Origin of the sequence: Enterobacter ludwigii (assembly GCA_023023105.1) — a bacterium.
In the GTDB taxonomy this organism is placed as follows: Bacteria; Pseudomonadota; Gammaproteobacteria; order Enterobacterales; family Enterobacteriaceae; genus Enterobacter; species Enterobacter adelaidei.
The window spans coordinates 461,371-692,056 of sequence record CP083824.1 but is presented as its reverse complement, the minus strand read 5'-3'; the positions used below and the strand labels follow the sequence as shown (position 1 = coordinate 692,056).

The following is a 230,686-nucleotide window of genomic DNA, read 5'->3' as shown; positions in this document are numbered from 1 at the left end:
CGGAGAACGAACTTTCGGGTTCCAGGCACTCTCCTGACGGGCAATCGCCATCGCATAGCTTTGCGGGATATCTTTACCGCTGGTATAGCGATCGAACAGATCTTTGTAAGCCAGCGGGAAACGCTCTTCGAGATGATCCCACAGCTTACCGGCGATCGTGGCCTGCACGCTCAGATCCCACCAGTGGTTATCAAACGCATAGCGGGCAAGCTGAGCTTTCTCGTCAGTACTACGGCTGGTGACCAGATTCGCCCACTCGCTGCGCGCGGTGTTATCCATATTCCAGTACATTAGCTCGCGAACGCGCGCCATTTCAGGCCCCTGCGTCAATGCAGGGTTCGCATTGGCTGGCGCTTTATCAATGCGGAAGGTGTACTCTTCCCCCAGGCGTTGCGCGGCCGCCATCGGGTAGAACCCGCGCTGCTGCATCAGAGTATGGAGGATCTCTTTCGCTTCCTCATCACGTCCTCTCTCCATCAGCAGATCGGCCTGCCAGTAGCGCCATTCGTCTTTCTCTTTCGCTTCCATCGGCAGGCGCGCAAGCCAGGTATTGAGCCCACGACGATCGCCTGAGCCCAGCGCCATTCGCACGCGACGTTCCACCAGCGACATGGAGTTCGAACGCATAATGGCATCGTCTCGCCAGCGCGCCTGTTCATCAGTCACATCCGTGCCCATCAGTCGCCACGCCACAATATCGCGCAACTCCTGGGTTTGCTCTTCGTTAAGCTGCTGCGTCTGCACCAGCTGCGGGATCATCAGCCGCGCGTTTTCCACATCGTCACGCGCCACGCTGGCAAAGGCTACCGCTGCCATCTGGCGGGTAAAATCGGTCGCGCCTGTGCTGCGGGCGAAGGTCAGCACCGAGTTGGGATCGTTGGCCAGCCCAATCACCGCAGAGGAAATGGTTTGATAATCCGATGGCATCTGCCCCGCCAGCGCGGTGACCAGACGCGTGTTTCCGGCCTTCATCGCCAGGCGAATACGCTCCAGATAGGCCAGCGGATCTTGCTTGCCAGAAGCGCGCCAGGCTCCAAAGAGAGAGTCGCAGGCATTGGGCTGATTTTTACCGGTTAACCACAGGTCTTTGGCGCCGCTCCACGCCTCTTCCTGCTGCCCCGTGGCCCATTTTGCGTAGTAATAGTTACACTGCGCTTCCGTGGTGTTCGGCTTTTCAGGGCTAAACGCCAACAGCCCGCGCCAGTCTTCACGACGAGCCAGTTCATTCACAAAACGAGACTGTAGCGTCCGCGCGGGAGGCAGGGTTGGGTTAGCCTGAATGAAATTATTCACCGCGACGGTCGGTTGATTCATGAGATCGTCAGTTAGCTGGCGATACTCCAGATACGGATACAGAGGGTAATCCTTCAGTGTCGGCATCAGCGCCTGCACGGTATCCATCTGCTTGTTGTCCCACGCCTGTTTGATCTGGGCGTAGCGATTACGTTGTTCATCCAGTGAATCGGCATGCACCGCCTGGCTTACCGCCATTACGCATACGCTGGCAGCGAGCAGACGCCAGACCACCTGTTTGGCTTTTTCCACAAGCTCTTCCTCTTTGTTTTTCGTCAATTGCAGCGTCTTGCCACGTCAAAGTCTAATCAACTTATGCTAACCAGGCATCCTGCAACGCGCCACGTCATGGACACTTTTTTACCTTTCTTGCGCGTTTTAACACTCCCGACGTTCCTGGCTGGGATTAGGTCGTGAAAAAGGCTACACTTCGAGGCTGAAATTCCTTCTCATTACGATAAAAGAGGCGAAGTCCAACGTGGCTCAATTCGTTTATACCATGCATCGTGTCGGCAAAGTTGTCCCGCCGAAACGTCATATTCTTAAAAATATCTCGCTGAGCTTCTTCCCGGGCGCAAAAATCGGTGTTCTGGGTCTCAACGGTGCCGGTAAGTCCACCCTGCTGCGCATCATGGCCGGCATCGATACAGACATCGAAGGTGAAGCCCGTCCGCAGCCTGGCATCAAGATTGGTTACCTGCCGCAGGAACCTCAGCTGAACCCGGAACACACCGTCCGCGAATCCGTTGAAGAAGCGGTGTCCGAAGTGGTTAACGCCCTGAAAGGTCTGGATGAAGTGTATGCCAAGTATGCCGAGCCGGATGCTGACTTCGATAAACTGGCTGCTCAGCAAGGCAAGTTTGAAGAAATTATCCAGGCGCACGACGGTCATAACCTGAACGTGCAGCTGGAGCGCGCCGCTGACGCCCTGCGTCTGCCGGACTGGGATGCAAAAATCGCTAATCTGTCCGGTGGTGAACGCCGCCGTGTAGCGCTGTGCCGCCTGCTGCTGGAAAAACCAGACATGCTGCTGCTCGACGAACCAACCAACCACCTGGATGCAGAATCCGTGGCGTGGCTGGAGCGTTTCCTGCACGACTTCGAAGGCACCGTTGTGGCGATTACCCACGACCGTTACTTCCTCGACAACGTTGCAGGCTGGATCCTGGAGCTGGACCGTGGTGAAGGTATTCCATGGGAAGGTAACTACTCCTCCTGGCTGGAGCAGAAAGATCAGCGTCTGGCGCAGGAAGCCTCTCAGGAAGCGGCGCGTCGCAAGTCTATTGAGAAAGAGCTGGAGTGGGTTCGTCAAGGCGCGAAAGGCCGTCAGTCTAAGGGCAAAGCCCGTCTGGCACGCTTCGAAGAGCTGAACAACACCGAATACCAGAAACGTAACGAAACCAACGAACTGTTTATTCCACCTGGAGCACGTCTGGGGGATAAAGTGGTTGAAGTCAGCAATCTGCGTAAGTCTTACGGCGATCGCCTGCTGATCGACGAACTGAGCTTCTCTGTGCCGAAGGGCGCGATTGTCGGGATCATCGGTCCGAACGGCGCGGGTAAATCCACCCTGTTCCGCATGATGTCCGGTCAGGAACAACCTGACAGCGGCTCTATCACCCTGGGTGAAACCGTGAAGCTGGCGTCCGTTGACCAGTTCCGTGACGCGATGGATAACAGCAAAACCGTGTGGGAAGAAGTGTCCGGCGGTCTGGATATCATGCGTATCGGCAACACCGAGATGCCAAGCCGCGCCTACGTTGGCCGCTTTAACTTCAAAGGCACCGACCAGGGCAAACGCGTGGGCGAGCTGTCCGGCGGTGAGCGCGGTCGTCTGCACCTGGCGAAGCTGCTGCAGGTGGGCGGTAACGTGCTGCTGCTCGATGAACCAACCAACGACCTGGACATCGAAACCCTGCGCGCGCTGGAAAACGCCCTGCTGGAGTTCCCGGGCTGCGCGATGGTGATCTCGCACGACCGTTGGTTCCTGGACCGTATCGCGACCCACATCCTGGACTACCAGGACGAAGGTAAGGTGGAGTTCTTCGAGGGTAACTTCACCGAATACGAAGAGTACAAGAAACGCACGCTGGGCGCAGACGCGCTGGAGCCGAAGCGTATTAAGTACAAGCGTATTGCGAAATAAAAGCAAAACGGCAACTTCGGTTGCCGTTTTTTATGTTTGTTCCCTCTCCCGGTGGGAGAGGGACAGGGTGAGGGCATCAGGCCGCACAAAATCACCCGCCCACGTAATACCGCTTCACCTCATCGAACTGCATCGCAAACTCGATATAGCTCATCAGCGCAGGCGAATTCAGCTTCCGGCTTGGATAGGCCAGCCACAGGTCATTCCCCTCGACATTCCACTCTGGCAGCACTTTTACCAACGCCCCCTTCTCCACCTTATCTTCCAGCAGAAATGCGGGTAAGAGCGTAATCCCGGCACCGGCAATGGCGCACTCACGTGCGTATACCAGGTTATCCGTCATATGGGCGTTATCCGGCAGATAGCGGTAATCCTCACTCTCGCTGCGTAGCAACCACTCAGACCAGGCTTTGTGCGTAATGCAGCGGTGCTCCACCAGTTGGCGGGGATGCGTCAGCGGCTCCCGACGTGCAAGATATTCGGGCGAGGCCAGCATATAGCGCGGGCAGTGGCCAATCATCCGGCCTATCAGGGAGGAGTCCTGCGGCTTGCCAGTACGCAACGCCACGTCAAAGCCAGACTCGACCAGATCCACCACGTCATCAGAGATCGACACATCCAGCGACACGTCAGGAAAGTTCAACTGGAACTCGGCGTTCATATGCGCCAGCAGCGTCGCGCCAATCCCTGCCGGGCAGGTGATCCTTAGCCGACCACTCGGGTTTTCGCGCAGCCGCTGAATGGCGTACTCTGCACGCTCGCTGGCTGCCAGCATCTCGCGGCAGTGTACCAGATAGTGCTCGCCCGCAAACGTCAGGTTCAGCCTGCGCGTGGTACGGTTAAGCAGACGGATCCCCACCTGCTGCTCAAGCTGGCTAATGCGCTGGCTGACGCTGGATTTCGGCAGTTCGGCCTTCTGCGCCGCAGCGGTAAAACTTCCCATCTCTGCCACCAGCGCAAACAGCGCCATATCCTGCAGCTGTTTAAACATGATTGTTCACCCTGTACGAACGCTGAGTTCTCGATTGTCCATCTTATCATGCAGCTGTCCACTTAATAGACTAGCCTCAACAAAACGCATTCCATTGAGGAGCACACCATGTCCGTTAAAGCCATTGCCGTTGACCCATCGAACCCTTCAGCCTTTATTGAGATTGCTCAACCGATGCCGCAACCCGGCGAGCACGACCTGCTGGTCGAGGTGAAGGCCGTTTCCATCAACCCGGTCGATACCAAAGTGCATGCCAGTATTGCCAGAAACGGTCTGCAGGAGCCGCGTATTCTCGGCTGGGATGCCAGCGGTATCGTTAAATCCGTTGGCGCTGGCGTTAGCGGATTTAAACCGGGCGATGCGGTGTGGTATGCAGGGGATATCACCCGCCCTGGCAGTAACACTACCCACCAGCTGATCGATGCGCGTATCGTCGGGCACAAACCAGCCAGCCTCGGTTGGGCCGCCGCAGCCGCATTGCCACTAACCGCCCTGACAGCCTGGGAAGGATTATTCGAGCGGCTGAACATTCAGAATGCCGACGCGGATAAAACGCTGTTGATTATCGGCGGTGCGGGTGGCGTAGGATCGCTGGCGATCCCGTTTGCGAAGCACAACAGCAAGGTGAAGATCATCGCGACGGCGTCAAGAGAGGATTCTGCCCAGTGGTGCCGCGATCGCGGTGCTGATGTGGTGGTGAACTACCGCGACCTGAAAGGTGAGCTGGCAAAACAGGGGATCACCTTTGTGGATTACATTTTCATTCTCAACGACACCGATGGCCACTGGGATGCGGTCAGTGAGCTGATTGCACCACAGGGGCATATCTGCTCCATCGTTGAGAACGCGCATCCGCTGAACCAGGATAAGCTGAAATCAAAATCTGCCGCCCTGCACTGGGAATTTATGTACACCCGCAGCATGTACCAGACTGCCGATATGGCACGTCAGGGGGAGATCCTCAATGAGGTGGCGAAACTGGTAGATAACGGTGTGGTAGAGAGTTCGCTGAGTGAGACACTGCACGGGCTGAGCGTGGAAAGCATTACCGAGGCGCACCGTAAAGTGCTGGACGGGCATATGCGCGGGAAAGTGGTGGTTGAGTTCTGAGTGGTCTGATTCCCTCACCCTGGCCCTCTCCCGTTGGGAGAGGGCGGTTAACGTTTACCCCTGCTCCCCCATCATCTCCTTCACCAGCTCGACGCAGCGCAGGAAACGGGAGTCGTAGTCTGACTCTTCAACATGCACAAACTCAACGTTGTTCTCATTGAGCATATCCACCAGCATGGTCTGGAATTCCCGCCTGTCCACGGAGCTGCCGAGGCTGCGCATCCCGTCGGCCACCCACGGGGTGTTGTTTTCCAGCAGGATCACCAGGTCAAAGCGGTATTCATCGATCAGCGCCTGCACGAACGGGTGCTCGCGCCCTTCGTACTTTTTACAAAACGCCTGGGTGGTGACGAAATCAGTATCAATGAATGCCACTTTATTGGCATATTTCACCGCGAAATCAATGTACTGGGCATGACCGAGCGCTATTTTGTCGTAGTCGGAATACTGCAGCGCCATCTCGTCGCCGCCCAGATGGGAAAAGACATAGTCACGCCCGTACTCCCACGCGCTGGTGGTATTGAAGATATTCGCCAGCTTGTTGACCAGCGTTGATTTCCCGCTCGACTCACCGCCCAGAATGGCGACGGTACGCACAAAGAACGGTTTCACTTCAGTTGGGATGTAATCCCAGTAGCGGAACGGGTTTTCGCGGATTTGCGCCCCACTGATGTTCATAAACGTTCGTTTCGGATCAATCAGCACCGTTTCAATACCCAGATGCTCGCGGAACTGCGGCGCGTCTGACTCTTCAGAGGTGTAGATCCAGTTAGGCGCAATACCCTTATCTTCCATGAACGCTTTGACGCCGTTGCTCCACACGTCCCAGCCGTGTGGATACGGCTCCATGCCTTCTTCATTAAAGGCATGGATGCGGATATTTTTCTGATACTTGAAGGTCTGGAGCAGCCAGCGCAGACGGTCCGGCACGGTTGGCTGCTGCGACATGGCGCTGTCTTCAAACAGTTGGCGATCGCGGGTTTCGTCATACCCCATGATGATGTGCAGCTCATCCACCTGGCTACAGGCGCGCTGAATCAGATAGATGTGCCCGGTATGCAGCGGGTAAAACTTGCCGAATACCACGCCGATATTCTTTTGCATACGCGGGAATTCAAGCCCCAGAAAGCGATGTAACGCCTCAAGCTTTTGCGCGCTGGGACTTTTGATTTTGGCGTTCAGCAGTTGGCTCAGGTAGCCTTTGGTCATTCCGCTGGCGTCCGCCACCTGCTGTAACGTGCAGCCCTTCTGGCGGATTGCGGTCTTAATGTAGTCAAATGATGACATAAATTACGGTGCCTCCTGCAAAATCGAATACGTAATTATAAGTCGTCAAAGACATTTAACGCATCTGCGAGTTTCTTAACGCCAAAAACCTGCATCCCTTCCGGGATTTTTTTCGGCACGTTAGCGGCGGGTACAATCGCCCGGCGGAAGCCGTGTTTTGCCGCCTCGGAGATACGCTCCTGGCCGCTTGGCACCGGACGGATCTCTCCAGCCAGACCGACCTCACCAAATACCACCAGATCCTGCGGCAGCGGCCTGTCTCGCAGGCTGGAGACCATCGCCAGCAGCAATGCGAGGTCTGCACTGGTCTCAGTGACTTTAACGCCGCCCACCACGTTAACGAAGACGTCCTGATCCGCCATCTGCAGCCCGCCGTGACGGTGCAGCACCGCCAGCAGGATCGCCAGGCGGTTCTGTTCCAGACCGACCGCCACGCGCCGTGGGTTGCCCATCATCGACACGTCCACCAGCGCCTGAATTTCAACGAGCAGCGGGCGCGTCCCTTCCCACAGCACCATCACCGAGCTGCCGGAGGTTATTTCATCGCCGCGACTCAGGAAGATGGCCGACGGGTTGCTAACTTCGCGTAGCCCCTGCTCGGTCATGGCAAATACGCCCAGTTCGTTCACCGCCCCGAAGCGGTTTTTATGGCTACGCAGGGTACGGAAGCGGGAATCTGCGTCGCCGTCGAGCATCACGGAGCAGTCGATACAGTGTTCGAGCACCTTCGGCCCCGCCAGCGAGCCGTCTTTGGTGACGTGGCCGACCATCACAATCGCCACGCCGCGCGTTTTAGCAAAGCGCGTCAGATAGGCCGCGGTTTCACGCACCTGCGCCACGCTGCCTGGCGAGGACTGAATGTCCGCCATGTGCATCACCTGGATGGAGTCGATAACCATCAGCTTCGGCTGCTCTTCTTCGGCAATCATGCAGATCTGCTCGATGCTGGTTTCGGAGAGCATGTTCAGATTGCCGGTTGGCAGGCCAAGGCGGTGCGCGCGCATTGCTACCTGCTGCAGGGACTCTTCCCCCGTGACGTACAGGGTTTTCATCTGCTCGGCGAGCTTACAGAGCGTTTGCAGCAGCAGGGTTGATTTACCCGCGCCCGGGTTACCGCCGATCAGGATGGCGCTGCCCGGCACCACGCCGCCGCCGAGCACGCGGTCAAACTCTTTGAACCCGGTGGAGAAGCGCGGCAGCTCTTCGAGGCTGATATCCGAGAGCTTTTGCACCTTCGCCACGCCCGCGTTACCGGCGTAACCGCTCAGGCGCTCGTTGCGCGCCACGCTCGGCGAAGCCGCCACACCACGCACTTCGGTGATGGTGTTCCAGGCATGACAGGCGCTGCATTGCCCCTGCCAGCGCGGATAATCCGCACCACATTCATTACAGACAAATGCGCGTTTTGGAGCTTTCGCCACGGTTTACCTCGTTATTTCTGATTAAGGCTGCCAGAGAGAATGCAGAACACCCCCATCAGGTCAGCATGACGGATAGTAACTTCCGTCTTTTCGTTCACTTTCGGCTTAGCATGATAGGCAATGCCAAGCCCGGCTGCTTTGATCATCGGCAGATCGTTCGCGCCATCGCCGATGGCGACAGTCTGGACGTGCGGAATTTCATATTTTTCCGCCAGACGGGTAAGGGTGTTAGCTTTGTACTGCGCGTCCACGATATCGCCGATCACCTGGCCGGTCAGCTTGCCATCCATGATCTCCAGCTCGTTGGCCACAACGGTGGTCAGATGCAGTTTTTCCCGCAAATAATCCGCGAAGAAGGTGAAGCCACCGGAGGCGATCGCGACTTTCCAGCCTAACGACTGCAGCTTCAGTACCAGCTGCGTCAGCCCTGGCATCAGCGGCAGCACGTCGCGTACCTGACGCAGAATGTTGGCATCGGCCCCTTTCAGGGTCGCCACGCGCTGTCTCAGGCTGGCGGTGAAGTCCAGTTCTCCGCGCATCGCACGCTCGGTGACTTCTGCCACCAGATCGCCGCTGCCTGCCAGTTTCGCAATCTCGTCAATACACTCGATCTGAATGGCGGTAGAGTCCATATCCATCACCAGCAGGCCCGGCGTTTTCAGGTGAGGAATTTTACCCAGCGGGGCAACGTCCAGCCCGGCGTCATGCGCCAGGCGTGTCGCACGTTGCGTCAGGGAGCCTGCCAGACGAATGACCTGATAATCCTCGACACACCAGGCGGCGACAATGACCATCGCGGCACCCAGTTTGGTTTGATATTGGGTAAGGCGTTGCTTATCCAGGCCGCGTCCGTACAGCAGCCAGCCGCTACGGCCAGCGTGGTAATCCAGAGGCATCACCTCATCGCCACTAAGAGAGAGCGGCAATCCTGGCCATAAAGAGACATCCGTTGGCAGGTCACACCAGGTAATGTTCGGCATTAAAGCTCCTGTAATTTCGTTCGCGCCGGAAGGTTCCAGAGGGAAAATAACGCATGAGGCTACCTTGTAACCATCACTTCTGGCAACATTAAGCCCTAAATTTTCAGCAGGTGGAATATGGCTCGCGCAAAACTGAAATTCCGGCTTCATCGCGCCGTGATTGTCCTTTTCTGTCTCGCACTCCTCGTGGTGCTGATGCAGGGGGCGTCGTGGTTTAGCCAGAATCATCAACGGCAACGTAACCCACAGTTTGAAGAGCTGGCCCGCACGCTGGCGCGTCAGGTGACACTCAACGTCGCACCCTATATGCGTACCGAGACGCCGGACGATAAACGAATCGGTCAGGTCTTACGTCAACTCACTGAAAACAGTCGTATTCTGGATGCGGGCGTTTATGACGAGCAAGGTGACCTGATTGCCCGCGCCGGCGAACATGTCGACGTGCGCGACAGGCTGGCGCTGGACGGCAAAAAAGCCGGAGGCTATTTCAACCAGCAGATTGTCGAACCTGTCCAGGGTAAAAATGGCCCACTGGGGTATCTACGTATGACGCTCGACACTCACACCCTGCCAACCGAAGCTAAACAGGTGGATAACACCACCAATATTCTCCGCCTGATGCTGCTGCTCTCTCTGGCAATTGGCGTCGTGCTGGCGCGCACGCTGCTTCAGGGCAAACGCACCCGCTGGCAACAGTCGCCGTTCCTGCTGACCGCAAGCAAGTCTATCCCCGAAGAGGAAGAGAGCGAGAAGAAAGATTAATGATAAAGTAGGCGGACGACCCGGAAAAGGAACTCTGCCATGACGACTTTACGCCTGCTTATCTCTGACTCTTACGATCCCTGGTTTAATCTCGCGGTAGAAGAGTGCATCTTCCGCCAGATGCCCGCCACCCAACGTGTACTATTTCTCTGGCGCAACGCGGATACGGTGGTCATCGGTCGTGCGCAAAACCCGTGGAAAGAGTGCAATACGCGGCGTATGGAAGAGGACAACGTCCGCCTGGCGCGCAGAAGCAGCGGCGGCGGCGCGGTGTTTCACGATCTGGGCAATACCTGCTTTACCTTTATGGCGGGCAAACCGGAGTACGACAAAACCATCTCAACATCCATCGTCCTGAACGCCCTCAATGCGCTCGGCGTGACGGCAGAGGCCTCCGGGCGTAACGACCTGGTGGTGAAAACCGTTGAAGGCGACCGGAAAGTCTCGGGTTCGGCTTACCGCGAAACGATGGATCGCGGGTTCCACCACGGTACCCTTCTTCTGAACGCCGATCTCAGCCGTCTGGCGAACTATCTGAATCCCGATAAGAAAAAGCTGCAGGCCAAAGGGATTACCTCCGTTCGCGGACGCGTGGCAAATCTGGTGGAACTGCTGCCGGGGATTACTCACGAGCAGATTTGCGATGCGATCCGTGACGCTTTCTTTGAACATTACGGCGAGCGCGTGGAAGCAGAAGTGATCTCCCCAGACAAAACCCCGGATCTGCCCAACTTTGCCGAGACGTTTGCCCGTCAGAGCAGTTGGGAGTGGAACTTCGGTCAGGCTCCTGCATTTTCTCACCTGCTGGATGAGCGTTTTACCTGGGGCGGCGTGGAGCTGCATTTTGACGTGGAGAAAGGCCATATCACCCGCACGCAGGTGTTTACCGATAGCCTGAATCCGGCACCGCTGGAAGCACTTGCGGCACGTGTACAGGGCTGTTTGTATCGGGCGGATATGCTGCAACAGGAATGCGAGGTGTTGATCGAGGATTTCCCGGAGCAGAAAAATGAGCTGCGGGAGCTGTCAGCGTGGATTGCACAGGCCGTGCGCTAGGTGCGGTCTGGTACCCTAACCCCGCCCCTCTCCCACAGGGAGAGGGGCGGAAGAGACAGAATTACTCTTTATCGCCCAGCAGAACGGATTCCAGCGCGATTTTGATCATGTCGTTGAAGGTGGTCTGACGCTCGGCAGCGGTGGTCTGCTCGTGGGTACGGATGTGGTCAGACACGGTGCAGATGGTCAGCGCTTTCGCACCAAACTCAGCCGCCACACCGTAGATGCCCGCAGCTTCCATTTCCACGCCCAGGATGCCGTATTTTTCCATCACGTCGAACATCTCGCCGCCGTCTGGCGCATAGAACAGGTCAGCAGAGAAGAGGTTACCTACGCGAGCGTCAACGCCCAGCGCTTTTGCTGCGTCAACGGCGTTACGCACCATGCCAAAGTCTGCAATCGCAGCAAAGTCATGATCTTTGAAACGCATGCGGTTGACTTTGGAATCGGTGCAGGCACCCATACCAATGACCACATCACGCAGTTGAACGTCCATGCGCACAGCGCCGCAGGAGCCCACACGGATGATTTTCTTCACGCCGAAATCGGTGATCAGCTCTTTGGTGTAGATGGAGCAGGATGGGATACCCATACCGTGGCCCATAACGGAGATTTTGCGGCCTTTGTAAGTCCCGGTGAAGCCCAGCATGCCGCGAACGTTGTTCACTTCACGCACGTCTTCGAGGAAAGTTTCTGCAATGTGCTTCGCGCGCAGCGGGTCACCCGGCATCAATACGACGTCAGCGAAATCACCCATTTCTGCGTTAATGTGAGGAGTTGCCATCTTCAGTTCCTTTTAAATTGTTTATTCTTTTCACCCTCTCCCTGTGGGAGAGGGTTGGGTGAGGGCATCAGACCGCACCCAACATGATTCAGAACATGGCCTTGCCATATTCCATGTCGGACGTACCAAAGTATTTCGCCAGGGTCTGGCCGATATCCGCGAAGCTTTCACGGTGACCAAGGGAGCCTGGTTTCACTTTCGGGCCGTACACCAGCACAGGAATGTGCTCACGGGTGTGATCGGTACCGGTCCAGGTTGGGTCACAGCCGTGGTCCGCCGTCAGGATCAGAATGTCATCTTCACCCACCAGTTCCATCAGCTCCGGCAGACGGCGGTCGAACAACTCCAGGCCCGCTGCATAACCGGCAACATCACGACGGTGGCCCCAGGAAGAGTCGAAGTCGACGAAGTTGGTGAAAACAATGGTCTTGTCACCCGCCTCTTTCATCTCTTTGATGGTGGCATCAAACAGCGCGTCCAGACCGGTGGCTTTCACTTTCTTGGTGATGCCGCAGTTGGCGTAGATATCCGCAATTTTACCCACGGACACCACGTGACCGTCTTTCTCTTCAACCAGCTTCTGCAGCACGGTTGGTGCCGGTGGCTCAACGGCCAGATCGTGACGGTTACCGGTACGCTGGAAGTTACCCGCTTTGTCGCCGATAAACGGACGTGCGATAACGCGACCAATGTTGTATCCGCCTTCGGTCAACTCTTCACGAGCGATTTCGCACAGTTCGTAAAGTTTATCCAGGCCGTAGGTTTCTTCGTGACAGGCAATCTGGAACACGGAGTCAGCAGAGGTATAGAAAATCGGTTTGCCGGTTTTCATGTGCTCTTCACCGAGCTCATCCAGGATCACGGTACCGGAAGAGTGGCAGTTACCGAGGTAGCCCGGCAGGTTTGCACGCTTAACCAGCTTGTCCAGCAGTTCCTGCGGGAAGCTGTTCTGATGATCGGAGAAGTAGCCCCAGTCGAACAGAACCGGCACACCGGCGATTTCCCAGTGTCCAGACGGGGTGTCTTTACCGGAAGAAAGCTCGTGAGCCCATGCGTAGGCACCCACCACTTCCGCGTTGCCGTCCATACCTGCTGCAATTTTACCGGTAGAACCTTCATGCGCTTTCACCAGACCCAGGCGGGTCAGGTTGGGTAGAGTCAGAGGGCCTTTACGACCTTTATCCGCTTCGCCTTTGGCACAGGCTTCCGCGATGTGACCCATGGTATCGGAACCCACGTCACCAAAACGTTCTGCATCTTCGGTTGCGCCGATGCCGAATGAGTCCAGCACCATAATAAATGCACGTTTCATAATTGTTCTCCGTACGTAGTGCTTAAAAATGATTGATCAGATCAGTATACCGCTATTCAGTGATACGACGATAGACCGTTGGTGTGCTTTCCGGTGCTTTATCGTCGAGTGTAATGGCCGCTTTAACCGCTTTCGCCGCTTCCTGCCAGCTGGCTTCATCTTTGGCGTGGATCACCGCCAGCGGACGTTGTCCGTCGACGCTGTCGCCCAATCGGGCCATATCGGTAAAGCCGACGCTGTAATCAATCATGTCCGATGCCTGGCGACGACCGCCGCCCATTGAGACAACCGCCATGCCGAGTGCACGGGTATCCATGGCTGAGACAAAGCCTTCGCTATCGGCATAAACCGCTTTACTGAGCGTCGCCGTTGGCAGGTATTTCGCGTAGTTTTCCACGAAATCAGTTGGACCTTTCTGCGCCGCCACCATGCGACCAAAGATCTCCGCCGCTTTGCCGTTATCCAGCACCGCCTGCAGTTTCGCGCGCGCGTCTGCATCATCTTTGGCAAGCTTGCCGGAGATTAACATCTCAACGCACAGTGCCATGGTGACGTCGAACAGACGCGGGTTGCGGTATTCACCGGTCAGGAATTGTACGGCTTCACGCACTTCAACCGCATTACCTGCACTGGAGGCCAGAACCTGGTTCATGTCGGTGAGCAGTGCAGTGGTGCGCACGCCGGCACCGTTGGAGACGCCAACGATCGCTTCGGCAAGCTGGGCAGAAAGTTCATAGGTTGGCATAAACGCGCCGCTACCTACTTTTACATCCATCACCAGCGCGTCCAGCCCTTCGGCCAGTTTCTTCGCCAGAATAGAGGCGGTGATCAGCGGGATGGAGTCAACGGTCGCGGTGATATCGCGGGTGGCATAGAAACGCTTATCTGCTGGAGCAAGAGAGCTGGTCTGGCCGATAATCGCCACACCAACGTCTTTAATAATGTCGCGGAAGCGGTTGTCATCCGGGAAGATATCGAAGCCCGGAATGGCTTCCAGTTTGTCGAGCGTACCACCGGTATGGCCGAGGCCGCGCCCGGAGATCATCGGGATGTAACCCCCACAGGCCGCCACCATTGGGCCGAGCATCAGGGAAGTCACATCACCTACGCCACCTGTGGAGTGCTTGTCCACAATCGGGCCGTTAAGGTTCAGGCTCTTCCAGTCCAGAACGGTTCCTGAATCTCGCATCGCCATCGTCAGCGAGACCCGCTCAGGCATCGACATATCGTGGAAGAAAATGGTCATCGCCAGCGCAGCGATCTGCCCTTCAGAGACGGTGTTATCACGAATGCCGTTGATAAAGAAGCGGATCTCTTCGTCGCTTAATGCATGACCATCACGTTTTTTACGAATAATTTCTTGTGCGAGAAACACGGTAACCTCCCGAAATAAGCCGGGATCGCTTCGCGTCACCCGGCAATTCAAACCTTAGTAGCTGCTTGTGCTCTTACCATCGCCGTGACCCAGCGCTTTCAGCAGGCTGGCCAGCAGGCTAGATGCGCCAAAGCGATAGTGACGGGAATCTGCCCATTCAGCGCCGAACAGTTCATCCGCGATGGCCAGGAACTGTTGCGCATCTTCCGCGGTACGTACGCCGCCCGCAGGTTTAAAACCAACCGTTTTGGACACGCCCATATCGCGGATCACTTCCATCATGATGCGTGCGCTTTCCGGGGTGGCGTTAACCGGCACTTTACCCGTAGAGGTTTTGATGAAATCAGCACCCGCCTTGATGGAGATTTCAGATGCTTTACGAATCAGGGCTTCTTCTTTCAGCTCACCGGTTTCGATGATCACTTTCAGCAGTACGTTTGCCGCAGCACACGCATCTTTACAGGCTTTCACCAGGTCAAAACCGACCTGCTCGTTGCCCGCAATCAACGCACGGTATGGGAATACCACGTCAACTTCATCTGCACCGTAAGCAATAGCTGCGCGAGTTTCTGCCAGCGCAATCTCGATATCGTCGTTGCCGTGCGGGAAGTTAGTCACGGTTGCAATACGCACGTCCGGCGTGCCCTGCTCTTTCAGCGTTTTACGGGCAATCGGGATAAAGCGCGGGTAGATACAGATAGCAGCGGTGTTACCGACGGGCGTTTTCGCCTGATGGCACAGGGCGATGACTTTTTCATTGGTGTCGTCATCGTTCAGGGTGGTCAGGTCCATCAGTTTCAACGCGCGCAGGCTGCTTGCAGTTAAATCGGTCATAACATTCTCCAACGGCAGTGCCGTATAAATTTTACCTTGCGGGTCTGTGAGTATTCTAACATTCACCCGCATCCACACTTCGACATTCATCACAGTTAATGAAAACTACGTACAAATTTGCATTACTGTAATGAGATCTTCTTCAAATTTTATCGTGCTAATTGCTGACGAAAGCAGCAATACCCCCTGTCGGATCAAAAGCCACAACAGGCTGGCTTCCTACAATCCGTTCATCATCCGCAGAATAAACAAGGAAGCGATCATGTCCCACTCCAGCCCCGACGCCCTGCAACAACGTTGCCAGCACATTGTGACAAGCCCGGTGTTAACCCCGGAACAAAAACGTCATTTCCTGGCGCTGGAAGCGGAAAACAACCTGCCTTATCCTGAACTCCCTCAGGCAGCGCGCGCCGCGCTGGACGAGGGGTTTATCTGCGACATGTTCGAAGGCCACGCACCTTACAAACCCCGCTATGTTCTGCCGGATTACGCAAAATTTTTGGCTAACGGCTCAGAATGGCTGGAGCTGGAAGGCGCGAAAGACCTGGATGACGCTCTTTCACTACTCACCATTCTTTACCACCATGTGCCATCCGTAACATCCATGCCTGTCTATCTGGGCCATCTTGATGTGTTACTGCAACCGTATGTTAGAATTCTAACACAAGAAGAGGTTGATAGCCGAATAAAACGTTTCTGGCGCTATCTCGACCGAACGCTGCCGGATGCATTTATGCACGCAAACATCGGGCCTGCTGACGGCCCCATCACCCGTGCCATTCTGCGTGCCGATGCAGAGCTGAAGCAGGTCGCGCCGAACCTCACCTTTATCTACGACCCAGATATTACCCCGGGCGATTTGCTGATTGAGGTGGCAAAAAACATCTGTGAATGCAGTAAACCGCATATTTCTAACGGCCCTGAAAATGATAAAATTTTCACAAAAAGCCGTTACGGCGTGGTGAGTTGTTACAACTCCCTGCCGCTTGCGGGCGGTGGCAGCACCCTGGTACGCCTTAACCTCAAAGCCATTGCTGAACGCAGCACTTCCATTGAAGACTTCTTCACCCGCACGCTCCCGCATTACTGCCGGCAGCAAATTGCTATCATCGATTCACGCTGCGATTTCCTGTACGAGCAATCTGGCTTCTTTGAGAATAGCTTCCTGGTAAAAGAGGGGCTGATTGATGCCGATCGGTTTGTGCCGATGTTTGGGATGTACGGTCTGGCAGAAGCGGTGAACATACTTTGCGAAAAGGAAAGTATTGCGGGGCGCTACGGTAAAGACGAGCAGGCCAACGCGCTGGGCTACCGCATCAGCGGGCAGCTTGCGGCATTTGTGGAAAACACGCCGGTGAAACACGGCTGGAAGCACCGCGCGATGCTCCACGCGCAGTCGGGGATCAGCTCTGACTCCGGCACCACGCCGGGGGCGCGCCTGCCCTATGGGGATGAACCGGATCCGATCAACCATCTGCTGGCCGTAGCGCCGCATCATAAATACTACCACTCAGGGATCAGCGATATTTTGACCCTGGATGAGACGGTAAAACGCAACCCGCAGGCGGTGGTTCAGCTATGTCTTGGTGCGTTCAGAGCCGGTATGCGTGAATTCACCGCGAACGTAGCCGGTAACGATCTGGTACGCGTGACCGGGTATATGGTGCGCTTGTCAGATCTTGAAAAATACCGTGAAGCCGGATCGCGTACTAATACCACGTGGCTTGGAGAAGAAGCCGCGCGTAACACCCGCATCCTCGAACGTCAGCCGCGCGTGATTAGCCATGAACAGCAGATGCGCTTTAGTTAGTCAGGTTATCCCTTTCTCCTGCGTGGACGGGCCGGGCAGCCGCCTGGCTCTTTTCCTGCAGGGATGTAACCTGCGTTGTAAAACCTGCCACAACCCGTGGACGATCGGCCGCTGCAACGACTGCGGTGACTGCGTGCCCCACTGTCCGCACGACGCGCTGACCATTCATGCCAGGCGCGTCTGGTGGCAGGAGAGTGACTGCCAGCAGTGCGACACCTGCCTCCGCCAGTGCCAGCAGCAGGCAACGCCCATGGCGCATCGCTTTAGCGTGGAGGAGATCCTCGCGCAAATCCGCAGAGCTGCACCCTTTATTGAGGGTATTACGGTGAGTGGCGGTGAGGCTACCACGCAACTTCCTTTTCTGATCGCGCTTTTCACGGCGATCAAAACGGATCCCACGCTGAATCATCTAAGCTGCCTGGTGGACAGCAATGGCCTGTTAAGTGAAACCGGCTGGCAGAAACTCCTGCCGGTGCTGGATGGCGCGATGCTGGATCTAAAAGCATGGGGAAATGAGCATCACCGTTTCCTGACCGGACGCGAAAACCCACAGATTAAACAAAGCATTCGCTGGCTGGCCGATCGTCACCGTTTGACGGAACTGCGCTTACTGGTCATCCCGGATCGGTGCGATTATCTGGAACAGATCAAACCGCTGACGACATTTATCCACGGGCTTGGAAACGTCCCGGTGCGAATCAACGCGTTTCATGCGCAGGGGGTTTATGGCGAAGCGGCGTCATGGCGCAGCGCTACACCGGAAGACGTTGAGCCGCTGGCGCTCGCGCTGGAAAAACAGAAGATAACCGTGATCCGTCCGGCGCTTTACCTATAGCGTAATGCCAAATACCGAACGGGTATTCTCAAGCAGCGCATCGGCAATCACCTCTTCAGGCTCCTTTCGCAGTTCACACAGGGTGGTAAACACGCGCGCCGCTTGTTCCGGGCGATTCGGCTGGCCCTGAAAACCATTCAGCGGCATATCCGGCGCGTCGGTTTCCAGCAGAAGCGCCGACAGCGGCAGCTGTGCCATTACGTCCCGGGTTTTACTGGCACGCGGATAAGTGATGGTGCCACCCACGCCAATTTTATAGCCCAGTTCGGTAAAACGCTGCGCCTGCTGCAGGCTGCCGGAGAAACCGTGTACGACACCTCTCCGTGGTAGATCGATGCGTTTCAGGTGCATCGCCAGCTTATCGTGCGTGCGTCTTGAGTGGAGGATCACGGGCAGATCGTAACGCTTGGCCAGCCTGAGCTGCGCATCAAGGATCGTCTGCTGACGCTCAAACTGCGGCTCCTCACGGTAAAGATCGAGGCCGATCTCACCGATGGCGACAAGTTTGTCTCCCGCGGTCTGCAGTACCTCATCAAGCCTCTCAATGTGCTCATCAAGATGTCGCTCAATGACAATCGGATGGAGGCCGAGCGCGGCATAGAGCGCGGGATGTCGTGTGGCAAGCTCCAACACACGGGAAAAGTAAGCAGCTTCCACTGACGGCACAATGATGGCCTGAACGCCTGCTTCGGCAGCTTTCGCAATACTTTGCTCTTCATCCCCCGTAAACGGTGGAAAATCAAAGTGGCAGTGGGTATCGACAAAGCAGTGCGTCACGCCAGATCCTCGTTATCCAATAGAGCGTCATTCGCCTGCGGAATATCCACCAGCGGCATCGTCAGGGTATCGTTAGCGACAATCGCAGGCGGCATAATAATACGTTTATGCCGATGTAGCGGTGGTTGCTCCGCCAGCATTTTCCCCACTGTCGCCAGGAAGTAACGGCCGCACAGCCGGCCCGTTTTATAATCTGCACGCAACGCCGGGACGCGGCTGCCCAGCGCCATACTGACCAGCGGCTTAGGTGGATAGATTTCAAAAATACGCAGTTTTCCCGGCGGTTTTTCAATGAAACGCTGCATCGCGCCGTAGGTGGTTTCATGCTGTTTAGCGATGTTCACCAGCGGTTGCAGGCTGCTGTCGCCTAACCAGCGCTCCATGCGTTTAAACCACTGCGGGGTGTAGTACATTTGCGACGGTACGGTACGGATCACCACAATAGTTTTCGCTCCGCGCCGGGCAGCTTCCTGCACTGGCACTGCGTCACTGATCCCCCCATCCAGATAACTGATGCCATCCAGCTGCGCACCGGTACGATAAAAACCGGGAATGGCACTCGAGGCACGAATGATATCCAGCCAGTTCTCCTTCTGCGGAGAGAAATACCCCGGTGAATAATCATCTCCCCGGCTGGCACACATCCAGAATTCTTTCCCGCCATCAAACAGGCGCGCTGCAGTGTCCATAGCCAGCGGCATCTGGCTGGAGGTGGATTCCAGCAACCAGTCGAGATCGATCAGATTGCCGCCACGCACAAAGCGTACCGGATTAAAAAATTCTTTCGCCGTGGTATAGCGCATTATCACTTTTCGCGCATAACCAGGCTGGTTACAGACATAGGCAGACAGGTTCTGTGCCCCGGCTGAGGTGCCGAAGTAAAGGTCAAACGGGTTGAACTGCGCGCGCATAAATTCATCCAGCACGCCCGCAGTGAAAATGCCACGCTGCCCGCCCCCCTCACAGACCAGCGCGAGCTGGCCTGCACGAAACGGCTTTAACGTTAGCGGCGCGATATTGCCGAGCGTAACGGGAATTCGTTGCCCCACCTCTGCCTTCCTGTTCTGGTTATTCTGTAACAACACAGTAACGCACACGACCTGCAACGCAAATAAGAAAAAGCCAGTCGCAGTGACTGGCTTTTTTTTGTTGAAGGAATATTGCGTTTGCTACGGACGTCGACGTCCGGTAAACAGGCTGACCAGGAACAGAATAATACCGACGACAAAGACAACTTTTGCTGCCCATGCCGCAGTACCCGCCAGTCCACCAAAGCCCAATGCGGCGGCAATTAACGCGATAACCAGAAATATAATGCCCCAACGAAACATAAGCCTCTCCTTTACCATAGTTAATGTCGGCCGCTAAACGTGAGCGCTCAGGTCACTCACCGGCGTTTTCCAGAGTCGTTCTTATTTTCGCCCGCTGGTTTTAGCCAGACGGGCGAATGGTCCAGATTTACTTCGTTTTCAGATCGTTTTTAACGCTTTTCACGCCATCAATCGCTTTCGCGATGGACTCGGCACGTTCACTTTGCGCCTGCGAATCTACCGTACCGGAGAGCTGAACCACACCATCGGTGGTTTCCACTTTCACCTTACGGGACGGCACAATGTCATCTGCTAAAAGTTTAGCTTTGATTTCGCTAGTGGTGGCTGCATCACCGGCATAACCTTTCACCGACGCGTTTTTGCTGTCACGTACGTGCAGCTTATCGCTGACGGACGCAACGCCTTCGACGCCTTTCGCCACTTTCACCGCCTGTTCGGCCTGAGCCTGGCTTTCAACAAAGCCACTCAGCGTGACCACTTTCTTGTCGGTCTTAACGGATATATCGGTGCTCTTAATGGCTTCATCATCCACCAGTGCGGCTTTCACTTTTGCTGTGATTGAGCTGTCATCCATGAAATTGCCGACTTTATTCATAGAGCTATCGATTTTTTGCCCTGCGGTATCGGCCGTGGACTGTGCTTTATCCATGGTGCTGCTTTCCGCCAGAGCGGAACCGCTCACCAAAACGCTACCCAGGGTTACAGCCAGCAGAGTTTTCGAAATCTTCAGTCTTGTCATATTCATCGATCTATTCCTGTGTTTACCCGTTATTCGGGCTACATACTTCCTTAGTAGTTTTATATATTGCGAATAAACGCACGGGCAAAATGGATAACCTAAAGTCATGCATTTAACAGTTAATTTATCCAAGCCCGGCGTTAAACACTGAGTTAAATATAGATCACTCTCACAGAGCCGCTTTCAGAATTGGGTAAAAAACGCGCGAATAGCGAGAAATTGCGTTGAATTAAGAACATTCCGCAAGGGATTAATAAGACAGGAATTAAAGAAGAGCACGGCGGCAGCCGTGCTCTGAGAGGGGATTAGTGTTCGCGGGTTTTGCGGAACTGAACATCAGGATAGCGTTCCTGAGTCAGGTTCAGGTTAACCATGGTTGGGGCGATGTACGTCAGGTTATCGCCACCATCGAGCGCCAGCTGAATTTCGTTCTTACGCTTAAATTCTTCGAATTTCTTCACGTCAGAACACTCAACCCAGCGCGCGGTCGCCACGTTCACCGATTCGTAAATCGCTTCCACGTTGTATTCGCTCTTAAGACGAGCCACCACCACGTCAAACTGCAACACACCCACCGCGCCAACGATCAGATCGTTGTTTGCGATTGGGCGGAACACCTGTACCGCGCCCTCTTCGGAAAGCTGTACCAGGCCTTTCAGCAGCTGTTTCTGCTTCAGCGGATCGCGCAGACGAATACGGCGGAACAGCTCCGGTGCGAAGTTCGGGATACCGGTGAACTTCATCATTTCGCCCTGGGTGAAGGTATCACCGATCTGGATGGTGCCATGGTTGTGGAGACCGATGATGTCGCCCGGGTACGCCTCTTCAACGTGCGAACGGTCGCCCGCCATAAAGGTCAGCGCATCGGAGATCACCACGTCTTTACCGATACGCACCTGGCGCAGCTTCATGCCCTTTTCATATTTACCGGACACTACGCGCATAAAGGCCACGCGGTCGCGGTGTTTCGGGTCCATGTTGGCCTGAATTTTAAACACGAAACCGGTGAACTTCTCTTCCTGTGCTTCCACTTCACGGGTGTCGGTTTTACGTGGCATCGGCTGCGGCGCCCACTCCACCAGACCGTCAAGCATGTGGTCAACGCCGAAGTTACCCAGCGCGGTACCAAAGAATACCGGCGTGATTTCACCGCTCAGGAACAGCTCTTTGTCGAACTCATGAGACGCGCCTTTCACCAGCTCCAGCTCGTCGCGCAGCTGTGCGGCCAACTCTTCACCTACCGCCGTATCCAGATCCGGGTTATCCAGACCTTTCACGATGCGCACTTCCTGGATAGTGTGGCCTTTACCGGTCTGATACAGGTAAGTTTCGTCTTTATAAAGGTGGTAAACCCCTTTGAACAACTTGCCACAGCCGATTGGCCAGGTGATTGGTGCACAGGCGATTTTCAGCTCGTTTTCCACTTCATCCATCAGCTCCATCGGATCACGGATGTCACGGTCGAGTTTGTTCATGAAGGTGAGGATCGGCGTATCGCGCAGACGGGTCACTTCCATCAGCTTACGGGTCCTGTCTTCTACACCTTTTGCGGCGTCGATCACCATCAGACAGCAGTCAACCGCCGTCAGCGTACGGTAGGTATCTTCGGAGAAGTCTTCGTGCCCCGGGGTGTCCAGCAGGTTCACCAGGCAGTTGTGATACGGGAACTGCATCACGGAGGTGGTAATCGAAATACCACGCTGCTTTTCCATCTCCATCCAGTCAGATTTTGCGTGCTGGCTGGAGCCACGGCCTTTAACGGTACCCGCAGTCTGGATCGCCTGTCCGAACAGTAACACCTTCTCGGTGATGGTCGTTTTACCGGCATCCGGGTGCGAGATAATGGCAAAAGTGCGGCGCTTGGCCACCTCTTGCAGATAAGGAGACAACGTCATAATTAAATCTTCTTTTATAAGCGCGGCAGCACGCCACGCATCATGGAATACGAATTTGCGGCTATTTTACCCATCAATGGGGGGCAGGCAATCATTGTTTACACAGGAGTTGCTCCAGTTCGTTCAACGACGTCACGGTCCAGGTCGGTTCGATACCTTCAGGCTTCACGCGACCGTGCGCATTCAGCCAGACGGTCGACAAGCCCGAGTTCATGCCACCCAGAATATCCGACTCAGCGGTGTCACCTACCATCAGTACCCGTTCGCGGTCAGGATTGCCTGCCTGCGCCAGCGCGTAATCAAAAATACGCGGATCGGGTTTTGGTACGCCCACTTCTTCTGAAATCACCAGCGCATCGAAATGATCGCGCAGGCCGGTACGTTCAAGACGGATTTGCTGTAATGCGGTAAACCCGTTGGTAATGATGCCCAGTTTCGCCTTGCCTTTCAGAGAATCAAGCAGGGAAACCGCACCCGGCAGCGGCGCGCAGATATCGGCCATCGCATTCAGGAAGGCATCGTTCAGCGTCCCCGGACTCACCTTTAAACGTTCCGCCCAGACGTCAAAACGCTGATGCTGAAGTTGTAACGCGGTGATGGCACCGTTCTGGTAATCCACCCACAGCGGTTTATTCACCGCCTGATAGTCCTGAAAATCCTCTGCGGTGAAGGTTACGCTATAGTCGAGAAACATCCGCTGTAGACCACCGAACGCGTCGAACGTAAACAACGTTTCATCGGCATCAAAGAAAATCCAGTCCCATTTCATCGTTACAACCTTATTTTCGTTATCCAATCGGCAGAGCCATTATGATGGCGTCTTCACGTCCCTCTGCGGTGGGGTAATAGTTACGGCGGATTGTCGCCTCATTAAAGCCTAAGCTTTCATAGAGCGCGATGGCGGCGACGTTCGATGCGCGCACTTCCAGCCACAGGGTGAAAACGTCACGGGTTTCGAGCTCACGGATGAGGTGCTCAAGCAGTTCTCTTCCCAGCCCACGACGCTGAAACGCAGGATCAACCGCGATATTAAACAGCGTCGCTTCATCAAGAACAACCTGCGTAATCGCGAAGGCGGCCATGGTGCCGTCAACGTCCAGGCGGTAATTCAGATACCGCTCGCCCTGATTGCTGGCGAAGGTTTTTTCGCTCCACGGAAACGCGTGGGCGCGTGTTTCAATCGCAAACGCTGTGGTCAGGTCAGGCGTCGTGAGGGAAGAAATCGTGTTCATATTCGCAGATTTGTTGCCATAGCGCGCAACGCGCTTTTGGGTTGGCTTTCAGTTCGTCCAGCGCTGGCGAGCAGATCTGGCTCCCCTTTAGGGGGATTTCGTTTGTCTCTCCGATACGCCAGCTGTTACAGCGGCTATCAGGAGGAAGCATCGCGACCCGTTCTGGCGTCAGCTGTAAAACCTGGTCGGCCGTCAGCTTCAGGCTGCGAAGGACATCACCGATCAGGGGTTCATTCAGGGCAGGCAGTTCTTCCGCCACCATCACCAGGCGAACGTGCGCCGGGATGGAGATGGCGATTTCGCCCTGCAACGCCGTCGGGCGACGCAAAGCCCACTGGGTGATACCCAGTTGCTGCAACTGCCAGTCTCGTCGGGATGTCATAGGGAAAACTCCTGTCTCTCAGGCGCGCAAATATAGCAAATGTGTCGAAAGTGCGCCATCTACCTACTATAATCCCCGCCTGAGTTTATTGAGGAACAATTCATGTCTGCATTTACCCCGGCAAGTGAAGTCTTGCTGCGTCACAGTGATGATTTCGAAGAAAGCCGTATTCTGTTTGCCGGAGATATGCAGGATGACCTGCCCGCACGTTTCGAATGTGCTGAAAGCCGTGCCCACACCCAATATTATCACCACTGGCAGGTCCTGAGCCGCCAGATGGGCGAGCGCGCGCGCTTTAGCCTGGTGGCGGAGCAGAGCGATATCGCCGACTGCGATACGCTGATTTACTACTGGCCGAAGAATAAACCGGAAGCCCAGTTCCAGCTGATGAACCTGCTCTCCCTGCTGCCGGTCGGCTGCGATATTTTTGTGGTGGGTGAGAACCGCAGCGGCGTGCGTAGCGCTGAACAAATGCTGGAAGGCTACGCGCCGCTGAATAAAGTCGACAGCGCTCGCCGCTGTGGTCTGTACCATGGCCGTCTGGAAAAACAGACTTCGTTTGATGCACAAGCTTACTGGGACGAGTATCAGCTTGACGGTCTGACCATCAAAACCCTGCCGGGCGTGTTCAGCCGTGACGCGCTGGATACGGGTAGCAAACTGCTGCTCTCCACCCTGACGCCGCACACCAAAGGTAAAGTGCTGGACGTGGGCTGTGGCGCGGGGGTACTTTCAACAGTTCTTGCCAGCCATTCGCCAAAAGTGCGTTTAACCCTGTGTGATGTGAGCGCGCCAGCGGTAGAAGCCAGTCGCGCAACGCTTGCCGCAAACGGAATCGAAGGCGAAGTGATTGCCAGTAACGTCTTCTCCGACATTACGGGTCGTTTCGACATGATTATCTCCAACCCGCCGTTCCATAATGGCATGGAGACCAGCCTTGAAGCTGCGCAAACGCTGATCCGTGGCGCAGTTCGTCACCTTAACAGCGGTGGAGAGCTGCGCATCGTGGCTAACGCCTTCCTGGCGTACCCGAAAGTGCTGGACGAAACCTTCGGCTTCCACGAAGTGATTGCTCAGACCGGTCGCTTTAAGGTTTACCGCACCGTGATGACACGTCAGGCCAAAAAATAATCTCTAATCCTGTAGGCCGGAGAAGCGCAAGCGCTATCCGGCTCCACATGGCATCACCATCGGCCATTTTTCCAGCAATCAAGGTGTCGCGCGCACTTTTCTGTTGACGTAAAGCTGAAAACATCTAGAATGCGCCTCCGTGGTTACGATACTTTTACAGTATCGATGGTATGCGAAGGTGGCGGAATTGGTAGACGCGCTAGCTTCAGGTGTTAGTGTCCTTACGGATGTGGGGGTTCGAGTCCCCCCCCTCGCACCATAAATCACGTTGATATTGCTCGCACTGGGCGAAGGTGGCGGAATTGGTAGACGCGCTAGCTTCAGGTGTTAGTGTCCTTAGGATGTGGGGGTTCGAGTCCCCCCCCTCGCACCAACGAGGCGATATCAAAAATAGTAAGATGACTGTGCGAAGGTGGCGGAATTGGTAGACGCGCTAGCTTCAGGTGTTAGTGTCCTTACGGATGTGGGGGTTCGAGTCCCCCCCCTCGCACCAATTATCTTACAGCCCTTCTGAAGCTCTTCTTTTTTCTGTTATTTCAAACTCATCAGTATCACCAGAATTCCACTAACCAGTGCAACGCACGATGGCAGTAGAACAAAGTGGCGTAACTGCTTATGCCATATCATTCCTGACGTGACTAATAATCCTGACACAATGATGGCTTTCCAGACATTGATGGAGAGATCGGCAAACATCAAACCGCCGAGAATCACTCCCGGCAGTAATACACCCCAACCACTTCCCAGCGCCCTGTTCAACATGACTCGCCCTCTCAAATCGATAATGATAACCAGTATCATATGAAATAAATTATCATTTGTCAGCATGGCGAATCAAAAACCATCGACCTTTACCTTTCCCATAATGACAGGAATTGCCTAAGGTGATAAATTGCACACCTGTTAACTACACCTAAAGATTTTCTGATAATTATTCTTTGAGTTTTTTACTTTTTTAATTGCGACACCACACCTATTTATTTGTTTTAATTAAATTTTAATAAAAACGTACTACTATGACATCACAATCCTGGCGGTCTTTGGTTCACAGAAAATATCAATTATCGTTACGTTTATTTTTATTCCTGAACGCAACATCAGCCGTGTTCTCGGTAACAAATCCACTTAATTCTGTGCGCGTGTTCTCTTTCCCTCTGATTGCTATTTTCTCCATCAGCACTGGCCTGCTCGCCTGGCACTGGAAGAAGAGGACACGGAAGATCAATATTCCTGTTATTTCAGGGATTTTCGGTATTTTGTGGGCCTGGCAAATTGTCTCAAAATTTTCACTAATTACTCACGACCATATGACGTATTTGATAATAGCGCTATTAACGGTGCTTTTTATCGGTACGCTGGCATTTGCCAGTAATATTGTGGCATTCATACTGCACTCATTACCCACCTTTATTGTCTGCCTGTGGTTAGGTAACCACGATATATGGCTGAGAATAGCCTATTCTTTCGCACTTCCTGTGGTGGCAATTGCTATTCATAACATTTTGCAAAGACGTAACGATCGCTTTGCTCAGGAGCTGCTCTCTCGCTTACTGGAAGAACGGGAAACCCTCACCGATCTCAGCATGATGGATCCCCTTACCGGACTCTATAATCGTCGCGGCCTGCAAAGCCGTCTGGAGAACTTGCCAGCGGTTGAAAACGGCGAACACTTTGTCCTGCTGATGGATATCGACCACTTCAAGGCCTATAACGACCACTACGGCCATATGATGGGCGATCAGGCATTGAAACGCGTCTCTGCGGCAATTCGCGACGCCGTGCGTTCTCGCGATATTGTGGCGCGTTTTGGCGGGGAGGAGTTTATGGTGCTGCTGACCAATATTTCACTCGAACATGCCCGCCAGACGGCAGAGCGGATCCGTCAGAAAGTCTACGATTTGAAAATCCCGCATCTGTTCAACGAAAGCGTTGCGACAAATGTCACCATCAGCATTGGTATTGCTATTTTCGAGGATGAAGACGTGGAAGGCGCGCTGGAAAAAGCGGACAAAGCTCTCTACGAAGCCAAGCATATGGGACGCAATAATATTCTGCTTAGTGAAGGCCTTCAGTCGGCTTAAGCGCGAGGTCGTTTAACCAGGACAAAAGTCTTGCCATCGGTTTGAGTAATAGTTAGGATTGGCAATCATTATCATTTAGATTTCCATCCATACTATGGCCACTCAGACCGCACACATTGCTGAACCAATCCTCTGGCGAGCCCCCCTCGCCAGTGGGAATGCTTCGCTTGCGGATGCCATACGGGATAAGATTGCGAAAACTCGTGCTCATCTGCTGGACTTTATCCGGCTTGATGAAGCGCACCCGCAGCACGCCATGACGCTTGCTGAGTGGCGGCAACCAGCCCAACTGCAATCATTGCTGGCCACCTATTCCGACCATATCTATCGTCATCAACCCACCCTTAAGCGGGAAAATAAACCCCTGCTCTCTCTCTGGGCGCAGTGGTATATCGGGCTGATGGTGCCTCCCCTCATGCTGGCGCTGTTAACGCAAAAGAGCATGCTGGAACTCTCGCCGGATAATTTCCATGTCGAGTTTCACGAAACCGGGCGTGCAGCCTGTTTCTGGATTGATCTCCACGAAGACCAGGCCGCAGAGCCACTTTCTGCTCAGGAGCGTATGGAGCAGCTTATCACTCAGGCTCTGATTCCGGTGGTTAATGCCCTTGAAGAGACGGGTGAGATTAACGGGAAACTTATCTGGAATAATACCGGGTATTTAATCCACTGGTATTTAACGGAAATGAAGCCTCTGCTTGGTGATGAGATCGTTGATGCCCTGCGTCAGTCCTGTTTCTTTGCAAAACAACTTTCTGATGGCAGTGAAAACCCGTTATTCCGTTCCGTAGTTCTCCGTGACGGACTTCTGGTTCGTCGCACCTGCTGCCAGCGCTATCGCCTGCCGGACGTTAAGCAGTGCGGGGATTGCACGCTGAAATAGTGCACTGAATTGCCCGGTGGCGCTTCGCTTACCGGGCCTACAAAAACCTCAACTCGTAGGCCGGGTAAGGCGTAGCCGCCACCCGGCACAACGCTTTTAAGCCACCTGCTGATTTTCCTCTTCCGCGTTACGCTGCGCTTCCTCGGCTTCCTGCTCCAGCAGCTGCTTCTCGTAGACTTTGAAGAATGGGAAGTAAATTATTGCTGATACGCAGGCCAGAACAACAACCAGAATGGCTGCGCGGAAATCCCAGCCAAGGGCCCATGCGGCGCCAATCGGAGCGGGTGCCGTCCAGGGCACGACTGAAATGACACGGCCAATCAGATCAAATGACATCGCCGCCCAGGCCAGCACGGCGTTCACCATGGGTGCCAACAGGAACGGAATAAAGAACACTGGGTTCATCACAATCGGCGTACCGAAAATGACAGGTTCGTTAATGTTAAAGAAGCTTGGTACCACGCTTAAACGCCCAATAGAGCGTAAATGTGCTGAACGACTGCGCAGATAGCAAATCACCAGTCCCATTGTGGCTCCCGACCCGCCAATCACGATAAAGAACGTCCAGAATGCTTCCATAAAAATATGCGGCAGAGGCTGACTGGCAGCCAGCGCAGTCTGGTTAGCCCCCAGGTTAGTCAACCAGAACATCTGTAACATCCCGGAGACAATGGCGGCTCCGTGGATCCCGGCGAACCAGAGCAAATGACCAATCAACACAGCTAACAGAATCGCAGGCAGCGAGTCCGCAGCAGAAACCAAAGGCTTAAAGACTGACATAATCGCCTGCGGGATCAGCATGTCAAACTGAGACTGAATAATCAGGCTCAGCGGATAGAGCGTCAACACCACAACCAGCACCGGGATCAGCAGGTCGAAAGAGTTTTTGATCATCGGGGGAACCTGGTCTGGCAGGCGAATACCAATGTTATGCGCTTTAAGGAAACGCATCATCTCAACGCAGTAAATAGCCACCAGAATCGCGGTAAAGATGCCCGTCCCGCCCAGGCTGTCCACAGGAAGTGTGCCTTTGGTTTTAGGTGCTGCGACCAGGAGAAACGCCATCAGCGACAGCATGGCGCACATAAATGGGTCTAACTGATGCGATTTGACATAGTGTTTGCCAAGGTTATAGGCAATGGCCGCACAGATATAAATGGACATAATACCCATTGTCATATCAAACGGCGTCAGGATCTGACCTTCAAATTGCTTCGCCATATCCAACCAGGCGCGCGCAAAACCCCAGGTGGTATCAGGCGAAAACGGTGGGTAAGCGAACACTAACAAAAATGAGCCGACAATCATAAATGGCATCGCGGAGATGAACCCATCACGAATAGCCATAACATGACGCTGGGAAGAGATGCGCCCGGCAATTGGGCTAACGTAATTTTCAACAAAACGGAATATCAGGTTAAACGCAGCATGGTTGGCAGACATGGCAGATCTCCTGTCAGACGTTTGTTACGGGCACATTCGTGCCACACGTTGTTCCATAAATCAGCTTCACAACCTTGCTGGCTTGTGTACCAGCGGTACTGCTCAGACTAAATGGTTTCATAATTTGCTCTTATTATTGGATACAGGGTACGTTACGTACTCAGTATTAATCTACGCACCACGCTCTGCAACCGGTTACTGTAACCGGTTTCTGTGATTGTGAAGATGATCCAGAAATCAGCTATATGGGGTATTTGTTACTTAAGAGATATTTACAGAGCATAAATTCTTATGACAGATTACGCAGGATATTTGTCAGGAGGAAACAATGAGTTTGCAGTCTGTACAGCAGTTTTTTGCCGACAACGCTCCGGATATAGACGTTATTGAATTGAGTCAGAGTACCGCTACCGTTGCACTCGCTGCAGCCGCCCATCGCGTTGAGCCGGGACAAATTGCTAAAACCCTGTCATTGAAGGTGAAAAACGAGGTGATTCTGGTGGTAGCGAAAGGCGATGCGCGCCTGGATAACAAAAAGCTAAAAGACACCTTTGGTGCAAAAGCACGCATGCTCAGCAGTGATGAAGTAGTGACCATAACAGGTCATCCTGTTGGTGGTGTTTGTCCGTTCGGGCTGGAAAACCCGCTTGCGGTTTACTGCGATATTTCCTTAAAGCAGTACGCTGAAGTACTCCCTGCCGCTGGCGCGATCCACAGTGCCGTACGTATTTCACCTGACAGGATGGCAGAGCTAACATCTGCAAAATGGGTTGATGTATGCATCTGATTGATGCGCCAGAGAGTATCTGGCGCACAAGGCAGGTTATAAAAATGTGGGTTTGCTGAGTGCAGGATTAAGCGGTTCTCGTGCCGGGAGATGCGTAAGAATATCCGCTGCATCAAGCAGCCCTACGTCAGAACTCACTCCCAACTTCACCATCGCATTAAACTTATGTGCCCGGATAGTTTTAATATTGCGTTCAAGCTGTGCGGCGATTTCGGGAATGGAATACCCGCAAGACATATAACGCAAAATGGCCCGCTCCGTGGGGCTTAACATCCTGTTTTGACTCCGATACCAGTGGTTCAGCATATTGTCATTGATGCGCAGCGTTTCACCCAACAACACCACGAGCTCCTTCTGCAAGTGCTCAAGTGTTAATGATTTACTGACCACTCCGTGAAGACGTGAAGGTGATAGATGGCTAATTAACCGTGCTTCCATCTCATCAGACGTCAGAATAATGCGTTGAATATGGCTATGGGTAAATGCGAGATCCCGCACGTGCGCCAGGCAATTACGACGCTCTTCTCGCGCATCGGAAAGTGAATAGATCAGCGAAAAAAAATTGGTCTGATGAAGTGCCTTCTTAAAGTCCTCAAATCCACTAAATAAGTGCAACTGATAATGGTTAAGGGTGGGCATAGCAAAAAGATGCTGTAGCCCAACAGCACTCATTGAACAATTTTCGATAATGGCGATGTGTCTTGTTGAATCGGTTTTTTCCATTCCTCGAACTCTCCATAGGCTGAGATTAAACTCAGCTCTCTCATTCCCTGTGTACTACTGATCCAGGCATACATATCGGCGTTAGACCGCAACGACAGCCGTCGCATCGCACTGTTTTTCTGCGCACTTATCGTTTTATTGCTCTTCTTGAGCAAGGTGGCAATTTGATTAATCCCCCATCCCTTACCTAACAAACGTAATACTTTGCGTTCAGAGTGCGTGAGCGCAATAACGTGTTCATCTTCAACACTCTGAGGTTCTGGTATTAATAACGTCTGGCTTATCCGTTCAGCACGCTCACTCCCGGCCCGGATGGCATTAATCACGCCGTCGATGGGTTCCATATCGGATAGCAGCGTGCTTTCTGGTCGCATGAGCAACTCAACCGCTATCGGGTACAGCGGTCGGGAGACTAAGAAGATCCAGTGTATTTCACGGTATTGGTTCAATAAGCTGTAGTACTCTTCGAGCGAGCCCCGGGGGTTTCTGTATTCGCCTGAAATATCGGCAATTATTACATCTGCACTGCGTAACTGAAGCAGCGTTAGCTCCTGCAGTGAGCGGCAAAAGGTCAATTCAAAATCGGGGAAGTGACGTGCCATAACGCCTGCAAACCCTTTTTGCATCACGGGTATCCGGCTTATGACTACGCAATGTTTACCATGTAATGACAACATAGACCCTCCGTGTCCATTTTTCATTTGATGAGTAACGTTAATACGCATCAACGTAATAAGTATTTTCGTCCCTGAGTGTAAAACAGATTAATACAAGCAGAAGATGAGATATGTTTCTGATTTAAGAAATGCCTAAAACAGAGATAATATCTCATAAAGTGCAAGAAAATTTAATTACGGACTCATTAAAATATCGACAATATAAATTTAGAATAACTAAATACAAATATTTTATGTTACCGCATTAATAATTCACCATTGTTATGAATTAAAGCGAAAACCCTTTCACAATACAGGTTGCAACTGTTTGCATAAATCTTGATCTGACCCACAGCAAGGGGGACCGCACTTTGTGTTAAAAGTAAGCATCACGGGCCAAACCGCTAACATCCATTTTCTCTTCAGGACAATACATGCAGGCAGATCGGTCAACGCAGCGTGCTATCACGCGGCTATGTATTCAGTGCGGTCTTTTTCTGCTCCAGCACGGTGCGGAAAGCGCGCTGGTTGAGGAACTCTCAACACGGCTGGGGCTGGCGTTAGGTATGGATAGCGTTGAAAGCGCGATCTCTTCAAACGCCATTGTGCTGACCACGATCAAAGATGGTCAATGCCTGACCTCCACCCGCAAAAACCACGACCGCGGTATTAACATGCACGTCGTCACCGAAGTGCAACATATCGTCATTCTTGCTGAGCATAAGCTGCTCGACCACAATGAGATTGAAAAAAAATTCAACCAAATAAAGCCATTGCGTTACCCACGCTGGCTCGTTGTGCTCATGGTTGGGCTGTCGTGCGCCTGTTTTTGTAAGCTCAATAAAGGCGGCTGGGACGGCGCAATCATTACATTTTTCGCCAGCAGCATCGCGATGTATGTCCGCCAGTTACTGACACACCGGCAAATGCACCCACAAATCAATTTCTGTATTACCGCTTTTGTCGCCACCACGGTGTCTGGTTTACTGCTGCGCCTGCCGCAGTTTGTTAACACCCCCACTGTTGCCATGGCCGCCAGTGTGCTTCTGCTGGTCCCGGGGTTCCCGTTGATTAACGCTGTCGCCGATATGTTTAAAGGGCACATCAATACCGGTCTGGCACGTTGGGCTATCGCCAGCCTGCTGACGCTGGCGACCTGTATTGGCGTCGTCATGGCCATGACTCTCTGGGGGTTACGCGGATGGGCGTGATAGATTTTCTGCTGGCACTGGCACAGGACATGCTTCTGTCCGCCATTCCTGCCGTTGGCTTTGCGATGGTCTTTAATGTTCCGCAACGCGCTCTCCCGTGGTGTGCCCTGCTGGGTGCGATTGGTCATGGGTCACGGATGGTCATGATGACGGCAGGTTTTAACATCGAATGGTCGACATTTATGGCGTCTATGCTGGTCGGTAGCATAGGCATTCAGTGGTCGCGCTGGTATCTGGCGCATCCCAAAGTGTTCACCGTTGCCGCCGTTATCCCGATGTTCCCGGGCATATCTGCCTACACGGCGATGATTTCCGCAGTAAAAATCAGCCATTTTGGCTACACCGAGCCACAGATGATCCTCCTTCTGAGCAACTTCCTTAAGGCCTCTTCCATTGTCGGAGCACTCTCTATCGGGCTGTCGATCCCGGGACTGTGGCTGTACCGCAAACGCCCACGCGTTTGATATTTGTGTTATTTCGCTGCCATGGGGATAATCGTCCAGGTCCGTTTGGTGAAAATAAGGAAAGATTGTGGCTAACCCAGGCAGCGAACACCCCGCACACAATGAAGAATCCAGCCTGAAAGAGAAAATTTTTCAGAGCGCGATCGCGCTTTTCGCCGAATATGGTTTGAACGGTGCCCGCATGGAGCAAATTGCGGAGAAAGCAGGCACGACCAAGCGCATGGTGGTTTACCATTTCAAGAACAAAGAAAACCTCTACCTTCTCGTCCTGGAGCATGTTTACACCCAAATCCGCGCCAGTGAGAAAGCGCTGAGCCTGGCGGGAATGCCACCGGTAGAAGCGCTGGTCAACCTGGTTGAAGCTACCTTTGACTATCATGCCGATCACCCGGATTACATCCGCATTATCTGCATGGAAAACATGCAGCGTGGTCGCTTTATGCAGCAGTCGAGCTATCTGCGCCAGGTCAACCGTAGCGCGCTCGATCTGCTGGAAGCGATCCTGGACCGGGGTAAAGAAAAGCAGCTATTCAACCAGACAGTTGACGCCCGCGATCTCCACCGTCTGATAAGCAGTTTCAGCTTTCACTACGTCGCCAACAGCTACACCTTCACATTGCTGTTTGAAGATGGGGCGGATGAACAGGCTCAGCGCGAGCACTACCGCAAAATGGCCGTTCAGGTGGCACTCCGCTATACCTGCCCATAAAATTGCTTGCAATTAGATAGCGCACTATCTATATTCACTCCATGAACACGAAAACGAACGACACCACCGCTGCGCTCCTGCTGGATAACCAGCTCTGCTTTGCTCTCTATTCGGCAAATCTGGCGCTTAACAAGCTGTACCGGCAACTGCTGGCGCCGCTGAACCTGACTTACCCGCAATACCTGGTGATGCTGGTGCTCTGGGAGCAGGACGACATGACGGTGTCGGACATTGGTGAGCGGCTGTTCCTTGACTCTGCCACCCTGACACCGCTGTTAAAACGTCTGGAAAGCGCCGGGCTGATAAAACGCCAGCGCTCGCGTAAAGACGAACGTCAGGTGGCCGTCACGCTGAGCGACGAGGGACGTGCACTGCAGCAGCAGGCACTAAATATCCCCCATGCGATGGGTTGCGCAGCGCAATGTGATACTGACACGATGCTGGCGCTGAAGCAGCAGCTTGAACTTTTGCGACACCAGTTACACCACGCGTAAGGCTATACTTTACGCGTATTTATTTAAACACATATATCGCACGCTATTTAATAGCGCACTTAAATATAAAATGAGGAACCTGCCATGTCTTTAGAAAAAGTCGTTTATACCGCCAAAGCAAAAGCAACCGGAGGCCGTGACGGTCGAGCCACCTCTTCTGATGGCGTCCTGGACGTGAAACTGGGCGTGCCAAAAGAGATGGGTGGCATGGGGGGAGAAGTGACGAACCCTGAGCAGCTGTTTGCTGCCGGCTACTCTGCCTGCTTCCTGGGCGCGATGAAGTTTGTCGCCGCACGCGACAAATTTACCCTGCCAAAAGAGGCCTTTATTGAAGGCGAAGTGGGTATTGGTCCGCTGCCAACCGGCTTTGGTATCGAAGCAAAACTGAACATCCATGTTGAAGGCATGGATCCTGCGGAAGCCAAAAAGCTGGTCGATGCCGCCCACATCGTTTGCCCGTACTCTAACGCGACCCGCGGCAACATCGACGTGACCCTGAATATCATCGCATGATAAATGCCTGATGGCGCTGCGCTTATCAGGTCTACGGTTGTAGCCCTATAAGCGCATCGCCACCGGGGAAATCCCCTCCATCCCCTCATCCTCTCTGTGCTACCATAAGCTCATATCACGCCCGTAGTCATCAGTAGAGTAAGCGTTATGTCCTCCAGAATTCTGACCACCAGCATTGCTGGCATTGATGCCTTTATGCGCGACCCACGCGGTGTGTTGACCCACGCCGAAGGCGGCACGGTTGCGGTTTTTGCCGACAATGCGCCGGCATTTTACGCAATCACACCGGAACGTCTGGCACAGCTCCTGGAGATCGAAGCGCAATTATCACGCCCGGCGAGCGATATCATGCTGGATAACCAGTTTTTTGATGAGCCGGTTAACGCCCCGATGAACGTTCCGATGGGAAAATTTGCCCTCTATGCGGGCTGGCAACCTGATGCCGATTTTCAGCGGCAGGCCGCGCTGTGGGGGATTGCGTTAACACAACCCGCCACCGCTGAAGAGCTGGCCGCGTTTACGGCCTGGTGGCAGGCAGAAGGTAAAGTCTTCACCCATATTCAGTGGCAGCAAAAGCTCGCGCGCCATCTTCAAATCACCCGCGCCAGCAATAATGGCCAGCCAAAACGCGATATCAACGCGTTTTCAGAACCGGATAAACAGATCCCTAACGGATTCCGAGGTGCGAAATGAAGAACGTCGGCGACCTGATGAAACGTCTGCAAAAAATGATGCCTGCCAACGTGAAGCCCGCTTTCACCACGGGTGAAGAACTGCTGGCGTGGCAAAAAGAGCAAGGAGAGATCCGCGCCGCCGCGCTCGCCCGTGAAAATCGGGCGATGAAAATGCAGCGCACCTTTAACCGTTCAGGTATTCGTCCCCTGCATCAGAACTGCTCATTTGATAATTATAAAGTTGAGACCAACGGGCAGATGAACGCGCTTGCCGCCGCCCGTCAGTATGTGGATGAATTCGATGGTAATATTGCCAGCTTCATCTTTAGCGGCAAACCTGGCACCGGAAAAAATCACCTCGCTGCCGCTATCTGCAACGAACTGCTCCTGCGCGGGAAATCGGTGCTCATCATCACCGTGGCCGATATCATGTCTGCGATGAAAGACACCTTCAGCAACCGCGAAACCAGCGAAGAACAACTCCTGAACGACCTGAGTAACGTCGATTTACTGGTCATCGACGAGATTGGCGTGCAGACGGAATCCCGTTATGAAAAGGTGATCATTAACCAGATTGTCGACCGCCGTTCCTCGTCCAAACGACCTACCGGTATGCTGACAAACCACAATATCGACGAGATGACCCGCTTACTGGGTGAGCGCGTTATGGATCGCATGAAGCTGGGTAACAGCCTGTATGTCATCTTCGACTGGGAAAGTTACCGTAGCCGCGTCACCGGAAAAGAGTATTAAGATAGTTCCAGGAATCTATGGTGAGAAGGCGGTATATACTGGAATCACTTCCGGCCCAAAACGGACCTTTTTGAGAAATTTACGATGAAAAAACAGATTATTATCAGCACGCTGTTAGGCACCCTGTTGGTTACCGGCGCAGTGCAAGCGGCGTCCTGGCAGGATTCTCTGTCAAGCGCAGCAAACGAACTGACCAAAGAGAGCAGCAGCACTCAGGGCGGGCTGTCCGCATCTTCTCTCACCAGCCTGCTGGGTAACAGCTCCCAGAGCCTGAGTGCGGGTACAATGAACAACGCGGCGGGCATTCTGGAATATTGCGCGAAGCAAAAGCTGGCCTCCGTGACCGACGCGCAAAATGTCAAAAACCAGGTGCTGGGCAAGCTGGGTCTGGATACCCAGGAGCAGAAAGCGGATACCAACTACATGGACGGTATTCAGGGTCTGCTTAACGCGAAAAACGGCCAGCAGCTTAACCTGAGCACCATCGGCAACTCTTCTCTGGCCAAACAGGTGAAAACCAAAGCCTGCGATCTGGTGCTGAAACAAGGCGTTAATTTCATCTCCTGATCCATCCCATTTTCTGCCACAACACGCCGCGTTTAATGCGATAGTCTTGCAACGCGGCGCTAAATGAGCGTTTTCCCTGCCTGCCACCGTCTCAGCGTCCGTTTGTCAGGATGCGAGCACCTTCAAAAAAACGGTTTTCTAAACCAAATCCTAATAACAGCACACTTTCATGACACTAGAATTGCAGCTAAACGACATCGCAATTACATTGTAGTACCTAAAAATAAACAGTTAGCCAGCGAAGCATCTGGCGTCATGAGGATATGCTGTTGTCTGAATTCATGTCTCTTATCCTTTTTCTGGCTTCTGTCGGCGTTTACGCCTGGAAAGCTGGCCGTCACACCTGGTGGTTTATCGCCACGCTGGTGGTGCTCGGCATTTTTATTATTTTAAACATTACCTTATACGCCAGCGATTACTTTACCGGTGACGGTATTAACGATGCGGTGCTCTACACCCTGACGAACAGCCTGACGGGCGCAGGCGTAGGTAAGTATATTCTTCCTGGGCTGGGCCTGGTTGTGGCGCTGGTGGTCGTTTTTGGCACACTGGCCTGGGTACTGCGGCGACGTCGCCATCATCCGCACCATCATGGTTACAGCCTGCTGGCGCTTTTCCTGGCACTGGCCTCAGTCGACGCCAGTCCCGCATTCCATCAGATCGCCGAGCTGGTAAAGTCCCAGTCGCGCGACGGCGATCCGGATTTCGTGGCCTACTACAAAGAGCCGTCGAAAACGATCGCCAGCCCGAAACTCAACCTGGTCTATATCTACGGCGAAAGCCTGGAGCGCACGTACTTTGATAACGACGCGTTCCCGAACCTGACACCAGAGCTGGGCGCGTTGAAAAACGAAGGTCTTGATTTCAGCCACACCATGCAGCTGCCCGGCACGGATTACACTATCGCCGGAATGGTTGCCTCCCAGTGTGGTATCCCGCTGTTTGCACCTTTTGAAGGGAACGCCTCAGCCTCGATGTCGACATTCTTCCCGCAGAATGTTTGCCTGGGCGATATTCTGAAAAACTCCGGCTATGAAAACTATTTTGTCCAGGGGGCGAACCTGCGCTTTGCCGGAAAAGATGTGTTCCTGAAGTCCCACGGTTTTGACCACCTGTATGGCTCAGAGGAGTTAAAAACGACAGTTGCCGATCCAAACTACCGTAACGACTGGGGCTTCTACGACGATACGGTGCTGGACGAAACCTGGAAGAAATTCGAAGAACTTTCCCGCTCGGGTAAGCGCTTCTCCCTTTTTGCTCTGACCGTGGATACGCACCACCCGGACGGGTTCGTCTCACGTACCTGTAAACGCAGAAGCTATGATGTCGGCGGCAAAAACAACAAATCTTTCAGCGCCGTCACCTGTAGCCAGGAGCATATCGCCGCACTGGTCGAGAAAATCAAAGCTTCACCGTATTTTAAAAATACCGTCATCGTCGTTTCGTCTGACCATCTGGCGATGAAAAACAGCGCATGGGATCAACTCAACAAGCAGGATCGCAGCAATCTGTTCTTCGTACTTCGCGGCGACCAGCCGCAACAGGAAGTGATTGCCACCAAACGTAACTCAATGGATAACGGCGCGACCGTGCTGGACATTCTGGGCGGAGACAACTTTATTGGTCTGGGCCGCAGCACGTTGTCGGGGCAATCTCTCTCTGAAGTCTTCCTCAACATGAAGGAAAAAATCCTCGCGTGGAAGCCAGACATCATCCGCCTGTGGAACTTCCCGAAAGAGATGAAAGATTTCACCATCGATCAAAATAAAAACACGATTGCCTTCTCGGGCAGCAGCTTCCGCCTGCCGCTGCTGGTGCGCGTGTCGGACAATCGCGTCGAACCGCTGCCGGAAAGTGAGTATTCCGCCCCACTGCGTTTCCAGCTGGCTGACTTTGCCCCTCGCGATAACTTCGTCTGGGTCGACAAATGTTACAAAATGGGCCAACTCTGGTCACAGCCGCTGGCGCTTTCTACCGACTGGTGTGTTTCTCAGGGCCAGCTTGGCGGGGAGCAAACCGTGCAGCATGTGGATAAAGCCCAGTGGAAAGGCAAAACCGCGTTTAAAGATACGGTGATTGATACCGCACGCTACCAGCACAACGTCGACATGCTGAAAATCGTCGATAACGATATTCGCTACAAGGCGGACAGCTTTATCTTTAACGTGGCCGGCGCGCCGGAAGAGGTGAAACAGTTTAGCGGCATCTCACGTCCGGAGTCCTGGGGACGCTGGTCAAATGCGCAGTTGGGCAACGAGGTGAAAATTGAGTACACCCATCCCCTGCCAGAACAATTTGACCTGGTGATCACGGCCAGGGCGTATGGCTCCAATGCAAATAAGCCCGTGCCCGTGCGCGTGGGCGATCAAGAGCAGATGCTAACGCTTGGAAACGAAGTGACCACTCACACGCTTCATTTTGAGAATCCATCCCGCAGCAATACCCTGGTGATTGTGCCGCCAGACCCGCAGTCCACGAATGACGGGAATATCCTCGGCCATTCACCGCGTCAGCTGGGGGTAGGTATGGTCGAAATTAAAATTGTGAGTAATGCAGGCTAATGACCGTCCCCCTTAACATAACCGTTCGGCCAACTCGCTGTGACGACGTTTACGCCCTGCCCGCCATTGAACGCGCGGCGGGGGAACGTTTTCGACGCTATCCGGAGCTCGCCTGGCTTGCCGAGGGTGAGGTCATTTCCGCTGAGCAGCATCTTGAGTATGCCGAACGCGGGCAAAGCTGGCTGGCGCTGGCGAATGACCGCCCCGTGGGGTTTATCCTCACCGAAGCACACTCTTCATCGCTGTTTATCGTGGAGCTTTCGGTTGATCTGGACTGGCAGGGAAAAGGGATTGGCCGACAGCTCATCGCCTGTGTGGCTGACCATGCCCGTAAGCTAGGGCTAACGTCGCTGACGTTAACGACGTTCCGGGACGTCCCGTGGAATGCGCCGTTCTATGCGCGGTTGGGATTTGAACAAATTGCTGAGCTAACGCCAGAACTGCGTCAGAAAAGAGAGGATGAAGCGGCGCATGGCTTAGCGTATGAATCCCGCTGTGCCATGCGCCTGTCACTTAATTAGAACGTTTCCCAGTTATCGCCTGAATCGGCAGTCGCGGTTTTACGCGCCATCACCGGCGTGGAAACCGCTTTAGCCGCAGCGAACTCGCGCGCTTTCATCTGCTCCTGCTGAATGCGGAACACCGCCACAGCCTGAGTCAGACGGCTCGCCTGCTCTTCCAGCGCGGCCGCGGCCGCAGCAGACTCTTCCACCAGCGAGGCGTTCTGCTGGGTCACACGATCCATCTCTGCGACTGCCAGACCCACCTGGTCAATACCGCGGCTCTGCTCGTCTGACGCAGAGGCGATTTCACCCATAATGTCGGTAACGCGAGTGACTGCATTAACGATCTCGCCCATGGTTTCACCGGCGCTTTCTACCAGGGTAGAGCCCACTTCCACACGGCCAACAGAGTCTTCAATCAGGCTCTTAATTTCACGTGCCGCCTGGGCGCTGCGCTGCGCCAGGTTACGAACTTCACCTGCCACCACCGCAAAGCCACGGCCCTGCTCGCCCGCACGCGCCGCTTCTACCGCCGCGTTCAGTGCCAGAATGTTGGTCTGGAAAGCAATGCCGTCAATTACGCTGATAATGTCGGCAATTTTCTGCGAACTTCCGGCGATGTCACGCATGGTTTGCACCACGTTATCCACCACTTTACCGCCTTTCTGCGCCGTTTCAGACGCACTTAGCGCCAGATGGCTTGCCTGACGGGCGTTTTCGGCGTTCTGCTTAACGGTTGCCGTCAGCTGTTCCATACTGGCAGCGGTCTCTTCCAGAGAAGCCGCCTGCTGCTCGGTACGGGAGGAGAGATCGTTGTTGCCCATCGCGATTTCGCTCGCACCGCTGTAAATGGCGTTCGCGCCATTACGCACGTCGCCAACGGTACGCACCAGCTCACCCTGCATATGACGCAGTGAATCGGCCAGTTCGCCCATCTCGTTGGAGCCTTCCACATCAATGCGCTTCACCAGGTCGCCGCTGGCGATATGGCGAATGCTGTCGATGAGACGGTTCAACGGAGAGATCAGCGCCTGTTTGATACCCAGCCAGACGGCGACAATCACCACCAGAACGGCAACCAATACGCTAATCAGCACCCAGATAGCCTGAGAGTAAGAGCTGTTGCTGTCCTCAACGGCGGTCTTGTACAGCTTGTCGTTCTGCTGCAGGTAGTTTACGTACTGCTTCTCAAAACCGTCCTGATAGCTCTGAGTCGGCTGGTCAAAGAAGGCGTTGATTTTACCTGCGCCCAGCAGCTGAATCAGCTCCGCCAGCGCACCGTGATAGATATCGTAGTTACGTTTGATTTCCATCGCGTCTGCATCACTTTGACGCGAGTCGCGCGGCAGGGCTTCATAGTCAGCCCAGTTTTTTTCCGCCTGTTTCAGAGACGCAGACGCGATTTGCATCAAATCGTTAACGGTCGCGCCGCTGCCGATATTGCTCTGATCCATCATATAGCGGATGCCCGCACGGTTCAGGGTATTACGGGTTTGCAGCAACGCCACCCAGCTGCCGTTCAGCGTGGATTGTTGCTGGCGAATGGTTTGCAGGACGGTGAAGTTCTCTTTGTCATTCTTCAGAGCGTTAAAGAAAAGAACACCGGATGTGAGTTGTAAAAGGCCAAATATCGCTAAAACCAGCATTAGGCTGGTGACAATCTTGATACGGTTTAACATGTTTTCTCTTTCCTTCAGACAGATAACAGAATTTTCGGCCTGGAAAGGGAAAACTTTACGAAAAACGTACTGAGAAGAGGGACTATTTCCCTCCTCTTGTGTTGATGATCACGATGATGATTTCAGCAGCTCAGATATGTCATTGAAAAGTGTGAGGGTTATCTCCAGGCCATTACGGTTTGCGCGCTCACGAGATTGATAGCGGCGCTCTCCCGGCAATCGGGCCCCCTGCTGCGTCATCCCGCTGAAGAGTGTCTCGGCGCGGGCCAGATGGGCCGCGGCGTCATTCCCCAAAAAACGCGTCGGGTCGAGCGCCAGAATCAGTTCACCGCCGTAAGGCAGGCCGCCTGCGCCCTCATCCCACGCCAGCGATTCCGCACTGGTCATATCACCGATCAGCGGCCCGGCAAGCAGCTCCACCATCGCCGCCAGCACCGATCCTTTATGTCCACCGAAGGTCAACATCGCGCCGTCGAGAATAGCCTGTGCATCGGTCGTCGGTTTGCCCTGAGCATCGATCCCCCATCCTTCCGGCACGGGTTTACCCGCGCGCTGATGCAGCTGGATTTCACCCCGCGCCGCCGCGCTGGTGGCCATATCAAAAATAAACGGCGGCTTATCGCCGCGTGGCCAGCCAAAAGCAATCGGGTTCGTGCCAAACAGCGGTTGCGTGCCGCCCGCAGGGGCGACCCACGCATGGCTCGGCGTGGTCGCCAGCGCCACCAGGCCGGCCTCCGTCAGCGGTTCAACGTCCGCAAACAGGGCAGAAAAGTGCACGCAGCGGTTAATCGCCAGCGCGGCGATACCACCGTGTCGCGCCTTTTCTATCAGCAGCGGCAGCGCACGTTCGAACGCCAGCAGGGAAAATGCCCCACCAGCGTCCGCTTTCACGATGGCGGGTGCGATATCGGCGATCGCCGGCTCTGCGTCTGGTGACACCTTCCCTTTACGCAGCGTTTCGACAATACCCAGCAACCGCCACAAACCGTGCGAGGCGCAGCCATCGCGCTCGCCGTGGGTGACGTTTTTCGCCACCGCGGCGGCGTGCGCCTCGCTGAATCCGTTCCCGCGCAGCACGTTAAATGCCAGCGCATAAGCCTCTGTTAACGAGAGGTTTACCATCTCCATGACCCACTCCTCTACTCTTCTTCGTCTCCGGTAAAGTTAGCCTGTGGCAGACAGGTTCGCTCGCCCCAGTAGTAAATGCCCAGCGACATCACCGCCACCACCACCGTATCCCACGGATGACCAATCACCCCTGTGCCGCCAAAACTGCCCAGCCACGAGAACAGCATAATCAGCGCGTAGAAAGCGATGAGCCACAGGGACGATTTCACCTGCTGCGCCAGACTCACGGTGTGGACAGGCACTTTTGCTTTGCACAGCACGTAGACCACGAACATCACAATCTGCAACCCCAGCAGCCATGACAGCGTCCCCCAGCCAGACCAGAAGACAATCAGGGCTGAAATCACAAACGACACCGGGCCGATAATCCCGAAGGCACGCACGCGGAACGGGCGCGGCAGATCGGGCGCATTACGGCGCAGCCCCGCCGCCGTGACAGGGGCAATGGCATAGCTCAACACCAGCGCCGCCGACACCACGCTAATCAACTGCTCCCAGGACGGGAACGGTAGCGTCCAGAAGATAGACATGGCGAAGGTCAGCCACAGCGCCGGACGCGGAATGCCGGACTCTTTATCAATGTGGGTAAACGCCTTAAAGAACGTCCCCGCTTTCGCCCAGCCGTAAATCACGCGCGGCGTCGCGTTCATATAGATATTGCCGGTGCCGCTCGGGGAGACAATCGCATCGCACACCACCATAAATGCCAGCCAGCCCATACCGAGCGTAATGGCGATATCGCGATAAGGCAGCGAGAACTGTTTGCTGATCTCCGCCCAGCCGCTGCCGAGCATCCCGGTTGGAATACTGCCAAGAAACGCCAGTTGCAGCAGCACATAGATAATCGTCGACAGCACCACCGATAAAATCAGCGCAACCGGGATGGTCCGCTGCGGATTTTGTACTTCGCTCGCCACAGAGATAATCGGTGTCAGCCCCAGGTAGGCAAAAATAATCCCCCCGGCGCTGATCGCCGCCTCAACGCCTGACATACCAAACGGCGCAATCCCCTGAACGTGCAGGTTTTCAGGTTTGAAAAAGGTAAACAGGGTGACGACAACCGCCAGCGGCACCAGAAACTTCAGAATACTGATGATGTTGTTGGAGCGTGCGAACGTTTTTACGCTGTAGTAGTTCAGGCCAAAGAAGAAACAGAGCAGTAAAAACTGCACCACCCAGCCCAGCAGGGTCGGATCGCTTGAGCCTGGCTGCGTTAGCATCGGGAACCAGGCGGCCGCGTACTGGCGCGCGGCAACAATCTCAATGGAGATCAGGCTTGAGAACGCAATCAGCGTAATAAAGCCCAGCAGATACCCCATCAGCTCGCCGTGGGAAAACACCGGATAGCGGATGATCCCCCCGGCGCGCGGCAGCGCCGCCCCCAGTTCACAATAGACAATCCCCAGCAGCAGCACGGCAATCCCGCCGATAACCCACGAGGCAATGCCCGCAGGCCCGGCAATCGAGGCCACATGGCTTGCGGCAAACAGCCAGCCGGAGCCGAAGATAGCCCCAAGACCAATAAACGTCAGGTCGGTTAACGTGAGCTGCTTTTTAAATTTCCCTGACTCAACAACGCGGGACGATGTTTGATGCGTAGAGTGAATCGTCATGGTCATGCCCTTCAGTCAACAGAGGGGGAAATGGCTTCCCGGGTCCACTGCCCGTTAATCAGGCGCAGCAGGTTCAGAGGGTTAGCATCCTGGACAGCAGGCGGCAGCAGTGCAGCGGGCACATTCTGCAGGCACACCGGACGCATAAAACGTTCGATGGAGCGGGTTCCGACGGAGGTCCCGCGTGAATCGGTGGTGGCAGGCCACGGGCCGCCGTGCACCATCGCATCGCACACTTCCACGCCGGTCGGATATCCGTTAAACAGCACGCGCCCGGCCTTTTCGCTCAGGGCTGGCAGCAGGCGTTGTGCCAGCGGGCCGTCATCGGATTCGGCGTGCACCGTTGCCGTCAACTGCCCCTGGATGGCACGCAGAACAGCCTGCATTTCAGCCTCGTCAGCCACCTCAACCAGCACCGCCAGCGGACCAAACACCTCATGCTGCAACAGAGGCTCCTGCGCCAGCAGCAGCGAAACCGGGGCCTGATACAGGCGAGCCTGCGCGCGTCCGCTAACAGAATCATCAGAGCCTGCCAGCCGCTGAATCGCGGGATGCGCCTCAAACGCACTGACGCCTTCTTCGTAGTGGGCAAGGGTCGGGGCATTGAGCATGGTCTGTGCCGGAGCCTGATCCACCGCCTCCTTCAGCGCCTGCGTGAAGCGGGTCATGCCTTCGCCACGCAAGGCCAGGATCAGCCCGGGCTTGGTACAAAACTGCCCGCTGCCGAGGGTAAAAGAGGCCACCAGTTCCTTCGCCAGCTCCTCTGCCCGGGTGGCTAACGCCTGTGGCAGGATAATCAGCGGGTTAATGGCTGACATCTCCGCAAAGACCGGGATCGGCTGCGGACGCTGCTGCGCAAGCAGCCAGAGCGCCTTACCGCCGCGCAAAGAACCGGTAAACCCGACCGCCTGGATCGCCGGGTGACGCACCAGCTCTGCGCCAATGTCGGTGCCGAAAATCATGTTAAAAACGCCCGCAGGAAGGGCGACTTTCTCCACCGCACGCACAATGGCCTGAGCGGTGAGTTCTGCCGTTGCCATATGCCCCGGATGAGCCTTCACCACCACCGGGCAGCCCGCCGCCAGCGCAGAGGCGGTATCGCCCCCTGCGGTGGAGAAAGCCAGCGGGAAATTGCTGGCACCGAATACTGCCACCGGGCCCAGCGCCGTCAGATACTGGCGCAGATCCGGGCGCGGCAGCGGCTGGCGCGCAGGGAGTGCGGTATCAATGCGCACGCCGAAGGCATCACCCCGACGCAGCACGCCAGCGAACATACGCAGCTGATTGCTGGTCCGGGCACGCTCTCCCTGCAAGCGCGGCAGCGGCAGCGCCGTCTCCTGATGGGCTATCGCGAAAAATTCATCGCCGAGTAAATCCAGCTCGTCGGCGAGAGTTTCGAGAAAGCGGGCTCGTACCTCGGGTGACGTCTGTGAATAGATCGGAAATGCCTGTTCTGCCGCCAGCGCCGCGGCGGCGGCCTCCTCGCGGGAGGCCGGGTAAAAGCGGTATCCGGTGGGTTCACCGTCAGCGGCACGCAGGCCCGGCAGCGTCGCCTCACCGCTTGCCACGCGGCGGCCGGCGATAAACTGCTGGCCTGAAACAGAGAGAGATAAAGTCATCGTCACTCCTGTGCTTAAAGGCCGACGTCAGGCAGCTGTGGGCGAGTCGCCAGCGCCTTCTCGACAATCGCTACCACCTGCGCACGGGTTTCCCCTTCCAGCGCCAGGCGCGGCGGACGGGTAATCGCGCTGCCGCGGCCCAACAGCTCTTCGCAAAGCTTGATGCACTGCACCAGATCCGGACGCGCATCCAGATGCAGCAGCGGCATAAACCAGCGGTAAAGCGCCATCGCTTCTTCATAGCGCTGCTGTTTTGCCAGGCGGAACAGCGTCTCCCCTTCACGTGGGAACGCGTTCGACATCCCCGAGATCCAGCCTTCTGCCCCCACGGCGATGCTCTCGACCACCACGTCATCCAGCCCGGCAAACAGCACAAAGCGGTCGCCAACGGAATTACGCAGGTCGATAAAGCGGCGGGTATCGCCGGAAGAGTCTTTAAAGCAGACGATGTTGTCGCAGTCAGCGAGCGTCGCCAGGATATCCGGCGTCACGTCGTTTTTGTAGATTGGCGGGTTGTTATACACCATGATTGGCAGGTCAGTGGCGGTTGCCACGCTGCGGAAGTGGGCCGCTGTTTCATGCGGTTTTGAAGAGTACACCAGCGCAGGCATCACCATAATACCGTCAACGCCCACACGCTCGGCCTCTTTCGCCATCTTCTGCGCAAAGGCGGTGGTAAATTCTGCGACACCGGCGATAACCGGGATCTGTCCACCCGCCGCGTCTTTCGCCACTTCGATAATTTGCAGCTTTTCCTGCGTGGTCAGAGAAGTGTTCTCGCCCACGCTGCCGCACACCACCAGGCCGGAAACACCATCCTTGACCAGGTTTTTCATCACCGTATGGGTGGCATCCAGGTCGAGAGAGTAATCGCTGCGAAACTGGGTGCTGACTGCCGGGAATACACCGCTCCAGTGAATGGCTTTCTTGCTCATGTTCGGTTCCTTGTCGTCAATTTGTTAAGTCAAAGTGAATGAATGGTGAATATTCACTGACAGATTGACGTTTCAGGCGTCCGACGGCTTGGTGGTTTTCCTCCTCTTTGATGACGAAATTAGCACAGTGCGTTTGTCTTACCCAGCCAGCGTGACGCGAAAATCACGCGGCGTAGAGCCGGTCATGGCCTTGAACTGGCGGCTAAAGGCGCTGTGATCGGTATAGCCACACTGCAGGGCAATATCGGTAATCGGCGTATCGCCCGCCAGCAGCTCGGTCGCTTTTTCCAGACGGACTTTGTGTATCATCTGACGCGGGGTGAGGTGGAAAATGCGCTTACAGTAGCGTTCAATTTGCGCCACCGACATACCGCTCAGCGCGGTCAGCTCCTCCATGGCGATCGGCCGGTGGTAATGCTTGCGGATATGATCGTCGACGATCGCCAGCCGCTGCCACGCCGGGTGTCGCGCCTGCGCTTCCTGGAGGTCATGTGAAATGCCCGCCATGCCGATCACCTGGCCCTGCGCATCCCGCAGCGCCAGTTTCTGGGTCAGACACCAGCCGCGCTCACGGCCGTTATAGAGATGCATCTCCAGCTGATCGCGCAGCGTCACCCCTTCGCGCAGCACCCGCATATCCTGCTCGGTATAGCCCTGCCCCAGCGCGGAAGGAAAAACATCGGCAGAGGTTTTCCCCAGCAGCGAAGCCACCGTCTTAAATCCGCAGCGACGCGCCAGGGTCATATTGACCATCAGATAGCGCGCCTGCACGTCTTTGACAAAAAACACCACATTAGGAATGGCGTTGAGCAGTGGCGCAATCAACGCCATCGCATGAAGCAAGGTCTGGATATTGTCCGGACGCTGGCGCGCCAGCCCTTCACAAATCTGACTCAGTTCAGCCACTTCCAGCGCTGGCGACGGTGCCAGCACATCATCAATCACACAGGACATCACGCTTCCTCCCGATCGGTGAGCTGGATCTTTATTAACTTTTCGTTAACTCATCAAGCGCCCTTACCGCGTTTTGCGATCCTGCCACAGGTTTATGATTTACCCTGTTTCATTCACTGGCACAGTCGCTACTTTTGGTTTACCACACCATCAACAGAATGATTAATAAGAAATAAATATGAATTTCACTTAAGAATGAAACCGGTCACTGTGCTGATTTCGTCATTTCTGGTGACGAAAGCGATCAAGCAGGAATCCCGGCCTTACGCCAGCATTTAGCAACAAGGTGTTAACTTTCCGGAGATCCCATGACAGCGCAGCACAGCGAACTGAGAGTAATTGACTCCCACACCGGCGGCGAACCGACCCGCCTGGTCATCGACGGTTTTCCGGATCTGGGCGCTGGAAACATGGCCGAGCGCCGGGACCGCTTCGCCCGCGACTACGACGACTGGCGGAAAGCCATCATTCTTGAGCCGCGCGGCAACGATGTCCTGGTCGGCGCTCTGCTCTGTGAACCGGTGTCGCCGAAGGCCACGGCGGGGGTCATCTTCTTCAACAACAGCGGTTTTCTGAACATGTGCGGTCACGGGACGATCGGGCTTGTCGCCTCGCTGGCCTGGCTTGGCCGCATTCAGCCCGGCAAACATCTGATTGAAACCCCGGTGGGTGATGTGACCGCCACGCTGCACGACGATGGCAGCGTTTCGGTAGAAAACGTCCCGGCGTATCGCTGGCGCAAACAGGTGCAGGTTGAAACCGCTCACGGTACGGTCACGGGGGATATCGCCTGGGGCGGAAACTGGTTCTTCCTCGTCAACGATCATCCTTTTGCAGTGACGCCGGACAAGATACCCCAGTTAACGGAGTATGCCTGGGCGATCCGGGAAGGGTTAGAACGTGCAGGTATTCGCGGTGAACATGACGGCATTATCGACCATATTGAGCTCTTCGCGGAGGATGACCGCGCGGACAGCCGCAGCTTTGTGCTCTGTCCGGGAAAAGCCTGGGATCGCTCACCCTGCGGCACCGGCACCAGCGCCAAGCTGGCCTGTCTGGCAGAAGACGGCAAACTCAGGCCGGGAGAAACCTGGCGACAGGCGAGCATCATCGGCAGCGAATTTACCGCCCATTTCGTGCCGCATGGCAACAAGATCATCCCGACGATCCGTGGTGAGGCATGGGTCTGCGGCGATAACCGGTTGATCCTCAATCCTGGCGATCCGTTCCGCTGGGGGATTACGTTGTGACCGACACCGACGTCATTGTCATTGGTGCCAGGATCGTCGGTGCCGCCTGTGCCTGGCAACTGGCAAAGCGCGGGCAGCGGGTCACGCTGATCGACGACGGTAACGCGGGCGCAACGGCAGCAGGGATGGGACATCTGGTGTGCATGGATGACGACCCCGCCGAGCTTACCCTTTCTGCCTGGTCTCTGGCACGCTGGCGGGAACTGACGCCCCGGATGCCGGAAAGCTGCGCCTGGCGCGGGTGTGGCACGCTGTGGCTGGCGGAAACGCCGCAGGAGCTTGAACTGGCAGAAGAAAAACAACGGCGGATGGCGCAACACCAGGTCGCCAGCGACATGCAGACCCGCGACCAGCTTGCCGCACGTGAACCCCTGCTCACCTCCCGGCTCAGCGGCGGGCTGTGGGTGCCCGGAGACGGGATTGTCTACGCGCCAAACGTCGCTCGCTGGTTAATTGATGATGCCGATGTCACGCATCTTCGCGATCGCGCCCTCGCAGTCGATGCCCCCTACGTCACCCTGCACAGCGGCAAACGCCTGCGCGCGCGCGCCATCGTCATCGCCTGCGGTCTGGGGGCCAACGCGCTGCTTGGCGAAAACTGGCTACGGGCGAAAAAAGGCCAACTGGCGATCACCGATCGCTACACCCCGTTGCTCAGCCACCAGCTGGTAGAGCTGGGATACGGTGCCAGCGCCCATGCGGGCGGCACCTCGGTGGCGTTTAACGTCCAGCCGCGTCCCACCGGGCAACTGCTGATTGGCTCTTCCCGCCAGTTCGATAATACCGACCGCGAGCTGGATTTACCGCTTCTGGCCACCATGCTGACACGCGCGCGCCATTTTCTCCCCTCTCTGGATAACCTCAATATCATTCGCTGCTGGAGCGGCTTTCGCGCCGCGTCGGCAGACGGCAACCCGCTCATCGGCCCGCATCCTGCACGGCCGGGTATCTGGCTGGCACTGGGGCACGAAGGGCTGGGTGTCACCACCGCCCCCGCAACCGCCGAACTGCTCTGCGCGCAGATCCTCGGCGAACGCTCACCCGTTTCACCGGATGCCTGGCTCCCCGCGCGGCTGCAAAAACAGGAGGCCATTGCATGACGACCCTGAAGCTGATTATCGAAGGCGAACCCTGCGACGTTCCTGCTGGCATCAGCATCGCAGCGGCGCTGGCACTCACGGGTAGCGGCGTGACGCGAAGTTCAGTCAGCGGTGAGCTGCGCGCACCCTTCTGCGGCATGGGCGTTTGCCAGGAGTGTCGCGTCACGGTGAATGGACGACGGGTGCTGGCCTGCCAGACGGAATGCCAGCCCGACATGGTGATTGAAAGGAGCCAACATGCGAACGTTTGAGTGCGAGATCCTTGTCCTCGGTGCCGGGCCAGCCGGGCTGTCGGCAGCACTGGCCGCTGCACGCTGTGGAAAGTCGGTGATGGTGCTTGACGACAACCCGCGCCCTGGGGGGCAAATCTGGCGTGATGGTCCGCAGGTTTCGCTGCCTCCGCGCGCCTTACGCCTGCGGCAGGCAGTGGCGGAACAGCCGGGCATTACGCTACTGAACGGCGCCCGGTTGATTGCCCGCCCTGAATCGCATTGCGTTGTTTTTGAAACCGCAGACAGTTGCGGCGAGATCCGCTGGCAGCGGTTAATTTTATGCTGCGGCGCACGGGAACTCTCCCTGCCGTTTCCTGGCTGGACGCTTCCCGGCGTAACGGGAGCCGGTGGGCTACAGGCACAGATTAAACATGGCCTGCCGCTCAACGGCGAGCGGGTCGTCATTGCCGGCAGCGGGCCACTGCTGCTGGCGGTCGCCGGTACGGTGAAACGCGCAGGCGGAAATATCGTCGCCATCATCGAACAGGCGCCGGTGAGCGCGCTGGCCCGGTTCGCGGCTGGGCTCTGGCGCTGGCCAGAAAAACTGCTCCAGCTCGGCGAGCTTTTTCCGGCTCACTATCGCCCGGGAAGCCAGGTCATCCACGCCCGGGGAGATGCGCATCTCCAGTCCGTGACCGTACGCCACGGCGGGAAAAATCAGGAGATAGCCTGTGACAGGCTGGCGATCGGCTACGGACTGGTGCCCAATCTCGAGCCGGGTCTTATCTTCGGCTGCACAACAGAAAATCAGGCGATCCGGGTCGATGCGTCTCAACGCACCAGCGTGGAGGATATCTATGCTGCGGGAGAATGCACCGGCTTTGGCGGCAGCGAGCTGGCGCTGGCCGAGGGGGAAATTGCGGGCTATATCGCGGCGGATAACCCCGGGAAGGCGGAAAAAGCCATCGCCGCCCGTACCCGCTGGCAGCGTTTTGCCCGGGCGCTCCATGCCACCTTCGCCTTACCGGAATCGCTAAAAGAGGTTGCCACTGCCGACACCCTGCTCTGTCGCTGCGAAGATGTGCGCTGCGGCGATGTGCAACATGCAGAGAGCTGGCAGGCGGCAAAGCTCGCCTCGCGCTGTGGCATGGGTGCCTGTCAGGGGAAAACCTGCGCCACCAGCGCCCGCTGGCTGTACGGCTGGCCGCTGCCGCACCCGCGCGAGCCGCTTTCCCCCGCGCGAATCGACACGCTGATCCACCTGGCAAAACCGGAGGGCTGAGTTACTCCTCTTCCCCGCGTTCGGCAATATGGCGATTGCCGAGCGCGATGAACTCTTCCAGTAGCGCCGTTAGCTGTTTCATTTTCTCCGGCGTGTATTCCGCTTCAATCTGCTGGTAGGCCTCTTCCACCTGCGCCTGGGCGTGTTCGTACAGCGCGTTCCCCTCTTTGGTCAGCGACACGTACAGCTTGCGCTGGTCGTTCACCGGCTTTAAGCGCAGCACCAGCCCGTCGCGCTCCATGCGCGTCAGAATACCCGTCAGGCTCGGGCGCAAAATACAGGTCCGAAATGCGAGGTCGTGGAAATCCATCGACGGATGTTCAGCCAGCACGCGCACAATCCGCCACTGCTGTTCGGTCAGGTTATGCCGCTTCACGATCGGGCGGAAGTAAGACATCGCCGCTTCCCGCGCCTGCAACAGCGCGATGGTTAATGAATCATGCATAGCCTCTCCCCACCAGTTATTAACAAGTAAACAATCACACAAAAGATGTTTTTATAAACAACTCGTTTTACGTCAAAAAGTCTAACAGAAACAACCCTATTTTATTAACTGCATGATAAATAAATATTTAATTATCTATATGTAAATTTATTGTTATTCATATCACAAATTTTTCACTTCTGATTGCGAAACGAACAGCAAAAGCATAAAACCAAATCATTAACATATTAACGAAATCACAACCCGGACTTTCAGGGTGAGGAGTAGTCAATGAAAGGTACTGTTTTTGCCGTCGCATTGAACCATCAAAGCCAGCGTGATGCATGGCGCGACGCGTTTGAAAAAGCCCCCTACACCACGCCGCCAAAAACGGCGGTGTGGTTTATCAAACCGCATAACACCGTGATCCGCGCAGGCGAGCCCATTCCGTTCCCAGAAGGTGAAACGGTGTTAAGCGGTGCGACGGTGGCACTGGTCGTGGGCAAAACTGCCAGCAAGGTGCGCGTGGAAGACGCGGCGGCATACATCGCGGGATATGCGTTAGCCAATGAAGTGAGCCTGCCGGAAGAGAGTTTCTACCGCCCGGCGATTAAGGCCAAATGCCGTGACGGTTTTTGTCCGCTGGGTGAGCTTGTCGCCGTTGATAACGTCGATAACCTGACCATCATCACCGAAATCAACGGTCGCGAAGCCGACCACTGGAACACGGCCGATTTGCAGCGCAACGCCGCCGAACTGCTCAGCGCCCTGAGCGAATTCGCCACCCTCAATCCCGGTGATGCCATTCTGCTCGGTACTCCGCATTCCCGCGTCTCCCTGCAGCCCGGCGATCGCGTGCGCATTCTGGCGAAAGGTTTTCCCCCGCTGGAAAACCCGGTGGTGAATGAACGCGACGTAGCCATCGCACACGGCCCGCACCCGCATGCCACGCTGTTTGCTCTGGGGCTGAACTACGCCGATCACGCCAGCGAACTGGACTTCAAACCGCCCACCGAGCCGCTGGTGTTTATCAAAGCCCCGAACACCTTTAACGGTGATAACCAGACGTCGGTACGCCCGGACAACGTTGAGTACATGCACTACGAGGCGGAGCTGGTGGTGGTCATCGGCAAAACCGCCCGCAAGGTGAGTGAAGCCGACGCGATGGACTACGTGGCGGGCTATACGGTGTGCAACGACTACGCCATCCGCGACTATCTCGAAAATTACTATCGCCCGAATCTGCGCGTCAAAAGCCGCGACGGGCTGACGCCGATTTCCCCCAACATCGTGCCGAAAGCGGCCATTCCCGACCCGCACAACCTGGCCCTTCGCACCTTTGTTAACGGCGAATTACGCCAGGAAGGCACCACGGCAGACCTGATCTTCAGCATCCCGTTCCTGATTGCGTACCTGAGCGAATTTATGACCCTGCAGCCGGGCGACATGATTGCCACCGGCACGCCGAAAGGGCTTTCCGACGTGGTGCCGGGTGACGAAGTGGTGGTGGAAGTAGAAGGCGTGGGCCGCCTGGTGAACCGAATTGTCAGTGAGGAGACGACAAAATGAAAAAGATAAACCATTGGATCAACGGTAAAAACGTGGCGGGAAGTGACTACTTCCGCACCACTAACCCGGCGTCTGGCGAGGTGCTGGCAGAAGTCGCTTCCGGCGGCGAAGCCGAAGTGAACCAGGCCGTAGCGGCGGCAAAAGAGGCATTCCCGAAATGGGCTAACCTGCCGATGAAAGAGCGCGCGCGCCTGATGCGTCGTCTGGGCGATCTGATCGACCAGAACGTCCCTGAGATCGCCGCCATGGAGACCGCCGACACCGGCCTGCCGATCCACCAGACTAAAAACGTGCTGATCCCACGCGCCTCGCACAACTTCGAGTTTTTCGCCGAGGTGTGCCAGCAGATGAACGGCAAGACCTACCCGGTTGACGACAAGATGCTCAACTACACCCTGGTGCAGCCGGTGGGCGTTTGTGCGCTGGTGTCGCCGTGGAACGTGCCGTTTATGACTGCCACCTGGAAGGTTGCGCCGTGCCTCGCGCTGGGCAATACCGCAGTGCTGAAGATGTCTGAGCTTTCCCCGCTGACCGCCGACCGTCTGGGCGAGCTGGCGCTGGAGGCGGGCATTCCGGCGGGCGTGCTGAACGTAGTGCAGGGCTACGGTGCAACGGCGGGCGATGCGCTGGTGCGTCATCGCGACGTGCGCGCCGTGTCATTCACCGGCGGTACGGCTACCGGGCGCAATATCATGAAAAACGCCGGGCTGAAGAAATACTCCATGGAGCTGGGCGGTAAATCCCCGGTGCTGATTTTTGAAGATGCCGATATCGAGCGCGCCCTGGATGCCGCCCTGTTCACCATTTTCTCTATCAACGGCGAGCGCTGCACCGCGGGCTCGCGCATCTTCATTCAGCAGAGCATCTACCCGGAATTCGTCAAACGCTTCGCGGAACGCGCCAACCGCCTGCGCGTGGGCGACCCGACCGATCCGAACACTCAGGTCGGCGCGCTGATCAGCCAGCAGCACTGGGAGAAAGTCTCCGGCTACATCCGTCTCGGTATTGAAGAAGGCGCGGCCCTGCTGGCCGGCGGGCCGGATAAACCGACCGATCTGCCTGCGCACCTGAGAGGCGGCAACTTCCTGCGCCCAACCGTGCTCGCGGACGTCGATAACCGTATGCGCGTGGCACAGGAGGAGATCTTCGGGCCGGTGGCGTGCCTGCTGCCGTTTAAAGACGAAGCGGAAGGCCTGCGTCTGGCCAACGACGTGGAGTACGGTCTGGCGTCGTACATCTGGACCCAGGACGTGAGCAAAGTGCTGCGCCTGGCGCGCAATATCGAAGCGGGCATGGTGTTTGTGAACACTCAGAACGTGCGCGACCTGCGCCAGCCGTTTGGCGGCGTGAAGGCCTCCGGCACCGGCCGCGAGGGCGGCGAGTACAGCTTCGAAGTGTTTGCGGAGATGAAGAACGTCTGCATCTCTATGGGCGACCATCCGATTCCAAAATGGGGAGTCTGATATGGGCACGTTAGCGTTAGCGGCAAAAATTACCCACGTTCCGTCGATGTACCTTTCTGAGCTGCCGGGGAAAAACCACGGCTGCCGTCAGTCGGCCATCGACGGACACAAAGAGATCAGCAAGCGCTGCCGCGAGCTGGGCGTCGATACCATTATTGTTTTCGACACCCACTGGCTGGTGAACAGCGCGTACCACATTAACTGTGCGGACCATTTTTCCGGCATCTACACCAGCAACGAGCTGCCGCACTTTATCCGCGACATGACCTACGACTACGACGGTAACCCGGCGCTCGGCCAGCTTATCGCCGACGAAGCGGTGAAGCTTGGCGTGCGCGCCAAAGCGCACAACATCCCGAGCCTGAAGCTGGAGTACGGCACGCTGGTGCCGATGCGCTACATGAACAGCGACAAGCACTTCAAAGTGATCTCCATTTCAGCGTTCTGCACCGTTCACGACTTCGCCGACAGCCGCAGGCTCGGCGAAGCCATCGTCAGCGCGATTGAGAAATACGACGGCACGGTCGCGGTACTGGCGAGCGGGTCGCTGTCGCACCGCTTTATTGACGACCAGCGCGCGGAAGAAGGGATGAACAGCTACACCCGCGAGTTCGACCGCCAGATGGACGAGCGCGTGGTGAAGCTGTGGCGCGAAGGCCAGTTCAAAGAGTTTTGCAGCATGCTGCCGGAGTACGCCGACTACTGCTATGGGGAAGGCAATATGCACGACACGGTGATGCTGCTGGGGATGCTCGGCTGGGACAATTACGACGGCAAGGTGGAGTTTCTCACCGAGCTGTTTGCCAGCTCCGGCACCGGCCAGGTCAACGCTGTTTTCCCACTGCCCGCTTAAGGAGCCACCATGCCGCATTTTATCGCTGAATGTACCGACAATATCCGCGAGCAGGCCGACCTGCCGGGACTGTTCGCCAAAGTGAACGAGGCGCTGGCCGCCACGGGCATTTTCCCGCTCGGGGGCATCCGCAGCCGCGCGCACTGGCTGGATACCTGGCAGATGGCCGACGGCAAACATGATTACGCCTTTGTACACATGACCTTGAAAATCGGTGCCGGGCGAAGCCTGGAGAGCCGTGAGGCCGTGGGTGAGATGCTGTTTGCGCTTATCAAAACGCATTTCGCGGATCTGATGGCGGCTCGCTATCTGGCGCTGTCGTTTGAGCTCGACGAGCTTCACCCGACGCTCAATTACAAACAAAACAACGTGCACGCGTTGTTTAAGTAGACATCTTTTCGCCCGGTGGCGCTTCGCTTACCGGGCCTACAACGGCTCGAACGTAGGCCGGGTAAGCGAAGCGCCACCCGGCAACAGCCGCACAAAGGATACGCCATGCTCGATAAACACACCCATACCCTGATCGCCCATCGTCTGCACCAGGCGGAGCAATCCCGCGAGCAGATCCGCCAGATCTCGCTGGACTACCCGACGATCACCATCGACGACGCCTACGCCGTGCAGCGCGAATGGGTCAGCCTGAAAATCGCCGAAGGCCGCGTGCTGAAAGGCCACAAGATCGGCCTGACCTCCAAAGCGATGCAGGCCAGCTCGCAGATCAGCGAACCGGATTACGGCGCGCTGCTGGACGACATGTTCTTCCACGACGGCAGCGACATCCCTGTCGATCGCTTTATCGTTCCGCGCATCGAAGTGGAGCTGGCCTTCGTGCTGGCCAAACCGCTGCGCGGCCCGAACTGCACGATCTTCGACGTCTACAACGCTACGGATTACGTGATCCCGGCGCTGGAACTGATCGACGCCCGCTGCCACAACATCGATCCCGACACCCAACGCCCGCGCAAAGTGTTCGACACCATCTCCGACAACGCCGCCAACGCTGGGGTGATCCTCGGTGGGCGCCCGATTAAACCCGACGAGCTGGATCTGCGCTGGATCTCCGCCCTGCTCTATCGCAACGGCGTGATCGAAGAGACCGGCGTCGCAGCAGGCGTGCTGAACCATCCGGCGAACGGCGTGGCGTGGCTGGCGAACAAACTGGCCCCGTACGACGTGCAGCTTGAACCGGGGCAAATCATCCTCGGCGGTTCGTTTACCCGCCCGGTGGCTGCCAGCAAGGGCGATACCTTCCATGTCGACTACGGCAACATGGGCTCCATCAGTTGCCGCTTCGTCTAGGAGACAACCATGCAAAACGCATTCAAAGCGGCGCTGAAATCCGGAACGCCGCAAATTGGGTTATGGCTGGGGCTGACCAGCAGCTACAGCGCCGAACTGCTGGCAGGCGCGGGCTTCGACTGGCTGCTGATCGACGGTGAACACGCACCAAACAATGTGCAAACCGTCTTAACGCAGCTACAGGCAATTGCGCCTTACGCCAGCCAGCCGGTCGTGCGCCCGTCGTGGAACGATCCCGTGCAGATCAAACAGCTGCTCGACGTGGGCGCGCAAACCCTGCTGGTACCGATGGTGCAAAACGCCGATGAAGCCCGGCTGGCGGTAAGCGCTACCCGTTATCCCCCTGCGGGTATTCGCGGTGTGGGCAGCGCGCTGGCCCGTGCGTCGCGCTGGAACCGTATCCCGGATTACCTGCAACAGGCGAACGATGCCATGTGCGTACTGGTGCAAATCGAAACCCGCGAGGCGCTAAAAAATCTGCCGCAGATCCTGGACGTGGAAGGGGTCGACGGGGTGTTTATCGGCCCGGCGGATCTCAGCGCCGACATGGGTTTTGCGGGTAATCCGCAGCACCCGGACGTACAGGCCGCTATCGAACAGGCCATTGCCCAGATACGCGACGCAGGTAAAGCGCCCGGCATCCTGATGGCGAATGAAGCGCTGGCAAAACGCTATCTCGAACTCGGCGCATTGTTTGTCGCCGTCGGCGTTGATACCACCCTGCTCGCCCGCAGCGCCGAAGCCCTGGCTGCAAGATTTATCGAAAAACCGGTTACGTCAGTTAATAACAATAAATCCGTCTACTAAACGTAAGATCTGGAGCGCACCATGACGACCTCTACCCTGCAAAATAATAAAGCTGTTGAACATCGCGTCATTAACAAACTGTTCCGTCGCTTGATCGTGTTTCTCTTTATCCTGTTTGTCTTCTCGTTTCTCGACCGCATTAACATTGGCTTTGCCGGGCTGACGATGGGCAAAGATCTGGGCTTGACCTCCACCATGTTTGGCCTGGCGGCAACGCTGTTTTACGTCACCTACGTGCTGTGTGGGATCCCGAGCAACATCATGCTGGCCAGGATCGGCGCACGCCGCTGGATCGCCGGGATCATGGTGGTGTGGGGTATTGCCTCGACCAGCACCATGTTCGCCACCAGCCCGCAGACGCTCTACGTCCTGCGTATGCTGGTGGGCATTGCCGAAGCCGGCTTCCTGCCGGGGATCCTGGTCTATCTCACCTGGTGGTTCCCGGCGTATCACCGTGCCCGCGCCAACGCGCTGTTTATGATTGCCATGCCGGTGACCATGATGCTCGGCTCGATCCTCTCCGGGTACATTCTGGCTATGGACGGGCTATGGAACCTGAAAGGCTGGCAGTGGCTGTTCCTGCTGGAAGGCCTGCCGTCCGTGGTGCTTGGCGTAGTGACCTGGTTCTTCCTTAACGACACGCCGGATCAGGCCACCTGGCTTGATGATGACGAAAAGCAGGCGCTCAAAACCATGATCGCCCGCGAACAGGAGCTTGCCGTTGCGCATTCCGCCACGCCGCGCTCGACGCTGCGTGAAGTATTGACCCCTGCGGTGCTGCTCTACACCCTGGCCTACTTCTGTCTGACCAACACGCTGAGTGCAATCAACATCTGGACGCCGCAGATCCTGCAAAGCTTTAACAGCCACAGCAGCAATATCGTGATCGGCCTGCTGGCGGCGATCCCGCAGTTTTGTACCATCCTCGGGATGATCTGGTGGAGCCGCCGCTCCGACAGGCTGAAAGAGCGAAAAAAGCACACCATCCTGCCGTATCTGTTCGCGGCGGCGGGATGGATGCTGGCCTCGGCGACGGATCACAGTCTGATCCAACTACTTGGCATCATCATGGCCTCAACCGGATCGTTTACCGCCATGGCGATATTCTGGACCACGCCGGATCAGGTTATTAGCCTGCAATCCCGCGCGGTGGCACTGGCGGTGATCAATGCCATCGGCAACGTGGGATCTGCCGTCAGCCCGCTGCTGATCGGCATTCTGCGTGATGCGACAGGAAGCTTCAGTTCAGGGCTGTGGTTTGTCGCCGGGCTGCTGGTGGTCGGTGCGCTGGTATTAACACGCATCCCGATGACGCACCGGGAGCAGCAGAGGAGCGGCCATGTGCCAGAGCCCCATCGCCAACATTGATATCAGCAAGGAGTACGACGAAAGTCTGGGCACCGACGATGTGCACTACCAGTCGTTCGCGCGCATGGCGGCCTTTTTTGGCCGCGACATGCAGGCGCATCGTCACGACCAGTATTTTCAGATGCACTTTCTTGATACCGGGCAGATTGAACTTCAGCTCGACGATCACCGCTATTCGGTGCAGGCGCCGCTTTTCGTCCTTACGCCACCGTCGGTGCCGCACGCGTTTATCACCGAATCTGACAGCGACGGGCATGTCCTGACCGTGCGCGAGGATCTGATCTGGCCGCTGCTGGAAGTGCTCTACCCCGGCACGCGTGAAACGTTCGGCCTGCCGGGGATCTGCTTGTCCCTGGCCGACAAACCGGATGAACTGGCGGCGCTGAAACACTACTGGCGGCTGATCGAACGCGAATCCACGGAACAGCTGCCCGGACGTGAACATACGCTGGCACTTTTGGCACAGGCGGTGTTCACCCTGCTGCTGCGCAACGCGAAGCTCGACGACCATGCTTCAGGCGGGATGCGCGGCGAGCTCAAACTTTTCCAGCGCTTTACGCAACTGATTGATGCGCACTACCACCAGCACTGGACGGTGCCGGAATATGCCAGCGAACTTCATCTCACCGAATCCCGTCTGACCGATATCTGCCGCCGCTTTGCCAACCGTCCGCCGAAGCGGCTGATCTTCGACCGCCAGCTGCGCGAAGCCAGGCGGTTGCTGCTCTTCTCCGACAGCGCGGTCAGTGAGATTGCCTGGCAGCTCGGGTTTAAAGATCCGGCCTATTTTGCCCGCTTTTTTAACCGTTTAGTGGGGTGCTCGCCGAGCAGCTATCGGGCGCAGAAAGTACCGGTGTCACCTGTTCCCCACCCCCCTGCCCTCTCCCAAAGGGAGAGGGAGTAACCGTCCCCTCTCCCTCTGGGAGAGGGTTAGGGTGAGGGAAATCACACTCTGCGATCTCTCGCGAAAAGTACCCGCCGTTGTCCCAATCGTCCCTTCACGTTCCTCCCCTCTCACGCTTCAATTAAACAACAAAAACAAAACATAAATTTAACAACCCTATTCCGATACGAGGTCCCTATGAAGCCAGAAGATTTCCGCGCTGATGCCAAACGCCCGTTAACCGGCGAAGAGTATTTAAAAAGCCTGCAGGACGGTCGTGAGATTTATATCTACGGCGAGCGCGTCAAAGACGTCACCACCCACCCGGCATTTCGTAATGCGGCAGCCTCCATCGCGCAGATGTACGATGCCCTGCACAAGCCGGACATGCAGGACACGCTGTGCTGGGGTACCGATACGGGCAGTGGCGGCTATACCCATAAGTTCTTCCGCGTGGCGAAAAGCGCCGACGACCTGCGCCAGCAGCGTGATGCCATCGCCGAGTGGTCGCGCCTGAGCTACGGCTGGATGGGGCGCACGCCGGATTACAAAGCGGCATTTGGTTGCGCGCTCGGCGCTAACCCGGCCTTCTACGGTCAGTTCGAACAGAACGCTCGCAACTGGTACACCCGCATTCAGGAAACCGGCCTGTACTTCAACCACGCGATCGTTAACCCCCCGATCGATCGCCATAAACCCGCCGATGAAGTGAAAGATGTCTACATCAAGATGGAGAAAGAGACCGACGCGGGAATTATCGTCAGCGGTGCGAAAGTGGTGGCCACCAACTCGGCGCTGACTCACTACAACATGATTGGCTTCGGCTCCGCGCAGGTGATGGGCGAAAACCCGGACTTCGCACTGATGTTCGTCGCCCCGATGGATGCCGAAGGCGTGAAGCTGATCTCCCGCGCCTCTTACGAGATGGTGGCAGGCGCAACAGGCTCCCCGTACGACTACCCGCTCTCCAGCCGCTTCGACGAGAACGACGCGATCCTGGTGATGGACAATGTGCTGATCCCGTGGGAAAACGTGCTGATCTACCGCGATTTCGACCGTTGCCGTCGCTGGACAATGGAAGGTGGCTTTGCCCGTATGTACCCGCTGCAGGCCTGCGTACGTCTGGCGGTGAAGCTCGACTTCATCACTGCCCTGCTGAAGAAATCCCTGGAGTGTACCGGTACCCTGGAGTTCCGCGGCGTGCAGGCAGATCTCGGCGAAGTGGTGGCCTGGCGCAACATGTTCTGGGCGCTGAGCGACTCCATGTGCTCTGAAGCCACGCCGTGGGTCAACGGTGCGTATCTGCCGGATCACGCCGCGCTGCAAACCTACCGCGTAATGGCGCCGATGGCCTACGCGAAGATCAAGAACATCATCGAACGTAACGTGACGTCCGGTCTGATCTACCTGCCGTCCAGTGCCCGGGATCTGAACAACCCGCAGATCGACCAGTATCTGGCGAAATACGTGCGCGGCTCCAACGGTATGGATCACGTCGAACGCATCAAGATTTTAAAACTGATGTGGGACGCCATCGGCAGCGAATTTGGCGGCCGTCACGAGCTGTACGAAATCAACTACTCCGGTAGCCAGGATGAGATCCGCCTGCAGTGTCTGCGTCAGGCGCAGAGCTCCGGCAACATGGACAAGATGATGGCAATGGTCGACCGCTGCATGTCCGAGTACGACCAACACGGCTGGACGGTGCCGCACCTGCACAACAACAGCGATATCAACATGCTGGATAAGCTGCTGAAATAACGCAGCGGGAGATGACAATGCAATCAGAACAACGTCTGCGTTTTCGCGATGCGATGGCCAGCCTGTCGGCCGCAGTGAATGTTATCACCACCGAGGGTGAAGCTGGTCGCTGCGGGATCACCGCCACCGCCGTCTGCTCGGTAACGGACACGCCACCATCGCTGATGGTGTGCATCAACGCCAATAGCGCCATGAACCCGGTATTTCAGGGCAACGGCAGGCTGTGCGTTAACGTGCTGAACCATGAGCAAGAGATAATGGCTCGCCACTTCGCCGGAATGACCGGTATGGCAATGGAGGACCGCTTTGCGCTCTCCTGCTGGCAGAACGGTGCGCTGGCACAACCGGTGCTGAAAGGCGCGCTGGCCAGCCTTGAGGGCGAGATAAGCCAGGTGCAAACCATCGGTACGCATCTTGTCTATCTCGTTGAAATTAAAAATATCATTCTGAGTGACGCGGAACATGGCCTGATCTACTTCAAACGCCGTTTTCACCCGGTCATGATGGAGACGGAAGCCGCAGTATAACCCCCTCTCGCGCTGGCCTTTTTTCCGGCCAGCGCCGCTTTCCACAAAAATTCCTAAGGTTTCCACTAAATCACGCCGTTATATAACCATAAGAGAAATTTTCTGTGCCTGAATACTGACATCTGTTGTCAGTGCCATCCGCATCATTCAGCGCATACACAAATATACAGGATGACCTTATGGCTAAAACGACGCGGAGCCGCTCGGCTGAACGTCTGGTCGATATTCTGGTTGAACTACATTTAAACGGTGTGGTAAACCGCAGTGCGCTAATGGAAAAATTTAAAATTACCGAGCGTACCGTCTACCGGGATTTAAATGCACTCTCTCCGATTGTTGAACATACCGGTAATGGGCTATATCGACTGATCCATTCTTCACAATCTCCCGGCGGACAAGGATTACATCACTCACTGGCTAACTTCCTGAATGCTGATAGCTTTTTCCCTGAAAGAAATACGGAATTCTGGCAGAAACTTGAAACACGCGTTGACGAAAACCATATTCTTATCCTTGGGAATGAAGCAGAACACACGGTACAACGCGATATTCGTCGTCATTTAGCGAAAATCGAGAAATCGATTAAGAACCATAATGTTTGCCAGATCGTTTATAAGAGTAAAACCCGTCTGATTAATCCCTATAAACTGATTAACAAAAAAAATATATGGTATTTACAAGCCACCGAGAATGGCAGACTGAAATCCTTCTCATTGAGTCAGATTAGCTGGCTTGATATTCATACGACCACCTTCACTCCTGAAGAGAATGCTCGCGAGCTGCTGGAAAAAAGCCTCGACCCCTGGGTGTCGGAAGATACTTTCGCAGTGAAAATATTTATTAAAAATAATATTTCACATTACTTCCTGCGCCGCGATCTCCTGCCGGAGCAAGAGTTGCTGGAGGAGCAACACGGCGGCGTCACGCTGCGCTGTCAGGCGGCACACGAAAATCAGATCTTGCCGCTGCTTTTCTACTGGCTGCCAGACATTCAGATCCTGGAGCCGAGCTGGCTTAAGGAGAAACTCATCCGAACACTGGAAAGCTACCTGGCAATGGAGAGCAGCGCGCATAACCAAGTGATCTCAATCACATAATTTCGACCGCTGGCGGCGAACCGGAACCACTCGCCGCCACCTTTGACCGCTTACCTGGCACTTTCAACCACTCATCCATTTACCCTCCTTTACACACGCGACGTTCTGGCAAGATCCCACCAGCATTAATCAACACCTCCTCACAACGAACCCTGACCCTTTTTTCTTTACATAAAAAACCAGGTCTATTATGGATACTAAAAAACTACTGAAGCACGTGCCCTGGGCCTTACTCGGGATCCTCGGCGCTTTTTGTCTGGCGGTTGTCGCATTACGCCGGGGCGAGCACGTAAGCGCCCTGTGGATCGTGGTCGCGTCTGTTTCCGTCTATCTTGTGGCTTATCGCTACTACAGCTTGTACATCGCGCAGAAGGTCATGAAGCTCGACCCGACGCGTGCCACTCCGGCGGTCATAAACAATGACGGCCTGAACTATGTGCCAACCAACCGCTACGTGCTGTTTGGTCACCACTTTGCCGCGATTGCGGGCGCGGGCCCGTTGGTCGGGCCGGTACTGGCCGCACAAATGGGCTACCTGCCAGGTACCCTGTGGCTGCTCGCAGGCGTTGTGCTGGCAGGTGCGGTACAGGACTTCATGGTGCTGTTTATCTCTTCTCGCCGTAACGGTGCCTCTCTGGGTGAGATGGTCAAAGAAGAGATGGGTCGCGTGCCGGGAACTATCGCCCTGTTTGGCTGCTTCCTGATTATGATCATCATCCTTGCGGTGCTGGCACTGATCGTGGTGAAAGCGCTGGCCGAAAGCCCGTGGGGTGTCTTCACCGTCTGCTCTACCGTGCCGATTGCACTGTTCATGGGTATCTACATGCGCTTCCTGCGTCCGGGACGCGTGGGCGAAGTGTCGGTGATTGGTATTGTGCTGCTGGTTGCGTCCATTTACTTCGGCGGCGTGATTGCACACGACCCGTACTGGGGCCCGGCACTGACCTTCAAAGACACCACTATCACCTTCGCACTGGTCGGTTACGCATTTATCTCCGCCCTGCTGCCGGTCTGGCTGATTCTGGCTCCGCGTGACTACCTGGCAACCTTCCTGAAAATCGGCGTTATTGTCGGTCTGGCGATCGGTATCCTGGTGATTAACCCGGATCTGAAAATGCCAGCCGTGACGCAGTACATCGACGGTACTGGCCCGCTGTGGAAAGGCGCACTGTTCCCGTTCCTGTTTATCACTATCGCTTGTGGTGCGGTCTCGGGCTTCCACGCGCTGATTGCGTCCGGTACTACACCGAAGCTGCTGGCGAACGAGAAAGACGCACGCCTGATCGGTTACGGCGCAATGCTGATGGAATCCTTCGTGGCGATCATGGCGCTGGTTGCCGCTTCCATCATCGAACCGGGTCTGTACTTCGCAATGAACACCCCACCAGCAGGTCTGGGCATTACCATGCCAAACCTGCATGAGATGGGTGGTGACAACGCGGCGCTGATTATGGCGCAGTTGAAAGACGCAAGCGCACATGCTGCAGCAACCGTCAGCTCCTGGGGCTTCGTGATTTCGCCTGAGCAGATCATGCAGACCGCGAAAGACATCGGCGAACCGTCCGTGCTGAACCGTGCAGGTGGTGCTCCAACGCTGGCTGTCGGTATCGCGCACGTGTTCCACAAAGTGCTGCCGTGGGCGGACATGGGCTTCTGGTACCACTTCGGTATTCTGTTTGAAGCCCTGTTCATCCTGACCGCGCTGGACGCCGGTACCCGTGCTGGCCGCTTCATGCTGCAGGATCTGCTGGGTAACTTCGTGCCATTCCTGAAGAAAACCGACTCTCTGGTTGCGGGCGTACTGGGCACGGCGGGTTGTGTTGGCCTGTGGGGTTACCTGCTGTATCAGGGCGTTGTCGACCCACTGGGCGGCGTGAAGAGCCTGTGGCCGCTGTTCGGTATCTCTAACCAGATGCTCGCAGCCGTTGCTCTGGTGCTCGGCACCGTTGTCCTCGTGAAGATGAAACGCACCAAATACATCTGGGTCACCGTGGTCCCTGCGCTGTGGCTGCTGCTCTGCACCACCTGGGCACTTGGCCTGAAACTGTTCAGTGCCAACCCGCAGCTGGAAGGCTTCTTCTTTATGGCTAACCAGTACAAAGAGAAGATTGCCGCAGGCGGCGCAGACCTGACTGCGCAGCAGATTGCCAACATGAACCATATCGTGGTGAACAACTACACCAACGCGGGTCTGAGTATTCTGTTCCTGGTGGTGGTGTACAGCATCATCTTCTACGGCATCAAAACCTGGCTGAAAGTGCGTAACGCCGAGGGTCGTACGGATAAAGAAACCCCGTATGTGCCGGTGCCGGAAGGCGGCGTGAAGACCTCTTCACACCATTAATGACGTCATATCCAGCCCCGCTTCGGCGGGGCTTTGTTCTTATCAGGACACGTTATGTTTGGTAACTTAGGCGAAGCAAAAAAATACCTCGGTCAGGCGGCGAAAATGCTGATTGGCATTCCGGACTATGACAACTACGTTGAGCATATGAAGACCAACCATCCGGATAAGCCGTACATGACCTACACCGAATTCTTCCGCGAGCGTCAGGAAGCGCGCTACGGCGGAAGTGGAGAAGGCGGCGTCCGCTGCTGCTAAAGGAGACACCATGACCCCGATTGCCGTCACCCTGCTGACCGGTTTCCTCGGCGCAGGTAAAACCACCCTGCTGCGCCATATTCTGAACGAGCAGCACGGCTTCAAAATCGCCGTTATCGAAAACGAGTTTGGCGAAGTTTCGGTAGACGATCAGCTGATCGGCGATCGCGCCACGCAGATCAAAACCCTGACCAACGGCTGCATCTGCTGCACCCGCTCTAACGAACTGGAAGACGCTCTGCTGGACCTGCTAGACAGCCGCGATCGTGGTGACATCAATTTCGACCGCCTGGTGATTGAATGCACCGGCATGGCTGACCCCGGCCCAATTATTCAGACCTTTTTCTCCCATGAGATCCTCTGCCAGCGCTACCTGCTGGACGGCGTGATTGCGCTTGTCGATGCCGTCCACGCCGACGAACAGATGAATCAGTTCACCATTGCTCAGTCTCAGGTGGGTTATGCCGACCGCATTCTGCTGACCAAAACCGACGTGGCGGGCGAGAGCGAAAAACTGCGCGAGCGCCTGACGCGCATCAACTCCCGCGCCCCGATTTACAGGGTGACGCACGGGGATATCGACCTGTCTCAACTGTTCAACACCAATGGCTTTATGCTGGAAGAGAATGTCACCTCGAAGCCGCGCTTCCACTTTATGGGAGATAAGCAAAACGACGTGGCGTCGATTGTGGTGGAGCTGGATTATCCGGTGGACATCGGCGAGGTTTCGCGAGTGATGGAGAACCTGCTGCTGTCGTTTGCCGACAAGCTGCTGCGCTACAAAGGGATGCTGTGGATACACGGTGAACCAAACCGCCTGCTGTTCCAGGGTGTACAGCGTTTATATAGCGCCGACTGGGACAGGCCGTGGGGTGAGGAAACGCCACGCAGCGTGATGGTGTTTATTGGCATCCAGCTGCCGGAAGAGGAAATTCGGGCGGCATTTGCGGGACTACAGAAATAAACGCTATGCATCCCCTCTGCCCAGTAATTTATTAACCTGAAGCGATGAGCTTTGTATCAGGAAAATGAATAAATTACAGCGATGTCCTGGTCCGGCTGTAAATCGCCGAGGCGTTTCCGTAAGGCCGGGGCGAGGCGCAGGGATGCGCCGAGAGGGCGTGGCCTGCAGGGATGCAGGCTCATGCCCGACCCGATAGCCTGAAGGAATAAGCTGAGGGCACCGCGAAGCGGCGATTTACCGCCGGGAGCCCGGGTCGCCAGGGTGGTGGCGAGTGAGCCACCCTGGCACGTTCACAGGTCATGCCGTTACAGAGTAGCAAGGAACATAAAGTGAACGGAATAACCTCCACAGCCGTATGTTCCCCCTCACCCCAGCCCTCTCCCTCAAGGGAGAGGGGGCCGTCTGTGCAGGCATTATTTTGTGGGGATACTTATTTCACCGCCTCCGGCAGCGTCACAATCCACAGCTCGCTGTCCGACTCCGGCTTCTTCAGCGGCTTCACGCTGAGCGTGGTTTCCACCGGTTTATCATCCAGCGTCAGCTTACCTTCTGCGTTCACCCGATAATCCTTGAGCTTCTTGCCCTCGACCGGGTTTTGCATCGCCACCTTTACGCCAAAGTCGTTATCGTTCGCCACTGCCAGCGTTTTGCTGTCGATCAGCGCCAGCCCTTCGGCCTTCTCCTGCTGCCAGCCGAGGGCGCGTAAATCAACGACCTGCGTTTTCACCGCAAGGGTTATGCCGCGCTGCGCCAGGGTCTTCTCATCATCAAACTCCGGGTACTCGCCCGGCTTGTCAAAGGCGGAAAGGTCGCTCGCCTTGCTGAGATCCACCTTGTAGATCAGGTTACGCATCCCGTCGTTTTTATCGCTTCCCTGCTCAATCAGCAGGATGTGCTGGTCATCGAGCGCCACAATGTCGCCAATTTTGGCATCACTGTTTTTACTGTAGGCGGAGCTATCGATGGGATAGCCGTACATCGCGGTTTTCCCGGTCGCCGGGTCGAAGCTGACGAGACGCGTAAACAGCGCCTGTTTTTTACTTTTACCGTCGATATCCAGCGTGCTTTGCACAGCGGCAATAATGCGTCCGTCAGGCATACGGGTCAGACCTTCAAAGCCCCGGTTCGGTTGACGCCATTTGATAATGTTTGGCAGACCGCCCGCGATGGATTTTTCCCCTTCCGCCGCCTGCGGCCCATGAATAGCCAGGATTTTCCCACTACTGTCGACGTTTATCAGGAACGGACCATACTCGTCGCACAGCCAGTATCCGCCTTTGCCGTCCGGCGTGATGCCTTCCGTGTCCAGCCCGCGGTTGTCACCCTTCAGCGTCTTTAACGTGTCGCTGAATGCCACTTCATTGGTGGAGCCAATCACGCCGCTTTGCAGCGGTAGCCCGTTAATCTCGCCTTTATCGTCGTGCAGAGGGCGGGCATCAATGGCCTCGGCTTTACCGTCTTGTACACGGATGGTCATCAGCAGCGGCGCGAAATCCGGCGTAACAAAAATTTTGGCTTCGTTTTTACCCATTTTTGGCGCGTCCGCATTCGGACCACGATCGGTAACCGTCACGAAGGTCAGCGCATCGCCCTGCTTGCCGGTGAACAACAGGCCAGAACCGATTCCGACAGGAAGTCCATGCGGGAAAGCATCCGCAAACGCCCCGCTGTAGTTCACGTGGGAGCCTTCGGGAAAGCTAACGACATAGTGTTCAGCCGTGGGCTGCGCCGCCAGGCCAGAGAAAGAGAGCGCACAACCGATAAGTACAGGAATAATTTTTCTTTTCATATTGTTAGCATCCATAGAGTGAAGCCAACACCGTAAAGAATCAACGTGTCAGAAAAATGACATTGCGAGGAAACAGGGCCGAGCAGCTGAACGTATAGTCAGCGCCAGAAATGTAAGTTTTTGTGGTTTTGTATGACACCTGAAACATTTCTGGAAATTATTAGAAATGCCATTAATGCATTCCGAATGATTATCCCCGCCTCGTTCAGTTTATGTTTAGTCAAAAAATTAAACTGTTCTTAAACAGCAGAAAATCACGCGTTGACACCTCTAAAACAAAACACCTTCATAACAATTTGGGCAATAAAATTAACATTTACAGTATAAAAAGTTGATCCTAACCACATTTGCAGTCATAAACATCGCTTGTTAAGGTGCCGTAAGATTAATTTGATGACGAGGCATAAAACATGAAAAAACTGAATATCCTTCTTCTTTCTGCTCTGACCGCTATCTCGGGTTCCGCACTGGCGATGGGTGGCAGCATTGAGCAGGGTAAAAACTTTACCAACCTCAATCTGGAAATGGGTAAATCCTCGTCTGGCCTGTATGCCGAAAGCAACTGGCTTAAAAACACTGACGACGGCACCCAGACAGGTGGAGTGGGTGCAGGTTACAACCTGGAAGTCGGCCCGGTGATGCTGAATGCGGGCGCGAAGGCGATCTACCTTGGCCCGAAAAAAGGCGATAACGGCGTGGCGTTCCCGATTGGTGGCGGCGTTAACGTTGCCCTGACCGACAGCATTCACGTATTTGGTGAAGGTTATGTCGCGCCAGAAGGTCTGAACAACAGCGTGAAAAACTACGTTGAAGCCAATGGCGGCGTAAGCTGGACGCCAATTACGCCAGTGACCCTGAAAGTGGGTTACCGTCACGTGAGCGTAGATGGCAAAGACGGCCGTCCTGGCCATACGCTGATTGACGGCGCCTATGTGGGCGGCGGCGTGAGCTTCTAAGTCTTATGGTCATAAAAAACCTGTCTGATGGCAGGTTTTTTTATGTCGAGTTGGCTAAGCTCTACCAGATTAGAGAGCGTTATAACGACTAATTTGCTTCCGTGCTGGCAAGAATAAATCCTTGCAACTCGTTTACAAAATCCCGAACGCTGTCACCGCCTAATCCACTTTCATTCATCGCCTTTAGATTATCCAGTACCTCTCTCAGCCCGTCATCACGACTCAGCAGAATTTCCGCTTTAGAAATATCATGGAGTAGATCCAGGCACAGTTTTTTACCTGCCGCAGTTATCCCGCCATATGCTCTGAAAGCAAAATCATTTGTAGCATAACTCATCCATGAAATATGATCATTATAGGCATGGTGGTTGCAATGAAATGCCGCCGTCAGTTGAGATGCCACAGGATAAACACCCGCTGGGTTTATACCACTCCACCAGACTGCTTTACTTTTCTTTAAATTGCAGTCATAGCAAGCAACGGCGAGATTTTTCATGGTCAACGAAAACCGAGGAAAATAGTGACGAGGCAAAATATGCTCAATTGGCTTTGCATGGGCAATGTTATAAAGATAGCGTTGACAATAGCAGCAACGGTATTTCTGTTTTTTGGCCAAATAGTCTCGCAGATTTGATGTAATCTCGGAACCTTCAAGTTTCGTCGTTGTCTCATCCTCCGGAATAGATAAGTCACGCAATTCCCCCCAGACATCCACCGCATTAGTAATGGCATGCAAATATAGCCGAACTAGCTCACGCTTAGCGGCCGCTTTTTTTCCTTTCCGGAATGGAAGTTGTGCACAAAAATCATCAAACTGAGTCGTCATTTATCACCCCACCTGCTCATTTTGTTGGTAAGTTTGATATAACTCCTCCACCGCATCCTGCGCTCTTCGAACCAGGGAAATTTCATTAGTTAGCGCATGTTGGTTATTTTCATTAAGCTTCCTTGATAGCTCACGTAGTTCTTTTTTAGATTTCTGATATTGTATTTTAACATCTTGATTACTGTTAACCGTCTCCATCAATGCTGAAACAGATTTAGCACAGGCTTCATATACACTTCTGTTATTTTTGGTAACAACATCAAAGCTATCAAAAATCGTAGATTCGACATTTCTCACACTATCTTTTTCAATTATATCAAGGTGAGCCTGAGAGGCAGTGTAGCATTTGTTTTTATTCATATCGACACTATTAATAATAATGGGTGAATGTGTCGCAACTACAAATGATGCGCGATACTCTTCAGATATCATATCAAATAAATACGGAAGTTTTTGCTGCCACTCTATATGCATGCTCACCTCTGGTTCATCAATGAGCATCACATCACCATGCGCAATATTTGATATTATTCTTGAAAACATCAACAGCAACTGTTGTTCACCTGAACTCAGGTTATCGAAGATCACTATTTGATCATTATTCACATGCCGTATAGCCAATAAATAACCATCATTTTTCTCTTCCTGTGCAATAAAATCTTCCATTTTATACACATTACTATAATCAAATGAATTATTCTTACTTTCCCTATAAGTAATCGGCACGCAATATATATTTCCTGAGAATCCAATGTTTTTAAGAAGTGAGTTAAAAAACTTATGAGTCGCGTTATCAGAAAAAATATTACTAACACACTCTAAAATTCCTTTATTTCTATTTAGTAGTGAGATATGTTTTTCACTGTGCTTATCACCAAGATAAACAATGCCCCTTTTACCTTTAAGAGGATGAAAACGATCCGTAAGACCAAACGAAACCAGTAACAAGCGTTGATTTTCGTTAACTAATTTCTCTGCAAGAAAACGCAGAAGCAAACTTTTACCTACACCGTTATTCCCAATAACATAATGACCACCGGTGGTATTACCAGCCTTTATACCATGATAGATCATTGCGTAGTCGAGAGGAGAAAAAATCAAATCTTCATCTATAGATGAAGAAACAAACTTAGCTACATTCATGGATTTACTGGCATAAAATTCATTTGGCGATGCTCTATATACTAAACCCGGCACATCTTTGTATCCATCAGGGAAAAATCTGTCAAAATATTTTTTAGCTTTACTAGTTTTATTTATTACCCAATTAACTGAACGTCTGTTAGAGCCTATCGATACTAATTTACTAATAAAAGACGAAAGTAATGAATCATCCCCATTGAGGAGAGAATACAGCTTATCTGAGTTTATAAAGAGTACATCATCTGTATTTTCTCCATAAGAGTCTAATATATATAAATTCCTGGCATTAGCATTATATGCACGAGGAAGTTCTATCACTGCTCGCAAAACACCTGAACGCGCTAATTCAACAAGACTCGATCCATAGCTTCGGGCACTCCCTAAAACAAACGCATGGAATTTCTTCGCTCTTGACAGATCCCCAAAATACTCAAAAGCATTAGCCCTTCCAGATGGGTAATAATTATTTTGCTTAAAGAAAAAACTGTCAACATTTCTAATGAAATAAACTTCTTGATCACCACGACTATTAATATCCACTCCGTGTAAGTACAGCCGCATCCCCAGATAAAAGTCTATATCACCCTGATCCTGTAAAGAAAGAACTTTAGCACCTTTGATCGCAACCTCCCCTGTTAACAATGGTATTTCCTGCACAAACCTATGTTTTAAATGTCTGCCAGATAATATATTAATCAACGAGGAAACAAAATTATCTATTTTTTCACCAAACAAGTAATTAAAGAAGTAATCATACAATATCTTACTATTATTAAAATCACTAACTTCTTTTGCTAACCTAAACACTTCCCGGATAACGTTTCCATTACTAATAACTTCATCGGAGTATTTAACATGACAATAATCATGCAATGCATCCCGAATACGCCGAATTAACCCAGAATACAAATCTACATTTTGTGATAAGTACCGAGGTGATTCTTGATATTCTAAAAAATCCACAAGCTTATCGTCATCCTTGGAGCGATCAAAACGTTCATTTTTCCAAATATATTCTCTAAAAAACAATATACTTAAAAAACACTTAATGACCCGTGTTTGATCCTCTCCATAATTATTAGATATATATTTCAGTTTTTTTAAGCAGTTACTTGCCTGGATATCAAATTCAGTAAACGATTCCATTGCTATGTCCGTATAGTGACAAAAGAGTGATTGAAAAGAAGAGTTACTAATTAATAAGTTAAATCCACTATAACATCTACCCATTCACAATCAATTACTTATAACAAAAAGTGTTAGATTTATATTCCATTATATCGCTAATACCCGTCTACAAAACGTCATCCAGTACATAGTTTTATCCCACCTTTGCACTTTCCTCCCGTCTCCCTCTATCCTTACCCCATGGAAAAAATTACTGAACTCAAACGCGCCAAGCTGTTGGCGCTGTCGCTGCTGCTGCTGGCCTCTGCGGCGTTTATCACCACCCTGTTCCTGCCGCAGATCTTCTGGGTGCGCGGCGTGAAGGCCATTGCCGAGGCGGCGATGGTCGGCGCGCTGGCAGACTGGTTTGCCGTGGTTGCGCTGTTCCGCAGAGTGCCCATTCCCTTCATCTCGCGCCATACGGCAATTATCCCGCGCAATAAGGACAGGATCGGCGACAATCTCGGCCAGTTCGTGCAGGAAAAATTTCTTGATACCCAGTCGCTGGTGGCGTTGATCCGCCGCTATGAACCCGCACAGATGATCGGTGCCTGGTTCAGTAAACCAGACAACGCCCAGCGCGTCGGGCTGCATCTGATGCAGGTGATGAGCGGTTTTCTCGAACTCACCGACGACGGACGCATTCAGCGTCTGCTCAAGCGCGCGGTGCATAAGGCTATCGATAAAGTGGATTTCACCGAAACCAGCGCCGTGATCCTCGAAAGCATGACCAGAAATAATCGCCACCAGGTGCTGCTGGACGCCATCATCAACCGCCTGATTACCCTGATTCAGCGGGAAAGCACGCGGGACTTTATTGCCGACCAGATTGTCCACTGGCTGAAGACCGAGCACCCGCGCAAGGCGATGGTGCTGCCCACCGAGTGGCTAGGTGACCAGAGTGCGGAGATGGTATCGAACGCGGTAAATACGCTGCTGGACGATATCAGCCACGACCGCACGCACCAGATCCGCCAGGCGTTCGACCGCGCCACGTTGAAGCTTATCGACAACCTGATAAATGACCCGGAGATGGCGGCGAAAGCCGACAACATCAAGCACTATCTGAAGAACGATGAGGCGTTTAACCGCTATCTGGGGGAAATGTGGGCCGACCTGCGCCAGTGGCTGAAAGCGGATATGCAAAGTGAGGATTCGCGCGTGAAGCAGCGCATCGCCAACGCCGGGCCGTGGTTTGGCGAAACGCTGTCAAACGACGCCAGCCTTCGGGCGTCGCTGAACGAGCATCTGGAGCAGGCCGCGCACCGCCTCGCACCGGATTTCGCCGCGTTCCTGACCCGGCACATCAGCGACACGGTGAAAAGCTGGGATGCCAAAGATATGTCCCGCCAGATTGAACTGAATATTGGCAAGGATCTGCAGTTCATCCGCGTCAACGGCACGCTGGTGGGCGGGACGATTGGCCTGATCCTGTTTTTACTCTCGCAACTCCCCGTCGTACTGAGTTTCTAATCTTCTTTGGGCGGCGCGATAACGTAGCGCGTCGCCTCGAAGCGATTCAAAACCAGATGCACGAGAAAGACCATCGTCAGCGTTGCTACCAGCGAAAAGGTGACGGAGGTGATGCGATAGAGATCGCTGAACACCAGGTCAGTGTCCGGGTGCATGTTCTGCCCGAACATAATGCCGATGGTGGTAATACTGGAAAACCCCACCCCGGCCCCCACTTTCTCCATCACATGCAGACGCGCACCAAACGCCAGGCCGAGGCCAATAAGTGGCATCATCAGCAGCATATGGCTGCTGTGATCGTAGAGGATAAGCTGGACGACAAGAATATAGAGACAGCCCAGCACTACGCCGACCACGCGCCAGATGGAGCTCATCACCGCGCCGCGATAGTGCATCGGGAACAGAATCAATATCCCCGCCATCAGCGCCGAGAGCGAATCGCTTAAATCGCTAATCTGAAACACCACGAATATCAGCGTCGCGACGGTGCCGGAGAGCAGCGACTCGTGTCGCACCCGGGCGTCATCTTTCTCAATCAGCGGTGGCGGCTTGCGTGGCTCCACATCCGGCAGGAGATAGTTCATCAGCGCGCTCAGGCATACCGCCATGATGCTCGCTTCGATGTTGGAAAACAAAAGCGTGTGCCAGTTGGTGGTGGGATAACTCATAAAATTGAGCATCACGCTCTGACACACCACCCCCATCGAACCGAACAGGAACAATGGCCCCTTGCTCATAAAGCGAAAACGCATCACGTACAGGGCAAACACCACCAGCGTCATAATGAGCGGCCATTGCGACAGATAGCCGATGATAATCACCATTTCAACGCAGTTTAGCGATGCGCTGAAGATAAACTGCTTCGCCACGTGGCGGTTAAACACCGGGACCAGCGACAGAAGCATGATCGGGTAGACCACATAAAACACGCCGTAGCTGGTGTTGTAGAAACTCGAGATGCTCAGAGCAATCATCCCGGCAAGCACGATTCGCAGGGTCTGACGAAAATCGTTTGCCGTGTAGACGATATTACCGTGCGGGGTAAATACCCGCGCCAGCGTATTAATAGACATAGTGCAGCAGGCTTACCAGATGGATCTGCATCCCGGAGAAGAAGCGCGCAAACGGGCCTTCACTGTTGTAGAGCTGCACGGTCGCGCGTGCCCCGGTTGGCAGATGCTTCGGCAGCGTTTCATCCAGCGTCACGTGAATGCGCATCCGCTGGGCATCACGTACCCAGCGGTTAGAGGTTTCCGGCTCTGACAGTTGGCCGTTAACGGCCTCCTGGCCCGCAAGGATCCCCGCATCGCTGCTGGTCACGTGGGCGCGAAAGACGTGCCCCGGAAAGGCGTCAAACACCACGGCCGCGTCGGTGCCCTGATGGGTATGACGCAGGCTTTTTTCACGGAAGTCGGCCACGATATCGGTCTGGTTGTTCACCAGCGCCAGCGCGGCTGAGCCTGACGAGGCATAGAAACCGGGGCTTAGCTGCAGGTTACTCACCGTACCGTCCGCCTGCGCGTAGACCTTCGTCCAGCCGAGGTTCAGCTCTGCTTCATCCAGCGCGTTACGGTATTTTTGCAGCGTCACGTTGCGGTGCTCGTCCCGCTCGCCGCGCTGGATGCGCAGGTTCTGGATATTGGCCTGAATCGAACTGACAGACTGTTCGCTGCTCTGCCAGGTGGTGCGGACTTTATCCAGATCCGCCTGCGAAACGTTCTGCAGGGTGCTCAGCTTCTGATAACGATCAAACGTGACTTTGTCGTTACGCGCGGTCAGCACGGCGGTTTTCAGGTTAGCCTGCGCGGCGGCGATTTGCGCATCCAGCTGTTCGTTGGAAAGACGTGCCTGCTCCAGCGCGATTTGCGCCGCTTCCACTTTATTGCGAAACGGCGTGTCATCCAGTTCAAAGAGCAGATCGCCTTTCTTCACCTGGCTGTTGTTATGCACGTGAACTGCCGCCACGTAGCCGGAGACGCGCGGAGAAACCGGCGTCACCACGCGCATCACGGTGGAATCTGGCGTCAGCGGGATCCAGATATCCGCGACGATAAAGTAGACAAGCATCAGCAGGAAAGAGGCAATACTCACCCTTACCCAGCGGGCAAACTTTTGTTCAGGCGTCATTATTTTTCGATCTTGTTATCTTCTTCGCGGATTGTCCGCAAATTGCAGGCGAATTGATTCAGGGTGGCGCTGAAAATGTCGATATGCTCCGGCGCGATGTTTTGCGATACACGCGTCTGATATGTCTCAATCACCTGAGTAAGCCTTTTTAATATGGCTTTTCCCTCAGGCGTCAGCGTCAGAAGCCGGATGCGCTTGTCATAAGGCGATACGGAGCGCAGCAGGTATCCCTGCTTTTCCAACTGTGTCAGAGTGCGCATCAGCGGCGGCAGTTCAATCCCCTGCACCTCCGCCAGCTCACTCACGGAGACGTTATCCCCGAGCTGATGAAGCTGCATCATTACTGTCCAGCTCGACTGGGTTAATCCGGTATCGAGAATGGCATCGTCAATGACGGCACGCCACTGACGCACGATCATTGCCATCCGCATGCCCATCGGCCTGCGGCTAAACAGATTTTCTTCACTCATGGGGAAACCTCTCATCACACGCGGTCACGATAATAGTTATCAGGGTAAGTATCAAGAAACGAGAGGTAAAAGCGCAGGAATTGCGAAACGATATATCCCTATCCCTGTTGGCTGAGGGATCCCCAGTAATATGGTCATGCCGGATCAGGTATGACAGAACCCGCCGGTGCCTGATGCTGCTTGCCTGATGGCGTCAGTGTAAACACTTCCTTTCTACCCTGTAGTCTGCCAGCCACATCATTTAACGGCAACGGCACAATAATCAAGGCAGGTGAAGACAAAAGCAGGAAGGAACCGGTCTTATAAATAGTGTATTCTTTTTATCAGGTTAAAGGAGACGTGAATGACAGTGAAAAACCAGGAACTAATAGCGGCAGGATTCACCAGTAAGGATATCGAGAGAATCAAACGTCACCAGGCGACGGGGGAATCTCAGGAAAAGGTTCTGAAAGATCTGGCCGGCTATTTCCTGTCGGTAGCCTGGATCACAGGCGGGATGGCCATCATCACCCTGCTCACCGCGATCTTTGGCAGTGCCAGCCATGTTATCTCCTGTCTGGTTGCCGTCGTCTTTCTGCTGATTGTGCTGCTTCTGGTGATGCCAGTCAGACTTGGCTATAAATCATGGAAGCTGATGAGATCACATATCAGCGACTCCGGTCATCACGGGTAAGGAGTTCCAGTACCACCTTCGCACTGACCCCCCATCCCAGAACCTTCATCGTCAGTTTGCCCGGAGACATGGTTTCCACCTTGCGGTAATAGTCTCCAGGAAGATAACGAAAAAGACGCCAGGCCTCAGCTTTCCCGGTCAGACCAAACACACCATAAACGTTGGCTGCAAGCGTAGTTGCATTAAAGATCCCCATGCCGACATCGCGGCTGAAGCCCATAAATTCCGCTACGGACATGGCGCCGTCCGCAAGGATCCCCTCTGAAGCAGGTTCATTCAGGAGCTGGCGGGCTGCCTCCCGTGATACCGTATTAAGGGCATCACCGACCAGAACGGCACCGGCAAGCATACCAGCAGGCGTCATCGTTGCGATCATAACACCGCCAAACACAGCCTGAACGCCGGCGAGAACGACCTTAATCCCGGATATGAAGTATCCGACAATTTTATTCTGCTCTGTTACATACTGAATTTCAGCGTAGATTCGGGCATAACCGGTTTTCAGCATGCGCGACTGTTCAAGCAGGAACTCATTCTCAGCCCTTAGTTTTTTCAGGCAGGTAATGCATTCTTCATCGCTCTTTGCTCTCCTCGCCGCGTCAAACTGTTGCATGACAACCTGTCTTATTTCATCCACAAATTTCAGACGGGTCAGTGAATCAGTGAGGTGCATGGCCGCGACGGTATTTGCTGTATTCACAAGCTTTCGGGCTTCCAGATTGATCATTGTATCAGCCCACTGGCGCCGACTCTGCCCAGGAAAAAGAGCGATATCCATTGCATATTCCTTTTCTGTCGTCAGGACGAATATTCCTTAACCGACCAGCCTGGGTCAGTTTGGGTATAGAGAACTATTGTACAGAAAGCCTGTTTTTGGAACAGGGTTACCTGGAGCAATAGGAGGTACACCAGATCTGTCAGAGAGGGTCGGAGTGAGGGCATCAGCCCGCAGCGGAATTTAACGGCTAAAATGTTTGGTAATGGCATCCTTCCCCAATGCCGTCACCACCACCTCCCTATACCCCGCCACCCGCTGGATCCAGCCTTTACTTTCCAGATGCGCGAGCAGCAACGCGCCGGCTTCTCCACCCAGGTGAAACCGCCGCTCGCTCCAGTCGAGGCAGGCGCAGCAGGCCTTGCGGCGGGAATGAGCATTTAACGGAATGCCGAGTTTCAGGAACTGCTCACGGCCATATAGCGTAAGCGCTGAACCGTCTGCCTCCAGCCAGCCTTCAGCCTGCATGAAATCGTAGATCTGCACCGCCACCGTACCCGCCAGATGGTCGTAGCAGGTCCGGGCTTCCCGCATGGCTTTCGGCGCGGTGGTTTCCGGTGGGGTAATGCGGCTCCACGAAAGCCCCATCATCTGCTCCACCAGCGCCGCCACGTCGTGCCCGGCAAGGCGATAATAGCGGTGACGACCCTGAGAGAGGCAGGTAATCAACTTCCCTTCCACCAGCCGGGCGAGATGCCCGCTGGCGGTCGACGGTGCAACGTCTGCCGCGGTGCTCAGTTCGGTAGCCGTCCACGCGCGCCCGTCCATCAGCGCGCAGAGCATCTTCACGCGCGACGGATCGGCCATTGCCGCCGCCACCGATGCAATGGCCAGTTCCAGCGCCGCGCTGTTATCTGGCGGTAAGCTCGTTTTTAACATGGGTCGCCCAGGGTTCGGTGATCTCTGCGGCCAGCTTATCATCATCCGTCAGCAGAATAAGGTGATTTGCGTGGTCGCTATACTGAGTAAGAATAGACACACCGCGTGCCGCCAGCGCCGCCGCAATGTCGCCTAACTCGCCAGGCCGCTCCTGCCTGAGTTTCCTGATAATCGGCTTGCGCACCGCCTGCACGGTAAATCCTGCCGCCATCAGAACACGTTGCGCTTTTTCTCCATCCTCAACGAGAAAATGGGCATCGGTACCAAATACGCCACCGCCCTCCAGCCCCACGCCGTTGCGGCCTAACAGCTGCCCAAAGCGCGCCAGTTCGCCGGGCCCGTCGCTGAAAATCACGTGAAGGTCATACATCGGCATGCCCTCCGGTTTCGGAACTATACTCCCGCACCATCTGCGCCACCCGAATGCGGTAGTACGCAAAAATTGACGCCCGTCCTTCAGCCTGCGCCGCCTGGTGAAAAACGTTCTGCTTCCAGTGACGGATAGCCTCTTCGTCACGCCACCAGGAAAGGGACAGAATTTTGCCGTCGGTGGTCAGGCTCTGAAAACGTTCGATATCAATAAAGCCGTCGATGTCGGCCAGCAAAGGCTTAAGCTCTGCGGCAAGCTGAAGATAGCGCGCCTGATGGGCTGGCGCGGCTTTGGCTTCGAAAATAACTGCGATCATGAGGGTCTCTCCGTGGTGATGTTGAGGAGAGCATGCGGGATGGATAAGCACAATGCTTCGGTAAATAGCGAAGTTTTAGCCCAGAATTGACCTCGGCTCCATAAACGCCCGAATCCCCCACTCGCCCATCTCGCGCCCCACGCCAGAGTGCTTAAACCCGCCGAACGGTGCTTTCGGTTCATGAGCAAGCGTGTTTACCAGCACGCGACCGGAGACAATCTGCTGCGCCACACGACGCGCACGTACCACATCATCGCCCAGCACCACCGCACTCAGGCCATACTCTGTGTCGTTGGCAATGGCGACAGCCTCCGCCTCGTCCTGATAGGGGATCACGCACAGCACCGGGCCAAAAATCTCGTCGCGGGCAATCGTCATCTGGTTATTCACGTCCGCAAACAGCGTCGGGTGCACAAACCAGCCGTCCTGCGTGCCTTCCGGTCGCCCTTCACCGCCTGCCAGCAGGCGTGCTCCCTCTTCTGTGCCCTTGCGGATATAGCCCTGCACCCGCTGCCACTGCTTTTCGCTGACCATCGGGCCGACATCCGTTTCGCTATCGCGCGGGTCACCGGATTTCACCGCCGCCACTGCCTGCGCCAGCGCGGTTTCGATCTCCAACTTACGCGACTGCGGCACCAGAATGCGCGTTCCGGCCACACACGCCTGCCCGCTGTTCATAAACCCGGCCTGAATCACAAGCGGGATCGCCTGAACCAGATCCACATCATCCAGCAGGACCGTCGGCGATTTACCGCCTAACTCCAGGGTCACGCGCTTAAAGCTTTCCGCCGCGTTGCGCAGGATAGCCTTACCGGTATTCGTCGAACCGGTGAACGAAATTTTTGCCACGTCCGGATGGCGGCTGATGGTGTCGCCCACCGTCTCGCCGCGCCCGGTGACGATATTAAACACGCCTGGCGGCAGCGCGGCATCACGCAGCGCTTCGGTGACAATCTGGGTTTGCAGGGCGCTCATTTCGCTCGGCTTGATAACTGCCGTACAGCCCGCTGCCAACGCGGCTGCCAGCTTGCCGCAGATAAAGCCCGCGTCGCTGTTCCACGGCGTAATCAGCCCGGCCACACCCAGCGGGGTCATCTGCACCGTTGCTGCGCCTGCGGGGGTGACGAATTCAAACGCCTCGAGCGCCTCTATCGCCTGAGCAATAACATCTGCCGGATAGCTGGCCATCCACGCCGAGCGCGAGGCCGGCGCGCCGTACTCTTCAATGACGGCTTCCAGCAAATCGTCATGACGGGCCACTACAGCCGCGTGCATACGCTTCAGCGCTGCGATGCGCTCCTGCTTTGAGGTTTGCGACCATGCCGGAAATGCCGCTTTTGCCGCCGCGATGGCGCGCCCGGCGTCAACCTCATCCGCCAGGCGAACCTGCCCTATGACCTGCGCCGTCGCCGGGTTGTACAAATCAAACCGTTCGGTGCCGTGCGGGGTAACAAATTCGCCGTTAATAAAGATCTGTTCGATAGTGTGCATATAACCCTCCTGAGGCTGTGTGAGGACAGTCTGGCACAGCTTCTCCGTTGCGATAATCCACGCTATGCTGCAAGGGTTGTTTCGATTTTCAGGATAATCTATGCATCGTTCAGGTCTGACAGAGCTGGAAGTGGTAATGGCCGTCGTGCGGCGCGGTAGCTTTCGCGGCGCGGCGCAGGAGCTGGGGATGTCCGCCACGGCGGTGAGCAATGCCATCGCCGGGCTGGAGAGTCGCCTTGATATCCGCCTTTTTAACCGCACCACCCGCAGCGTAGCGCTCACCGACGCCGGACAGCGCTACGTGGCACGTATTGGCCCAGCCCTGCAGGAGATCCGTCTCGCCAGCGAGGAGATCCACAGCGATACCGGGGAACCCGCCGGAACGCTGCGCCTGAACGTGCCAAACAATATCGGCACGCTATTCCTGGATCAGTTGCTGATCGACTTTATGATCCGCTACCCGAAAATGCGCGTGGAAACAGTAAGCGAAGCAAAGATGATCGACATCGTTGCTGAAGGCTATGACGCGGGGATCCGCCTTGAAGAGTCCGTGCCTCAGGACATGATCGCCGTGCCGCTGACCGGAGAGATCCGCCAGCTTGTCACCGCTACGCCGGGCTATTTCGCCCAGCACGGCATACCCGAGACGCCGGAAGATCTGCTGCAACACCAGGGGATCGGCATGCGTATGGCCCACGGCGGGATCTACCGTTGGGAGCTGGCGCGTCGGGGTGAAACGTACGCGCTTGCCGTGCCGCCGCGCTTTGCGACGTCCGATCTTTTTGCTTCGATCCGCGCCGTGAAAGCGGGATTAGGCGTGGGATTTTTGCCGGAACTGTATATTCGGGAAGAGCTAGAGAGTGGAGAACTAGTGAGCGTCCTGAACGACTGGGCGCAGCCGTTTGCCGGGCTGCGCCTGTATTACCCCGGCCACCGCCACGTCCCGCCAGGACTACGGGCGCTGGTGGCGATGATCCGCGAGCGCGGGATTATTCCAGGTTAGCCTTATTCAGCCCGTAAGCCGCGTCCAGTGAGCCCGGCGCCATGCGGGAGGTGATCCCCAGGCGGTTCCAGGCGTTGATCGCCACGATGGCGAAGTTCAGCTCTGAAATCTCGACGTCCGAGAAGTGCTCCGCCACGCTGCGATAGAGCGCATCGCTCACGCCATGCACGCCAATCTGGGTCAGCGCTTCGGTGAAGGCCAGCGCGGCTTTTTCGCGAGCGCTGAACAGCGGGGACTCGCGCCACGCCGCCAGATGATACAGGCGCAGCTCGCGCTCGCCGGCAATTTTGGCCTCTTTCGAGTGCATATCCAGGCAGAAGGTACAGCCGTTCAGCTGCGACACGCGAATGTCGATCAGGTGTTTCAGCGCCGGGTCGATGGAGGTTTTCGCCACCTCCATGCTCAGGGCAGACAGCGCGTTGGCGAGGGCGGGGGTGGCTTTATGGTGGTTAACGCGAGTGCTCATTGTCTTTCCTCTTTTTTGTGCGGCATATGTCATGCGATGAGGCAAATCTACGCCGTTCATGACATAGTAAAAAGATACAAAAACCATGAAATGAGGTAGGACATGAAGCCGGGCTATCACGAGATCTATACCCGCTATCGCGACAACATCACGCGCGGCGTGCTGAAGCCCGGCGACAAAGTGCCTGCTATACGGGTCCTGGCCGAAGAGCTGAAAGTGGCGCGCAAAACCGTCGAAACGGCCTATGCCATCCTGACGGGCGAAGGGTATCTGGTGAGCCAGGGTGCGCGCGGCACGCGGGTCAACCCGGATTTACTGTTACCGGATAAAAATGCCCCTGCGGAACAGCCCACCGGCACGCTTCCGGCATCGCTTATCAGCCAGCGCGAACGGGCCGGTTTTCTGCGACCCGGCATCCCCGCGCTCGACAGCTTCCCGTATAAAAAATGGCTGCTGCTGGCAGGCCAGGCAACGCGCGCCATGCGCCAGGAGGAGATGCTCAACCCGCCTGTCCTGGGCTGGTATCCACTGCGCCAGGCCATCGCCAGCTACCTCAACATCTCGCGCGGGCTCTCCTGCAGCGCCGAACAGGTGCTGATCACCAGCGGCTACAGCGGCAGCCTGCGCCTGATCCTCGACACCCTCGCCAGCCGCAGCGATAAGGTGGTGTTTGAAGATCCGGGCTACTTTATGGGCCAGCAGTTGCTCAAGCGGATTGTCCCGCGCCTGCACACGGTGCCGGTCGATCGCTGCGGCATCGACACGGAGTATCTACTTCGTCACCATCGCGATGCGCGTTTTGCCATTGTCACCCCGTCGCACCAGAGTCCGCTGGCGGTGACGCTCTCCCTGCCGCGTAAACAGCAGCTTCTCGACTGGGCCAGCCAGAACGAAGCGTGGATTATTGAAGACGATTACGACGGTGAATTTCATTACACCCGCAAGGTACTGCCTTCGCTGAAAAGCCTCGACCAGCACGACCGGGTGATCTTTATGGGTACCTTCAGTAAAACCATTATGCCGTCACTGCGCATGGGTTACGTGGTGATGCCCGCCAGCACCGTCGGGGCGTTTACCGACTGTGCTGACATCACCACCAGCGGCCAGCCGGTGCTGACGCAAAAGATCCTCACCGCGTTTCTCAACGAAGGCCATTTTTTCCGTCACCTGAAAAAGATGCGCGCGCTGTACCAGACCCGCCGCGACTGGATGATTGCAGCCCTGCGCGAGGTGTATGGCGATCTGTTTTTCACCGAGCAAAACGATGGCGGGATGCATATTGTGGCCTTTCTGACGAAAGGCAGTTGCGACAGAGAAATCGCCCGTTGCTGGCAGGAACAGCAGTTACAGGTGAATGCGCTCTCGGAGTGGTATCGCGGGTCGGGTAAACGTTATGGGCTGGTGATGGGTTATAACAATGTGCGAACGTATCAGGAGGCGATTGAGCTGCTGGAAAGGCCGAAACAGCAGACGCTTGCGCTGTTGAGCTGAACATTGCCGGGTAGCGGCTGCGCCGTACCCGGCCGGGACGATCACACATCATATCGCGATAACCCAACATCCCTGAGCTGCTCGTCGCTCATCTGACTCAGAATGCGGCGGGTACGGTGAATGCGGTACCAGTTGCGTAGCGTTTTCGCGATCCAGACAAACGCAATAAACGGACGTTTTGAACGATTCTCATAGAATTCCATGATGCTCTCCTCGCTGTGCCAGTGGGGATATCATCAGGGAAAACGGCATGCACAATACAGATTCAAAAACAGCTTTTGTTTAACATACAGATCCGCTAAAACAGTATCTGCATGCCGTTTTTTGCGGCAATCTGTACTGGTTTTACAATCTGTATGGTGAAAACAAAGGATACAGCATGACGCGCTACCAACATCTGGCCAACCTTCTGGCAGAACGCATTGAACAAGGGCTGTATCGCAGCGGGGAACGTTTACCGTCGGTACGTGCGCTGAGCCAGGAGCACGGCGTGAGTATCAGCACCATACAGCAGGCTTATCAGATCCTCGAAAATCTCCAGCTGATCACCCCCAGCCGCGTTCCGGCTATTTTGTCTCACAACGTAAATCCCAGCCCCCCGTTCCGGCCATGACGCGCCCGGTGCAACGGCCCGTGGACGTGACACAATGGGATGAGGTGATGATGCTGCTGGATGCCCGCTCCGACAAAGAGATGATCTCCTTCGGTGGCGGCTCACCGGACATTAACCAGCCCAGCCTGAAGCCTCTGTGGCGCGAGATGAGCCGTATCGCGCAACACAACCCGAGCGAAATGTTGAGCTATGACGTACTCGACGGCCGTCTTGAGCTGCGCGAGCAGATCGCCCGCCTGATGCTGGATGGCGGCTCGACCGTAGCGGCGAATGAGATTGTGATCACCAACGGCTGCCACGGCGCGCTGTCGATTGCCCTGCTCTCGGTCTGCAAGCCGGGTGATATCGTGGCGGTCGAGTCGCCGTCGTTTCACGGCACCATGCAGATGCTGCGCGGCTTTGACATCAAGGCGATTGAAATTCCCACCGATCCTGAAACCGGGATCAGCATTGAGGCGTTAGAACTGGCGCTGGAACAGTGGCCGATTAAAGCGGTGATCCTGGTGCCAAACTGCAATAACCCGCTGGGATTCATCATGCCGGAAGCGCGTAAAAAGCAGGTGCTGGCTCTGGCCCAGCGGCACGACATCGTGATCGTGGAAGATGATATCTACGGCGAGCTGGCGGCGGAGTACCCGCGCCCGCGCACCATTCATTCGATGGATATTGATGGTCGCGTGATCCTCTGTAGCTCATTTACCAAAACCGTTGCGCCAGGTCTGCGCGTCGGCTGGATTGTCCCGGGACGCTATTATGACCGGGTGATGCACATGAAATACGCCGCAGGTGGCTTTAACGTGCCCGGCACCCAGATGGCGGTGGCGGCGTTTATTCGCGACGGCCATTATCATCGCCACGTGCGCCGTATGCGTCAGATTTATCAGCAGAATATGGAAACCTACACCTGCTGGGTACGGCAGTATTTTCCGGCAGGGATTTGCGTGACGCGACCGCAGGGAAGTTTCCTGCTGTGGGTTGAGCTGCCAGAGAAAGTGGATATGGTGTGCGTCAGCAAACAACTGTGTCGGCTGAAGATCCAGGCGGCGGCCGGGTCGCTGTTTTCCGCCTCCGGGAAGTATCGCAACTGCCTGCGGATCAACGTGGCGCTGCCCCCGACGGACAAAAATCGTGATGCACTGAAGAAGATGGGTGAGGCGATTGTGATTGCGATGGAGGAGGGCTAGTGCGGCCTGATGCCCTCACCCCGGCCCTCTCCCACAGGGAGAGGGAGAAAACCGTGCAGCACTACTCGTCGAAGTACCAGTATCCCTGGTTAATCAGCCCGGTGAGCTCGTCGACAAACGCCGGGTTTTTCAGCGCATCGCCCAGCTCGGCATGACCGAGTTCGGTGTAGCGGCACAGCGCATCTGCGGCCTTTGCATCTACCGTTTCCAGCAGTTCACTGTTGATAAAGAAGCTGCCGTTAATGTTCAGCACGCGCAGCCCGCTCAGGCGAGATAACCTTTCGCCGCCCTGCAGCGCATCGAGCACCTCTTCTGTTGAGTACGGCGGTTCCGCAGCAGCAATATCCAGCTCGTGACGCGGCGTAGAAACAAAGCTGCCGAACCACTTCGTGAAATCGTCAGGTTTGCTGATCATATCGATCATCATCTGGCGAATACGATCGAGTTCATACTGCTCCACGCGGCCGGGGTGTTCGCGGCAGGTAAGATCCGGATCGCTGTAATGCTCTCCCCCCAGATCGTTTTCCAGCGCGTAATCGGCAAAACTGCTGATCAGATCGCGGCCATTTGGCCCACGGAAACCGACCGAGTAGTTCAGCGCGGTTTCATGGGTAAAGCCGTCGTGCGGGAATCCTGGTGGAATATAGAGGATATCGCCCGGAGCCAGATCTTCGTCGATGATCGGCTCAAATGGATCGACATGCAGCAGCGCCGGATGCGGGCAGAACTGACGCATTGGCAGCTTGTCCCCCACGCGCCAGCGGCGGCTACCCATCCCCTGAATGATAAATACATCGTACTGATCGATATGCGGGCCTACACCACCACCCGGAACAGAGAAGGAGATCATCAGGTCGTCCAGACGCCAGTCGGGCAATACGCGGAACGGACGCACCAGCTCCGCCGCAGGCATATGCCAGTGGTTCACCGCCTGCGCCAGCAGCGACCAGCCGGTTTCACCCAGACCGTCAAAGTGCTCAAACGGACCATTGCTGGCCTGCCATTTACCGTTGAAATGACTCACCAGACGGCTATCGACTTCCGGCTCCATCGCCAGGCCAGCCAGCTCGTCCGGGGTAATCGGGTCAACAAAATTCGGGAAGGCATTTTTCAGCACAACGGGTTTTTTCTGCCAGTATTTTTCGAGAAATTCCGGCCAGTTCAGGTTCAGTTGATACGCCATGGGTAGCACCAGTGAGAGGGGAAACAGGCGCGATTATAGGGGAGACGGTGGAGGGGGAACTTGTCATGGGTCAAACGAGCTCGCGTAGGTCGGGTAAGGCGAAGCCGCCACCCGACACATACACGATTTTAACGCTTAATCGAGCTTCAGCTCGTCATAATGAGTAATCAGTTTACCCACGATACCGTAATCCAGCGCTTCAGCCGGAGACATCCAGAAGTTACGGTCGGTGTCTTTTTTCACTTTTTCCAGCGGCTGGCCGGTGGCGTCAGCAATCAGCTTGTTCACGCGATCCAGCATACGGATGATCTCACGCGCTTCGATTTCGATGTCCGTCGCCTGACCACGTACGCCGCCCAGCGGCTGGTGGATCATGAAACGGGTATTTGGCAGCGAGTAGCGGTGTTCTTTTTTCGCCGCCAGGAAGATGGTGATCCCAGCGCTCGCGACCCAGCCGGTGCCAATGACGTGCACGTCCGGACGGATAAATTTAATGAAATCGTGGATGGTATCACCCGCTTCCACGTGGCCGCCCTGGCTGTTGATGTACAGTTTGATCGGATCGTTACTTACGCTTTGCAGCAGGATCATCTGGGTGATAACTTTCTGCGCCAGTTCCTGGTTGATCTCACCAGAGATGACAATCGAACGGGATTCCAGCAGTTTTTGCTGCAGCGCGCCTGCGCCGTTTGCCCCTTCGGCCTTATCCTTGTCACTTTCTTTCAGTGTGTAGTGCATTGTTATTTCCTCAGCTTATCGCGCTCAAAACCAGAGTGTAGCCTGTTTTACGGGTCAAAGTCCTCTGAGACAGACAGCGAGGGAGTTTATAAGATTGCAGCTGCCGCACCGGGTTCCGAACGGCAACACAGATTGAGCTTGTCGGTGCAAACGATTAAAAGCGAAGCCTTTTGGGCTTCGCTTATCTGACCTACAAGGGTTGGTTTTGTAGTCCGGGTAAGGCACAGCCGCCATCCGGCGCTTTCACAGACGCGTTGCGCTCTGCCAGCAGCCGACAAATCTCCGCGTGCTTCTCCTCGGTAAAGGTAAAGCGCGACATAAAGCCCATTCGGATCAGCGACCCTATCGCCGGCAGCAGGCAAATCCCGAAGAACAGCCCAGACAGCACGCTCTCGCTCTGGATTTGCGCCTGCGGCACGTAGCCAATCATCGTCAGGAACACGCCGATTAACCCGCCGCCCACCGCCACCGACATCTTGCCGGTAAAGGTCTGCCCGGAGAAGGTGATCGCCGCACAGCGCTTGTTAGTGTGGTACTCCGCGTACTCGATGGTGTCGGCAATCATCGACGAGGTGAGGATGTTGGTCATCATCACGAACAGGGTACTCAGGCCGAGCAGAATGAACAGCATCGTCACCTGCTGATAGCCGACAAACCACATCACCACGCGCACCGCCACGTCCAGCCCGCAGAGGATCATAAACAGCTTCCGCTTCTGCATCCGGCGCGTCAGCATCGGGGCGACCAGGCACAACACCGCCGCCACAATCCCCATCACGCCAATCGCCATTTGCAGGCTACCGTCGCCCAGGTTGTTGATAAAGAAGTAGATATACAGACCGCCCGCCACGTTATGAAACACGCAGAAGAAGAACGACAGCAGGACGATAAACAGCGGCTTGTTCTGGCGCAGGTTGTGGAAGGTATCGCGCATCGTCACCTTTTCCGGGCTTGGCGGCACGCGCTCTTTGATCTGCATAAAGCCGTTGAGCATCAGCGGCAGCCCCACCAGCATCATCACCAGCGCCGCCATAAAGTAGCCTTTATCGTTGCTGTGCTGGGCAAAAAACGCCGCCAGTTTCGGGAAGAAGATGTTGGCGCAGGCAATCCCGGCGTTTACCCCCAGCATCGCCGCCGTCACCGCGCGGGTGCGCTGGGCGGAGTCGTTGGTCATCACCGACGACATAGACCAAAACGGGATATCGGAGATGGCGTACAACGTCCCCCACAGGATGTAGGTCACCCCGGCGTAGAGGATTTTGGTGGTCATGTCCGCTTCGATTTTATAGAACGACAGCAGCGTGACGCCGGTGATCAGCAGCGGTGCAAGCAGTAAAAAGTGGCGAAACTTGCCGAACCGGCTGTTAATGGTGTCCATAATGCTGGCAAACAGCGGATCGTGAACCGCGTCCCACGCGCGGGCAATCAGGAAAATGGTACTCGCCGCCAGCGCCGAGATCCCCAGCACGTCGGTGTAAAAATAGTTAATAAACGAACCCACTAAACCAAAGCTAAAACACTGACCTAAACCATAACCAAAATAAGACCACAACTCGCGAGACGGTATTTTCATTATCGTTGCCATAGTGCGTACCTGATTACCCGGCGACTGGCACCGGGTCAATATGATTAGCCCTGTGCTTTCGGGGCGATCTGACGAAACTTCTGCATCAGCGCGATTTCACGGCGCGAGAACGGAATACCGTTTTCCTCGAACACGTCGTGGAACCAGAGGCGACAGTAGTCCGTAGACTCCTTCATCACCACCGGCCACGGCAGCCACGTCTGGGTTTTACCGCGCACCAGCCCCCACTGATACGGTGCGACTTTCGCCATGTACATCAGCGGAAGTTGCTCTTCGATGGTGCTGCCCACGTGGCGCGCCAGCCATTCGGTGCAGAACAGCGGGCGCCCGAGCGCCTGTAGCTGCTGGATAATCGCCGTCATCCGCCCGGTGTTGGTGTAGGCGTGGAAGCTCACCACGTCCGAGAGCGCCAGCGCGGTCTGGTCCAGCGGATGCTGGAAGAACGTCTCGCCCTCCTCTTCCGGCGGGACTCGCCACGCGCAGACCGTGAGCGGCTGGGTTGGGTCTTCTTCACGCACCCACTGGAACGCCAGCTTCATGAGCTCGTGGGCGCAGGTCTCCAGCTTCGCGTCGTACTGCACCTCCTGCGTGCCCGTCGCGAAAATACCGCGGTTGCCCGGCTCGTTATAGAGATCCCACAGCAGCACGCGCCCGTCTTCACGAAACTGGCGAACAACGTCGCGGATATAGCGCTCAATCTGCGGCCAGCAGTCGCGATCGCACACTTTGTCGCGCCCCGGGCTCGCCGCTGCCTGGCTGTTGTGCTTGCCCGGCACCGGCGACTTTTGCGGGCCGAGATACGGCTCGTCGCCGGAGAAGCCGCAGTCGTCCATCAGGGTCAGCATGGTGCTGAAGCCGTGACCGTCGGCAATCGTCAAAAACCGATCGATGCGCGCCATCAGCCCGTCACGGTCGTGCTCCCAGACAATAAACGGCAGGTTGATGCGCAGGGTGTTGTAACCCGCGTCCGCCGCCCAGCCCAGCTCGCGCTCGATAGTTTCGGCATCGAAGGTCTCCTCCTGCCAGATATCGGTCCAGTTCACCGCCGTCGACGGCAGGTAGTTAAACCCGCACAGCCAGCCTTTTTGTTCATACCACGCCTGTGCCTGCTCCCTGCTCCACTGCTCTTTCATTACGCGTCCTCTTACTGATAATATTTAGCTAATAAATATTAGTTGCAGGATAAATGCGCAATTTCTCGCACGAAGAAAAGCGATGCCCCTCACAAAGTTCGCGCTTCGATGAATGAGAAACGTGATCGACGGCGCTAAAGCGTGCGGTTAGGGTATGATGCGAAGTCGCGAAAGGGAGAGGACGGATGAAGCGAAAAACGAAAGTGACGATGAACGATATTGCGCGGGCGGCAGGAGTGTCGCAGGCGACGGTATCGCTGGTGCTTAACCAGTCCCGCAACATCAAGCTTAGCGACGACACCCGCCAGCGGGTCATTAATGTGGCCACCGAGCTCGGCTACGACCGCCTCCCCGCCGTTCACGCCCCGCGCAACCAGGAAGAGATCGCCCTGCTGGTCAGCTCCATGCAGAGCTTCGACCCGTTTATCGATGCCATCAGCCAGGCGCGGGAAGCGGCGTGGCGCAACGAGACCCTGCTCACCGTCTACGACTACGGCGACGACATCGAGCTGGCGCTGAACATCATCCGCCAGCTGGAGAAGCGCAACTGCATCGGGATTATTCTTGCTTCCCCGGTCACCACGCTGGTGGACATGACGGCGTTCCAGGACTGCACCCGCATCCCGCTGGTGCTGCTCAACCAGCGCGACCCCGGCTCGCCGCTGCTGCCGTCGTTTATCCCGGACGACTACGCCAACGCTTTCCAGGTGACGAAACATCTCATCGCCTGCGGGGCCACGCGCATCGCCCACATCACCGGGGAGAGCTGGATGGAAGCCTCCCGCCAGCGGCTGGCTGGCTACCAGGCGGCACTACAGCAGGCCGGATTAGCGTGCGACGACAGCCTGGTGCGCCAGACCAACTGGCAGTTCAGCGAGTCCTTTACCGCGACAACCTCGCTGCTGGAGCTGGCCGAGCGCCCGGACGCCATCTTCTGCGCCAGCGACTGGCTGGCGATTGGCTGCTATCAGGCGCTGGCGGTGAACGGCGTGCGCATTCCGCAGGACATGCTGCTGGCGGGCTACGACGACCAGAAGATCTCCGAGCAGCTCACCCCACCGCTGACCAGTATCCAGTTGCCCTACAGCGAGCTGGGACGGCTCGCGGTGGAGTACCTGTGCAATCAGGAAGATGCCGCCACGCACGTGACGCTGGCGGGCAGGCTGAAGGTGCGCGCCTCAAGCCTCGTCTGAGGTAAAGACCATGCCCGCGTATGGCTTCTCGCGACACGCCGCCAGCCGCGCGGCGAGGCTGCCCACGTGCAGCTCCAGCTTGTGCCCGTCCGGGTCGAGAAAATAGAGCGACGCCCCCTCGCTTTTGTTCTGCTTCCAGACGGTGACGCCCGCCTGCTCAAGGCTTTGCGAGAGCGGTTCAAAATCCTCTTCCGACACGGTAAACGCGTAGTGGGTATAGTCGCTCTCCTGCGGCGGCACGTACTGGCGCGCCTCGTCGTACGACAGGCAGACCCACAGGTCACCGCAGGTGAGATAGGCCCCGGTATTCCAGCGGGCGTGCAGCGCAAGCCCCAGCAGCTCGTGCCAGAAGGTGACGCTTTTTTGCAGGTCGCTGACCGCGAGGGTCAGGTGGTTGAGTGATTGCAGCATGACGTGCCCTTTTGTTTTTCGCGCCGGACGTGATACGGTAAAGAGATGAACATAAACCACGCCGTGCTCACCGTAAACCGCTGGTGGCTGCCTTCTTAAAGGCGGCACGGAGTAGTTTTCCCCATTTTCAGATAGCCGCCGAAAGGCGGCTTTCACATTTCTAAGACCCCTTTCGGCAATTGCACATTAAGGAGTCTTTATGAACGCACCCACCATCCTCACCGGCGACCGCCCAACCGGCCCGCTGCACCTCGGACACTTCGTCGGATCGCTGCGCCAGCGCGTGGCGCTTCAGCAGACGCACAACCAGTTTGTGCTGATTGCCGACCTGCAGGGGCTGACCGACAACGGTAGCAACCCGCAAAAGATCCGCGACAACATCCCCGAAGTGCTGGCCGACTACCTCGCCGCCGGCATCGACCCGAACCTGACCACGATCTGCCTGCAGTCCGCCCTGCCCGCCCTCGCCGAGCTGACGATGCTGTATATGAACATCGTCACCGTCGCCCGCGTGGAGCGTAACCCGACAGTGAAAAACGAGATTGCGCAGAAGGGCTTTGCCCGCTCGCTGCCGGTCGGGTTTATGGCCTACCCCATCAGCCAGGCGGCGGACATCACCGCGTTCAAGGCCGAGTGCGTGCCCGTCGGCGACGACCAGCTGCCGATGATTGAGCAGACCAACGAGATTGTGCACAAGATGAACAGCCTGCTGCCCGCCCCGGTGCTGCGCCACTGCAAGGCGATGCTGAGCGACACCAGCCGCCTGCCCGGCATCGACGGCAGCGCCAAGATGTCGAAATCGCTGGGCAACACGCTGCACCTTTCGGCCAGCGAAGAGACGATTCACCGTGCGGTCAGCGCCATGTACACCGACCCGAACCACCTGAAGATGAGCGACCCGGGGCAGATTGAGGGGAACGTGGTGTTTACGTATCTCGACGCGTTTCACCCGGAGAAGGACAAAGTGGCGGCGATGAAGGCGCACTATCAGGCGGGCGGGCTGGGTGACCGGGCGTGCAAGAACGAGCTGGAAGCGTGCCTGCAGGAGCTGATTGCGCCGATGCGGGAGCGGAGGGCGATGTATATGCAGAATAAGGGGGAGTTGATGGCGATGCTGAAGCGCGGCACGGAGCGGGCGCAGGAGGTGACGCAGGAGACGTTGAGGGAGGTGAAGGTTGGGCTGGGGGTGCCGGTGTTTTAATGGGGTGAGTTGATTGAGGTTGGGCGGCGGAGTGCGTGGGAATAGCATGAAGCCGCTAACTCGATTATTACGGAAATCAGCGAGGCGCAATAAATTCTGAAATGCATTATTAGCCAATGTCGTTTGTCATTCTGGTGAGAGCACTATATTCATAGACTCTTTATATTTCAAGCGTCGCGGCAAACACTATGAGCAAGTTTATTATTTATATTCTGAATATATTATTTTGTGGCTATATACTGGCTACATGTCTCATTTCTTTTGTTAGTTTTGATAACTTGGAGGACCGCACAATCGCAATAACCATCATACTAGGTAGCGCACACCTCATTGTGGCATTACTAAATCGTGTACTTCCTCATAGGTTAAATGTTTTAGCGGGGATAATTGAAATTGTAGAAGGTCCGCTATTAGTTATTGGGGCAATTGTGTGTCTGGATGTATTAGAGCCCTGGCCGATGAAAATTATTGGGATGTTTGCATGGGTTATTTTGTTTTTTTGGGCTCCATCAATAATAAGCTCCAGGCATTAACGCGGTCTATTGACAAATTTCTGTGTTATTTCTTTACCCAAGGAATCCAACATAATGAACCCCACTCTTTCGCAGGTCATTGAGATTGTACGCCAGTCCTCTGGACATCATCGCAAGCACATTGATGCGAACACCCTAATCGAAGCTGACCTTGATATCTGCGGCATGGATGGCGATGCCCTGATTGAAGACTGCGAGGCAGCTTTTGGCGTTACGCTCGTTACTGAAGAAGATGGCTATGAGAAAACTTTTTCTCTCGCTGAAAATGAGTTTCTTTTTAGCACCGAGGGCATAGATTACTTTGGTATCTGCCGTTTGATTCGCAAGCTACGTGGCATACCCGAACCTGTGATACGCGATTTAACCGTTGGCGAACTCCATGCTGTACTGGTTAAGGCAGTGAAAGAACAAGTACATCATTATTGAATGACTTTTGGCATAGTGCGGGCATGTGCTCATATGCCCGCACTAGTTAGTCTTTAGTTTAAACGGCCTTCCCACTCCCACGCTTAATCACCGGAACATCACCCGTATCATTCAGCGCTCCCGGAAACGTTTTTAACCACTGGTCGACTTTCTGCTTATTAATATTCACCACGCTCATCCCTTCCAGGCATCCCCATAATTCTCTTGTATGCTGTGGCGTAATCACAATGCAGTCTTTCATGGCGCGGATTTTTACCGGCATGCCGTCGATAAAGCCCGCTCGGGTTAACCAGTCACCGCCCAGAAGAAGGTATTTCATGTCTATGCGCGCATAGAGTTCGCAGCAAGCGGCACTGTCCTGCGGCGTCTCCGCTCGCGGATGGACGGGCGCCGCATTGAGCTGGTTGCCGTGAAGTCGGCGAGCGCTGTTTTTGCGTACCAGCTCGCGGTTTTCAATCATACCGGTGAAAGCGTCTGATTCTGTTTTGCAAACAGTAAACTCTGGCTTAAAATTCGTCGCAGCCATTTTCAACTCCATCTTAGTTGGTTGTGGTTAGCGGTATGGGGGTGTTGCAGCACCTTCATATCGCGAATTCCTCGTTAAATTCTCGTTGATACTTCCTTTTGCCGTTCGGCGTAATTTCCGGTGACCATTATACAGGGCTGAATATAAATACAGCGGTTTTGGGTGGGGGAAATTTGGAATTTGCGAGGTGGATTCAGGAAAAGGGTTGGGTCAGGGAAATTACGCAGCGAGGACTATCAGAATATAAGGTGAGTGGCCGCATGGACCTCAGAGCAACCATTCGCTTATCTGCGGGCTGGCAATGAGTCGTTTTATTATCAAGTTCGGTGACCGACTGAGCGATCACCTTTAATACGATGGCAGTTACACAGCATTACGGACAGGCTCCCTTGAGAGGATAAGCGTTAATAAAGAGGAGGCACTCAATGCCTCCTTTCTATTTGTTAGGCTCTTACGTTCCAATCGTCCGTATACTGGACGTTACCATCAACATAACGCCAGGTGATTTTGTCATACATCAGGGAAACAGATTCCATGTGGTTGATTTGCGAGTTTCCTGCCATTTTAGCGTTTGGCATCCCTGGGTTAATGCCCGTCACTTTCACACCCTCAATGGTCATGACGAAGTAGCACTCTTCTTGTCCTGCATGGTTAATGCGATACCAGCGAATCTCCGCACTTTTCAACGTTTGACCGGTGGCAACGGCTTTGTATAGATACGGGCTGGAGCTATCAAACTCCTTTTCAATCATCATCGGAGAATGTGAACGCTTGCCAGTAATCTTCCCGTTGGCACTGTCTACTGGAATGTTCAGACCATGACTAAAGCCAACAATCTCTATACTCCCCTCACGATCCTGAACGTCTACTGCTCCTTTAATGTCTGCGCCGCCATCGTCCTTAAGCCACATGTAAGCCGGAATAGGCATTTTACAAACTCCTTTTAGTTGTGATTTTCTTCGTGATGAACCAGTAGCAAACAATCGTTAAGAGCAACTGAAAGCCTACAATCGCCGCCATTGTGAAATTTGAATACGTTTGATCTGGGAATAAAGACTGATAAGGCAGCAAGCGAAACAACGCCCAAAACAGGAAGGTAAACCCGAAGATTTTAGCTAACCGTCGCAATGTGGAACTGAACCACTCTCTGGGGATGCCTGCTGGACTAACTTTGTGTGTCGCGCCACTGTACGCCGTGGTAATGGCGCTCATGACAGGTACGCTGATTAATGTATTGATTAAGATGCTAAAATAGCCGTCTAACGATTCCCAAACTTCTAAATCAGGTTCACCCAAAATGAAGCGGGTAAACTTGTCGGCGCTCTGGAAATCGAAAAGCCCCGTAATAGAATTAACTAATCCATCATACGGAACCATTTCAGCAACGATCAGTACAACAACAGCGAACAGCACTATCTTGATGAATAAACTAAGGGCATGTTTTGCCATTGGAGATCACCTCAATCGTGCCGTAAGCCTGTAGCTTCCTCATGCAAGGAACATCTATTCTCTGGCTTCTCAACAGAGCATTACGCAACATGGCAAAATCAGAATCATGTGGGAGAGTGATACAACCTTCTGATAGTACGCCTGGATGCAAACGGAAATTGCCACGCTGAACGCTCTCAATCCATGTGTAATCGTCGATCCCCCAATCATCACGCCATAATGCGAACCATTCAGAATGTTTGAATGTTGCACCATTGGCGAAGTGATTATAAATGTCTCTTCCCACTGTGTTTAGCTGTGACTTGAGTCCACCTTGAGGGCGGTCAACAATCCAGTATTTACCCGCTGGTACTGGCCCCTCTTTGGGGATCATTCCACATGCCCCACGATTACGGTAAGCACCATTACCAGAGAATGCTAAAAACGTGCCTATACCAGGAAACGATAACGGGGAGTAGTACGCATCATTAATTACGAACTTTCCATGTAGAGCCATAGATAACCCTTTTATCTATAATGATTTGTTGGCTTATCGTACTCCTACGCAATCGGACATAAGAAGGTTTTCTTCCGAGAGACCTCTGATTTTCAGACAATAGCCCGTTGGTGGTAAGACAACGTGTAAGGCCGTTAAGCGGTAACATCAGAGGTGTGTCAGGAAGCTAGATTTATCAAGTTGACCATGTACCCTCAGGGGCGAGACCGAACCGCTGGCAGAGTGACCTGCGCCCTGATGTTAGTAATGTCTTCATAAGCCACATGAGGACATTCCCATGAAAAGGCGTTTTTCCGACTGGCGTAATTACTGCTGCCTATTATACAGAACTGAATATAAATACAGCGGTTTTGCGACAGGTAAAGTTGGGAAATACGAGGGGGATTAGGGAATGGGTTTGGGGGATACTGGTAAATCGCTGTCTTGAAAATCAGTCTTATTTTCCTCATCCAGAATTCTATTCTTTCGCTAAATTGCCTTTAACGACAAATCCGTCGCATCCAGCCCTTCTTCTCAGATCCCACAAAAATTCATCAAACCTATAGATTAACGATTTACATCACCCTGATTTTGTTATGTGATCCTGTTACAGGCTTTAGTAACGCCCTGCCCAGCCAACCGTAACAGGACTTCATCGATGGAATTTTATCAGGCCGATCCGACGCTTGAGAACTACTGGCGTGGTGTGATCCTCTTTGGAAGGAACGTCGCATCTTACAAATTTGCGCTGGCGTCGGCGTTGTATGAAGTGGATAAGACGGGCAGCGATTTGATTACGCTCGACCAGCTTGCTGTGCCGTTCAGCCGCTATCTTTGCGAGCACCTGAAACATGCGCCAAAACAGATCACCTCCCGCAGCAGCCAATTTCTGGAAACCTGTCTGAAGTTCAACCGAGGTGAAATCACCCACGCCCAGCTCATTGAAGCGACGGTGCGCCTTGGTTTTAACAACGTGATTGATGCCTTTCACTACGTGAACCAGGGCGAGATCGATAAACGTTTTTTCCTTGATGAGCGCAAAACCAACAACGGGATCCGCCTGACGGATAACTTTTATTTACTGGGCGAACGCCTGCAGTATAAAAACCTCGCCTTTGAAACCAATGCTCGCTGGAACCTGGTGGAACAGGCCTGGTCTATGGGGATTTCACGTAACCTTGTGGGCGTGGAGTTCGACGAAGATAATCAGCTGTTGTTCACGAGGGTGAACGCGCGTCGCGTAGACATCACCAGGGCTTTGTTGAATAAATCGAACTTTTGCTGAGTTGAAGGATCAGATCACGCATCCTCCCGACAACACAGACCATTCCGTGGCAAAGCAAAAGTTCAGAATCACCAACTGGTCCACCTACAACAAAGCTCTCATCAACCGTGGCTCCCTCACTTTCTGGCTGGATGATGAGGCGATTCAGGCCTGGTATGAGTCGGCAACGCCTTCATCACGAGGAAGGCCCCAGCGCTATTCTGATCTCGCCATCACCACCGTTCTGGTGATTAAACGCGTATTCCGGCTGACCCTGCGGGCTGCGCAGGGTTTTATTGATTCCATTTTTGCCCTGATGAACGTTCCGTTGCGCTGCCCGGATTACACCAGTGTCAGTAAGCGGGCAAAGTCGGTTAATGTCAGTTTCAAAACGTCCACCCGGGGTGAAATCGCACACCTGGTGATTGATTCCACCGGGCTGAAGGTCTTTGGTGAAGGCGAATGGAAAGTCAGAAAGCACGGCAAAGAGCGCCGTCGTATCTGGCGAAAGTTGCATCTTGCTGTTGACAGCAACACACATGAAGTTGTCTGTGCAGACCTGTCGCTGAATAACGTCACGGACTCAGAAGCCTTCCCGGGCCTTATCCGGCAGACTCACAGAAAAATCAGGGCAGCCGCGGCAGACGGGGCTTACGATACCCGGCTCTGTCACGATGAACTGCGCCGCAAAAAAATCAGCGCGCTTATTCCTCCCCGAAAAGGAGCAGGTTACTGGCCCGGTGAGTACGCAGACCGCAACCGTGCCGTTGCTAATCAGCGGCTGAGCGGAAGCAATGCACGGTGGAAATGGACAACGGAATATAACCGTCGCTCGATAGCGGAAACGGCAATGTACAGAATGAAGCAGTTGTTGGGAGATTCACTGACGCTGCGTGACTACGATGGTCAGGTAGCGGAAGCTATGGCCATGGTGCGTGCGTTGAACAGGATGACAAAGGCTGGGATGCCAGAAAGCGTGCGTATTGCCTGAAAATCCAGCCAGCTACAGGGTCGTTCGCACGAAATCTTATTTATTCAACAAAGCCCCATAATGCCAATCACCGGCTGGTAGCAGATAGTTTCGTTAAGGCGTTTCATGACTTCTACGGCAACATTTTTTGGCAGTAAATAAAGTGGAGAGTACATTTTCTTTAATTCATCATTGTGTCTCATCATTTCCTAATTCCTCTGATGGTTAAGCAAACTTGCTTGGTTCAGGAGCATGATATATATTTGAAGTAAATTTAAATTTTTCATGAGAAAGTATGAAAGAGAATAAACAATCAAAACCTAAAGATGAGATAATTGAATTTATCAGAAAGCATAAGAAAATATATGCAAACTTCACATCCTCCTTCACAAAAGAGGATTTAGTAAATGCATTTTATTGCAGGAAGTTGTTTTTTGATTGTGAAAGTGCGGTCAGGAGTGCGGAGAAAAACATTTTTGATTTTGACGGTAAAAAAATCTCAGACAATAAAAAAAGAATAATGAGAAATAAATTCATGAATAACTCTGACCACAGAGATGCGCTTGAGGCATTGTCGGCACGCATTAAAAACTTGGAAATTTTAAAGCATAAAAACAATGATCTTATTTCTTTTAGACCAACCACCAGACAGGTAGTAAAGAAGTTGACGTTTCTTGATGTTTTTAATGCATCGAAAAATGCACATAACACTACATCCGAGCTCTTTAGTTTTTTCAACCATTGCAACAAATATATTGATTTCACCCCTGACGATTTCCCATATAGCAGAAGCGTTAACCCTGAAATGATGGAAGAAATAAAAAAAATCAATAATTCAATTGTTAGAGCTATCCCAGAAAACTATCCTTATGCAGATGATACTATCGCCCTATCTAACTTGTGGCTTAGTTTAGATCTTCGTTATTCTGATGAGATCATTGTCAATCAACTGAAAGGGTTAATTGAAATTGAAAGAAAAAAATATCCACGCGCCGTACAAAATAATATAGATAAAATATTAGCAATTGAAAACATTAAGAGAAAGTTAAATGCGCTGGATGTTTTTATTATAATTGATGCCATTATACTCAGCGCAAACAAAAATGAAATACTCACAAACACTGAAATAAATAATGCACTTGAGTCACAAGATAACGGCACTCGCAATGTAAAAAACGCAATAGATTATTTCATGGACATACTTAACGGTAATCTTGATGATAATAATATCGCACCTTACCAAGATAGTATTTAACGTATCCACCGTGGGTAGCCTTCATCAGAGATATAAGAAGGTTTAACTGCAAAAACCTTAGCATATACAGTTAATATTGTATCTTTAGTTGATTCTAGGTTAGCACTAGATATTGAGAAATATTTCTTACAGTACCGTCGTGATATGGCAAGCACAGAAAACAGTGCGCGTACTCTTCGCGTTGTTGTTTTCCCATTGTCCATCGTCCTCACAAAATCTTTAAATTTAGACAAAAAACAATCAGGATCTCCTCGGAGATATGCATGAAAAAAAGCAAGTGAAATCATATCAAGATAACATGGAAAAAAAGTAACTCTTCTCCCTCTAAATTTTATTGTTTTATTTCTTAGAAATTCATCAACAAATTTAAGACAGTAAAGATAATCTTTTAGTTCTAAACGCTTGCATTCTTTTTTTAATAACTCAAAAATAATAACCTGATTAAATGTATCTGCGACGTCGAGGTTTCTTTTTTGACCATTTTTTAGTCTTGGCAATTTTCCTATTTTATAAAACATCGCATTTATCTCATCCTCTGAGTAATTTTTAGTGATGGCGTTAACAAGACTACACCGAATATCTTTTCTTTTTTTGTTTGCACTTTTACCATTAAACTCTTGAAATGCATTATTTTCAGGAATTTTATCTTTGTTCATTTTATTTATAAATGAAGGGGCAATCATGATATTTTCTACCACATTCATCCCACCTTTAGAATTCGGATATTTATGGCTTAAATCAATCTTAATAAAAGGAATCAGTTTATGTTCGTTTTTTTTATGTTTAGATAATATTTCCCCCCCAAGGAAATGGCTACATGCGAACTGCAACCGAGATTTAAGTTTATATAAATTAATTATTTCTGCCATATCCTCTAAGCTGTTAATCGAGTTTAATTGCAATGGGTTATTTTTAATAAAGCACTCTACGTTTAGCCAGTAAGAATGATGGTAAACTTCTATTTTGTCAGCCTCCTTAAGGATTCGCATACCGATCCCTTTGCATTTGTTTGAACAATATTTATTGTTTCTAGTTTCAGAAAAGTCAGCACCACAAACTTTACAACGAATTTCTTTCTTTACGTTTCTTCTATGACTCAGCTCCTTTCGTTTATTAAAATGAATATAACAAAGTCTGACCTTGTGCTCGTAACTGACAGGATCTATATTTAAATTGCATCCTTTTCTGCAACATATTGCCATCGTACCCCCTTCATATTCACATCACACGACTTTCCAGCCATTCGTTTACGTCACATAACCTCCAGCGAGAGCTTCTGCCAAGTTTTATTGGCTTCATGAATTTTCCATCCTGGATTTGCTTATAAATCCATTTATCAGTGACTTTCAGCGTTGCTGTTATCCACTTCATATCGACAAGTTGCATACCATTCGTTTCATTTCTTTCCACACCATGCTCCCTACACGTTGACCTTTTGTCAGATATTGGCCCTGCCAAACCAGAAAGTGCAGACAAAAGATCGACACCTGAATTGTCTTGACAATTTAACGTGAATATGAACTAGAGGAGGAAGGTGGCTGGCTATGTAGTCTTTGTAAGATGATCTGACAAAATGGCCTAAATTGATCATGCAAAAACACCAAATAGAAGGCTTTCTGTAAGCAAAGCGACATGCCACAAGCGGCTTTGTTACAAGGAGGTTGCTAGTGTTTTAATCTTAATTAATGGACAATATTAAATTATAAATCTATTAAACAAATATTTAATAGAATATTAAATACAACGTGGTTCACATGCACGAGACTTTGTTGAATAAATCGAACTTTTGCTGAGTTGAAGGATCAGATCACGCATCTTCCCGACAACGCAGACCGTTCCGTGGCAAAGCAAAAGTTCAAAATCACCAACTGGCCCACCTACAATAAAGCCCTCATCAACCGTGGCTCCATAACTTTCTGGCTGGATGATGAAGCTATTCAGGCCTGGTATGAGTCGGCAACGCCTTCATCACGGGGAAGACCTCAGCGCTATTCTGATCTCGCCATCACCACCGTTCTGGTCATTAAACGCGTGTTCAGGTTGACCCTGCGGGCTGCACAGGGTTTTATTGATTCCATTTTTACACTGATGAATGTTCCGTTGCGCTGCCCGGATTACACCAGTGTCAGCAAGCGCGCAAAGTCGGTTAATGTCAGTTTCAAAACGCCCACCCGGGGTGAAATCGCGCATCTGGTGATTGATTCCACCGGGCTGAAGGTCTTTGGTGAAGGCGAATGGAAAGTCAAAAAACATGGCCAGGAACGCCGCCGTATCTGGCGAAAGTTGCATCTGGCAGTTGACAGCAACACACATGAAATCATCTGTGCAGACCTGTCGCTGAACAATGTGACGGACTCAGAAGCCTTCCCGGGTCTTATCCGGCAGACTCACAGAAAAATCAGGGCAGCATCGGCAGACGGCGCTTACGACACCCGGCTCTGTCACGATGAACTGCGGCGTAAGAAAATCAGCGCGCTTATCCCTCCCCGAAAAGGTGCGGGTTACTGGCCCGGTGAATATGCAGACCGTAACCGTGCAGTGGCTAATCAGCGAATGACCGGGAGTAATGCGCGGTGGAAATGGACAACAGATTACAATCGTCGCTCGATAGCGGAAACGGCAATGTACAGAATGAAGCAGTTGTTGGGAGATTCACTGACGCTGCGTGACTACGATGGTCAGGTTGCGGAGGCTATGGCCCTGGTACGAGCGCTGAACAAAATGACGAAAGCAGGTATGCCTGAAAGCGTGCGTATTGCCTGAAAACACAACCCGCTACGGGGGAGACTTACCCGAAATCTGATTTATTCAACAAAGCCGGCTATAAGCTGAAATACGTGCGCAATATCACCGATATCGACGACAAAATTATCAAACGCGCCAATGAAAACGGTGAGAACTTTGTGGCGCTGGTCGACCGCATGATCGCCGAAATGCACAAAGATTTTGACGCACTGAATATTGTGCACCCGGACAGCGAGCCGCGTGCGACGCACCATATCCACGAGATCATCGAAATCACTGAACAGCTGATCGCGCGCGGTCACGCCTATGTGGCGGATAACGGCGACGTGATGTTCTCTGTGCCGACGGACCCACACTACGGCCAGCTGTCGCGCCAGGATCTTGACCAGCTGCAGGCGGGCGCTCGCGTGGACGTCGTTGATGTGAAGCGTAACCCGATGGACTTCGTGCTGTGGAAGATGTCCAAGCCGGGCGAGCCGAGCTGGACATCGCCGTGGGGCGAAGGACGTCCGGGCTGGCACATTGAGTGTTCCGCAATGAACTGCAAACAGCTGGGCAACCATTTCGATATTCACGGCGGCGGTTCGGACCTGATGTTCCCGCATCACGAAAACGAAATCGCCCAGTCTACTTGTGCCCATGACGGCGAGTATGTGAACTACTGGATGCACTCCGGCATGGTGATGGTGGATCGCGAGAAGATGTCCAAATCACTGGGCAACTTATTTACTGTGCGCGACGTGTTGAAATATTACGATGCCGAAACCATTCGCTATTTCCTGATGTCCGGTCACTATCGCAGCCAGTTGAACTACAGCGAAGATAACCTCAAGCAGGCACGCTCGGCGCTGGAGCGTCTGTATACCGCGTTGCGCGGCACCGACAAATCTGTCGCGGCGGCCGGTGGCGAGGCGTTCGAAGCGCGCTTTGTCGAGGTGATGAACGATGACTTCAACACCCCGGAAGCCTATTCCGTGCTGTTTGATATGGCGCGTGAAGTGAATCGCCTGAAAGCAGAAGATATGGCGGCGGCGAATGCGCTGGCTTCCCATCTGCGTAAGCTTTCTGGCGTGCTGGGTCTGCTGGAGCAGGAGCCGGATGTCTTCCTGCAAAGCAGCGTAAAGGCGGATGACGGCGAAGTGGCTGAGATTGAAGCCTTGATTCAGCAGCGTCTGGATGCGCGTAAAGCGAAGGACTGGGCGGCGGCAGATGCGGCGCGCGACCGTCTCAATGAGATGGGTATCGTGCTGGAAGATGGCCCGCAGGGGACGACCTGGCGTCGTAAGTATTTTTTTCTTAGGTTTCTGCTTTTCCCCCTCACCCTAACCCTCTCCCTCAAGGGAGAGGGGACCGAACGTGCTCGCATTTTTGGGGGGATCCCTCACAGCAAGGGGAGAGCGGTGCGGATTTGTCCCCCAGACCTTGCCGAGAAAGACACTGCCGGGACAATCCCGCACGGCACTTATCCCTCCTTACCGAACCCCGTTTGCTGAATCAGCATCAACATCGCGCTATTTATCCAGCCGTGGGCGAAGCTCTGCGGCTCGCTGCTGACGTCCACCTGCACGCGCTGCTCCTGGGTGAGTGGCCGGGTCGACGTTCCCTCAATCACCACCCGATACCAGACTGCCGCCGGGCGCAGTTCCTTCGCTGCAAGCGTCGGGTTAAGCGCAACGGGGCCGCCGTGAGGCTGGGCCAGCATCAGGTTTGGCAGGCGTTTTACCGCATCGTGGTCGATAGCGACAATTGTGCCCTGCACTGTCTGCCATTGCCCCTCGACATACACCTTCGCCTTCGCCTGAGGGCGCAGACGCGACAAATCGGTCTCGCTCACCAGCGCTTTCACCCGCCAGTGATACGGATCTACCACGCTGGCGATGCGGGTACCCGGCGACACCCAACTGCCCGCGTGCAGCGTCTGAACCACGTCATGCACCACCCCTTTTTGCGTTGCCAGCAGTTGCAGGCGTTGCAGTTCAACGACGCTGGCCTGTTGCTGAGTGGCATACTGGCGCGCCATCTGCTCGGCGAGCACCTGTTTTGCTGCTCCGTCTTTATTCAGCGCCATCGCGCCACGGGCACTGGCCTGCCAGGCCTGATTCAGCGCCTGCGCCTTTGCTTTTTCATCGCCGGGAAGTGGGGCCACCAGCTCAAAGAGCGTCTGCCCGACGGTGACCGTATCTCCATCTTTTACCCGCACCTTCTCAAGCTGGGCGGCGTACGGGGTATAGACAGGTTGTGCGACGCCCGCCTCCATCACCCCGTGCAGCGACACCTGCCTGGACCAGGGCAAAAACACGGTCAGCCCGAGGGCCAGCAACATGATGCACAGGCGCAGAAGCCGCGCGGGTTTTACTTCCTGGCGACGCATATGCCAGATCCTCAGTTCACGAAACAGGGGGTGCACCACAAACGTGATGATTTCAATAAAAAACAGCACCAGGCCGAGCGCTTTGAAAAACGCGTGATAGACCACCAGCGCGATGCCGATAAACAGCGTCAGGCGATAGATCCAGGTGGCGAAAGCAAACAGGGTCAGAAAGCGGGAAAAGGCGGGCGAAACGTTATCTGGCAGGGGATCGTCCAGCCCCAGCAGATGCCCGCGCATCCAGCGTTTTGCCCAGTTGCCCGCGCGCTCATGCAGCGCCGGATAATCCAGCCAGTCGCTCAGAATGTAATAGCCGTCAAAGCGCATAAACGGGCTGGCGTTAACGGCGACCGTCATTACCCAGGCGGTGGTGGCGAGAAAAAACAGCGCGTTTTTGACGTTTCCTTCCGGCGCAAAGCTCCAGAACAGCGTCGCCCAGCCTGCCAGCATCAGTTCGGCCACGATCCCGGCGCTGGCAATCGCCAGCCGGTGCTGCGAGCGGGACAGCTTCCAGCTCTCTCCGGTATCGGTATAGGCCATCGGCCAGAGCACCAACAGGGCGACACCCATATGGCCGACGCGCACGCCATGCCGGGTTGCCACAAACGCGTGCCCCAGCTCATGCCAGCATTTCGAGAAAATCAGCGCCACGGCAAACGCCAGCGCGCCGTTCCAGCTAAGCGCCCCGTGCAGCGCTGCCTGTACGCTATCCCACTGGCGAGCCGCCAGCACCAGCCCGCTAAGTGCCGCAAGCAGCGTTACCAGCAAAAAAGGTACGCTGAACAGCCAGCAGACCCAGGGTAAAAAGCGGCGCAGGGCTTTTTCCGGGCGAATCAGCGGCAGGCGAATAAACAGATAGCCATGCAGAATGCGTTTCCACAGCGGGGGGCGAGATTTAAAGCTGCTGTGGCGTAACAACTGCTGCTGTTGCAAAAAACGCAGGAAGAGGGTGACGTCCTCCTCTTCCACCGTCAGCGTGGTTTCCCGGCTGATGGCCTCGGCAATCTGAGGCGCGCTACCCAGCGCCCAGCGGCGAACCATCTCAAATTCCAGCCAGCCAAGGCGGAAAAAGAGGTTACGCACCGGATCTGCCAGATGCCAGGCAGGGGAACCGTCCCGATTATTGCCCGCCGGGTGGATGTGTAATTCATCGCGCAGCGGCGGCAGGGTGGCTGCCGGGGAAAGCGCCGTCATTGGCTGCATATCAGAACCCACACCAGGCGCGGGCGGTCGCCAGTGGACGACGGAAGATAAGATAACCCAGCACGCTCCACTCCCCGGTTACGCGGGCGGTCCCCTGCAGGCCGATACGCGCCAGCGCCGAGGGTTCGCTCAGGGAACCGCGCAGCAGATAGCTGGCGACACCGTTGGGTGCCTCTACGGCTTCATAGCCGGCGTAATCCAGCTGTGCATTCAGTGGGTGCAGCGGGTCGACCTTCAAAAAGACGGTCATGGGGGCGTGCGCATTCAGGTTGGTGGATTCCGCCACCGGTGCCCAGGCGCGGATGCCCAGCCGGGTGGGGTCAGCCAGCAGGCCAATACGCTCGCCCGTTTGCACCGGGCGTCCGGCCCAGTCATCCGGATCGCTATAGACAAACACGCCGCTGCTTTGGGCGCGAATCGACAGTTTTTCCAGCTCTCGTTGCAGGGAGGCTACCTGCACTTTCTGCTCGCGCCATTTGCCCTCAGCCAGCGCCAGCTCGGCCCTGGCATTCTGATCTTCAATCGCCTGCTGGGACGACTGGTGCATGTTGAGCGCGGCGGTGGCAAGTTCTGCCTGGGCAATCGCCAGGCGATTTTTTAAGGTCGTGTCATCCAGTTCTGCCAGCACCTGGCCTGCGGTGACGGCGGTGTTCGGAGCAACCGTCATCCGGCGGATCACGCCGTCGCTGGGGGCGGCAATAACCTCGCTGTTAAGTGAAATCACCTCGGCAGGCACCAGGGTGTATTCGCGAATCGGGATCAGCAAAATGGCGACAAGCAGTACCAGCACGAGGGCAATACGCTTTCGCACGGAGGTTGGCAGCAGGCGCTGCAGGCGCGAAGGCCGCGCCGCCAGCGTCCACCACGCATAACCGTACAGGCTGGCAAGCTGGAGCAGGGTATATTCCGGGCTTTCGACGCTCAGTTGCACCGGCCATGGGGTGTCGCGCGCCAGGATAAGCAGGGCGTGAAGTTGCCCATTCGGCCCGGCCAGCGCCAGAACCCAGACGTGGGCCGGTAGCCACTCATCCCACTCCTGCGCCAGCGATGGGCTGAGCTGGCCTGCGCTGAGCGACATGACCCGCGCCCCTTCCGGCAATGCGGCACACTGCGGCGCGATCGCTTTCGCCACGGCGGCAAGCCACAGGGCATACGGGGTATTGCGGTCGGTATCGCTCAGCCCGGAGTGCGCAACCAGTTGGGCGCGCCCGGTGGCGGTATATTTCAGCAGCGCGGCCTGACGGTAGTCCACCAGCGCCCGCGTTTCGTTACAGATAATAAAGCCCAGCTCTTCCGGGCTGTGTGCGGCTTTGACGCGGCCCATCAGGGCATAGAAGACCGAAGCACTCACGAACGGTTCGCCCCGCTGGCACAGGTCGGCATATCTTGCGGGCAGACCGGCGTCGCGCGCCCGCTCATGCCCGGCAGGATCTCTTTGACGTTATCGACAAACTGGGTTTCGATCTCAATGGTCTGGCTCACCGCATCGACGCGTCCGCTAATGTGCGAGACGGTCATCTGATAGTGCTGGCCATTTTCACCCACCACGGCATCGAAGCGGGCGCCGGTCGTCAGCCAGTTCATCCAGCTTGAAGGCACGTTCAGTCGGGCTTTGCGGTTGCCATTGCCCACCAGATCGATGACCGGCGCGCCTGCGCCAATCCCCTGGCCCTCTTTGACATAGATGCGGGCAATTCGGCCTTCGAAGGGCGCGGTAAAGCGGCACTGTGCCAACTGGGCGTCGAAAATCTTAATCTGGCTGCGGGTCCGGTTGACGTCTGCGGCGGCCAGACCAACCTCCAGCGCCCCTGCTGAGTCCAGCCCCTGCAGCTTGGCTTTGGCCTCGTATTTGATCTGGGCGGCGCTGAATTCCGCCTCCGCCGCGTCTTTACGCGCTTTCAGTTCGCTGCAATCGAGGGTCGCCAGCAGTTTTCCGGCTGCGACGTTATCGCCCAGCTGTACGTTTACCTGCATCACGCGGCCTGCCACCACGCTCGACAGCGGGCTCTCTTTATCGGCCATCACCAGAAAACGCACCTGCGCCGGGCCTTGTTCCACGGCAGCGGTCTCCGGCACGGGCTCGCTGGCGGCGACAGGGGCGCTTTTCTCAACGGCGACCGGTGGTGGGGTTATCTGCGTGGTTACCGTCTCTGTTGTGACGGATTCTGAGGGCGCGGCCGATTCCGTGGCAACTGCGGGTTCCTGAGCGACAGCCGCAGGTGCAGATTCCGGCGTTGCCACGGGTTCCTGTGCGACGGTAGCAGGTTCCGGTTCTGCTGTTGAGGCAGGCGCGGCTGTCGGCTCCGCCACCGCTGGCGCTGCCTGTTCCGTGCTGGTGGCAGAGACCGCCGGAGCCGTATCCTCTGCCAGCGCGCTGGCGCTGAATGCCAGCGCGATGATGGCGCCCATGCGCCAGTCGTAATGACGTCTTTTCATACCTGTACCTGCTTAGGGATTATTGGCCGTCGCCATGGTGGAACCGCCTGCGTACTTATTCAGGTCGGACACCACGGACAGCGCGGCAGCCTCAGCCAGTGCACTCACGGAACGGGTGTTCACGTCATTGGGCAAATAGCTGGTGTAGTGCTGTTTCAGCACCGACGCTCCCTGCGGGTTTACCACGGTGATATCCCACACACCGCGCAACGTATTTTGGGCGTGACCCACATTCAGATTCATCTCCAGGCGATAGCTGTTCGGACCACTGCCCACCACCAGTTGGTTGGTGTTAAGTACGCGGGTGACCGATTGATAAATCACATTTTTATTGACGGCAGCAGGCAGGCGACCAAGGGTCACATTCACCGGATGACGGGTGACCACCGCATCGGCGCTCTGGGTAAAGACATGTTTTTCTCCGGCGACCAGGCTCTGGTGAATTTGCTGCGACAGGCTGGCGAGATCGGTGTTCTTCACGGTTTCTGGCAGCAGGTCGATCCCCACCGAGTTCAACACGCGGCCATAGGCGGACTGCGCCTGGGCATAAGAAGCGGCCTCCTGGAAGCGCGAGACCACGGAGCGTGCCTGGGTGCGCAGCGACTCCAGTTCGCTGGACAGGGAATTGCTCGCGCTCGCGCGGGAGATACTGGCCAGACGCTGGTCGACGCGGGCGGATTCCTGCGCGATTTGCAGGTCGTAAACTGCCAGCTTGTAGCGTTCAACGGAAACGCGTACCTGGGTCAGGATTGCCATGCTCAGGGCCATACGCCGTGCTTCATCCGTCTGCAGACGGGCGTCGTTGGTGCGGTTGATGGCCGGTGCTCCCAGCAGTTTGAACAGATTCATCGACACGCCCATGCCACCCTGAATCCAGCTGCTGTTGTAGAGATATTGGTTAGAGTCGTAGCTGATGCCACCAAACAGGTTCAGGTTGGGGAACAGCGAGGCAATTTGCCGTTTGGTTTCCAGTACGTCGATGCGGGTTTTGTAATCCTCTTCACGCAGCTCCGGGCGGCGTTCGAGCGCCATTTGCTCCAGGCTATCCAACTGGGTCGGTACCTGCGACAGCGCCGGGTTTGTCACGTCCTGTAATTTGAAGTCGGTGTTCGGCGGCAGATTCAGCAGGGCAGCCAGCTCGCTTTTGGCCATCTGCATTTCCTGGCGCTTCTGGTTTAACAGCGAGACCGCGTCCAGCAGCGCGCGCTGGTATTCCAGCCCTTCAACGGGAGGCAAAATGCCTGCGCGTTCGGCTTCACGGGTTTTATTCAGCGCAATCTGGATGTTTTCCGCCAGCGGCTGGGCTTCATCCAGCAGACGCTGTGCCCCCAGCGCACGCCACCAGGCATCGCGCACCTCCTGTACGATGTTTTGCAGCACTTTGCGGCGGCGTTCTTCGGCGATATTGACGTTATCCGCCTGTTGTTTGGCGCGATAGTAGCTCATCCCGAAATCCAGCACGTCCCAGGAAAGCGTCGCGTCGGCGAGGTAATGGTCGCGCTCCTCAGAGGTGGATGGGCGCAGGCTGACCACCCGGTCTTCGATACCGATACTGGTGCCGCCGGAATCATTGTCGCGCCAGCGATATCCGGCATCGGTCATCAGTTTGGGCAACATATCCTGGCGCGATACATCCAGCAGGCCGCGCGACAGGGCGGTCTCCATCAGTTTCAGGCGGTAGTCGAGGTTGTATTTCAGCGCGCGCGCCATCGCGTCTGACAGGGTCAGCGGGCCGGAAAGCGGCTGCTGATCGCGATACATGTTCAGGCGATCGTTGTTAACGCGTGCGGCGATTTCATCCTGGGTTAAAGGTTCCGGTTTTACGGAGCCACAGCCGCTGAGCAGGACCAGGCAGATCAGGGCGGAAATCCGCGCCATCACCGGCACCGGGCGGGTTGCATTCAGCGATACGGTTGTTGTCGTTATCATCATTATTGTGCTTTTAGTTTCAGGTTAACGAACCGGCGGCCCTGGGCTTCGCCGGTGCAGAATAAACAGTGCGTTTCAAGGGTTAGCGAGTCGATGCGGGACCTCCGACGGTGATCGGCTCCGGCGCCTGCGTGTGGTTACGGGCAAGCTTGTCGATCTGCTCGGCAAGGCCTGGCGCACCGGGACGGGGCGCGCCAGCCGGTATCACAACGACGCCCGGTATCGATATGTTGGCCTGCGGTGGGAGATTCTCGTGGGTGTCGTGTTTCACCACCGGTTTGCCTTTGGTTGCCTCGCCGTGCACCACGCGTTCTTCCTGGATCGCAGGCACGTCGGCAGGGGTCGGTTTGCCCGTGGCTTTCGGGGTGAACGGATTGAAACGGCTGGCCAGTTGCTGTGTCGCGACGTCGTGGTTATCACCTGACGGCGTCGGGCTTCTGAGCAACGTAGTGTTAACCCAACGGGTAAACAGCACCGCGTCTTCCAGCACCGGCGTGGCGTTATCGTTCGCCCCACGGCCCAGTTCGGTCACCTTGCGGTTCAGTTCGACCTCACGGGTGAAGCGGTCGCTGTAAATGCCATAAATGGCGGGCAGAATAAACAGCCCCGGCGTATAGGGTTGGTCGAGGGCGGTCTCTTCCTGCCGACGGTCATGCGGGAAAATCTCGTCGCCCTGTTTTGACAGCGGTGGCGTGGTGCCATGAATCACAATCGACAGACGCGCCTGGCTGGTGTTGCCGTCGGCGTCGGTGAGGGTGTACACGAACACTTCGGTCAGCGTGGAGAGCGGATCGAGGGTGGAAACGCGCAGGTTCATGCGGTCAGCGACGTAGCGATAGTTGCCGTTGGCATCGAGCGTCAGCTCGCCAAATTCACCTTTAAAGGTGCCATTAATGACCCCTTCATGCCCAAGATTCACTGACGAGACGGCGGTTAGCGGCCCGCTGGCGATGGTGCCATCGGCACCGATACGGTCGTTGGCGTACAGATTGCCGGAGACAATTTGCTCGCCGCGATCCTGGTCAATGCTGTTGCTGTCATCCTGCGCGACGGGAACATCGTTGACGATGTTGACCCGCAGCAGCCCCGGCGCCTGTGTCTGCTCGCCGTTAACGCTCAGGGAGATATCTTCCTGGGTGCTGACAAAGCCCGGCTGCGCAATGGCGTGGGAGAGGGTGTAGCGATAATCCAGCTGTGCATGGCCCGCGTCGAGCGTCCGCAGCCCGGTCAGGCTCAGCACGCCGTCCGGGGTGACGATATCGAACGGCTGCGTGGCGCTAAGAGCCGTCAACTGCGCCAGGGTTAGCGTGTGGCCGCCAATGGTCAGGCTTTCCATCGCATCAAGTGAGAGCAGGGAGAGCGTTCCGCTGGTGGTTTGCGTACCGCTGGCGCTGTCGACCAGGCCAGCCTCTTTCACCCAGGCTTCGCCGATGGGGCTCACCAGCAGGTGCAGTTCACTGCTGCTGGTGCCGTCAACGTTACCGTCGCTGATGGTGTAGCTCACGGTGGGCACAAAGCCGGACCAGCCCGTGGCGGGGGTAAAACGATAGCTGCCGTCGCTGTTGACCACTAACGTTCCCGCCCCTTGCAGGTCGATGGTGTCGCCCGGCACATAGTGCACGCCGTCCACGGTGACGCTCGTGACGTGCAGGACATCGTGTTCGGCATCGCTGTCGTTGGCGAGCACATTACCGCTCAGCGGGGTATTGAGCAGTGTGCTGGCCTTATCGGTCATGGCGACCGGCGGGGTGTTGAGAATATCCAGCGTCACCACGGCGGTTTCGCTGACGCCGCCGCTGGTGACGGTATAGGTAAAGGTATCGGTCCCGACATAGCCGTTGTTCGGGGTATAGCGGGCTTTCCCGTCTTCAATCACCACCGTGCCATGCTGCCCGTTGGTCGCGCCGCTGATGACGCGATCCGGGTTGCTAAAGGTGTCGTTTGCCAGCACATCAATGGTCACTGGCGTATTCGCGTGGGTCGAGGCGCTGTCGTCATGGCTATCCATCACCGGGGTGACGCGGATATCCAGCGTCGCGGTGACGGTCCCGTTACTGCGCCCGTCGCTTAGCGAATAAATCACCTGCGGTACGTCGCCGTGCCAGTCGGCAACCGGCACGAAATGGTAGCTGCCATCACTGTTGATGGTAAGCGTGCCGCTGCCTGCGAGGGTGGCGGTATCCCCTGCTTGATAGTGCAGTCCACCGACGCTGAACCCGGTGATTGTCAGAGGATCGCCCTCCGCGTCGTGGTCATTATTCAGCAGATTTGGCCCGCTTATCGGCGTGTCTTCCGGCGTGGTGACCTGTTCACTTTGCGTGACCGGTGCGGCGTTGGTTAGCGTGACCGTCACGGAGGTGGTTTCGCTGACGCCGCCGCTGGTCACGGTATAGCTAAAGGTGTCGTTACCGACATAGCCGCCCGTTGGGGTGTAGACAACCTGCCCATTGTTGATGGTCACGGTGCCGTACTGCCCGTTAGTCGTCGCGCTAAGTGTACGATTCGGGTTACTGAACGTATCGTTACCGAGCACGTCAATGACTACCGGCACGCCTGCGTGGGTGGTGGCGCTGTCCGGATTGGCATCGGCGACCGGGGTGACGGTGATAGTCAACGTGGCGGTACTTTCGCCGTTATTGCGTCCGTCAGAGACGGTCCAGGTGATTGGCGAAACATCACCATGCCAGTCAGCGATCGGAGTGAACAGGTAGCTGCCATCGCTGTTCATCACCAGCGAGCCCTGGCCCACGAGAATGGCCGTGTCGCCCGGATGATAATCCTGGCCCGCCACCTGGAAGCCGGTGAGGGTCAGCGGGTCGCCGTCCGGATCGCGCGCGTTTGCCAGCAGGTTTTGCCCGGCAAGCGGCGTATCTTCCGGCGTGCTGACATGCGCAGAGGCCAGCTCCGGTGCGGCATTAACTAGCGTCACGGTGACCGTTGCGCTTTCTGCGATACCGCCGCTGGTGACCGTATAGGTGAAGGTATCACTGCCGACATATGCCGGGTCCGTTGGGGTATAGACCGGTTTACCGTTTTGTAGCGTCACCGTCCCGTGCTGGCCGTCGGTGGTGGCGGTAATGGCTTTGTCGCTGTTGCTGAACGTGTCGTTATTCAGCGCATCAATGCTGACCGGTACGCCAGAGTGGGTGCTGACGGCATCATCAAATGCGTCAATGACCGGCAGAACGCGGATATCCAGCGTGGTGGTACGCGTACCGTTGGTGTGGCCGTCGGTCACCTCATAGGTCACCTGTGGAACCCCGCCGTTCCAGTCGGCAACCGGGGTAAACAGGTAGCTGCCGTCGCGGTTAATGGTCAGCGTACCTTTCCCGCTGAGGGTGGCGGTTTCGCCTGCCAGATAGTGCTGCCCGTCGACGCTAAACCCGCTCAGGGTGAGCGCGTCGCCATCGGCATCATAATCGTTCGCCAGCAGGTTCGGGCCGCTCAGCGGGGTATCTTCCGGTGTCGTCAACTGCTCGCCCGTCAGTACCGGTGGGGTGTTGCTTATCGTCACCGTGACGGTGGCGGTTTCGGTGATACCACCGCTGGTAACGGTATAGGTAAAGGTGTCGGTTCCCAGATAGTTCGGATCGGTGGGGGTATAGACCACTTTGCCTGTGCTGATAGTGACCGTGCCTTGCTGGCCCTGTGTTACGGCGCTTAGGGTTTTATCGGCGTTACTAAAGGTGTCGTTACCCAGAACGTCGATAGTGACCGGCACACCCGCATGGGTGCTGGCGCTGTCGTCAATGGCATCGGCAACCGGTAGAACATGAATATCCAGAGTTGCGCTGCTAAAACCGTTGCTTCGCCCGTCGGAGACGGTCCAGGTCACCTGCGGCACGTCGCCGTTCCAGTCGGCAACCGGGGTAAAGAGATAGTGCCCGTCGCTGTGAATCACCAGCGTGCCTTTACCGCTAATCAGCGCCGTTTCGCCCGGATTGTAGCTGTGTCCGTCAACGCTAAAGCCTGTGACGCTGAGGGCGTCGTTATCCGCATCGCTGGCATGGGCCAGCAGGCCGCTGCTGCCAGAACCAGAAAACGCAGTATCTTCCGGTGTGCTGACATGTTCGCCGCTAAGCTGTGGCGCGCTGTTGGTCAGGGTCACCGTGACGGTGGCCGTTTCGGTGACGCCGCCGCTGGTCACCGTGTAGGTGAAGGTGTCGCTGCCGACATAGCCTGCGTCGCTCGGGGTGTAAACCACCTTGCCGTTTTGGATAGCCACCGAACCGTGCTGGCCTGGGGTGACGGCGGTAATGGTGTTATCCGCATTGCTGAAACTGTCGTTTGCCCGCACATCAATGGTGACCGGGGTGCCCGCGTGGGTGCTGGCCGTATCATCGAACGCGTCAGTCACCGGCGTGACGGTAATATCCAGCGTCGCGCTGCGCTCGCCGTTACTGCGTCCGTCGCTGACCGTGTAAGTAACCTGCGGTGCGCTGCCGTTCCAGTCGGCAACCGGGGTGAACAGATAGCTGCCGTCACTGTTAATGGTCAGCGTTCCGCGACCGCTCAGGGTGGCGGTTTCGCCGGGGTGATAGTTCTGACCGCCCACGCTAAAGCCGGTAATGGTGAGCGGATCGCCTTCCGGGTCGTGGTCGTTAGCGAGCAGATTCGGTACTGCCAGCGGGGTGTCTTCTGGTGTAGAGACATGCTCGCCCGTTAAAACCGGCGCGGCATTGGTCAGGGTCACCACCACCGTCGCGGTTTCAGCGATGCCACCGCTGGTTACCGTATAGGTGAAGGCGTCGCTGCCGACATAGCTGGCATCCGTCGGGGTATAAACGACGCGACCATTTTCGATCGCCACCGTGCCGTACTGGCCGTTCGTGGTGGCGGTAATGGTTTTATCGCTGTTGCTGAACGAGTCGTTTGCCAGCACATCAATGGTCACGGGGGTGCCGGCGTGGGTGGTGGCGCTGTCGTTAACCGCATCGGCAACCGGCAGCACAGCGATATCCAGCGTGGTGCTGCGTTCGCCATTGGTCCGCCCGTCGGTCACGCTATAGGTCACCTGCGGCAGTGCGCCGTTCCAGTCGGCAACCGGGGTAAACAGGTAACTGCCGTCGCTGTTGATGGTCAGCGTGCCTTTCCCGCTCAACGTGGCGGTGTCGCCAGCCAGATAATGCTGCCCGTCGACGCTAAACCCGGTAAGCGTAAGCGTGTCGCCCTCGGCGTCGGTGTCATTTGCCAGCAGGTTTGGCCCGCTTACCGGCGTATCTTCTGGCGTCGTGACATGCTCGTCCGTTAAAACCGGCGCGCTGTTGGTCATCGTCACCGTGACGGTCGCACTTTCTTCAACTCCGCCGCTGCGTACGGTGTAGGTGAAGGTATCCGTGCCGACATAGCGGGAATCGGCAGGCGTATAGATGACCTGGCCATTGTGAATAACAACCGCGCCGTGCTGGCCGTCGGTGGTGGCTAGCAGGGTTTTGTCGGCATTGCTGAACGTATCGTTACCCAGCACATCAATGGTCACCGGTACGCCCGAGTGGGTTGTTGCGCTGTCATCACGGGCATCGGCAACCGGTGTCACGGTGATATTCAGCGTGGCGCTGGTGCTGCCGTTTGTTCGCCCGTCGCTGACCGTAAAGATCACCTGTGGAGCCGTGCCATTCCAGTCGGCAACCGGGGTAAAGCGGTAGCTGCCATCGCTGTTGATGGTAAGTTCACCCACGCCCGCCAGCGTTGCCTGGGTGCCTGCGCTCCAGGTCTGGCTGCCAACGCTAAAGTCGCTAACCGTGAGTGCGTCGTGCTCGCTGTCGGTGGCGTTATGCAGTAATCCACTGGCGGCGGTAACGACAAGCGGGGTGTCCTCGGCGGTGGTGGCCGCTAAGTCGGGTACCGCCGGGGCGCTGTTGGTCAGCGTCACGGTAACGTGGGTGGTTTCGTTAACCCCACCGCTGGTGACCGTGTAGGTAAAGGTGTCGGTGCCAACATAGCCTGCGTCAGACGGGGTATAAACCAGCTGACCGTTCTGCATCGCCACCGTGCCGTGCTGACCGTCCGTGGTGGCGGTAATGGCTTTGTCGCTGTTGCTAAAGGTGTCGTTTGCCAGCACATCAATGGTTACCGGTGTCCCGGCATGGGTGCTGGCGCTGTCCGCAGTGGCGTCAACCACCGGGGTGACGCTGAGATCCAGCGTGGTGGTGCTGTCGCCGTGGATCAGCCCGTCTGAAACGGTGTAGGTCACCTGCGGCAGTGCGCCGTTCCAGTCGGCAACCGGGGTAAACAGGTAGCTGCCATCGCTGTTGATGGTCAACGTGCCTTTCCCGGCAAGGGTTGCCGTGTCGCCTGCGTTGTAGTCGTGCCCGTCAACGCTAAACCTGGTCACGCTAATGGCGTCGTTATCCGGATCGCTGGCGTGTGCCAGTAACCCGGTGCTGCCCGCACCCGCCAGCGGCGTGTCTTCCGGCGTTGTGGCCTGTTCCGGGGTGAGTTCCGGGGCGCTGTTGCCCACCGTCACCGTGACGGTCGCCGTTTCGTTAATGCCACCGCTGGTCACCGTATAGGTGAAGGTATCGGTGCCGATAAAGGTCGGGTCGGTCGGTGTATAAACGACCTTGCCACTCTGGATCGCCACCGTGCCGTTTTGCCCGTCGGTGGTGGCGGTAATCGCTTTATCGGCATTGCTGAACGTGTCATTTGCCAGCACGTCAATGGTCACCGGTACGCCCGCATGGGTGCTGGCGGTGTCATTGTGCGCATCGGCTACCGGCGTGACGCTCAAGGTCAGAATGGCACTGGTGGTGCCGTTGGAACGCCCGTCTGTGACGGTATAGGTCACCTGCGGCAGCGCGCCGTTCCAGTCCGCGACAGGCGTAAAGCGGTAGCTGCCGTCACTGTTGATCGTCAGCGATCCCTTACCGCTGAGATCCGCACGATCCCCCGCGTTATAGCGCTGTCCGTTGACCGTGAAATCCACCACCGTAAGCGTGTCATTGTCGCTGTCCGTCGCAGTGAAAAGCAGGCCGTTACTGGCGGTGCCGACAAGCGCGGTATCTTCCGGGGTCGTGAGCTGGCGGTCCGCAACGACCGGCGCGCTGTTGGTCATGGTGACGCTAACCGTCGCAGTTTCGGCAATGCCGCCGCTGGTAACCGTATAGGTAAAGGTGTCGCTGCCGACGTAGCTGGCATCCGTCGGGGTATAGATGACTTTGCCACTCTGAATGGTGACCGTACCGTGCTGGCCGTCGGTGGTGGCAGTCAGCGTTTTATTGCTGTTGCTAAAGGTGTCGTTACTCAGCACGTCGATGGTGACAGGCACACCGGCGTGAGTGGTGGCGCTGTCATCGTGGATATCGACCACCGGGGTGACGGTGATATCCAGCGTGGCGGTGGTCAGTCCGTTGCTGCGCCCGTCCGAAACGGTATAGGTGACCTGTGGCACGCTGCCGTTCCAGTCCGCCACCGGGGTGAAGGTGTAGCTGCCATCGCTGTTGATAACCAGCGTGCCTTTCCCGGTAATCGTTCCGGTGACGCCCGCGCTCCAGGTATGGCCGTCAGCGCTAAAACTGACAACGGAGAGGGGGTCGCCATCCGGATCGCTGTCGTTGATTAATAGCCCGCTGGTGGCCGGGCGCGACAAGACGGTGTCTTCCGCCGTCGTGACCTGTTCGCCCTGAGTGACCGGGGCGTTGTTGGTCATGGTAACGGTCACCGTGCCGGTTTCGGTCACGCCGCTGCTGCTCACGGTATAGGTAAAGGTATCCGTGCCGACGTAGCCCGTTGTTGGGGTATAGATGACTTTACCGCTGACAATCGTCGTGGTGCCGTGCAGACCACTGGTGGTGGCGCTGAGGTAGCGATCCGGGTTGCTGAACGTATCGTTAGCCAATACGTCGATAGTGACCGCCACCCCCGCATGGGTGGTGGCGGTATCTGCGTGGGTGTCGGCTACCGGGGTGACGGTGATATCGAGCGTCGTGGTTACCGCGCCGTTGGTGCGTCCGTCGCTCACCGTATAGGTGACCTGCGGTACGGTGCCATTCCAGTCGGGAAGCGGGGTAAAGGTATAGCTGCCGTTGGCGTTAACCACCAGCGTTCCTTTCCCGGCAATGGTCGCCGTATCCCCTGCGTTATAGGTTTGGCTGCCAATTTTGAAGGTGGTGACGGTCAGCGTATCGCCATCGGGATCGCTGTCGTTATACAAAAGCCCGGTGGTGCCTGAACCGCTTAGGCTATTGTCTTCGGCGACCGACACATGTTCGCTGGCAACGACCGGTGCGCTGTTGGTCATGGTGATGGTCACGGTGGCGATTTCGTTCACGCCGCCGCTGGTCACGGTGTAGGTAAAGGTATCGCTGCCGACATAGCTGCTATTGTTCGGCGTATACAGCACTTTGCCATCGACAATACTGACTGACCCGCGCGCGCCCTGGGTGACTGATGTCAGCGTTTTATCGCTGTTGCTAAAGGTATCGTTGGCCATCACATCCACGGTGACCGGGGTACCGGAGTGGGTTGAGGCAGCATCGTTTTTGGCATCCGCGACGGCAGTGATAGTGAGCGTGACGGTTTGCGCATTACTCCAGTGGCTGGTATCGCCCTGGTTAATGGCACTTTGCAGATCCTGTACCGCATACAGTGTTGTCACCCCCGCATCGGCGGTGGTACTGGTATCGGCGGCGTGAAGGGTCAGCCCGCCCGGTACCGTGCCGTTGTAGTCGGCCAGGGGCACAAAACGCAGCTGCGAGGTGGTTTTTAACACCAGCGCATTGCTGTCGCTGTAGTCGGTGCCCAGGCTCTGCCAGGTGCTGCCATCGGTGGAGTATTCCCAGTGGCCCAGGCTGGTACTGGTGTTGTTGCCGGTGATCGCCACAAAGCCCGCCGCACCGCTGGCGTTGCCACCGCCGCTGATGGCGCTCTGGTTGTCGGTGTCGTCATTGTATTTTCCGCTCAACAGTGAACCGAGCGTCACCGCCTGCGGAGTATCTTCCACCATGGTCACCGGCATGCTGCCAGTGAGCACCGGGCGATCGTTGACCCCGGTGATGCTGGTGGAAAGCGTGACCGTTCTGGCGCTGTAGCGCGACGTGCCGCCGTTGGTGGCCGTCGACGTGACCAGCCCGCTGGTCGGCGTTGCTGTGGTGCTTGTCGTGTCGTTGTTGCTGTTAGTTTCCACCAGCCGCACGGTCAGCGCCGCCGGGGTGCCAAAGAAATTGGCCGCCGGGACAAAGCGCACGCGGGCGGTTTTATCCAGCAGCAGAGAACTGGCGTCGGTGCGGGTGCCGATGGCGGTCCAGGTGCTGCCACCGTCGGTGGAGTATTGCCAGCTTCCCTGGGCGCTGTTAGTCGTCAGGCTATTAATCGCGACACCCCAGAATGAATCTGAGGATGTACCACCGCTGGCTCCGATAGCCGAGTTATCAACGTTGTCCGCCGTGTCCTGGAAGTAGCTGCCAAACAAATTGTCGACCGTGTCTCCAACGATGGTCGCGTCTGCGCTGTCTTCACTGATGGGGGCAAGGGTCTGCGGTGTGGTTTTGGTTAACCCTGGCGCATCGTTAACCGGCACAACGGTGACCGTGAAGGTGCGGGTGGTGATCAGCGCGGCAGAGGTGGCATCGGCATAGCTGATGTCACCTGGGTTACTGCCCGGATCGTTACTGTCTCCGTCCAGCGTTGACGGGCGGCTACCGTGGTTGCCGTTATCATTGACCACCACCGTTACGCTAAAGCTGCCGTTCCAGTCGGTGGCCGCTACGCCTGTGGTCGTCGGGAGCTGCACCGTCAGGTTTGCCAGCCGCGCGTTCAGTTCGCTGAGGGTGCCGGAGAGCGCCAGCGTCTGGTGACCGGAAGCATCGGTGGTGACCACATCGCCGCTGTTCAGCCCGCTAAAGGTAAAGCCAGAGGGCAGGGTGATTGTCGCCTGCAACGTGGCGACATCGGCATCCGGATCGGCCACGGCGATGGCCGGGAGTTTCACCCTCGCCACGCCTTCTGAGACGTTACTATCGGTGACGGTAATGGTCGCCGGATCGTTAATGCTGCTGGGGAAAATGGTGCGCGCGGCAATGGCGACGTTTTGCGTCAGGCCTGCGGGCAGCGCTGCATACGGGTCAATCACGGTGGTGGGCACGGTTTGCGTGCCGTTGCCGTTGGCATCGTTTTCACCGCCGTTGGCATTGCCTGCGCTAAGCAGCGCCCCGGTGGTGAGATCGCGCATACGGTCATCAGCAATGACTTCAACATGCCAGGCTTTGTCGGCGTTTTCCACGCCGCTGCCGGTCATTGAAACCTGCAAATCGGCCAGATACGCATTCACCTGGGCCAGCGTACCGCGGATCACCAGGGCGTCTTTATTGCCATCGAAGGTCGTGTCGAGGGTTACGCCGGACTGAGTATTGCCAGAGTTGATAATGATGCTGGAGACGCTGCCATTATTGTAAAACGCGGCGGCGAGCGGGGTACCGTCGGTGTCGGTGATACGCACCGTCACCTGCATAAAGTCGCTTTCGCCGTCGGCAATGTCGCCGCCGTCGGTATAGTCGGGATCGCTGATAACAAAACCGCTGACCGCGTTGCCGTTTGTCACGCCCCGATCGCTGTTGAGATAGGCGGTGGACGAATCGGCGCTAACCGTTGGGGCATCGTTAACCGGCACGATAGTGACATCCAGCGTTGCATCGGCAGGGTTGGCACCCCCGGCGGTATCACCAATGTGCGAACCGCCGTCATCCAGGTGCAACGTCACGGTGACATCGCCTGGTGCAGCGCCGTTGAGATCGTGGTTAGTGTTCAACGGGCTGGTCCAGGTCAGCCCCAGCGTCGTGTCGTTAAGCAGGGCCTGAATGTCGCTGGCCCGCCCGGTCAAAACCAGCGTACCGGTATCATCACCGCTGATGGTCACTTGCTGGCTACCCGTCGCACTCGGGGTGACGCTTTCCTGTGTGCCGCTGCCGCCGATACCCAGCGTACCCTCGGCAACGGTGATGGTCACGGTGACCGGGGTACCAAAGCTGGTGGATTCCACATCGCTAAGGGTGATGTTGCCGCCGATAAAGGTGGCCTGATCTTCCAGCGCCGTGCGGGCCGGTGTGGTGATGGTCAGGGTGCCGGGATCGTTAATGGTTGAGGCGCGAACCCAGACCGAGGCCATGCTGATGTTGCCCTTGTCTGCCTCGGCAACGGTGGTACTGCTGTACCAGTTATATTCAGTGCTGCTGATCGTGCCCGGCTGACTTTTGCCCGGCGTATTCGACTGGTTTTCGCTACCGCCGTTTGCCCCTCCCACTAATGCGCCGCTGGCATCGCGCAGGCGGTCATCGGCAATCACCTGTACCTGATAAAGTGTGTTGCGATCTCCGGTGAAGGTGACCGTTAATCCAGCAAGGGCGGCGTTCACCTGGGCATACGTACCGCTCAGCACCAGATAATCGTTCTGGCCGCTGTGGGTGATGGCCGTTGCCGCACCGCTGCTGGAGTCATAGCCTAGGGTGACGCCCGTGTAATCGGTGAGGGCGTTACCGCTGCGATCCAGCAGGCGAACGGTAACCTGCAAATAGTCGGTTTCCCCCGTAATTATCGCCGTGAGGTCAGGGTCGCTGACCGAAAAGCCCGTGATGTGGTTATTGGCCGGGTTCTCACTGGTGATGTTGTGCACGCCAGACGGGGCCGAGACAATCGGCGCATCGTTGGTGGGCAGGGTGTAAATCCAGAATTCGTTGCCGCTCTGCTCTTTGTCACCGTCGGAAAGACGGAAGGTGAACTTGTCGTCCGGGGTGTTGGGCGTACTGGTTTCGCTGCGGCCACTGCCTTCGCTGCCATCACTCAGGTAGTAGATATGCCCGTCGATCACATCCTGCTGGGTAAAGGAACCCCCGGCACCAATAATGCTGAAATGTACGCCATCGGTAGAGTAAGCCAGGTTGCCATGCGCAGGGGCAGAGGTGATGGTGTATTGCACCTGGCGTGCGCTGCTGTCGGAGTCATAGGCCTGTAGCAGGGCGCTGGTGATTTGTTGATAGCTGCCTTCTTTGACATACAGCGGGTTGTTTTCCGGAGCCCCGCCAATGATGTTCGGCGAATTGGGCTGAATAACCGGGTCGGCGAGCGTCGGGTTTTTGGCAATCTGCGGCGCATCGTTGACGTTGGTTATCTGAATCGTCACCTTCCCGCTGCTTGCAGAGCGTGCGCTCCAGCGGTCAATCGCGGTAACGGTAAAGTCGGTTTTGCGTACCTCTGAGCCGTCGTTCACGAAACGCAGGCCGGTGGTGTTGGTGCTGGCGGTAAGCAGCGCCGCATCCAGCGTCATGCCGACCGTGACATCTTTCCAGGCGCTGCCGTCATAATATTGCAGCGTGCCGCCTGTCGGCAGGCTGTCGATTTCAAATTTCAGCGGCGTGCCACCGCCCGCGCCGTTGTTATAGGCGTAGTTATCCACGCCATCACGCAGGGTGGCGCTGCTTTCAAGATCGCTGCCGCTGTTGGCATCATCCGGATCGCTGATGCTCAGTTGCCCGGTGGTGATGTAAGCCGTTTCCCCTTCCGCGATCACGGTCGTCGAGGAACCGGTCACCACCGGCAAATCGTTGACTGGCGTGACATAAATATTGAGCGTTGGGGTCCAGATATCCTGAGTGATATAGCCGTTTTGATCGGTTTTCGTCAGCCCTGCTGACACCGCAAACTGGGCGGCAAAGAAGAACGTCTCGCCACCGTCATGCTGAAAACGGATATTCCCGGCATCAAGATCTGCCTGAATAAAGGTGCCGTAGGCCCCTACGGTAACCCAGTTGCCGCTGCTGTCTTTACGCTGAATCTCGCCGCCTGTCGCCCCATTCGAAAAGCCGAGGAAGGTGTAGACCACCTGCGAAGGATCAACGTCCGTCGCGGTGTAGCTCATGCCCGCAACGGCGGAGAAATCACCGTTTGTGCCGTTAAGGGTGACGCTACCGCCTTCATTGAGCTGCCCGCGGCTGTCGCCCGTGGTGAAAACCGCGCCTGCCCAACTGGAGTCACTGTGGGCAATTTGCGGATCACTGGTGGGCAGCGTGCCAATACCACTGCCGTTGGCGAACTGCACGAGACCCAGGGTAAACGTGAAACGGGTTAGCGTTTGCGTTCCTGGGTCATAAATGCCCCCGGCACGGTTGTAGCGGCTGCCGTCATCGTTCCAGCGCAGCGCCATGGTGTTATCGACGAGAACGAAGTTAAAGCTGTCGGTTTGGCCTGCGGTACTGGCCCCGGCGTACTGCACGTATTGCACCTTACCCGCGAGGATATCCGCCATGGTAAAGGTGCCGCCGTTATTGAGGATTTTACCGTTGAGCGTCAGATAACCATGAGTCAGCCCCGAGTTATCGGTGATAAAGCTCAGATGGTTATTGCCTGAATCCACATCGCTGGCAGACAGCATGTCGGCGGTGAGCGTGACAGCGGTAGTGCCTGTTGATGGCACGTCGGCATTCGGCGTTCTGCCATTGCCAGTGAAGGTTGGATCGTCGTCAACATCCTGCACGCGCAGGGTGATGACGCCATCACTATTCCCCGGGACGCCAGTGCCACCCCCCTGGTCAGTGACGCGCACGCCAAAGCTGTCCTGGCCCTGGTTTTCGCTGCCGTCATTTTTATAAGTCAGCAGGCTGCGATCGGCATAATCAAAGGTCTGGCCGACGGTCACTTCCACGCCGTTGTAGTACAGCGTGCCGTGGGTCGGCAGTGACGTAATGGCAATGGTCAGGATTGTATCCTGCGGATCGCCGCCGGTGCTGGCGACGATATACTGCCCGACATTGCCGGTATCGACCGCGTTAGCCGGCTGGCCTTCATAGACAAGACCGCTACCGCCTACCGACGGCAACTGGTTCAGCGGCGCAATATCCAGCGTGATGTGCACCGTGCCCGAAAGATCTTTCGGCGTAGCGCCGTCGTTGACGACCGCCACAAAACCATCGGCAGTGTTCTGATCGGCCCCGGTTGCCGTGTGGACGTAAACCAGGCTGCCGTTAATGACATCTTCCTGGGTGAAGACGGAGCCAATCCCCAGGCGGTCGCCGTCCAGCGTCAGGTAGCCGTACTTCGGCAATTCGGTTAAGCCATACACGATTTGCACCGGGAACTGTGTCCCCGCACTGACCTCCGGGTCGACAGCGAACAGCGTGGTGTCGGTGATCGCCGTGCTGCCGATTTCGGCGACGGTCTGGTGGTTATCGGCGACGGTGACCGGGTCGTTCGACGGGGTGACCGTAATATCCATCGAACCGCTGGCATCACCGGATTCACTGCTGACGTGGACATCAAGCTGGCTGGTGGCGGCGTTATTGCCAAGCTCCACATCCGCCGCTTTGAATGTCAGGCTATTCAGCCACGCCTGCGCTTCATCTGCCGTGCCGGTCATGGTGAGAATGGTACCGCTACTTTGCCCGTCGCTTAAGGTGCCGATGGTGCTGTCGCGCAGGGTGGCGGTGACGGTCACGCTGCTGTCTGTCGCGCTGATTTGCCAGTCGCTGAGCTGTGCGGCATCTGCGCCTGCGGCATTCAGGGTGCTGGGTTCAATGACGGAGATGCCTTTTATGGGCGCGGTCAGGTCGGGTGCGGCGGCCGGAACGGTGATATCGGCAATGCGCGTTTGCTCAGCGATGCTGGCATGGTGGACCAGATCGCTGGCGGTATCATTATGTGCGGCGGTTTCAGCTAACGCGGCGCCATCAAAAAGTTGGCGAGATTCAAGCGCAAAACGATGGGCGCGGGGCCGTAGACTCCGATTTTTTATACGCGTCATAAATTACCGCTCTATATAGGGCAAAAAGTTTCGGGGTTCAGTGCTGAAAAAAACGATCACGCTAACGCCAGGTTCCAATAGAAGGCCCCGGATATTTACATGCTGAAATTATTGCACGACCGCTTTGCGCGGTTAGCGTTAAGAATATAAAAGCGGACAGTTTAATATCATGGCATTTGCAAAAATGCAAGGTAATGACTCCAACTTACTGATAGTGTTTTATGTTCAGATAATGCCCGATGACCTTGTCATGCAGCTCCACCGATTTTGAGAACGACAGTGACTTCCGTCCCAGCCTTGCCAGATGTTGTCTCAGATTCAGGTTATGTCGCTCAATGCGCTGAGTGTAACGCTTGCTGATAACGTGCAGCTTTCCCTTCAGGCGGGGTTCATACAGCGGCCAGCCATCCGTCATCCATACCACGACCTCAAAGGCCGACAGCAGGCTCAGAAGACGCTCCAGTGTGGCCAGAGTGCGTTCACCGAAGACGTGCGCCACAACCGCCCTCCGTATCCTGTCATACGCGTAAAACAGCCAGCGCTGACGTGATTTAGCACCGACGTAGCCCCACTGTTCGTCCATTTCAGCGCAGACAATCCCATCACTGCCCGGTTGTATGCGCGAGGTTACCGACTGCGGCCTGAGTTTTTTAAGTGACGTAAAACCGTGTTGAGGCCAACGCCCATAATGCGTGCACTGGCGCGACATCCGACGCCATTCATGGCCATATCAATGATTTTCTGGTGCGTACCGGGCTGAGAGGCGGTGTAAGTGAACTGTAGTTGCCATGTTTTACGGCAATGAGAGCAGAGATAGCGCTGATGTCCGGCAGTGCTTTTGCCGTTACGCACCACGCCTTCAGTAGCGGAGCAGGAAGGACATCTGATGGAAATGGAAGCCACGCAAGCTCCTTAAAATCACCATCATACACTAAATCAGTAAGTTGGCAGCATTACCAAAAACTGATTCGATATCATCGCTATCGGCTACTGGCTGGTAATAGAGCTTATTTTTTAACCCAACATGTCCAGGCTCTTTCGCAACATTCCGCGCCCCGCCTTGCCGGATGAGACTCAACGTAGCTTTAGGGAACTCAAAAGCAGTTAAAAAGCCGTAGATAAATTCGTCTTGCTCAGGGTTTTCAACCAGTTGTTCGAGATGTTCAAAAATTTTCGCCTGATTAACAGCCATTGTTATTCCTAAAAAATACAGTACCCGTAGAGGATGATGCACTCATTCTAACCGAAGAAAATTTTATCAAGTAGTTCCAATGCGTTACCTAGGTTGTATCAAAAAAATAAAAAACTTTAGCTCTATGCCTGCCACCACAAGGCGGCAGGCTTTGCTCAGAGTACTTAATCCTCAGCAGAAATTTATCCTCAAGACAGCCGTTACTACCGTGTAGACTCTAGTTTCCCAAAATCAAACGGACTCACCGCCTTCTCCCGATTAGCATCAAGATAATCAGCCCACCATTGCAACATCAACCTCCTCTCCCCCAAATGCTCCGCCTTATGAATGTAAGCCGCACGCACAGAGTTACGTTCCTGGTGACTCATCTGCCGCTCTACCGCATCTCTTGACCACAATCCCGACTCAATTAATGAACTACAAGCCATTGTTCTGAAACCATGACCACATACTTCAACCTTCGTATCGTAGCCCATGACTCGTAGTGATTTATTAACTGTGTTTTCACTCATCGGCTTACGCGGATCGTGATCACCAACGAAGATCAGCTCACGGTTTCCACTCAGGCTTTTGATCTTTTCCAAAATGGCGAGAGCTTGACGCGACAAGGGAACAAGATGAGGCGTACGCATCTTCGAACCACGCTGAGAATGCTTAACACCTTCTAAGGGTTCACGCTCGCCCGGAATCGTCCACATAGCCGTTTCAAAATCTACTTCAGACCAGCGAGCAAAACGCAGTTCGCTTGAACGGATAAAGACTAACAAGGTAAGTTCGATAGCAAGTCGGGTTAATGGTCTTCCGGAATAGTGATCAATGCGATGAAGTAATTCAGGTATGCGGTTAAGCCCCAAAGCCGCACGATGCTGTCTTTTCACCGTAGCAACCGCCCCGGCAATTTCTTGTGCAGGGTTGTAGTCGATTAAACCGCTCTGCACAGCAAAGCGCATAATCGCGGTAGTTCGCTGTTGCAAACGAGCAGCGACTTCGAGTCGCCCGGATGACTCCACCGCTTTGATGGGTACAAGAAGATCCCGAGTCTTAAGCTCCGCAATGTTCTGCTTACCGATGGTAGCAAAGAGATTATCTTCGAGACTTTTCAATACACGAGCGCTATGTGATGCAGACCACTTCTGATTGCTGGCGTGCCAGTCTCTTGCAACAACTTCAAACGTTATCGCCTCTTGTTCCTGCTCCACCTTAACAGCTTTCTTGTTCTCACTAGGATCGACGCCCTTAGCTAACAACTTACGGGCTTCATCCCGACGATTTCTGGCATCAGCTAATGACACTTCGGGGTATTTACCCAGCGCCAGCATTTTCTCTTTACCACCAAAGCGATAACGAAGTCGCCAGTATTTAGAACCGTTAGGGTGAACCAGCAAAACCATGCCTTCACCATCAGCCAGTTTATAGGCTTTTGCTTCGGGCTTAGCCGAACGAACCTTCACATCACTCAGAGCCATGATGAATATCCTTTCAAGGGTTCTGTGTGGGTACAATTATTATCGAACCGGGATATACCCGCAGTTATACCCGCATCAGTAAGTTGATGTAGATTGAATCAGGTTGACTTAGGTTGAGTGAAAAAGCGAGGAAAGCCTTGCGGATACTGGATTTCAGGCACAAAAAAAGACGTCCGTTGACGTCTATTGATGTTCCGATGGTGCCGAAGGCCGGACTCGAACCGGCACGTATTTCTACGGTTGATTTTGAATCAACTGCGTCTACCGATTTCGCCACTTCGGCACTGAAGGGGATGCGGAAACGTTGTGGATTATACCTGTCGCGCGCCGCCATGCAAGCGGCGACGCGCTAAACCCGCGCTAAGTGCCCAAAAAACCAGCGCCCTTCATCAATCCAGCTCCGAAACCGCCAGCCGAATCACCCTTGCCGCCTTCTGCTCCGGCAGCGCCAGCACCTTGGCCCACATCTCCTGCACCATATCGCAGGAGAGCTTCTCTTTGCCCACCGCCTTATCCGGCATCTCCAGCAGTTGGATGTCCTCGCCGTACTTATCGGCAAGTTCCTTCATAATAGGCCGCACATCCTCGACTGCCGCCTCGCGTTCGGCCGGGGTCACGGTGTGGCTGTTTTTGCCGTAGGCTGCGCGCATCATGTCGGCGTCGGCCTGCATACGGCGGGACATCATCTGTTGATCGAGCACGCGCATCGGGTTGACGCCGCCTTTCACCGCCGGGTACAGGAAGCGGAAACAGGCGTCGTCGCTCACCTTTTGGATGGCGGCAGTCTGCTCCATGTTGACCTTCATATATTCCACCACGTTGGCGTCCGGAGCATGCTGCAGGCGTGACATCTGCAGGGTCAAAATCTGCGGCTGGATGACGTCGATAATGTGCTGTTCAGACTCGCCCGCTTTCTGCATGGTGAGGATCTGCTCGCGGATGCGTTTCTGGAACGCAGGCTCCTGCTCTTTAATCACCTGCCAGGCGGGCATCGTGTTGAGGGTGGTATCAAGCTGCTGTTCGGGGGTGCGCTGCATACGCTGTTTGTCGAAATACACCCAGAACGCCACGGCGGCGGCCGCGATGACGACAATGACAATACGGGTCCACGTTTTATTCATCTCGCATCCTTATCCTTTAGCTATGCCGGTTTACACCGGCACGCCGCTGTGGAAGCGAAACTCGTGGTCCGGTGTCGAGATAAGTGTGGCTTCAATTTCGCCAAAAAGCTTTATGCGGGGTGAGATATCGTCGTCGCTCACCTGCTGGGCCAGCGTCAGGTAGTCCTGATAATGGCGCGCTTCCGAGCGCAGCAGCGAGAGGTAGAACTTCTGCAAATCATCGTCGAGGAAGGGGGCCAGCGCGGCGAAGCGCTCGCAGGAGCGGGCTTCGATGTACGCGCCGCAGATGAGCTTGTCGATCAGCGTCAGCGGTTCGTGGGTGCGCACTTCCTTCAGCATCCCTTTGGCGTAGCGGCTGGCGGTGATTTTGACGTACGGAATGTCGCGCGCCAGCATCACCTCGCGCACCTGCCAGAAGTGGTGCAGCTCCTCTTTGATCAGCAGCACCATGCTGTCGATAAGCGCCTGGCCCCACGGGTCGTCGGTTTTGGGCATCACGCTTTTGCCAATCTGCTTGTGCAGGGCGATGAAATCCGGCTCCGGGCCGTCGCGGAAGGTGAACAGTTCGTAGGGTTTGAGCCAGTCGAGCAGCGCGTCGGCACCGCTTTCGTCGGCAACGTATTTACGCACCAGCAGCAGCGCGGTCTGGGCGGCCTTGAGCTCGCACACCATATGGTCGGTGAGCAGCAGCGGCAGGTTCGCCGGGTCGCGGGCTTTATCAATCCATGCTTGCGGGGTCGGGCACTGAAGGAAGTTGAGTACGGGGGCGAGTATCTGCGGGTAATCCATGTTTAAACCTTGAAAGCGGCAGCATGCACTGCCGCTTGAACGCTATTAGTGACGCACGCCGTCGTCGTCTTCGTCGATATAATCTTCGTCGTCGCCTTCTTCGCCGTCTTCACCGTTTGGATCTTCGAAGTAGGTTCCCCATCCGTCGTATTCCACGTCGAACTTCTCGGCCAGGTTCATCAGCTGTTCAACCTGCGCGTCGATCAGCTCCGCCTTCAGCGCGCCTTCGCTCAGGATATCGCAGCAGATGACGGTGTCGCCCTCTTCCACTTCCAGCTCTTCCGGCTCGGTCACTTCGTAACCCAATTTGAAGGCTTCCACCGCCATTTTTTCCAGCGCGTCGAAATCATCCGCAGAGAAATGGTGCTCGATGGTGTACAGCGCGTCCGGATCGCTACCGTCTTCCAGCAGCTCTTCAATAATCAGACGCGTCTCTTCGCGTTGCTCTTCCAGGTGTTCCGGGTTTGCCATGGCTCAATCCTCTTTAAAGTGCGGCAGATACTTCTATTTTCACACACGGACGTGTTTGCCTCCACCTTTGTTGGAAAGATTTGTGAAATGGGGTTGCAAATGAATAATTACACATATAAAGTGAATTTATATTCAATAAGTGGCGTTCGCCATGTGAGGATAAAATGTCTGATTTGTACAAGAAACACTTTCTGAAATTGCTCGACTTTACCCCTGCACAGTTCACTTCTCTGCTGACCCTTGCCGCACAGCTCAAAGCAGATAAAAAAAATGGCAAGGAAGTACAAAAGCTTACCGGTAAAAACATCGCGCTCATCTTCGAAAAAGACTCAACCCGTACACGATGCTCTTTCGAAGTTGCCGCATTTGACCAGGGCGCGCGCGTCACGTATTTAGGGCCGAGCGGCAGCCAGATTGGGCATAAAGAGTCAATTAAGGACACCGCGCGCGTGCTCGGGCGGATGTACGACGGCATTCAGTATCGCGGCCACGGCCAGGAAGTCGTCGAGACGCTGGCGCAGTATGCGGGCGTGCCGGTGTGGAACGGGCTGACCAACGAGTTCCACCCCACCCAGCTGCTGGCGGACCTGCTGACCATGCAGGAGCACCTGCCGGGCAAGGCGTTTAACGAGATGACGCTGGTTTATGCAGGCGACGCGCGCAACAACATGGGCAACTCGATGCTCGAAGCCGCAGCGCTGACCGGGCTGGATCTGCGTCTGGTGGCCCCGAAAGCCTGCTGGCCGGAAGCGAGCCTGGTGGCGGAGTGCAGCGCGCTGGCCGCGAAGAACGGCGGGAAAATCACCCTGACGGAAGACGTGGCGGCAGGCGTGAAGGGGGCGGACTTCATCTATACCGACGTCTGGGTGTCGATGGGCGAAGCCAAAGAGAAGTGGGCGGAGCGTATTGCGCTGCTGCGGAGCTATCAGGTGAACAGCCAGATGATGGCGCTGACCGGCAACCCGGACGTGAAGTTCCTGCACTGTCTGCCGGCATTCCATGACGACCAGACCACGCTCGGCAAGCAGATGGCGAAAGAGTTCGACCTGCACGGCGGGATGGAGGTGACGGACGAGGTGTTTGAGTCGGCGGCCAGCATCGTGTTCGACCAGGCGGAGAACCGGATGCATACGATTAAGGCGGTGATGGTGGCGACGCTTGGGGAGTGATCCGCTCTCTCACTTTGAAATGGTGATTATCTGCTGAATTAATTTTCAGCAGATAATCATTTCCGGTCTATTGGCATAAAAAATTTATTTTCCTGACACTTCCCACAGATACACATCAACCATAATATGTATTTATGATTTTATTAGCCATTATTTATTGGATAGATAATGGTTAATATTAACTCATTATCAATTACAAAACATTGTATATTAAAGGCGTAATATTTCCTTATTGAGGGTGATGTTGCAGTCATTGACGCATTACCTGGTGCGCATCAGAACGGGCATGTATGTATCTACGACGGATCGGGTACCTGGTATTCAGACTTTAAACAGAACAGCCTTTATCCCGGTCCGACATATCGGAAGATACAGCCAAAAATCACCCTTTACAGGCACTACTGATATGAAAAATATCTTACCGCTTCTCTTCATATTTTCTTTCTCTGCGATGGCTGGTCATTCTGATCCGATTGAGCGTGCGGTTAAATTTAACAGCTGGTACGTTAATCAAATCAACAAAGATGCATTTCCGATCACTGATGGAAACGAAATAGATAAATATGTCACAGCATCAACAATGAAAAAACTCCGTCACGCGCAGGATCCTCGCTATGCAGACGAAGAGTTTTACGAGGCAGATATATTTTTAAAAGCGCAATACGTCGGCGATGACTGGCCGCAGAATGTAACAGCCATAGCTGGGGATACCGATCCAGTCTGTGTCAACGTATACATTGCATTCGGTAAAAAGCAGGACCACGTAGTCATAGACTGCATGGTTAAAGAAAACAACTTGTGGAAGGTACAGTCGGTTTCAAATGCGGATTTTTCAAGAAATCTGGCTACCACGAAATGAGCCAAACGACGTACTGACAATGATACTGATTCGGTACGATCTTCTTGCCGGGTGGCGCTGCGCTTACCCGGCGTACAAAACCCAGGGAGGGGGTCTTACTCCACCAGCATCTTCACAACGACTTTTCGCACCTTAGCAGGCGCCCCCACCGCGCAAAGCGGCTTGTGCACTTCGCCCGGCCAGAACACCACAAAATCCCCTTCGCTCAGCACCACGGTTTTCTCCTGCTCACCTTCCGGCAGAAACGCGATGTCTTTATCCGCCAGCCAGTCTGTGTCCGGTGTACCGTGCGGCAGGGCGCTGAAGGTCATCCCTTCTTGCCCCTTCATAATGATCTGGATGTCCAGATAGCGTGCGTGGTACTCGGCGCGGCGCTCGGCGAACGGCTGGGTCATGTCTTCCGAGACCAGATAAAACAGGTTGTTGCCGTCGATATCGTGCTTGCCGAGCGGAGTGGCGTCGGTGACGTGGGCTTTAACGTGCTCAATGGCCTGGCGCAATTCGTCAGGGAGCCAGGATTGCAGATGGTGGATGTTGCCGATAATCATAAACAAACCCTCAATATAAAACATCGTTTCACTTTAATCTTTTATACGAGAATTCTGACTGCCATACCACCGCTTTCACGACAGGTTTTGCGCCAGCGCATGTTTATCGGGAAATGTGTTAATTTGCTGTTAAGCCCTCACAGGCATTTATGCAGTCGTTATGCATAACCTCAGATCTTCGTGGTCTCGCCCTATCGCTAACTCATTGATCGTATGGCGTTAACAACAAAACTCTCTCCGGGCTCACACTTTATCATTTTGATAATTTGCTATTAAATTCCATAATTATTTATTGATTTTCCTTAAGTTGAAAATAGTTAATTGCTAATACTGCATAGTCATTCCGTTAATGATTTTTATTCTTTTAAAATCAACATGATAACAAAATATTTCAAATGATTAAATTCCACAAAATAATAACAACTCCAAATAACCCCAGCGTATCCTGCTTAGCTATTCACCCGGCAATTATATCCAATTAATCATTATCTGATGCGAATCATGCAAATGAAAACAAACCGCTTAATATCCGGTTTCACGTGAGCAATATCACAATACGGATTATTTAACCGCCTAGTATGAACCTCGAAATCAATTGAGCTTAGCCGCCATGGAAATAATCACATCACATGGCGCATGCCCTTTTTATTCTGAAAAACAGTTAAAGGAATAATTATGGAAAAGCATTATGTCGGTTCTGAAATTGGTCAATTGCGTAGCGTTATGCTGCACCGTCCAAATTTAAGTCTGAAACGTTTAACGCCGTCGAACTGTCAGGAATTACTCTTCGATGATGTGCTCTCGGTTGAACGGGCGGGTGAAGAGCACGATATTTTCGCAAACACACTGCGCGAGCAGGGTGTGGAAGTCCTGCTGTTGACCGACCTTCTTACTCAAACGCTTGATATTGCAGAAGCAAAAGCCTGGCTTCTCGAAACCCAAATCTCTGACTACCGCCTCGGGCCAACCTTTGCAGGTGATGTGCGCGGCTGGCTGGCGGATATGCCGCACCGTGAACTGGCGCGCCGGTTAAGCGGCGGATTAACCTACGGTGAAATTCCGGCAGCCATTAAAAATATGGTGGTGGATACCCACACGGCGAATGATTTTATTATGAAGCCGCTGCCTAACCATTTATTTACCCGCGATACTTCCTGCTGGATTTATAACGGCGTGTCCATTAACCCAATGGCCAAACCGGCTCGCCAGCGTGAAACCAATAACCTGCGGGCCATATATCGCTGGCATCCTGCGTTTGCCGACGGTGATTTTATTAAATATTTCGGCGACGAGAATATTAATTACGATCACGCGACATTAGAAGGTGGCGATGTATTAGTGATTGGACGCGGCGCGGTATTAATCGGCATGTCAGAGCGCACAACGCCACAGGGTGTGGAATTCCTTGCTAATAGCCTGTTCAAACACCGCCAGGCCGAGCGCGTGATCGCCGTTGAATTGCCAAAACACCGCTCCTGCATGCACCTCGACACCGTGATGACCCACATCGACGTGGACACCTTCTCCGTCTACCCGGAAGTGGTGCGCAAAGATGCCCAGTGCTGGACGCTCACCCCGGACGGACGCGGCGGTCTGCTGCGTACTCAGGAAACCGACCTGCTCCACGCCATCGAAAAAGCCCTCGGCATTAACCAGGTGCGCCTGATCACCACTGGCGGCGACGCCTTTGAGGCCGAGCGCGAGCAGTGGAACGACGCCAATAACGTTCTGACCATCCGCCCGGGCGTGGTGATTGGCTACGAGCGCAACGTCTGGACCAACGAGAAATACGACAAAGCCGGCATAACCGTGCTGCCGATCCCAGGTGACGAACTCGGACGCGGTCGCGGCGGCGCGCGCTGCATGAGCTGCCCACTGGAACGTGACGGAATTTAAAGGAGTCATCATGGAACGAAAACCCACTCTGGTTGTGGCGCTTGGCGGTAACGCGTTACTGAAACGCGGCGAACCGCTGGAAGCGGAGATCCAGCGCCAGAACATCGAGCAGGCCGCCCGCACCATCGCCGGGCTGACGGAGCAGTGGCGCGTGGTGCTGGTGCACGGCAACGGCCCGCAGGTCGGGCTACTGGCGCTGCAGAACAGCGCCTATGACAAAGTCACGCCCTACCCGCTGGACGTTCTCGGCGCCGAAAGTCAGGGGATGATCGGCTACATGCTCCAGCAGGCGCTGAAAAACAATCTTCCTCAGCGCGAAGTGAGCGTGCTGCTCACCCAGGTAGAGGTGGATGCCGCCGACCCGGCGTTCCGCAACCCGACCAAATATATCGGCCCGGTTTACAGCGAAGCTCAGGCGAAAACGCTGGCCGCGGAAAAAGGCTGGGTGTTTAAGGCCGACGGCAGCTACTTCCGCCGCGTCGTTCCCTCCCCGCAACCCAAACGCATCGTCGAGAGCGACGCGATTACGGCGCTTATCCAGCGCGATCACCTGGTGATCTGCAACGGCGGCGGCGGGGTTCCGGTGGTGGAAAACGCCAACGGTTATCGCGGCATTGAGGCGGTGATCGACAAAGACCTCTCTGCCGCGCTGCTGGCGCGCCAGATCGAAGCCGATGCCCTGCTGATCCTGACCGATGCCGACGCGGTGTATCTCGACTGGGGCAAACCGACCCAGCGTCCGCTGGCACAGGTAACACCGGAACTGCTCAGAGGCATGCAGTTCGACGCCGGATCGATGGGACCAAAAGTGGCCGCCTGCCGCGAGTTTGTTGAAACCTGCAACGGGATTGCCGGGATCGGCGCGCTGGCTGACGGCGCGGAGATCCTCGCGGGCGAGAAAGGCACGTTGATTCGCAACTAATTCAAATTTCAAAAAGGATTTACCCATGACCATCAACCTGAAAAACCGCAACTTCCTGAAACTGCTGGACTATACCCCGGCAGAAATCCAGTTCCTGATCGACCTTGCCATCGAACTCAAGGCCGCCAAAAAAGCCGGACGTGAAAAGCAAACCCTGGTCGGGAAAAACATCGCCCTGATCTTTGAAAAAACCTCCACCCGCACCCGCTGCGCCTTTGAAGTCGGCGCGTTTGACCAGGGCGCACAGGTCACTTATCTCGGCCCAAGCGGATCGCAGATCGGCCATAAAGAGTCGATGAAAGACACCGCCCGCGTGCTGGGCCGCATGTACGACGGCATTGAGTATCGCGGCTACGGCCAGGCGATTGTCGAGGAGCTGGGCGAGTACGCTGGCGTACCGGTGTGGAACGGTCTGACTGATGAGTTTCACCCGACCCAGATCCTCGCTGACCTGATGACCATGCTGGAGCATGCGCCAGGGAAAACCCTGCCGGAGCTGAGCTTTGCCTATCTGGGCGACGCGCGGAACAACATGGGCAACTCCCTGATGGTCGGCGCGGCCAAGATGGGGATGGATATCCGCCTCGTGGCACCGAAATCCTTCTGGCCGGAAGCAGGGCTGGTGGAACAGTGCCGCGCCATCGCCAAAGAGACAGGCGCGCGCATCACCCTCACGGATGATGTGGAAGAAGGCGTTCAGGGGACCGATTTCCTCTACACCGACGTGTGGGTCTCCATGGGCGAGCCGAAAGAGGCATGGGCCGAGCGCGTCAGCCTGATGAAGCCTTACCAGATTAACGCTCAGGTGATGAAAGCCACTGGCAACCCGAACGTCAAGTTCATGCACTGCCTGCCGGCGTTCCACAACGAGCACACCAAAGTGGGCCGTGAAATTGAGATGGCTTACGGCCTGAAAGGGCTTGAGGTGACGGAAGAGGTCTTTGAATCACCGAACTCTATCGTCTTTGACGAAGCAGAAAACCGCATGCACACCATTAAAGCGGTCATGGTGGCGACACTCGGCGACTAATCACCGCCCGGCGCGCCACGGGGTGCGCCGGGTTCAGGAGAACATCATGGGCAAGTTCAAGTTTCCCTCCGCTTACACCATTCTCTTTTTTCTGATTGCCGTTGTGGCGGCGCTGAGCTGGGTTGTTCCGGCCGGTCAGTACCAGATGGCGATGAATGAAACCCTTGGCAAAGAAGTCCCGATTGCCGGAACGTACGCGCACGTGGCGGCGCACCCGCAGGGGCTGGTTTCCGTCCTGATGGCCCCCATTGCCGGGCTGTACGATCCCGTTTCCGGTCAGGCTGGGGCAATCGACGTGGCGCTGTTTATCCTGATCATCGGGGGATTTCTCGGGATCGTCACCAAAACCGGGGCGATTGACGCCGGGATCGAACGGGTAACGACCCGCCTGCGCGGACGCGAAGAGTGGATGATCCCGATCCTGATGGCGTTGTTTGCCGCAGGCGGCACGATCTACGGCATGGCCGAAGAGTCACTGCCTTTCTATACCTTGCTGGTGCCCGTCATGCTGGCCGCCCGTTTTGATCCGGTGGTTGCCGCCTCTACCGTGCTGCTCGGGGCGGGGATCGGCACGCTCGGTTCCACCATTAACCCGTTTGCCACGGTGATCGCCGCCAACGCCGCCGGGATCCCCTTCACCCACGGTATTGCCCTGCGCGTGGCGCTGCTGGTGATCGGCTGGATCATCTGCGTGGCATGGGTGATGCGCTACGCCCGTAAAGTTCGTCAGGATCCGTCTCTCTCTATCGTCGCAGACAAACAGGAAGAGAACCGCGCCCATTTCCTCAGCAACAAGGGTGAACAGTCGCTGGAATTTACCCCGGTGCGCAAAATCATTCTGGTGATCTTCGCCCTCGCCTTCGCGGTGATGATCTACGGCGTGGCGGTGCTGGGGTGGTGGATGGCAGAAATCTCGGCGGTGTTTCTCGCCAGCGCCATCATCGTGGGGCTTATCGCCCGTATGAGTGAAGAGGAGCTTACCTCAACCTTTATCAACGGTGCGCGAGATTTGCTGGGTGTCGCGCTGATTATCGGCATTGCGCGCGGTATCGTAGTCATCATGGATAAGGGCATGATTACCCACACCATTTTGCACAGCGCGGAAGGTCTGGTCAGCGGGTTGTCCACGGTGGCGTTTATCAACGTGATGTACTGGCTGGAAGTTGTTCTGTCGTTTCTTGTGCCTTCTTCATCCGGCCTGGCCGTACTGACGATGCCGATCATGGCACCGCTAGCCGATTTCGCTAACGTCAACCGCGACCTGGTAGTTACGGCTTACCAGTCGGCCTCCGGCATCGTTAACCTGGTCACGCCAACCTCAGCGGTGGTGATGGGCGGGCTGGCTATCGCCCGTGTGCCTTACGTGCGCTACCTGAAATGGGTTGCGCCGCTGCTGGCGATCCTGACGGTGGTGATTATGGTGGCGCTAAGCCTGGGTGCCTTGTTGTGATTTGCCGGATGGCGCTGCGCTTATCCGGCCTACGGATCGGTGCAGTGCCACCGGTTATTTCAGGAACTGATATGGGAAACATGATGGATTACGAAGCGTACTCTCCCAAAGAACAACTGCAGCTAACGGTGTGCCAGCGTCTGATCGCCGAAAAGAGCTATCTCTCACAGGAAGAAATTCGCCGCGATTTGCAGGAGAGAGGGTTTGACAGCATCAGCCAGTCGACCGTTTCGCGTCTGCTGAAATTGCTCGGCGTCATAAAAATTCGAAATGCCAAAGGGCTAAAAATTTATTCGTTGAATCCCCAACTGCGCCCTGCCCCCGATGCCGCGCGTACCGTTTCTGAAATGGTGGTGAGCGTGGAGCACAATAGCGAGTTTATCCTCATTCATACTGTCGCCGGATATGGCCGCGCGGTGGCGCGTATTCTGGATTACCACCAGTTACCGGAAATTTTAGGCGTGGTGGCTGGCAGCAGTATCGTCTGGGTCGCCCCCCGGGTGGTGAAGCGTACCGCGCTGGTGCATAAGCAAATTAATTATTTACTCAGAACGAATTAATATTCACAAAGAACCGTTTGCATTGAGTAAAGCGTGCATTAAATCGCTTGATCCGAAAATCGGGGTGCGTATAATGCCCGACAATTTGCCGGGAGGAAGCATGGTCAAGCGTGTACGACATAACGTCTTACCGCGTCTGAAATCAGACGCTGGCCTGCCGTTTTTCTTCCCGTTGCTAAACCTATTCCCAGAGCCCCTCATTTGAGGGGCTTTTTTTTGCCCGGCGTCAGGAGATAAACATGAATCCGCTTTATCAAAAACACATCATTTCCATAAACGACCTCAGCCGCGAAGAGCTGGAACTGGTTCTGGAAACCGCGGCAAAACTGAAAGCTAATCCGCAACCGGAGCTGCTGAAGCACAAAGTGATTGCGAGCTGCTTCTTCGAAGCCTCTACCCGTACGCGCCTCTCCTTTGAAACGTCCATGCACCGCCTGGGCGCGAGCGTGGTCGGCTTCTCTGACAGCAGCAACACGTCGCTGGGTAAAAAAGGCGAAACGCTGGCGGATACCATTTCAGTTATCAGTACTTACGTAGACGCGATTGTCATGCGCCATCCGCAAGAAGGGGCGGCGCGTCTGGCGACCGAGTTTTCCGGTGGCATTCCGGTGCTAAACGCCGGTGACGGTGCCAACCAGCACCCGACGCAGACCCTGCTGGATCTGTTCACCATTCAGGAAACCCAGGGCACGCTTGAAAACCTGAACATCGCGATGGTCGGCGACCTGAAATATGGCCGTACCGTCCACTCGCTGACCCAGGCGCTGGCGAAGTTTAACGGCAACCGTTTCTTCTTCATCGCCCCGGACGCGCTGGCGATGCCGCAGTACATTCTCGACATGCTGGACGAGAAAGGCATTCAGTGGAGCCTGCATGCGAGCATCGAAGAGGTAATGAGCCACGTCGATATTCTGTATATGACCCGCGTGCAGAAAGAGCGTCTGGATCCGTCCGAATACGCCAACGTGAAGGCGCAGTTCGTGCTGCGCGCCAGCGACCTTGAGGGCGCACGCGACAACATGAAGGTGCTGCACCCGCTGCCGCGTATTGATGAAATCACCACCGACGTGGATAAAACGCCGCACGCCTGGTATTTCCAGCAGGCCGGAAACGGCATTTTCGCTCGCCAGGCGTTACTGGCACTGGTTCTGAATCGCGAATTGGCTCTGTAAGGGGAAACGACAATGACACACGATAACAAACTCCAGGTTGAAGCCATCAAGCGTGGCACCGTGATTGACCACATCCCTGCACAGGTGGGCTTTAAGCTGCTGACGCTGTTCAAACTGACCGAAACCGACCAGCGCATCACCATCGGCCTGAACCTGCCGTCGGGCGAAATGGGTCGTAAGGATCTGATCAAGATCGAGAACACCTTCCTGACCGATGAGCAGGTGAACCAGCTGTCCCTGTACGCGCCGGACGCCACCGTCAACCGCATCGACGAATATGAAGTGGTCGGCAAATCCCGTCCGAGCCTGCCGGAGCGCATCGAAAGCGTGCTGGTCTGTCCGAACAGCAACTGCATCAGTCATGCTGAGCCGGTTTCTTCCAGTTTTGCAGTGAAAAAACGCGCTGATGACATCGCACTCAAATGCAAATACTGCGAAAAAGAGTTTTCTCATTATGTGGTGCTGGCCAACTAATTGAGGTTGGTAAAGGATCCCGGCCTCCCTATAATGGCCGGGAACATTTAATCAGCTGTTATTCTGGAGAAATCATGACCAAAGTACTCGCGACGGAAAATGCACCAGCGGCTATCGGCCCATACGTTCAGGGCGTTGATCTGGGTAGCATGATTATTACCTCTGGCCAGATCCCGGTGAACCCGAAAACCGGCGCTGTGCCGGAAGACGTGGCGGCACAGGCGCGTCAGTCGCTGGAGAACGTGCAGGCAATTGTGGAATCTGCCGGTCTGAAAGTTGGCGATATCGTGAAAACCACCGTTTTCGTGAAAGATCTTAACGATTTCGCGACCGTTAACGCCACTTACGAAGCATTCTTCACCGAGCACAACGCGACATTCCCGGCGCGCTCCTGCGTGGAAGTTGCACGTCTGCCAAAAGACGTGAAAATCGAAATTGAAGCGATTGCCGTTCGCCGCTAATTCGCTTTTGCGATAAAAAAGGCAGCCTGGCTGCCTTTTTTGTTGCCCGCTATTGATTCCGCGTCGCGCGCAGCAGCGTCTCCAGCGGATAAACCGCCGCAATCACCACTTCATCCTGAGCTTTCGCCGCGTTATCCAGCTCGCGTTGAATCGACGCAATCTCTTTATCATCCAGCGTCCCCTGACGGGCCACCAGATCCGTCAGCCTCAGACCAATGGAGGCAAGCTTGTCCACCTCCTGGATAACCGGTTTTATCGCCTTCAGCTGGTAGCTATTTTCGCTTAACGCCAGCGCATCGCTGGTGTTGCTCTGCCAGCGGTTGAAGACGTGACGCAGCGCGTCAGCACTTTCCGTGTCTTCGGCATCGCTGACCAGACGGTCAGCCCATTTGTTCATCTGGCGCACGGTGGCACTTTCGGCGTTCAGCGCATCGGCGAACCGGTTAAGCGGCTCAAACTGATGATAGTTTCCGGCCTGGAACTTCAGATGCTGACGCGTGTAATACTGTGCCGGCTCTACCGCCTGGGCGAGGATTTGCAGCGGCAAGGTGTCGGCATTGTTCGCCAGCCGCGTGAACTGCACCTGCTGCTGGGTATGCTGCTGCAACCCGACCGATACCGTCGACCAGCTGTCCATTGCCTGCAGACGGGTATACATGTTGTCGACATCGTTGACGTCCTGCGCGGACCACAGCCGCTCCGCCACTGCAAAAGTACGCGGCCACAGGCGGATATCCAGCACCGGCGCCACCACGTTTTCCGCCCACAGCGCGGCTTCACCGCCGAGCAGGTTGGCCTGATTCGCTACGTCCGGCACGACAGGTGGAATGCCTTTCGGCACGTCGTCCAGACGCGTGCCGCTAATCGGGTAGCGCGTATTCCCCACGAGGAAATAGCCGCTCAGCTTATCGTTTTCAACGGAGACAACCGGCCGCGTTTCGCCCATCCAGGTATCGACGGTGAACGTCACCTGGCTATCATCACGCCATTCAATATCCTGCACCGCGCGGCGGGATTTCCCGGCGAAATCAATAAACCCGCGCCAGCCAGATTCCCCTTTCACCAGGGTGAAACTCCCTTCTACCGGTTTACCTTTCAGACGCGGCATGGAGAAGGCCCAGCTCTGGACGCTGTCGGTGTCGGCAATCACATCCACACCGTTTAATCCCTGTGGGACGATTTCATTGCGATAGTGATAGGCCGTGGACTGAGGCTGGTCGAGATAGAAGCCTGTCGAGAGAATACCTTTGTAGCCGCTTTGTGCCACCTGCCCCAGCGCGTCCTGCCCCTGCCAGGACTGGATCAGAATGCTTTTTGGCAGATCCGGGTGGTAGATCTCGTCCCAGCCGACCATCTGGCGGTGATGTTTTTCAAGGATCGTCTCCAGCTTGCGGTTGAAATACGCCTGCAATGCGTGGCTGTCCGCCAGTTTGTGGTCGCGCATAAACTGTTGAATGGTCGGGTTCGCTTTCCACTGGCTGTCATCCACCTCATCACCACCGATATGCAGATACGGATCGGGGAAGATCGCTGCCAGTTCGCTGACCATCGCATCAGCAAAGGCATAGGTTGCGTCTTTAGTGGGATCCAGCACCGGTTTAAGCACGCCCCAGTTACGCTCCATTTTGTATGGCCCCGGCGCACTCATCAGTTCCGGGTAAGCCACGGCAATGGCCGACGCGTGGCCCGGCATGTCGATCTCTGGCACCACGCGAATACCGCGCTCGGTCGCATAGCGAACGACCTCACGCATCTGCTCAGGCGTGTAAAACAGCCCGTCGCTGGCAAGCTGAGTGAGCTTTGGATAGCGCGTCGAGCTGAAGCGCCAGTCCTGATCGTCGGTCAGGTGCCAGTGCAATACGTTAAGTTTTGCGGCAGCCATACCGTCGATCTGGCGCTTGATATCCGCCAGCGGAATAAAGTGACGCGCCGAATCAAGCAGCAGCCCGCGCCACGGGAAGCGTGGCGAATCTTCAATGGCAACCCACGGCAGCGAGGTGTTTTCCGCGCCGTTCTGCATCAGCTGGAGCAGGGTTTCCATGGCGCGCAATGCGCCGAAACGGGTACTGGCGGAGATATCGACGCCGCTGGCATCCACCGTGAGCTTATAGCTTTCATCGCTATCCGGCAGCGGCTGGGGCTTGACCTTTCTGGAGATGGCAATGCGGATGGTCGGTTTTTCCGGCTTTTCAGCCTGCGGCTGGAGCGTCCAGCCCGTTTGCAGAGCGATGCGCTGGCGAAGGCGGTTGACGGCGTCACCGAGATCGTCCCCGCTGACGCTAATGGAAACGTTGTTGCTGAGCACCAGCGTGCCCTGGGTTGTCGGGCGTTCGACCTTTGCAGGCCAGGGCATCAGGGGGAGATCGCCTGCCGGGGCGGCAAACGCAGAGAAGCCGAGCATCAGCCCGGCGGTTAAGAGACTGTACCGTAACATGAATGTTCCTTATCTGACGGGCCAAATAAAGGCAAAACATTCTGTTAACATGCGCTCAATTTGTCGTCAAGCGAATGCGCCGACGGAGATCACAGGTTGTTGAATTTGAGAGGAAAGCCAGCTGCCGGGTGGCGGCTTCGCCTTACCCGGCCTACGTTCGGATCGTAGGCCCGGTAAGCGCAGCGCCACCGGGCTTGCCGTTACTGCCATCCATACCGACGGCTGTAGAATCCTTTCACCATCTGCGTCAGTACCATGTAACCCGCAAGGATCGCCACCAGCCATGGGAAGTAGCTCAGCGGCAGCGCCTGCAGCTGCAGGTAGCTCGCCAGCGGCGAGAACGGCAGCGCGATCCCAAGCGCCATCACAATCCCCGTCATCACAATCAGCGGCCACGCGGCACGGCTCTGGATGAACGGAATGCGGCGGGTGCGGATCATATGCACAATCAGCGTCTGCGACAGCAGGCCCACCACAAACCAGCCAGACTGGAACAGCGTCTGGTGTTCCGGCGTGTTGGCATGGAACACAAACCACATCAGGCAGAAGGTCAGGATGTCAAAGATGGAGCTGATCGGGCCAAAGAACAGCATAAAGCGCCCCAGATCGGCCGGGTTCCAGCGCTGTGGCTTCTGGATCTGCTCGTCGTCCACGTTATCAAACGGGATCGCCACCTGAGACACATCGTACATCAGGTTTTGGATCAGCAGATGCAGCGGCAACATTGGCAGGAACGGCAAAAATGCACTCGCCACCAGCACGCTGAAGACGTTTCCGAAGTTGGAGCTGGCGGTCATTTTGATGTACTTGAGCATATTCGCAAAAGTACGACGCCCTTCGATAACCCCTTCCTCCAGCACCATCAGGCTCTTTTCCAGCAGAATGATGTCGGCCGCTTCACGGGCAATATCCACCGCACCATCCACGGAGATGCCAATATCCGCTGCTCGCAGGGCGGGTGCATCGTTGATGCCATCGCCCATAAAGCCTACCACGTGACCTTCACGACGCAGCAGGGTGACAATACGTTCTTTGTGCATCGGCGTCAGGCGGGCAAACAGCGTGGTGTGCTGCGCCAGTTTTGCCAGTTCGTCGTCGGAGAGATGCTCAATATCGCTCCCCACCACCACATCACCCGCGTCCAGCCCCACTTCGTGGCACACTTTCGCCGCCACCAGTTCGCTGTCCCCGGTGAGGATTTTCACGGTAATCCCGCTCGCCTTCAGCGCTTTCAGCGCCGGTGCGGTGGTCTCTTTCGGCGGATCGAGGAAGGCGATGTAGCCCTCGAGGATCAGATCGGATTCGTCAATACGCTGATAATCCCCCTCGCGGGCTGGCAGGAACTTGCTCGCCACCGCCACCACGCGCAGCCCCTGGCGGTTCAGGTTGTCGGTGACGCGCTTGATGCGGCGCAGCATGGTGTCGTCCAGCGGCACGATATCACCGTTATAGCGCACCTGCGTTGACACATTCAGGATCTCCTGCAGCGCACCTTTGCAGATCAGCTGATGGACATCCGCCTGCTCGCTCACCACCACCGACATACGGCGGCGCTCGAAGTCGAACGGGATCTCATCCACCTTCTGCCAGCGGCCGGAGAGCGTGCGGGCAGACTCTTCATCCACCCCTTCCAGCACCGCGACGTCGAGCAGGTTTTTCAGCCCGGTCTGATAGTGGCTGTTCAGCCACGCGCTGTGCAGGACACGCTCGCTGGTTTTGCCGGAGATATCGGTGTGGTTCTCCAGCACGATTTTGTCCTGCGTCAGGGTGCCGGTTTTATCGGTGCAGAGAATGTCCATCGCGCCAAAGTTTTGAATGGCGTCGAGGTGTTTAACGATCACTTTCTGTTTAGAGAGCTTCACCGCCCCACGCGCCAGCGTAGAGGTCACAATCATCGGCAGCATTTCCGGCGTTAAGCCGACGGCCACGGAGAGCGCAAACAGCGCCGCTTCCCACCAGTCGCCTTTGGTATAGCCGTTGATCAGCAGTACGATCGGCGTCATCACCATCATAAAGCGGATCAGCAGCATGCTGACGCGACCAATCCCTTTCTGGAAGGCATTGGGTTCACTCTCCTGCTCGCTGACGCGCCCGGCAAGCTGACCAAACCAGGTGTTGCCCCCGGTAGCGGTGACAATCGCCTGCGCGGTGCCGCTCACCACCGTGGTGCCCATAAAGCATAGGGTATCGCACTCGAGCGGGTTCATCTGCTGTGGGTCGCGGCTGCGCGCCACCTTTTCTACCGGCAGGGATTCCCCGGTCAGGGAGGCCTGCGCGACGAACAGATCGCGTGCCTGGATGATGCGTAAATCCGCCGGGATCATATCCCCTGCGGCAAGCTTCACCAGATCGCCCGGCACCAGCTGGTCGATGGGCAGTTCCACCCAGGCGTTTTCGCCGAGATCGTTAATCACGCGCGAGACTGTCGCGGTGTTGCTGACCATCGCCTTCAGGGCATCCGCCGCTTTGGTGGAACGGGCTTCCTGAATAAAATTCAGCAGCGTGGAGATCCCCACCATCAGGGCAATCACGCCTGCGGCAAACAGATCTTCCGTGGCATAAGAGATGATGCCGAGCACGGTCAGCAGGAGGTTGAAAGGGTTGCGGTAGCAGAGCCACAGATGCACCCACCACGGAGACGGTTTTTGCGCCGGGATCTGGTTATCGCCATGCACGGCGCGGATTTTTTCCACTTCGGCCGCATTCAGCCCTTCCGGGTGTCCGCCGAAGGCGCGCCAGACTTCGTTTTCATCCATTGCTGCCACATTCAGGCAGCGCTCGGTCAGAGAAGCGGGGATCGCCGCGCCGGCCATGTTTTTGGCATTGGGCAGCGGGTCGCGCTGAACCAGGCGATGTGGCAGGTGGCGGCTTAACAGGGCCTGTAGTTGCCGGGTAATATTTTTCAACATAGTCATTCCTCCACATCCGCAAACGCGGACGCAGCATTTCCTTCAGGCGTGGCAAGGCCGTACCTGGCAGGCACTTAATTTTTTAAGCAGGAACGTTTATGACGTTGCTGCCTCACGCCGGTGAGACAGCAAAAGGCTGGCTTACCGGAAAGAACGTCTTCTCCCGTTCAGGAGAGGTGTGGGATCGGGATCCATGAAGCCTCCGGTAAGTAAAAAACAGGGTGTCGCCGCGCAGTATAAGGATTTAAGCGTACCCTTTGTGATGATTCGGGCGGTATTATACCCCCCTGCAAATAAACCGAACGTAAACCAGACTTTGCCCATAGCGAAATTGTGCTCAGTCATTAGGCTCAATTAACCACTTTGTTGTTGTTACAGGGAATACAGCATGCAGAACCGCCTTACGATTAAAGACATCGCGCGTTTAAGCGGCGTGGGGAAATCCACCGTGTCGCGCGTGCTGAACAACGAAAGTGGCGTCAGCGAGCGTACTCGCGAGCGCGTTGAGGCGGTGATGAATCAGCACGGTTTTTCCCCTTCCCGCTCTGCGCGTGCCATGCGGGGACAGAGTGACAAGGTGGTGGCCATCATTGTTTCGCGTCTGGATTCGCTGTCGGAAAATCTCGCCGTTCAGACCATGCTGCCCGCCTTCTATGAACAAGGCTATGATCCGATCATGATGGAGAGCCAGTTCTCTCCCCAACTGGTTGAAGAGCATCTGGGGATGCTTCAGCGACGCAACATTGACGGCGTGGTGCTGTTTGGTTTTACCGGCATTCAGGAAGAGATACTGAAACCCTGGCAGCCTTCGCTGGTGCTGCTGGCGCGCGATGCCAACGGTTTTGCCTCCGTTTGTTATGACGACGAAGGCGCGATTATCACCCTGATGCAGCGACTATTCGATAAAGGTCATCGCCACATTAGTTTCCTCGGCGTGCCGCACGCGGACGTCACTACTGGCAAGCGTCGCCACGAAGCCTACCTGGCATTTTGCAAAAAGCACAACCTCTCTGCCGTGGCCTCCCTGCCGGGGCTGGGGATGAAGCAGGGCTACGAGCAGGTCGCCAGCGTCCTGACACCGCAGACCACCGCGCTGGTGTGTGCCACGGATACCCTGGCGCTGGGTGCGAGCAAATATTTGCAGGAACAACGCATCGACGATCTGCAGGTCGCGAGCGTCGGCAGCACGCCGCTGATGAAGTTTTTGCACCCGGAAATTATTACAGTCGACCCGGGCTACGCCGAGTCCGGCAGACAGGCCGCCACACAGCTGATCGAGCAGATCAACGGGCGAACTGAGCCGCGCCAGATCGTTATTCCTGCCCACCTCTCTTAACCCCCGCTCAACGGTTTATTGTGATCTTCGCCCGATTTCGGGAACGTTCCCATTTTCGCCGTTACGATGAAGGAGTAGGCTTGCGCTCAGGTCATTACACCCCTAACCATCTGTCATGAGGTTTCATGATGAGTAAAGTCAAACAAGCAGATATCGATCGGCTGATCGTCCTGGTCGGCGGGCGCGAAAACATCGCAACCGTCAGCCATTGCATTACCCGCCTGCGTTTCGTGCTGAACGATCCGGCCAAAGCCAACCCGAAAGCCATTGAAGAACTCTCAATGGTTAAAGGCTGCTTCACCAACGCCGGTCAGTTCCAGGTCGTTATAGGTACCGAAGTGGGCGATTACTATCAGGCGCTGCTGGCGACTACCGGGCACTCTTCTGCCGATAAAGAGCAGGCAAAGAAAGCCGCGCGCCAGAACATGAAGTGGCACGAGCAGCTGATTTCCCACTTCGCGGAAATCTTCTTCCCACTGCTGCCAGCGCTGATCAGCGGCGGCTTAATTTTAGGCTTCCGTAACGTCATCGGTGATGTGCCGATGAGCGACGGCAAAACCCTGGCGCAGATGTACCCGGCGCTGAAAACCGTTTACGACTTCCTGTGGCTGATTGGCGAAGCGATCTTCTTCTACCTGCCGGTCGGGATCTGCTGGTCCGCCGTGCGCAAAATGGGCGGCACGCCAATTCTGGGTATCGTACTGGGCGTCACGCTGGTCTCTCCACAGTTAATGAACGCTTACTTACTTGGTCAGCAGGTGCCGGAGGTGTGGAACTTTGGTCTGTTTACCATCGCTAAAGTGGGCTATCAGGCGCAGGTTATTCCGGCGTTGCTGGCAGGTCTGGCGCTGGGCTTCATTGAGACTCGCTTAAAACGCATCGTCCCGGATTACCTTTATCTGGTGGTGGTTCCGGTTTGCTCACTGATTATTGCCGTATTCCTGGCGCATGCCTTTATCGGTCCGTTTGGCCGCATGATCGGCGACGGCGTGGCCTTCGCGGTTCGTCACCTGATGACCGGCAGCTTCGCGCCGATTGGTGCCGCGCTGTTTGGCTTCCTGTACGCCCCGCTGGTGATCACCGGCGTGCACCAGACCACCCTGGCCATTGATATGCAGATGATTCAGAGCCTTGGCGGTACGCCGGTCTGGCCGATTATCGCCCTGTCTAACATCGCACAGGCGTCTGCGGTAACCGGCATTATTCTGGTCAGCCGTAAACATAACGAGCGTGAAATCTCCGTTCCGGCTGCCATCTCCGCCTACCTCGGCGTGACCGAGCCGGCGATGTACGGTATCAACCTGAAATACCGTTTCCCGATGCTCTGCGCGATGATCGGTTCCGGTCTGGCAGGGCTGGTGTGCGGTCTGAACGGCGTAATGGCGAACGGTATCGGTGTTGGCGGTCTGCCGGGCATTCTCTCCATCCAGCCCGCTTTCTGGCAGGTGTTTGCCCTGGCGATGGCCATCGCGATTATCGTCCCAATGGCGCTCACCACCGTGGTTTACCAGCGTAAGTTCCGTCAGGGCTCGCTGCAGATTGTTTAACTTTATCTTTCGGGGCGCAGTTGCGCCCCTTCGCATTTGCAGGAACGCATTATGAATACCCTTCCTCACTGGTGGCAGAACGGCGTCATCTATCAGATCTATCCAAAGAGTTTCCAGGACACCACTGGCAGCGGCACCGGTGATTTACGCGGCGTGACGCAGCGTCTGGACTACCTGAAAACCCTCGGTATCGACGCCATCTGGCTGACGCCGTTTTATATCTCCCCGCAGGTGGATAACGGCTACGACGTGGCGAATTACACCGCCATCGATCCCGCCTACGGCACTCTGGATGATTTTGATGAACTGGTCGCCAGGGCGCATGAGCGCGGCATTCGCATCGTGCTGGATATGGTGTTTAACCATACATCAACGCAGCATGCCTGGTTCCGCGAATCACTGAATAAAGAGAGTCCGTACCGCCAGTTTTATATCTGGCGCGACGGCACGCCGGAGCAGCTTCCCAACAACTGGCGCTCCAAGTTTGGCGGCAACGCCTGGCGCTGGCACGCCGAGAGCGAACAGTACTACCTGCACCTCTTTGCTCCGGAGCAGGCGGATCTCAACTGGGAAAACCCTGAAGTGCGCGCCGAGCTGAAAAAGGTGTGCGAATTCTGGGCCGATCGCGGCGTGGACGGCTTACGTCTCGACGTGATTAACCTGATCTCAAAAGATCAGGATTTCCCGAATGACGAGACGGGTGATGGCCGCCGTTTCTACACAGACGGGCCGCGCATTCACGAATATCTGCGGGAGATGAGCCGCGACGTCTTTACGCCGCGCAACCTGATGACGGTGGGCGAGATGTCCTCGACCTCGCTGGAAAACTGCCAGCAGTACGCCTCTCTTGATGGCAGTGAATTGTCGATGACCTTTAACTTCCACCACCTGAAGGTGGATTATCCCGGCGGCGAAAAGTGGACGAAGGCGAAACCGGACTTCGTGGCGCTAAAAACCCTCTTCCGCCACTGGCAGCAGGGCATGCACAACAAAGCCTGGAACGCGCTGTTCTGGTGTAACCACGACCAGCCGCGCATCGTGTCGCGCTTTGGTGACGAAGGGGAATACCGCGTTCAGGCCGCGAAGATGCTCGGCATGGTGCTGCACGGCATGCAAGGTACGCCCTATATCTATCAGGGTGAAGAACTTGGCATGACCAACCCGCACTTCAGCCGCATCACCGATTACCGTGACGTGGAAAGCCTGAACATGTTCGCCGAACTGCGGGCCAGCGAGCGCGATCCGGACGAATTACTGGCGATTCTGGCGAGTAAATCCCGCGATAACGGCCGCACGCCAATGCAGTGGGACGCTTCGCACAATGCGGGCTTCACCGAAGGTGAGCCGTGGATTGGCGTTTGCGACAACTACGAGACGGTAAACGCCCGCGCCGCGCTGGACGACCCGGATTCGGTGTTTTACACCTATCAGTCGTTGATTAGCCTGCGTAAAACCCTGCCGGTACTGACGTGGGGGGATTATGAGGATCTCCTGCCAGAACATCCTTCTCTGTGGTGCTACCGTCGTCAGTGGCAGGGAAAGACGCTGATTGTGGTGGCGAACCTCAGCGGCGAGAGCCAGACATGGCAGAATGACGCCCTCAGTGGCGAATGGCAGCCAGTAATGAGCAACTATGCCGCGCCACAAACCACCAGCCTACGTCCGTTTGAAGCCGTCTGGTGGCTGCAACCGTAATGCGACGCCGGGCACAATACCGTGCCCGGCTTATTTTACTGTTTTTGTTGAATAATTAATCAGATTTTTCCTGCCCGTATTTACAATCGCTGAAGCGCCCGTCGTTTGTACTCTCGTCTTTTTACTTTGTTCTGAATCAAATAAAACGCAAACATGTTTGATGCAAATCACTATATGTAGCACTTAAAATGCACGCCGACCCAACATCTTGTATTTATCGTCTACTATTCCAACCACAAGACGGCGACTCAGCTCTCCGGAATTGTGGATAACAAATGTCGGGAACGAGGGAAGTCACTCACCTGGCTGACAATACAGCCTCTGAATACTTCTCCACCTCTGTGGATAACCTGTTTTTAAAATGGAGTGATCATGACACCGCATGTGATGAAACGTGATGGCTGTAAAGTGCCGTTTAAATCAGAGCGCATCCAGGAAGCCATTCTGCGTGCAGCTAAAGCAGCGGGAGTCGATGACGCAGATTACTGCGCCACCGTCGCAGAAGTCGTTAGCAGCCAGATGAATGAACGCAACCAGGTGGATATCAACGAGATCCAGACCGCGGTTGAGAACCAGCTGATGGCGGGTCCTTACAAGCAGTTAGCCCGTGCCTACATTGAATACCGTCACGATCGTGACGTTGAGCGTGAGAAGCGCGGCCGTCTAAACCAGGAGATCCGTGGCCTGGTAGAGCAGACCAACTCCGCCCTACTGAATGAAAACGCCAACAAAGACAGTAAAGTGATCCCGACCCAGCGCGACCTGCTGGCCGGTATCGTCGCTAAACACTATGCCCGCCAGCACCTGCTGCCGCGCGATGTGGTGTCGGCGCACGAGCGCGGTGAGATCCACTATCACGATCTCGACTACTCGCCATTCTTCCCGATGTTCAACTGCATGCTGATCGACCTGAAAGGCATGCTGACCCACGGTTTTAAAATGGGTAACGCCGAGATTGAACCGCCAAAATCAATCTCCACGGCCACGGCGGTCACGGCGCAGATTATCGCCCAGGTCGCCAGCCACATTTACGGCGGCACCACCATTAACCGCATTGATGAAGTGCTGGCTCCGTTCGTGACGGCAAGCTTCAACAAGCATCGTAAAACGGCCGAAGAGTGGCAGATCCCGGACGCGGACGGCTACGCCCATTCCCGCACCGAGAAAGAGTGCTACGACGCCTTCCAGTCGCTGGAATATGAGGTGAACACGCTGCACACCGCCAACGGCCAGACGCCGTTTGTCACGTTCGGTTTTGGCCTGGGCACCAGCTGGGAATCGCGCCTGATTCAGCAGTCGATCCTGCGCAACCGTATTTCCGGCCTCGGCAAAAACCGCAAAACCGCCGTTTTCCCGAAACTGGTGTTCGCCATCCGCGACGGTCTCAACCATAAGTTTGGCGATCCGAACTACGACATCAAACAGCTGGCGCTGGAGTGCGCGAGCAAACGTATGTATCCGGACATCCTGAACTACGATCAGGTCGTTAAAGTCACCGGTTCGTTTAAAACGCCAATGGGCTGCCGCAGCTTCCTCGGCGTCTACGAAGATGAAAACGGCGAGCAGATCCACGACGGGCGCAACAATCTCGGCGTCATCAGCCTGAACCTGCCGCGCATCGCGCTGGAAGCCAAAGGCAATGAGGCTGAGTTCTGGAAATTGCTGGACGAGCGCCTGCAGCTGGCGCGCAAAGCGTTGATGACCCGCATTGCGCGTCTGGAAGGGGTCAAAGCCCGCGTGGCGCCAATCCTCTACATGGAAGGGGCCTGTGGCGTGCGTCTGAAAGCGGACGATGACGTGTCTGAGATCTTCAAAAATGGTCGTGCGTCGATTTCGCTGGGCTATATCGGCATTCACGAGACCATCAACGCATTGGCTGGCGGCACGCATATGTATGACAGCGAAGCCCTGCGTGAGAAAGGCATCGCCATCGTTCAGCGCCTGCGCGACGCCGTTGATCAGTGGAAAGAGGAAACCGGCTACGGCTTCAGCCTGTACAGTACGCCGAGCGAAAACCTCTGCGACCGTTTCTGCCGTCTGGACACCGCCGAGTTCGGGATTGTGGAAGGGGTTACCGACAAAGGTTACTACACCAACAGCTTCCACCTCGACGTGGAGAAGAAGGTGAACCCGTACGACAAGATCGACTTTGAAGCGGCGTACCCGCCGATCGCCAGCGGCGGCTTTATCTGCTATGGCGAGTACCCAAACATTCAGCATAACCTGAAAGCGCTGGAAGACGTGTGGGATTACAGCTATCGGCACGTGCCGTATTACGGGACCAACACGCCAATCGACGAGTGTTACGAGTGCGGATTTACCGGTGAGTTTGAGTGCACCAGCAAAGGCTTCACCTGCCCGAAATGCGGCAACCACGATGCGGCTCGCGTCTCTGTGACCCGCCGCGTGTGCGGCTATCTCGGCAGCCCGGATGCGCGTCCGTTCAACGCCGGCAAGCAGGAAGAGGTGAAGCGCCGCGTGAAGCATTTGGGGAATGGGCAGATCGGGTAAGTTCTTCGCCGGGTTTTCCCCCTCACCCTACCCCTCTCCCTCAAGGGAGAGGGAACCGATCGAGCACATTGCAAGCCTGACGCCGGTTTTCTCCCTCTCCCTGTGGGAGAGGGCCGGGGTGAGGGCATCAGGTTAACGCTATGAATTATCATCAATATTATCCCGTCGACATCGTCAACGGTCCCGGCACCCGCTGCACCCTGTTCGTCTCAGGCTGCGTCCACGAATGCCCCGGCTGCTACAACAAAAGCACCTGGCGCCTCAATTCCGGTATGCTGTTCACCACCGAGATGGAAGACCGGATCATTAACGATCTCAACGACACGCGCATCAACCGCCAGGGGATTTCACTCTCCGGTGGTGACCCGCTCCACCCGCAAAACGTGCCGGAAATCCTGAAGCTGGTTAAACGCATTCGCCGCGAATGTACGGGAAAAGATATCTGGGTCTGGACAGGCTACAAGCTGGATGAGCTGAACGCGCAGCAAATGGAAGTGGTGGATCTGATTAACGTGCTGGTCGACGGCAAATTCGTGCAGGATTTAAAAGACCCGGCGCTGATCTGGCGCGGCAGCAGCAATCAGGTTGTGCATCATCTGCGGTGATCGTTAGAGCCGTTTGTTTGCATCATGATAAACGGCTGCTTTCTCTCTCTTACCGATAGCGATAACAAATACCGTTACAACGTTTTCCTGAACCTGATAGACCAAACGATAACCCTGGGATCTGAGTTTTATTTTGTAGCAATCCGGTAGACCATGCAGGCGGGCCGATTCGACCCTTGGGTTCACCAATACGTCCGCTAGTTTCTTCTTAAACTGGTCTTTTACAGTCTCCCCCAGCTTGCTCCATTCCTTTAACGCCCTCGGATCAAATGCCAGTTCATAAGTCATCCAGACTAACCTTAATTCCCTTTTGCGGATTAGCCAGCCGCTCCCGGACTGCCTGTATCAGTTCTTCTTCATTGTCGCTAATGGTGACCGTTTTCACCGGCATACGTCCCGTCTCCGCGACGTACTGAAACAGTAATCGCACGGCTTCCGTTGGGGTGATATTGAGTTTTTCCAGCACGGCATAAGCCTCGTTTTTGAGTTTGTCATCCAGACGGACGTTCAGCGTGGCCATTATGCCTCCAGTAAAATCGAATGCGTAATGCAGTTTAGCATTACATTCGCATTACATCGAATTCTGGATAACGCCTCTCAAAACCGGCTCAAACTCTCCATCGCCACTGCCTTAAACTCGGCAAAATCTCCGCAGCTACAGAGCCGCGACATCGCCCGTTCACGCAGGAAGGTGACGAAGATATCGTATATCGCCATCGCCTCTTCGTACTCGCTTTTGCTGATGGCGAGCAGGAAGATGACGTGTGCGGTTTCGTCGCCCCACGGGATGCCGTGCGGAGCCAGCACGGTATAGACCACCGTTTTTTGCGCCAGCAGGCCGAGTGAGTGCGGCAGCGCAATGCCATCGCCGAGCATGGTGCTGACGATGGCTTCACGCTCGACGACCGAATCCAGGAACTCCGCGCCAACAAACCCCTCGCTTTCAAGCTGCGCGCACAGTTCACGGAACAGCGTTTGCTGATCAACGGGCGTGTCGATAATGCGGAAATGGGCTGCATCGAAGTATTTATCCAGCATCCACGGGCGGGTGCGGTCCACCAGCACCAGCTTGCCGATCTGTTCTAACTGATAATCGGTCGGGAATGGGGCGATCATCACCACCGGTTTCGACTTTTCACTGACGCGGGCGGTGGCGATCACAAAGTCTTCGCTAATCATTTCCGCCAGCTCGTACTCGCGCAGGGTGAGCGTGCGCGTCACCTCAATCTGCGGGTATTTGCGCTGAAGCACCGCCTCAATCATACGCACCATCGCATTCCCGGCGTCGCACACCAGCAGCACCCGCGGCTGGCGCTGGTAGCCAATGTTGTAGTGACGCTCCAGCCCGACGCCGATGTGCAGCACCAGGAAGCCGATCTCGTTTTCGCTGATCACATACGGCGTGTATTTGCCCCAGCTCGACACCGCCGCGAGGGTCATATCCCACGCCATCGGGTAGTGCTGCTTGATGTTTTCCAGCAGCGGATTGGGGATCATGATTTGGTACCGCACCCGGGTGATCATGGTTTTAATGTGCGTGAGCAGATCCGCGTGCAGTTGCTCGTCGCTGAGCAGGTTGTAGTTATAGTGGGTGTTGATGTAACGCAGGATGTAGTTGACCAGCGCTTCGTCGTCGTCAGCGTTGATCGCGCTGGGTGCTATCTCCTGGATCTGCCGCGCGGCAATGTGTACGCAAAGCCAGCTCTCTTCCGACGGCGAAAGCGTTTTGCCCGCCAGATGCTGAATGGACACTGCGATATTTTTCGCGGCGTCACGCACGTTCTCTTCCACATCTTCAGCATGGAATTCCGGCAGTGGATAGCCTTCGCTGATACGACGTACCGATACCGCACAGTACAGGCGAAGGAACAACTCACCTTCGTCGGTCAGGCGGATATGGTGGCGTGTTAGCGCATCGTGCAGTACAGGCACCATCTGTTCTGCCACACCCGCATTAAGCGCCACGTCGGTCACCAACGGGTTCAGACTGTCCTGCTGTGCCAGCTCCCAGAGCAAGTCCGTCAGACAGGCACGGGTCGACATCTCGCTGCCAAACAGCTTCATACCATGGCGCGGTCGGGTTTCCAGCGTCAGATTATAACGGTGGAACCACTCGCGCACTTCCGCCATGTCGCTTTGCAGCGTGGCGCGGCTGACGAACCACTCGTCAGCCAGATCCTCAAGTTTGAGAGAAAATGCCGAGGTAAGAAAACGCACCACCAGATAATGCACGCGCTCCATCCCGGTTCGGGGAATACGCAGCGCGCGCGGGTGGGAGGCCTGCAATTGCTGATAACGCTCGGCGTCATCAATTTTAAGCTGATAACCATTCCCCCGGCTCAGAATAAACTGCGCGCCGTGGCTCGCCAGCAGCGCGTTCAGGGCCGTGATATCAGCGCGGACGGTTCGCGTGGAAACCGACAGCCGCTGCGCCAGTTCATCCTGCGGCAGCGTCTCGTTTTGCAACAGATCGAAAAGTTGCGCTAAACGTTGATTCGGAAATCGCACGTCGTTGTCCTCTTACGGCTTAGGGTGAAATGACCATCTGAGATGGGCTACCGACCGGCGTATAGTCTGGCTCAAAGCTGAGCTTGCCGTCCTGCGCCACGCGGAAACGGGTAATGTTATCGCTGCGTTGATTCATGACGTACAGCCAACGCCCCTGTTTATCGAGCGTCAGGGTGCGCGGGTAGTCACCACGGGTCCAGACATCATCCTGATGCGTCAGCGTGCCTTCCGCTGTTACGGTAAAGTGCCCGATGCTGTTATGCAAACGGTTAGCCACATACAGTTGCTTACCATCCGCACTTAACGCCAGACCTGCAGCAAAACTGGTGCCTTTGTAACCTTTCGGCAGGGCGGAGAGCGTTTTGCCCTCTTTCAGGCTGCCGTTTGCATCCACAGTATAGTGAGTCAGCGTAGACGCCTCTTCGTTAATCAACCACAGAGCATCGCCTTTTGGCGTAAAGACAAAGTGGCGCGGCCCGGCCCCTTTCGAGGAGGCGTTGATAAACGGTGGATCGTTAGGCGTCAGCTTTCCGCTTCGATCGTCTAAGCGATACTGATAGATGCGATCCAGCCCCAGATCGGTTGAAAACACGTATTTTCCGCTCGGATCGGCGGCGATCATGTGTGCATGAGGCCCGTTATGATCGCTGATAGCGAAACTGCCCTCCGCAGCGGCTTCCGGCTTCGCCGCACCCGGTTCGCCCTGATCCTGATGTTTGTCCGTGGCATCACCCAGGCTGCCATCGGCTTTGACCGGCAGAACGGCAATCGTTCCGCTGACGTAGTTTGCCACCAGCAGATGGCGACCATTCGGCGTCAGCGAAAGGTAAACCGGCCCTGCGCCACCGGAAGCCACCTGATTGAGCTCACTCAGCTCACCGTTGTCATTCACCCGCAGCGCCTGCACCACGCCCTGCTCTACTTCACTCGCCAGATAGAGCGTTTTGCCATCATGCGAGACGGTAAGCTGTGCAGCATTCGGCAACGTGCTGACCAGCGTTTTATCCGCAAGCGCACCGCTTTGCGGATCGACGGTAAAACGGTACAGCCCTTCACCGTTAGGATTATAGGTTCCCACCCAGGCGTAATGAGTCTGGGCAACAGCGGAAGTAGCAAGCAGAGAGAGTGAAGCAACAAGCAGGTTACGGGTGTGCATGGTGGCTCCTGATCATTATCCCCTCTCCCGGTGGGAGAGGGTTAGGGTTAGGGTTAGGGACTACTTAACTAACCTTTTCGTCATCGCAAGCAACGTGCGCACATCTTCCGGGCGCGTATCGCCGCTGGCTTTGTCGATAATCGAGCTGTAGATATGCGGGATGATTTTGCTCACGCCCGCGTCCAGGGCGATCTGCAGGATCTCTTCGTAATTTTCCAGATCGATACCGCCGGTTGGCTCCAGCCAGAAGTCGTGACGCGCGCAGGCTTCCGCCACCGCTTTGTACTCATCACGGCATTTCAGGCCACCCATCGGGAAATATTTAATGGAGCTACCGCCAAAATCTTTCAGCAGAGCAATTGCCGTTTCCACCGGAACGATACCGTCCGGTGCCGCGCTGCTCAGCGGACCGGTAGAGATTTTCACCATGCCGACGGTTCCGGTTGGAGAAACCAGACCGTTGACCACGGAGTCGTTTTGTCCCAACAGCGCGCGGCTGGTTGCTACGCCGGTAAAGACCTGGTTCACGTGCTGCGGCTGCACCTGGCGGGAAATTTCACTCACCATCGCCGACTGGTTCGGATCGCCCGCCCCCAGGCCAACGGACAGCGCGTTATCAATAAGCTGAGCGTATTCACGCATATCAGCAACGGCGCTTGCCACATCCGGGTAATTTTTGGAGAGCACGCCCACCAGCACATGACCTTCTGCCGCTTCGTAAATGGCGCTGGCATTGGCTTTAGAGCCCGCCAGCACGTTCAGGCAGACGCGATCACGGTAAAAGTTGGGGGTCAGTTTCATGCGTTTTTCTCCTGTCCTAATACTTCGCTAATGCGGCGGTAAACAATGTTTAGCTGGTCAGCATTCACGCTGCGCACGTCCGCTTCGATAATCCCTTCGTTGGCCTTGTAGCCACGGAAGTAAATGGCGTAGTCACCCTGCTTGAGTTTCGCTACCAAATCCCCGGTGCCGACGCCGGTTGTCGCTTCATCGAACTTAATTTCGGTGCGGGCGATATCGCGCCCGGCGCTGTCCCAGACCACGCGTGCCGTCACGCCGTTCAGGGTGTTGAGCGCCTCGATAAACGGCGTCATCTTCGCCACCATCTCTTCGCCGCTCTCTTTGGTTGCCGTGAGGTAATGTTCGATGGCGCAGGTCAGGCCCAGAATGCCCTCTTTGCCGACCTTCATCGCACGGCCAATGCCTGCCGTCTGGCGTTTCACCCATTCAACGTACTGGGTTTTGCCGATCACCAGACCACTGGTTGGCCCTTCAATCGCCTTCGCGCCGCTGTAAATGACCAGGTCTGCACCGGAACGGTAGTAAACGTGCAAATCTTCTTCCGCCGCCGCATCGACAATCAGCGGCAGGCCGTGCTTACGTGCCACAACCGCCGCCTGTTCTACGCTGAGCATACTTTTCTGCACACAGTGGTGAGATTTGATGTAGAGGATCGCTGCCGTGCGCGGGGTAATCGCCGCCGCCAGCTGATCGGCTGAGCATTCGTTGGCATAGCCCGCTTCCACCAGCTTACCGCCGCCCAGTGCGACCATCGTGCCTACCGGCGCGCCAAAGTTCACGTTATGGCCTTTCGGCAGCACGATCTCGTTGTTCTCAACGGGCGTGACGTGCAGGTTTTCCAGCAGCCAGTCGCTGTCTTTTACCAGCACTGCCGCCACGGACTGGGCAATCCCTGCTGACGCGCAGGAAACCACTGTCGCGCCTTCTACATCCAGCAGTTTCGCGATGTATTCACCGGTTTTGTTGACCAGATCCTTCATCTCGAAATAGTGATTCATGCCGTCCATCGCCGCCTGCACCACCTCCGGGCGCGGCGTGGAGACACCCAGCGCCGTCATGCGGCCAGAGGTGTTGATGACTTGCTTTAAGTGGTATTTCTCATAAATCGAAGGCATGTTCCGTGCTCCCTTGTTCTGTCATGTAGCCCTTGCCCGCGCGGATCGCGGCAAGCGGCACCAAAATGTGTTCAGCCTGCAGGCTGTCGTTTTCGGCATCGGTTAATACCGTTGGCTGGCGCTTAATGGTGAACAACGTCAGGTCGGCGTCGAGACCCGCCTGAATGCGGCCTTTACGCGCCAGGCGCAGGCCGTCGGCGGCGTTCGCGGTCACGCAGTCAATCACCTGCGGCAGCGACATACCGATGGCGAGGAATTTCGACATCACGCTCGCCAGCGACCCTACCGGGCCATTAATGCGGTTACGGCAGTAGATATCCGAGCTGATGGTGTGCGGCAGAATGCCCATTGCGATGGCGCGTTTTGCCACTTCAAAGCTAAAGCTCGCCGTGCCGTGGCCGACGTCCAGCCGCACGCCGCGTTTTAGCGCAGAAGTAATGGACGCTCGCAGTTCGCCGGACGGCGTCAGAATGCGGTTGGGTTTGCCGTTGTAGCAGTGGGTAATGATGTCGCCGGAACTCAGCAGTTCGGCAATTTCGTCGAGGTTCGGCGGGTTGTTGCCAATGTGAACCATCAGCGGCAGGTCGCCGTTCTCTTTCTGAATTTCTTTGGCGCGCTCCAGCGGCGTAATGCCGTTTTCACCCACCACGCTGCTGCTCATACGCGCTTTCAGGCCGACAATGAAATCCGGGTGGCGTTTTACCGCCTGCTTCACGGCATCTGCATCAATATTCGCCATGTTGGCCAGTTCGTTCTGGGCTATCAGCCCCACGCGGGAGATGTTCAGCAGGGCAAAGACGTCGGTTGAGGCTTTGCGGGTGATTTCGTAAAAATCGTCCACGTCATCCGCGCCGGTACTGCCTGCATCCACCACGGAGGTGACGCCAGTAGCAATACCTACGCTGTCTGGTTCGTCGTGATAAATCGGCGAGTTCGGGTAACAGTGAACGTGGGAGTCAATCCAGCCTGCGCTGACGAACACATCGCCGTTCAATTCAACCGTTTTACGGGCAGGGGCAGTAATCTCGCCCAACGCCGCGATTTTCCCGTCCTGAATGGCGATATCGGTCAGGGTATCGTCGGCAAGGCGCGCACGGCGCAGGAGTAAATCAAACATGAGGATCTCCTGATAAGACGGGCGCCGGAGCGCCCGTGGGTATTAAAGGGCGACCGGGAACAGCCAGCCCAAAATCATTGCGCCGAGGATGGCGCCACCGGTAATCGGTTTCTGCCAGATGTAGAACAGCAGCGCGCCCACCAGTGAACCGACACCGATAGGAATGGAGGCAGTCATGGCGCTGAGGATAATCAACGGCCCGAGGAAGCGACCGGAGGCGTTACCCGCGCCCATCATCACGTCCGCTCCGTAGGTGGAGTTGCTCTGGTTGATGGTGAACTTGCGCGCCAGGATGATGACGTAGCCAATCGCCAGACCAATCACCAGGCCGGTGATCAGCGCGGCAATGAAGTTGGTCACCGGGAACATGATGCCCGCGCCCAGCAGCAGCGCCGGGACACCGAGGCCCACGCCGGTCTGGATCGCCCCGCCGATATCGAGAATACCGACCAGCGAGCCTTCGATAATACGGGCGAACAGGAAGCTCGCACCGAATGCCGCCACCGCGCCGTACACGCCGGTATCAATCCCCGCTTTCAGCATCGCCACGAAGGCCACTTCGTTGAACGCGCCAATGCCGTAGAGGTAGTACATGTGCGTACCGGCGAACACGCCGGAGGAGAGCAGGCCAACGAAGATCGGGAACGACCAGTCGGCATACCAAAAACCTTTATTCTGTTCCATTTAGAGGCTCCTGTTATTTACCGCTGAGCGAGTTGTGGATCATATCGAGCCAGTTCGGCACGGTCAGATGGAAGGATTCGATCATCTTCATGTCGAAGCCGCGGAAGAAACCGCTCAGCACGAAGAGCAGGACGATAGCCGCCATCATCACTTTGGTGACGTGGTTCCAGCCGCTCTCTTCGACGCCTTTACCGATCAGGATCCCCAGTACCAGGCCCGGTACGGCGTTCCCCATAATCAGTTGCGCCGCGCCGCCGAAAATGGTGGCCCAGAAGCCCGACTTTTTGCCCGCGTCGATGGCCGCCAGCCAGAAGATCACCGGCATCACGGTATTCACCAGCAGGTTTGCCGCCGGTACCAGTACCTTCACGGCGGTGACCTGCAGTGCGGCCGGAACAGACGAGGCAGTCAAGTTAAGGAAGGTGACGACAATCATGCCGATGATGCCGCAGGCAATCGCCATTTTGCGGGGATCATGCAGCGTTTCGCCGACGTTGCGGTTTTTGATCATCAGTGCAGCAGCACCCCAGTTCGGGATGATGCGGTGGTCTACGTCCTGTGTGAAGGCACCTGCGGCCACGGAAGAGGCCCAGGCGTTAAAGAAGAAGCCTAACCCAAAGGAGAAGTGAGAAGCCGGATCCCCTTCGCAGGAGTTCAGTTCTCCCAACGTACGAAACGCGCCCATACCCTGTGTGGTAGGCGCATGAAACATGCGTGCAGCCCCGGCTCCGACACCGACGCCTACCAGGCCGCCAATGATGAGCGATTTTATTAATATAATTAAGAACATCAGTCTGCCCTTTTATGAATAATCAGCGTTGCGTGACGAAATCCACCCGATCGAGATTGATGGCGGTCACGTTGACGGTCACATCCAGCTCCACGCTGTAGGTCCGTCTTTCCCGGCGCAAAAAGAAGAACAGAAACGCTTCTTTACGCACCGCTTCTTGCGCCTGAACGACCTGCACATCCTGTGGCTCAATACGCAGTAAGATATGCGGTGACGCTTTCATCACCGCGGCCTGAACGTGGTTGAGCGCATCGGCAAAGGCGCGCGCTTTGGCGTCGCCTTTCCCCTTCACTCTCACCGTGGTCGTGAATTGTTCTTTCATGCTTATGCGCCGTATTTCTTCTGCCACGCCTGTACCAGACGCTCGCCCAGCTCTTCTTTATCCATAAAGCCAAAGCCCAGCACGTTGCAGCCTTCGTTGATAGCGGTCACGCCCTCTTCCACTGAACGCATACCGTATTTGGCCTTGTAGCCATATTTGGTTTGTGCAGTAATGGCACCCGCGCCGCCGCTGCCGCAGAAGGAGATGCCGAAGGTGGCGTTTTCCGCTTTCATGACGTCGCCCAGCTTCATGTCTGCCGCCATACCCGGTACGACAACCGCGCGTCCACCGGCTTTTTCCACACCTGCAGCCACTTTCTGACCTTTACCCAGGCGATCGCCAATCACGACTGTAATCTGTTCCATGTATTGCTCCTTAAAGGTTGTCTTTTGCGACTTCAAAGTGAACGGAGAGCAGCCAGGCTTCTTCATCAGGAAGATTGCCAAACTGCGCGACCACTTCACGGGCGAGCCGCATTGAATCCGGTGAAATTTCGTCAAACAGCTCCGCTTCAACCTCCGGCAGCGGCTCGCCGGTCACCGACCGGTGCGCCATTGCGCGAACGTGGGAGGTCAGCATCTGTTCCTGTACTGCGTTGGGGATGATGTTGTGCCGGGCCAGCAGGTCATAAACCTGCTGCAGCATGGTGTTAGCGAGCTGCTCTGTTTGCTTCGCCTGATCCCCAACGTCGTTCATTACCGCTCCGTTAATCACTCGTCTTACCCCGTTAATGGCTCTGGAATAAAACTAACGTTGGGTGGGAAATGTTTGTAGCGAGTTGTTTTCCACTTCGAAGTGGAAAGGCGAGCCGCAGCAGTGATCTGTGCCACATAAATGCGGTGAATAATGACAATTCGCTGGATTTACGTGATGAATATCACGCAATCCATTGGCAAAACGGCAAGGAAGAAAACGAAAACATCTGGCAAGGGAGTCGCAGAAATGTGACAGCAATAGGGTTTACTTATTACGACGCATAAAAAAAGCGAGGGCATTTCGCCCTCGCCTTGCTGTTGTGTCAGATGCAGTCTCTGTTAGCGGTATTTTTGGTGGTAGGTATTGCGGGTGGTCACGAACTGCTCGGCCGCCGCCTTCGCCTCTTTCACTTTACCTTCGTTCGCCAGCTTCAGCGCACCGTCAATCTGGCCGCTCAGGATATCAAAACCGTGGCGGTAATCTTTCATTTCCGCGCTGTCTGCCGCTTTGCTTTCCAGCTTCGGCGGTGTCGCTTTCTGGGCGTCCAGCGCCGCTTCACGCATTTTGGTCAGTGCGTCTTTCATTTCCGCCGCATTGTCGGTTTTCTGCACCACCTTCAGGTTTTGACCGAGGGTGCCCATGTCTTCTTCAAGATCGGCAGCAAACGCAGAAGAGCCAATAACCAGCGTTGAAGCCGCGACGATCGCTAACAGATGTTTACGCATTGCTCACTTCCTTTTTTATTATTAAAACGCCTTTACGGGTATTACTGGCCGGCGATTTTCATTTCCGGCAGAAGTACAGAACCACACTGTATATTGCTACGTGTTTCAATATCGTTACCGACCGTAACAATATTGCGCCACATATCTTTCAGGTTTCCGGCGATGGTAATTTCGCTTACCGGATACTGGATTTCGCCGTTTTCCACCCAGAAGCCCGCCGCACCGCGAGAGTAATCCCCGGTAATACCACTTACGCCCTGGCCCATCAGTTCGGTCACCACCAGACCGGTGCCCATCTCTTTGAGCATTTGCGCAAAGTTGAGGCCCTGTCCGGCGATACGCCAGTTATGGATACCGCCCGCGTGACCGGTGCTTTTCAGCCCCAGCTTGCGCGCGGAGTAGTTGGTCAACAGCCACTGGGTCAGCACGCCGTCTTTGACGATGTCGCGACGTTCCGTGCGCACGCCTTCGCTGTCGAACGGTGTGGAGGCCAGTCCTTTCAGCAGATGCGGGTGTTCTTCGATGGTCAGCCATTCCGGCAGGATCTGCTTGCCCAGTGAGTCGAGCAGGAAGGTTGATTTACGGTACACAGAGCCACCGGCAATGGCCCCGACCAGGTGACCAAACAGGCCGGTCGCCACTTCATTGGCAAAAATCACCGGGGCTTTCATGGTGGAGAGTTTGCGCGGTGACAGGCGTGACAGCGTGCGTTCGGCACACTCTTTACCCACCCACTCCGGAGACTGCAAATCACCGAGCGCACGGCCAATGGTGTAGGCGTAGTCACGCTCCATATCACCGTTCTCTTCGGCAATGACGCAGCTGGAGAGTGAATGACGGGTTGAGCAGTAGCCCTGCAACATGCCGTGGCTGTTGCCGAACACTTTGATACCGTAGTGGCTGTTGAAGCTGCCGCCTTCGGTATTGGTGATGCGTTTATCCGCCTGCAAAGAAGCCTGTTCGGCACGCGCCGCCAGCTCGATCGCCTCGTCCGGGGTGACTTCTGCCGGGTGGAAAAGATCGAGATCCGGGGCGTCAAACGCCAGCAGATCTTTATCAGCCACGCCGGCGTAAGGATCTGGGGAGGTATAACGGGCGATATCCAGCGCCGCCTGCACCGTACGAGCAATCGCATCCGGGCTGAGATCGGTCGATGACGCGCTGCCTTTGCGATTCTGGTGATACACCGTGATGCCAAGCGCGCCATCACTGTTGAATTCTACATTCTCCACTTCGCCATAGCGGGTGCTCACGCTAATGCCGGTGGTTTTGCTGACCGCCACTTCGGCGCCATCTGATTTACCTGAAGCGAGCGTCAGCGCGGTGGAGACGGCTTCTTCCAGAATCTTACGCTGCGCTTCAACTTGTGAGGTTACTTTCATCGCAAATGCCATACTGTAAGAGAGAGTTAACTGAAGTCTAACAGAGAACCGTTTTTCAGTGCGCGTCTTAACTGGTAACATTAGCCTCTTTTTTTAAGGAGCCTGACATGACTAAGCAGCCCGAAGACTGGCTCGACGACGTTCCCGGTGATGACATCGAAGACGAAGATGATGAGATCATCTGGGTCAGTAAAAGTGAAATTAAACGTGACGCCGAAGAGTTAAAACAGCTTGGCGCAGAAATGGTAGAACTGGGTAAAAACGCGCTGGATAAGATCCCGCTCGACCAGGATCTGCGTGATGCCATTGAACTGGCACAGAAAATCAAAAAAGAAGGCCGTCGTCGCCAGCTTCAGCTTATCGGTAAAATGCTGCGTCAGCGCGACGTTGATCCGATCCGCCAGGCGCTGGACAAGCTGAAAAACCGCCATAACCAGCAGGTTGCACTGTTCCATAAGCTGGAGCAGATCCGCGATCGTCTGATTGAACAGGGTGATGACGCGGTACCGGAAGTCTTAAATCTGTGGCCAGACGCCGACCGCCAGCAGTTGCGTTCATTGATCCGCAACGCGAAGAAAGAGAAAGAAGGGAATAAGCCGCCGAAGTCCGCGCGCCTGATTTTCCAGTATCTGCGCGAGCTGTCAGAGAACGAAGAGTAATCCCCTCTCCCCATAGGGGCGAGGGAGAAAAGAATGCAGGCCCGGTAAGCGCTAGCGCCACCGGGCTCTTTTTTACTCTGCGGCCTCGGCTTTCTTCGCCAGACCATCAAGCAGCTTCTGGTGGATGCCACCAAAACCGCCGTTGCTCATCACCAGAATGTGGTCGCCAGGCTGAGCGGCTTTCACCACCATATCCGCGAGCGCATCCACATCCGCACTCCAGTGCGCAGGCTGAATACAGGCATCAGCCACTTCCGCCACCTGCCACGGAATATGCTGCGGCTGCAGCAGGAAGACTTCATCGGCGCGGCCTAACGACGGCGCGAGATCGTCTTTGCAGATGCCCATTTTCATGGTGTTTGAGCGCGGCTCCAGCACCGCCAGAATACGGGCTGTGCCGCCGACCTTGCCACGCAGGGCGGCAAGCGTTGCCAGAATGGCCGTTGGGTGGTGTGCGAAATCGTCATACACCGTGACGCCATTGGCTTCACCACGCAGTTCCAGACGACGACGGGCGTTGATAAACGAACCCAGAGCATTGGCCGCATCCGCAGGCAGAACACCCACATGGCGTGCAGCAGCAATCGCCATCAGGCCGTTGTGCATGTTGTGCTCGCCCACCAGACCCCACTTCACCTCACCCACTTTTTCCCCGTCGAGCAGGACTTCCCACTCGGAGGCATCGGCGTTGAGTTTTTTCGCCTGCCAGTGGCCCTGCTCGCCCACCAGCTCCTGTTCGCTCCAGCAGCCCATCGCCATGGTCTGCTTCAGGTTGATGTCGTTTTCCGGCAGGATGATGCGTCCCTGGCCCGGAACGATGCGCACCAGGTGGTGGAACTGTTTCTGAATCGCTTTCAGATCGTCAAAAATATCCGCATGGTCGAACTCAAGGTTGTTGAGGATCAGCGTGCGCGGGCAGTAGTGAACAAACTTGGAACGCTTGTCGAAGAACGCGCAGTCATATTCGTCGGCCTCGATCACAAAGAACGGGCTGTCACCCAGGCGCGCAGAAACATCGAAATTACCCGGCACACCGCCAATCACGAAGCCCGGCTTGTAGCCACAGGCTTCAAGGATCCAGGTCGCCATACCGGCGGTCGTGGTTTTGCCGTGCGTTCCGGCAACAGCAACCACCCAGCGGTCACGCAGGACGAAATCATGCAGCCATTGTGGGCCGGACATGAACGGAATATTGCGTTCCAGCACCGCCTCAACACACGGGTTCCCACGCGTCATGGCGTTACCAATGATCACCAGATCCGGTTCAGGATCCAGCTGGCTGGCATCGTAGCCCTGAATCAAAGAGATGCCCTGTTTCTCCAGAAGTGTGCTCATTGGCGGATACACATTGGCGTCCGAACCTGTCACTTCATGGCCCAGCGAGCGCGCCAGCATTGCCAGTCCGCCCATGAAAGTGCCACAAATCCCCAATATATGAATGCGCATACGTCACTATCCCTCTTCAATGTGGCGCACATTTTACTCACATGTTAGCGGCTGTGAAATGCATTTCAGGTAAATCCGTATACTGCTGGCGCGATTCACCACTGCGCTACTATTTGAATATTTGTTAAGATTGTTGGGCTTTAGTCGTTTTAGTGAACATACAATCGCTCTACTCACAAAGATGCAGGGAAAGTGTTATGAAAACGTTAGGTGAATTTATTGTCGAAAAGCAGCACGAGTTTTCTCATGCTACGGGTGAACTCACTGCTTTGCTGTCGGCAATAAAGCTGGGCGCTAAGATCATCCATCGTGATATCAACAAGGCCGGTCTGGTCGATATCCTGGGTGCCAGCGGTGCCGAGAACGTTCAGGGCGAGGTTCAACAGAAACTCGATCTGTTCGCAAATGAAAAACTGAAAGCTGCACTGCGCGCGCGCGACATCGTGGCGGGTATCGCCTCCGAAGAAGAAGATGAAATTGTTGTTTTCGACGGGTGTGAACACGCTAAATACGTTGTTCTGATGGATCCGCTGGACGGCTCCTCTAACATCGACGTTAACGTTTCTGTCGGTACCATTTTCTCCATCTACCGCCGCGTCACGCCTGTTGGCACGCCGGTGACCGAAGAAGATTTCCTGCAGCCGGGCATTAATCAGGTTGCTGCCGGTTACGTCGTGTATGGCTCCTCCACCATGCTGGTGTATACCACCGGGTGTGGGGTTCACGCCTTTACGTACGATCCTTCACTGGGCGTTTTCTGTCTGAGCCAGGAACGTATGCGCTTCCCGGAGAAGGGCAACACCTACTCCATCAACGAAGGAAACTACATCCGATTCCCGAACGGCGTGAAGAAGTACATCAAATTCTGCCAGGAAGAAGATAAAGCCACTCAGCGCCCTTACACCTCCCGCTATATCGGCTCTCTGGTCGCGGATTTCCACCGTAACCTGCTGAAAGGCGGTATCTACCTCTACCCAAGCACTGCAAGCCACCCGGACGGGAAACTGCGCCTGCTGTACGAATGCAACCCGATGGCGTTCCTGGCCGAACAGGCTGGCGGCAAGGCGAGCGACGGTAAAGATCGTATTCTGGAAATCGTGCCAGAAAGCCTTCACCAGCGCCGTTCGTTCTTCGTCGGCAACAACCATATGGTTGAAGACGTTGAACGTTTTATTCGTGAGTATCCGGACGCGTAATACCTTTCCTCAGGGGAGCCCATCCGGCTCCCCTGGTCATTTATATATTTAACCGTATAAGTGTTTATAAAAAACACGCTTTAATATTCATCACTGCTCCTGCATTATTTCCATAACAGTTTGGCAAATATTTCGTGGAGCAAAATCGCAATGAAAAATTATTCCCGTGCTAATACCGGCATTGATTTAAATCTTATCCCGGTATTTATTGAAGTTGTCCGCTGCGGCAGCATGGCAAAAGCCTCTTTGCGCCTGGAGATGTCCCGTCCAGCGGTCAGTCTGGCGTTGAAGCGCTTTAATCAACTGTTTGATGAGCCGCTATTTTTCCGCAAAGGTTTATATCTTGAGCCGACGGAAAATGCGTTAGCCTTAACCAGCGCACTGGAAATGTTAGTGGGTAATATTCACGATAATATTGCTGAAGTAAATTCAGGGAAGAATAAAACCCCGGCACATCATGCACCGGGGCTGGATAATATTATGCTGCAGTCTGAGCCGACAGCTTGAATGATGACATGGCTTCCATCAGCTGGCGCGACTGCTCCTCAAGGGAGCGAGTCGCGGCGGAGGATTGCTGTACCAGCGCCGCATTCTGCTGCGCAGTCTCATCCATCTGATTCACCGCAATATTCACCTGCTCAATACCGCGACTCTGCTCCTGGGACGCAGTCGCAATTTCACGCATCAGTTTCGTCATGCGCAGCACTTCGGTTGCGATCTCATCCATGGTTTCGCCAGCCTGCTGGGCCAGTTCACTGCCCTCGCTGACGTGGGTCTGGGAATCACTGATAAGCGCTCGGATCTCTTTCGCTGCATCGGCACTGCGGCTGGCAAGGTTTCGCACTTCGCCCGCGACGACGGCAAACCCGCGTCCTTGCTCACCCGCGCGCGCCGCTTCCACGGAGGCGTTCAACGCGAGGATATTGGTCTGGAAGGCAATACCGTCGATAACACTGAGAATGTCCGCGATACGTGCCGAACTGCCGGAGATATCACGCATTTTTTCAATGACGTAGCAGACCATTTCGCTGCCGTGATCGGCCGTGTCTGACACCGATTTCGCCAGCTGGTGAGCCTGCTCGGCATTGTCGGCGTTGAGTTTCACCGTCGCGGTGATCTGTTCCATGCTGGCGGCGGTCTGCTCCAGCGACGTGGCGGTCGATTCCGTACGCTCAGCAAGATCCCTGTTCCCCGCCGTCAGCTCACGGCTGCCGGTATCAATTTGCGAGCTGGCATCACGTACCCGCAGAACCGAGTTCATCAGCGAATGGCGCATCTCTTCGATTGCCGCATTCAAGCGATTAAACTCCTGGCTTGCCGGTGGATTCAGCGTGTGGGTCAAATCGCCTGCTGCCACATTCTCCAGTTGAGCAATAGAGGTCGAGAGCGGTTTGAGCAACATGTGGCGCAGTACCAGCCAGGCCAGCACAATAATGCCCGCCGTCAGCAGAGCCGCCACCACGATCAGGATCAGTACCCGATTTTTGCTGGACTGCACGGCACTCACTTCCGCTTTGCCGCGCGCTTCACTCCATTTCTGGAAGGCCTGCATATCGTTATCAAACCGGGAGGCCACCGGAATCAGCTTGTTTTCCAGTAGGTCGTAATAGCTGTCCGCGCTCTGTTCGTTCAGCGCTTTCAGCATCGGGTTGATCCCCTGCTGGTTGTACGTCGCGAGGCTGGCCGCCACTTTATCAAGCAGTTGTTGGCCTTGCTCATCGGCCACGCCACCATCAATCACGCCTTTCAGCGTTTTCTGAGCCAGGGTGACTTCCTGATTGATATTTTTTACCGATTTGGCCGCATCATCCAGCATGCCGATTTCCATCATTCGGACGGCCTGACCCGCCTCATTGCGGGCGCGGAGGATCAGCGTATAGCCGGAATTAAGCTGCACCATCTGCTCACCCTGAAGGTGGTTGATGCGCTGTAGTGAAGAAGAACTCTGTGTGAGGGCATAAATGCCAATACCGCTGACAATCAGCAGCAGAAGGGTCATAACGGCCAGTAAAGAGAGCAAGCCGGTACGAATCGATAGCGTTTTAAGCATGATATTATTTCCGGTAGCGAGATATTTCTGGGCATAAAAAAAGAGTATCGGCCGCTACCGGAAAATGTTTAGACTTTAAGCAAATTCAGCGTGTTATCGCTCTGTTACTGATGTGTTTACGCGTGTAACCGTCGAGCTTTGACGATTCTCCCAGAGCACCGTCAGACCACGTTGCAGGGCGATAAAAATAAACAGCAAAATGCCGATGGCGATCTTGGTCCACCAGGAGCTGAGCGTGCCGTCAAAGTTAATGTAGGTTTGTATCAGGCCCTGGATTGCTACGCCAAACAGCGTTCCCAGCACCGTCCCCACGCCACCACTGAGCAGGGTTCCACCGATCACCACCGAGGCAATAGCATCCAGTTCCACCCCTACACCTGCCAGGGCATAACCCGCCTGGGTATAAACCGAGAAGACAATCCCCGCCAGCGTCGCCAGACCCGTTGAGAGCATATAGATGCGTATAGTTGTACTGCGGGTGGAGATCCCCATCAGGTTTGCCGACGTGGCGTTGCCGCCAATGGCGTAAACCTGATTGCCAAACCGAGTGCGATGCGCAAGGAAAATACCAATCACCACGACGCCGAGCATCAGTAACCCCATCGCGCTCAAACGACCACCGCCGGGTATTTTCCACGCCAGGCTGGAGAGCGTATCGTAAATCGGATGGTTAATCGGAATAGATTCTTCCGACACCAGATAACTCACGCCGCGAAGGAAGAACATCCCGGCGAGGGTAATAATAAAAGCCGGGATTTTCAGCGCATCGATCAGTAGCCCCATAAAGGCACCAAACGCGCACCCCATCACCTGCACCAGCGGGAAAGCCACCAGCGGTGAGATCCCCCAGAAACCGATCGCCTTCGCAAGAAACACGCCGGTGAATGCGATCACCGAACCAACGGAGAGATCGATCCCACCGGAAAGGATCACAAAGGTCATCCCGACGGCGATAATGCCTAAAAAAGCGTTATCGGTCAGGATATTGCAAATCACACGCGTGGAGGCAAACCCCGGGAACTGGGTCAGACAGTAGAGATAACCCAGCACAAACACGCCCAGCGTGATCATTAGCGGCAAATTACGTTTTATCATGGCCACGGATCCCCTTAATGATGCTGACAAAGCGCGGCGACTGGACGATCAGCACACAGAGCACGACCACCGCTTTCACCACCTGGTTGAGTTCCGGCTGGAACCCCGAAAGCAGGATCCCGGTGTTCATTCCCTGAATGATCAGCGCGCCAATCACCGAGAGCAGCAGGTTAAAGCGCCCGCCCATCAAAGACCCGCCGCCGATCACCACCGCGAGGATCGCGTCCAGCTCCAGCCAGAGTCCCGCGTTGTTGGCATCGGCCCCGCGAATATCCGCCGCGACGATGACCCCGGCGATGGCGGCGCAGACGCCGCTCAGCACGTAGGTCAGCATCACCATCAACCGGGTATTGACCCCGGCGTTGCGCGCGGCACGAATGTTGATCCCGACGGCCTCGATGAACATGCCCAGTGCCGTTTTGCGGGTAAAGAGCCAGAACACCACCAGCGTCACCAGGGCAATGATCACCGGAGTCGGGAAGAACAGCAGTTTTCCGCTGCCAAGCCACGCCAGGCCCGGAGAGTTAAAGGTGACGATCTGCCCGGATGTGATCAGCTGCGCCACACCGCGCCCGGCGACCATTAAAATCAGGGTGGCGACAAACGGCTGGATCTTGAGGACTGCCACCAGAATACCGTTCCACAGCCCGGCGAGTACGCCAGTGCCTAAGGCGGCAAGCAGCACCACCGGCAGACTGTGCCCGGCCACGGTCATTGAGGCTGCCGTAGCCCCGGCGATAGCCATCACCGCGCCGACGGAGAGGTCAATCCCGCCAGTGGCAATGACCAGCGTCATGCCAATCGCCAGCAGCGCCACCGGCGCCGCACGGTTCAAAATATCGATCGGGCTGCCAAACAGACGGCCATCCTGGACAATAATCTGGAAGAAATGCGGCGCGACAAGGCTGTCAACCAACAGTACCACCAGCAGTGCCGCGATTTGCGGTGTGCCGGTTGGCCAGTTGAAGCGGCGCTTTGACTCCCCTGTTTGCGAAAGCGAACGAGACATCACAATTCACTCCTTACGCCGCGATGGCATTCATGATCGCCGGAACGGACAGTTTATCCAGCGGGATCTCTGCCACCTGTTTACGATCGCGCATGATGATAACGCGATCGGCATACCCCACCAGTTCCTCCAGCTCAGACGAGATGACCAGCAGCGCCAGGCCGTCCGCACACAACGTTTCAATAAGCCGGATGATTTCAGCATGCGCGCCGACGTCAATCCCGCGCGTCGGTTCATCGAGGATCAGGAACTGGGGTTTGGTCAGCAGCCAGCGCGACAACAAGACCTTCTGCTGGTTACCCCCTGAAAGGAATTCAATAGGTTGTTCTGCGCTCGGGGTACGAATGCCAAGCTGGCGGATAAAGCGTTCCGCAATGGCGTTTTGCTCTTTGCGTGGGATTGGCCTCAGCCAGCCTCGCTGCGCCTGTAACGCCAGAATGATATTCTCCCGCACCGAGGCGGCGGCAATAATACCGTCCGTTTTTCTGTCTTCCGGACAGAAGCCAACGCCCAGACACGAGGCCTGATGCGGCGATCGCAGCGTTTGCGGTTTGCCTTTGATTAATGCGGTGCCACTGTCTGCTGGCTTAATTCCAAAGATGACTTCGGCGGTTTCTGTTCGTCCGGAGCCTAACAATCCGGCCAGACCGACAATTTCGCCAGGACGAACCTCCAGGTTAAACGGTGAAATAGTCCCTTTTTTGCCGAAATCACTGAAAGCCGCGACGGGTTTATCACTCAGCAACGTGCGACCGGCGCGCTGGAGCGCGTTGGTCTCCAGCTCGCGCCCGAGCATCATTTTGACCAGTTCAATCTGTGGTAATTCACGGGTTTCCCGACAGCCGACAAAACTGCCGTTACGCAGTACCGTAATGCGATCGCTCACTTCATACACTTGATCGAGGAAATGAGTCACGAAGATCAGGCTCACGCCCTGATCGCGCAGCTGGCGCATCAGGGTAAAGAGCATTTCCACTTCCTGGGTATCGAGACTGGCGGTGGGCTCATCGAGGATCAGTACTTTTGCGGAGAGATCGATAGCGCGACAAATCGCGACGATCTGCTGCATGGCAACGGAAAAGCGGTTCAGCGGCTCGCGAACGTCAAGAGAAAAGCCGTAGGATTCCATCAGCTTTGTCGCCCGCGCCTCCATCTCCTTGCGGCGCAGCAGGCCAAAGCGTCGTGGTTCACGGCCAATAAACAGATTATCCGCCACCGACATGTTCGGCAGCAGGTTCACTTCCTGATAGACCGTCCCGATCCCAAGCTGCTGGGCGTGAGCGGTATTTTTTGGCGAAATGGCATTGCCTTCCAGCCAGATAGTGCCGCGATCGGCATGATAGACGCCGGTCAGGGCTTTAATCAGCGTCGACTTCCCTGCTCCGTTCTCACCCAGCAGCGCCATAATCTCACCGCGCCGCAGGCTGAAATCAACGTTATCCAGCGCTTTTACGCCAGGAAAGTATTTACTCAAGCCCTCTGTGCGGAGGATTTCCTGATGTTGTTCCGAGTTCATATTTACGCCTCCGGCACAAATCGTAGGCCGGGTAAGCGTAGCGCTACCCGGCAATTACACTGGATCAGTAACCCATATTTTTCTTCTTCTCTAACTCTTCTTTTGCTGTGTCAGGAAGGTAGAGTGTGGATTTGGTGATGGTCAGTTTTTCAGGCATCGTGCCGTCTTTCTTGAATTTCTCCAGCGCATCAAATGCCGGACCCGCCATGTTCGGCGTGAGCTCCACGCTGGCATTCGCTTCGCCGTCCATCATCGCCTTGTAGATGTCTGGCACGCCGTCGATTGAGCCGGTGAGGATATCTTTGCCCGGCTTCAGACCCGCTTCTTTAATGGCCTGAATCGCACCGATCACCATGTCATCGTTGTGGGCGTAAACCATGCAGATGTTCTTGCCGTTGTTTTCAGCCTTGATAAAGCTCTCCATGACCTCTTTGCCTTTACTGCGCGTGAAGTCACCGGACTGAGAGCGGATAATCTTGATGTTTGGTGCTTTAGCGATAGCCTCAGCAAACCCTTTCTTACGGTCGATGGCCACGCTCGCGCCAACGGTGCCCTGCAACTCAACGACGTTACACGGCTTGCCATCCACCTGTTTCACCAGCCAGTCACCAATCAACTGTCCTTCAAGAATGTTGTTGGCCGTGACGGTGGTCATATAGAGCGATTTGTCTTTGACATCAATGGAACGATCGAGCAGGAAAACCGGGATCTCAGCGTCTTTCGCTTCCTTCAGGACAGGTTCCCAGCCCGTCGCGACGACAGGCGCAATAAAGATGGCATCAACGCCCTGGGCAATAAACGAACGCACGGCTTTGATTTGGTTTTCCTGCTTTTGCTGACCATCGGCAATTTTCAGGGTGATACCACGTTTCTGGGCCTCGCTTTTTGCAACGTTGGTTTCTGCTGCTCGCCAGCCGGATTCAGAGCCGACTTGCGAAAAACCTACGGTTAAAGGGGCGGCCATCGCCATAGACGACATGGCTGCCGAAACTGCTGTGACCAGGAGTAAGCGCTTCCACATATGAACGTCCTCGTAGGGGGATTATTGTTGGTGAAAAGATGTTCTGCGAAATGACTATAGCCAATGAAATATGTAACGAATTGCGTTACATCACACTTCGGGAAAGTGAATAAAACGTTAATCACAAGTTTGTAATCGCTTTCATTTCACCATGAAAAATGCAGCTGAGTTTATGGATTTTTCTGTCATGGAATCGGTCTGAAAAGTGGGGTTAGCGGTGAGAGAAGGCGAAAACAGGCGAAGACATTCAGCGCGAGTTGGCTATAATACCTGCCACTTGTTTACCATCCATTTTAAAGGACACCGACATGAGCTTACTCAACGTCCCAGCGGGTAAAGAACTGCCAGAAGATATCTACGTAGTAATCGAAATCCCGGCTAACGCAGATCCTATCAAATACGAAGTGGACAAAGAGAGCGGCGCCCTGTTCGTAGACCGTTTCATGTCTACCGCGATGTTCTATCCGTGCAACTACGGTTACATCAACCACACCCTGTCTCTGGACGGTGACCCGGTTGACGTACTGGTCCCAACGCCATACCCACTGGAGCCAGGCTCCGTCATTCGCTGCCGTCCAGTTGGCGTGCTGAAAATGACCGACGAATCCGGTGAAGATGCGAAGCTGGTTGCGGTACCGCACACCAAGCTGAGCAAAGAATACGATCACATCAAAGATGTGAACGACCTGCCAGAGCTGCTGAAAGCGCAGATCACTCACTTCTTCGAGCACTACAAAGACCTCGAAAAAGGCAAGTGGGTTAAAGTTGACGGCTGGGACAACGCAGAAGCGGCGAAAGCAGAAATCATCGCCTCTTTCGAACGCGCTGCTAAGAAGTAATTCTTACTGCTGATATTAAGGCCCCGCAAGTCGGGGCTTTTTTGTCTCTCTGAACTGTCACAAAAACGTCATAAAGAGATTTTGTCTCATAATATTAATTAGATATCGCTTTTTACCTGCCTTATCCCCACTTTTCTTCTTAAAGTCTCCCTGCCGACGGTCGATACCTCCCGTGATATGAGCGCAATCGCTTTTTCATATAACAGGAAATCATGAAACTCAACACACTCACAATTGGGCAGCGACTGGGCCTTTTGGCGTCACTTCTGCTGCTTGCAACACTTTTTATTGGTCTGCGTGGCCTGTTGATCAACAGCGACAGCCAGGCGCAGAACGAACAGATTATGGCGATGGAACAAACCATTACCAGCAGCATAGATACTGCACGCAATGCTCAGGTGCAATTCAAGATCCAGGTCCAGGAGTGGAAAAACACCCTGATTCGTGGCGCGCAGGGGCAAGAAGCATTCGATAAATACAAAAAGGCCTTTGTTGCAGAAAGTCAGAACACGCAGACACTGCTGACCCGGCTAAGTGAGCTTCTGCCGAAAATTGGCATGGATAATCAACAAGTGCTGGCAACGCGCGACATCCACGCCAGCCTCGAACAGAAATACCTGGCGGCACTGGCTACCTACCAGGTGGGAGATCCCACCAGCGCCCAGCGCGTGGACAAGCAGGTTACAGGGATTGACCGCGAGCCGACAAAAATGATCGACAACGTCGTGGCCCGTACATTGCAGCATGCCGAGACTATTCACCAGCAGACCATCGCCCGCAATCAGGAGCAGTATCAGAAGACAAAATGGATGCTGTTGCTGGCAATGGCCCTCACGCTGGCGGCCGGGATGCTAGTTACCTGGTGGCTGATTCGCAGCATTACTCTTCCGCTGGCACAAGCCGTCACGATAGCGCGTACCGTAGCCGCCGGTGATTTGCAGTCCCGCTTTACCGTGGCCGGTCGAGATGAAACGGCTGAGCTCATGCGCGCTCTGCAGGAGATGAATGAAAACCTCACGCGTATTGTCTCTGGAGTACGTAAGGGTACCGAAACCATCGCCACCGCATCAGCGCAGATTGCCAGCGGTAGTCATGAGCTTTCTTCCCGCAACGAAGCGCAGGCCAGTGCACTGGAACAGACTGCAGCATCCATGGAGGAGCTGACATCGGTCGTGAAAAGCAACGCAGAACATTCACGCACTGCCAGCGATCTTGCCCGTAATGCCCGTCAGGTAGCCCGCCAGGGCGAAGAGGCCGTTGAACGTGCGATGCACACCATGAGTGAAATTCATAATTTCTCCAGCGAGATCAACTCCATCATCAGCATGATCGACAGTATCGCCTTCCAGACCAATATCCTGGCACTTAACGCTGCTGTTGAAGCGGCGCGCGCGGGAACTGAAGGCCGCGGTTTTGCCGTCGTTGCAGCAGAAGTGCGCGCCCTGGCGCAACGTTCAGCCGCCGCCGCCAAAGATATCCGCGTTCTGATCGACCGCTCCGTTAACCGCATTGACGAGGGGAATGGCCAGGTGCAGCAAGCCGGCGCAGCGATGGCGGATATTCTGCACAGCGTCAGCAAGGTGAGTGAACTGATTGAGGCAATTTCTCATGCCAGCCACGAACAAAGTACCGGGATCGATCAGGTCAATGTGGCCGTCACGCATATGGATACGGCAACACAGCAAAATGCGACCTTGTCGCAAGAATCTTCCGCCGCGGCGCAGGCAATGCATCGCCAGGCGGAACAGCTTCTGGAATCGGTGCAGATATTCAAGCTGCGTCGGGAAGCCGTTTAGCCCACAAAAAACAACGCCACCTTTCGGTGGCGTTGTCGTTTTTCAGTACTGGTATCTGTCTAACCAGTTACCGCTTACAATCCGCGTTAACCCTTCGACCGGACGCTGGTAGACATACATCCACGCGCTTCCGTACGGCGTCTGGATCAACTGGCGCGCGTATTCACCGCCCCTGGTGCGCAAGGCATCAAGTTCGGCAAGTGTCGCGTTATCAATACGATAAACTTCACCCTGTACTGTTCCTTCGCCGGGAACCGCGCCTGGATAGTGGCCCAGGCTGTACAACTGGTAGTTCTCGATATTGTAATTCCCCAGCAGCAGGGCATTGGTCATCCAGTGACTGTTGCCTTGCTTGGTTCGTAAACTGCCGTAGACAAATATTCGCATTGCTAAAACTCAAACTGATAGAGCAGATCAAGTGCCTGGTCTACGCCGGACACTGCTTCCAGATATAGCTTAGGCATCAGGCGATAGCGTAACGTGAGTGTTGCCAGTGAGTCAAAGATCCCCACACCATATTTTACCTGCAGACCCGGCAGTACATAGCCGCTGACCACCACCTGCGAAGAGTCACCCACGCCCTGGGTGTCCAGCGCCAGATTGCTTACGCCGAACGTCTCGCCGATTTTACCCACAACCTGCCCACTTTGTGCAACCCCCAGACCCACTAACATCGAGGTCATCGCCGCACTGTCGCTCTGACCGCTGTCCAGACCTTGTCCACGCAACAGGTAAGAAAGAGCTTCCTGTTGTGACATCGCCGGGTCAGAGAAGATTTCCGCCTTCGGTTCGTCGGCGGAACCGGTGACGCGTACACCCGCGATGACGTCGTTTTCCGTTGCCTCCGGGTTACGAATCGCTTCGATATTCAACAGAGGTTGATCCGGTGGACCGGAGAACAACAGTTCACCTTTACGCACAATTAAATCCTGACCATAGGCATGGAAACGCCCTTCAGGAATATTAATCTGCCCGTTCAGGCCCAACCCTTGTTTATCCTGCGCCACCTTCAGGTCACCCGTAAGCCTCGCCTTCAGCCCAAACGCATCCAACCGCACGTTATTCCCCACGTGCACGATAAGGTTACTATTAATCGGTATGCCAGCGCTCTTCTGTTCGACAGGTTTCAGATTTTCATTGAGCATAACTTCATCACTTGAAACACCCACCGCACTTTCAGGCACGTCGTGAACCACAATGCGTGCCCATGGCACATCGACGCGTCCGTCGAGCGTGAAGAGGCTTGGCGTGGCTTCAAAGACCACATCAGGTGAGACATCCAGGCGAACCATTGGCGGTACGGTGATACGCACTCGGCTGCCTTTTGCGGCAATACGGGCGCGCCAGTTATTGAGCTGACTCCAGTCTGCGTCGCCGCTCAGGTTGATCTGCCCTTGTTGAGTCAACACCGAGCCGCTAATCGTTGAACTCATGCCGTTGAAGTTCATCGAGATTTGGCTAGGCTGCATATCAAATGGCATGAAGTTGCCGTCGATATCCACACCGCTGAGCCGCATCTGACCGAACAGCTGCGGGCTTTGCGCGTTTCCAGCCAGACGCAAATTGGCATTCAGCATGCCTGCCGCTTTTTCCCCGCGGTCGAAAATCGGGTTCACCATCGCCAGGTTGAAGTTACGGATATTGACGTTGCCGCCAAGATTACGCCGTCCTTGCGGATCGGATATCTGCACTTGTCCATCAAACTGACCGTTGTTGGTCAGACGGATAAGCCATCCCAGCTCTGCACGGTTGTTATGCAGATCCGCACTCAGGTTCAGGGTGTCGAAGGCGACCGCCAGCGGCGCATCATTCACCTGTTGCGTCACCTTCACGTTACGACCCGAAAGCGTGACGCTACCCTGTGGCAGCCCTTCTTTAGTGGTGTCCCAGGCGACATCGGCCTTCCCGCTAAAGACGCCGTTAGCCTGCGTGGTGTCAGGCATAAACGGCTTCAGCATCGCCAGGTCAAAGCGGTTGAGGTTGATCTGCGCGCGCCCTTCCGCGCCTGCATCAATGGTCTGAGGTACGCACAGCTCAGCATTTGGGTTGGTCCAGCAGTGTGGTCCGATGCTGATCTTTTGTTCCGCGTTACGGTAGTCCAGCGCAATAGAGCGTGACAACGCCAACGGCCCGACCGGTGTGTTGAAGCGAGTGTTATCAAGCAGACCTTTCCAGCGTTCCTCTTTACGATCAAAGCTTCCTGTCAGGTGAAGCTGCCCGGAGACCGGCTCACCCTGCACACGCAGCTGAAGGTCGTGCTGCTTTTCGTTGCCTTTCGCTTCCAGCGTCACCAGATTAATGTTCACGTCCGGCTGAGCAATGCGCTCCACGCGCAGGTTCAGGTTACCGCCGATCTGATCGGTGGATTTCACATCCCCTTCAACGCGAACGCGGGCGACAGTCAGCTCCTGCCAGCGCAGGTTATTGGCCGTGATATCCGCCAGAAGTTGGGGGGCGTCTACCGTCCCGCGCACTTTCACTAACCCTTTCGCCGTGCCACCCAGGCCCGGCAGAGCATTATCCAGATTCGGCGCGTCGATAGTGGCATCCAGATTGAGATCTTTCACCCCCAGCTCGCCTTTGATATCCGCCGTGTTGCGGCCCAGCGCTACGTGCAAACCCGGGATCGTCCACTGCAGGTAGCTGTTACCTTTGACCGAGCCCTCAACGTTAACCTTGTTCTGCTTCACGTTCCCGGTGAGTTTGATTTCCGGCACGTCCATCTGCCACGTGCCGCCGTAAAGGCTGCCGCGGGTTTTGATCAGACCATCCAGTTTTGACGGCCAGTCCGGCACCTCTTTGGCGGTGTTAATACCCGTCAGCTTCAGCTCACCGCGCCAGCTGATCGCCTGCTGCCAGTCGAGCAGTGCGGTCAGCTCGGTTTTGCCTTCCAGTGCCGCAACGGTCAGTTTGTCGAGATTAACCTGCTGTTCATTGCCCTTCGCATCCAGCGTGATATTCGCGGGCGGCACGCCCTGCCCCTTCACTGCGGTACGGAACGAGAGCGTGTAATCGGTCATCTTGCCGCTCAGCTTCAGCTTCAGGTCATCGGCCTGGAACTGTTTTTCGCCGGTGAACGGCCAGTAAAGCTGTTTACTGACCATTTCAACATTGAGCGGTAAACCCGCTTCTGCCAGTTGAGTTTGCGCCCGCAGAACCATATCTACCGGGCCGGAGAGATTTACCCCGACGTCCAGTTTGTCGCGTAGCGCACCGCCCACTTTGACCTTCACTTTTTCGCCTTTCAGCGGGTCAATACTCAGGGCGCTGTTGAGCGTGATGTCCACCGGCCAGTTGTCGCGCAGCAGGGCATTGCCAGAGGCATTCACCGAGCCCTGGTTGGTGTCGATATCCAGCGCGTCGAGCTTCATATTGCCGTCAATACTGCTGACTTTAAGCAGCATGTTATAGACCGTCAGATCGGTATCGCCGGTCAGGCGCAGCTGCTCACCTTTGAACTCCTCAATGTTGAGATTCAGCGGCAGATGAACATCGGTCATTTCCGGCAGGACGGGTTTCGAGAAGAGGTCTTTCAGCGTTTCACCCAGCGGCTTTTCTTCCGGCTGTGGGTTCTGGATCTTCGGCTCGACGATCTCTTCCTGCGCCACGTCGGCCACTTTCGGCAGCGCGATCAGTAATCCCTGCAGGGACGTCGGCGTCAGGGTGAGGTTTTTCTCCTGCCAGCGCAGGCCGGAGGTGAAATCCATCACGGATACGGTGGTGTCGTCGATTTTGATATTGGCGTTATCAAGCGCCACCCGATAGAGCGCGATCGGATACGGCGTGGAGAGATTCAGCGGGCCGCTGTCTTCTTCCTCGACCGGCGCAGACTTCGGCATTTTCTTTGAATCTATCGCCACGTTCACATCTTTTAGCGACAGTTCGTTGACGCACAGCTTACTGTCCCGCAGACAGCCCAGCTTCACCGCAAGGTGGAACTCCCCGGCGTTTACGGCCACACCAGGTTGCTCATAGCGAATGTTCTTCAGACGCAGATCGCGCCAGCCGCCCGTCACCTGACCAATTTCAAGTCCCGGCACCCAGCGGTTAGCGGCGTTAAACAGCAGGTGCAGCCCGGTCGTCGTTCCTACCAGAAACGCCACCGTACCGAGCAGCAGTACGATAAAAATCAGCACCCCGAGGCTTATCTTCTTCCATAAACTCATAATTCAGGCCCCAGACCGATGTAAAACTGTAAACCATGCTCTTCTTTGTCGCCCACCGGAACGGCGAAATCGAGCTTGATGGGCCCGACGGGTGACTGCCAGCGTACACCCACGCCCGCGCCGGTTTTGAAATCGCTGCGGCGGATGTCGCTCACCGCTTCGCCGCTGTCGACAAACATCGCCCCCCACCATTTACCGCTGACGTTGTACTGATACTCCAGCGAGCCGGTGGCCAGTTTCGACGCACCGATCAGCTTGCCGCTGTCATCTTTTGGCGCAATGGATTTGTATTTATAGCCGCGAATGCTGCGGTCACCACCGGCGAAGAAGCGCAGATCCGGCGGGACTTTGTCGAAGTCTCCGGTTTCAATCCAGCCGAGGTTGCCGCGCACCACAAAGCGGTGTTTGTCATACAACGTACGGATCCAGACGTTTTGTGCCTGAATCACCGAGAAGTCGACATCGGAACCCCACATGGTGTTGGAGTAATCAATGGAATAACGCTGGGAATCGCCCCAGTCAGGCATCAGACCACCGCGTGAGCGGGTACGGCTGATCATCACCCCCGGATAGAGCAACATCGTGGTGTTGGTGACGTTGGCCTGCGTAAAGTGGTCGAGACTCCAGCGCAGGTTAATGGCACGCTGCCAGCCGCTGGAGAGATCCCAGTAGCGTGACAGGGCAAGGGTGGTGGAATCTGACTTAGTATCGTTCAGGTCGGTGCGCTTAAAGCCCCCCTGAACCAGGTAATATTGCTCCAGCGGGTTTTTCAGCAAGGGCATTTTATAGCTGAAATCGAGCTGCTGTTCCGGGGCGGAGATACTCGCGCTGGTCGTCAGGCTGTGGCCGTACGAGTTCATCCACGGCTTTTTCCATGTGGCCTTCACGCGCGGACCGACATCCGTCGAATAACCCACACCGGTCTCAATGGTGTTCTCGATCCGTGGCGAGACGACGCCATGCAGTGGCAACACTTTGGTTTTGCGCGACTTATCAAATTCCGGCGCGACAACCACGGAGTTAAACCATCCGGTGGCTGAAAGGCGACGGTTCAGTTCCGCCAGATCGCTCGACTGGTAGTAATCCCCTTTTTTGAAGGGCACGAGATTTTGCAGATATTCTTCACGGATTTGCGATCCTTCGAAGGTTACATCGCCAAAACGATAGCGCTCCCCACTGTCGTAATCGATATCCCAGAAGGCCTGATGTCTGTCCAGCGCAATGCCAAGCTGACTTTTGTTGAACTGGCTGTCAAAGTAGCCCTTCCGAAGGGAAACGCTCGTCAGCTCTTTTTTGAAATGGTCGTAATCACCGTGATTAAGTACCGTGCCGATTTTCGGCCGCGTACCGAGCAGATCCAGATAATCCCGGTCTGTGCGCGCTCCACCGCGCAGGATGACGTTTGTGCCGCCAATCAGTACCGGCTCACCCGGCGAGACGCGGGCAATAAGCACCTGGCGCCCCTTCTTTGGCGGCGGGCGTAGGTCAAAATCAATGGTAGGTTCGTAATAACCCAGCGCTTTTAGCCCTTCGCGGATTGCGTCATCTACGCGCGCGCGAAAACGGCGGTCCGGCGTCACCTCATCACTCTGGATGGTCGACAACTGCGCACGCACGTTTTTTTCCAGCGCCCCGGACAACCCCTCAACCTGCAAACGAACGTTCGCCGCACTGGCAATCCCGCTTGTTAGTAGCAAACTGACCAAACATAACTGGCGGATTTTTATCACGTTTTCTCCTGAATATCCCTGTTTCCACCCTGGAAGCAAATGCACTGCCGCTCCGCGGCAAAATACGGCCTGTTAGCCAAAAACCCAAATCGCGGGTTGAAAATGGGTGCAACACCCAAATATTTCTTATGATTAAATCTAGACTCATTTAGCGCATTTATTGTGTTCAATTAAACGCTTCGTGACAACCTTAACCGAAACATCGGCCCCCGGGAGACCCCATCGTGAGTTTATTCGACAAAACGCATCTTGTTTCACAAGCTGATGCATTACCGGGACGCAACACGCCCATGCCTGTGGCGACCTTACACGCCGTAAACAACCATTCAATGACCAACGTTCCTGATGGAATGGAAATCGCCCTGTTTGCGATGGGTTGTTTCTGGGGTGTGGAACGCCTGTTCTGGCAACTGCCCGGCGTTTACAGCACGGCAGCCGGTTATACTGGCGGTTACACGCCAAATCCAACCTACCGCGAAGTGTGCTCTGGCGAAACCGGCCATGCGGAAGCCGTTCGTGTGGTGTATGACCCTGCGGTGATTAGCTACGAGCAGCTTCTGCAGGTGTTCTGGGAAAACCACGACCCGGCGCAGGGCATGCGTCAGGGTAACGACCACGGCACACAATATCGTTCGGCCATTTATCCGCTCACACCGGAGCAGGATGCCGCCGCTCATGCCAGCCTTGAGCGCTTCCAGAAAGCCATGCGTGATGCTGGCGATACGCGCGAGGTGACCACGGAAATCGCGACGGCGAAACCGTTCTACTATGCCGAAGACGATCACCAGCAGTATCTGCATAAAAACCCGTACGGCTACTGCGGCATTGGTGGTATTGGCGTCTGCCTGCCGCCGCAAGCAGAATAGCCGCTTGAATCTGGCAGAAATGGATTTCGCCGGGTTTGAAAATCATCACTTTTTCTGCCAAAACGTGACCTCTGGCAGGTTTACACTCCTTTACGCTATACTACCCGCTGAAATAATCGGCTCAACGCTACGAGCTGACGTTCTACGTGTTTTCACACAAATGGTATCAACTTCCCTTCCGAGGATCTGGCGAGAAGCCGGATAAACTATGTTAAACAGTATTTTAGTAATACTTTGTCTTATTGCCGTCAGTGCATTTTTCTCGATATCTGAGATCTCGCTGGCCGCGTCCCGTAAAATCAAACTCAAACTGCTTGCAGATGAAGGCAACATCAACGCCTCACGCATTCTGAAGATGCAGGAAAACCCCGGTACGTTCTTCACCGTGGTGCAGATTGGCCTGAACGCAGTCGCGATTCTGGGTGGTATCGTGGGTGATGCGGCATTCTCGCCGGCGTTTTATAGCCTCTTTATTCAGTACATGTCCGCCGAACTCGCCGAGCAGTTGAGCTTTATTCTCTCCTTCTCGCTGGTGACAGGCCTGTTCATCCTCTTCGCTGATCTGACCCCGAAACGCATCGGTATGATTGCGCCAGAAGCTGTGGCTTTGCGTATCATCAACCCGATGCGCTTCTGCCTGTTTGTTTTCCGCCCGCTGGTATGGTTCTTCAACGGTCTGGCGAACGTGATTTTCCGCATCTTTAAGCTGCCAATGGTGCGCAAAGACGACATCACCTCCGACGATATCTATGCCGTTGTGGAAGCGGGTGCGCTGGCCGGAGTGCTGCGTAAGCAGGAACACGAGCTGATCGAGAACGTATTCGAACTGGAATCCCGCACCGTGCCGTCTTCCATGACGGGTCGTGAAAGCATTATCTGGTTCGATTTACATGAAGATGAGCAGAGTCTGAAGAACAAAGTGGCGGAGCATCCTCACTCCAAGTTCCTCGTCTGTAATGAAGATATCGACCACATCATCGGTTATGTCGATTCCAAAGATCTGCTCAACCGCGTGCTGGCAAACCAGAGCCTGGCGCTCACCAGCGGCGTGCAAATCCGCAATACCCTAATTGTGCCGGACACCCTGACCCTTTCAGAAGCGCTGGAAAGTTTCAAAACCGCCGGGGAAGACTTCGCGGTGATCATGAACGAATACGCGCTGGTGGTAGGTATTATCACCCTGAACGACGTGATGACCACCCTGATGGGTGACCTGGTTGGCCAGGGCCTGGAAGAGCAGATTGTACAGCGTGACGATAATTCATGGCTGATTGATGGCGGCACACCGATTGAAGACGTGATGCGCGTGCTGGATATTGACGAGTTCCCGCAGTCCGGTAACTACGAGACCATCGGCGGCTTTATGATGTTTATGCTGCGTAAGATCCCGAAACGTACCGACTCCGTGAAGTTCTCTGGCTACAAGTTTGAGGTGGTGGATATTGATAACTACCGCATCGACCAGCTGCTGGTGACGCGTATCGACAATAAACCGACCGTGCTGGTACCGAAGCTGCCGGATGTGGAAGAGAAGGTGTCAGCGTAAAATTCCTGCCCCCACAAACATCAACGGCTCCCATCGGGAGCCGTTTTTTTAACTACTGCATAGCACGCTGGTTAAGCCATCTCAGTTTGCAGACGCAAAACCTGACGGTTGACTTCGGACATCACAGACAAGTGCTGCTTATCCTTCACTTTTGGGACGAGGATCTTGCCCTTATCAAACTCAAAAGCGCCAACATCCTTGATATACAACCGTCCACGGAACAGGATCTTCACGTACTTCGCCACCTGAAGCGGGTTGTAGCGTTGGAAAATTTTCATTCTTGTATCTCCTGCGAATCATACGCTCTTGCGGCGCCACAATCGGCCCGACTGTCCTGAGCGCAAATTTTAATGCCCATTGACTATAGACCAGAACAACCTTGATACCCAGTATGCATAAGTTTATTTACCGTTTGATTACAATTATTCAGAATAATCTTTGCAAACCGTGACTCAGGGCAGTATAAGCCGTCGTTTTTTCATGGATATGTGCGTTCACCCGCAAACTGGCATCGGGATTGCGGGAAAACCACATTGATCGCACTTATGATTAAAAGCGTAAGACCAAGTGGTCGGATCACCTGCAAACAATAAGGAAACGCCATGACCCTACGTAATATCCTTGCAGCAGCCTGCCTGCTGCTGCCCCTGTGGGCTTGCGCTCACAACATTGAAAAAGGACAACGTGTACCGCCAGTCGGTATTGCTGACCGGGGAGAATTGATTCTCGACAATGATAAGTTTAGCTACAAACCCTGGAATAGCGCGCAGCTCGCAGGCAAAGTGAGAGTTGTACAACATATTGCCGGTCGTACATCCGCAAAAGAGAAAAATGCCAACCTGGTGGAAGCGATCAAGGCGGCAAAATTCCCCCATGACCGCTATCAGACCACCACGATTGTGAATACCGATGACGCCATTCCTGGCTCCGGTATGTTTGTGCGTTCAAGCCTTGAGAGCAATAAAAAGCTCTACCCGTGGTCGCAGTTTATCGTCGACAGTAACGGCGTGACGCGTCAGGCCTGGCAGCTGGAAGAAGAGAGCTCCGCCATTATCGTGCTGGATAAAGACGGCCGGGTACAGTGGGTGAAAGACGGGGCGTTAACCCAGGAAGAGGTGCAGCAGGTGGTTGCCCTGCTGCACAAGCTACTGGCTCAATAAATCGTGACGCGGAAGCCGGGGTTGAGGAAGGATTCGCGTGGGGTGTAGTCCAGCGTCTTTCCCTGCCAGTCATGAACATGCGCCCCGGCTGCCGCAGCAACGGCATGTCCGGCGGCAGTATCCCAAACGTTGGTTGGCCCAAAGCGAGGGTACAGTTGCGCATGACCTTCCGCTACCAGGCAGAATTTCAGCGATGAGCCAATTGAGGTGGTCTGGTGTTCACCCAACTGTTGCAGATACTCCTGCAATTCGCTGTCGCTGTGAGAGCGACTAATCACCACCAGCGGCGGGCGCGCATCGCGAACCTGAATCTGCTTACGCACACCGCACTCCTCCTTCCAGGCCTTCCCTTCTGCGGCGCTGTACATCACTTTCATTACCGGCGCATAGACCACACCCAGCACCGCTTTGCCCTTCTCAATCAGGGCGATATTGACGGTGAATTCACCGTTACGCTTGATGAACTCTTTAGTTCCGTCCAGCGGATCGACAAGCCAGTAACGTTGCCAGTGTTGACGTTCATCCCAGCTCTGTGGTGCCTCTTCTGACAATACAGGGATCTCCGGCGTTAAGGCCTGCAACCCTTGCAGGATCACCTTATGCGCCGCGATATCTGCTGCCGTGACCGGAGAGTCGTCTGCTTTACTGACGACCTCCATGGGTTTTACACCGTCATACACCTGCATGATGGCGTCCCCCGCATCCCGTACGAGCTGACAAATTTTATCTAACATTCTCCACCTCTTTGTTAACGCAGTGAGGTTAACTCTTTGTTTTAGTTATATCGTAATGTGAACAATTCCGCTATCTGTGAAGTAATTCCGGTTTCAGCACACATTTTTCTGTCAGGATTCACATTTCTGTAAGCAACAAGCTATAGATACATACTCTTTTGTGGCCTGGATCGAAAAAAGGACTCCTCTGATGATTAAGTTTAGCGCAACGCTCCTGGCGACGCTGATTGCAGCAAGCGTGCAGGCAGCGACAGTCGATCTGCGTATTCTGGAAACGACAGATCTGCACAGCAACATGATGGACTTCGATTACTACAAAGATACCCCTACGGAAAAATTCGGACTGGTACGCACGGCCAGTTTGATTAACGCCGCCCGCGAAGAAGTAAAAAACAGCGTACTGGTCGACAATGGCGATCTCATTCAGGGGAGTCCGCTTGGCGATTACATGGCGGCAAAGGGACTGAAAAAAGGCGAGATCCATCCTGTTTATAAAGCGATGAACACGCTGGACTATACCGTCGGCAACCTGGGAAACCACGAATTTAACTACGGGTTGAAATACCTGCATGATGCACTGGCAGGGGCCAAATTCCCGTATGTTAATGCCAATATCATCGACGTTAAGACCCAAAAGCCACTGTTTACCCCTTACCTGATTAAAGAGACCGAGGTTGTCGACAAGGACGGTAAAAAACAGACGCTGAAAATCGGCTATATCGGCTTTGTACCGCCGCAAATCATGACGTGGGATAAGGCAAACCTCAGCGGTAAAGTGACCGTTAATGACATCACCGAGACCGCGCGCCACTACGTGCCGGAGATGCGCGAGAAAGGGGCCGATTTAGTGGTCGTTGTTGCTCACTCAGGTCTTTCAGCCGATCCATACCAGGCGATGGCGGAGAACTCGGTTTACTACCTGAGTGAAGTGCCGGGTGTCGACGCGATCCTCTTCGGCCACGCTCACGCGGTCTTCCCCGGTAAAGATTTCGCCAGCATCAAAGGGGCTGACCTCGATAAAGGGACGCTCAACGGCGTACCGTCGGTTATGCCCGGGATGTGGGGTGACCACCTCGGCGTCGTCGATCTGGTGCTGAATAATGACAGCGGCAGCTGGAAGGTTACCCAGTCGAAAGCCGAAGCGCGCCCCATTTATGATGCTGCCGCCAAAAAATCGCTGGCCGCTGAAGATAAAAAACTGGTCAACGTGCTGAAGCACGATCACGACGCCACGCGCGAATTCGTCAGTAAGCCGATCGGTAAATCCGCTGACAATATGTACAGCTTCCTGGCGCTGGTGCAGGACGATCCGACCGTCCAGGTCGTCAACATGGCGCAGAAAGCCTACGCCGAGCACTTCGTTCAGGGCGATCCGGATCTGGCAAAATTGCCGGTGCTGTCTGCCGCCGCACCGTTCAAAGTGGGTGGACGTAAGAACGACCCAGCCAGCTATGTTGAAGTCGAAAAAGGCAAGCTGACCTTCCGTAACGCCGCCGACCTCTATCTCTACCCGAACACCCTGGTGGTGGTTAAAGCGACGGGCAAAGAGGTGAAAGAGTGGCTGGAGTGTTCCGCCGGGCAGTTCAACCAGATTGATCCACACAGCAGTAAACCGCAATCGTTGATTAACTGGGACGGATTCCGCACCTATAACTTCGACGTGATCGACGGCGTAAATTATCAGATTGATGTCACCCAACCTGCAAAATATGACGGCGAATGTCAGGCCATTAACCCGCAGGCGGAGCGCATCAAAAACCTGACCTTCAATGGCAAAGCCATTGATCCGAATGCCACGTTCCTGGTCGTGACCAATAACTATCGCGCCTATGGCGGTAAGTTTGCCGGGACAGGCGACAGCCATATCGCCTTTGCCTCACCGGATGAAAACCGCTCAGTACTGGCCGCATGGATCAGTGCAGAATCGAAAAAAGCAGGCGAAATTCACCCGGCGGTGGATAACAACTGGCGCCTGGCCCCGATTCACAGCGATACGAAGCTGGACATCCGCTTTGAAACATCACCGTCCGATAAGGCGGCAACGTTCATTAAGGATAAGGCGCAGTACCCGATGAAGAAGGTAGCGACGGACGATATCGGGTTCGCGATTTATCAGGTGGATTTGAGCAGGTAAAAACAAACCGGCAACGCACGTTGCCGTTATTAGTGTTTGTTCCCTCTCCCGGCCGGGAGAGGGTGAGGGCATCAGGCCGCCCGATCGTCCCGATTCGCCATCACCTTCGGCGTATTCACCTCAATCCAGTCCGCCAGCTCGGCGACTTTCTCACTTACCTCAATACCTAACGACGTCAGACTATACTCTACGTGCGGCGGCACAACAGGATACGAAACGCGATCAACGAACCCGTCCTGCTCCAGCGCCTGAAGCGACTGAGCCAGCATCTTCTCGCTCACGCCGCCCATTTTCCGGCGCAGGTCACTGAAACGATGCGTACCCTGGCGCAGGGCGACCAAAATCAGTACCCCCCAGCGGCTGGTGACATGTTTGAGTACCTCCCGGGAGGGGCACTGTTCCGCGAAGAGATTGCCATCGCGCATTTGTTCGCTGAGCGTCGGTATCGTTGTCTTCATACTTACCTTTTTGTGTGTACTTACTAAAAGTTAGTTAAGGTGTTAGTGTGCCACAACACGAGACAAACACGAAGGAGATTCATCATGATCGCAATTACCGGTGCTACCGGCCAGCTTGGCCATCTTGTTATCGAACAACTTTTAAAATCCGTTCCGGCCAACCAGATTGTGGCCATTGTGCGTAATCCGGCAAAAGCCGGGGCACTCAGCCAGCAAGGTATTGTCGTGCGTCAGGCGGATTATACTGACCAGGCAGCGTTTACCACGGCGCTGAACGGCGTGGATAAACTCCTGCTGATCTCCTCCAGCGAAGTCGGCCAGCGCGCCACTCAGCACCAGAATGTGATTAACGCCGCTAAAGCGGCGGGCGTGAAATTCATCGCCTACACCAGCCTGCTGCATGCAGATAAATCACCGCTCGGCCTGCACGTTGAACACGTTGCTACTGAAAAAGCGCTGGCGGCCTCCGGCATTCCTTATGCCCTGCTGCGCAACGGCTGGTATACCGAAAACTATCTGGCGAGTGCACCACCAGCCCTGGAGCACGGCGTGTTTATAGGGGCTGCGGGTGACGGCAAAATTGCCTCAGCCACACGTGCGGATTACGCTGCTGCGGCAGCAAAAGTCATCGCTGAAGAAGGTCATGCAGGCAAAGTTTACGAACTGGCGGGTGACAATAGCTGGACACTGAGCGATCTGGCTGCAGAACTCAGCAAGCAAAGCGGCAAAAACGTGGCGTATCAGAACCTGAGTGAAGCGGACTTTGCCGCCGCATTGAAGGGGGTTGGTCTTCCGGCCGGGCTGGCGGATATGCTGGCGGACTCTGACGTGGGCGCATCCAAAGGCGGCCTGTTCGATGACAGCCATACCCTGAGCAAACTGATCGGTCGCCCAACCACTTCGCTGGCAGACAGCGTCAACGCAATTCTGTAATTGTTACGAACTGGTTATTTTTTGTGGCATCCCCTCGGGTCATCTTTGATAATGGAGAGATGACCCATGAGGAGGTTCAACGTGCAAGGCGTACCGGAACAGTTTATTGATGAGAGAGACAGTGCGCGCTTTCGCCATCTGGCGGAACTGCCGGGCCTTGAACTTTATCACGCGCATATTTCTGAATACGCCTTTGAGCCTCACACCCACGAAGCCTTTGGCATCGGCACCATCGAGACCGGTGCGGAACGCTTTCGCTATCGCGGTACCCAACACCTCGCGTCTGAAAAATCCGTCGTCACCATGAATCCGGACGAGATCCACACCGGCGAGTCCGCCACCGAAGGTGGCTGGCGTTACCGGATGGTCTATATCGACCCCGATCTGCTGGAAGAGGTGACAGGCCTTCGTCACTGGTGGTTTAGCGATGTCACCCGGTATGACCCGCTACGCTCACAGCAAATCGGCAGGCTCATCTATGGTCTGTGGCATACGGACGACCCGCTGGCTCAAAAAGGGCTTTTGTTGGATCTCATTGACACTTTCCAGCCGCTCGCCCATCACGCGCCGCTGATCCGCGAAGGCGCACACCGCTTCGAACGGGTACGCGAATATCTGCACGATAACTATATGCACGCCCTGACGCTGGATGAACTGGCCAACGTTGTCTCGCTGAGCCCGTACCATTTTCTGCGCCAGTTCAAAGCCCATTTTCACGTTACCCCGCATCAGATGTTGATGGCCATCCGCCTGTGGCGGGCCAAAGCGTTCCTCACGCACGGTATGCCTGCAGCCGAAGTCGCCGCCGCAACCGGGCTGACCGATCAGTCACATTTAACCCGCGCGTTTACCCGCCGCTACGGCATTACCCCCGTGCGCTACCAGAAGCAGGTCACCCGACGTTAAAGCGCAATCTCATACAATACGCGCCCCTTTTCCCCTCCTACACTGAGTACAGAGAAAATACCTGTGGATGGAAAAATGATTAGTGGTGTGTTGTATGCCCTGCTGGCAGGGATGATGTGGGGGTTAATCTTTGTCGGCCCGCTGATCGTGCCCGAATATCCGGCAATACTGCAGTCGACTGGACGTTACCTGGCGCTGGGGCTGATTGCCCTGCCCCTGGCGTGGCTGGGACGTGCGCGCTTGCGTCAGCTCAGCCGTCAGGACTGGGGTACCGCGCTGGCGCTGACCATGATGGGCAATCTTATCTATTACGTTTGCCTCGCGAGCGCCATTCAGCGTACCGGGGCGCCAGTGTCTACCATGATTATCGGCACGCTGCCGGTCGTTATCCCCGTCTTTGCTAACCTGCTCTATAGCCAGCGCGATGGCAAACTGGCGTGGTCAAAAATGGTGCCAGCGCTGGGATGCACCGCCGTGGGGCTGGTATGCGTCAATATTGCCGAGCTGCGTCATGGGCAGGCGAATGTTGACCTGTGGCGGTACGGTTCTGGCATTATGCTGGCGTTCATTTCCGTGGCGTGCTGGGCATGGTATGCCCTGCGAAATGCACGCTGGCTGCGGGAGAACCCGGACAAGCATCCGATGATGTGGGCAACGGCGCAGGCGCTAGTGACGCTGCCCGTCTCACTGGTGGGATATGCCGGGGCGTGCATCTGGTTAGGCCATCAACAGCCAGACTTCACCCAGCCCTTCGGGCCAAGACCGTGGGTGTTTATTGGCCTGATGGTTGCGATTGCGGTGCTGTGCTCATGGGTGGGCGCACTGTGCTGGAATATTGCCAGCCAGAAGCTGCCGACGGTGATCTTAGGGCCGCTGATTGTTTTCGAAACCCTGGCCGGGCTGCTTTACACCTTCCTGATGCGCCAGAGCGTGCCGCCGTTATTCACGGCCTGCGGGATCGCGCTGCTGGTCATCGGGGTGGTGATGGCGGTAAGAGCGAAGCCGGAAAAACCGATGGTTGTTCCGGCTTCGGAGAGTTAGAACGTTTCCCAGTTGGCCTCAGACGCAGCCGCTACGGGCTGCGCCTTTGGTGCATAGGTTTTCACCGGAGCCGCTTTAACCGTCTGGTTGCGGATAATTTTAAATACCGCCACCGCTTCGTTCAGGCGAGCTGCCTGATCTTCCAGCGCTGCCGCCGCCGCTGCAGACTCCTCTACCAGCGAGGCGTTCTGCTGGGTCACGCGGTCCATCTCGGCTACCGCCTGACCCACCTGGTCGATACCGCGACTCTGCTCGTCAGAGGCCGAGGCAATTTCGCCCATGATGTCGGTAACGCGGGTGACCGCATTGACGATCTCTGCCATCGTCTCCCCGGCTTCGTTAACCAGCTGGGAGCCCGCGTTCACGCGTTCGCCAGAATCATCGATCAGCGCTTTGATCTCTTTCGCCGCCTGGGCGCTGCGCTGGGCCAGGGTACGTACTTCCCCCGCCACCACCGCAAAACCACGCCCCTGCTCGCCCGCACGGGCAGCTTCCACCGCAGCGTTCAGCGCCAGAATATTCGTCTGGAAGGCAATACCGTCGATCACGTTAGTAATTTGCGCAATCTTACTGGAACTGGTGGCGATTTCGTCCATCGTACGCACCACGCCTTCCACTACGTTACCGCCCTTCTTCGCGGTTGAAGAGGCATCCAGTGCCAGACGAGAAGCCTGACGCGCGTTATCGGCGTTCTGCTTCACGGTTGCCGTCAGTTGCTCCATGCTGGCTGCCGTCTCTTCCAGAGAAGCGGCCTGCTGCTCGGTACGGGAAGAGAGATCGTTACTGCCTGCGGAAATTTCGCCTGCACCGGTGTAAATGGTATCGGCACCTTCACGCACCACGCCAACGGTGTTCGCCAGTGAGGTCTGCATCTCCTGAACGTTGCGCGCCAGGATAGCCATTTCATTTTTACCCTCTGCGTGAATCGGCTGGGTTAAATCGCCTGCCGCAATGGCGCGAATGTGGTTAATCACCTCTTCCAGAGGCAGCAGCAGCACGCGACGCATGGCGACCCAACTGGAGACAATGACCGCAATCACCAGAAGCATCACCGCAGAGAGGATCCACAGGATATGCTTGTAATCACTTTCATTATCCCGAATGCCTTTATCACTGAGCGCGGTCTGCGCTTCACGCCATTCACGGTAAACCGTCTGCATCGCGTTTTGTTTTTGCTCTGCATTCTGCTTGAACATCTCTTCCAGATTACCCTGGCTCAGCAACACGTTCATTTGCGTCAACGTTGCAGAGTAAATGCGGTACTACTCTTCGAGTTGGTTAGTCAGGTTCTCATCCAGGCCTGGCGTATCCGGCAAGGCATAGTATTTATCGTAATGGACCTGTGCTTCAGCCAGCAGGTTTTTCGCCGTGGTTACCAACTCGTTCAGCTGGCCGCCGTTAATTTGAGAGGCCATGCTGCTTTGCAGACGCAACATCCCGCGGTTCAGGGTGACGCGTGCCTGGTTCAGACTGATCCACGCATCGGTAAACTCCGCCACGTTTTTGCTGGAGAGCTGTGACACGGTGAAGTTGTTTTTATCGTTGTTAAGCGCGTTGATAAAGATACCGGCGGAAATCATTTGCATGATGCCGAGCGCAAGCAGCACCGAAATCAGAAGGGTAATAACTTTTATACGTTTAAACATGCGTTGCCTTTGTTATATGCAGGTTTGTCTGACGTGGATATATCGGCAGGCGCGGCGGGTTGTTTACTGTTTCTACGCCTTTAAAAACTTTCTAAACCACTTTCTTAAGTCCATTCAGGGAGTTAATAAGAGCGATTTTTTGTGATCCGAATCTCATTTTCCCCCTTCCCTCTAAAGGGTTATAGCGCTTGCTTAAAGATGCATTTAATATGCATCTTATATTATTGATGACGAGGTAACTGCTATGGCCTATCGCGACCACCCCCTCGGCGAGCTGGCGCTCTCCATCCCTCGCGCTTCTGCGCTGTTTCGTAAATACGACATGGATTACTGCTGTGGCGGTAAGCAAACCCTGGCGCGTGCAGCCTCGCGCAAAGAGCTGGATGTTGAGGTGATTGAAGCAGAGCTGGCGCTGCTGGCCGAGCAGCCCATCGACAAAGACTGGCGAACTGCCCCACTCGCTGAAATCATCGACCATATCATCGTGCGATACCATGACCGTCACCGTGAACAGCTGCCGGAACTGATCCTGCAGGCAACCAAAGTCGAGCGCGTACATGCCGACAAACCTTCCGTACCGTGCGGCCTGGCAAAATACCTGACTATGCTGCACGAAGAACTTTCCAGCCACATGATGAAAGAAGAGCAGATCCTCTTCCCGATGATCAAACAGGGAATGGGCAGTCAGGCAATGGGGCCTATCAGCGTGATGGAAAGCGAACACGATGAAGCAGGTGAACTGCTGGAAGTGATCAAACACACTACCGGCAACGTTACACCGCCGCCAGAAGCCTGTACCACCTGGAAAGCGATGTACAACGGCATTAACGAAACGATCGACGACCTGATGGAACACATCAGTCTTGAGAATAACGTTCTGTTCCCACGTGCATTATCCGGGGAATAAAAAAGCCGCTGCGGCCTGATGCCCTCACCCCGGCCCTCTCCCACCGGGAGAGGGTGCAAAAACTAAAAACGGCAACTGACGTTGCCGTTTTGCTTTTACCTTATGCCTGCCATACGTTTTTTACCGATAAACACCCAACCCAGCCCCAGCGCAATAAACCACAGCGGCGTGACGATCAGTGCCTGACGGGTATCATCTTCCAGCGTCAGCAGAACCAGCACGAAGACGAAGAACGCCATGCACACCCAGCACATCAACTTGCCCAGTGGCATCTTGTAGATCGATTTTTCATGCAGGTGTGGACGCTGCTTGCGGTACACTAGGTATGAACAAAGGATGATGGTCCAGACGAACATAAACAGGATCGCAGAGACCGTGGTAATCATGGTGAACGCGCCAATCACGCTTGGGTTCACGTAGAGCATCACCACACCACCCAGCAGGCACATGCAGGAGAAGGTCAGCCCTTTTGCCGGTACCGCACGCTTAGAGAGCTTGGCGAACGCGCTCGGCGCCACGCCCTCCTGCGCCAGACCAAACAGCATACGGCTGGTGGAGAATACGCCGCTGTTGGCAGAAGAGGCCGCAGAGGTCAGCACCACGAAGTTAATCAGGCTCGCTGCCGCTGGCAGACCCACCAGGACGAACAGCTCAACGAACGGGCTCTTGGTTGGCACGACAGAGCTCCACGGCGTCACGGACATAATGATGACCAGCGCGAAGACGTAGAACATGATGATACGAACCGGAATGGAGTTAATAGCGCGCGGAAGAGACTTCTCAGGATCTTTGGTCTCTGCAGCCGTGGTCCCCACCAGTTCAATGCCCACGAAAGCAAATACCGCAATCTGGAAGCCCGCAAAGAAGCCGCTAATGCCTTTCGGGAACCAACCACCATCATTCCACAGATGAGTAAACGAGGCCTGAACGCCCGTTGGCGACTGGAAGTGCGTGAGAACCATCACCAGCCCCACCACGATGAGCCCTACGATGGCCACGATTTTGATCATCGCGAACCAGAATTCCATCTCACCGAACATTTTAACGGTGGCGAGGTTAAGGCTCAGCAGCAGAACAATGACCGCCAGCGAAGCCACCCAGTCCGAAAGGCCGGGGAACCAGAACTGCGCGTAAGCCGTAATCGCTACAACATCCGCCATACCGGTGACGACCCAGCAGAACCAGTAGGTCCAGCCAGTGAAATAGCCCGCCCATGGCCCGAGGAGGTCAGAAGCAAAGTCGCTGAAGGATTTGTATTCGAGATTAGAGAGCAGCAATTCACCCATTGCACGCATCACGAAGAAAAGCATAAAACCGATAATCATATAAACGAATATGATCGACGGCCCGGCAAGACTGATAGTTTTGCCTGACCCCATAAACAGCCCGGTACCAATGGCTCCTCCAATGGCAATGAGCTGAATATGACGGTTTGTGAGATTGCGCCGTAGCGACTGTTCAGACGGCGCCTCTTCGTCGGCGACGACTTTGACCTGATCTACCATGTGATATTTTCCTGTTTATGCCTGTCTGTGTTGTTAAGGCTCTTCTGGCCTTTAAATACGTCAGAAAAATGACGATCCCTTTGTAAGGGCTTATCGATATTAGGTAAGAATCGGCGGGATGAATACTATGATTTAGATATTATGTTAATAATATGTTGAAAGTGAGTGTCATATCACTCATACAGCGCGAAACAGCTCACAAAAATACACGCAACAGTTTCGTTTGCAAGATAAAATATTGATTACATCGTAACTATAGGTTTTAACACTATTTTCCCCTCCCCAACCGGGGAGAGGAAATAAGAAAAGTCGATTACAGAATTTCCAGCAGCTCGACTTCAAAGACCAGCGTGCTGAATGGCGGGATGGATGCACCAGCACCACGCTCGCCGTAAGCCAGGTTGTGCGGAATAGTCAGTTCCCATTTGGATCCGACTGGCATCAGGGTCAACGCTTCGATCCAGCCCGCGATAACACCATTCACCGGGAATTCAGCCGGTTCGCCGCGCGCAACAGAACTGTCGAACACAGTACCGTCGATCAGTTTACCGGTGTAATGCACACGAACGTGGTCAGTGCGAGCCGGGATTGCGCCATCGCCCTGGTTGATCACGCGGAACTGCAGGCCTGACTCCGTGCTGTTCACACCTTCACGCTCGCGGTTCTCTTCCAGGAATTTAACACCTTCTGCTGCCATCTCTTCGAAACGTGCGCGACGTACAGCGTCAGCACGTTCGTGGATTTCACGCAGCGCACGGTGCACAACATCAACCGGAACGGCAGGCTGTTTGCCTTCCAGCGCATCAGCGATACCCGCCACCAGCGCTTCAGGTAACAGACCTTCCAGGCCGGATTCGCTCAGCTGCTGTCCTACCTGCAAGCCGATACCGTAACTTGCCTGCGCTTCGATAGTGTCAAAAGTCGGGGTGGTCATGGGATTTCCTTCCATCACATTTAAAGTAGCGGGCAGCATATCAGCCATGCCCTTATGGGTAAAACTTTGTCTGAAGTTAAGGTGACAAACCGCGACGAAACAGAAACAATAGAGATAACCAGGATTAATCCCGAACTGATGTCACGGATGTCGGGTTTGCTACGTCGTTCAGGCAGTTAGCAAACTATACTTCGGAGCACAGGATAAAAAATACGCGGAGCAGGAGGAGAGCCATGCCCGGGCGATTTGAACTGAAACCTACCCTGGCGAAAATCTGGCAGGCGCCGGACAATTTTCGCATCATGGACCCGCTGCCTCCCCTGCATCGCAGAGGGATCATCATCGGCGCGCTGATGGTGATCGTGGGCTTCCTGCTTCCTTCCGGCGGCGATGATGTCAATACCGCGCCCGTCGCCCGCAATGCACAGCTGGACATTCAGTCGCAGACGCGGCCTCAGCCTGATGCACAACCCATGCAGACGCAGCTGGTCACGCCGTCTAACGATCCGGGTCAGGTCGCGCCAGTTGAGCCAGAACCGGTCCAGGATGAACAGCCGCAGGAACAGGCCGCTGCTGAGCCACAGACGCAGCAGCCCACCGGTATCCAGCAGCAGTGGCGCTCTTATCGCGTAGAACCAGGCAAAACCCTGGCGCAGCTGTTCCGCGATCATAACCTGCCGCCAACGGATGTGTATGCCATGGCGCAGGTGGAGGGTTCAGGTAAGCCGCTCAGCAACCTGCAAAATGGTCAGATGGTGCAGATTCGTCAGAATGCCAGCGGTGTGGTCACCGGGCTAACGATTGATACGGGAAATGGTCAGCAGGTGCTGTTTACCCGTCAGCCAGATGGCAGTTTTATCAGGGCACGTTAAGAACCCGGTTCTTTAAAAAGCAAAACGCCGGCACAAGGCCGGCGTCTCGACGTGAGCAGAGTAAAAAATTACTCAGCTACAACGTTAACAACCAGTTTAGCGAACACTTCGCTGTGAACCTGGAAGTCAACTTCGTGCTCACCAGTGGTACGCAGAACGCCGTTCGGCAGACGAACTTCGCTCTTAGCCACTTTAACGCCTGCTGCAGAAACTGCATCAGCGATATCGCGGGTACCGATGGAACCGAACAGTTTACCTTCGTCGCCAGATTTGGAAGCGATGGTAACGGTGCCCAGTGCGTTGATTGACTCAGCGCGAGCGTTAGCAGCCGCCAGAACGTCAGCCAGTTTGGCTTCCAGTTCAGCGCGACGTGCTTCGAAAAACTCTACGTTTTTCTTGGTAGCTGGAACAGCTTTACCCTGTGGAACCAGGAAGTTACGAGCGTAGCCCGCTTTAACGTTTACCTGATCACCCAGGCTGCCCAGGTTTGCTACTTTATCAAGCAGAATAACTTGCATTACCTTATCCTCTTAAAGTCGTATTAATGGACCGTGCCCGATTACTGATGACGATCAGTGTACGGCAGCAGGGACAGGTAGCGAGCGCGTTTGATAGCGCGAGCCAGCTGACGCTGGTATTTTGCACGAGTACCGGTGATACGGCTTGGGACAATCTTACCGCTTTCGGTGATGTAGTTTTTCAGCGTTGCGATATCTTTATAGTCGATCTCTTGAACGCCTTCCGCGGTGAAACGGCAGAACTTGCGACGACGGAAATAACGTGCCATATGGCTAGTCTCCAGAATCTATCAAATCAATCTGCTCGGCATGCAGAACCATTTTGCTCAGACCGTTCTTTGCCTTGTGGCAAGAGATGAACCCCTGAACGATTACTGCACTACCGACCGTTAAACTGTGAGTAATGGCCTGGTTTTCGTGTCCGCTAATAATAACGGGCATTTGGCACCATGCCTGCCGGTGAAACCCGGCTTCCTCTTGCACAGAACGATGCTCAAGCACGAACTGGCAATGCGGAATTCCTGATGGACTGACCTTTCGAAGGGGAGCCCTGCATACGATGCCGGACAACGCCAGACGGTTGGTCATCAGAAATTACTCTTCAGAATCCCCAGCATCAGAATCATCTGCGGTTTCGTTTGCGAAATCATCGCGACGCTCGCGGCGCTCGTCTTTCGCTTTAACCATCGGAGATGCTTCGGTAACTGCGTGTTTAGTACGCATAACCATGCTGCGGATAACGGCATCGTTGAAGCGGAAGTTAGTTTCCAGCTCATCGATCACTTCCTGCGGCGCTTCAACGTTCAGCAGAACGTAGTGAGCTTTGTGCAGTTTGTTGATCGGGTAAGCCAGCTGACGGCGGCCCCAGTCTTCCAGACGGTGGATCGTGCCCGCTGCTGCAGTGATTGCACCAGTGTAGCGCTCGATCATACCCGGAACCTGTTCGCTCTGGTCAGGATGGACCATAAAAACGATTTCGTAATGACGCATCGAATTGCTCCTTACGGATTATTCAGCCTCCTGTCTGGGTCAGCCGAGGCCCGGGGAGGCAAGGAACGTGTTAAAGGTCGGCTGAAAAATTGACGCGTCATAATACTTGCACCCCCCTGGAAACTCAAGCTGATTGCACAAATAATTCGCACAAAGCGCAAAGCTGGTCTAAGTGGATGATTTAAAATTACTCACATCCGAAAGCGTTGTTTTTTTGAACAACAGCATCAGAAATGGTCACGCTTTCCCGCCGAATGAGTGATTACACTTTAATCAGAGGTCATCTGAATTAAAGAAGGAGTATCACACCACTCTCTCACAGCACGCAGTCGTGGAGCGCATATCATGAAAAAAATCGTATTAGCCATAATGGCTGCGCTTTTGCTCAGTGCAAACGCGATGGCAGCCATCAAAATAGACAGCCGACAGGCCAGAAACATGGATGATGTGCAAAGCTTGGGCGTAATCTACATCAATCATAATTTCGCCACTGAAAGTGAAGCAGATCAGGCTCTTAACAAAGAAACCGATGCTCAGGGTGCTACATACTATCACGTCATTCTGATGCGTGAACCCGGTAGCAACGGCAACATGCACGCCAGTGCAGATATATACAGATAACGTTTTAACGCTAGCACCAGGAAGCCCAACAACGAGAACATAGCCATAGTTTAACTTGCCCCCAGCCCGGGGGCTTTTTTTTATGAATGGCTCTGAAATACCACCGGTTACAACTGTTTTTTGGTATTCCAGAGCACTTATTCACTTTTGCCCGTAATATGCGTTTGGGCCGTGCTTACGCTTGAAGTGCTTGTCCATCAGGTAATCATCAATGCCCTGAAGCTGTGGGTTAATGTCGCGGGCAATCCACGCCATTCGTGCCACCTCCTCCATGACCACCGCATTATGGACAGCGTCGTGGGCATCTTTACCCCACGAGAACGGACCGTGCTGGTACACCACAATGCCCGGTGTATGCAGCGGCTCACTGTCTCCCAAGGTCTCAATAATCACCTTACCGGTGTTGAGTTCGTACTCACCTTCCACTTCATCCTGCGTAAGTGCCCGTGTACAGGGGATGTCGCCAAAGAAGTAATCTGCATGCGTAGTTCCCAGAGCGGGTATTGCCAGACCCGCCTGTGCCCAGGCCGTAGCATGCGTTGAGTGCGTATGCACAACACCACCCAGTGAAGGATAACGCCGGTAAAGCGCCAGGTGAGTGGCCGTATCGGAAGAAGGTCGCCATTTGCCATCGACAACATTTCCTTCGAGATCCACGAGCACCATATCGTCCACTTTCATGGTTTCATACGCCACACCGCTCGGCTTAATTGCGATCACCCCACGATCGCGATCGATAGCACTGACGTTACCCCAGGTGAAGGTCACCAGGCCGTAACGCGGCAGATCCATATTGGCCTCAAAGACCTGCTGTTTGAGCTTAAGCATGTTCAGCCTCCAGCATACCCGCACGCGCCATTCGCTCACGCACCCAGTCGCGCGCTTTCGCCACTTCCGCGGCCGGGTCATCCGACGTTTCACTCCACATCTCAATCAGGTAAGGCCCGCAATACCCTGTCTGCTTGAGCGTCTGGAAGCACCGTTCGAAATCCACCACCCCGGTGCCGAACGGAACATTTTTGAACACACCAGGCCGCGTATCTTTGACGTGAACCGCCACGATATGACCTATACCTGCCTGCAGTTCCATCTGCACGTCATTATCCCATGCCGACAAGTTGCCAATATCAGGATAGAGCTGGAACCACGGATTATTCAGATAGTGCGCGTAGCCCAGCGCTTTGCTGATCGAGTTCATTAACGGATAATCCATGATCTCCATCGCCAGCGTCACCTGCGCACGGCTTGCCATCTCGACGCTCTCTTTCAGGCCGTCACGGAAACGACGGCGCGTTTCATCGTTGGCTTCCTGATAGTAAACGTCATAACCTGCCAGTTGGATCACCCGGATGCCGACGTCCTGAGCAAAGCGAATGGCTTTCCGCATGATCTCCAGACCCTGAGCACGCACGGCATCATCTTCACTCCCAAGCGGGAATCGCCGATGGGCACTGAGACACATGGAGGGCACGCGCACACCCGTTTCAGCGATAGCGCCCACCAGCGCCAGGCGTTGTTCACGACTCCAGTCGAGGCGAGAGAGGCGATCGTCTGTCTCATCCACTGACATTTCGACAAAATCGAAACCCAGCTCTTTTGCCAACCGTAACCGCGCCAGCCAGCACTCCCCCGCGGGGAGTGCCTTTTCATAGATGCCAAGCGGGACTTGTTTTGACAACATACCCGCTCCTTAGCCCCAAAGCTGAGCGATGGAGCGTTTGAACTGACGCGCCGCTTCTACCGGGGAGGCAGCATCGCGGATGCTACGACCCGCAATGAAGACGTGAATTGGAATACCCTTGAATAACGGCAGATCTTCCAGCGCCAGGCCGCCCGTAACGGTCACTTTAAAGCCCATATCAGCCAGACGTTTAATCGCACTGATATCTGCGTCACCCCACGCCACGCCTGCAGCCTGTGCATCACGGCTACGGTGGTAAACCACCTGCTGAATGCCCGCGTCGCGCCACTCCTGCGCCTGCTCCCAGGTCCAGAAGCCGGTCAATTCAATCTGCACGTCGCCGTTAAACTCTTTTGCCACGTCCAGCGCGCCTTTGGCGGTGTTGATATCCGCACAGCAGATCACGGTGACCCAGTCGGCGTTGGCTTCAAAACACATACGAGAGAGAATTTTGCCTGCGTCCGCAATCTTGGCATCCGCCAGCACGATTTTGTGCGGATAGAGCGCCTTCAGGTCGCGAACAGCACGGACACCTTCGCCCACGCACAAAATGGTTCCAACTTCGATGATGTCCACTTCTTCTGCAATCAGACGGGTCGTTTCGTAAGCGTGGGACAGCGTTTGGTTATCCAGCGCAACCTGCAACATTGGTAATGACATGTTCAATTCCTCTTAAACTGCCGCCGCGGTGGCGATATCAATCAAATCCAGCACTTCCTGCTCGGTGCGGCAGGCACGTAAACGGTCGAAATTGGCCTCGTCATCAAACAGATTCACGATCTGCATGATGCCCACCTCCTGGTGGGTATTGGCATCAACAGCGGCCATGGTGATAAGAATGTCTACCGGGTCGTTATCTTCATGGTTAAACACCAACGGCGTTTTCAGCGTCACCAGGGCAAAGCCGGTTTTCTTCACCCCCTCTTCCGGCCGGCCATGCGGCATGGCCAGGCCCGGTGCAATGACAAAGTAAGGGCCGTGCTGAGCAACGCCATCCAGAATGGCCTGGTAATAACGTGGCTCGACAACATCAGCTTTAACCAGTAAATCCACGCTCAGCTTCACCGCTTCCTGCCAGGTGCTGGCCTCAGCCTGTAAAAGAATGGAATTATTCTCTGCCAGAGAATCACGTAGTTTCATGTGGCGTCCTTACTTCACGTCTTGTGGGAAATGTTCTTTGATCACTTCCAACAGCTTTGGTCCGAAATCCGCAGGTGAAAGCATGTTGCGTACACCCACGACATATTTATTGCCTGACACACTAATTTCGCCGGCGATGTGGGTAGAGGCGATGATGATGTCCGCGCCGTTCAGCTCACTTTTGTATTCACCCACTGCACAGCTGTTCACCGTGTGATCGATGTTTGACTGGGTTAAAAACTGGTCCACTTTCATCTTCATGATCATGGAGCTACCTTGCCCATTGCCACACACAGCCAGGATACGTACGGTCATAATCGAAACTCCTTAATGAGCAGACACTTCTGCTGTTTGTTTTTCCGCATCTTCTTCAGCGCGCAGAGCGCGGCCCGCGAAGAACATATAAGCCAGAGCAATCAGAATGATGACGGCCATAAAGACCAGTCCGACGGATGCAAAGCCCTGCATCATTGGTGGCGCCAGAATTGACCAGTCCGCCATGCCCATCCAGGCGCTCATGCCGGTGAGCTTGACCGCCCACACACAACCGAAAATTTCCACCATGCCCATCACCAGGCAGATCTTGAGCGCCGCGCGCCAGCCGCCAAAGTGGTTTGCAAAGACGCCGATGGTGGCGTTGGAGAAGAACATCGGGATAAAACCAGGGATAATCAGGATTGAGGAGCCGCAGCCTACCAGGATGCCCACAGCAATCAGCTGGCCGATAGTGCCCCACATAAAGCCCCAGACCACCGCGTTCGGTGCGAAGCTGTAGATAGCCGCACAGTCAATCGCCAGTACTGCGCCAGGAATCAGGCGCTGGGAAATCCCGTTGAAGGCTTCAGACAGCTCGGCAACGAACATACGCACGCCCTGAGTGATGATGAAAATTGCCACTGCGAAGGAGAAGCCGGTCTGCAGGATATAGACCGTCCAGTGGGTTTTCCCTGCCATCGCCTGCACTACATCAATGCCGAAGGAGAGCAGAATGGCGCCGAAGAAAAGGGTCATCACAATCGCCGTAGAAACGATGTTGTCGTGGAAGATATTCAGCCAGCCAGGCAGCTTGAGGTCTTCAACGCTCTCTTCTTTTTTACCCAGGTACGGTGCAACTTTGTAAGCAATCCAGGAGGCAAACTGCTGCTGATGGCCGATTGAAAAACCGCAACCATCAGTCACTTCCTGTGTTGGCTTGTACATCATGTTGGAGGTGATACCCCAGTAGAGCGATACCAGCACTGCGGTGCAGATAATCGTGGTCCACATTGGGTAGCCGAAAATATAGAGAGAAACCGCAATGAGCCCCGCCTGCTGGAACATGATGTGTCCCGTCAGCATGATGGTGCGAATGCCTGTAATGCGGCGCAGAAGAACATAAATAATGTTCAGCGCCAGCGCGAGCAGCACCGCATAACCGACCCAACTATAGGCATCCCCCATGCGATCGATAGTGGCCATCATTGATGCATATGTGTCAGAGATCGCACCATTGATGCCATACACTTCCGACATTTTGGCCACGACAGGCTTAAACGTGCTGGTCAGAATGCCTGACCCTGCCTGCAACAGCATGAAACCAATGATGGTCTTAATCGTGCCTTTAATAATAACGCTGACGCTCTTGCGCAGCAGGATATAGCCCAGGCACGTCACGATACCCAGCAGCAGCGGGGCGTTAGTCATTACCTGATTAAAGAACACGGTAAAGACGTTGTAGAGGATCTCCATAACTCTCTCCAGAAATGAGAACACGAGGGGCAATCCCTGTGTGGTTGGTGCCATCACTCTAGTAATCACAAATAATCACCACAAGATTGAATTTGATTATTTGTGACGTATCACGCAAATTATTTCCATGCTGTGAGTAATGATTTTCACCGCCCTCTGAGATAAATAATTTAATCTTTATAATTCATGAAATTAATCATTAATAAGAGATAGTCTAACAAGGTAAAAGCGGATAATCCGTGAAGTCGAACAGATAAAATTCCTCATTTTTACCGTTGCAAAGTACGTCAAATGGTGCCAGCATTAATCACAACAAATCACATTGTGATTACTTTTGATTAAAACCAGGAGTCAAACGATGAGTAAAGTAAACACCATCACCCGCGAATCATGGATTCTGAGCACCTTTCCGGAATGGGGTAGCTGGCTGAACGAAGAGATCGAGCAGGAACGGGTTGCTCCCGGTACCTTTGCAATGTGGTGGCTGGGTTGTACCGGTATCTGGTTGAAATCAGAGGGTGGTGCGAACATTTGCGTCGATTTCTGGTGCGGTACGGGCAAACAGAGCCACGGCAACCCGTTGATGAAAAAAGGCCATCAGATGCAGCGTATGGCGGGTGTGGAAAAACTGCAGCCAAACCTGCGTACGACACCTTTTGTGCTTGATCCATTTGCTATTCGGCAGATCGATGCTGTTCTCTCAACGCACGATCACAACGACCATATCGACGTAAATGTAGCGGCAGCGGTCATGCAAAACTGTGCCGATGACGTCCCGTTTATCGGACCGCAGACCTGCGTGGATCTCTGGATTGGCTGGGGTGTACCGAAAGAGCGCTGCATTGTCATGAAGCCGGGCGATGTGGTGAAAATTAAAGACATTGAAATCCACGCGCTTGATGCCTTTGACCGTACCGCATTGATTACTCTGCCTGCCGATCAGAAAGCCGCTGGGGTACTACCAGATGGCATGGACGAGCGCGCGGTTAACTATCTGTTTAAAACCCCTGGCGGCTCTCTGTACCACAGCGGTGACTCTCACTACTCCAACTACTATGCGAAGCACGGTAATGAACATCAGATTGACGTGGCGCTGGGCTCCTACGGCGAGAACCCACGAGGCATCACTGACAAGATGACCAGCGCTGATATGCTGCGCATGGCGGAAGCATTGAACACCAAAGTGGTGATCCCGTTCCACCATGATATCTGGTCCAATTTCCAGGCCGACCCACAGGAAATCCGCGTACTGTGGGAGATGAAAAAAGATCGTCTGAAATATGGCTTCAAGCCATTCATCTGGCAGGTTGGAGGCAAGTTCACCTGGCCACTGGACAAAGACAACCTCGAGTATCACTACCCGCGTGGCTTTGATGATTGCTTCACCATCGAACCCGACCTGCCGTTCAAGTCCTTCCTCTGATTGTGAAGCCAAATCGCCAGACTTCTGTCTGGCGATTCCATAATTATTTTAGTAATTTCATGCTATTTCAAATATCATCTTTTCAAATCAATTCTTATCGGAATAGCTCATGACGGAAGCGCAACGGCATCAAATTCTCCTGGAACTCCTGGCGCAAACAGGTTTCATCACCGTCGAGAAAGTCATCGAGCATTTAGGGATTTCCCCGGCGACAGCACGGCGGGATATCAACAAGCTGGATGAGAGCGGGAAACTGAAAAAAGTCCGCAACGGCGCAGAAGCGATCAGCCAACAACGCCCGCGCTGGACGCCAATGAACATTCATCAGGCACAAAATCATGATGAAAAAGTGCGTATTGCCAGAGCCGCATCGCAGCTGGTGAATCCCGGCGAGAGCGTAGTCATCAACTGCGGCTCCACGGCGTTTCTTCTGGGCCGGGAGATGTGCGGAAAACCGGTACAAATCATCACCAACTACTTACCGCTCGCCAACTATCTCATCGACCAGGAGCATGAGAGCGTGGTGATCATGGGCGGGCAGTACAACAAAAGCCAGTCCATCACCCTTAGCCCTCAGGACAGCGAAAACAGTCTCTATGCCGGGCACTGGATGTTTACCAGCGGCAAAGGCCTGACGGCAGATGGCCTGTATAAAACCGATATGCTGACCGCGATGGCGGAGCAAAACATGCTTAACGTTGTGGGCAAGCTCGTTGTGCTGGTCGACAGCAGCAAAGTGGGCGAGCGCGCAGGGATGTTATTCAGCCGCGCCGAACAGATCGACATGGTGATCACCGGCAAAGGGGCCAACCCAGAGATCCTCCAGAAGCTGGAAGATCAGGGCGTAAAAGTGCTGCGCGTTTAAAAATGCTGGCGGAAGAATGCCACCGTGGCGTCCAGTGCCGTGGGCGTGATGCGGTGGCGGACGCCCGCTTCCCACAGGCAGGTCAGGTTGCTATCCAGTCCCTCGCGCTGCAACGACTGTTGAAGACGGAAGGTTCCATCGGGTGGGACCACGTCATCCGCGTCACCGTGCCACAACAGCAGCGGGCGATCGGCCAGACGCGGCAATGCCCGGGTCACTTCCCACTCTGCCAGCGTCGCGGTCATTTCCGTTAAATCCTGAGGGGGAAAAAGCGTCTTCGCCAGTGAGGTAAAATAGCCCGAGCCCATCAGGCAGGCGACGGATTTCACCTCTGGGTGATGCGTCATAATCCCCAGCGCCGTCATGCCCCCCATTGACGCCCCGGCCACGGCCAGACGATCATCAGCCACCAGCCCTGCCTCATAGAGCGCATCACGCAACCCGGCAAACTCGGTCAGACTGCCGTGCAGAATGTGCCAGAACCGTCCAAGCCGAGCCTGTTCATTCCCCGTAAAGCGTGCGCCGTGGTCAGGTGCATCCGGCATTACCACTCGAAAGCCGGCCTGAGCCAGCGCCACCGCAAAATAACTGTAAACCAGCTTCGAAGACGTAAATCCATGATAAAAAACGATAACAGGCAGCGGCACATCACGTTTTCCCGCTGGTATCGCGTGTAAAATTTCATGGTCGCCGAGATGGCGTATTTCAATTTCAATCATTGTCGACCCTGTCCGAATGTATGATTCATAATGTTGAGAACTGGGTTACGCTTTCACGTCATTTTCATTCGAAATATACGTCCCAGATAACACTTCGGGAACATTCCCCCAAAACTAAATTCACAGACAACTACACTATGGCTATCAGGAAACGAGATATGGTTATGCGCAGGTTTGCTGCTTTATTGCTGGTGTCTCTGCTCAGTGGCTGTAACGCACTGCAGGGAACGCCGCAGCCCGCTCCGCCGGTCGCCGATCATCCACAGGAGATTCGTCGTAATCAGACGGAAGGATTACAGCGAATGGGCACGGTCTCCGCGCTGGTTCGCGGCTCTCCGGATGACGCTGAAGAGGCAATAAAAGCACAAGCCGTCGCCGCCAAAGCAGATTATTACGTCATCATTATGATCGATGAAACCATCATAACGGGACAGTGGTACTCACAGGCAATTTTGTACCATAAGTAATGGTCTTCCTTTGAACGACATTTACACTGCTTTGCGTCCATAGACATTTTCCTGTCCACAATAAACTCCATGCCCGCGACAATGGAAGTGAGTTTATTTGCGAAGGATTGCCCGGCGGATACCGGAAATATGTGAAATGGAGCTGACGATGAAACGAACTCTTGCTTTGACCTCTCTGTTGCTCTCAGCTGGCCTTGTGAGCACAACCGCACAGTCAGCAGAATTCGCCAGTGCTGATTGTGTAACGGGTCTGAATGAAATAGGCCAGATCTCCGTGAATAATATTTCAGGGAGCCCGCAAGACGTTGAACGTGTAGTTGCATTGAAAGCCGATGAGCAGGGCGCTTCCTGGTATCGAATCATCCAGATGCAGGAAGATAACCATGTTGATCATTGGCGCGTACAGGCCATTCTTTATGTTTAACCCTTCCCGATAAAAGCCACTTATTTTTAGTGGCTTTTCGTTTTTGCAAATTTTTCACCTTGCAACAAACATATCAAAAACAATTAAATAACATTTTGTTACATTAAAGGGATAAACGTCATCCCCGCTCTGCCGTTGAAGAACCATACCTTTTCAATGATGAGCAATATATGATCAATTTTTTTCGCCGTGCAGGACTTGGTACGAAGCTGTCACTGCTTACGGGTGTCAGTGTCGCCATACTGTTTTTGCTTTTCACTTTTCTGCTCAGCCAAAAAGCCAGCCAGCAGCTTGAAGAGCTTGCGGTCGAGGATCTGCATAACCAGTCCACTGGCATGGTCGATATGGTGCAGATGTTTAACACCAGCCTGAGTGAAGAGGTCGAGAGTTATACCCGCCTGTTTTCCACCTTTTTACCGCAGCCTCTGAATATTGATCGTTCCCAACCCCAGACGATAAACGGGCTTAGCGTTCCGCTTCTGAAAGGCGGAGAAACCGGGCTGCATGAAAATAACACCCTTTCGGACGAGTTCCTGAATCGTACGGGAGCCATTTCGACGCTGTTTGTACGCAGCGGTAACGACTTTGTTCGCGTGGCCACTTCCCTGCGCAAAGAGAATGGCGAGCGTGCAATGGGTACTGTTCTGGATGTCTCCAGCCCGGCCTTCGCTGCCGTAAGCAAAGGCGAAGTCTACCGTGGACTGGCGCTGCTGTTTGGCAAGCGTTACATCACCCAGTACCAGCCCGTTAAAAACGCCGAAGGACAGATCATTGCGATCGTCTTTGTCGGCGTGGACATCACCCGCTCCTGGAACGTCATGCGCGAGAAAATCCTCAACCGCCGTCTGGGTGAGAGCGGCCACTTCTTTGTGCTGGATCGCAGCAACGGCAAAACGCGCGGCCAGTATCTGTTCCATTCCAGCGAGGAGGGTCAGTTACCGAAATGGGACAGTGCAACACAACAGCAGCTGCTGAGTGACAAACCCGGCACACTGGAACGCATCACTGAAGATGGCCGCACGGTGAAAATGGCCTATACCCCGCTGCCAGGCTGGAACTGGACCATCGTCGGCGAAGTGGATAAATCCGTACTGCTCTCAAGCGTGACCACTCTGCGTGACCGTTTCCTGCTGGCTGGTGTGGTGTTGTCTGTACTCTTCGCGGGCCTCTTTGTGATGATTATTCGTAGGATGCTTACCCAACCGCTGAGAAATGTGATTCATCTGGCTCGTCAGTATGCTGCGGGCGATCTGCGTTCCAGCCTTCCCGTAACGCGCCAGGACGAGGTTGGTCAGTTGGTTGATGCCATCAATGGTATCGGTGGCGGACTGCAAAAAATGGTTCTGCAGGTTCGCGAAGCGGCAGGTGAAATCCATATGGGGACAAACGCCCTGGCCTCCGATACCGGCGAGATTTCAGAGCAGATCAACAAACAGGCCAGCAGCGTGGAAGAGACCTCCGCCAGCATGGAGCAACTGGCCGCAACCGTACAGCAAAACGCGGCCAATATGGAGCAAACACAGCAGTTGGTAAGTGAAACCTCGCTCGCGGTACATCAGGGTGGCGAGACGGTAACCCATGCGGTTGCCACCATGGATGACATCCGGGAAGCGTCAAAACGCATCGAAGACATCACGCGCGTGATTGAGTCAATCGCTTTCCAGACCAATATCCTGGCGCTCAATGCGGCAGTAGAGGCGGCTCGTGCTGGTGAACACGGAAAAGGTTTTGCGGTGGTCGCGCAGGAAGTTCGCGCTCTGGCTGGACGTAGCGCTAACGCAGTGAAGGAGATTGAACAGCTGATTGGCGATACGCTCAGGAAAGTCAGTGAAGGACACGCGCTGTCCGAACAGACGCGTCTGGCGATGGACTCCATCATTCTTCATATTGATAACATCAGCCAGCTGGTCATGGAGATTAACCACGCGTCACGCGAGCAATCCGCAGGAATCGGTCAGGTTAATCTTGCTATGACCCATATTGGCGAAGCATCACACATCAACGCCGATCGCGTCTCACGCAGCGAACAAACGGCACAAACGCTGCGTGAGAAAGGTTCGCATCTCACCCAACTGGTGAGCTTGTTCCAGCTGAAAAACTAGCCAACCCTGCCGGTGGCACGCAGCAGCAGGTCACTTTGCACCTGCTCGTTCATCAGCGTCCCACCGCGGGTATCAAGCATCATGCGGCACCACGCCTGCGCCACGGGTGGCGATGCGTGCTGCAGCATTTGGCTCCCGGCACCCAGTAAGAAAAGCTGCTGCGCGATCTCCCGCCCCTGTGCCTCCTGAGGTTTACGCAGTTTTTGCTGTAGTTGCCGCCAGCTACGATCGAAGTGTCTGTCCTGCCCTTTCACCTGCGCAAAATCGTCGGTCAGCAGGTCGAAGACACCGGGCTGCTTAGTCAGTACGCGCAACACATCCAGGCACATAATATTGCCCGATCCTTCCCAGATGCTGTTTACCGGCATCTCACGGTAGAGTCGTGGTAGTTCGCTCTCCTCGCAGTAGCCCATACCGCCGAGGACTTCCATTGCTTCTGCCACAAAGGGGATTCCGGTTTTGCACACGCTAAATTTCGCCGCAGGGGTGAACAACCGAGCCCAGGCGGCTTCTTGCGGATCCGCGCGTTTATCCCACGCCCGCGCCAGACGAAATAACAGTGCAGTTTGCCCCTCCAGCACCAGGGCCATACGGCTCAGCACATCGCGCATCAAGGGTTGATCGATAAGGTTTTTCCCGAACGTCTGCCGCTGATGGGCGTGGTAAAGCGCCACAGATAACGCCCGGCGCATCAACCCGTGGCTGCCTAGTGCGCAGTCAAAACGCGTCAGCCCGCCCATTCTCAGGATCTGCCGCACGCCTTCGCCCTCTTCCCCAAGCAGCCAGCCGGAGGCATCAAGAAACTCCACCTCGCTGCTGGCGTTGGATCGGTTACCGAGCTTGTCTTTCAGCCGCTCCAGACGCACGGCATTCCGTTGTCCGTCAGGCAAAAAACGGGGAACAAAAAAGCAGGAGAGTCCGCCTTTCGCCTGGGCCAGCACCAGGTGCGCATCGCTTTGAGGCACCGAGAAAAACCATTTGTGTCCCACCAGCCGGTAGCTACCATCGCTGCATTTTTCTGCTTTGGTGGTGTTGCTGAGAACGTCGGATCCGCCCTGCTTTTCCGTCATCCCCATGCCGATCAGCAGACCACGCTTTTGCGATCCTGGAGCAAGATGAGGATCGTAGCGATCGCTGAGTAGCGGCGTCAGCCAGTCATGAAATATTTTGGGGAGCGTCTGCTGTAGCAAGGGTGTCGCAGCAAAAGTCATGGTTATGGGACAAAGCGTGCCGGCTTCGACCTGCGCATGCAGAACAAACCGTGCGGCTCTGGCGACAAAAGAGCCCTTTCGCGCCTCCTCTTCCCACGCCAGGTTGTGTACACGGTTGGCACAGAGTCCTTGCATCAGCAAGTGCCATGCGGGATGAAAGCGGACATCATCCAGCCGCTCCCCGGTGGCATCATAGCGTAATAGCTCAGGTGGATTCACGTTCGCCAGCCTGCCCAGCTCCAGTGACTCAGCGGTGCCTAACTGCTGCCCGATGCTGGCGAGCAACTCACTATCCCACTCGGCACCCTCGCGGGAAACTGCGTCACGCAGGGCGCAGTCAGAGAGGAAAAGGTTACTGTTTGAGAGTGGGGCTGGTTGATTAAAAACGGTATGGGTCTGCCAGTGCATGCTGTCTCCCTCCTTCAGTGGCTCGGTGGCAATGAAGGTAAGTATGGACAGACCGCATACACGCTGCATGGGAGTGAAGTCACACAGTGGCGATCCTGCTGATATCATTCGTGAAATAGCTCACAGAACATAAGAATAAACTATTTCATCACTTCTCTTTTGTTGAATAATTTATTCTTACCCCCTTCAGTGAGGATCGTTATGCAACCGGATGCGCACAAGCGAGCATTAATTGCAGGCTCCATTGGTAACTTTATCGAGTGGTATGAGTTTGCGGTCTACGGTTTTCTGGCGACCGTTATTGCGAAAAACTTCTTCCAGCTTGAGGGGGAAGCGGGGCTAACCAGCCTGATCCTGACCTACGCCTCGTTTGCCATCGCTTTCTTTTTCCGTCCCCTGGGCGCGGTGGTGTTTGGCCGCATTGGCGACAGGATTGGCCGTAAGCCAACGCTAATCATTGTGCTGGTATTGATGACGCTCGCTACCGCCGCTATCGGCGTGGTGCCGGTCTACGCCAGCATCGGGATTGCCGCACCGCTCATTATTACACTGCTTCGCATCCTGCAGGGGCTGTTCGCGGGCGGCGAGTACGGCGGTGCGGTCTCGCTGATGACGGAGTTTGCCCCGCGCGGCAAGCGCGGCCTGTACGGCGCGTGGCAATCCTTCACCGTGGCGCTGGGATTGCTGGCAGGCGCAGGCATTGTCGCGCTACTCTCCGCCCTCCTCACCCCTGAAGCTTTGCATGACTGGGGCTGGCGCATTCCGTTCTTCCTGGCGCTGCCCATGGGCGTCGTCGCACTATGGCTTCGGGTAAGCATGGAAGAGACACCCAGCTTTGTGCAGCAGCAGGACAAACCGGTCACCGCTCGGGCGGATACCGCTGCGACCCTCAGAGCTATCATAATGGGGATTGGCAGGGTGATGGTCTGGTCAGCGGCGGGGTATACCTATCTGGTGATTATGCCAACCTACCTGCAGTCAGCGCTGCACACCGGCTTTAACCAGGCGTTATTAATAGCGGTGATTTCGAATATTGGTTTTGCACTCACCATCATTCCCTCTGGGATCCTGAGCGACCGGATCGGGCGTCGCACGGTGATGGTTATCGCCACCACGCTGCTGCTGATCCTCGCCCTGCCACTCCTGAAAATCCTGCAGGCCGAATCCAGTACGCTGGCAGTGAAAGCGCTGGTGGTATTGATTGCAGGTGGTCTGGTGGGAATGCTGGCAGGGCCTGGCCCGGCGATGCTCTCTGAGATGTTCCCGACGCGTGTGCGCTATACCGGGCTTGGGTTGGCTTACTCCCTGTCGAACGCTATTTTTTCAGGCTGCGCAGGGTTGATTATTACCGGGCTGATTAAAGAGACGGGCAATCTGGATATTCCAGCGTACTACGTCATGACGACAGCAGTGGTGAGCATTGCGGCGCTGATGACGCTCAGGAAGGATGACCATTTGCGGTCGTTAGAGGAGTGAGGTCAATGCCCGGTGGCGTTGTGCTTACCGGGCACAAAAGGCTAGCCCCGCTGACGCACCGCTTCAAACAGGCAGATGCCCGTCGCAACAGAAACGTTCAGAGACGACACGCTGCCCGCCATCGGAATGCTGATTAGCTCATCGCAGTGCTCGCGCGTCAGACGACGCATCCCTTCACCTTCGGCTCCCATCACCAGCGCCAGACGGCCAGTCATTTTGCTCTGATAGAGGGTATGATCGGCTTCACCGGCGGTACCGACAATCCAGATATTCTCTTCCTGCAGCAGACGCATGGTGCGCGCCAGGTTGGTAACACGGATCAACGGAACGTTCTCTGCCGCGCCGCAGGCCACTTTTTTGGCCGTGGCGTTCAGCTGTGCAGAGCGATCTTTTGGCACGATGACCGCGTGTACACCGGCAGCATCAGCACTACGCAGACATGCACCGAGGTTGTGCGGATCGGTAACGCCATCGAGGATCAGGAAAAATGGGTTATCCAGCTCGGCAATCAGATCCGGCAGATCGTTTTCCTGATACTGACGACCCGGCTTCACGCGGGCAATGATCCCCTGGTGAACCGCGCCGTCACTTTTCTCATCCAGGAACTGGCGGTTTGCCAGTTGGATCACCACACCCTGTGCCTCCAGGGCGTGGATCAGCGGCATCAGACGCTTGTCTTCACGCCCTTTCAGAATGAACACTTCCTGAAAACGCTCCGGTGCGCGCTCCAGCAGGGCTTGCACCGCGTGGATGCCGTAAATCATTTCACTCATTGATGGTTCTCATTATGACGATACTTTTCCCTCTCCCCGATGGGGAGAGGGTCAGGGTAAGGGGCGGAATTACTCCGCCTGCTTTTTCTTCGCCGCGCGCTTCGCTTTGGTAGCGGCGGCAATTTTTTGGGTCTTAGCGGAAGGCTTTTTCGCGGAGCGAGCTTCTTTCTTCGCTGCCTTCGGTTTCTTTTTCTTCTCGCCGCGGAAGGCGCTATCTGGCTCGAAGTTCACTTTCTTACCCGCCTGACGACGTTTGCCGCTGGTATTACCGTTGCCACCCTTTTTCGCCTTCTCACGCGCCGTTTTACCCACATTACGCGGGCCACGCTCGCTGGAGATCAGGCTGAAGTCGATCTTGCGCTCGTCCATATTGACCGCTTCGACCTTCACTTCCACACGATCGCCCAGACGATAGGTCTGACCGCCGGATTCACCAATGAGACGCTGCCCGACCTGGTCAAAACGGTAGTAGTCGTTATCCAGGCTGGAGACATGCACCAGACCGTCGATAAACAGCTCATCGAGACGAACAAAGAAACCAAAACCGGTCACGCTGGCGATCACACCTTTGAACACGTTACCGACCTGATCCAGCATAAAGTCGCACTTCAGCCAGTCTGAGACTTCACGGGTCGCTTCATCCGCGCGGCGTTCGGTCATGGAACAATGCTGACCCAGTTGCAGCATCTCTTCCATTGAATAGTGGTAGCCTCCGGTTTCAGTCGTGTTCCCTTTATGGCCCTGCTCCTGCGCCAGCAAATACTTGATTGCACGGTGCAGGGAAAGATCCGGGTAACGACGAATTGGCGACGTAAAGTGCGCGTAGGACTGCAACGCCAGACCGAAGTGCCCACGGTTTTCCGGATCGTAAATCGCCTGCTTCATGGAGCGCAGCAGCATGGTCTGCAGCATTTCTGCATCCGGACGGTCGCCAATGGATTCCAGCAGCTCGGCATAATCACGCGGGTCTGGCTTGTTACCACCAGGCAGCTCCAGACCCAGTTCAGCCAGTACTGAACGGAACGCGGTGATGGCTTCCGTCGACGGTTTATCGTGAATACGGAACAGCGCAGGTTCTTTGGCTTTCTCAACAAAACGTGCCGCCGAGATGTTCGCCAGGATCATACACTCTTCAATCAGCTTATGCGCGTCGTTACGCTGGGTCTGTTCGATACGTTCAATGCGACGTTCCGCGTTGAAGATAAACTTCGCCTCCTCGCTCTCAAAGGAGATCCCGCCGCGCTCTTCACGAGCCTGATCCAGCGTTTTGTAGAGGTTATGTAGCTCTTCAATGTGCTTCACCAGCGGCGCATATTGTTCGCGCAGATCCTGGTCGCCCTGCAGCATATGCCAGACTTTGGTATAGGTCAGGCGCGCATGTGAGCTCATGACTGCTTCGTAGAATTTGTAACCTGTTAAGCGCCCTTTGGTGGAGATGGTCATCTCACAAACCATACAGAGGCGATCAACCTGCGGGTTCAGGGAGCACAGGCCGTTAGAGAGCACTTCCGGCAGCATCGGCACAACCTGTGACGGGAAGTAAACCGAGGTACCGCGGTTGCGCGCTTCGTTATCCAGCGGGGTGTGCGGGCGAACATAGTAGCTCACATCCGCGATGGCAACCCACAGGCGCCAGCCGCCGCCGCGTTTTTTCTCGCAGTACACCGCATCATCGAAGTCGCGGGCGTCTTCGCCATCAATCGTCACCAGTGGCAGATCGCGGAGGTCCACGCGGCCAGCTTTAGACTCTTCAGGCACTTCTTCACGAAGGCCTTCAATTTGTTCTTCAACCGCTTTCGGCCAGATGTACGGGATCTCATGGGTACGCAGCGCCATATCAACAGCCATGCCGGTGCCCATGTTATCGCCCAATACTTCCACGATTTTCCCGACCGCTTTAGTGCGACGGGTAGGACGCTGGGTGAGCTCAACCACCACCACAAAGCCCATGCGCGCGCCCATAACCTCTTCAGGTGGGATCAGGATATCAAAACTCAGACGGCTGTCGTCCGGTACCACAAAGCCGACGCCCGCATCGGTAAAGTAGCGGCCAACAATCTGGCTGGTTTTTGGCACCAGCACACGCACCACGCGAGCTTCGCGGCGACCTTTACGGTCAGCGCCCAGCGGCTGGGCCAGGATCTGGTCACCGTGGATACACATTTTCATCTGTTCAGATGAAAGGTACAGATCGTCTTTACGACCTTCCACGCGCAGGAAGCCATAGCCGTCGCGGTGACCAATGACGGTTCCTTTCAGCAGATCAAGGCGTTCTGGTAGCGCATAGCACTGACGGCGAGTAAAGACCAGTTGCCCGTCACGCTCCATGGCGCGCAGGCGACGACGAAGGGCTTCAATTTGCTCTTCACCTTCAATATTTAATTGAACGGCAAGTTCTTCACGATTGGCGGGTTTTTCGCGTTTTGTTAAGTGTTCAATGATGAACTCGCGGCTGGGAATAGGGTTCGCGTATTTTTCGGCTTCGCGTTCCTGGAATGGATCTTGTGACATGTCGGTTCCTCCGTTGTCAGCTCCGGTGGAAATTTTCTTCATTCCACCAGCAATAATTTATAAAGCGGTTGATTCTCTTCAACCAAATCGGCCAGCGTGTAGTTATCCAGTTCCTTGAGAAAACTTTGCACGGCCTTAGAAAGCGCCTTTTTCAGACGGCAGGCGGGCGTAATGTGGCAGAACTCGCTGCTGCAGTTCACCAGAGACAATGGCTCCAGCTCACGTACCACATCGCCAACACGAATACTCTGCGCCGGTTTACCGAGACGGATCCCCCCATTCTTCCCGCGAACGGCAGCAACATATCCGGCACGACTAAGTTGATTGATTATTTTGACCATATGATTACGAGACACGCCGTAGACCTCTGTCACTTCAGAGATACTGGTCATTTTCCCATCGGGTAACGACGCCATGTAGATCAGCGCGCGTAAGCCGTAATCGGTGAAACTTGTTAACTGCACATCAACCTCAGGAAAAAGGGAAATCGCGGACAAACCGCTGAGATATTCATTAATGATGATAAACCAGCCAGATAGTTAGCGGCTAATTTATTTGACTGACGGGGCGAAAAAGCAGAGATCGAGGAGTGGTCGCCGGATGGCGCTACGCTTATCCGGCCTACGGGTCACCCCCGCAGGCCAGCAGTCACGAAGATTATGCGTCGAACGGGTCGCGCAGGATCATCGTTTCAGTACGATCCGGGCCGGTAGAAATAATATCGATCGGCACTTCGGTCAGTTCTTCAATACGCTTGATGTAATCCAGCGCCGCCTGTGGCAGGCCGCTACGCTCTTTCACACCGAAAGTGGTCTCAGACCAGCCCGGCATGGTTTCGTAGATTGGCTCGATGCCTTCCCAGTCGTCAGCCGCCAGCGGAGTGGTGGTCACTTCGCGGCCATCTGGCATACGGTAGCCTACGCAGATTTTCACTTCTTTCAGGCCGTCCAGTACGTCCAGCTTGGTCAGGCAGAAGCCAGACAGGGAGTTGATCTGCACTGCGCGACGCACTGCAACCGCATCCAGCCAGCCGGTACGACGACGACGACCGGTGGTCGCGCCAAACTCGTTACCCTGCTTGCACAGGAACTCGCCGGTTTCATCAAACAGTTCGGTCGGGAATGGACCTGCACCCACGCGAGTGGAGTAAGCTTTGATGATACCCAGAACGTAATCCACATAACGCGGGCCCAGGCCAGAGCCGGTCGCCACGCCACCTGCGGTGGTGTTAGAAGAGGTCACATACGGATAGGTACCGTGGTCGATGTCCAGCAGCGTACCCTGCGCACCTTCAAACATGACGAAATCGCCACGTTTGCGCGCCTGGTCCAGCAGATCGGATACATCAACAACCATACCGGTCAGAATGTCAGCAATCGCCATGACGTCATCCAGTACTTTCTGGTAGTCAACAGCGTCAGCTTTGTAGAAGTTCACCAGCTGGAAGTTGTGATATTCCATCACTTCTTTCAGTTTTTCAGCGAAGGTTGCTTTGTCGAAGAGGTCGCCCACGCGCAGACCGCGACGAGCTACTTTGTCTTCGTAAGCCGGGCCGATACCACGGCCGGTGGTACCGATCGCTTTCGCGCCACGCGCTTTCTCACGCGCAACGTCCAGTGCCACGTGATAATCCAGGATCAGCGGGCAAGCTTCGGAGAGCAGCAGACGCTCACGAACAGGGATACCACGGTCTTCCAGACCTTTCATCTCTTTCATCAGCGCAGCAGGAGACAGCACAACGCCGTTACCGATGATGCTGGTGACGTTATCACGAAGAATGCCTGATGGAATAAGATGGAGGACGGTTTTTTCACCGTTGATTACGAGAGTATGGCCTGCGTTGTGACCGCCCTGGTAGCGTACAACATATTTAGCCCGTTCAGTCAGAAGATCAACAATCTTCCCTTTACCTTCGTCACCCCATTGGGTGCCCAGTACGACGACGTTGTTACCCATTTTTTTCAAAATCACCGTTTGCTTAAAAATGGATTCTACCATCGCTTTTTCAGATATACAGCACTTTTTGACCTCAAAATACGCCAAATCCGACCACTTTTTGATCAGCCAATCGTTTTCTTCAACATGTAGTAGATCACGATGCCAGCAACCACAAGACCGCCACCAAAACGACGCAAAATATTATCAGGGAGCTGACTCATCGTCGCAATCATACGACGCCATGCGCTCGGATAAAGCATCGGGCCAAGACCTTCCAGAACTAACACCAGCGCCAGCGCCAGCCAAATGGTTGAATTCATTTTTATTCCTTATAAAAGAAAACCACCGCTCCGTGAAGAGCGGTGGTTTGAATACTCAAACGAGCCTGAGTTTATCGCGTCGCGTTGGTTGGCGTCTTCATATAACGGAAGAAATCGCTGTCCGGGCTGAGGACCATCACATCCTGGTTGCTCTGGAAGCTATTCTCGTAAGCTCGCAGGCTACGGATAAAGGCGTAGAAGTCCGGATCCTGGCTGAAGGCATCTGCAAACAGCTTCGCGGCTTCTGCATCACCTTCACCGCGCAGAATACGTCCCTGACGCTCAGATTCCGCCAGTGTCTTGGTGACTTCGTAGTCCGCTGCCGCGCGCAGCTTCTCAGCCTCTTCCTGACCCTGTGAACGGTGACGACGGGCGACCGCTTCACGCTCGGCGCGCATACGGTTGTAGATCGCCTCGGACACTTCCACAGGAAGGTTGATCTGCTTAATACGCACGTCAACGACTTCAATACCCAGGGCCGCCATACTGTTCGGGTTGATCACCGGCACTTTGCCGTTGGTTTCAGCCTGAACGCGTTCCGCCGCTTTAGCAATCGCATCATCCGCTGCCGGTGTTGAGACTTCGTCTTCGGTGCCTGCGGTACCGGAGTTCAGCGCATCACGCACTTCCAGCGTCAGACGACCGCGGGAATCGGTCACGATATCTTTCACATCCAGACGTCCAATCTCAGAACGCAGACGGTCAGAGAACTTACGTTTCAGCAGCACTTCTGCCTGAGAAACGTCGCCGCCGCCTGTCGCCAGGAAGTAACGGCTGAAATCACTGATACGCCACTTGATGTAAGAGTCAACGATCAGGTCTTTCTTCTCTTTGGTCACGAAACGGTCAGCCTGGTTATCCATGGTCTGGATACGGGCATCAAGCGTTTTCACCGACTGAATGAACGGCACTTTGAAGTGCAGGCCCGGCTCATAGATCACCGGACGCTTGTCGCTGTCACGGACGACGCTGCTGAACTGGAATTTGATCCCGCGTTCACCCTCTTTCACAACGAAAATCGAGGTGTAAAGCACGACCAGCACGATGATGATGATCGCAATAACTGACTTACGCATCCTTATTCCCCCTGACGCTGGTAGTCGTTACGCTGCGCATTAGCACGGCGTTGGTCCATGATGTCACCATCGTTCGAAGAAGGCGTGGTTGTGGCGCTTGAGCTACTGGACGACGCAGGCGGCAGACGCAGCAGGCTGCTGGAACCGCTGGTGTCAGCTTTCGCCGCCGGAGCCGAACCGCCTTTCAGCATCTGGTCCAGTGGCAGTACCATCAGGTTTCCGCCTTTGTTGTCGTTAACCAGCACTTTACGCGTGTGGCTCAGCACTTTTTCCATGGTCTCGATATAGAGACGTTCACGGGTAATTTCCGGAGCCGCTTTATATTCCGGCAGAATTTTCGCGAAACGCGCCACTTCACCCTGTGCTTCCAGGATGGTCTGGGTTTTATATGCGCGAGCTTCTTCAAGAATACGCTGCGCCTGACCGTTAGCACGTGGCTGCACTTCGTTGGTGTACGCTTCCGCTTCACGGATGTACTGCTGTTCGTTTTCACGGGCAGCAATCGCGTCATCAAACGCCGCTTTCACCTCTTCCGGCGGACGAGCGGCCTGGAAGTTGACGTCCAGCAGGGTAATACCCATGTTGTACGGGCGAATGGTCTCTTCCAGCTCACGCTGGGTATCGCTACGAATAACGGTACGACCTTCGGTCAGGATGCGATCCATAGTGTATTTACCGATAACACCACGCAGGGCGCTGTCGGTTGCCTGACGCAGGCTGTCATCAGCGCTGGTCACGCTAAACAGATAACGTTCAGGATCGGTTACGCGGTACTGTACGTTCATCTCAACGCGCACCACGTTCTCATCAGAGGTCAGCATCACACCAGATGCCGCCAGTTCACGAACAGACTCCACGTTGACCGCGGTAACGTCGTCAATGAAGGTCGGTTTCCAGTTAAGACCTGGCTCCACCAGATGGCTGAACTTACCGAAACGGGTGACGACACCGCGTTCCGCTTCTTTAATGGTGTAGAACCCGGTGGCAGCCCAGATGATCACCGCCGCAGCGGCAACAATGCCTACCACGCGGCCACCCATTTGCGGGCGCGGCCCCTGGGTAGAATTTCCACCCGAACCAGAACCTTTACCTCCGCCAAGGCCACCAAGCTTTTTGCTCAGCTTGCGGAAGATATCATCCAGATCCGGCGGCCCCTGCTCGCGACCACCTTTGTTGCCATTTCCCCCAGAGTTGCCGCCTTGATTATTGCTGCTTCCCCACGGGTCGCGGTCTTGTCCGTTGTTACCGGGCTGATTCCACGCCATGTATATGCTCCATATTTGTTATGCAAGGGCGAATTATTCAGGCATCCCCTTTCTGATCAGACGATATAGTCGACCAGCGCAGGTTCTTGTTTACAGAGGCGACGCCAGTCAACGATCGGCATACGCACCTGCATCCCCACGCTGCCGTCATCCTCCATCCACTCTTTTTCTATCGCCTGAAGCTGATAAAACCGGCTGCGCAGCCTGCCTTCCTGTGGCGGCAATCGCAGCGTGTGCTGAGCTACCTCACCGGAAAGACGTTCTGTCAAAGCCTGGAAAAGCAGTGGCACACCAATACCGGACTGGGCAGAAAGCCAGACCCGAATCGGTTTGTTCTCTTCATCTCGATCAATACGCGGCTCGAAATCCTCCAGCATATCGATCTTGTTCATCACCAACAGCGTTGGGATCTCGTGGGCGTCGATCTCTTCGAGCACCACGTTTACCGCGTCTATGTTCTCCTGCACACGAACATCCGCCGCGTCAATCACGTGCACCAGCAGGGTCGCCTGTCGCGTCTCCTGCAGGGTAGCTTTAAACGCCGCCACCAGGTCGTGAGGCAAATGACGGATAAACCCTACGGTATCCGCCAGCACTGTTTCACCCACATCGGCGACGTCAATACGACGTAACGTTGGGTCCAGGGTCGCAAACAACTGGTCTGCGGCATAAACCTGGGCCTCAGTAATCTGGTTAAACAGGGTGGATTTACCAGCGTTGGTATACCCCACCAGCGACACCGTTGGGATGTCGGCTTTTGAGCGTGCACGACGACCTTGCTCACGCTGTTTCTCAACGCGTTCCAGACGTGAGAGGATCTGGGTAATACGGCCACGCAGCAAACGACGGTCGGTTTCGAGCTGGGTTTCACCCGGACCGCGTAAACCAATCCCGCCTTTCTGTCTCTCAAGGTGGGTCCAGCCACGCACAAGCCGCGTTGCCAGATGGCGCAACTGCGCCAGCTCAACCTGCAACTTACCTTCATGGGTACGCGCACGTTGAGCAAAAATATCTAAAATCAAACCCGTGCGATCGATAACACGGCATTCGCAAAGCGCTTCCAGGTTACGTTCCTGGGCCGGAGACAGCGCATGATCAAACAACACAACTGAAGCGCCAGTTGCTTTTACGGCATCCGCAATTTCAACTGCTTTACCTTCACCAACAAAATACTTTGGGTGCGGCGCTTTACGGCTACCGGTAATCACCTGCATTGCTTCGACACCGGCGGAAGAGACCAGAGATTCAAACTCCTGGAGGTCTTCCATATCTTTGTCTTGCGAAAAATAGATGTGTACCAGCACCGCCTGCTCACCGGCATCATAACGGTCAAACAAGCGTAAACCTCTCTAAAAAGATCAGCGGGGAACGCAGGATCCCTGGCTCCCCGTGTGGATAACAGCAGAGACCTTATTCGGTCTCGTCGCTGTCCTGCGCTGGCGTTGAAGAACCCTGCGCGTTGCTGCCGTGATGGTAGTTACTGCCAGTGCCGCCGCCAGCGTTATTGCTGTGATGAGATACCGGACGAGACGGAACAACAGTAGAAATCGCGTGCTTGTAGACCATCTGACTGACCGTGTTTTTCAACAGGATCACGAACTGATCGAAAGACTCAATCTGACCTTGCAGCTTAATACCATTCACCAAATAAATAGAAACTGGAACACGTTCCCGACGCAATGCGTTCAGGAACGGATCTTGTAAAGATTGCCCCTTAGCCATTCTATCTTTTCCTTATATGCTTGTTTTGTACTTAGAACCTTGCGATTCTGAAAAATTGCGCACGATACGTCTCAATTGTACACATTCAGTGAGCGATATCACCAACAACCTCAATCACTTCGTTTAACGCCTGTTGCGGTTTTTCACTGTCTAACCAGTGAACCCCCTCCCAACCGCGCAACCAGGTGATCTGGCGCTTCGCTAACTGTCTCGTGGCGCAAACACCTCGATAAACCATTTCATCGTATGAAATCTCACCTTCAAGATAAGACCACATCTGGCGGTATCCCACACAACGAATGGAAGGCATATCCGTATGCAAATCTCCACGGGCAAATAGCGCCCGCACTTCTGCTTCAAAATCTGAAGCTAACATCTGATGAAAACGCTGCTCAATTCGCTGATGGAGCAGTTCACGGCTCGCCGGGGCGATGGCGAACTGATGCACCTGATACGGCAGAGCCTCTCCTGACGTTTGCGTCAGTTCCGTTAAAGTTTTACCCGAAATGAAAAAAACTTCCAGTGCCCGGGAAAGCCTTTGCGGATCATTTGGATGGATCCGTGCTGCAGCAACCGGATCAATCTCTGCCAGTTGCTTGTGCAAAACGTCCCAGCCCTGCTCTGCCGCCTGCTGCTCAATTTTCGCTCTTACCTCAGGATCCGCTGATGGCAGAGGTGATAGCCCCTCCAGCAACGCCTTGAAATAGAGCATGGTTCCGCCAACCAACAGCGGTATACGTCCCGCCGCTGTTATCTCGGCCATCTCAGCTAAGGCATCCCGGCGGAAATCCGCTGCGGAGTAAGCCTGAGCAGGGTCGAGAATATCCAGCAAACGGTGCGGTGCCGCACGCAACTCTTCTGCGTCAGGCTTCGCCGTGCCGATGTCCATCCCCCGATAGATGAGGGCGGAATCAACGCTAATCAACTCTACGGGCAAAACTTTACGCAACTCAATGGCAAGTGCCGTTTTGCCGGAGGCCGTTGGGCCCATCAAAAAAATCGCCTTAGGCAGGCTCGCCTTGCTTACGTCAATCATGTTTCAGGGCGTTCATCGCCGTTTGTAAATCAACAGGTTGTAATAGACCCCCTGGCGGCGATTTCACCAGTTGCGGACAAAGACGTTCAACCTCTGCCAGCACGCTAATGGCCTGCGCCAGACTCCACGGCGTGTGTTCGCTTGCCAGATGACGGGCGATCCACTGCGCGGTGTTGGCGGCATCAAACGATGTTTGCTGCGCCAGGTAGCCTATCAGTTCAGGAATCAAGTTTTGTAAATTTTGTTGGCGTAAGGGTAAAGGCACTGCACGAATTGTCACATGTTGTGGTTCGAGCACAATTTCAATGCCCATCTGCGCCAGTTGGGCCTCTGCACGTTGCAATACCCTTGTTTCTTCAGCGGATATTTTCAGACGAACCGGGATCAGCAGCGGCTGCGCGCAGGCCAAATTTTCTCCCGGAGTGAGCTGCACCTGTTTGAGCCAGCGTTCGGCTACCGGCAAAGCCAGAAGCATCAATTTGCCGTCACGCTCAAGCAGTGCCATATCCGGTACGACAATCGTCAACACCCGGCCAAAGCTCTGGCTATGAGCGTCCAGGGAAGACGACGCTACCGGGATGTGTTCTTTACGCTCCGCGGCTGGGGTTTCCAGCAGTTTGCGATACAACGCCCCCTGCTGCTTTTGATAGCCAGGCTGGGCGTTCGGGTAGTTTGCTCCCGTTGGGCGCGGAGCGCTCCCTGCAGAGGAGAAACGCGGCGCTTCCGGCTCACGTACCGCAGCGGGTTCCGCAAAATGGTTCCGGCCCGCAGCAACACGGTTTTCCGGGAACGAACGTGGGGCAGGCTCTTCATTTTCCAGTGGCAACACCGGTTCAACCTGCTGTTGCAATACGCTCAGCACGCCCTGATAGATAAAATCGTGTACCAGTCGTGACTGGTGGAACCTTACTTCATGCTTGGCTGGATGGACGTTCACGTCGACCTGATGCGGGTCGATCTCCAGATAAAGCACAAAAGCAGGTTGCTGGTCAGCTCCGAGCTTATCTTCGCAGGCCTGACGAATGGCGTGATTAATGAGACGGTCCCGCATCATGCGGCCATTCACGTAGCAATACTGGATCTCCGCGAACGCCGCGCTGCTGGCGTTTGGGTCAGCCACCCAGCCGCGTAAAGCCAGATCGCCATGCTGCCACTCAATGGCCAGCGCCTGTTCCAGAAACGGTGTTCCACAGATAGTTCCCAGTCGACGCTCTTTCTGCCCCCCTTCGGCCACCGCTCTGTACTGGCGCATCACTTTGCCATTATGACTGAGGTTAATGGTGACATCGAAACGGGCCAGCGCGATACGACGGATGATTTCGTCGATATGGCCAAACTCGGTTTTTTCGGTACGCATGAACTTGCGTCGGGCGGGAGTGTTGTAGAACAGATCCAGGACTTCCAGCGTCGTACCGACAGGATGCGCCGCAGGTTTGACCGTCACATCCATATCGCGCCCTTCAGCATAGGCCTGCCAGGCTTCTGCCTGGTCAGCCGTGCGGGAGGTCAGCGTCAAACGGGAAACCGAGCTGATACTGGCCAGCGCTTCACCGCGAAAACCGAGGCTTATGATGGCTTCCAGGTCATCCAGAGAAGCAATTTTACTGGTAGCGTGACGAGCCAGCGCTAACGCCAGCTCGTCTTTTTTGATACCACAGCCGTTATCACGAATGCGGATTAGCTTCGCGCCACCGCGTTCAATATCAATATCAATGCGGGTCGCGCCCGCATCGAGGCTGTTTTCCACCAGCTCCTTCACCACCGACGCAGGGCGTTCTACCACCTCACCGGCGGCGATTTGGTTCGCAAGCTGCGGCGGTAGAACCTGAATCGGCATGAATTCTCCTTAGTTGGTCGCAGTTATCTCGCCAGGCTGCGCGGCACTGGCCGTCTGAGCTGCCCCGCCCTGTGGCGCGGACTGCAGAGGATGCGCCTCAAAATATTTACGCAAACCGTTATAAATGGCTTCGGCAAGTTGCTGCTGGTAGCTGTCGCTGCCCAGCAGGCGCTCTTCACTGTTATTGCTGATAAAGCCTGTCTCCACCAGAATGGATGGAATATCCGGCGAACGCAGAACCCCCAGGCTCGCATGCTCCGGACGACGCTTATGCAATGCTCCGATGCCCTGCAACTGATTCAATACGTTAGTGGCGACATCATAACCTACGCGCTGGGAATGACCGAACTGTAAATCCAGCACTGCCTGGCTGAGATATGGATCTGACTGGCTGTTTGCCAGCACATCACCCGCACCGCCTAACAGTTCAGACTGTTTCTCGTGCTCTTCCAGCCAGTTTGCCATTTCGCTGTTCGCCCTGCGGTTCGAAAGCACCCATACCGATGCGCCAGTCGCGCTACGGTTTGGCGCTGCATCCGCATGAATGGAGACCAGGAAGTTGGCATTTTGTTTACGCGCCACATCTGAGCGGCCCATTACAGAGATAAAATAGTCGCCGTCGCGAGTCAGCACGCCTTTGAACATCGGATCATCGTTTAACAACGTCCGCAGCTTACGGGCTACCGCAATCGTGACGTTTTTCTCCCGCGTGCCGCCTGGACCAATCGCGCCGGGATCCTGACCTCCATGGCCCGCATCAATCGCGATAATCACTTTATCACCGCTGACCGCACGACGTGCGCTGGCCGCAGGGCGTGTAACGCTATTACTGCTGGTGACGCTGGTAATGCGGTCGCTGTCCGATTTAAACGGATTACGTGCAGGTTCAGAAGGACGCGGTGTGTAAACCGGTTCTTCGACGCGTTTTGCCACCACTGGCGGAGGCGGTGGTGGTGGAGGTGCGTCAGCATTGATGGTAAAAACCACCGTATAGTTCGCGCCGTTTTGTTGCTTGACCGCCTTCGTTTTGCCCTTTTCGGTGAGATCAACCACCAGGCGCAATGACTGGCTATCTTGTGGTGTGCCTGAGCGAATGCTCTTCACCAGATTGTTACCGCTGAACTGCAGCGGTAATCCCTGAATCACTCCGGTTTGTTTGATATCCAGCGCCACGCTGTGGCTGTCTGGCTGTGAAAAAGCGTATTCAGGGTCACCCATAAAACTGAATGTGATCCGGGCCTGGTTTTCACCGTTCGATACCTGAATATCTGAGAGGTTAGCCGCCCCGGCCTGCGCGCACAGCAGCACAGTGGCAGCCAATAACCAACTTTTAACGCGATTAATCATCCCGTTATCCCTAAGCTTAACCGGCTAAACGAGCCAGTAAGGAACACCCTGATGAGGAAACCGCACTGATGCGTGCCTCACGCCCTTGTGCCTGGTAATCTAAGTGAATTTCGACATCCGGGTCAGGCAACACACCCGCACCTTGTTGCGGCCACT

At 55.1% G+C, this 230,686-nt stretch carries 207 protein-coding genes, 4 tRNA genes and 4 pseudogenes (2 of these 215 running past the window's edge); 93 read left to right on the top strand and 122 right to left on the bottom strand.

The window, feature by feature from the left end:
- Positions 1-1,545 carry the 5' portion of a murein transglycosylase gene (gene sltY / locus LCD46_03230; protein ID UOY71361.1) on the bottom strand. The gene continues 393 nt to the left of window position 1, outside the view, so 1,545 of the gene's 1,938 nt are visible here — the first part of the coding sequence; the start codon lies at positions 1,543-1,545; its stop codon lies beyond the left edge, outside the window.
- A gap of 226 nt (positions 1,546-1,771) precedes the next feature.
- Between sltY and ettA the strand changes: the two genes are divergently transcribed.
- Complete coding sequence (gene ettA, locus LCD46_03225) at positions 1,772-3,439, top strand: energy-dependent translational throttle protein EttA (GenBank protein ID UOY71360.1); 1,668 nt, start codon at positions 1,772-1,774, stop codon at positions 3,437-3,439.
- A gap of 91 nt (positions 3,440-3,530) precedes the next feature.
- Here the strand turns inward: ettA and LCD46_03220 are convergent, their stop codons facing one another.
- Entirely contained in the window at positions 3,531-4,430 is a 900-nt protein-coding gene (locus LCD46_03220; GenBank protein ID UOY71359.1) for a LysR family transcriptional regulator, read from the bottom strand.
- A 108-nt stretch (positions 4,431-4,538) separates the two neighbouring features.
- On the opposite strand from LCD46_03220, the gene LCD46_03215 reads away from it, so the two are divergent.
- Positions 4,539-5,540: a zinc-binding alcohol dehydrogenase family protein gene (locus tag LCD46_03215; protein UOY71358.1), complete on the top strand. Its 1,002-nt coding sequence runs from the start codon at positions 4,539-4,541 to the stop codon at positions 5,538-5,540.
- Positions 5,541-5,594: 54 nt separating this feature from the next.
- Here the strand turns inward: LCD46_03215 and nadR are convergent, their stop codons facing one another.
- From nadR to serB, 3 genes are read right to left on the bottom strand one after another with little or no spacing between them, the layout of a single operon-like run.
- The gene (gene nadR / locus LCD46_03210; GenBank protein ID UOY71357.1) at positions 5,595-6,827 is read right to left on the bottom strand and encodes a multifunctional transcriptional regulator/nicotinamide-nucleotide adenylyltransferase/ribosylnicotinamide kinase NadR; all 1,233 of its coding nucleotides are present in this window, start codon (positions 6,825-6,827) and stop codon (positions 5,595-5,597) included.
- Between the two features lie 35 nt (positions 6,828-6,862).
- Complete coding sequence (gene radA / locus LCD46_03205) at positions 6,863-8,248, bottom strand: DNA repair protein RadA (GenBank protein UOY71356.1); 1,386 nt, start codon at positions 8,246-8,248, stop codon at positions 6,863-6,865.
- Between the two features lie 11 nt (positions 8,249-8,259).
- Positions 8,260-9,228, bottom strand: a complete 969-nt coding sequence (serB, locus tag LCD46_03200) for a phosphoserine phosphatase (GenBank protein UOY71355.1) — start codon at positions 9,226-9,228, stop codon at positions 8,260-8,262.
- Positions 9,229-9,345: 117 nt separating this feature from the next.
- Between serB and LCD46_03195 the strand changes: the two genes are divergently transcribed.
- Entirely contained in the window at positions 9,346-9,990 is a 645-nt protein-coding gene (locus LCD46_03195; GenBank protein ID UOY71354.1) for a YtjB family periplasmic protein, read from the top strand.
- 39 nt (positions 9,991-10,029) lie between these two features.
- Positions 10,030-11,046 (top strand): lipoate--protein ligase LplA, encoded by a 1,017-nt coding sequence (gene lplA, locus LCD46_03190; GenBank protein UOY71353.1) that lies wholly within the window; start codon positions 10,030-10,032, stop codon positions 11,044-11,046.
- Positions 11,047-11,107: 61 nt separating this feature from the next.
- Here lplA and deoD read toward each other — a convergent pair whose 3' ends face one another.
- The 4 genes from deoD to deoC form a co-directional block, all read right to left on the bottom strand.
- Positions 11,108-11,830, bottom strand: a complete 723-nt coding sequence (deoD, locus tag LCD46_03185; protein UOY71352.1) for a purine-nucleoside phosphorylase — start codon at positions 11,828-11,830, stop codon at positions 11,108-11,110.
- An 88-nt stretch (positions 11,831-11,918) separates the two neighbouring features.
- On the bottom strand, positions 11,919-13,142 hold the full coding sequence (deoB, locus tag LCD46_03180; GenBank protein UOY71351.1) for a phosphopentomutase: 1,224 nt from the start codon (positions 13,140-13,142) through the stop codon (positions 11,919-11,921).
- Between the two features lie 52 nt (positions 13,143-13,194).
- A complete protein-coding gene (gene deoA / locus LCD46_03175) occupies positions 13,195-14,517 on the bottom strand; it encodes a thymidine phosphorylase (GenBank protein ID UOY71350.1) in 1,323 nt (440 codons plus the stop codon).
- 54 nt (positions 14,518-14,571) lie between these two features.
- The gene (gene deoC / locus LCD46_03170; GenBank protein ID UOY71349.1) at positions 14,572-15,351 is read right to left on the bottom strand and encodes a deoxyribose-phosphate aldolase; all 780 of its coding nucleotides are present in this window, start codon (positions 15,349-15,351) and stop codon (positions 14,572-14,574) included.
- Between the two features lie 262 nt (positions 15,352-15,613).
- On the opposite strand from deoC, the gene LCD46_03165 reads away from it, so the two are divergent.
- Together LCD46_03165 and LCD46_03160 are read left to right on the top strand one after the other, a co-directional pair.
- On the top strand, positions 15,614-17,161 hold the full coding sequence (locus LCD46_03165; GenBank protein UOY71348.1) for a YjjI family glycine radical enzyme: 1,548 nt from the start codon (positions 15,614-15,616) through the stop codon (positions 17,159-17,161).
- Positions 17,136-17,996 (top strand): YjjW family glycine radical enzyme activase, encoded by an 861-nt coding sequence (locus LCD46_03160; protein UOY71347.1) that lies wholly within the window; start codon positions 17,136-17,138, stop codon positions 17,994-17,996. The genes LCD46_03165 and LCD46_03160 overlap by 26 nt, the downstream gene beginning before the upstream one ends.
- On the opposite strand, the gene LCD46_03155 is transcribed toward LCD46_03160, so the two are convergent.
- The 8 genes from LCD46_03155 to LCD46_03120 all read right to left on the bottom strand — a co-directional run bounded on the left by LCD46_03155 (position 17,991) and on the right by LCD46_03120 (position 24,352).
- Complete coding sequence (locus LCD46_03155; protein UOY71346.1) at positions 17,991-18,773, bottom strand: TatD family hydrolase; 783 nt, start codon at positions 18,771-18,773, stop codon at positions 17,991-17,993. The two genes, LCD46_03160 and LCD46_03155, sit on opposite strands and share 6 nt — an antisense overlap.
- Positions 18,770-19,822 (bottom strand): patatin family protein, encoded by a 1,053-nt coding sequence (locus LCD46_03150; protein UOY71345.1) that lies wholly within the window; start codon positions 19,820-19,822, stop codon positions 18,770-18,772. The genes LCD46_03155 and LCD46_03150 overlap by 4 nt, the downstream gene beginning before the upstream one ends.
- A 120-nt stretch (positions 19,823-19,942) precedes the next feature.
- The gene (locus tag LCD46_03145) at positions 19,943-20,104 is read right to left on the bottom strand and encodes a DUF1328 domain-containing protein (protein UOY71344.1); all 162 of its coding nucleotides are present in this window, start codon (positions 20,102-20,104) and stop codon (positions 19,943-19,945) included.
- A 127-nt stretch (positions 20,105-20,231) separates the two neighbouring features.
- A complete protein-coding gene (gene osmY / locus LCD46_03140) occupies positions 20,232-20,849 on the bottom strand; it encodes a molecular chaperone OsmY (GenBank protein UOY71343.1) in 618 nt (205 codons plus the stop codon).
- A gap of 299 nt (positions 20,850-21,148) precedes the next feature.
- Entirely contained in the window at positions 21,149-22,738 is a 1,590-nt protein-coding gene (prfC, locus tag LCD46_03135; GenBank protein UOY71342.1) for a peptide chain release factor 3, read from the bottom strand.
- Positions 22,739-22,829: 91 nt separating this feature from the next.
- Positions 22,830-23,507 (bottom strand): pyrimidine 5'-nucleotidase, encoded by a 678-nt coding sequence (gene yjjG / locus LCD46_03130; GenBank protein UOY71341.1) that lies wholly within the window; start codon positions 23,505-23,507, stop codon positions 22,830-22,832.
- A gap of 19 nt (positions 23,508-23,526) precedes the next feature.
- Positions 23,527-23,970 carry a ribosomal protein S18-alanine N-acetyltransferase gene (gene rimI / locus LCD46_03125; GenBank protein UOY71340.1) on the bottom strand — a complete coding sequence of 148 codons (444 nt, stop codon included), beginning with the start codon at positions 23,968-23,970 and terminating at the stop codon, positions 23,527-23,529.
- The gene (locus LCD46_03120; protein UOY71339.1) at positions 23,939-24,352 is read right to left on the bottom strand and encodes a DNA polymerase III subunit psi; all 414 of its coding nucleotides are present in this window, start codon (positions 24,350-24,352) and stop codon (positions 23,939-23,941) included. The genes rimI and LCD46_03120 overlap by 32 nt, the downstream gene beginning before the upstream one ends.
- Positions 24,353-24,454: 102 nt before the next feature.
- Between LCD46_03120 and rsmC the strand changes: the two genes are divergently transcribed.
- From rsmC to LCD46_03100, 4 genes are all read left to right on the top strand, one after another.
- A complete protein-coding gene (gene rsmC / locus LCD46_03115) occupies positions 24,455-25,483 on the top strand; it encodes a 16S rRNA (guanine(1207)-N(2))-methyltransferase RsmC (GenBank protein ID UOY71338.1) in 1,029 nt (342 codons plus the stop codon).
- Positions 25,484-25,655: 172 nt separating this feature from the next.
- Positions 25,656-25,742 (top strand) — tRNA-Leu (locus tag LCD46_03110).
- A gap of 28 nt (positions 25,743-25,770) precedes the next feature.
- Positions 25,771-25,856: transfer RNA gene (locus LCD46_03105), tRNA-Leu, on the top strand.
- Positions 25,857-25,889: 33 nt separating this feature from the next.
- Positions 25,890-25,976, top strand: a tRNA-Leu gene (locus LCD46_03100).
- A gap of 38 nt (positions 25,977-26,014) precedes the next feature.
- On the opposite strand, the gene LCD46_03095 is transcribed toward LCD46_03100, so the two are convergent.
- Complete coding sequence (locus LCD46_03095) at positions 26,015-26,284, bottom strand: DUF1435 domain-containing protein (protein UOY72883.1); 270 nt, start codon at positions 26,282-26,284, stop codon at positions 26,015-26,017.
- 215 nt (positions 26,285-26,499) lie between these two features.
- On the opposite strand from LCD46_03095, the gene LCD46_03090 reads away from it, so the two are divergent.
- Complete coding sequence (locus tag LCD46_03090) at positions 26,500-27,564, top strand: GGDEF domain-containing protein (GenBank protein UOY71337.1); 1,065 nt, start codon at positions 26,500-26,502, stop codon at positions 27,562-27,564.
- A gap of 94 nt (positions 27,565-27,658) precedes the next feature.
- A complete protein-coding gene (gene fhuF / locus LCD46_03085; protein ID UOY71336.1) occupies positions 27,659-28,447 on the top strand; it encodes a siderophore-iron reductase FhuF in 789 nt (262 codons plus the stop codon).
- Positions 28,448-28,543: 96 nt separating this feature from the next.
- On the opposite strand, the gene LCD46_03080 is transcribed toward fhuF, so the two are convergent.
- Positions 28,544-29,890, bottom strand: coding sequence for a PTS sugar transporter subunit IIC (locus LCD46_03080; GenBank protein UOY71335.1), 1,347 nt, complete (start codon positions 29,888-29,890; stop codon positions 28,544-28,546).
- Positions 29,891-30,218: 328 nt separating this feature from the next.
- Between LCD46_03080 and LCD46_03075 the strand changes: the two genes are divergently transcribed.
- Positions 30,219-30,677, top strand: coding sequence for a YbaK/EbsC family protein (locus tag LCD46_03075; GenBank protein UOY71334.1), 459 nt, complete (start codon positions 30,219-30,221; stop codon positions 30,675-30,677).
- A gap of 36 nt (positions 30,678-30,713) precedes the next feature.
- Here the strand turns inward: LCD46_03075 and bglJ are convergent, their stop codons facing one another.
- Both bglJ and LCD46_03065 read right to left on the bottom strand, forming a co-directional pair.
- A complete protein-coding gene (gene bglJ, locus LCD46_03070) occupies positions 30,714-31,349 on the bottom strand; it encodes a DNA-binding transcriptional activator BglJ (protein UOY72882.1) in 636 nt (211 codons plus the stop codon).
- On the bottom strand, positions 31,346-32,077 hold the full coding sequence (locus LCD46_03065; GenBank protein ID UOY71333.1) for a LuxR C-terminal-related transcriptional regulator: 732 nt from the start codon (positions 32,075-32,077) through the stop codon (positions 31,346-31,348). Before LCD46_03065 ends, bglJ begins: the two co-directional genes overlap by 4 nt.
- 413 nt (positions 32,078-32,490) lie before the next feature.
- On the opposite strand from LCD46_03065, the gene LCD46_03060 reads away from it, so the two are divergent.
- From LCD46_03060 to LCD46_03015, 10 genes are all read left to right on the top strand, one after another.
- The gene (locus LCD46_03060; protein UOY71332.1) at positions 32,491-33,267 is read left to right on the top strand and encodes a threonine/serine exporter ThrE family protein; all 777 of its coding nucleotides are present in this window, start codon (positions 32,491-32,493) and stop codon (positions 33,265-33,267) included.
- Positions 33,258-33,731 carry a threonine/serine exporter gene (locus LCD46_03055; GenBank protein UOY71331.1) on the top strand — a complete coding sequence of 158 codons (474 nt, stop codon included), beginning with the start codon at positions 33,258-33,260 and terminating at the stop codon, positions 33,729-33,731. Before LCD46_03060 ends, LCD46_03055 begins: the two co-directional genes overlap by 10 nt.
- Before the next feature lie 67 nt (positions 33,732-33,798).
- Complete coding sequence (locus tag LCD46_03050) at positions 33,799-34,440, top strand: TetR family transcriptional regulator (GenBank protein ID UOY71330.1); 642 nt, start codon at positions 33,799-33,801, stop codon at positions 34,438-34,440.
- A 41-nt stretch (positions 34,441-34,481) separates the two neighbouring features.
- Positions 34,482-34,934: a MarR family transcriptional regulator gene (locus LCD46_03045; protein UOY71329.1), complete on the top strand. Its 453-nt coding sequence runs from the start codon at positions 34,482-34,484 to the stop codon at positions 34,932-34,934.
- A gap of 84 nt (positions 34,935-35,018) precedes the next feature.
- Entirely contained in the window at positions 35,019-35,447 is a 429-nt protein-coding gene (locus LCD46_03040) for an organic hydroperoxide resistance protein (protein ID UOY71328.1), read from the top strand.
- A 147-nt stretch (positions 35,448-35,594) separates the two neighbouring features.
- Entirely contained in the window at positions 35,595-36,140 is a 546-nt protein-coding gene (dnaT, locus tag LCD46_03035; protein ID UOY71327.1) for a primosomal protein DnaT, read from the top strand.
- Entirely contained in the window at positions 36,137-36,874 is a 738-nt protein-coding gene (gene dnaC / locus LCD46_03030; GenBank protein UOY71326.1) for a DNA replication protein DnaC, read from the top strand. The genes dnaT and dnaC overlap by 4 nt, the downstream gene beginning before the upstream one ends.
- Before the next feature lie 84 nt (positions 36,875-36,958).
- On the top strand, positions 36,959-37,441 hold the full coding sequence (locus LCD46_03025; protein UOY71325.1) for a DUF2501 domain-containing protein: 483 nt from the start codon (positions 36,959-36,961) through the stop codon (positions 37,439-37,441).
- Positions 37,442-37,710: 269 nt separating this feature from the next.
- Complete coding sequence (opgB, locus tag LCD46_03020; protein ID UOY71324.1) at positions 37,711-40,002, top strand: phosphatidylglycerol--membrane-oligosaccharide glycerophosphotransferase; 2,292 nt, start codon at positions 37,711-37,713, stop codon at positions 40,000-40,002.
- Positions 40,002-40,523, top strand: a complete 522-nt coding sequence (locus LCD46_03015) for a GNAT family N-acetyltransferase (protein ID UOY71323.1) — start codon at positions 40,002-40,004, stop codon at positions 40,521-40,523. The genes opgB and LCD46_03015 overlap by 1 nt, the downstream gene beginning before the upstream one ends.
- On the opposite strand, the gene tsr is transcribed toward LCD46_03015, so the two are convergent.
- From tsr to LCD46_02985, 6 genes are all read right to left on the bottom strand, one after another.
- Positions 40,520-42,184, bottom strand: a complete 1,665-nt coding sequence (gene tsr / locus LCD46_03010; GenBank protein ID UOY71322.1) for a methyl-accepting chemotaxis protein — start codon at positions 42,182-42,184, stop codon at positions 40,520-40,522. The two genes, LCD46_03015 and tsr, sit on opposite strands and share 4 nt — an antisense overlap.
- A gap of 108 nt (positions 42,185-42,292) precedes the next feature.
- Complete coding sequence (locus LCD46_03005) at positions 42,293-43,312, bottom strand: Ldh family oxidoreductase (GenBank protein UOY71321.1); 1,020 nt, start codon at positions 43,310-43,312, stop codon at positions 42,293-42,295.
- Between the two features lie 11 nt (positions 43,313-43,323).
- Positions 43,324-44,925, bottom strand: coding sequence for an APC family permease (locus LCD46_03000; GenBank protein UOY71320.1), 1,602 nt, complete (start codon positions 44,923-44,925; stop codon positions 43,324-43,326).
- A gap of 11 nt (positions 44,926-44,936) precedes the next feature.
- A complete protein-coding gene (locus LCD46_02995; protein UOY71319.1) occupies positions 44,937-46,544 on the bottom strand; it encodes an aldehyde dehydrogenase (NADP(+)) in 1,608 nt (535 codons plus the stop codon).
- 14 nt (positions 46,545-46,558) lie between these two features.
- Complete coding sequence (locus tag LCD46_02990; GenBank protein UOY71318.1) at positions 46,559-47,479, bottom strand: dihydrodipicolinate synthase family protein; 921 nt, start codon at positions 47,477-47,479, stop codon at positions 46,559-46,561.
- Between the two features lie 138 nt (positions 47,480-47,617).
- On the bottom strand, positions 47,618-48,433 hold the full coding sequence (locus LCD46_02985; GenBank protein ID UOY71317.1) for an AraC family transcriptional regulator: 816 nt from the start codon (positions 48,431-48,433) through the stop codon (positions 47,618-47,620).
- A gap of 308 nt (positions 48,434-48,741) precedes the next feature.
- Here LCD46_02985 and LCD46_02980 point away from each other — a divergent pair, with 308 nt between their 5' ends.
- Genes LCD46_02980 through LCD46_02965 form a run of 4 tightly spaced genes read left to right on the top strand, consistent with a single transcriptional unit; the run spans position 48,742 to position 52,277 of the window.
- Positions 48,742-49,683, top strand: coding sequence for a 4-hydroxyproline epimerase (locus tag LCD46_02980; GenBank protein ID UOY71316.1), 942 nt, complete (start codon positions 48,742-48,744; stop codon positions 49,681-49,683).
- On the top strand, positions 49,680-50,783 hold the full coding sequence (locus LCD46_02975; GenBank protein UOY71315.1) for an FAD-binding oxidoreductase: 1,104 nt from the start codon (positions 49,680-49,682) through the stop codon (positions 50,781-50,783). Before LCD46_02980 ends, LCD46_02975 begins: the two co-directional genes overlap by 4 nt.
- Positions 50,780-51,034: a (2Fe-2S)-binding protein gene (locus LCD46_02970; protein ID UOY71314.1), complete on the top strand. Its 255-nt coding sequence runs from the start codon at positions 50,780-50,782 to the stop codon at positions 51,032-51,034. Before LCD46_02975 ends, LCD46_02970 begins: the two co-directional genes overlap by 4 nt.
- The gene (locus tag LCD46_02965; protein UOY71313.1) at positions 51,021-52,277 is read left to right on the top strand and encodes an NAD(P)/FAD-dependent oxidoreductase; all 1,257 of its coding nucleotides are present in this window, start codon (positions 51,021-51,023) and stop codon (positions 52,275-52,277) included. The genes LCD46_02970 and LCD46_02965 overlap by 14 nt, the downstream gene beginning before the upstream one ends.
- A gap of 1 nt (position 52,278) precedes the next feature.
- On the opposite strand, the gene hpaR is transcribed toward LCD46_02965, so the two are convergent.
- Positions 52,279-52,722 carry a homoprotocatechuate degradation operon regulator HpaR gene (gene hpaR / locus LCD46_02960; GenBank protein ID UOY71312.1) on the bottom strand — a complete coding sequence of 148 codons (444 nt, stop codon included), beginning with the start codon at positions 52,720-52,722 and terminating at the stop codon, positions 52,279-52,281.
- Between the two features lie 270 nt (positions 52,723-52,992).
- Here hpaR and LCD46_02955 point away from each other — a divergent pair, with 270 nt between their 5' ends.
- The 14 genes from LCD46_02955 (at position 52,993) to yjiA (ending at position 67,894) form a co-directional block, all read left to right on the top strand.
- Positions 52,993-54,270 carry a 4-hydroxyphenylacetate degradation bifunctional isomerase/decarboxylase gene (locus LCD46_02955; protein UOY71311.1) on the top strand — a complete coding sequence of 426 codons (1,278 nt, stop codon included), beginning with the start codon at positions 52,993-52,995 and terminating at the stop codon, positions 54,268-54,270.
- Complete coding sequence (gene hpaE / locus LCD46_02950) at positions 54,267-55,733, top strand: 5-carboxymethyl-2-hydroxymuconate semialdehyde dehydrogenase (GenBank protein ID UOY71310.1); 1,467 nt, start codon at positions 54,267-54,269, stop codon at positions 55,731-55,733. The genes LCD46_02955 and hpaE overlap by 4 nt, the downstream gene beginning before the upstream one ends.
- A 1-nt stretch (position 55,734) precedes the next feature.
- The gene (gene hpaD, locus LCD46_02945; GenBank protein UOY71309.1) at positions 55,735-56,586 is read left to right on the top strand and encodes a 3,4-dihydroxyphenylacetate 2,3-dioxygenase; all 852 of its coding nucleotides are present in this window, start codon (positions 55,735-55,737) and stop codon (positions 56,584-56,586) included.
- Positions 56,587-56,595: 9 nt separating this feature from the next.
- A complete protein-coding gene (locus LCD46_02940) occupies positions 56,596-56,976 on the top strand; it encodes a 5-carboxymethyl-2-hydroxymuconate Delta-isomerase (GenBank protein UOY71308.1) in 381 nt (126 codons plus the stop codon).
- Positions 56,977-57,081: 105 nt separating this feature from the next.
- Entirely contained in the window at positions 57,082-57,885 is an 804-nt protein-coding gene (gene hpaH, locus LCD46_02935) for a 2-oxo-hepta-3-ene-1,7-dioic acid hydratase (protein ID UOY71307.1), read from the top strand.
- Positions 57,886-57,894: 9 nt separating this feature from the next.
- A complete protein-coding gene (gene hpaI, locus LCD46_02930; GenBank protein ID UOY71306.1) occupies positions 57,895-58,692 on the top strand; it encodes a 4-hydroxy-2-oxoheptanedioate aldolase in 798 nt (265 codons plus the stop codon).
- A gap of 21 nt (positions 58,693-58,713) precedes the next feature.
- A complete protein-coding gene (gene hpaX / locus LCD46_02925) occupies positions 58,714-60,060 on the top strand; it encodes a 4-hydroxyphenylacetate permease (protein UOY71305.1) in 1,347 nt (448 codons plus the stop codon).
- On the top strand, positions 60,032-60,964 hold the full coding sequence (gene hpaA, locus LCD46_02920) for a 4-hydroxyphenylacetate catabolism regulatory protein HpaA (protein UOY71304.1): 933 nt from the start codon (positions 60,032-60,034) through the stop codon (positions 60,962-60,964). The genes hpaX and hpaA overlap by 29 nt, the downstream gene beginning before the upstream one ends.
- A 177-nt stretch (positions 60,965-61,141) precedes the next feature.
- Positions 61,142-62,704 carry a 4-hydroxyphenylacetate 3-monooxygenase, oxygenase component gene (hpaB, locus tag LCD46_02915; GenBank protein ID UOY71303.1) on the top strand — a complete coding sequence of 521 codons (1,563 nt, stop codon included), beginning with the start codon at positions 61,142-61,144 and terminating at the stop codon, positions 62,702-62,704.
- Positions 62,705-62,721: 17 nt separating this feature from the next.
- Positions 62,722-63,231 carry a 4-hydroxyphenylacetate 3-monooxygenase reductase subunit gene (locus LCD46_02910; GenBank protein ID UOY71302.1) on the top strand — a complete coding sequence of 170 codons (510 nt, stop codon included), beginning with the start codon at positions 62,722-62,724 and terminating at the stop codon, positions 63,229-63,231.
- A gap of 179 nt (positions 63,232-63,410) precedes the next feature.
- The gene (locus LCD46_02905; protein ID UOY71301.1) at positions 63,411-64,328 is read left to right on the top strand and encodes a WYL domain-containing protein; all 918 of its coding nucleotides are present in this window, start codon (positions 63,411-63,413) and stop codon (positions 64,326-64,328) included.
- Positions 64,329-64,518: 190 nt separating this feature from the next.
- Positions 64,519-66,672 carry a carbon starvation protein A gene (locus tag LCD46_02900; GenBank protein ID UOY71300.1) on the top strand — a complete coding sequence of 718 codons (2,154 nt, stop codon included), beginning with the start codon at positions 64,519-64,521 and terminating at the stop codon, positions 66,670-66,672.
- 54 nt (positions 66,673-66,726) lie between these two features.
- Positions 66,727-66,930, top strand: coding sequence for a YbdD/YjiX family protein (locus LCD46_02895; GenBank protein ID UOY71299.1), 204 nt, complete (start codon positions 66,727-66,729; stop codon positions 66,928-66,930).
- Positions 66,931-66,940: 10 nt separating this feature from the next.
- Positions 66,941-67,894, top strand: a complete 954-nt coding sequence (gene yjiA / locus LCD46_02890; GenBank protein ID UOY71298.1) for a GTPase — start codon at positions 66,941-66,943, stop codon at positions 67,892-67,894.
- A 430-nt stretch (positions 67,895-68,324) separates the two neighbouring features.
- Here the strand turns inward: yjiA and LCD46_02885 are convergent, their stop codons facing one another.
- Positions 68,325-69,683 (bottom strand): esterase-like activity of phytase family protein, encoded by a 1,359-nt coding sequence (locus LCD46_02885; GenBank protein ID UOY71297.1) that lies wholly within the window; start codon positions 69,681-69,683, stop codon positions 68,325-68,327.
- Positions 69,684-70,093: 410 nt separating this feature from the next.
- Between LCD46_02885 and LCD46_02880 the strand changes: the two genes are divergently transcribed.
- Positions 70,094-70,639: a YfaZ family protein gene (locus tag LCD46_02880; GenBank protein UOY71296.1), complete on the top strand. Its 546-nt coding sequence runs from the start codon at positions 70,094-70,096 to the stop codon at positions 70,637-70,639.
- An 88-nt stretch (positions 70,640-70,727) separates the two neighbouring features.
- On the opposite strand, the gene LCD46_02875 is transcribed toward LCD46_02880, so the two are convergent.
- A complete protein-coding gene (locus LCD46_02875; protein ID UOY71295.1) occupies positions 70,728-71,465 on the bottom strand; it encodes a hypothetical protein in 738 nt (245 codons plus the stop codon).
- Positions 71,466-71,468: 3 nt separating this feature from the next.
- Positions 71,469-73,754 (bottom strand): ATP-binding protein, encoded by a 2,286-nt coding sequence (locus LCD46_02870; protein UOY71294.1) that lies wholly within the window; start codon positions 73,752-73,754, stop codon positions 71,469-71,471.
- Between the two features lie 222 nt (positions 73,755-73,976).
- Here LCD46_02870 and LCD46_02865 point away from each other — a divergent pair, with 222 nt between their 5' ends.
- Positions 73,977-75,248 carry a DUF445 domain-containing protein gene (locus LCD46_02865; GenBank protein UOY71293.1) on the top strand — a complete coding sequence of 424 codons (1,272 nt, stop codon included), beginning with the start codon at positions 73,977-73,979 and terminating at the stop codon, positions 75,246-75,248.
- On the opposite strand, the gene LCD46_02860 is transcribed toward LCD46_02865, so the two are convergent.
- Genes LCD46_02860 through LCD46_02850 form a run of 3 tightly spaced genes read right to left on the bottom strand, consistent with a single transcriptional unit; the run spans position 75,245 to position 77,845 of the window.
- Positions 75,245-76,321: a DUF2955 domain-containing protein gene (locus tag LCD46_02860; GenBank protein UOY71292.1), complete on the bottom strand. Its 1,077-nt coding sequence runs from the start codon at positions 76,319-76,321 to the stop codon at positions 75,245-75,247. The genes LCD46_02865 and LCD46_02860 overlap by 4 nt on opposite strands.
- Positions 76,311-77,378, bottom strand: coding sequence for an HlyD family secretion protein (locus tag LCD46_02855; GenBank protein UOY72881.1), 1,068 nt, complete (start codon positions 77,376-77,378; stop codon positions 76,311-76,313). Before LCD46_02855 ends, LCD46_02860 begins: the two co-directional genes overlap by 11 nt.
- Positions 77,375-77,845: a MarR family transcriptional regulator gene (locus LCD46_02850; GenBank protein UOY71291.1), complete on the bottom strand. Its 471-nt coding sequence runs from the start codon at positions 77,843-77,845 to the stop codon at positions 77,375-77,377. The genes LCD46_02855 and LCD46_02850 overlap by 4 nt, the downstream gene beginning before the upstream one ends.
- 343 nt (positions 77,846-78,188) lie before the next feature.
- Between LCD46_02850 and LCD46_02845 the strand changes: the two genes are divergently transcribed.
- Entirely contained in the window at positions 78,189-78,518 is a 330-nt protein-coding gene (locus LCD46_02845) for a hypothetical protein (protein ID UOY71290.1), read from the top strand.
- Here the strand turns inward: LCD46_02845 and LCD46_02840 are convergent.
- The 5 genes from LCD46_02840 to LCD46_02820 all read right to left on the bottom strand — a co-directional run bounded on the left by LCD46_02840 (position 78,493) and on the right by LCD46_02820 (position 82,349).
- On the bottom strand, positions 78,493-79,296 hold the full coding sequence (locus tag LCD46_02840; protein ID UOY71289.1) for a DUF4225 domain-containing protein: 804 nt from the start codon (positions 79,294-79,296) through the stop codon (positions 78,493-78,495). The two genes, LCD46_02845 and LCD46_02840, sit on opposite strands and share 26 nt — an antisense overlap.
- Before the next feature lie 180 nt (positions 79,297-79,476).
- Positions 79,477-80,172 (bottom strand): winged helix-turn-helix domain-containing protein, encoded by a 696-nt coding sequence (locus LCD46_02835; protein UOY71288.1) that lies wholly within the window; start codon positions 80,170-80,172, stop codon positions 79,477-79,479.
- Positions 80,144-80,542, bottom strand: coding sequence for an amino acid-binding protein (locus LCD46_02830; protein ID UOY72880.1), 399 nt, complete (start codon positions 80,540-80,542; stop codon positions 80,144-80,146). The genes LCD46_02835 and LCD46_02830 overlap by 29 nt, the downstream gene beginning before the upstream one ends.
- Positions 80,535-80,858, bottom strand: coding sequence for an antibiotic biosynthesis monooxygenase (locus LCD46_02825; GenBank protein UOY71287.1), 324 nt, complete (start codon positions 80,856-80,858; stop codon positions 80,535-80,537). Before LCD46_02825 ends, LCD46_02830 begins: the two co-directional genes overlap by 8 nt.
- Before the next feature lie 75 nt (positions 80,859-80,933).
- Positions 80,934-82,349, bottom strand: coding sequence for an aldehyde dehydrogenase family protein (locus LCD46_02820; GenBank protein ID UOY71286.1), 1,416 nt, complete (start codon positions 82,347-82,349; stop codon positions 80,934-80,936).
- A 100-nt stretch (positions 82,350-82,449) separates the two neighbouring features.
- Between LCD46_02820 and LCD46_02815 the strand changes: the two genes are divergently transcribed.
- Positions 82,450-83,352, top strand: coding sequence for a LysR family transcriptional regulator (locus LCD46_02815; GenBank protein ID UOY71285.1), 903 nt, complete (start codon positions 82,450-82,452; stop codon positions 83,350-83,352).
- Here the strand turns inward: LCD46_02815 and LCD46_02810 are convergent.
- Complete coding sequence (locus LCD46_02810; protein UOY71284.1) at positions 83,339-83,818, bottom strand: carboxymuconolactone decarboxylase family protein; 480 nt, start codon at positions 83,816-83,818, stop codon at positions 83,339-83,341. The genes LCD46_02815 and LCD46_02810 overlap by 14 nt on opposite strands.
- A gap of 102 nt (positions 83,819-83,920) precedes the next feature.
- Between LCD46_02810 and LCD46_02805 the strand changes: the two genes are divergently transcribed.
- Positions 83,921-85,309, top strand: a complete 1,389-nt coding sequence (locus tag LCD46_02805; GenBank protein ID UOY71283.1) for a PLP-dependent aminotransferase family protein — start codon at positions 83,921-83,923, stop codon at positions 85,307-85,309.
- A 41-nt stretch (positions 85,310-85,350) separates the two neighbouring features.
- Here LCD46_02805 and LCD46_02800 read toward each other — a convergent pair whose 3' ends face one another.
- Positions 85,351-85,512 carry a DUF1127 domain-containing protein gene (locus LCD46_02800; GenBank protein ID UOY71282.1) on the bottom strand — a complete coding sequence of 54 codons (162 nt, stop codon included), beginning with the start codon at positions 85,510-85,512 and terminating at the stop codon, positions 85,351-85,353.
- A 176-nt stretch (positions 85,513-85,688) separates the two neighbouring features.
- On the opposite strand from LCD46_02800, the pseudogene LCD46_02795 reads away from it, so the two are divergent.
- A pseudogene (locus LCD46_02795) lies at positions 85,689-87,106 on the top strand (PLP-dependent aminotransferase family protein).
- A gap of 61 nt (positions 87,107-87,167) precedes the next feature.
- On the opposite strand, the gene LCD46_02790 reads toward LCD46_02795, so the two are convergent.
- The 4 genes from LCD46_02790 to LCD46_02775 form a co-directional block, all read right to left on the bottom strand.
- Positions 87,168-88,289, bottom strand: a complete 1,122-nt coding sequence (locus LCD46_02790) for a cupin domain-containing protein (protein UOY71281.1) — start codon at positions 88,287-88,289, stop codon at positions 87,168-87,170.
- 135 nt (positions 88,290-88,424) lie between these two features.
- Positions 88,425-89,027: an ATP-dependent Clp protease proteolytic subunit gene (locus tag LCD46_02785; GenBank protein ID UOY71280.1), complete on the bottom strand. Its 603-nt coding sequence runs from the start codon at positions 89,025-89,027 to the stop codon at positions 88,425-88,427.
- A gap of 190 nt (positions 89,028-89,217) precedes the next feature.
- Positions 89,218-90,612, bottom strand: a complete 1,395-nt coding sequence (locus LCD46_02780; protein UOY71279.1) for an MFS transporter — start codon at positions 90,610-90,612, stop codon at positions 89,218-89,220.
- A gap of 44 nt (positions 90,613-90,656) precedes the next feature.
- Positions 90,657-91,745 carry a cellulase family glycosylhydrolase gene (locus LCD46_02775; GenBank protein UOY71278.1) on the bottom strand — a complete coding sequence of 363 codons (1,089 nt, stop codon included), beginning with the start codon at positions 91,743-91,745 and terminating at the stop codon, positions 90,657-90,659.
- A 185-nt stretch (positions 91,746-91,930) separates the two neighbouring features.
- On the opposite strand from LCD46_02775, the gene LCD46_02770 reads away from it, so the two are divergent.
- Positions 91,931-92,938 (top strand): LacI family DNA-binding transcriptional regulator, encoded by a 1,008-nt coding sequence (locus tag LCD46_02770; GenBank protein UOY71277.1) that lies wholly within the window; start codon positions 91,931-91,933, stop codon positions 92,936-92,938.
- Here LCD46_02770 and fosA read toward each other — a convergent pair.
- A complete protein-coding gene (gene fosA, locus LCD46_02765; protein ID UOY72879.1) occupies positions 92,924-93,349 on the bottom strand; it encodes a FosA/FosA2 family fosfomycin resistance glutathione transferase in 426 nt (141 codons plus the stop codon). The two genes, LCD46_02770 and fosA, sit on opposite strands and share 15 nt — an antisense overlap.
- A gap of 199 nt (positions 93,350-93,548) precedes the next feature.
- On the opposite strand from fosA, the gene trpS reads away from it, so the two are divergent.
- The gene (gene trpS, locus LCD46_02760) at positions 93,549-94,550 is read left to right on the top strand and encodes a tryptophan--tRNA ligase (protein UOY71276.1); all 1,002 of its coding nucleotides are present in this window, start codon (positions 93,549-93,551) and stop codon (positions 94,548-94,550) included.
- Positions 94,551-95,137: 587 nt separating this feature from the next.
- On the top strand, positions 95,138-95,509 hold the full coding sequence (locus LCD46_02755; GenBank protein ID UOY71275.1) for a hypothetical protein: 372 nt from the start codon (positions 95,138-95,140) through the stop codon (positions 95,507-95,509).
- 58 nt (positions 95,510-95,567) lie between these two features.
- Here LCD46_02755 and LCD46_02750 read toward each other — a convergent pair whose 3' ends face one another.
- From LCD46_02750 to LCD46_02735, 4 genes are all read right to left on the bottom strand, one after another.
- The gene (locus tag LCD46_02750) at positions 95,568-96,035 is read right to left on the bottom strand and encodes a type I toxin-antitoxin system SymE family toxin (GenBank protein ID UOY71274.1); all 468 of its coding nucleotides are present in this window, start codon (positions 96,033-96,035) and stop codon (positions 95,568-95,570) included.
- A gap of 443 nt (positions 96,036-96,478) precedes the next feature.
- Complete coding sequence (locus LCD46_02745) at positions 96,479-96,964, bottom strand: Hcp family type VI secretion system effector (GenBank protein ID UOY71273.1); 486 nt, start codon at positions 96,962-96,964, stop codon at positions 96,479-96,481.
- Between the two features lies 1 nt (position 96,965).
- Complete coding sequence (locus tag LCD46_02740) at positions 96,966-97,484, bottom strand: hypothetical protein (protein UOY71272.1); 519 nt, start codon at positions 97,482-97,484, stop codon at positions 96,966-96,968.
- Positions 97,465-97,980 (bottom strand): DUF2778 domain-containing protein, encoded by a 516-nt coding sequence (locus tag LCD46_02735; GenBank protein UOY71271.1) that lies wholly within the window; start codon positions 97,978-97,980, stop codon positions 97,465-97,467. The genes LCD46_02740 and LCD46_02735 overlap by 20 nt, the downstream gene beginning before the upstream one ends.
- Before the next feature lie 637 nt (positions 97,981-98,617).
- Between LCD46_02735 and LCD46_02730 the strand changes: the two are divergent.
- Together LCD46_02730 and LCD46_02725 are read left to right on the top strand one after the other, a co-directional pair.
- Positions 98,618-99,211 (top strand): annotated as a pseudogene (locus tag LCD46_02730) (HNH endonuclease).
- A 34-nt stretch (positions 99,212-99,245) separates the two neighbouring features.
- On the top strand, positions 99,246-100,214 hold the full coding sequence (locus tag LCD46_02725) for an IS5 family transposase (GenBank protein UOY71270.1): 969 nt from the start codon (positions 99,246-99,248) through the stop codon (positions 100,212-100,214).
- A 44-nt stretch (positions 100,215-100,258) separates the two neighbouring features.
- On the opposite strand, the gene LCD46_02720 is transcribed toward LCD46_02725, so the two are convergent.
- Positions 100,259-100,399 (bottom strand): hypothetical protein, encoded by a 141-nt coding sequence (locus LCD46_02720; GenBank protein ID UOY71269.1) that lies wholly within the window; start codon positions 100,397-100,399, stop codon positions 100,259-100,261.
- 89 nt (positions 100,400-100,488) lie between these two features.
- On the opposite strand from LCD46_02720, the gene LCD46_02715 reads away from it, so the two are divergent.
- Entirely contained in the window at positions 100,489-101,448 is a 960-nt protein-coding gene (locus LCD46_02715; protein UOY71268.1) for a hypothetical protein, read from the top strand.
- Here the strand turns inward: LCD46_02715 and LCD46_02710 are convergent.
- Together LCD46_02710 and LCD46_02705 are read right to left on the bottom strand one after the other, a co-directional pair.
- Positions 101,445-102,650: a hypothetical protein gene (locus LCD46_02710; protein ID UOY71267.1), complete on the bottom strand. Its 1,206-nt coding sequence runs from the start codon at positions 102,648-102,650 to the stop codon at positions 101,445-101,447. The genes LCD46_02715 and LCD46_02710 overlap by 4 nt on opposite strands.
- A gap of 16 nt (positions 102,651-102,666) precedes the next feature.
- Positions 102,667-102,834: an AlpA family phage regulatory protein gene (locus LCD46_02705; protein ID UOY72878.1), complete on the bottom strand. Its 168-nt coding sequence runs from the start codon at positions 102,832-102,834 to the stop codon at positions 102,667-102,669.
- A gap of 408 nt (positions 102,835-103,242) precedes the next feature.
- Here LCD46_02705 and LCD46_02700 point away from each other — a divergent pair, with 408 nt between their 5' ends.
- Both LCD46_02700 and cysS read left to right on the top strand, forming a co-directional pair.
- Positions 103,243-104,211, top strand: coding sequence for an IS5 family transposase (locus LCD46_02700; GenBank protein UOY71266.1), 969 nt, complete (start codon positions 103,243-103,245; stop codon positions 104,209-104,211).
- A 56-nt stretch (positions 104,212-104,267) separates the two neighbouring features.
- A pseudogene (gene cysS, locus LCD46_02695) lies at positions 104,268-105,479 on the top strand (cysteine--tRNA ligase).
- A gap of 176 nt (positions 105,480-105,655) precedes the next feature.
- Here cysS and LCD46_02690 read toward each other — a convergent pair.
- From LCD46_02690 to rraB, 12 genes are all read right to left on the bottom strand, one after another.
- Positions 105,656-107,764 (bottom strand): HlyD family efflux transporter periplasmic adaptor subunit, encoded by a 2,109-nt coding sequence (locus LCD46_02690; protein ID UOY71265.1) that lies wholly within the window; start codon positions 107,762-107,764, stop codon positions 105,656-105,658.
- A 1-nt stretch (position 107,765) separates the two neighbouring features.
- Positions 107,766-109,115 carry an HlyD family efflux transporter periplasmic adaptor subunit gene (locus LCD46_02685; GenBank protein ID UOY71264.1) on the bottom strand — a complete coding sequence of 450 codons (1,350 nt, stop codon included), beginning with the start codon at positions 109,113-109,115 and terminating at the stop codon, positions 107,766-107,768.
- Positions 109,112-110,200 (bottom strand): efflux RND transporter periplasmic adaptor subunit, encoded by a 1,089-nt coding sequence (locus tag LCD46_02680; protein UOY71263.1) that lies wholly within the window; start codon positions 110,198-110,200, stop codon positions 109,112-109,114. Before LCD46_02680 ends, LCD46_02685 begins: the two co-directional genes overlap by 4 nt.
- Positions 110,201-110,212: 12 nt before the next feature.
- Positions 110,213-112,132: a TolC family protein gene (locus tag LCD46_02675; protein UOY71262.1), complete on the bottom strand. Its 1,920-nt coding sequence runs from the start codon at positions 112,130-112,132 to the stop codon at positions 110,213-110,215.
- A 79-nt stretch (positions 112,133-112,211) separates the two neighbouring features.
- Complete coding sequence (locus LCD46_02670; GenBank protein UOY71261.1) at positions 112,212-126,854, bottom strand: cadherin-like domain-containing protein; 14,643 nt, start codon at positions 126,852-126,854, stop codon at positions 112,212-112,214.
- A gap of 205 nt (positions 126,855-127,059) precedes the next feature.
- Positions 127,060-127,757, bottom strand: a protein-coding gene (locus LCD46_02665) for an IS1 family transposase (protein ID UOY71260.1) whose coding sequence is annotated in 2 segments (ribosomal slippage) — positions 127,060-127,508 and positions 127,508-127,757 — 699 coding nt in all. Because the reading frame shifts where the segments join, the coding sequence is not laid out codon by codon here.
- 28 nt (positions 127,758-127,785) lie between these two features.
- A complete protein-coding gene (locus LCD46_02660; protein UOY71259.1) occupies positions 127,786-128,046 on the bottom strand; it encodes a hypothetical protein in 261 nt (86 codons plus the stop codon).
- Between the two features lie 203 nt (positions 128,047-128,249).
- Entirely contained in the window at positions 128,250-129,512 is a 1,263-nt protein-coding gene (locus LCD46_02655; GenBank protein UOY71258.1) for an integrase arm-type DNA-binding domain-containing protein, read from the bottom strand.
- A gap of 198 nt (positions 129,513-129,710) precedes the next feature.
- Positions 129,711-129,795: transfer RNA gene (locus LCD46_02650), tRNA-Leu, on the bottom strand.
- A gap of 106 nt (positions 129,796-129,901) precedes the next feature.
- Positions 129,902-130,633 carry a topoisomerase II gene (locus tag LCD46_02645; GenBank protein ID UOY71257.1) on the bottom strand — a complete coding sequence of 244 codons (732 nt, stop codon included), beginning with the start codon at positions 130,631-130,633 and terminating at the stop codon, positions 129,902-129,904.
- 30 nt (positions 130,634-130,663) lie between these two features.
- Positions 130,664-131,422, bottom strand: coding sequence for a tRNA isopentenyl-2-thiomethyl-A-37 hydroxylase MiaE (gene miaE / locus LCD46_02640; GenBank protein ID UOY71256.1), 759 nt, complete (start codon positions 131,420-131,422; stop codon positions 130,664-130,666).
- A gap of 45 nt (positions 131,423-131,467) precedes the next feature.
- Entirely contained in the window at positions 131,468-131,893 is a 426-nt protein-coding gene (gene rraB, locus LCD46_02635; protein ID UOY71255.1) for a ribonuclease E inhibitor RraB, read from the bottom strand.
- Positions 131,894-131,992: 99 nt separating this feature from the next.
- Between rraB and LCD46_02630 the strand changes: the two genes are divergently transcribed.
- The 3 genes from LCD46_02630 to LCD46_02620 all read left to right on the top strand — a co-directional run bounded on the left by LCD46_02630 (position 131,993) and on the right by LCD46_02620 (position 133,921).
- Entirely contained in the window at positions 131,993-132,088 is a 96-nt protein-coding gene (locus tag LCD46_02630; GenBank protein UOY72877.1) for a hypothetical protein, read from the top strand.
- Positions 132,058-133,062 (top strand): ornithine carbamoyltransferase, encoded by a 1,005-nt coding sequence (gene argF / locus LCD46_02625; GenBank protein ID UOY71254.1) that lies wholly within the window; start codon positions 132,058-132,060, stop codon positions 133,060-133,062. Before LCD46_02630 ends, argF (LCD46_02625) begins: the two co-directional genes overlap by 31 nt.
- Before the next feature lie 406 nt (positions 133,063-133,468).
- Complete coding sequence (locus LCD46_02620; protein UOY71253.1) at positions 133,469-133,921, top strand: DUF3828 domain-containing protein; 453 nt, start codon at positions 133,469-133,471, stop codon at positions 133,919-133,921.
- A 95-nt stretch (positions 133,922-134,016) separates the two neighbouring features.
- On the opposite strand, the gene LCD46_02615 is transcribed toward LCD46_02620, so the two are convergent.
- Complete coding sequence (locus LCD46_02615) at positions 134,017-134,469, bottom strand: YhcH/YjgK/YiaL family protein (protein UOY72876.1); 453 nt, start codon at positions 134,467-134,469, stop codon at positions 134,017-134,019.
- 675 nt (positions 134,470-135,144) lie between these two features.
- Here LCD46_02615 and arcA point away from each other — a divergent pair.
- The 9 genes from arcA (at position 135,145) to ridA (ending at position 142,434) form a co-directional block, all read left to right on the top strand.
- Positions 135,145-136,365, top strand: coding sequence for an arginine deiminase (arcA, locus tag LCD46_02610; GenBank protein UOY71252.1), 1,221 nt, complete (start codon positions 135,145-135,147; stop codon positions 136,363-136,365).
- Between the two features lie 10 nt (positions 136,366-136,375).
- Positions 136,376-137,287, top strand: coding sequence for a carbamate kinase (gene arcC / locus LCD46_02605; protein UOY71251.1), 912 nt, complete (start codon positions 136,376-136,378; stop codon positions 137,285-137,287).
- Between the two features lie 25 nt (positions 137,288-137,312).
- A complete protein-coding gene (gene argF / locus LCD46_02600) occupies positions 137,313-138,317 on the top strand; it encodes an ornithine carbamoyltransferase (GenBank protein ID UOY71250.1) in 1,005 nt (334 codons plus the stop codon).
- 46 nt (positions 138,318-138,363) lie between these two features.
- The gene (locus tag LCD46_02595) at positions 138,364-139,767 is read left to right on the top strand and encodes a YfcC family protein (protein UOY71249.1); all 1,404 of its coding nucleotides are present in this window, start codon (positions 138,364-138,366) and stop codon (positions 139,765-139,767) included.
- A gap of 80 nt (positions 139,768-139,847) precedes the next feature.
- Positions 139,848-140,327, top strand: a complete 480-nt coding sequence (locus LCD46_02590; protein ID UOY72875.1) for an ArgR family transcriptional regulator — start codon at positions 139,848-139,850, stop codon at positions 140,325-140,327.
- 100 nt (positions 140,328-140,427) lie between these two features.
- The gene (locus tag LCD46_02585) at positions 140,428-140,532 is read left to right on the top strand and encodes a pyrBI operon leader peptide (protein ID UOY71248.1); all 105 of its coding nucleotides are present in this window, start codon (positions 140,428-140,430) and stop codon (positions 140,530-140,532) included.
- A 34-nt stretch (positions 140,533-140,566) separates the two neighbouring features.
- Entirely contained in the window at positions 140,567-141,499 is a 933-nt protein-coding gene (gene pyrB / locus LCD46_02580; GenBank protein ID UOY71247.1) for an aspartate carbamoyltransferase, read from the top strand.
- A gap of 12 nt (positions 141,500-141,511) precedes the next feature.
- Positions 141,512-141,973, top strand: coding sequence for an aspartate carbamoyltransferase regulatory subunit (pyrI, locus tag LCD46_02575; protein ID UOY71246.1), 462 nt, complete (start codon positions 141,512-141,514; stop codon positions 141,971-141,973).
- A 74-nt stretch (positions 141,974-142,047) separates the two neighbouring features.
- On the top strand, positions 142,048-142,434 hold the full coding sequence (ridA, locus tag LCD46_02570) for a 2-iminobutanoate/2-iminopropanoate deaminase (protein UOY71245.1): 387 nt from the start codon (positions 142,048-142,050) through the stop codon (positions 142,432-142,434).
- Between the two features lie 49 nt (positions 142,435-142,483).
- Here the strand turns inward: ridA and LCD46_02565 are convergent, their stop codons facing one another.
- Positions 142,484-144,868, bottom strand: coding sequence for a beta-N-acetylhexosaminidase (locus LCD46_02565; GenBank protein ID UOY71244.1), 2,385 nt, complete (start codon positions 144,866-144,868; stop codon positions 142,484-142,486).
- Positions 144,869-145,068: 200 nt separating this feature from the next.
- On the bottom strand, positions 145,069-147,777 hold the full coding sequence (gene mgtA, locus LCD46_02560; protein ID UOY71243.1) for a magnesium-translocating P-type ATPase: 2,709 nt from the start codon (positions 147,775-147,777) through the stop codon (positions 145,069-145,071).
- A 388-nt stretch (positions 147,778-148,165) separates the two neighbouring features.
- Here mgtA and treR point away from each other — a divergent pair, with 388 nt between their 5' ends.
- From treR to nrdG, 5 genes are all read left to right on the top strand, one after another.
- Positions 148,166-149,113, top strand: coding sequence for a trehalose operon repressor TreR (treR, locus tag LCD46_02555; protein ID UOY71242.1), 948 nt, complete (start codon positions 148,166-148,168; stop codon positions 149,111-149,113).
- A 128-nt stretch (positions 149,114-149,241) separates the two neighbouring features.
- Positions 149,242-150,660, top strand: coding sequence for a PTS trehalose transporter subunit IIBC (treB, locus tag LCD46_02550; protein ID UOY72874.1), 1,419 nt, complete (start codon positions 149,242-149,244; stop codon positions 150,658-150,660).
- 51 nt (positions 150,661-150,711) lie between these two features.
- Positions 150,712-152,355 (top strand): alpha,alpha-phosphotrehalase, encoded by a 1,644-nt coding sequence (gene treC / locus LCD46_02545; GenBank protein ID UOY71241.1) that lies wholly within the window; start codon positions 150,712-150,714, stop codon positions 152,353-152,355.
- A 372-nt stretch (positions 152,356-152,727) separates the two neighbouring features.
- A complete protein-coding gene (nrdD, locus tag LCD46_02540; protein UOY71240.1) occupies positions 152,728-154,866 on the top strand; it encodes an anaerobic ribonucleoside-triphosphate reductase in 2,139 nt (712 codons plus the stop codon).
- Between the two features lie 140 nt (positions 154,867-155,006).
- Positions 155,007-155,471 (top strand): anaerobic ribonucleoside-triphosphate reductase-activating protein, encoded by a 465-nt coding sequence (gene nrdG / locus LCD46_02535; GenBank protein UOY71239.1) that lies wholly within the window; start codon positions 155,007-155,009, stop codon positions 155,469-155,471.
- A 3-nt stretch (positions 155,472-155,474) separates the two neighbouring features.
- Here the strand turns inward: nrdG and LCD46_02530 are convergent, their stop codons facing one another.
- From LCD46_02530 to pmbA, 14 genes are all read right to left on the bottom strand, one after another.
- Complete coding sequence (locus LCD46_02530) at positions 155,475-155,759, bottom strand: type II toxin-antitoxin system RelE/ParE family toxin (protein UOY71238.1); 285 nt, start codon at positions 155,757-155,759, stop codon at positions 155,475-155,477.
- A complete protein-coding gene (locus tag LCD46_02525) occupies positions 155,749-155,991 on the bottom strand; it encodes a type II toxin-antitoxin system RelB/DinJ family antitoxin (GenBank protein ID UOY71237.1) in 243 nt (80 codons plus the stop codon). Before LCD46_02525 ends, LCD46_02530 begins: the two co-directional genes overlap by 11 nt.
- A gap of 77 nt (positions 155,992-156,068) precedes the next feature.
- Complete coding sequence (locus LCD46_02520) at positions 156,069-157,979, bottom strand: BglG family transcription antiterminator (GenBank protein UOY71236.1); 1,911 nt, start codon at positions 157,977-157,979, stop codon at positions 156,069-156,071.
- 19 nt (positions 157,980-157,998) lie between these two features.
- On the bottom strand, positions 157,999-159,135 hold the full coding sequence (locus LCD46_02515) for a lactonase family protein (protein UOY71235.1): 1,137 nt from the start codon (positions 159,133-159,135) through the stop codon (positions 157,999-158,001).
- A 60-nt stretch (positions 159,136-159,195) separates the two neighbouring features.
- The gene (locus LCD46_02510; protein UOY71234.1) at positions 159,196-159,936 is read right to left on the bottom strand and encodes a KDGP aldolase family protein; all 741 of its coding nucleotides are present in this window, start codon (positions 159,934-159,936) and stop codon (positions 159,196-159,198) included.
- On the bottom strand, positions 159,933-161,051 hold the full coding sequence (locus LCD46_02505; GenBank protein UOY71233.1) for a DgaE family pyridoxal phosphate-dependent ammonia lyase: 1,119 nt from the start codon (positions 161,049-161,051) through the stop codon (positions 159,933-159,935). Before LCD46_02505 ends, LCD46_02510 begins: the two co-directional genes overlap by 4 nt.
- Complete coding sequence (locus LCD46_02500; GenBank protein ID UOY71232.1) at positions 161,035-162,168, bottom strand: amidohydrolase/deacetylase family metallohydrolase; 1,134 nt, start codon at positions 162,166-162,168, stop codon at positions 161,035-161,037. Before LCD46_02500 ends, LCD46_02505 begins: the two co-directional genes overlap by 17 nt.
- Before the next feature lie 42 nt (positions 162,169-162,210).
- Complete coding sequence (locus tag LCD46_02495) at positions 162,211-162,852, bottom strand: DUF4310 family protein (protein ID UOY71231.1); 642 nt, start codon at positions 162,850-162,852, stop codon at positions 162,211-162,213.
- A gap of 13 nt (positions 162,853-162,865) precedes the next feature.
- The gene (locus tag LCD46_02490; GenBank protein UOY71230.1) at positions 162,866-163,642 is read right to left on the bottom strand and encodes a DUF4311 domain-containing protein; all 777 of its coding nucleotides are present in this window, start codon (positions 163,640-163,642) and stop codon (positions 162,866-162,868) included.
- Between the two features lie 22 nt (positions 163,643-163,664).
- Complete coding sequence (locus LCD46_02485) at positions 163,665-163,964, bottom strand: DUF4312 family protein (protein ID UOY71229.1); 300 nt, start codon at positions 163,962-163,964, stop codon at positions 163,665-163,667.
- A gap of 2 nt (positions 163,965-163,966) precedes the next feature.
- On the bottom strand, positions 163,967-164,329 hold the full coding sequence (locus LCD46_02480) for a hypothetical protein (protein ID UOY71228.1): 363 nt from the start codon (positions 164,327-164,329) through the stop codon (positions 163,967-163,969).
- 10 nt (positions 164,330-164,339) lie between these two features.
- Positions 164,340-164,678, bottom strand: coding sequence for a glycine dehydrogenase (locus tag LCD46_02475; GenBank protein ID UOY71227.1), 339 nt, complete (start codon positions 164,676-164,678; stop codon positions 164,340-164,342).
- Between the two features lie 320 nt (positions 164,679-164,998).
- Entirely contained in the window at positions 164,999-165,385 is a 387-nt protein-coding gene (gene cybC / locus LCD46_02470; protein UOY71226.1) for a cytochrome b562, read from the bottom strand.
- Positions 165,386-165,426: 41 nt separating this feature from the next.
- Positions 165,427-166,779 carry a metalloprotease PmbA gene (pmbA, locus tag LCD46_02465; GenBank protein ID UOY72873.1) on the bottom strand — a complete coding sequence of 451 codons (1,353 nt, stop codon included), beginning with the start codon at positions 166,777-166,779 and terminating at the stop codon, positions 165,427-165,429.
- A 95-nt stretch (positions 166,780-166,874) separates the two neighbouring features.
- Here pmbA and LCD46_02460 point away from each other — a divergent pair, with 95 nt between their 5' ends.
- Positions 166,875-167,426, top strand: coding sequence for a ribosome-associated protein (locus tag LCD46_02460; GenBank protein UOY71225.1), 552 nt, complete (start codon positions 166,875-166,877; stop codon positions 167,424-167,426).
- Between the two features lie 72 nt (positions 167,427-167,498).
- Here LCD46_02460 and mpl read toward each other — a convergent pair whose 3' ends face one another.
- On the bottom strand, positions 167,499-168,872 hold the full coding sequence (gene mpl / locus LCD46_02455; GenBank protein ID UOY71224.1) for a UDP-N-acetylmuramate:L-alanyl-gamma-D-glutamyl-meso-diaminopimelate ligase: 1,374 nt from the start codon (positions 168,870-168,872) through the stop codon (positions 167,499-167,501).
- 197 nt (positions 168,873-169,069) lie between these two features.
- Here mpl and fbp point away from each other — a divergent pair, with 197 nt between their 5' ends.
- Both fbp and LCD46_02445 read left to right on the top strand, forming a co-directional pair.
- Positions 169,070-170,068: a class 1 fructose-bisphosphatase gene (gene fbp / locus LCD46_02450; protein ID UOY71223.1), complete on the top strand. Its 999-nt coding sequence runs from the start codon at positions 169,070-169,072 to the stop codon at positions 170,066-170,068.
- A 150-nt stretch (positions 170,069-170,218) separates the two neighbouring features.
- Positions 170,219-170,575, top strand: coding sequence for a LysR family transcriptional regulator (locus LCD46_02445; protein UOY71222.1), 357 nt, complete (start codon positions 170,219-170,221; stop codon positions 170,573-170,575).
- On the opposite strand, the gene LCD46_02440 is transcribed toward LCD46_02445, so the two are convergent.
- From LCD46_02440 to ytfQ, 5 genes are all read right to left on the bottom strand, one after another.
- Positions 170,547-172,118: a methyl-accepting chemotaxis protein gene (locus LCD46_02440; protein ID UOY71221.1), complete on the bottom strand. Its 1,572-nt coding sequence runs from the start codon at positions 172,116-172,118 to the stop codon at positions 170,547-170,549. The two genes, LCD46_02445 and LCD46_02440, sit on opposite strands and share 29 nt — an antisense overlap.
- A gap of 93 nt (positions 172,119-172,211) precedes the next feature.
- Positions 172,212-173,213, bottom strand: coding sequence for a sugar ABC transporter permease YjfF (gene yjfF, locus LCD46_02435; protein UOY71220.1), 1,002 nt, complete (start codon positions 173,211-173,213; stop codon positions 172,212-172,214).
- Positions 173,200-174,225 (bottom strand): ABC transporter permease, encoded by a 1,026-nt coding sequence (locus LCD46_02430; GenBank protein ID UOY71219.1) that lies wholly within the window; start codon positions 174,223-174,225, stop codon positions 173,200-173,202. Before LCD46_02430 ends, yjfF begins: the two co-directional genes overlap by 14 nt.
- A gap of 10 nt (positions 174,226-174,235) precedes the next feature.
- Positions 174,236-175,738 (bottom strand): sugar ABC transporter ATP-binding protein, encoded by a 1,503-nt coding sequence (locus tag LCD46_02425; protein UOY71218.1) that lies wholly within the window; start codon positions 175,736-175,738, stop codon positions 174,236-174,238.
- Positions 175,739-175,802: 64 nt separating this feature from the next.
- Positions 175,803-176,759: a galactofuranose ABC transporter substrate-binding protein YtfQ gene (gene ytfQ, locus LCD46_02420; protein ID UOY71217.1), complete on the bottom strand. Its 957-nt coding sequence runs from the start codon at positions 176,757-176,759 to the stop codon at positions 175,803-175,805.
- Positions 176,760-177,067: 308 nt separating this feature from the next.
- On the opposite strand from ytfQ, the gene ppa reads away from it, so the two are divergent.
- Complete coding sequence (gene ppa, locus LCD46_02415) at positions 177,068-177,598, top strand: inorganic diphosphatase (protein ID UOY71216.1); 531 nt, start codon at positions 177,068-177,070, stop codon at positions 177,596-177,598.
- A 212-nt stretch (positions 177,599-177,810) separates the two neighbouring features.
- Positions 177,811-179,394 carry a methyl-accepting chemotaxis protein gene (locus tag LCD46_02410; GenBank protein UOY71215.1) on the top strand — a complete coding sequence of 528 codons (1,584 nt, stop codon included), beginning with the start codon at positions 177,811-177,813 and terminating at the stop codon, positions 179,392-179,394.
- 42 nt (positions 179,395-179,436) lie between these two features.
- On the opposite strand, the gene LCD46_02405 is transcribed toward LCD46_02410, so the two are convergent.
- Genes LCD46_02405 through tamA form a run of 3 tightly spaced genes read right to left on the bottom strand, consistent with a single transcriptional unit; the run spans position 179,437 to position 185,290 of the window.
- The gene (locus LCD46_02405; protein UOY71214.1) at positions 179,437-179,781 is read right to left on the bottom strand and encodes a gamma-glutamylcyclotransferase; all 345 of its coding nucleotides are present in this window, start codon (positions 179,779-179,781) and stop codon (positions 179,437-179,439) included.
- A 2-nt stretch (positions 179,782-179,783) separates the two neighbouring features.
- Positions 179,784-183,560: an autotransporter assembly complex protein TamB gene (gene tamB, locus LCD46_02400; protein ID UOY71213.1), complete on the bottom strand. Its 3,777-nt coding sequence runs from the start codon at positions 183,558-183,560 to the stop codon at positions 179,784-179,786.
- Entirely contained in the window at positions 183,557-185,290 is a 1,734-nt protein-coding gene (gene tamA, locus LCD46_02395; protein ID UOY71212.1) for an autotransporter assembly complex protein TamA, read from the bottom strand. Before tamA ends, tamB begins: the two co-directional genes overlap by 4 nt.
- A gap of 224 nt (positions 185,291-185,514) precedes the next feature.
- Between tamA and msrA the strand changes: the two genes are divergently transcribed.
- Both msrA and LCD46_02385 read left to right on the top strand, forming a co-directional pair.
- The gene (gene msrA, locus LCD46_02390; protein UOY71211.1) at positions 185,515-186,156 is read left to right on the top strand and encodes a peptide-methionine (S)-S-oxide reductase MsrA; all 642 of its coding nucleotides are present in this window, start codon (positions 185,515-185,517) and stop codon (positions 186,154-186,156) included.
- Positions 186,157-186,364: 208 nt separating this feature from the next.
- The gene (locus LCD46_02385; GenBank protein ID UOY71210.1) at positions 186,365-187,702 is read left to right on the top strand and encodes a hemolysin family protein; all 1,338 of its coding nucleotides are present in this window, start codon (positions 186,365-186,367) and stop codon (positions 187,700-187,702) included.
- 71 nt (positions 187,703-187,773) lie between these two features.
- On the opposite strand, the gene LCD46_02380 is transcribed toward LCD46_02385, so the two are convergent.
- A complete protein-coding gene (locus LCD46_02380) occupies positions 187,774-187,980 on the bottom strand; it encodes a DUF1107 domain-containing protein (protein ID UOY71209.1) in 207 nt (68 codons plus the stop codon).
- Between the two features lie 324 nt (positions 187,981-188,304).
- Between LCD46_02380 and LCD46_02375 the strand changes: the two genes are divergently transcribed.
- Positions 188,305-188,862: a YtfJ family protein gene (locus tag LCD46_02375; GenBank protein UOY71208.1), complete on the top strand. Its 558-nt coding sequence runs from the start codon at positions 188,305-188,307 to the stop codon at positions 188,860-188,862.
- On the opposite strand, the gene cysQ is transcribed toward LCD46_02375, so the two are convergent.
- A complete protein-coding gene (cysQ, locus tag LCD46_02370) occupies positions 188,856-189,596 on the bottom strand; it encodes a 3'(2'),5'-bisphosphate nucleotidase CysQ (GenBank protein UOY71207.1) in 741 nt (246 codons plus the stop codon). The two genes, LCD46_02375 and cysQ, sit on opposite strands and share 7 nt — an antisense overlap.
- Positions 189,597-189,786: 190 nt before the next feature.
- On the opposite strand from cysQ, the gene LCD46_02365 reads away from it, so the two are divergent.
- Complete coding sequence (locus LCD46_02365; GenBank protein ID UOY71206.1) at positions 189,787-191,730, top strand: bifunctional 2',3'-cyclic-nucleotide 2'-phosphodiesterase/3'-nucleotidase; 1,944 nt, start codon at positions 189,787-189,789, stop codon at positions 191,728-191,730.
- Positions 191,731-191,801: 71 nt separating this feature from the next.
- On the opposite strand, the gene LCD46_02360 is transcribed toward LCD46_02365, so the two are convergent.
- Entirely contained in the window at positions 191,802-192,188 is a 387-nt protein-coding gene (locus LCD46_02360) for a helix-turn-helix transcriptional regulator (GenBank protein UOY71205.1), read from the bottom strand.
- Positions 192,189-192,272: 84 nt separating this feature from the next.
- On the opposite strand from LCD46_02360, the gene LCD46_02355 reads away from it, so the two are divergent.
- The 3 genes from LCD46_02355 (at position 192,273) to LCD46_02345 (ending at position 195,068) form a co-directional block, all read left to right on the top strand.
- Complete coding sequence (locus LCD46_02355; protein ID UOY71204.1) at positions 192,273-193,121, top strand: SDR family oxidoreductase; 849 nt, start codon at positions 192,273-192,275, stop codon at positions 193,119-193,121.
- A gap of 81 nt (positions 193,122-193,202) precedes the next feature.
- Entirely contained in the window at positions 193,203-194,027 is an 825-nt protein-coding gene (locus tag LCD46_02350) for an AraC family transcriptional regulator (protein ID UOY71203.1), read from the top strand.
- A gap of 75 nt (positions 194,028-194,102) precedes the next feature.
- Positions 194,103-195,068: a DMT family transporter gene (locus LCD46_02345; protein ID UOY71202.1), complete on the top strand. Its 966-nt coding sequence runs from the start codon at positions 194,103-194,105 to the stop codon at positions 195,066-195,068.
- Here LCD46_02345 and LCD46_02340 read toward each other — a convergent pair.
- A pseudogene (locus LCD46_02340) lies at positions 195,065-196,714 on the bottom strand (methyl-accepting chemotaxis protein). The gene LCD46_02345 and the pseudogene LCD46_02340 overlap by 4 nt on opposite strands.
- A 244-nt stretch (positions 196,715-196,958) precedes the next feature.
- Here LCD46_02340 and ytfE point away from each other — a divergent pair.
- Positions 196,959-197,621, top strand: a complete 663-nt coding sequence (gene ytfE / locus LCD46_02335) for an iron-sulfur cluster repair protein YtfE (GenBank protein UOY71201.1) — start codon at positions 196,959-196,961, stop codon at positions 197,619-197,621.
- A 95-nt stretch (positions 197,622-197,716) separates the two neighbouring features.
- Here ytfE and cycA read toward each other — a convergent pair whose 3' ends face one another.
- Together cycA and fklB are read right to left on the bottom strand one after the other, a co-directional pair.
- Complete coding sequence (gene cycA / locus LCD46_02330; GenBank protein ID UOY71200.1) at positions 197,717-199,126, bottom strand: D-serine/D-alanine/glycine transporter; 1,410 nt, start codon at positions 199,124-199,126, stop codon at positions 197,717-197,719.
- Positions 199,127-199,439: 313 nt separating this feature from the next.
- Positions 199,440-200,060: an FKBP-type peptidyl-prolyl cis-trans isomerase gene (fklB, locus tag LCD46_02325; GenBank protein UOY71199.1), complete on the bottom strand. Its 621-nt coding sequence runs from the start codon at positions 200,058-200,060 to the stop codon at positions 199,440-199,442.
- Between the two features lie 233 nt (positions 200,061-200,293).
- Between fklB and LCD46_02320 the strand changes: the two genes are divergently transcribed.
- A complete protein-coding gene (locus LCD46_02320; GenBank protein ID UOY71198.1) occupies positions 200,294-200,932 on the top strand; it encodes an OapA family protein in 639 nt (212 codons plus the stop codon).
- Positions 200,933-201,000: 68 nt separating this feature from the next.
- Here LCD46_02320 and rplI read toward each other — a convergent pair whose 3' ends face one another.
- From rplI to rpsF, 4 genes are read right to left on the bottom strand one after another with little or no spacing between them, the layout of a single operon-like run.
- Positions 201,001-201,450, bottom strand: a complete 450-nt coding sequence (gene rplI / locus LCD46_02315; protein ID UOY71197.1) for a 50S ribosomal protein L9 — start codon at positions 201,448-201,450, stop codon at positions 201,001-201,003.
- A gap of 41 nt (positions 201,451-201,491) precedes the next feature.
- Complete coding sequence (gene rpsR / locus LCD46_02310) at positions 201,492-201,719, bottom strand: 30S ribosomal protein S18 (protein UOY71196.1); 228 nt, start codon at positions 201,717-201,719, stop codon at positions 201,492-201,494.
- A gap of 4 nt (positions 201,720-201,723) precedes the next feature.
- Positions 201,724-202,038, bottom strand: a complete 315-nt coding sequence (priB, locus tag LCD46_02305; GenBank protein UOY71195.1) for a primosomal replication protein N — start codon at positions 202,036-202,038, stop codon at positions 201,724-201,726.
- 6 nt (positions 202,039-202,044) lie between these two features.
- The gene (gene rpsF, locus LCD46_02300; GenBank protein UOY71194.1) at positions 202,045-202,440 is read right to left on the bottom strand and encodes a 30S ribosomal protein S6; all 396 of its coding nucleotides are present in this window, start codon (positions 202,438-202,440) and stop codon (positions 202,045-202,047) included.
- Positions 202,441-202,785: 345 nt separating this feature from the next.
- Between rpsF and yjfY the strand changes: the two genes are divergently transcribed.
- Entirely contained in the window at positions 202,786-203,061 is a 276-nt protein-coding gene (yjfY, locus tag LCD46_02295) for a DUF1471 family protein YjfY (protein ID UOY71193.1), read from the top strand.
- Between the two features lie 141 nt (positions 203,062-203,202).
- Here yjfY and LCD46_02290 read toward each other — a convergent pair whose 3' ends face one another.
- Genes LCD46_02290 through ulaA form a run of 6 tightly spaced genes read right to left on the bottom strand, consistent with a single transcriptional unit; the run spans position 203,203 to position 207,610 of the window.
- Positions 203,203-203,889 (bottom strand): L-ribulose-5-phosphate 4-epimerase, encoded by a 687-nt coding sequence (locus tag LCD46_02290; protein UOY71192.1) that lies wholly within the window; start codon positions 203,887-203,889, stop codon positions 203,203-203,205.
- Positions 203,882-204,742 carry an L-ribulose-5-phosphate 3-epimerase gene (locus LCD46_02285; protein UOY71191.1) on the bottom strand — a complete coding sequence of 287 codons (861 nt, stop codon included), beginning with the start codon at positions 204,740-204,742 and terminating at the stop codon, positions 203,882-203,884. The genes LCD46_02290 and LCD46_02285 overlap by 8 nt, the downstream gene beginning before the upstream one ends.
- Before the next feature lie 9 nt (positions 204,743-204,751).
- Complete coding sequence (gene ulaD, locus LCD46_02280; protein UOY71190.1) at positions 204,752-205,402, bottom strand: 3-keto-L-gulonate-6-phosphate decarboxylase UlaD; 651 nt, start codon at positions 205,400-205,402, stop codon at positions 204,752-204,754.
- A gap of 12 nt (positions 205,403-205,414) precedes the next feature.
- Positions 205,415-205,882 carry a PTS ascorbate transporter subunit IIA gene (gene ulaC, locus LCD46_02275; GenBank protein ID UOY71189.1) on the bottom strand — a complete coding sequence of 156 codons (468 nt, stop codon included), beginning with the start codon at positions 205,880-205,882 and terminating at the stop codon, positions 205,415-205,417.
- A 9-nt stretch (positions 205,883-205,891) separates the two neighbouring features.
- Positions 205,892-206,197, bottom strand: a complete 306-nt coding sequence (gene ulaB / locus LCD46_02270; GenBank protein ID UOY71188.1) for a PTS ascorbate transporter subunit IIB — start codon at positions 206,195-206,197, stop codon at positions 205,892-205,894.
- A 12-nt stretch (positions 206,198-206,209) separates the two neighbouring features.
- Positions 206,210-207,610 (bottom strand): PTS ascorbate transporter subunit IIC, encoded by a 1,401-nt coding sequence (gene ulaA, locus LCD46_02265; GenBank protein UOY71187.1) that lies wholly within the window; start codon positions 207,608-207,610, stop codon positions 206,210-206,212.
- Between the two features lie 358 nt (positions 207,611-207,968).
- Here ulaA and ulaG point away from each other — a divergent pair, with 358 nt between their 5' ends.
- Both ulaG and ulaR read left to right on the top strand, forming a co-directional pair.
- A complete protein-coding gene (ulaG, locus tag LCD46_02260; protein ID UOY71186.1) occupies positions 207,969-209,033 on the top strand; it encodes an L-ascorbate 6-phosphate lactonase in 1,065 nt (354 codons plus the stop codon).
- Positions 209,034-209,142: 109 nt separating this feature from the next.
- Positions 209,143-209,898 carry an HTH-type transcriptional regulator UlaR gene (gene ulaR / locus LCD46_02255; GenBank protein UOY71185.1) on the top strand — a complete coding sequence of 252 codons (756 nt, stop codon included), beginning with the start codon at positions 209,143-209,145 and terminating at the stop codon, positions 209,896-209,898.
- Here ulaR and yjfP read toward each other — a convergent pair.
- Positions 209,895-210,617, bottom strand: a complete 723-nt coding sequence (gene yjfP, locus LCD46_02250; protein ID UOY71184.1) for an esterase — start codon at positions 210,615-210,617, stop codon at positions 209,895-209,897. The two genes, ulaR and yjfP, sit on opposite strands and share 4 nt — an antisense overlap.
- Before the next feature lie 137 nt (positions 210,618-210,754).
- On the opposite strand from yjfP, the gene bsmA reads away from it, so the two are divergent.
- The 3 genes from bsmA to LCD46_02235 all read left to right on the top strand — a co-directional run bounded on the left by bsmA (position 210,755) and on the right by LCD46_02235 (position 213,610).
- On the top strand, positions 210,755-211,084 hold the full coding sequence (gene bsmA, locus LCD46_02245; protein UOY71183.1) for a biofilm peroxide resistance protein BsmA: 330 nt from the start codon (positions 210,755-210,757) through the stop codon (positions 211,082-211,084).
- A 148-nt stretch (positions 211,085-211,232) separates the two neighbouring features.
- Positions 211,233-211,508, top strand: a complete 276-nt coding sequence (gene yjfN / locus LCD46_02240; protein ID UOY71182.1) for a DUF1471 family protease activator YjfN — start codon at positions 211,233-211,235, stop codon at positions 211,506-211,508.
- Between the two features lie 170 nt (positions 211,509-211,678).
- Entirely contained in the window at positions 211,679-213,610 is a 1,932-nt protein-coding gene (locus LCD46_02235; GenBank protein ID UOY71181.1) for a Cache 3/Cache 2 fusion domain-containing protein, read from the top strand.
- Here LCD46_02235 and LCD46_02230 read toward each other — a convergent pair.
- The gene (locus LCD46_02230) at positions 213,607-215,229 is read right to left on the bottom strand and encodes an isovaleryl-CoA dehydrogenase (protein UOY71180.1); all 1,623 of its coding nucleotides are present in this window, start codon (positions 215,227-215,229) and stop codon (positions 213,607-213,609) included. The genes LCD46_02235 and LCD46_02230 overlap by 4 nt on opposite strands.
- A gap of 201 nt (positions 215,230-215,430) precedes the next feature.
- Here LCD46_02230 and LCD46_02225 point away from each other — a divergent pair, with 201 nt between their 5' ends.
- Complete coding sequence (locus tag LCD46_02225) at positions 215,431-216,705, top strand: MFS transporter (protein ID UOY71179.1); 1,275 nt, start codon at positions 215,431-215,433, stop codon at positions 216,703-216,705.
- A 41-nt stretch (positions 216,706-216,746) separates the two neighbouring features.
- Here the strand turns inward: LCD46_02225 and rlmB are convergent, their stop codons facing one another.
- The 13 genes from rlmB to tsaE all read right to left on the bottom strand — a co-directional run.
- The gene (gene rlmB / locus LCD46_02220) at positions 216,747-217,478 is read right to left on the bottom strand and encodes a 23S rRNA (guanosine(2251)-2'-O)-methyltransferase RlmB (GenBank protein ID UOY71178.1); all 732 of its coding nucleotides are present in this window, start codon (positions 217,476-217,478) and stop codon (positions 216,747-216,749) included.
- A gap of 69 nt (positions 217,479-217,547) precedes the next feature.
- Complete coding sequence (gene rnr / locus LCD46_02215) at positions 217,548-219,989, bottom strand: ribonuclease R (protein ID UOY71177.1); 2,442 nt, start codon at positions 219,987-219,989, stop codon at positions 217,548-217,550.
- Positions 219,990-220,027: 38 nt separating this feature from the next.
- The gene (gene nsrR / locus LCD46_02210; GenBank protein UOY71176.1) at positions 220,028-220,453 is read right to left on the bottom strand and encodes a nitric oxide-sensing transcriptional repressor NsrR; all 426 of its coding nucleotides are present in this window, start codon (positions 220,451-220,453) and stop codon (positions 220,028-220,030) included.
- Between the two features lie 193 nt (positions 220,454-220,646).
- Positions 220,647-221,945, bottom strand: coding sequence for an adenylosuccinate synthase (locus LCD46_02205; GenBank protein UOY72872.1), 1,299 nt, complete (start codon positions 221,943-221,945; stop codon positions 220,647-220,649).
- A gap of 104 nt (positions 221,946-222,049) precedes the next feature.
- Complete coding sequence (locus LCD46_02200) at positions 222,050-222,247, bottom strand: DUF2065 domain-containing protein (GenBank protein UOY71175.1); 198 nt, start codon at positions 222,245-222,247, stop codon at positions 222,050-222,052.
- A gap of 71 nt (positions 222,248-222,318) precedes the next feature.
- Entirely contained in the window at positions 222,319-223,323 is a 1,005-nt protein-coding gene (hflC, locus tag LCD46_02195; GenBank protein UOY71174.1) for a protease modulator HflC, read from the bottom strand.
- A 2-nt stretch (positions 223,324-223,325) separates the two neighbouring features.
- Positions 223,326-224,588: an FtsH protease activity modulator HflK gene (gene hflK / locus LCD46_02190; GenBank protein ID UOY71173.1), complete on the bottom strand. Its 1,263-nt coding sequence runs from the start codon at positions 224,586-224,588 to the stop codon at positions 223,326-223,328.
- 56 nt (positions 224,589-224,644) lie between these two features.
- Complete coding sequence (gene hflX, locus LCD46_02185; GenBank protein ID UOY71172.1) at positions 224,645-225,925, bottom strand: GTPase HflX; 1,281 nt, start codon at positions 225,923-225,925, stop codon at positions 224,645-224,647.
- A 73-nt stretch (positions 225,926-225,998) separates the two neighbouring features.
- On the bottom strand, positions 225,999-226,310 hold the full coding sequence (hfq, locus tag LCD46_02180) for an RNA chaperone Hfq (GenBank protein UOY71171.1): 312 nt from the start codon (positions 226,308-226,310) through the stop codon (positions 225,999-226,001).
- A gap of 85 nt (positions 226,311-226,395) precedes the next feature.
- Complete coding sequence (gene miaA, locus LCD46_02175; GenBank protein UOY71170.1) at positions 226,396-227,346, bottom strand: tRNA (adenosine(37)-N6)-dimethylallyltransferase MiaA; 951 nt, start codon at positions 227,344-227,346, stop codon at positions 226,396-226,398.
- A complete protein-coding gene (gene mutL / locus LCD46_02170) occupies positions 227,339-229,183 on the bottom strand; it encodes a DNA mismatch repair endonuclease MutL (GenBank protein UOY71169.1) in 1,845 nt (614 codons plus the stop codon). Before mutL ends, miaA begins: the two co-directional genes overlap by 8 nt.
- Before the next feature lie 9 nt (positions 229,184-229,192).
- Complete coding sequence (amiB, locus tag LCD46_02165; protein UOY71168.1) at positions 229,193-230,530, bottom strand: N-acetylmuramoyl-L-alanine amidase AmiB; 1,338 nt, start codon at positions 230,528-230,530, stop codon at positions 229,193-229,195.
- 16 nt (positions 230,531-230,546) lie between these two features.
- Positions 230,547-230,686, bottom strand: the 3' end of a protein-coding gene (tsaE, locus tag LCD46_02160) for a tRNA (adenosine(37)-N6)-threonylcarbamoyltransferase complex ATPase subunit type 1 TsaE (protein ID UOY71167.1). It continues 322 nt past the right edge of the window; only the last 140 of its 462 coding nucleotides appear in the window; its start codon lies off the right edge, out of view; it ends in the stop codon at positions 230,547-230,549.

Excerpts from the sequence above, each read along its gene's own strand:
- LCD46_02885 (UOY71297.1), bottom strand. The coding sequence starts at position 69,683 with ATGAAAAGAAAAATTATTCCTGTACTTATCGGTTGTGCGCTCTCTTTC.
- LCD46_02410 (UOY71215.1), top strand. The coding sequence starts at position 177,811 with ATGAAACTCAACACACTCACAATTGGGCAGCGACTGGGCCTTTTGGCG.
- ridA (UOY71245.1), top strand. The coding sequence starts at position 142,048 with ATGACCAAAGTACTCGCGACGGAAAATGCACCAGCGGCTATCGGCCCA.
- LCD46_02735 (UOY71271.1), bottom strand. The coding sequence starts at position 97,980 with ATGGCTCTACATGGAAAGTTCGTAATTAATGATGCGTACTACTCCCCG.
- LCD46_02805 (UOY71283.1), top strand. The coding sequence starts at position 83,921 with ATGAAGCCGGGCTATCACGAGATCTATACCCGCTATCGCGACAACATC.
- pyrB (UOY71247.1), top strand. The coding sequence starts at position 140,567 with ATGAATCCGCTTTATCAAAAACACATCATTTCCATAAACGACCTCAGC.
- LCD46_02675 (UOY71262.1), bottom strand. The coding sequence starts at position 112,132 with ATGATGATAACGACAACAACCGTATCGCTGAATGCAACCCGCCCGGTG.
- LCD46_02345 (UOY71202.1), top strand. The coding sequence starts at position 194,103 with ATGATTAGTGGTGTGTTGTATGCCCTGCTGGCAGGGATGATGTGGGGG.
- pmbA (UOY72873.1), bottom strand. The coding sequence starts at position 166,779 with ATGGCATTTGCGATGAAAGTAACCTCACAAGTTGAAGCGCAGCGTAAG.
- LCD46_02740 (UOY71272.1), bottom strand. The coding sequence starts at position 97,484 with ATGGCAAAACATGCCCTTAGTTTATTCATCAAGATAGTGCTGTTCGCT.
- trpS (UOY71276.1), top strand. The coding sequence starts at position 93,549 with ATGAACGCACCCACCATCCTCACCGGCGACCGCCCAACCGGCCCGCTG.
- nrdG (UOY71239.1), top strand. The coding sequence starts at position 155,007 with ATGAATTATCATCAATATTATCCCGTCGACATCGTCAACGGTCCCGGC.
- LCD46_02680 (UOY71263.1), bottom strand. The coding sequence starts at position 110,200 with ATGAAAAGACGTCATTACGACTGGCGCATGGGCGCCATCATCGCGCTG.
- LCD46_02900 (UOY71300.1), top strand. The coding sequence starts at position 64,519 with ATGGATACTAAAAAACTACTGAAGCACGTGCCCTGGGCCTTACTCGGG.
- yjfP (UOY71184.1), bottom strand. The coding sequence starts at position 210,617 with ATGATTGAAATTGAAATACGCCATCTCGGCGACCATGAAATTTTACAC.
- LCD46_02860 (UOY71292.1), bottom strand. The coding sequence starts at position 76,321 with ATGTCTATTAATACGCTGGCGCGGGTATTTACCCCGCACGGTAATATC.
- prfC (UOY71342.1), bottom strand. The coding sequence starts at position 22,738 with ATGACGTTGTCTCCTTATCTGCAAGAGGTGGCCAAGCGCCGCACTTTT.
- LCD46_02445 (UOY71222.1), top strand. The coding sequence starts at position 170,219 with ATGAAAAATTATTCCCGTGCTAATACCGGCATTGATTTAAATCTTATC.
- LCD46_02815 (UOY71285.1), top strand. The coding sequence starts at position 82,450 with ATGCATCGTTCAGGTCTGACAGAGCTGGAAGTGGTAATGGCCGTCGTG.
- ulaA (UOY71187.1), bottom strand. The coding sequence starts at position 207,610 with ATGGAGATCCTCTACAACGTCTTTACCGTGTTCTTTAATCAGGTAATG.
- treB (UOY72874.1), top strand. The coding sequence starts at position 149,242 with ATGAGTAAAGTCAAACAAGCAGATATCGATCGGCTGATCGTCCTGGTC.
- LCD46_02620 (UOY71253.1), top strand. The coding sequence starts at position 133,469 with ATGAAAAATATCTTACCGCTTCTCTTCATATTTTCTTTCTCTGCGATG.
- LCD46_02720 (UOY71269.1), bottom strand. The coding sequence starts at position 100,399 with ATGATGAGACACAATGATGAATTAAAGAAAATGTACTCTCCACTTTAT.
- rpsF (UOY71194.1), bottom strand. The coding sequence starts at position 202,440 with ATGCGTCATTACGAAATCGTTTTTATGGTCCATCCTGACCAGAGCGAA.
- LCD46_02800 (UOY71282.1), bottom strand. The coding sequence starts at position 85,512 with ATGGAATTCTATGAGAATCGTTCAAAACGTCCGTTTATTGCGTTTGTC.
- LCD46_02845 (UOY71290.1), top strand. The coding sequence starts at position 78,189 with ATGACAGTGAAAAACCAGGAACTAATAGCGGCAGGATTCACCAGTAAG.
- LCD46_02905 (UOY71301.1), top strand. The coding sequence starts at position 63,411 with ATGGCTAAAACGACGCGGAGCCGCTCGGCTGAACGTCTGGTCGATATT.
- fbp (UOY71223.1), top strand. The coding sequence starts at position 169,070 with ATGAAAACGTTAGGTGAATTTATTGTCGAAAAGCAGCACGAGTTTTCT.
- LCD46_02955 (UOY71311.1), top strand. The coding sequence starts at position 52,993 with ATGAAAGGTACTGTTTTTGCCGTCGCATTGAACCATCAAAGCCAGCGT.
- LCD46_02205 (UOY72872.1), bottom strand. The coding sequence starts at position 221,945 with ATGGGTAACAACGTCGTCGTACTGGGCACCCAATGGGGTGACGAAGGT.
- LCD46_02440 (UOY71221.1), bottom strand. The coding sequence starts at position 172,118 with ATGCTTAAAACGCTATCGATTCGTACCGGCTTGCTCTCTTTACTGGCC.
- miaA (UOY71170.1), bottom strand. The coding sequence starts at position 227,346 with ATGATTGACGTAAGCAAGGCGAGCCTGCCTAAGGCGATTTTTTTGATG.
- argF (UOY71254.1), top strand. The coding sequence starts at position 132,058 with ATGTCTGATTTGTACAAGAAACACTTTCTGAAATTGCTCGACTTTACC.
- tamB (UOY71213.1), bottom strand. The coding sequence starts at position 183,560 with ATGAGTTTATGGAAGAAGATAAGCCTCGGGGTGCTGATTTTTATCGTA.
- yjfF (UOY71220.1), bottom strand. The coding sequence starts at position 173,213 with ATGATAAAACGTAATTTGCCGCTAATGATCACGCTGGGCGTGTTTGTG.
- LCD46_02585 (UOY71248.1), top strand. The coding sequence starts at position 140,428 with ATGGTCAAGCGTGTACGACATAACGTCTTACCGCGTCTGAAATCAGAC.
- LCD46_02980 (UOY71316.1), top strand. The coding sequence starts at position 48,742 with ATGACAGCGCAGCACAGCGAACTGAGAGTAATTGACTCCCACACCGGC.
- LCD46_02745 (UOY71273.1), bottom strand. The coding sequence starts at position 96,964 with ATGCCTATTCCGGCTTACATGTGGCTTAAGGACGATGGCGGCGCAGAC.
- priB (UOY71195.1), bottom strand. The coding sequence starts at position 202,038 with ATGACCAACCGTCTGGCGTTGTCCGGCATCGTATGCAGGGCTCCCCTT.
- fklB (UOY71199.1), bottom strand. The coding sequence starts at position 200,060 with ATGACCACCCCGACTTTTGACACTATCGAAGCGCAGGCAAGTTACGGT.
- rlmB (UOY71178.1), bottom strand. The coding sequence starts at position 217,478 with ATGAGTGAAATGATTTACGGCATCCACGCGGTGCAAGCCCTGCTGGAG.
- ulaR (UOY71185.1), top strand. The coding sequence starts at position 209,143 with ATGACGGAAGCGCAACGGCATCAAATTCTCCTGGAACTCCTGGCGCAA.
- mpl (UOY71224.1), bottom strand. The coding sequence starts at position 168,872 with ATGCGCATTCATATATTGGGGATTTGTGGCACTTTCATGGGCGGACTG.
- LCD46_02670 (UOY71261.1), bottom strand. The coding sequence starts at position 126,854 with ATGACGCGTATAAAAAATCGGAGTCTACGGCCCCGCGCCCATCGTTTT.
- bsmA (UOY71183.1), top strand. The coding sequence starts at position 210,755 with ATGGCTATCAGGAAACGAGATATGGTTATGCGCAGGTTTGCTGCTTTA.
- LCD46_03145 (UOY71344.1), bottom strand. The coding sequence starts at position 20,104 with ATGTTTCGTTGGGGCATTATATTTCTGGTTATCGCGTTAATTGCCGCC.
- LCD46_02505 (UOY71233.1), bottom strand. The coding sequence starts at position 161,051 with ATGCCTTCGATTTATGAGAAATACCACTTAAAGCAAGTCATCAACACC.
- deoB (UOY71351.1), bottom strand. The coding sequence starts at position 13,142 with ATGAAACGTGCATTTATTATGGTGCTGGACTCATTCGGCATCGGCGCA.
- LCD46_02380 (UOY71209.1), bottom strand. The coding sequence starts at position 187,980 with ATGAAAATTTTCCAACGCTACAACCCGCTTCAGGTGGCGAAGTACGTG.
- LCD46_02660 (UOY71259.1), bottom strand. The coding sequence starts at position 128,046 with ATGGCTGTTAATCAGGCGAAAATTTTTGAACATCTCGAACAACTGGTT.
- LCD46_03160 (UOY71347.1), top strand. The coding sequence starts at position 17,136 with ATGAACAGCAGATGCGCTTTAGTTAGTCAGGTTATCCCTTTCTCCTGC.
- LCD46_03055 (UOY71331.1), top strand. The coding sequence starts at position 33,258 with ATGGGCGTGATAGATTTTCTGCTGGCACTGGCACAGGACATGCTTCTG.
- fosA (UOY72879.1), bottom strand. The coding sequence starts at position 93,349 with ATGCTGCAATCACTCAACCACCTGACCCTCGCGGTCAGCGACCTGCAA.
- LCD46_02895 (UOY71299.1), top strand. The coding sequence starts at position 66,727 with ATGTTTGGTAACTTAGGCGAAGCAAAAAAATACCTCGGTCAGGCGGCG.
- cysQ (UOY71207.1), bottom strand. The coding sequence starts at position 189,596 with ATGTTAGATAAAATTTGTCAGCTCGTACGGGATGCGGGGGACGCCATC.
- amiB (UOY71168.1), bottom strand. The coding sequence starts at position 230,530 with ATGATTAATCGCGTTAAAAGTTGGTTATTGGCTGCCACTGTGCTGCTG.
- bglJ (UOY72882.1), bottom strand. The coding sequence starts at position 31,349 with ATGAGTGCTGTTGGGCTACAGCATCTTTTTGCTATGCCCACCCTTAAC.
- cybC (UOY71226.1), bottom strand. The coding sequence starts at position 165,385 with ATGCGTAAACATCTGTTAGCGATCGTCGCGGCTTCAACGCTGGTTATT.
- hpaA (UOY71304.1), top strand. The coding sequence starts at position 60,032 with ATGTGCCAGAGCCCCATCGCCAACATTGATATCAGCAAGGAGTACGAC.
- LCD46_02490 (UOY71230.1), bottom strand. The coding sequence starts at position 163,642 with ATGTTCTTAATTATATTAATAAAATCGCTCATCATTGGCGGCCTGGTA.
- LCD46_02225 (UOY71179.1), top strand. The coding sequence starts at position 215,431 with ATGCAACCGGATGCGCACAAGCGAGCATTAATTGCAGGCTCCATTGGT.
- LCD46_02810 (UOY71284.1), bottom strand. The coding sequence starts at position 83,818 with ATGAGCACTCGCGTTAACCACCATAAAGCCACCCCCGCCCTCGCCAAC.
- serB (UOY71355.1), bottom strand. The coding sequence starts at position 9,228 with ATGCCGAACATTACCTGGTGTGACCTGCCAACGGATGTCTCTTTATGG.
- pyrI (UOY71246.1), top strand. The coding sequence starts at position 141,512 with ATGACACACGATAACAAACTCCAGGTTGAAGCCATCAAGCGTGGCACC.
- nrdD (UOY71240.1), top strand. The coding sequence starts at position 152,728 with ATGACACCGCATGTGATGAAACGTGATGGCTGTAAAGTGCCGTTTAAA.
- LCD46_02385 (UOY71210.1), top strand. The coding sequence starts at position 186,365 with ATGTTAAACAGTATTTTAGTAATACTTTGTCTTATTGCCGTCAGTGCA.
- ulaG (UOY71186.1), top strand. The coding sequence starts at position 207,969 with ATGAGTAAAGTAAACACCATCACCCGCGAATCATGGATTCTGAGCACC.
- hpaX (UOY71305.1), top strand. The coding sequence starts at position 58,714 with ATGACGACCTCTACCCTGCAAAATAATAAAGCTGTTGAACATCGCGTC.
- LCD46_02850 (UOY71291.1), bottom strand. The coding sequence starts at position 77,845 with ATGAGTGAAGAAAATCTGTTTAGCCGCAGGCCGATGGGCATGCGGATG.
- LCD46_02510 (UOY71234.1), bottom strand. The coding sequence starts at position 159,936 with ATGAAACTGACCCCCAACTTTTACCGTGATCGCGTCTGCCTGAACGTG.
- LCD46_03095 (UOY72883.1), bottom strand. The coding sequence starts at position 26,284 with ATGATACTGGTTATCATTATCGATTTGAGAGGGCGAGTCATGTTGAAC.
- fhuF (UOY71336.1), top strand. The coding sequence starts at position 27,659 with ATGGCCACTCAGACCGCACACATTGCTGAACCAATCCTCTGGCGAGCC.
- mgtA (UOY71243.1), bottom strand. The coding sequence starts at position 147,777 with ATGTTGAAAAATATTACCCGGCAACTACAGGCCCTGTTAAGCCGCCAC.
- LCD46_03120 (UOY71339.1), bottom strand. The coding sequence starts at position 24,352 with ATGACATCCCGACGAGACTGGCAGTTGCAGCAACTGGGTATCACCCAG.
- dnaT (UOY71327.1), top strand. The coding sequence starts at position 35,595 with ATGTCCTCCAGAATTCTGACCACCAGCATTGCTGGCATTGATGCCTTT.
- LCD46_02705 (UOY72878.1), bottom strand. The coding sequence starts at position 102,834 with ATGCAACTTGTCGATATGAAGTGGATAACAGCAACGCTGAAAGTCACT.
- LCD46_02460 (UOY71225.1), top strand. The coding sequence starts at position 166,875 with ATGACTAAGCAGCCCGAAGACTGGCTCGACGACGTTCCCGGTGATGAC.
- LCD46_02870 (UOY71294.1), bottom strand. The coding sequence starts at position 73,754 with ATGGAATCGTTTACTGAATTTGATATCCAGGCAAGTAACTGCTTAAAA.
- LCD46_02630 (UOY72877.1), top strand. The coding sequence starts at position 131,993 with ATGAATAATTACACATATAAAGTGAATTTATATTCAATAAGTGGCGTT.
- hpaI (UOY71306.1), top strand. The coding sequence starts at position 57,895 with ATGCAAAACGCATTCAAAGCGGCGCTGAAATCCGGAACGCCGCAAATT.
- LCD46_02990 (UOY71318.1), bottom strand. The coding sequence starts at position 47,479 with ATGAGCAAGAAAGCCATTCACTGGAGCGGTGTATTCCCGGCAGTCAGC.
- ulaC (UOY71189.1), bottom strand. The coding sequence starts at position 205,882 with ATGAAACTACGTGATTCTCTGGCAGAGAATAATTCCATTCTTTTACAG.
- LCD46_02880 (UOY71296.1), top strand. The coding sequence starts at position 70,094 with ATGAAAAAACTGAATATCCTTCTTCTTTCTGCTCTGACCGCTATCTCG.
- yjjG (UOY71341.1), bottom strand. The coding sequence starts at position 23,507 with ATGAAATGGGACTGGATTTTCTTTGATGCCGATGAAACGTTGTTTACG.
- LCD46_03000 (UOY71320.1), bottom strand. The coding sequence starts at position 44,925 with ATGACGATTCACTCTACGCATCAAACATCGTCCCGCGTTGTTGAGTCA.
- LCD46_02775 (UOY71278.1), bottom strand. The coding sequence starts at position 91,745 with ATGAAAGAGCAGTGGAGCAGGGAGCAGGCACAGGCGTGGTATGAACAA.
- rplI (UOY71197.1), bottom strand. The coding sequence starts at position 201,450 with ATGCAAGTTATTCTGCTTGATAAAGTAGCAAACCTGGGCAGCCTGGGT.
- LCD46_02780 (UOY71279.1), bottom strand. The coding sequence starts at position 90,612 with ATGGCAACGATAATGAAAATACCGTCTCGCGAGTTGTGGTCTTATTTT.
- LCD46_02755 (UOY71275.1), top strand. The coding sequence starts at position 95,138 with ATGAACCCCACTCTTTCGCAGGTCATTGAGATTGTACGCCAGTCCTCT.
- treR (UOY71242.1), top strand. The coding sequence starts at position 148,166 with ATGCAGAACCGCCTTACGATTAAAGACATCGCGCGTTTAAGCGGCGTG.
- LCD46_02365 (UOY71206.1), top strand. The coding sequence starts at position 189,787 with ATGATTAAGTTTAGCGCAACGCTCCTGGCGACGCTGATTGCAGCAAGC.
- nadR (UOY71357.1), bottom strand. The coding sequence starts at position 6,827 with ATGTCATCATTTGACTACATTAAGACCGCAATCCGCCAGAAGGGCTGC.
- LCD46_02830 (UOY72880.1), bottom strand. The coding sequence starts at position 80,542 with ATGTATGACCTTCACGTGATTTTCAGCGACGGGCCCGGCGAACTGGCG.
- LCD46_02645 (UOY71257.1), bottom strand. The coding sequence starts at position 130,633 with ATGAATAAAACGTGGACCCGTATTGTCATTGTCGTCATCGCGGCCGCC.
- LCD46_02525 (UOY71237.1), bottom strand. The coding sequence starts at position 155,991 with ATGGCCACGCTGAACGTCCGTCTGGATGACAAACTCAAAAACGAGGCT.
- ppa (UOY71216.1), top strand. The coding sequence starts at position 177,068 with ATGAGCTTACTCAACGTCCCAGCGGGTAAAGAACTGCCAGAAGATATC.
- hpaB (UOY71303.1), top strand. The coding sequence starts at position 61,142 with ATGAAGCCAGAAGATTTCCGCGCTGATGCCAAACGCCCGTTAACCGGC.
- LCD46_02590 (UOY72875.1), top strand. The coding sequence starts at position 139,848 with ATGATGGATTACGAAGCGTACTCTCCCAAAGAACAACTGCAGCTAACG.
- dnaC (UOY71326.1), top strand. The coding sequence starts at position 36,137 with ATGAAGAACGTCGGCGACCTGATGAAACGTCTGCAAAAAATGATGCCT.
- cycA (UOY71200.1), bottom strand. The coding sequence starts at position 199,126 with ATGGTAGATCAGGTCAAAGTCGTCGCCGACGAAGAGGCGCCGTCTGAA.
- LCD46_02425 (UOY71218.1), bottom strand. The coding sequence starts at position 175,738 with ATGAACTCGGAACAACATCAGGAAATCCTCCGCACAGAGGGCTTGAGT.
- LCD46_03065 (UOY71333.1), bottom strand. The coding sequence starts at position 32,077 with ATGTTGTCATTACATGGTAAACATTGCGTAGTCATAAGCCGGATACCC.
- hpaH (UOY71307.1), top strand. The coding sequence starts at position 57,082 with ATGCTCGATAAACACACCCATACCCTGATCGCCCATCGTCTGCACCAG.
- LCD46_02910 (UOY71302.1), top strand. The coding sequence starts at position 62,722 with ATGCAATCAGAACAACGTCTGCGTTTTCGCGATGCGATGGCCAGCCTG.
- hflK (UOY71173.1), bottom strand. The coding sequence starts at position 224,588 with ATGGCGTGGAATCAGCCCGGTAACAACGGACAAGACCGCGACCCGTGG.
- LCD46_02790 (UOY71281.1), bottom strand. The coding sequence starts at position 88,289 with ATGGCGTATCAACTGAACCTGAACTGGCCGGAATTTCTCGAAAAATAC.
- LCD46_02285 (UOY71191.1), bottom strand. The coding sequence starts at position 204,742 with ATGTTGTCAAAACAAGTCCCGCTTGGCATCTATGAAAAGGCACTCCCC.
- arcA (UOY71252.1), top strand. The coding sequence starts at position 135,145 with ATGGAAAAGCATTATGTCGGTTCTGAAATTGGTCAATTGCGTAGCGTT.
- yjfN (UOY71182.1), top strand. The coding sequence starts at position 211,233 with ATGAAACGAACTCTTGCTTTGACCTCTCTGTTGCTCTCAGCTGGCCTT.
- hpaR (UOY71312.1), bottom strand. The coding sequence starts at position 52,722 with ATGCATGATTCATTAACCATCGCGCTGTTGCAGGCGCGGGAAGCGGCG.
- LCD46_03090 (UOY71337.1), top strand. The coding sequence starts at position 26,500 with ATGACATCACAATCCTGGCGGTCTTTGGTTCACAGAAAATATCAATTA.
- LCD46_02515 (UOY71235.1), bottom strand. The coding sequence starts at position 159,135 with ATGCACACCCGTAACCTGCTTGTTGCTTCACTCTCTCTGCTTGCTACT.
- LCD46_03025 (UOY71325.1), top strand. The coding sequence starts at position 36,959 with ATGAAAAAACAGATTATTATCAGCACGCTGTTAGGCACCCTGTTGGTT.
- LCD46_03060 (UOY71332.1), top strand. The coding sequence starts at position 32,491 with ATGCAGGCAGATCGGTCAACGCAGCGTGCTATCACGCGGCTATGTATT.
- LCD46_02965 (UOY71313.1), top strand. The coding sequence starts at position 51,021 with ATGCGAACGTTTGAGTGCGAGATCCTTGTCCTCGGTGCCGGGCCAGCC.
- lplA (UOY71353.1), top strand. The coding sequence starts at position 10,030 with ATGACGACTTTACGCCTGCTTATCTCTGACTCTTACGATCCCTGGTTT.
- LCD46_02405 (UOY71214.1), bottom strand. The coding sequence starts at position 179,781 with ATGCGAATATTTGTCTACGGCAGTTTACGAACCAAGCAAGGCAACAGT.
- LCD46_02785 (UOY71280.1), bottom strand. The coding sequence starts at position 89,027 with ATGCACTACACACTGAAAGAAAGTGACAAGGATAAGGCCGAAGGGGCA.
- LCD46_02290 (UOY71192.1), bottom strand. The coding sequence starts at position 203,889 with ATGCTTAAGCTCAAACAGCAGGTCTTTGAGGCCAATATGGATCTGCCG.
- LCD46_02360 (UOY71205.1), bottom strand. The coding sequence starts at position 192,188 with ATGAAGACAACGATACCGACGCTCAGCGAACAAATGCGCGATGGCAAT.
- LCD46_02500 (UOY71232.1), bottom strand. The coding sequence starts at position 162,168 with ATGTTTGATTTACTCCTGCGCCGTGCGCGCCTTGCCGACGATACCCTG.
- yjiA (UOY71298.1), top strand. The coding sequence starts at position 66,941 with ATGACCCCGATTGCCGTCACCCTGCTGACCGGTTTCCTCGGCGCAGGT.
- LCD46_03165 (UOY71348.1), top strand. The coding sequence starts at position 15,614 with ATGTCCCACTCCAGCCCCGACGCCCTGCAACAACGTTGCCAGCACATT.
- hfq (UOY71171.1), bottom strand. The coding sequence starts at position 226,310 with ATGGCTAAGGGGCAATCTTTACAAGATCCGTTCCTGAACGCATTGCGT.
- LCD46_02715 (UOY71268.1), top strand. The coding sequence starts at position 100,489 with ATGAAAGAGAATAAACAATCAAAACCTAAAGATGAGATAATTGAATTT.
- deoC (UOY71349.1), bottom strand. The coding sequence starts at position 15,351 with ATGACCGATTTAACTGCAAGCAGCCTGCGCGCGTTGAAACTGATGGAC.
- LCD46_02485 (UOY71229.1), bottom strand. The coding sequence starts at position 163,964 with ATGAAAGAACAATTCACGACCACGGTGAGAGTGAAGGGGAAAGGCGAC.
- LCD46_02530 (UOY71238.1), bottom strand. The coding sequence starts at position 155,759 with ATGACTTATGAACTGGCATTTGATCCGAGGGCGTTAAAGGAATGGAGC.
- hpaE (UOY71310.1), top strand. The coding sequence starts at position 54,267 with ATGAAAAAGATAAACCATTGGATCAACGGTAAAAACGTGGCGGGAAGT.
- LCD46_02690 (UOY71265.1), bottom strand. The coding sequence starts at position 107,764 with ATGCAGCCAATGACGGCGCTTTCCCCGGCAGCCACCCTGCCGCCGCTG.
- argF (UOY71250.1), top strand. The coding sequence starts at position 137,313 with ATGACCATCAACCTGAAAAACCGCAACTTCCTGAAACTGCTGGACTAT.
- LCD46_02865 (UOY71293.1), top strand. The coding sequence starts at position 73,977 with ATGGAAAAAATTACTGAACTCAAACGCGCCAAGCTGTTGGCGCTGTCG.
- LCD46_02710 (UOY71267.1), bottom strand. The coding sequence starts at position 102,650 with ATGGCAATATGTTGCAGAAAAGGATGCAATTTAAATATAGATCCTGTC.
- LCD46_02480 (UOY71228.1), bottom strand. The coding sequence starts at position 164,329 with ATGGAACAGATTACAGTCGTGATTGGCGATCGCCTGGGTAAAGGTCAG.
- treC (UOY71241.1), top strand. The coding sequence starts at position 150,712 with ATGAATACCCTTCCTCACTGGTGGCAGAACGGCGTCATCTATCAGATC.
- rimI (UOY71340.1), bottom strand. The coding sequence starts at position 23,970 with ATGAACACGATTTCTTCCCTCACGACGCCTGACCTGACCACAGCGTTT.
- LCD46_02375 (UOY71208.1), top strand. The coding sequence starts at position 188,305 with ATGACCCTACGTAATATCCTTGCAGCAGCCTGCCTGCTGCTGCCCCTG.
- LCD46_02200 (UOY71175.1), bottom strand. The coding sequence starts at position 222,247 with ATGAATTCAACCATTTGGCTGGCGCTGGCGCTGGTGTTAGTTCTGGAA.
- rnr (UOY71177.1), bottom strand. The coding sequence starts at position 219,989 with ATGTCACAAGATCCATTCCAGGAACGCGAAGCCGAAAAATACGCGAAC.
- LCD46_02355 (UOY71204.1), top strand. The coding sequence starts at position 192,273 with ATGATCGCAATTACCGGTGCTACCGGCCAGCTTGGCCATCTTGTTATC.
- LCD46_03075 (UOY71334.1), top strand. The coding sequence starts at position 30,219 with ATGAGTTTGCAGTCTGTACAGCAGTTTTTTGCCGACAACGCTCCGGAT.
- osmY (UOY71343.1), bottom strand. The coding sequence starts at position 20,849 with ATGAATATGACAAGACTGAAGATTTCGAAAACTCTGCTGGCTGTAACC.
- LCD46_02940 (UOY71308.1), top strand. The coding sequence starts at position 56,596 with ATGCCGCATTTTATCGCTGAATGTACCGACAATATCCGCGAGCAGGCC.
- ytfE (UOY71201.1), top strand. The coding sequence starts at position 196,959 with ATGGCCTATCGCGACCACCCCCTCGGCGAGCTGGCGCTCTCCATCCCT.
- LCD46_02615 (UOY72876.1), bottom strand. The coding sequence starts at position 134,469 with ATGATTATCGGCAACATCCACCATCTGCAATCCTGGCTCCCTGACGAA.
- LCD46_02565 (UOY71244.1), bottom strand. The coding sequence starts at position 144,868 with ATGTTACGGTACAGTCTCTTAACCGCCGGGCTGATGCTCGGCTTCTCT.
- LCD46_02235 (UOY71181.1), top strand. The coding sequence starts at position 211,679 with ATGATCAATTTTTTTCGCCGTGCAGGACTTGGTACGAAGCTGTCACTG.
- LCD46_02230 (UOY71180.1), bottom strand. The coding sequence starts at position 215,229 with ATGCACTGGCAGACCCATACCGTTTTTAATCAACCAGCCCCACTCTCA.
- LCD46_02655 (UOY71258.1), bottom strand. The coding sequence starts at position 129,512 with ATGGCTCTGAGTGATGTGAAGGTTCGTTCGGCTAAGCCCGAAGCAAAA.
- LCD46_02840 (UOY71289.1), bottom strand. The coding sequence starts at position 79,296 with ATGGATATCGCTCTTTTTCCTGGGCAGAGTCGGCGCCAGTGGGCTGAT.
- hflC (UOY71174.1), bottom strand. The coding sequence starts at position 223,323 with ATGCGTAAGTCAGTTATTGCGATCATCATCATCGTGCTGGTCGTGCTT.
- LCD46_02825 (UOY71287.1), bottom strand. The coding sequence starts at position 80,858 with ATGATCGCAGTTATTTTCGAAGCCAAAGCCGCGCCAGCCCATCAGGCG.
- mutL (UOY71169.1), bottom strand. The coding sequence starts at position 229,183 with ATGCCGATTCAGGTTCTACCGCCGCAGCTTGCGAACCAAATCGCCGCC.
- LCD46_03220 (UOY71359.1), bottom strand. The coding sequence starts at position 4,430 with ATGTTTAAACAGCTGCAGGATATGGCGCTGTTTGCGCTGGTGGCAGAG.
- ytfQ (UOY71217.1), bottom strand. The coding sequence starts at position 176,759 with ATGTGGAAGCGCTTACTCCTGGTCACAGCAGTTTCGGCAGCCATGTCG.
- LCD46_02595 (UOY71249.1), top strand. The coding sequence starts at position 138,364 with ATGGGCAAGTTCAAGTTTCCCTCCGCTTACACCATTCTCTTTTTTCTG.
- LCD46_03015 (UOY71323.1), top strand. The coding sequence starts at position 40,002 with ATGACCGTCCCCCTTAACATAACCGTTCGGCCAACTCGCTGTGACGAC.
- LCD46_03005 (UOY71321.1), bottom strand. The coding sequence starts at position 43,312 with ATGGAGATGGTAAACCTCTCGTTAACAGAGGCTTATGCGCTGGCATTT.
- LCD46_02985 (UOY71317.1), bottom strand. The coding sequence starts at position 48,433 with ATGTCCTGTGTGATTGATGATGTGCTGGCACCGTCGCCAGCGCTGGAA.
- LCD46_02995 (UOY71319.1), bottom strand. The coding sequence starts at position 46,544 with ATGACTTTATCTCTCTCTGTTTCAGGCCAGCAGTTTATCGCCGGCCGC.
- LCD46_03215 (UOY71358.1), top strand. The coding sequence starts at position 4,539 with ATGTCCGTTAAAGCCATTGCCGTTGACCCATCGAACCCTTCAGCCTTT.
- rpsR (UOY71196.1), bottom strand. The coding sequence starts at position 201,719 with ATGGCACGTTATTTCCGTCGTCGCAAGTTCTGCCGTTTCACCGCGGAA.
- rraB (UOY71255.1), bottom strand. The coding sequence starts at position 131,893 with ATGGCAAACCCGGAACACCTGGAAGAGCAACGCGAAGAGACGCGTCTG.
- ulaB (UOY71188.1), bottom strand. The coding sequence starts at position 206,197 with ATGACCGTACGTATCCTGGCTGTGTGTGGCAATGGGCAAGGTAGCTCC.
- rsmC (UOY71338.1), top strand. The coding sequence starts at position 24,455 with ATGTCTGCATTTACCCCGGCAAGTGAAGTCTTGCTGCGTCACAGTGAT.
- LCD46_02770 (UOY71277.1), top strand. The coding sequence starts at position 91,931 with ATGAAGCGAAAAACGAAAGTGACGATGAACGATATTGCGCGGGCGGCA.
- LCD46_03045 (UOY71329.1), top strand. The coding sequence starts at position 34,482 with ATGAACACGAAAACGAACGACACCACCGCTGCGCTCCTGCTGGATAAC.
- LCD46_03080 (UOY71335.1), bottom strand. The coding sequence starts at position 29,890 with ATGTCTGCCAACCATGCTGCGTTTAACCTGATATTCCGTTTTGTTGAA.
- LCD46_03195 (UOY71354.1), top strand. The coding sequence starts at position 9,346 with ATGGCTCGCGCAAAACTGAAATTCCGGCTTCATCGCGCCGTGATTGTC.
- LCD46_02495 (UOY71231.1), bottom strand. The coding sequence starts at position 162,852 with ATGGAACAGAATAAAGGTTTTTGGTATGCCGACTGGTCGTTCCCGATC.
- LCD46_02835 (UOY71288.1), bottom strand. The coding sequence starts at position 80,172 with ATGTTAAAAACGAGCTTACCGCCAGATAACAGCGCGGCGCTGGAACTG.
- LCD46_03040 (UOY71328.1), top strand. The coding sequence starts at position 35,019 with ATGTCTTTAGAAAAAGTCGTTTATACCGCCAAAGCAAAAGCAACCGGA.
- LCD46_02970 (UOY71314.1), top strand. The coding sequence starts at position 50,780 with ATGACGACCCTGAAGCTGATTATCGAAGGCGAACCCTGCGACGTTCCT.
- LCD46_02820 (UOY71286.1), bottom strand. The coding sequence starts at position 82,349 with ATGCACACTATCGAACAGATCTTTATTAACGGCGAATTTGTTACCCCG.
- arcC (UOY71251.1), top strand. The coding sequence starts at position 136,376 with ATGGAACGAAAACCCACTCTGGTTGTGGCGCTTGGCGGTAACGCGTTA.
- hpaD (UOY71309.1), top strand. The coding sequence starts at position 55,735 with ATGGGCACGTTAGCGTTAGCGGCAAAAATTACCCACGTTCCGTCGATG.
- deoD (UOY71352.1), bottom strand. The coding sequence starts at position 11,830 with ATGGCAACTCCTCACATTAACGCAGAAATGGGTGATTTCGCTGACGTC.
- LCD46_02875 (UOY71295.1), bottom strand. The coding sequence starts at position 71,465 with ATGACGACTCAGTTTGATGATTTTTGTGCACAACTTCCATTCCGGAAA.
- LCD46_02320 (UOY71198.1), top strand. The coding sequence starts at position 200,294 with ATGCCCGGGCGATTTGAACTGAAACCTACCCTGGCGAAAATCTGGCAG.
- miaE (UOY71256.1), bottom strand. The coding sequence starts at position 131,422 with ATGGATTACCCGCAGATACTCGCCCCCGTACTCAACTTCCTTCAGTGC.
- ulaD (UOY71190.1), bottom strand. The coding sequence starts at position 205,402 with ATGTCATTACCAATGTTGCAGGTTGCGCTGGATAACCAAACGCTGTCC.
- yjfY (UOY71193.1), top strand. The coding sequence starts at position 202,786 with ATGAAAAAAATCGTATTAGCCATAATGGCTGCGCTTTTGCTCAGTGCA.
- tsr (UOY71322.1), bottom strand. The coding sequence starts at position 42,184 with ATGTTAAACCGTATCAAGATTGTCACCAGCCTAATGCTGGTTTTAGCG.
- LCD46_02750 (UOY71274.1), bottom strand. The coding sequence starts at position 96,035 with ATGGCTGCGACGAATTTTAAGCCAGAGTTTACTGTTTGCAAAACAGAA.